The organism is Pyxidicoccus sp. M15, from assembly GCF_056858435.1.
This window is the reverse complement of the sequence record NZ_CM166495.1, coordinates 11503309-11732804: the sequence shown is the minus strand read 5'-3', so window position 1 is coordinate 11732804 and position 229496 is coordinate 11503309. Positions and strand designations below refer to the sequence as shown.

Here is a 229496-nt window from a genome sequence, read left to right as displayed (position 1 = left end):
GGCCGCCCGTGGTGCCCCACACCGGCAAGCGCGGCACGGGCATCAAGCTGCGCTCGGGCATGGTCCTCACCATCGAGCCCATGGTGAACCTGGGCCGCCCGGGCATCCGCCTGATGCCGGACGGGTGGACGGTGGTGACGGAGGACGGGCGCCTCTCCGCCCAGTTCGAGCACACGATTCTTGTCACCGGTGACGGCTGCGAGGTGCTCACCCGGCAGGAGCTGCCACTCCACATCCCCGTGCCCGGCACGGTACGCCCGGAGGGCAGGCAGGCAGCCGTGCCTGCCGTGGCTCAGTGAGGTGCCTACCCTTCAGCGTCGAAGTCAGGAGGGCGGGCGATGAAGAGAGAGATGTTGCTGCACGAGCTGCACCCCGCGGTGGTCCACATGCCGCTGGCATTGCTGCCCACCGCGGCGGTGGCGGACCTCATCGCGGTGACGACGGGTGACCGGGCCTGGGCGAAGGTGGCCCGGCGGGTGTGGGTGGCGGGGACGCTGAGCGGCGTGTTCGCGGGCGTCGCGGGACTGGCCGCCAGCCAGGAGGTGCGGATGGATTCGCCGCGCGCCCGGGACATGACCTTCCTGCATGGCATTGGCAACACCGTCATCCTGCTGGGAGCCATGGGCGTGACGGCCGTTCGGCTGAAGCGTGAGCCCACCGTCACCACCACGGTGCTGGGCCTGGCTGCCTGCGGGCTGGCGCTCTACACGGCGTCGCTCGGCGGGAAGATGGTCTACGAGCTGGGCGTGGGCATCAACCCGATGCCCGAGGACTCGCCTCAGGGCACGCTGAAGGGGCCACCGCTGCTGTCGGCCCGGGCCCCCGTGGCCCTCGTGAAGGACGCGCTGCAGGGCGTGAAGTGGCTGGCGTCCCGAGCGCGTGAGCTGCTCACCGGCACGCGGCCGCTGGCTCCTGGCGCCGAGGGCCTGCGCTCCACCGAGGATGCCAACCTGCCGCTTCCGCTCAACGCGGCTGCCATGTCGGGGCACACGATGCCGCAGGCGTAGGGCGCGAGCCGCGCGGCGCCGCATCGGCATCGCGCGCCGGGGCGTGAAGCGCCGTCCGGCGGGCCCCAGGACCCGGGGCGCATGCTCGGGAATGGGACAGCGTGTTCCCACTTCCGGGCATGCCTGCTGGCCGTCCGGGACGGCGCACCCGGGGATGCGGTGTCATCCTGAAGCAGCGGGCCATGGCACTCTTGTTGCTCACGTCCGGGGGACCCCTCCCAGGTCCCCGCGGCACTGCCTGCCCGCTCGCTTCCGAACCTCCCCCGAATGGCCTCACTCCTCCAGGAACTCCGGCTCGCGGTCCGTTCGATGTTTCGCGAGAAGGTGTTCACCGCGGTCGTCGTCACCACGCTGGCGCTCTCCATCGGAGCGACCACGTCCGTCTTCAGCGTCGTGTACCAGGTGCTGTGGCGGCCCCTGCCGTACCCGGAAGCGTCGCAGCTCTACCGGCTCTTCCAGACCACCACACCGGGCGCGGGCGCCGGGCCCCACCGCGACAGGACGCGCGTCACCCTTCCCGTGTGGAACGCCTGGCGCGAGGGCGCGCACAGCTTCTCCCGCATCGAGGGCTTCCGGGGCGGAAGGCAGGTTCTCAGTGGAACCGAGGCCGATGACCGGCTGATGGTGGGCCGCGCCTCCGCCGGGCTCCTGCCGATGCTCGGCGTGCAGCCCTCGCTGGGGCGGCTCTGGGGCGCGGAGCTGGAGGTGCCGGGGCGGGATGGCGAGGCCGTGCTCTCGCATTCCCTGTGGCAGCGGTTCTACGGGGCGGACCCCGGTGTCCTCGGGCGGAGCATCGTCCTGGATGACACGGTCCACACCATCGTCGGTGTGCTCCCCGCGAGCTTCCAGTTCGAGCCGGAGGTGGAGGTCTGGAAGCCGCTGGCGCTGGACCCGGCCACGGAGCAGGGCAGCGCGCTGCGCGTCTTCGGCCGGCTCCAGCAAGGCGCCACTCCCGAGCAGGGACGCTCCGAGCTCGTCCGGCTCGCCCTGGGCGCCGAGCGCGTTCCGGGCGTGACTGTCACGGGGATGAGCCTGGAGCCGCTGCACCAGCTGTGGGTGGAGCAGTCCCAGACGCAGCTGCAGGTGGTGAGCGCGGTGGCGGCCCTGCTGCTGTTGCTCGGGTGCGCCAACCTCGCCAATCTGCTGCTGGCGCGGGGAAGCTCGCGCTTGCACGAGATGTCGGTGCGCCTCGCGCTCGGCGCGAGCCGGATGCAGCTGGCGCGGATGGTGCTCGTGGAGAGCGGAGTCCGGGCGCTGCTCGGGGGCGTCCTCGGACTGCTCATCGCGCTCTGGGGGAGGGATTTGCTGGCCACGCTCGTGCCGCCGCAGCTCATGTCCGGGCCGGGCGTCGAGCCCTTCGTCCTGGTGACGGCCTCCTTGGTGTCCGTCGCGACGGCGGTGCTGGTGGGCCTGCTGCCCGCGCTCCACGTCTCTCGGGGGCCGGCGGCGCTTGCCCCGATGGCGCGGGGCACGCGCGTCACGTCGATGGGCTTCACCCGCTCCGTGCTCGTCGTCGTGCAGCTGTCGCTGGCGATGGTGCCGCTGGTGGGCGCGGGGCTCATGCTGCGCACGGTGTGGAAGCTCCAGAACGTCCCCCTCGGCTTCCAGGCGCACGGCGTGACGGTGGCGGAGGTGTTCCTGCCGCTGGAGAAGTACGCGGGAGAAGACGCCGCGGCCTCCGTCGCGCGAAACCTCATCGCCCACCTCGAGTCGATTCCCGGAGTGCAGGCCGTGGGCCTCACGGGCAACCTGCCCTTCTCTGGGAGCGTGTGGCGGCAGACCACGGGCGTCCACGTCGTCGGTGAAGGCGCTTCCACCGACGCGCCGGTCCAGGCCGGGTATGTGCCCGTCACCGGGGGCTACTTCCCGGCGCTCGGAATCCCGCTGAAGGAGGGGCGCTACCCGGACGCGAGGGACACAGCCTCCAGCCCGCGCGTGGTGGTCGTCACCGAGGCCTTCGCCCGCCGCTTCCTTCCGGGCCGGAGCGCCGTCGGCGCGCGCCTGGAGCTGGAGGTGGTGGATGACGGCTCGCGAAAGGTCCACGAGGTCGTGGGCGTCGTCGGGGACGTGCCGATGGAGCGACTGTCCACGGTGCCCTCGGGCGACGTCTACGTGCCCCTGGCCCAGGACCTGCGCCACAACCTGAGCGTGGCGGTGAAGTCCACGCTGCCCACGGGGCAGCTGATGCCCCTGCTGCAGCAGCGCCTGCGCGCGACGGACGCCAGCCTTCGCATGCTGAAGGTCCGCCCGCTGGAGACGGTGGTGGAGGAGAGCTACGCCCAGGTGCGCGTGGTGGGCGGGCTGCTCGGCGCCTTCGCGGTGCTGGCGGTGGTGCTGGCCGCGGTGGGCCTGTACGGCATCCTCGCCTTCTGGGTGGCGCAGCGCACCCGCGAGCTGGGGATTCGCAGCGCCCTGGGCGCGACGCCGCGCCGCCTGCTGCGCTTGGTCATCGGGCAGGGGCTGCGGCTCACGGGGCTGGGGCTCGCGGTGGGGCTCGTGGGCGCGGCGCTGATGGCGCGGGCGCTCGCGGCGATGCTCTACGGCGTGTCCACGTATGACCCGCTCATCTTCGTCGGCGCTCCGGTGGCGCTGCTATTCACCGCGCTCGCGGCGAGCTGGCTGCCGGCGGTCTCCGCCATGCGCGTGGCGCCGAACGAGGCGCTCAAGCGGGAGGGCTGACCGTCCTCACCGCAGCGGATACAGGGGCGCTGCGATGTGGAGCGAGTCCTCCCCGGTGACGTGGGCCCGCATGCGCGCTCGCATGCGGCATGGGGCCCACCGGGCGCGCCCGCGTGCTTCTCAGCGGGTCGTCGAACCGCCGCCGGAGCTCGTGTCGCTGCCCGAGGTGCCAGCGGCATTGCTGTCGGAGTTCATGGAGTCACCGCCCGAGCCACCCGTACCACCGGCGGTGTCGGGGCTCGTGCTGGTGTCGCCACCCATGGTGCCCGAGCCGCCGCTACCCGACGGCATGGCTCCGCTGCCGCCCGTGCCGCCACCGGTCGAATCCATGCTGCCGCTGCCAGCGCCGCCCGTGTCTCCACCCGCGCCGGTGTCGCTCCCCGAGGCGCCATTGACGCCCTGGCCGCTGGCCGGGACTCCACCGGTGTCGCTGCTGCCAACGTCCTGCATGCCGCCCGTCGTGCCGCCACTGCCGCCAATGCCTTCGGTGTCGCTGCTCCCACCCAGCTGGCTGCCCGAGCCGCCCGTGCCCTGCTGCTCCATGCTGGTGTCCTGTTGCTCCGCCGCGCTGTCCTGCTGCCCGTGGTCGCTGCATCCGCTACCCACGAGCGCCGCCGAAGCCAGCGCACCGACCAGCATCGCGCCCCTGAAGCCTTTGGCCTTCATGATGTCTCCTCTCGAATTGGTGGGGATACCCTCGAACCTTGAGGAGCGTGCGCACGGGCGCGTATTGAACCCAGGGCCAACGGGGCCCGGCCCGCACGGCTGGCCGCACCGCGGGCTTGCACGGGAGGGCCCCACGACGCTCTCTGTCCTTCAGTCGTGTCGCTTCACCGTGACGCCCATGGGAGGTCTGGCGGTCCAAGGACGTCAACCCGGAGAGCAGGCCAGGAAGCGCAACGCCCTTGCACTTCACACCGGGTTGCGAAGGCCCGGCCGTCGCTTGTGGAGCCGCTCACCGCCACGTGGAGCGTCCACCCCATCCGCGCCCAGGCGCGGGCCTCGTGGCCGCTTGCCCACGGGAAGGGTGGCGATGACTCGGCCGGTGGTGGTGTCGATGACGGAGATGTCATTGGACGCTTCGTTCCGTGGAGGGGGCGGTGCAAGGACCGGAAGGTCCGCGTGCCGTGCTGGTGCGCTCGCGCAAGTGTTCACCCCGGTGCGCTCGGCGCGGTGGGCCACGGGTGTAGGCCTCGCGGCCGTGCGAGTCACCCGACGGAACCCTCGTCTCGCGGGAGGTTTGAAGTCACGCGGAAATGGCGCTAGAGCTGCGTGGCAGCGACCGGGGGAAGCATGCGCGCACGGGTGGACATGGCAGGGGTGGGGGGCGCGGTGCTGGGCATCCTGCTGCTAGCGGCCGGAGTCCCGCTGCTGGTGCCCCGCTGGGTGCTGGAGGACGCGCCGGTGGCCTCGGCGACGGTGGCCGCGCCCCCGCCGGCGACGCCCGCAGTGGTCCAGCGTGACGCTGCGCCCGCGCCTGACGCCACGAAGGATGCGCCCCGTCCGCGGCTCCAGGTGGAGCTCGCCACGGGAAGTCAGGGAACGGTGGTGGAGGTGGCTCGCGCGCGGACCGCGTCGCCCGCGCTGGCCCGGTTCGCGGCGCTGGTGCCGCTGACTTCCGATGAAGAAGCGCTGCTGCGTGAGGAGTCGGTGGATGACATGGCGGCGCTCGTGGCCCGCACGGAGCGGGCCTTCATGGACGCAACGCCCGAGACTCGCGCGGAGAAGGAGCGGCGCTACCTGGCCGCGCTGAACCTGGCCGCGAAGCTGGCGGCGCCTCCCGAGCCCTCCGCCGTGGACGCCCGCGCGCGGGAGGTGGAGGCGCGCTACCAGCAGGCGCTGGCGGCGGAGCGGGTGAAGTGGAAGGACCTGGCTCCCGAGGAGCAGGCGCACCAGCAGGCAGTCTTCAAGGAGTGGTTCTTCGGCCGGGAGGAGTCGCGATGAAGGTGTGCCTGGGAGTGCTGTTGCTGCTCGCGCCCGTGGTGGCGATGGCAGGTCCCCACTACGTGGCCTCGCGCGACTGGGGCAGCTTCATCTGGCTGAGCACGTACCTGGACGCCGGCCAGACGTACACCTTCGAGACGCGCGACTTGACGGGCACGTCGCCGGACACGGTGCTGCACGTGCTGCGCGACAGGAGCGGCTGGAGCCAGGTGGCGGTGGGGGACGACTGCGCGGGGGGGACGCGCTCATGTGTGACTTTCGTCGCGCCGGACTCGGGCTACTACCGCGTCTGGGTGCGCGCCTACGCGGACGGGCGCGGCGGTACGGCGAGCCTGTACCGCAACGGCACGCTGCTGCTGGCCAACCAGCCCTTCGGCGGTGTGCCCGTGGCCTTCTCGTGGAAGGCGAAGGAGACCTTCCGCGTCAACTCCACGACGCCCAATGCCGGAGACCACCTCCTCTTCCTGCTGCGCTCCAACACGGAGTTCCTCCAGCTCGATGACGACAGCGGGCCCAAGGCGTACCCGCGCGTCGTGGCGACGAGCACGCAGAACACCGGCGCCCAGCGCGTGGTGGTGGGCCGCTACCCGGGCAGCACGGGCACGGCGAGCTTCGTCCACGACGAGGAGCTGTGGTCCACGGTGTTCGACGACAACGACGGGGACGAGGACGGCCTCTCGGACGCGCTGGAGCCGGTGGTGGGGACGAATCCGGAGGAGGTGGACTCGGACGGGGACATGGTGCCGGACGGGCTGGAGCTGTTCGGCAACGACGGCTTCTCCTTCTCCGAGTGGGGGAGCCCCACGGCGCGGGACGTCTACGTGGAGGTGGACTGGATGCAGCACCCGACGAACCCGTACCTGACGCGGCAGCCATACCCGGCGCTGGTGGCGGACGCGGCGGCGGTGTTCGCCCAGGACTCCGGCGTGAGGCTGCACGCGTTCATCGACGGGACGCTGCCCTGGTACGAGGTGGTCTGCTTCGGCGCGTGCAGCGGTGGGGTGGACTTCTACACGCTGAAGGGGAGCGCGTTCTCCACGGTGAATCCGGAGCGGCGGCCGTACTTCCACTACGTGATGTGGGCCTACAAGCACAGCAGCAGCACGTCGTGCTCGTCGGGCCGGGCGGAGATGCTGGGCAACGACGTCATCATCAGCATGGGGTGCTGGAGCAGCCCGAGCACCGGAGAGCAGCGCGGCACCTTCATCCACGAGCTGGGGCACAACCTGGCGCTGGACCACAACGGCAACGACGTGGCGAACCAGTACAGCGTGGTGCACGACAGCGTGATGAACTACCGCTACCAGCTCACGGGGGTGAGCAACTCGGGGTGGCACTCGTATTCGCGCGGGAGCAACGGGTGCGCGTCGTGCGGGACGTCGCCGAAGGCGGAGTGCGCCGAGTGCAGGGATGGCTTCCTGGGGTGCGGCTATCCCGGGTGCGCGGTGTGTGACTGCGATGTGAACGAGTGGGGCTCGCTGGCGCTGGACTTCTCGGACGACGGTGACGCGGATGACGGCACGGGCCCGGTGAAGGGGCGCACGCTGCTGGCGAGCTACGTGCCGGATGACAAGGGTGGGCCGGCGCGGTTCCAGCCCTTCGTGCCGCACGTGGAGCGGCCGGCTGAGGCACGGCGCGAGGCGGTGCGCCACAAGCGGGAGCGACTGCTGTCGCGAGGGCAGGTGGAGGGCAGGGACTTCCACGTGTCGGCGGACGGCACGGTGCTGTACGCCGAGTGCCCGTGAGGTTTGGGACCTTCCTGCTGGTGCTGTGCGTCGTCAGTTGCCGGGCACGCTCAGAGGGCACTGCTTTGGACGCGGGCGTGGCTGTGTTGCATGCGCCCACAGTCGAGCGGACACGGCTCGTTTCCACAGAGGCCCCGTTGGGCCCCTGTGACGAAGTCTGGCGCGCAGCGCAGGTGAACGTGGCCTTCAAGGAGGACCCGGAGGACGCGGCCGGACGGCGCACGGGCCCACGGCTGGAACGACGTTTCACGGTGGCGAGGCAGCTTCAGGGCGCGTACCGCCATCAAGACCAGTGGGCCTCGGTGCTGGAGTACGAAACGGGCACGGTGCGAGGTGGCGTGAGCTACAGCCTCACGGTGCCGGACGTGCTCGCGGACCTGAAGGGGCGCACGGTGGCGTGGGTGAGCCACCGCGAGCCGGCGGGCTGCCTCTCCAGTGACGGTGAGGAGCCGGTGCTGCTCGCGGGCGACACGCTGCGCGACGAGAAGGGAAGGCTGCTGCTGCTCACGGTGCCGAGCGCACCCACGACGCCGGGAGGTGAGGTGTTGTTACCAGCGGGTCTTGTCCCGGAGCTGAAGGTCCGCTGGGAGGATGCCGGCTGCGAGGTGGGGCAGGGGACCCGGGCCAAGGGTGTGCGGCTGCGCTTCGAAGTTGCAAAGGCCCGGAGCACATCGTCCGTGCCGGTGTCCGCGAGTGTTGGCGCTACGGTGCCCCTCATGCTGAATGGCCTTCGCTACGAGGTCCGCGTGGCCCGTGCGCGGGTGGATGTCGCGGGCCACTGTGGACAGGCCGTGTTCGCCCTGTTCCGCGAAGGGCTGCGCGAGCAGCGACCCGCGGAATGAGGATGCTAGGGTTTGCGGATGATGCGACCCCTCCGGGCTGTCTGGCTGTCGTGGTTCGCCGTGTCCTGGTTGGCCTGTTCAACCGTCGCGCCGCCCTACCAGCAGAAATGGGACGAGGCCGAGGTGGAGTGCGCCCACGCGGAAGAGGACGCGTGCGTCACGCTGCTCTGCAGTGACGCCGCTTGCGGCTTCTACCGCTGCGAAGACGTGCCTGGGGAGGTGCTGCTGGCGCGCTTTCCTCCCGCGCGTCCACCAGCGGCTGCGGCGGCACCCGGCAGTGGCCCCCGGCGCAACTGGGGAAGCGGGATGAAGCTCCCCGGCGGTGGAGAGCCGGTCTTCGTCATCCCCTGGCATCCAGAGCCCCGGCCCATTCCGCCGCAGCTCCAGCTCCCCGCTGGCCGCATTGAGAAGCACCACATCTTTCCTCAGGCTCAGGATCTGGCGAAGTGGTTCGCGGAGAGAGGCGTCAGGCTCCACGACTACACCCTGCCCATTCCGCGTGACGTCCACCTCCGTATTCACCGAGGTGGAGACCGTGGAGGCGCGTGGAACAACGCCTGGCGTGAGTTCAGGGAAGCGAACAGGCGGGCGACCCGGGAGGAAATCTTCAAGCACGCCGGTGAGCTCATCTATCGCTTCCAGCTCCTGGGTGGCCCCGTTCAGAAGTACAACGCTCATTCAGGCTGAGGGCTTGGGACTGATGACCCGGTTTTTCTGGCTCCGTGAGGACAAGGCGGCAACTGCCCGGTACAGCGGGGACTTCGATGCCGCGCACAAATGGGGGCTGCCCGGGGTGGAGTGCTCCACCTGTGGTGCCACATGGGGAGACGCAGGACACGACTATCCGGGCGTGGACCTGTCCCAGCTCCCGGAGCGGAGTGCGTTCGAGACGGCCAGGCCCGAACCATTTCCCGAGTTCTCGCGGCTCCGAGAATTGGTGCGCCCATTGGCGCCCCCAAATGCCGAGCTGCCACCCGGTACGCATTTCGGGCCGCTGGTGGGGACAGCCCGTGGAAGCTTTGGTCCGTTCACCTGGCTTGGGTCTTCGCAGTTGCTGATGCGTCGCGAAGCGCTGGAGCGCCTGCAAGCCGAAGGTGTGCGAGGGCTGCTCGGCTGCAGGACAGAGCTGAGGTTCCGAAAGCGGGACCCACCGGAACTGCTGGAGCCCCAGATGGAACCTCGCGGCCAGCTTCATCCGGACTGTCTCCCGAAAGACCTGCCTCCGCCATGTGTCACCTGTGGCTGGCTCGCCTTCAGCCGTCCAGATGACCCCATCCTCGACGCCGCCTCCCTGCCCACGGACGTGGACCTGTTCCGGGTGGGCAACTTCGCCACGATGATTGTCGGTACCGAGCGGTTCATGGAGGCCGTGCGCCGCCTCGAATTGGACGGCATCACCTTCCGCGAGCTGCCCACGCGCTGAGCCCCTCAGAGGGCAGGCGAGCACGGCCTTCCGTCACGGCGTCACATCCGCGCGGCTCCCACTCGAACGAGATGGGAGGTCTGCCCGATGTTCGTCGAACCCGCCAGCTCGCCGCGCCACGAAGAGGTCGTCCCGTTCCTCGCGGGTGATGGGCGAGCACTCAACCTCATCCACGTCCACGGCGAACAGGAGGCACCCAAGGGACCGGTGGTCCTCGTGCACGGCGCCGGAGTCCGCGCCAACATCTTCCGCGCCCCCGTCCGCCAGACGCTGGTCGACGCCCTCATCGACGACGGCTACGACGTGTGGCTGGAGAACTGGCGCGCCAGCATCGACGTGGAGCCCAGCGAGTGGACGCTCGACCAGGCGGCCGTCCATGACCACCCCGCCGCCATCCGCACCGTCGTGCGCGAGACGGGCCACGACACCGTCAAGGCCATCATCCACTGCCAGGGCTCCACCAGCTTCGCCATGTCCGCCGTCGCCGGCCTGCTGCCCCAGGTGGACGTCATCATCACCAACGCCGTGTCGCTGCACCCGGTGGTCTCCCACGCCGCGGAGCTGAAGCTGAAGTTCGCCGTCCCTCCCGTGGCCCGGCTCACCGACTACCTGGACCCCCAGTGGAGCTTCGGCGCCCCCACGCTCACGGCCAAGGCCCTCAACCTGCTCGTCCGAGCCATCCACCACGAGTGCGACAACCTCGTCTGCCGCTGGTCCAGCTTCACCTACGGCGTCGGCTTCCCCGTGCTCTGGCGCCACGAGAACCTCAACCCCGAGACACACGACTGGCTCCAGCACGAGTTCGCCAAGGTCCCTCTCACCTTCTTCCTGCAGATGGGCCAGTGCGTGCGCGCCGGGCACCTGCTGCCCGTGGAGGACTTCCCCTCGCTCCCCGAGGACCTCGCCGAGCGCGAGCCCCAGACGGATGCGCGCTGGGTCTTCCTCGCCGGTGAGCAGAACCACTGCTTCCTGCCGGAGAGCCAGCGCCGCAGCTTCGAGCACCTGGAGCGCTTCCGCCCCGGCTACCACTCGCTGCACGTCGTCCCCGACTACGGCCACCTGGACATGTTCATGGGCCAGGACGCCTCCCGCGATGTCTTCCCCCTCATCCTCGCCGAGCTCGACAAGCCGGTGTGATGGAGCCCCTCCATGTTCCGCCATCCCAAGCGCATCGACACGCAGACCGGCCGCTTCTCGCGCGTCGATGGCATTCCCTATGAGCTGCCCATCAACTCGAAGGATTCCCCGGCCCTGATGGCCGCCTTCCCCATCGACGCACAGAAGGCCGCCCGGCTGCTGCCCGGCGACGAGCTGCACCCGCTGCGCATCAGCCGCAACAAGGGCGTGCTGATGATTACCGTCATCGACTACCGCACCACCGACATCGGCGCGTACATCGAGTTCAGCATCGCCATCGCCTGTACCTTCGGGCCCCGCCGTGCGCCCCCGCTGCTGCCCGTCCTCTTCCAGAAGAAGTACGGACTGGGGCAGTACGTCGTCGACCTGCCGGTGAACACCGAGGTCTCCGTCAAGGGCGGCAAGGGCATCTGGGGCATGCCCAAGCACCTGGGCAACCTGGACTTCCGAATCGAGGACGGCACGGTGAGCAGCCGCTACGACGAGGGCGGCAAGCGCGCGGTGCGCATCGAAATCGAGCGCCCGAAACACGCGTGGCTGCCCCTGCGCATGGCAGCGGCCAACTACTGCGCGTTCCGCGGCATGTTGATGAAGAGCTACATCTACTTCCGGGGCAGGCTCGGCTTCCGGCTGGGCCGGCGCGCACGGGCGCGGCTCGAGCTGGGCGACCATCCGCGCGTGCAGCCGCTGAAGGACCTGGGCATCTCGTCCCGGCCCCTGTTCACCGGCTTCTTCCCCAAGACGAGCGGTGTGCTCGACGACCACTTCGAGGCGTGGTTCCTCAGTCAGCCCTCGCTGCCCGCCGACACATACCCCGAGGGACTGGAGAGCGTCTTCCACCTGGGCCAGGGCCAGACGCCCATGCCGCCTCCGGGCGAGGCTCCAGCGGCGCGCACCGCGCCCGAGGGGGAGCTGCTCACCATGGAGCAGGAGCTGGTGGAGGAGGTCACCCATCCGCACGCGTCCGAGCAGGAGGCGCACCCATGAGCCGGCAGGGGCTCCACCTGTTCAACGCCGCGCTGCTGTTCCTGGGCGCGTCGCTGTACCTGGGGACGGGCTGGTCGCTGGTGCTGTTCTCGTTCTCCGTCGCGCCCATGCTCACGGTGGACAACTACTGGATGCAGTTCGTCCCCCAGCTCGCCGTGGCCACGCGCGTGCTCACCGCCGTCACCTTCGTGATGCTGGCCTCGGCAGTGGTGCTGTTCTGGTACGAGCGCCGCACCGCGCTGCGCTGGTATCCGCTCATCGTCTTCGTGGGCGTGCTGGCCGCCGGGCTCGTCACCCGCAACCTCATCTTCCCCTACAACCGGGAGATGGCCGAGGGCATCACCGACCCGGACCGCCTGCGCGAGGTCCTCCGCGACTGGATGGCGCTGAGCCGCCTGCGCGTGGCCATCTGGACCGCGGAGTGGCTGGCGATGATGGGCTACTTCGCCCACAAGCTCCTGACGCTGGAGCGGCGGGTGACGGCAAGGCCGCGCGCCGTCACACCCGCACGTGAGGTCCGAGGCGGGCGCGGGCCCGTGGAGGCCCTGCCATGAGCGCGCGCTGGCTCCAGGCCCATGAGCGACAGTGGCGATGGGTCATCCAGGCCATCGCGTGGGTCACCATCGTCAGCGGCGCGGGGATGATTGTCATGCCCGGCATGCTGCTCGCGTTCCTCGACGCGGGGACGGACCCGACCAGCCGTCACACCTTCGGCATCGAAGGCATGTTCATGGTGCTGTTCGGCGGGCTGCTGCTCCATGGCATGAAGTCCCCGCGCGAGAATGGCGTGGCCGTGCTGTGGGGCGGTGTGCAGAAGCTGGCCGCCTTCGGCGCGGTGTCGCTGGGCGTGCTGCGGGGCGTCTTCTCTCCGCTCGCGCTCACCGTGGCCGTGTTCGATTTGCTGTCCGGCGTGGTGGTGCTGGGCTACCTCGCCTTCCTGCGCCGCGAGCAGCGGGCCTCCGTGGCCGGCCGCACCGGGGCGCTCACCGCGAGCGGGGCCGTGACCGAGCCGCTCGGGATGTGCGCTCCCGGAGTGGGCATGCCACCCTCCGGCCGGCCCCGGCCGGTGCCGGGGATGCCCGGCGCTTCGATGGCGGAGGTGCCTCCGTCCGGCCCGACACGGCCCGGGCCGACGATGGCGGACGCCCCTCCGGCGGTGATGACGGGCACGCACGCGTCCGGAGAAGCACGGCCGACATCGGTGATGGCGGGCGAGCCTCCTTCCGGAGAAGCGCGGGCGGCGACGGTGGTGGCGGGCGCGCCCATGATGGATGCGCGGCCGGTGCCCCCCTTCACCGCGAGCGGGCGGAAGCGCTCGCTCATCCTCGCGGGTGGCGGCATGCGCGTGGCCTGGCAGGCCGGCGTCCTGCGCGCGCTGTCGGATGCGGGGCTCACCTTCCAGCATGGCGACGGCACGTCGGGCGGCATCATCAACCTGGCGATGCTGCTGTCCGGCCTGTCTCCGGCGCAGATGTGTGAGCGGTGGCGGACGCTCCGGGTGAAGGACTTCGTGTCCTTCGTCTCGCCGGAGCAGTACCTGCGCGCCTGGAAGATGGAGGCCATGGGCGACGCGGACGGCATCGTCCAGCACGTCTTCCCGCACCTGGGCATCGACGTGGACGCCATCCGCGCGCACGAGGGAATGGAAGGCACCTTCAACGTCTGCGAGTTCACCCGGAAGACGAACGAGGTCATCCCCCACACGCACGTGGACCGAGACCTGCTCGTGGCGGGCATCTCCCTGCCCATCTTCATGCCGCCCGTGCGCAGGGCCGGCGCCATCTACACGGACTCGGTGTGGATTCAGGATGCCAACCTGCTGGAGGCCGTGCGCCGGGGCGCGGACGAGCTGTGGGTGCTGTGGTGCATCGGCAACACGCCCGCGTACGAGCGCGGCGTCTTCCGTCAGTACGTCCACATGATTGAGATGAGCGCCAACGGCGCCCTCTTCGCCCAGCTGGCGCAAATCGAGGACCTCAACGCGCGCATCCGCGCGGGCGAGGAGGTGATGGGGCACCGCGAGCCCATCGCCGTCCACCTCATCAAGCCCGAGCGCCCGCTGCCGCTGGACCCGGACTTCTACGCGGGGCACATCACCGCCGCCTCGCTCATCGACATGGGCTACTCGGACGCCTGGCGCTACCTCGCGGTGGCCGGCGACCGGGGCCTCCCCCTCACCCCGGAGATGACGCAGATGACCGAACCCGCTCCCGACCTGACCTTCCGCGAAACCATGTCCGGCCCCCTGGCCCTCGGCGTTACCGACCCCGTGGCCGGCGCCCACCAGGGCAGGGACACCGCCTTCACCATGCACTGCACCATCAGCGTGGATGACATGGACGCCTTCGTCAGCGACGTCACCCACGCCGCCCGCCTGGTGGCCCACGTCAGCTATCCGCCCTTCGGCGAGGACCTGCCCGTGCGCCAGGGCTCCTTCAACCTCTTCCGCTCCGGCGATGACCCGAACACGCGCCTGATGACGTACGGCCTGCGCTTCGACGCCAACGGGAAGGAGTACTACCTGGAGGGCACGAAGACCATCCACGACGACCGCGGCCCGGACCTGTGGAGGGACACCACCCGCCTGTACTCGCAGCTCCACGAGGGCCCGGACGCACGCGGCCCCGTGGTGGGCGCCGGCGTGCTGAAGCTCGGCGTGGGGCAGCTGCTCAAGCTCATCGCCAGCATGCGCTCGGCCCGCGAGGGCACCGAGGGGCTCGAGGCCGTGGGCCGCTTCGGAAAGCTCTTCCTGGGCACCCTCTGGGACCTCTACGCGCCGCGCGCGCGCAAGGAGGAGCCCGAGCGGGCCCCCGAGGACGCCGAGCGCGGGCAGGAGCCGACGGCGAGCGTGTGAGGAGGGGACACCATGGACGCTGGCAATACGCACTACGACGTCATCATCGTGGGCTCCGGCTTCGGCGGCTCGGTGATGGCCTGGCGGCTGGCGGAGGCCGGCCTGCGGGTCTGCGTGCTGGAGCGGGGCAAGGCGTATCCGCCCGGCTCCTTCCCGCGCAGCCCCTATGGGATGCGCCGCAACTTCTGGGACCCGAGCGAGGGCATGTACGGCATGTTCAACCTCTGGTCCTTCCGGGGGCTGGGCGGCGTGGTGTCGTCCGGGCTGGGCGGAGGCTCGCTCATCTACGCCAACGTGCTGTTGCGCAAGGACGAGAAGACCTTCGTCCACGAGGACCTGCGCGACGGCGGCTACGAGTCCTGGCCCGTCACCCGTGAGGATTTGGACCCGCACTACGACGTCGTGGAGCGGATGATGAACGTCCAGCGCTACCCGCTGGAGCATCCGCCCTACGCGTCCACCGCCAAGACGCTCGCCATGAAGCTCGCCGCCGAGCGGCTGGGCCGCGGCGCGGACTGGCAGCTGCCTCCGCTGGCCGTCACCTTCGGCAACCCCGGCGAGCCGCCCGTGCCGGGCGAGCCCATCCGCGAGGAGCACCCCAACCTCCATGGCCGCACGCGCACCACCTGCCGGCTGTGCGGGGAGTGTGACATCGGCTGCAACTACGGCAGCAAGAACACGCTCGACTACACGTACCTGTCCGCCGCGAAGCTCCAGGGCGCGGAGCTGCGCACGCTCACCGAGGTGAAGGAGTTCTGGCCCGGGGAGCACGGCGGCTATGTCGTGCAGTACGTGGACCACTCGGAGGCGCGCGAGGGCGAGCCGCTGGAGGTCTCCTCCGAGCTGCTGCCCCGCGTGACGCTCACCGCGGACCGGCTGGTGCTGTCCGCGGGCACCTTCGGCACCACCTACCTGTTGATGAAGAACCGGCGGCACTTCCCGGCCCTCAGCGCGCAGCTCGGCACGCGCTTCTGCGGCAACGGGGACCTGCTCGGCTTCCTGCTCCGGTGCAGGGACAGCAGCTCCGGCACGCCGCTGCCGCGCGTGCTGGACGGGGGACGGGGGCCCGTCATCACCAGCGCCCTCCACTTCCGGGGCGAGGAGGAGGGGGGCACCGGGCGCGGCTACTACGTGGAGGATGCCGGCTTCCCGGAGTTCCTCAACTGGCTGTACGAGGGCGCCCACCAGATTTCGTTCCTCAAGCGCGGCGCGCGCCTGGCGGGCCGCATCGCCAAGGGCTGGCTGGGGTTCACCCGCGACTCGGACGTCAGCGAGGAGATTGCGCAGGTGATGGGCGACTGCACCGGCTCGGCCACGTCCCTGCCGCTGCTGGCCATGGGCCGGGACATCCCCGACGGCAACATGCGCCTGACGGACGACGGGATGCTGGACATCGACTGGCGGATGAAGGCCTCCAGCGAGTACTTCCGCCGCGTGCGCGAGTCCATGCGCGAAATCGCCGACGCGCTGGAGGGGAAGCTGGTGCACAACCCGCTGGGCTACCTGAGCCGCGTCATCACCGTGCACCCGCTCGGCGGCTGCCCCATGGGCGGCGCCCCCGAGGAGGGCGTGGTGGATGCGAACGGCCAGGCCTTCGGCCACCCCGGCCTGTACGTGGCGGACGGCTCCGTCATGCCCGGGCCCACCGGGCCCAACCCCAGCCTCACCATCGCCGCGCTCGCGGACCGCTTCGCCGACCACCTCCTCGCCGGGCGCTCCCACCCCGTGTCCGTCCCCGCCCCCGCCCGAGAGGACGCCATCGCCTCCGCGCCCGGCGACGCCCCCCCCGCCTGAGCGGGCCCTCTCGGGGCACTCTACCGATAGCCAGGATTTCCGGTCCCGCTCGTATACGTCCGAGCGCCGGGACAGGGAACCGTCGCTCGTCGAGAGTTCCAACGAAGCTGTCATCGAGGGGTGGAGTGCGGCGCCGCTTGCCGGGGCGGTGCCGCGAGCCTCCAGGAGCGGTCGTGCGAGGAATCGTGTGTCGAAGTCTGGGATTGGCGCTGGCCATGGCCGTCCTCGGAGCTTGCGGAGTCGAGGAGGGGGCGGGGCGCGGGGATGGGCTGGGGGAGCAGCAGGCCGCGGTGGACGAGGCCAGCTGCCGGCCGGAGCGCTTCGCCGAGCCGGTGGCGGACAAGATGAACCAGGTCTGCCGGGGACCGTGGGTGTTCCGCAACAAGTGTCCCACCGTCGCGTCCGCCACGGCGTGCGGCCTCAGCCACTACGCCGATGTCTGCAAGCGCTGGTATTGCCGGCGCCAGGCGTTCGGTGTGGAGGCGTACTACACGCCAGCGGAGAAGACGGCTTCGGCGACGCTGCACGGCAGCGAGCTCTCGGTGCAGGAATGCCCTGGCTACAGGCGCTGCACCACCCAGACCTTCACCAACTATTCCCTGACGGCCGCGCAGGTCGCACAGCAGCGGCGGGACGCGGAAATCGGCGCCGGCTGGCAGCACCCGGACACGCCCATCACCTACACCGTGACGACCGGCACCATGTCGTTCGGCCCCAAGTCCTACCCGGACTGCTACGACGATGGAGAGGGCACCACCTGCTACACGACGCGCTCCTTCACCCAGCCCGCCACCACCACGCTCTACAACGTCGTGAAGCGCTACAACGAGCGCGAGGGCACGAGCGACCCGACCTGCCGGGAGCGCTCCGAGGACTACCTCTGCAACCCCGTCTACAAGGCCTGCCGCGCCACGGGAAACCCGCTGGAGGCGGACCCCGCCACCTGCGACGGCAACGTCAACCTCGACTACGTCGGTGAGGATCTCCGGCTGTCGGAGCGTGGGCTCCAGTATTCCCAGCCGGGCCTGACGCCGAACGGGCTCACCGCCGTGCATACCAAGGCGGACACCCGCACGTCCGCCATGGCCTCCTTCGAGTGCACCACCGGCGATGACATCTCCCCCAGCCAGCCCCAGGCCCGCTACGCGCGGGAGATGAAGTACCTCCAGATGCTGGAGCAGGACGCCCTGCCGCTCAGCGTGAACCGCGTCGCGCTCTACAACCAGCTCGTCACGGACCTGAAGTTGCTGGCGGAGCGGCACGGCGACCAGCTCACCTCCGCCCAGCTCCAGGAAATCCTCCGGCTCTACCAGCCGCGCACCGCGAGCCAGCGCCTGTCCTCCAACCGCTTCGTGCGGCTGGACACGCGCCCGGACTACTACTGGGCGCAGGGCGGGCCAGCGCAGGGCGTGGACGTGAATGGCTTCTCCCTGCGCTGGACGGGCTTCGTGCGCGTCCCCAACACGAGCGAGTGGGCCTTCGGGGTGAATACGGATGACGGCGCCCGCATGCAGGTGGCGCACCTGACGGCGGACCGCTGGGGCACCCTCTCCGAGGGCATCATCCAGACGCCCCTCGACTACTTCGTCGAGGGACAGTACCTGCCCGTCAGCATCGACTACATGGAGGACACCGGGACGGCGACGGCCACGTTCTTCATGTGGGACGAGACGAACTGGATGCAGCTGTTCCCCACGGACGTGTACCCGCCGAGGGCGGATGACCCCTCCCAGCCCGACCTGGCCCGGCGGGGCTTCAAGGGGGAGTACTTCACCAACACCTCGCTGAGCCTGTCCTTCGTCGACAACGCGCTGCTCGGCGTGGACGCCTGCACGAGCGAGCAGACCCCGCCGGTGCCGTACGGCACGAGCGCGGCGACAGATGCGCTGAACAACACGCTGGCGCTGTGCCGGGTGCTCGCCCGGGGCAACCACGTGTCCGTCGAGCGGGCCTCCGCCGCGCTGGACCTGTGCGGTGGCCTCGCCGAGCAGGCGCGGCTCGTCCCCGCGGCCGGCAGCCTCTACGAGGGCCCGGTGCGCGACATGCTCAAGCCGCTGCTGGAGCGCGCCTTCCAGGCGGCGCTGCCCGGCGTGGGCAGCGCGGCGGACACCGCCCTGCGCGCCCGGTTGCGGGGGCTGCAGCGCTGGTACGCCGCGGGCCGCGCGCTCGAGCCCGCCACCCTGCCTCCCGGCGAGGCCTTCTGGGGCGACACCCACCTGCTCGTCAAGGCGTTCTGGGAGGGCGTCTATTCCAACCGGCTGGTGCTCACCGGCGCCGGGCAGACGACGCTGCCCTCCGACTTCGAGGAGCGGCTCACCCGCTCCCACCTGGAGGCGGACCAGGAGGTCCTCCTGGCCGCGCTCCCCTCGGACGCCCAGCCGCTGACCTCAGCGCCGCTCGCGCTCGTGCTCAGCGACGCGCTCCAGACGGCCACGCTGAAGCTGCGCTTCTCGGGCGCGGCGCATGACCTGGCCTGCCGCCTGAAGGACTGCAACGCCCTGGGCACGACGAGCAGCGTGGCCCAGACATGGGCGGTGTTGAGCGCGCTGCCTGACGGCGCCGCGCTGGTGACGGCGGTGGACGGGGCCACCCAGGTGGACCCGCGCTGGCACACGGTGTTCGAGCAGCTGCGCATGAACTACCTCGTCCTCGCCCGCGCGGTGGCCGACGCCGCGGGCAGGCCCGCCCCCGCCGACGTCACCGCGGCCAGGGTGCTCCTGGAGGAGCAGCTCGTCACGCAGCCGGTGGACGCGCTCTCCGCCCCGCTGCGCAACCTGGCCTCCGTGGTGCGCATGGCGCGCGAGCGCACGCGCAACTACGCGGCCACGGGCCTCATCGAGGCGCAGGAGCGGCGCGAGCTCCACCAGGGCATGCACCTGGCCTACCAGCAGGCCGCCATCAACGCCCTGCCGGCGAAGGCCACCGCGCTCCAGGCGCAGGTGGACGGCTACGCCACCCAGCGCACGCAGCTCGTCGCCGACCTGCTGGCGGAGGCGCAGAACGCGTCGCTCACCGCCACCCTCAACGCCAGGCTGCAGGTGGAGCTGGAGCGCTTCTCCAAGGCCAGCGATGACCTGTCCGCGCTGCGCTACCTGGTGGGCACGGCGGATGCCCGCTGGGCGCGCTTCATGGCGTCGTACACGGCGGCGTCCTCGGCCGCCATCCTGGACGGGCACCTGCTCCCCAGGTCGGGGGGGACGTCCACGCTGGACATCAGCGCCGCCAGCGCCCGCTACGTCCTGGGACACACGCAGCCGACAGACGACGTCTACACCTTCGCGGCCCACGTCGCGCCCAACACGAATGTCTGGCGCGCGAGCGCGCGGGCCAGGGACATCATCACCGTCCAGGTGCCCGACTCCGACGTGTACTCGCCCACCTGCGCGCTGCGCTCGTACACGGGGCTGCGTCCCGTGGGGAGCGTGACGAACAGCAACATCTCCATCGGCGACGCGCTCATCGGTCCGGAGGGGTACGTGCTGCGCATCGAGTCGAACAGCTTCGTCGGCCGGCAGAACGCGTCCGTCTTCGACAACGCCCAGTACTCGTCGCACTCCCACTCCAACACCTCCTGCTACGGCTTCTCGGCGAACCTGTCCTACGGCACCATTCCCACGACGCCCCTGGGGGCCTCGCTCGGCTTCTCCGCCAGCACGCAGGAGTGCGAGAAGACGGAGAGCGGCACGAGCCAGTCCTGGCGGCAGTCCTCCAGCACCACGCAGGGCACGGACGCGCGCATCTCCGCCAGCTTCGCGGGCGGCCTGCGGCTGCCCAACACGCCGTTCCCCGAGTTCCCCGCGGGCAGCCTGCTGCTGCTGGAGTTGAAGAAGGACAGCACCTCGGACGGGGCGGCCACGCGCGAGGACATCCTCAACGTGCACGTGGTCCGCAAGCCGAGCACCACCGTCATCCCCCAGACGGACGTGGACCTGCTCATGGTCCTCAACGACCGCGCGGACTGCGCACCGCCCACGGACCCGACGCAGGTGGTGCAGTACGGGCGCACGCTGCACGTCACCCTGCGCCAGTTCGAGCCCGCGAGCGCCTTCATGTCCCAGCTGCTCACCGCCATCCAGGAGACGCGCGCGCAGCTGGCCGACCAGTCCGCGCCCCTGCTGCAGAAGGGGCGGCTGACGCCGCAGGACCTGGCCACGCTGCGCACGGAGGCCTACAGCCAGTTGCAGGACGCCTGCCAGTGCGACGTGTCCAGCTATCCGCCGTCGGTGATGAGCGCCTTCAGCGCGTGGCTGGAGCACTTCCTCACCACGCTGGAGCGGCGGGCGGAGATTGACGCCCTGCGCCGGGAGCAGGGGCTGGCGCGCATGGAGCTCCAGGCCCTGACGGACGAGGTGGCGCGCAACGCGGCCCAGTCCCACCTGCGCCAGCTCATGACGCGCTGGCGGCTGGCCACCGTGCAGGCCCACTACCTGGAGTTCCCGCTCCAGAACCTGATGGCGCTGCTCAACCAGGAAATCTTCCCCATCGTCTCCCTGCGCTACCCGGAGGTGGTGGGCAGCCTGATGGGCACCCACTCCGCGGACGTGGATGCGCTGCTGACCACGAGCTGGACGGCGTCCCCGCTGGACCAGTCCCGCACGCTGCTGCGGGTGGTGAACGCGCTGCACCCGCTGCTGGACGACGCGTGGCGGCAGTCCAACACCTCCACGGGCGCCTTCCCCGTGGCGGCCGTCTACTTCCCGCGGCCGGGGAAGGTGCAGCCCACCTACAGCGTGCCGCCGCCGGGCGTGGACCTGCCGGAGACGAGCGAGCGCGTCGTCACCGCGTGGCGGCAGCTGTTGGACCCGTCACTGGGACGGGTCCGCTTCACCGTGCTGCCGGAGGACCTGTACTCGAAGTCGGGTGGCAGCGCGAAGCTGCTGTGCAACCGGGGCACGCCGGTCATCCGCAACTTCAGCCTCTACTTCGTCCACCAGGCCCTGCCGAACGAGGAGACGTGGAACAACGGCGAAATCATCCTCCCGGCATGGGCGCAGAGCCAGATGACCTTCCCCACGCAGCGAGGGCCCGTCGTCTACCGGCACCAGAACCCCGCGTGGCTGGGCGACGGCGTGACGACGCTCTACGGCATGCGGGAGGACGCCATCACCCACTTCCGCAGCTGGACCAACCTCCGGCTGGGCAACGGGCTGTCGCCCTTCACGTCCTTCGACGTGGACGCCTCGGTGCTGGCGCCGTACCTGACGGACCCGTTCGCGCTGGAGGACGTCGTCGGGGTGATGCTGATGTTCGAGGTCGAGCCGAAGACGGTGGCCTCGAGCATGACGTGGATTGACAGCTGCCGGTAGTTCCCGCGGCCGGGCCGGCGCCGTGCCCTGTGCGCACGGCGTCGGCCCGCGTGTAGGCGTCGGGTGTGTCATCGCGCGCGTCTCCTCCCGTGAAGGGGTGCGGGGCGCGCGCTTCTTCTTCCCCTTCACAGGATGGACTTCAGCGATGAAACGACGGGACGTGGTGTCCTCGTGGTGTTGTGGATTGCTTTGCCTGCTGGCCTTCGGGGCGCGGGCGCAGACGACGGCGCTGGACGCGCGGGTGCAGGCGCCGCAGCTCAAGGCTCCGGAGCGCGGCTCGCTGGCGGGCCCGCTGGCGGGTACGGCCTTCGGGCCGGGGGACGTGAGCCGGGGTGGCTTCAGCCTCGGCTCCAACCTGGCGCTGCCCGGTGAGCGCGGCTCGGCCCTGGTGCAGCCCTTCCCGTCCTACTCGCCGGACAAGGGGCTTTCCGAGTGGGGCATGGGGTGGGGCAATGCGCTCGTCATCACCCGGTGGCGGGCGCTGGGCGCCATCGACTACGCCACCGACGAGCTGACGGGGCCGTGGGGCCGGCTGGTGCGCGGCGCGGACCAGCGCTGGTACGCCGCCGGGTTCGAGTCCCAGGTCCGCGTGGACGAGGTGGGCGACACGCTGGTGGCCACCCAGCCGGACGGCAGCCGCTGGACGTTCGGCGGGACGGCGCGGACGGTGACGTCGCGAGGCACCTATGCCTGGTACCTCACCCGCGTGGAGACGCCGCTGGGGCGCCAGGCGCAGCTCGCCTGGGAGGCCAACGCCTCCGGGCGCCAGTTCCTCAAGCGCCTGTCCTATGGGGGGCAGGGCACGGACTTCCAGAACGAGGTGGAGCTCGACTACACGACGCTCGCACGGCCCTTCCGCGACGTGCGCTCCGGCAGCGAGCTGCTGCTGGACCGGCGCGTGGCGACGGTCATCACCCGCGTGCGCCACGCGCAGTCCGGCCTGTGGGCGGAGCGCTGGCGCCACGCCCTCGCCTACGAAGAGGAGGGGCTGGGGCCCGCGTACTTCCTCACCGGGGTGACGCAGAGCTTCCCCTCCGGGCAGGCGCTGCCGCCCATGCGCTACACCTATCACCGGTCCGGGGACCACCTTTCGGCCGCGGTGCTCACCGCCGCGCCCCCGCTCGACGGCGTGCTCGTCGCGGAGGGCGCGTTGGCGACGCAGCCCGACCGGGCCTCGCTGCTGGACATCGACGAGGACGGCCGGATGGACCTGGAAGCGGCCGAGGACTACACGCTGTGGCGGCAGCAGGACGGCGCCTTCGTGGCGGAGGCGCCTCCGGCCCCCGCTCCGGGCGCGCCGGTGGACTGCTGGCGCGCGCCTTCGGCGTCCAACCCGCCCCGGCTGCTGGCGCAGCTGCGCAACGGGGACGGCGCCCACCAGGTGCTGGGCATGCGCACCCAGAGCTCCAACACGGAGACGCTGCTGACGGTGTGCACGCGCGCGGGCGAGGTGCTGCAGACGCGGGTCCTCCCGGGCGGCAACTGGATTCCCTCGGCCAACGTGAAGCTGGCGGACCTGAACAAGGACCTGCAGCCGGACTTCATCCGCGTGTCGGCGGGCGCGTACTCGGTGCTGCCCAACACCAGCGCCGCGGGGACGTTCAGCTTCGGCCCGCGCATCCAGGGCACGCTGCGGCCGTCCTTCACCCCCACGGCCTCGTGGGTGCATGACTTCAACGGGGACGGGCTGGCGGACCTCATCGCCCGGTATTCCTCCGGCGTGGTGGTGTGGCTGGGGCGCGGCGACGGGACGTTCCTCGACGCGGGGCTCGTCTACGGCGTGAAGAATGGCAACTCGAGCATCACCAACCTGGCGGACTACCACTTCACCTTCGTGGACGCGAACAAGGATGGGCTGGCGGACCTGCTGCTGACGCGGCTGACCGGCACCGGCAGCTTCTTCTTCGTCAACAACGGGAAGGACTTCGTCTACCTGAAGGTGGACGGGCTGCTGAACCTGTCGAGCAGCGCCTCCAAGCCCGTGGTGGGGGACTTCTCCGGCAGCGGCAATACGGAGGTCAGCTACGTCATCGGTGGCCACGCCTGGGCGCTGGAGCTGGACGCGCCCCAGACGGGGCTGCTGGCCTCGGCGGAGGACGGGCGGGGCACGGCGCTGCGCTTCGAGTACGCGCGCGCCCCGGCGCGCACCGGCATCCGCGGACGGCCCGCGGTGCTGTCCGCGCTCGTCTCCGAGTCGAGCGGCACGGGCGTCGTCCGCCACACCTACCAGTACGACGCGCCCATCCTGCACTCCCAGGCGCACTTCCTGGTGGGCTTCGGCGACGTCACCCACTCCGCCCCGGGGCTCGTCACCGAGGCCCACTTCCTGCACGCGGACGACTACGCGGGGCTGCTCGCCTCGGAGACGCGGCATGACCTCCAGGTGCCCGGTCTGCACATGTATACCTATCGCCAGTACGAGGACGCGCTGTACCAGGGCATTGCCTGGAAGCGGCTCAAGGAGGACGGGAGCGGGTGGGCGCAGGACGACGGCCAGACGCTCGGCGAGCGCACGGAGTACCTCGCCTGGGCGGACGGGCGCTGCCCGACGCACACCGTGCGGCACACGCGCAGCGGCACCCTGACGACCCAGACGTGGCTGGCCACCGTGCCCACGCTCGCGGACGCGCTGCACTGCACGACGCAGCGCACCCGGGTGACGGGCACGCACGCGGACCCCGCGCTCGACTTCCAGCACGAGGTGCGCCTCACGCGCGACGCGAAGGGGCTGGTGGAGGCGGTGGAGAGCCTCACCCCCGACGAGGCGCTGCTCGTCCAGGGCGTGACGTACCGGCCGGACAGCCTCGTGCAGAGCGTGACGGTGCCGGGGCAGGGCACGACGTCCTTCGAGTACGAGCCGGGCACGCTGCTGCTCAAGCGGGCCACCACGCCCGACGGCGTGGTGCTGGAGGCCACGCAGCGTGACGCCGTCACCGACGCCATCCTCGACTTGACGACGCTGCGCGGCACGCGGAGCTTCACGCAGTCCTTCCGCCACGACGGCCTGGAGCGGCTGGAGCGGCAGTGGGACTCGCTGGGCGGGGCCAGCGCGGCCAACCCCAACGTCCTCCTCACCTACCGGTACGCCACCGCCACCCAGCCGGGCAGCATCCTCACCCGGACGCTGGTGGACGCCGCCACGGGCTCGGCCAGCGCGAAGGTGGAGTGGCAGACGGCCGGCGGAGCGCCGGTGGCCAGCGCGGTGCGCATCCCGGAGGGCTGGGCCGTGGAGGACGTGACGATGCGGGACGGCGCGCTGCTGGAGTCCCGGACGTACGCGCGCGCCCCGCTGGATGCGACGGTGGACCTGACGGCCGTGGACTACGCCGACCTGCTGGCGGGGGCGGACGTGCTGGGCGTGCTGAAGAGCTCCGGGCTGGGGCACGAGTCCGAGGCGCTGAGTCACCTCCAGGTGGGCGTGACGCGGGACGTGCTCTCGGGGCTGTCGCTGGAGGGCGGTCTGCTGAAGCAGGAGTCGTGGGAGAACGGCACGCACGCCACGCGCCGCTTCATGGACACGGGCCGGCAGGTGGTGGCCCTGGAGAACGAGGCGTCCGCCCGCACGTCCTTCGAGTACGACGCGCTGGGGCGGCTGCGCCGCGTCTGGCTGCCGGACGGCACGTCCCACGCCGTCTCCTTCGACGGGCACGGGCGCATGTCGCGGGTGGAGCGGGAGGGCGTCGCCTCGCTCGGCTTCACCTACGCGCCGGTGACGGGCCTGCTGGCGAAGAAGACCTTCCTGTCACCCACCGGCGCGCCGGTGCGCGAGGAGGCGTACTCCCACGACGGGATTGGCAGGACGGTCCGCGTGCGGCACACGGACCTGGCCTCGGGCGGCACGCGGGACTTCGACTTCTACTTCGACGGAGCGACTCCCGAGGTGCCCACGGCCACGGACTGGCCGGGCCTGCTGACGGCGGTGGCGGGTGAGGGCTTCACGCGGCGGATGGAGTACCGCGTGGACGGCGCGCCGCTCAAGCGCACCCTGTCCCTCACGGGCTGGCGCACGGTGGAGACACAGCTCACCCCGCGCGAGGACGGCAGCGCGCGCGCGGAGGCCACGTGCGTGCGCGAGCAGGACGGCACGCCCGTCACCTGCGTCACCCTGGCCTACGAGACGGACGCCCACGGGCGCACGCGGGGCGTGGCCGTCAACGGCACGCCGCTCGTCATCGTCGACCATGACGCGCAGGGCCGGCTGGCGGCCGCCACCATCAACGGTGATACGAATGTCACCTTCAGCTACGACGCGCTCACGCGGGTGACGAACGGGTTCAGCCAGAGCCGGGCGGCCACCGGCTTCTTCTCCTCCACCTCGTGGAGCCACAACGCCCGGGGCCTCATCGACACGGAGAACCTCTCCGTCGCGGGCCTGTCGCTGGTGCGCAGCCACGCGTACTCCCCCGAGGGCTACCTCGTCGCCACCTCGGACGCGCTCGACAGCCATGGCTATGCCTACGGCAGCACGGGCCTGCCGGAGCTGGTGGGCACGTCCGGCCAGGTCCGCGCGCTCTCCCGCCAGGGCCACACGCTGCAGGCGGGGGGCACCACCTACCAGTTCGACGGGCTGGGGCGCACCGTCGCCCGGGACGGCCTGACGCTGGAGTACGGCCCGGACGGGCAGCTGGCGCGCGCGACGCGCGGGACGGACGCGTGGACCTTCATCCACGACGAGTCGGGCCACCGGCTCGCCAAGCTGAACGGGGGCGCGCACCTGGCGGCCTACCTGGACGACGGCGCCTTCCTCGACGGCAGCGGGCTGACGAAGCCGCTGCGCGTGGGGGGACGGCTGCTCGGGGTGCTCGTCAACGGCGCGTGGCGGCCGCTCGCCACGGACATGCGCGGCACGGTGGTGTCCGACGACACCGGCGCGCCGCTGCCCGCGTCCCCGTACGGAGACCGGGCCAGCCGCCCGCAGACGGCCGCCTACGACTTCGTCGAGCGGGCGTACGACGCCGACCTGGGCCTGGTGCGCCTGGGCGTGCGGGACTATGACCCGGCCATCAGCCGCTTCCTCACGCCGGACCCGCTCTTCCTCGAGGAGCCGCAGCGGTGCCTCTCCAGCACCGTGAGCTGCAACCTCTACTCCTACGCGGCCAACAACCCCGTCTCCTTCACGGACCGGGAGGGGCAGTTCGAGGAGCTGGTGCACGGCGCGCTGACCTACCGGCTGGCGCAGCTGGCCGGCTTCAACGACAGGGACGCGGCCGTCATCGCGGCCTACACCGCGGGCGTGGACCACTTCTCGTTCTCCACGCCCGTGGACGCGGCCAACGTCCTGACGGGCAGGACGACCACCTTCCATTTCAACCCGGGAGCGGACGAGATGCTCACCCGGTACGCCGACACGCCCGGAGGAAGCCTCGCGGCCTTCGGTATCCTGCTGCACGCCGTCCAGGACGGCGGCTACGGTCCCCTCTGGGTGGTGGACGCCGAGGCGGGCGGCTACACGTACTCGTACAACATCAGCGGTCCGCACTCGCGGGGGCTGCCGATGTACTCCCCGTCGCTGAGGAACGTCTCGCGAGTGGGACACGGCTTCGGCATCAACGAGGACGGCAGTGGGAGCGCCTTCTGGAACCACACTGCGGACCAGGCCTTCCGCAACCCGGAGGCGAACCGCGCGCTGCTGCTGAGGATATTCGGGGACATGCAGCGCTTCGTCTCCTCCTACTACGGCGCGGGCGTGTGCAGCGCGGGGAGCCAGGACGCCGCCCTGGGGGAAATCAACACCGTGGTGGGCATCACCACCGACGCGCAGGCGATGAAGTACGCCTGGGACGTGGGCTACATGGACGTCATCGGCAACATCCAGAGCTCGCGGAAGATGCCGGACGGCGCCGACCTGGCTCCCCTCACGGGCAGCAACTACGACTGGATTTTCGACTCCAGCCTGGCTCCCTGAGTGCGGCACCGGCTGCACCGGCATGACGTGGGCCGCCCCGCCCCTCCCCCGGGGCGGGGCGGCCCCAGTGAAGCCTGTTATTTTCAGTATTGTTGCTTTCTCGTGATTCGAGACAGAGTGGAGCCCCTACCTTGGAGGGGAGTCAGCTTTGTCCACACGTGCAGGTCTCGCTCGCGGGCTATGTCTCGCGCTGTTGCTATGGGGTGCGGGGGCGTCAGCCCAGGGCACCTCGGTCATCACCGGAACCATCTCCAACGCGGCGGACCAGAAGTCGCTCGCGGACGCCGTGGTGACGGCCACCTCTCCGAAGCTGCAGGGTGAGCGGACCGTCGTCTCGGACGGCAGCGGCCTGTACCGGCTCCCGCAGCTGCCGCCGGGCACGTACACCCTGCGCGTGGAGCGCGAGGGCTACGAGCCCTTCGTGCGCAGCGACGTCGTCCTGCGGCTGGACCGCACGGTGCGCGTCAACATCCAGCTGCTGCCCAGCTCGCTGGGCGAGGAGATTTCCATCACCGCCGCGCCGCCCACCATCGACGTGGGCAGCAACACGGCGGGCCTGAGCGTGGACGCGGACTTCATCCGCAACATCGCCGTCATCCGGCCGGGCACCAAGGGCTCCGCGTCGCGCTCCTTCGAGTCGCTGGCGGAGCTGGCGCCGGGCGCCACGGAGGACCGCTACGGCGTGAGCGTCAGCGGCAGCTCTTCACCGGAGAGCCAGTACGTGGTGGACGGCCTGTCGGTGAATGACCCGGGCGTGGGCACGCTGGGCACGCCGCTGTCGGTGGAGTTCGTCCAGGAGGTCAACGTCATCACCGGCGGCTACATGCCCGAGTACGGCCGCTCCACCGGCGGCGTGCTCAACGTCGTCACCAAGTCCGGCTCCAACGAGTTCCATGGCTCCGTGTTCGGCACCATGGCGCCGGGCGCCTTCCAGCGCGCGGGCACGGAAATCCGCCAGGAGGGCAGCGTCGTGTCCGCCAGGGGCACCCCGTGGAACCAGGGCGACTTCGGCTTCGACTTGGGCGGCCCCATCATCAAGGACAAGCTCTGGTTCTACGTGGGCGTGGCGCCGTCCTTCAACCGCGTCCGCGTGGACCGGCAGTTCAGCAAGCTGGAGTACTGCGACGAGGCGGACCCGGCGAACGGCTGTGCGTCCGTGGGCGCGCGCCGCAAGGACCCGACCACCGGCTTCGGCCAGGTGACGCCGATTGAAGGCAGCCGGGTCAGCCGCTTCGCGGACGAGCGCAGCGTGCAGTACATGAGCAAGCTGACGTACCTCTTCAACCCGGACCACAACCTGTCGGTGTCCGTCTTCGGCACGCCGCGCTCCTCCGGCGGCGACGGCAGGTACTCTTTCAGCCGCGACGGAGACCCCGAGGTGTGCGTGGGCCTGTCGTGCACCGCCTTCGTCCAGGGCACCTACGAGTCCATCGCCACGCGGCGCTCCAACGGCGTGATGGACATCGTCGCGAAGCAGCAGTCGTCGTTCTTCGACAAGAAGTTCCTCGTGGACGCCACGCTGGGCTGGCACCACCAGGCCGACTCCACCCTGCCGTCGGACGGCTCGTCGCTGGGCTCCAGCGAGGGACTGGCCGGACGCTCCAACCTGGCCTGGCGCCGCACGCGCACCCCGCACGCCATCACCGAGTTCGAGTCGCTGCCGGACCCGTCCGTCTGCGGCGCCACGCCGGCCGAGCAGTCGCGCAACTGCCCCGTCACCGCCTATTCCACCGGCGGCCCCAACACCATCAGCGAGGCGAAGCTGGACCGCGTGCAGGGCAAGGTGATGGGCACGTACCTGCTGCAGGCGCTGGGCCACCACATCTTCAAGGCGGGCTTCGACGCGGAGCGCTCGAGCTTCTACCTCAACCGCGCGCGCACGGGCCGCACGCCCTGGCAGGAGTGCACCAGCGGCAACTGCTGGTTCAGCCTCAACGAGTACGGCTACCTGTCCGGACCGGACACGCCGGTGTTCCTCGCCAGCAAGGAGGGCACGTCCACGTCGCTGACGGTGGGCGGCTTCGTGCAGGACAGCTGGTCGGTGCTGGACAAGGTGACGGTCAACGTGGGCCTGCGCTACGACGTGCAGACCATCTGGGGCCTGGATGACCAGGTGGGCCTGCACCTGCCCAACCAGTGGTCGCCGCGCATCGGCGCCATCTACGACTTCACCCAGCAGGGCCGCTCCAAGGTGTTCGTCAACTTCGCGCGCTTCTACGAGAACGTGCCCCTGGACATGGCGGACCTGTCCTTCCCGCAGCAGCAGCTGCTGTCGGCCACCTACACCGCGCCGGCGTGCAACCCGAGCGACCGCGACTCCCTGCTGACGGGCTGCACCGCGGCCAACCGCCAGCGCCTGGGCACCGCCAACGAGGGCCCCAACCAGACGTGGGATGCCCAGGGCGGAGACCGCGTGCCGGTGGACCCGAACATCCGCGCGCAGTCCGCGGACGAGCTCATGGCGGGCGCGGAGTACGACTTGACGGTGGGCCGCGTCGGCCTCGCGTACACCCGGCGCGTCCTCAATGACGTCATCGAGGACATGAGCCGCGACGACGGCAACACCTTCTTCCTGGGCAACCCGGGCAAGGGGTTCTCGACCGACTTCCCGGAGGCCCGCCGCCACTACGACGCGGTGAACCTGTACTACCAGAAGACCTTCTCCAACGGCTGGCTGGCCCAGGCCAGCTACACGTGGTCCAAGCTGCGCGGCAACTACTCCGGCCTGTTCCGCGCGGACACCGGGCAGCTGTCACCCAACCTGACGCGCGACTTCGACCTGCTGTCGCTCACCACGAACCGCGACGGCCCGCTGCCCGGCGACCGCACGCATTCCTTCAAGGCCTTCGGCGCGCGCGAGTTCGTGCTCACCAATACCACCAGCGTCAACGTGGGTGGCGGCTACCGGAGCCGCTCGGGCACGCCGCTCAACTACCTGGGCCTGCACCCGCGCCGCAGCGGCTCGGAGACGTTCATCCTGCCGCGCGGCAGCGCCGGCCGGCTGCCGTGGGTGCACACCGTCGACTCCCACGTGGGCATCAGCCAGAAGCTGTCGAAGGACTACACGCTGAGCGTGTCCATGGACGTGTTCAACCTCTTCAACTTCCAGCAGTACACCAACGTGGACCAGACGCTGGCGCTCAACCGCGTGTACGCCATCGAGCAGAACGGCAGCACGGCGGACGTGTCGGCGTGCCTCGATGCGCTCAACCCCGCCTGCCGCATCGTCCCTATCTCGGACACCGAGTACACCGTGCTCCCGGACGGGACGAAGCTGGCGCGCATCCGCCAGTCGGACATCAACCCCAACTTCAAGCGCCCCACGGCGTACCAGGCGCCGCGCTCCATCCGCTTCGGCGCGAAGCTGAGCTTCTAGCCCGCTCCCCAGACAGGACACCTTCCAATGAAACTTCGACTGATGGGACTGAGCGTGGGTGTGGCGGCGGCCTCGGTGGCCGTGTTCGCCTGCGGCGTGGACGAGCCGGAGCCCCAGTGCGTGGTGGCGCGCGCGAGCATCGACGGCTCCACCGGCTCCTTCGCCGCGACGTACACCCTGAAGCCCGGACAGAATCCGGACCAGCAGTGCGCCCGGCTCAAGCCGGAGCGCGTGGGCCTGCAGAAGTACTTCGGTGAGACGCCGAGCGAGCCGGACAGCGTCGCCGTGCGCAGCGCCCGGCTGGGCAAGCTGGGGCGGGACTTCGCGTCCACGCGGCCGGACCCGGACCCCTCGCACGTGACGTACTCGGTGGGCGCGTTCGCCAGCGAGGCGCCGGGGCCGGACAACTTCTGCAACGTGCCCACGCTGACGCCCTCGCGGCTGGACGTGCCCGCCACGGCGCCGGGCCTGCCCGACGGCGGGGTGCAGCCGGACGGCGGCCCGCCCGCCCAGGCCGCGCAGAGCTTCACGTACGAGTGGTCCAACCTGCGCATCTACAACTCGCCGGGGACTCCTGGAACGCAGTTCACCGCGGAGCTGCGCTACACGGAGAACGGCTGCACCGCGGAGTACACCACCAAGGGCATCTGGCCCGTGGTGGGCTGCGGCTTGAGCGACGGCGGCGTCAACGAGGCGGCGTGCGACCCGTACGCGGACTACGACGCGGGGCGGCTGCGCGGCTCGGGCATCAACCCCATCTTCCCCGTCAAGTGCGACCCGGACGCGCTCATCTGCGTGCTCACGGGAGAGGTGCCTTCGGAACAGCAGCCGTGACACGGATGCGGTGAGCGCGTCAACGGGCCCGGTGGAGACTTCGCGCTCCGCCGGGCCCGTGCGCGTTTCCTGACCCATCTCGACTTTTCAGACGCGGGACGCTACATGGTCGCCGCGCTTCAGCGAGCGCATCGGCGGCCACGGTCCTGCGCATGCTTTCGGTTCCCTTCTTCGGCACCGCCACGGAGCTCAGCCGCTTCACGCACCGCGCGGGCACGTCCGTCATCCTGGTGGGCACGGGCGGCACGGAGAGCGCCTTCCCGCAGGACCTGGCGGAGCGCATCTTCGCGTGGTCCCCGGACGTGAAGCTGGCGTCGGCCAGTCCCGAGGCGCTCGCGCGCGTCTCGACGGAGGCGCTTCAGCCCGGTGACGTGTTCATCTTCGCGGACGGCAAGCTGTGCTGGCGCAGCGAGCCGGCGCTGAACCTGGACTCGCAGGCGCTGGCTTCGCAGGCGGTGTCGCTGTTCATCAGCGCGCTGTCGCAGCAGGGGTACGTGCGGCTCAAGCAGCGTGAGCGCAACGACGCCATCTTCACGCGCGTGAAGCTCATCGCCATGGAGCGGCTCCTGAAGAACCGGGCGAAGCGGGCCTCGCGTGCGAAGGCCGCGCCGGAGCCGGCGCCGGTGGAGGACCCGTACGCGCTGCTGGGGCTGACGCCGGGGGCCTCCTTCGAGGAGGCGCGCGCGGCCCGCAACGCGCTGCTGCTGCAGTACCACCCGGACAAGGTGGCGGGGCTGGGGCCGAAGCTGCGCGAGGTGGCCGAGGCGGAGACGAAGCGCATCAACGCGGCGTTCGCGAGCCTGACGGCGCCGGTGCGCGCGGGGCGGGGGCCGCGGGAGTAGGCACTCTATCGCGTGGGCAGCTCGCGGAAGGTGAGGCCGTCCAGCTCCAGCCGCTGCACGGCGTTCATGAGCCGCTCGGTGCAGACAATCATCGTGGCGAAGTTGCCCACGCGGAAGAGGTCCAGGTCCGTGGGGAGGGAGGCGGCGTCGAGGAGGGGGTTGTCCGGCCATTTGAATGCGTGCCGGCCACAGGTGGCGCACGGAGGGGGCACGTCCGGTGGAATGCAGTCCGGGTGCAGCCGGCCGTGGGGCTCAATCTGGAGCTCCAGCAGCTCTGGCGGGTTCTTCTGACGGAACCGCAGTTCCGTTCGACAGCCCAGCAGCCCCCGGACGCCCGCTGCCTGGAGGCGCTCCAACACATCCCGGTGCACAAGGAGCTTCTGCCCCCACACCCACGCGATGGGGCCAAACCCGCCAGTGGCACGGCCCACCAGCGGACCGAAGCCCGTACCGGGTGGCAGTTCTGCATTCGGAGGCGCCAGGGGACGCACCAACTCGCGGAGGCGCGCGAACTCGAGGAAGGGCTCGGGCCTCGCCTTCTCGAACTGCTTGCGCTCTGGCAATTGCGACAGGTCGATGCAGGGGTATTCGTGGCCCGCATCGCTCCATGTGGCACCGCACGTGTGGCACGTCACGCCTGGCAGCCCCAGCTTGTGCCATGCGTTGACCTCCCCGCCATGCTTCGCTGCCGCCGCCCTGTCCTCGTCCAGCAAGAAGAACCTGCTCATCGGACCTCACGCCCTGGGGCGGGAATAGTAGGGCTGAATGGGGCCACCGATGAGCTCGAAGCGGTGGATGAGTTCCCCTGCATGCTTGTAGATGTCCTCGGGGGTCGCCCTGCGGTTCGTCTTCATGAAATCCCGCCAAGCCTGGTTCCATGGACCGCCTCGCCCGTCGCTGCTGTGAATCTCCCGGTGGAGGGCACGCGGAATCGGCATGGTGTAGTCGTGAATCTTGACGCCCCGTCCAGAGAACCACCTCGCCAGGTCTTCGGCTTGCGGGAAGATGTGGTGCTTCTCCCACTGCCCGGGCGTGAGCTGGCGTGACGGAGGGATGAGCCTGTCAGGGGCGCCGTTCCAGTGGGGGAAGACCATGACGGCCCCCGGGGGGAGATTCTGTGCGGCTCCCCAGTTCCTCCGGGGACCCATGCCCGGTGCCGCAGCCGCGGCGGGCGGGCGCGAAGGCGGGAAGCGCGCCAGCTCGACTTCTTCGGGCAGGTCCTCGCAGCGGTAGAAGCCGCAGGCGTCGCCGAGGCAGAGCAAGGTGACGCACTGGTCGTCGCCAGGCTCGTCGCACTCCACCTGCGCCGAATCCCAGGCCTGCTGCATGGACGGCCTGGCGACGGTGGAGCAGCCCAGCGAGGACACGGCGGATAACAAGACAGCGATGGCGAGCGTCAGGCGCATGGCCCACGAACGCTACCTGGACTCGTCCCCGCCAAGGTTTCCCACGCGAGAAGGGCACCTGTGTGAACTCGCACGTCCGGGACGCCCCGTCCTTGGACGGCTTCCGGCAGTCCTGTTACGGGTAGGGCTCCCGTGACAGGCGGGGCCCGTGGCCCGCGCTTCGGAGCGGGGCATGAGGATTTCCGCCTTGCGACGAGAGCCCACCCCGGAGCCACCGACGTACGCGACGGTGCGCGCCATCGCCGAGGCCACCCACCGCATCGTCTGGCTCCTCACCCCGGATGGCGCGCTGGCGGACGCCAGCCCGCGCTGGTGCTCTTTTACAGGCCAGTCCCCGGAAGAGGCGGAGGGACACGGCTGGCGTGACGCCATCCACTCCGAGGACCGTCCAGCCGCGGACCGCGCGTGGGACGAAGCCCAGGTCTCGGGCACCGCGTACGAAGTCGAGTGCCGCCTCCTGCGCCCGACGCGGCGCTACACGCGCGTCCTCGTGCGCACCGTGCCCGTGCCCGGCGCCGAGGGCCGCCCCGACGGCTGGGTGGCGACACTCGACGAGGTCTGGGTGGACGCGTCGGTGCGCCGCAACGAGGAGCGGCTGCGGCTGGCCACCCAGGCCGCGCAGGTCGCCGTCTGGGAGTATGACTTCGTCGCGGGGCAGATGACGCGGACGGAGAACCACGACGGCCTCTACGGCCTGCCGTGGCAGCCGGTCTGGACCTACGACTGCTTCACCAGCGCCACCCATCCGGACGACGTGCCGGCGGCCGACCGCGCCATCCAGGAGTCCTGCGCACCCGGCGGACCGGACGACTATGAGGTCGACTTCCGCGTGGTCCACGCGGACGGCTCCATCCACTGGCTGGCCTGCACGGGCCATGTCTTCGCGAGGGATGCGTCCGGGCGGGCCACGCTCGTCCGCGGAACCCTCAGCGACGTGACACGCCTGAAGAACGTGGAGGCGGAGTTGCGCGAGGCCGTCCGCGTCCGCGATGAGTTCCTTCAAATCGCCAGCCACGAGCTGAACACCCCGCTGACCCCGCTGTCCCTCAAGCTGTCCAGCCTGCAGCGACTGGCTGACGGCGGAGCGCTGGCACCGGACGCGGTGCGGGGACACGTGGAGGTGGCGCGAAGGCAGGTGCGGCGGCTGGCCGGGCTCATCAAGGACCTGCTGGACGTGACGCGACTGTCCCGGGGCCGCTTGCAGCTCGCGCTGTCGGAGGTCTCCCTGTCGGACCTGGTGGCGGCCGTGGCGGAGCGCTCCGCTTCGGACGTGCAGCGGAGCGGCTCCCGTCTGGTGCTGGCGCTTGCGCCGGGCGTCCTCGGCCGCTGGGACGCGGGCCGGCTGGAGCAGGTGGTGGAGAACCTGCTCGGCAACGCGCTCAAGTACGGCCAGGGCCGTCCCATCCACGTGGACGTCACGGGCGACGCCGGGGCCGCACGGTTGGTGGTGCGCGACGAGGGCATGGGAATCGAGGCGGAGGCGCTGCCGCGCATCTTCGACAAGTTCGAGCGCGCCGCCTCCGCGCGCCACCACGGCGGCCTGGGGCTGGGCCTCTTCATCGTGCGGCAGATTGTCGACGCCCACGGCGGGGCCATCCACGTCTCCAGCGAGCCCGGACGCGGCGCCACCTTCGAAGTGCGCCTGCCGCTGCAACCGGGTCCCCGGAAGCAGTAGGCATGGACTTCCTGTAGGGACTGCTACACGGCGGCCTGCCTGCTGGCCGGGCTGCCGTGAGTGAGCCTCCGGTGCCCGGGATGTCAGGCGACGGAGGCGAAGGTGGGGTCGTCCCGTCCTCCGCCGAGGCTGCGTATCACCTGCGCCAGGAAGCGCGACAGGTCACCGTCCTTGTGCAGGAAGACCTCACCGCGCGGAGCGAGCATGGCGTGCTCGCTGCTGTGCAGGATGAGCGGCGTGCTTCGCAGGCGCTCGTCGGCACGCAGCCGGTGACACAGCTCCAGCCCGGTCATCCGCGGCATGCACACGTCGGTGATGATGAGGTCGGGCCGCGCCTCCAGGGCCTGCTCCAGCCCCTCCTGGCCGTCATGGGCGGCGATGACCGCACAGCCCAGCTCCTCGAGGGCCCACGTGTAGATTTCGAGGAGGTCCACGTCGTCGTCGATGAGGAGGACCCTGGCCTGGAAGTTCATGCTGCGCCTCATTCTGGTGATGGGCGACCGTGCGCCCCGTCCTATATCGACAGGGCCTCCTGGGCGAGAATGTGAACGGCTGTTTTGGACGGGCGTCGAGCGAAAGCAGACGCTGGCGCCGCATTCCAGGAGGAGCAGGCAGGCGGCGAGAGGCGCCTTCCGTGCGCTGCTTCACCGGAACAGGTACGGCACGGGGAGCGCCGCGAGCGTGGCGGCAAGGTCCCCGCGCTGCTCGTGGAAGGCGCGCAGGAAGTCATGCGCCGCCCTGCGCGCCTCCGCCAGCATGGGCGGGACGTCCGCTGGCGCCGCGCCCCAGATGGGGCGGGTCAGCACGGCCAGGAAGGCCCCCACGTCGTGAGTGCCCAGCAGCAGACGGATGGGACCGCGTCCGTGCAGCACGTGGTGTCGCCTTCCGTCATGCCCGCGCTCGAGGGTCCGGGTCATGGCGCAGGCGCGCTTGAGGTGGTCGTTGAAGGCCCGCTGGCCTCCGGGCAGCAGCAGCAGCTGGCGCAGGAGCGTCGCGAGCAGCCCCCGGTCCAGCTCCGGGGCCTGCCACCGCCGCTGGAGCCGCAGGGCCCGCTGGCTCGCCTCGCGAAGCTCCCGCTCCACGGTGCTCTCGAAGTGCGTGTCCCAGCGCAGGTGGCTCAGCGCGTGCTCGCCGATGAGGCCCTCGGGGAGGACGCCTCGCACGTGCGACAGGCGCTCGTCACGCGGCAGGTGCTCGGTGAGGGCACGGGCCCAGCGTTGGAAGGGATTGACCTTGTCACGCGCACGGCGCCGCCACACGACATGGCGCAGCTCGAGCGTGGAGTCCTCGTCGAGGTCGGGACAGTCGTCCGCGAGCTCCGGGGCGCGGACGAGCCGATGCATGCGTCCGCGGACGGAGTGACGGGTGCTCCGGCTGATGGCCGCCTTCGCCTTGCGCGCCCCCTTGCGTCCGGTGGAGGGCAGCAGGCTCCGGGCCATCTCATGAATCTTGTCGTCGCCGTGGACCAAGGGGACCCCCGTTTCCCCGCCAGGGACGCCAGCCTCACTGCTTCCTGACGCGGGGGCCCGAGCCGTGTTTTCGTGCGACCCGAGGCCGGAGGGGCCGTTCCCCTTCCGAGCGCCCCTCGCCCATGACCTCCAAACTCCTGCTGGCCGTGTCCCTGTTCGTCCTCGTCGCTTGTGGCGGCGGCTCCAAGCCCGCGCCGGAGCCGACGCCGACGCCGGACCCGACGCCCTCCGGCTGCGACGCCACGGGCCTGTCCGTGACGCTCCTCGCCCCCACGGGGCCGGTGACGACGCGGGGCGTGGTGTCGGTGGCGCTCGCCGTCTCCGGGCAGGTGGACCGGGTGGACGTGGTGCGCAGGGGCATCGAGCTGGCGACACTGACTCCGCCCTACACCTTCGAATGGGACACGACGTCCGTGCCCGAGGGCACCTACGAAATCTACGGCCGCGCCACCTGCGGCACGACGCGCGTTGTCAGCGACAGCCAGCCGGTGGTGGTGGACCGGACGCCGCCCTCGCTCACCGGGCGCTCACCGGCGCCCGACGCGGAGGTGGCCGCGGGCAGCACCCTCCGGCTGGACTTCTCCGAGCCCCTCCTTCCCTCCAGCGTCACCCCGGGCTCCGTCCTGGTGTCCGTGGACGGACAGCGCGTGGAGGCGAGCGTCGCCCTGGCCCAGGAGGGCCGCGCGCTGACGGTGACGCCGACGCAGCCGCTGCAAGCCCCGGCGCGCGCCGAGGTGCGCCTGGCGGAGGGCCTGACGGACCTCGTGGGCAATGAGATGGTGCCTCCCACGCCGTGGACCTTCACGGTGCCCCGCTGGCTGGCCGCGCATGGCGTCGTCACGCCACAGCGGACGGAGGACCACTTCGCCCAGCCCCCCATCCTCCAGTTCGACGCCGCGGGCCGGCCCGCGGTGGCCTTCCTCGTCGCGAGCGACTCCACGAGCTCCTATTACGGGACCCGCACCTCGCGCTGGACGGGCAGCGCGTGGATGCCCCTGGTGGGCGAGGGCGCCGGCACGCTCGCTGTCGCCTTCGCCATGGGGAGGGACGACCGCATCATGTTCTCGGACGTGCGTGACCTGGGGAACCCGCGCCTCGACATGGAGTTCTACACGCCGGAGGACACGCTGGTGAGCGACTTCATCTTCCACTGCGAGTCGCCCGTCGCGGCGATGGGGCCTCGCGGCCTGGGCGTGGTCGCCGCCGCTCATGCCCTCGCCCAGCTTCCCCCGGCCTTCATCCTCGTCGAGGGCTTTGGCGACGAGGGCCAGGTCGACTTCCCCCGGATACCGGGCGCGCACGAAGACGAGGACCAGCGCCTGCCCGCGCTCGCCATGGATGCGGAGGACCGTCCCGTGGTGGCGTACCTGGATGAACGCGGTGCCCTCGCCGTGGTTCGCTGGACGGGGAAGGCCTGGCAGGCCCTGGGCGCCCGCCTTCCGACGCGCGGCTTCAGCGGCGAGGCCACCGTGCGCGTCGACGCGCTCGGGCGGGTCGTCGTGGCGTGGCGCGAGGTGGAGGGCAGCGAGAGCCGCGTGCGCCTCCAACGGTTCAGCACGGACGCCTGGTCGCCTTTGCCCTCTCCCCCCAACGTGACCCCGCCGCCCGCCAGTGCTCCCTCGCTGGCGATGACCCTGGATGGCGAGGGCCACCCGGTGCTGGCGTGGACGGAGGCCGGCACGTCCGCGAAGGTGCGGGTGGTGCGCCATGCCGGCGAAGCCGGGTGGACGGCCCTCGGCGAGGTGTCGCGCGCCGGCGCGGATGTCCTCATCGGACGGGGCGGCCTGGAGCTGGATGGCGAGGGGCAGCCGGTGCTGGCCACGGCCGTGCGCGCGGGAGACACCTCGGACGTGCAGGTCTGGCGCGTCAACCGCCTGGCGCCGTAGCCGCAGGGTGGCGGGCACTTCGCCCGCGCGGCGCTTGCCTCGGCGCTCCGCACCTCCGAGGCTGCGTCCATGCTTCCGAGGACGTTGCTTCGAAGGTGCTTCGCCTGGGCCCTGGTGGCCACCGCCCTCACGGGCTGCTCCGTGGCCCGGGTGAACCTGGCTCCGCCCACCGGGGAGGAGGTGACGGTGCTGGTGCCCGGCTACCGGGGCACCTTCCTCTTCACGGAGGGCCCGGAGCCCGAGCGCGCGTGGTTCTCTCCAGGGGATGTCGTCACCCGCGGGGAGCGCTCGCTGGCGCTGCCGTTTCCGGGACAGCGCCCCGCGCCCCGCTTCGGTCCCCTGGTGCCGGACGGGCCGATGACGAAGCTCACGCTCATCCCGTTTCTCGCGTCCATCGACGTGTATCGCCCGGTGATGGAGTTCGGCCGCGAGCGGCTCCCGGGCTTCACCGCGTTCGGCTACGACTGGCGGCGCGACGTGCGCGAGAGCGCGGGGAAGCTGTGCGCGCGCATCCAACAGCTCGTGGCCGAGGGCGGGGGACGGCGAAAGGTGAACCTCGTGGTGCACAGCATGGGCGGGCTCGTCGCGCTGCACTGCCTGCTGCACGGGGGCGCGGAGCCGGGCACGCAGCCGTGGGCGGGCGCCGCGCACGTGCAGCGCGTGGTGTTCGTGGGCACGCCCTTCCGGGGCTCTCCGGGCATCTTCGACGACCTGCTCGAGGGCACCACCACCGGACGGAACACGGCGCTGCTCCGCCCCGAGGCCCTCTTCACCTTCGCGTCCTCCTTCCAGCTGCTGCCGTGGCGGGGCGACTTCTTCGTGGACGCGGCGGGCGCGCCCGTGGCCCTGGATGCCTATTCGCCGGAGCAGTGGTGGACGCGGGGCTGGGGCGTCTTCGAGGAGGCCGCGCTGCGCGAGGACGCGGCCTACCGCGAGCAGCTCACCCGCATGCTGGATGCCCGCCGCGCGCTCGCCGATGCGCTGGCGCCGCGCGAGGGACTGCCGCCGCCTCCCTTCCAGACGCTCGTCGTCGTCGGCACGGGACGGCCCACCACGAGCGGCTACCGGTTGAAGGACGGCGCGGTGGACGTGGATGACGAGACGAAGGCCGACGGGGACGGCTCCGTGCTCGCCACGAGCGCCGTGCCCGTGCTGCCCCTGCCATTCGAGCGCCTGGACAGCCGCGCCGAGCACGTGGCGCTGATGGCCGATGACGAGGTGCTCCACGCCATCGCGCGGTTTCTCGGCCACCCCGTGCCGTGATGATGTGTGGGGGGCCGGAGCTCCGGTCCTCCCGCGTGGTGGCGCTTCCGGCGTCAGGCCGGGACGAGCTCCACCGGGAGCGTCCGGGGCCCGTGGATGGTGAGGCCGGGGAGCCACTGGATGTCCGGCGAGCGGAGCTTCACGGCACGGATGCGGGGGACGAGCGCCTCCAGCGCGAGCCGGGCCTCCATCCGCGCGAGCTGCGCGCCCAGGCAGAAGTGGATGCCATGCCCGAAGGTGAGGTGCTGGGTGCCCTTGTCCCGGCCGGGGAGGAACCGGTCCGGCTGCTCGAATACGCGCTCGTCGCGGTTGGCGCTTCCCACCAGGCCCATGACGAAGCTGCCCGCGGGCACCTTCGTGCCGGACAGCTCCACGTCCGTCACCGCGACGCGGAAGGCGAACTGGGTTGGAGCCTCGTAGCGGAGCACCTCCTCGACGAAGCGGGGGATGTGCGCCCTGTCCGTCCGTGCGTGCTCGAGCTGCTCGGGGAAGCGGGCGAGGAGGATGGCCGCGTTGCCGATGAGCTGCGCCGTCGTCTCCATGCCCGCGGGCAACAGCAGGAAGAGGAAGGAGAGGACCTCCGCGTTGGTGAGCTGGCGGCCCTCCACCTCCGCGCGGAGCAGGTCGCTCACCATGTCGTCACCGGGCTGTCGGCGGCGCGCGGCGATGACGTCGCCGAGATAGGACTCCATCTCCTTCACGGTGTCGCGGATGCCGGGGTGCTGCTCGGGCGTGGCGGAGGTGATGAGGCCCATGTTCACCGACCAGCGCTTGAACTCGGTGAAGGTGGACGGCTCCAGGCCCAGCATGCGGCCGATGATGTTTCGCGGCAGCACGAAGGAGAGGGCATCCACGAAGTCCACCTCCCGCTGGAGCACGGCGGCCTCGGCCAGCGTCTCGGCCTCGTGGCGCACCTGCGCCTCCAGTCGCGCCATGCCCGAGGCGTTGAAGGCCCGGCTCACCAGCGCGCGCAGCTGCGTGTGGCGCGGCGGGTCTCTCGTGACGAGCGACTGCGCCACCGGGTTGGGCCCGAGCCACGGGGGCTCGGCCGTCACCGCGAGCGCCTCGGACGAGAAGCGCTGCGCGTCCTTCTGAATGGCGCGCACGTCGTCGTAGCGGGCGGCGGCGTAGGCGCCGAAGGGCTCGATGCGGCAGAGGCCGGGCTCGGCGCGCATGCGTGCGTACAGGTCCATGCGCTCGGCGTCGGTGGCGGGGGCGAACAAGTCGTACGTCTGCAACGGTGTCTCCAAGGTGGCGGTCGCCGAGCAGGCGCCATGGGCAGCGGCGACCACCCGCGAGGGCAGGGACTCCGTTGTGGATACGGACGGTGCGGCGAGGGCTGGTCGTGCGAGCGTTGCAGCGGAGCGTCCGCGCGGGCACGCGGCCCGCCCGCGCGGGCGGAGGGCTACGCGGGGTCCGAGTCGATGACCTTCTTCGCGATGCCGAAGGAGAAGCCCGCCCGAGCGAGGGAGGCGAGGTCCTTCTTCCGGTTCTCCTCGCGCGTCTCCACGTTCTTCCGGAAGGGGCCCAGGCGCTTCTTCCTTGCCCAGATGCGCGCGGCCTCCTCGTCGGAGACCTCGGACGTGGCGTCCGCCACCTTCCTCGCGACGAGCTCCGCGGAGACGCCCTTCATCCGGAGCTTCTGGGTAATCATCCGGGTGCTGCGGCCGGAGGCTCGCAGGGACGTGGCCTTCATCCGCGCGTAGGCCTCGTCATTGAGGAGCCCGTTGCGGATGAGCTTCGCCATGAGCGCGTCCATCCACCCGAGCGCCTCCGCACGGTCTCCGCCGTGGAACTTGAGGGACTTGTCCACCCGGCGCAGCAGCACGCGCTGGAGCTGGCTCTGCGTGGCCGCGTACCGCTTCAGGTAGTGGAGCGCGGCGTTCTCCAGGTAGGTCGGCGACACCTTCCGGGGCCGCTTCGGCTGCCGCGGGTGCGCCGCCTTCCTGTCCTGTCCGTCCCGCGACTCGTCCATGACAGCGGGTCTACCACCCGGGTCTGACGGGCTGAAGCGCGCTCACGAACCGGGGAGGTGGGGACGGGCGAGGAGCCGGGCGCAGGTCCGGGCGGCTCCGCATGGAGCGCCGCTGACGCCAGGCCGTTAGGGAGGCGGCATGCGCTCGCCGTTGCTTGCTCTCGTGCTGGCCCTGTCCGTCCTCGCCTGCCGGCGGGAGGCGCCAGTCCCGCCTCCTCCAGCCCCCGCCGCTGCCGACGTCCCCGCACGCAACCGCGTGCCCGCCGAGCCCATGTCCTGGCTCGGCGCGGACTGGCTCACACGGGCGGAGCGCGAAGCGGAGGAGCAGCCCGAGGTGATGCTGGACGCCCTCGGGCTGAAGCCGGCCATGCGGGTGGCCGACGTGGGCGCGGGCGTGGGCTTCCACACGGTGCGGCTGGCCCGGCGCGTGGCGCCCGGTGGCCATGTCTGGGCCACGGACATCCAGGAGGAGATGGTGTCGCGCCTGCGCGCCAACGTGGAGGCCGCGGGGCTGTCCAACGTGACGCCCGTCCTCACGAAGCCGGAGGAGACGGGGCTGCCCGACGGGCAGCTCGACCTGGTGCTGATGGTGGATGTCTTCCATGAGCTGGCCGAGCCGGAGCGCATGCTCGCGAAGCTCCGGCGCGCGCTGGCCCCGGGCGGCCGCGTGGCCCTGGTGGAGTTCCGCGCCGAGGACCCGCGCGTGCCCATCAAGGAGGAGCACAAGATGTCGGTGGCCCAGGTGGATGCCGAGCTGGGCGCCGCGGGCTTCGTGCGCGTGCAGCGCTTCGACGGCCTGCCGTGGCAGCACCTGCTCGTCTACTCGCTCCCCGCGGGTGACGCGGGCCGCTGAGGCGCGCTGGAGGCCGGAGCCCGGACGCACGCTCCACTCACGAGGCGGCGTGCCTTCCCGATGCGCCGCGCCATCTCCACCCATGAGTGCACTCCCACCTTTCGCACCGTGAAGGACGCACCCATGGCCACGAAGAAGAAGACCGCTCCGGATTCCCGTTCCCTGGCCCTCGTCACCGGCGCCTCCAGTGGCATCGGCCTGGAGCTGGCGAAGCAGTTCGTCCAGAACGGCTTCGACCTGCTCATCTGCGCCGAGGATGCCGGCATCAAAGATGCCCGCGCCGACTTGTCGAAGGACGGCGCGCGCGTGGAGGCCGTGCAGGCGGACCTCGCCACGTACGACGGCGTCGAGCAGCTCTACAAGAAGGCGCAGGAGCTGGGGCGCCCGGTGGACGTGCTCGTCGTCAACGCGGGCGTGGGCGTGGGCGGCGACTTCGCGCGAGAGACGGACCTCGAGGCGGAGCTGAACCTCATCCAGCTCAACGTCACCTCGGCCGTCCACCTCACCAAGCGCGTGGTGAAGGACATGGTGGCGCGGGGCGAGGGGCGCATCCTCTTCACCTCGTCCATCGCCGCCGTGCTGCCCGCGCCGCTGGAGGCCGTGTACGGCGGGTCGAAGGCCTTCCTCCAGTCGTTCTCGGAGGCGCTGCGCAACGAGTTGAAGGACGTGGGCATCACCGTCACCGCGCTGATGCCGGGCCCCACGGAGACGAACTTCTTCCACCGCGCCGGCATGGACGACACCCGCGTGGGCCGGCAGGAGAAGGACGACCCGGCGCAGGTGGCCAAGGAGGGCTTCGAGGCCCTCATGGCGGGCAAGGACAAGGTCGTCGCCGGCGCGCTCACCAACAAGGTCATGGCCGCCTCCTCCCGCGTCCTCCCCGACGCCGCGAAGACGGCCATCCACCGCCACATGTCGGAGAAGGACCCGAAGGCCTCTCACGACTCGTGAGCGCGCGTCAGGCTTTCTTCGCCGCCTCGAACAACGCGGACACGGCGCCGGACGGGTCCTCGATGACGCAGAAGCGGCCCATGCCTCCGGCGGACCGCACCTGGCTGCGCAGCTTGCCGCCCATGGCGGTGACGCGCTCCAGGCTGCGGTCCAGGTTCTCCACGGTGATGTAGACCAGCCATCCGCCCGGCAGGTCCGCGTTGGAGCCCCGCGCGTGGCAGACGCCCGCCGCGGGCGCCTCGCTGCCGGGAGGAATCATCAGGAAGTCCTCGTACCCGCCCATGTCCAGGCCGGTCGCCGTCCAGCCCACCACGTCCCGGTAGAAGTCCTTCACCGCCACGGCGTCCTTCACCGTGAGGTCCATCCAGCCCACGCTGCCCACCACCGCCGGCTTGCCTGCGTCACTCATGTGCGTGCTCCTTCCGGCGGCGCACTCTACTGACCCGCGCATGGAAGCGTAGTCCCGCAGGTTCCGAGGGGCATGCTCATCACCGGCAGAGGGGTGTGTCTGCACCTTGTCCCGCGCCCTCGCTCTGGTGACGCGGAGCAGGTGAGGTAGAGAGGACGCCCATGTCGAAAAAGCGCTACTTCAGGCTCAAGGAGAACGTTCGGTCCGGGTACTGGTACCTGGGAGACCCCCTGGATGAGACGGGCCAGGAAGTGGAAGACCCGTATGTCTTCAGGGCAGGGCGGCCTGTTCAGGTCAAGGGCCGTCTGAGGATGCCCATCAACGAGCCGGGCAGTCCGCTGGAGTACTGCACGGCGGGCGTCGGCATGGCTTCCATCGTCCATGTCCGGGTGGCGTCCATCTTCGCGGAGCTGGCCCCCGACGACGTGCAGCTCATTCCGGTGGACGTCCAGGGGCAGCCGGACCAGTACCTCATCCTGGTGGCTACGAAGAGCATCCGCTGCATCGATGACGCGGCGTCCGAGGAGGTGCGTTACTGGCTGCCAGAGCACGGGCAACCCGAACGCGTCGGCGACTACAAGTCCGTCAGCGGGCTGCGCATCGACCCGTCGAAGGTGGGAGATGCCAAGGTGTTCCACACCTGGGGGTGGGACATCGCCCTCATCGTCTCCGAGGACATCAAGCAGGCGCTGGAGCGCGCCCGGGTGACGGGCGCGCAGTTCACCGAGGTATAGCCCCGCCCCGTCAGCACCGGGCGCTCAGATGGACTTGAGCGCCTCCGGTACTTCCCACTCGGGCTTCAGCCGGGAGATGACCTTGGCGAGGTTCTCCTTGTCCTGCGCCTTCTCCAGCGCGGCCTCCGGCGTAATCACGCCGTCCTTCACCAGCCGCTCCAGGTGCATGTCCAGCGTCTGCATGCCCTGGCCCTGGCCGGCCTGCATCTTGGACGCAATCTGGAACACCTTGCCCTCGCGAATCATGGAGGCGATGGCGCTGCCGCCCACCAGGATTTCGAGCGCCGCCACGCGGCCCTTGCCGTCCGCCGTCTTGATGAGCTGCTGCGCGACGATGCCCGCGAGGCTCTCCGCCAGCATGCCGCGCACCTGCCCCTGCTCCTCGGCGGGGAAGGCGTTGATGATGCGGTCGATGGTGGCCGGCGCGCTGTTGGTGTGCACCGTGGCGAACACCAGCACGCCGAAGCTCGCCAGCTGCAGCGCCAGCTTCATCGTCTCGTTGGTGCGAAGCTCGCCGATGAGGATGACGTTCGGGTCCTCGCGGCCCGCCGAGCGGATGGCCGTAGCGAAGCTGGACGCGTGCGGGCCCACCTCCCGGTGCGTCACCTGCGCCTTCTGGGACTCGTGGACGAACTCCACCGGGTCCTCAATCGTGAGGACGTGCGCCGGGCGCGTGTGGTTGATGTAGTTGATCATCCCCGCCAGCGTCGTGGACTTGCCGCTGCCCGTGGGGCCCGTCACCAGCACCAGCCCGCTGCGCCGGTCCGCCAGCTTGCGCACCACCTCCGGCGTCTTCAAGTCTTCCAGCGACAGCACCTTGCTGGGAATGGTGCGGAACACCGCGCCCAGGCCCGTCATCTTGTAGAAGTAGTTGGCGCGGAAGCGGGCCTTGGTGCCGTAGCCGTAGGCGAAGTCCAGGTCCAGGTCCTCGGTAATCTGCCGCTTCTGCTCCGGGTTGATGAGCTCGAAGAGCAGCGACTCCAGCTCCGGCACGGTGAGGGGCGCCTCGCGCAGCGGCACCAGCTCGCCGCGGATGCGGCCCAGGGGCGGGTAGCCCACGCTCATGTGCAAGTCACTGCCCTTCTGCTGCAGCAGCGAGTCGAACAGGGACGAGATTCGGGGGGTGGCGTTCATCTCAGGAGCCCTTCCTGCCCATCAGCGAGCCCATCTTGCTGAGCAGCCGCGCGCTGTCCTGCGACGTCTCCGGCGCCGAAACGGTGCCGGGGCGCTTGCCGGTGACGACGGCCTCCAGCTCGTCCGGGTTGTCCGCGAAGCCCTTCGCCACCTCCAGCTTGACCTTGCCGGAGCGCACCAGGTCCGCCAGCGAGTCCTCGAAGCGGACGATGCCCAGGCTCTTGCCGCGCTGCTGCAGCGACGGAATCTGGAACGTCTTGTTGTCGCGGATGAGGTTGCCCAGCGCGACGGAGCCCGGCAGCACCTCCGCCGCGGCCACCATGCCCTTGCCGTCCGCGCCCGCCATCAGCCGCTGGCTGACGATGAGGCGCAGGCCGCTGGACAGGGACAGGCGCACCTGCTGCTGGTCCGCGGGCGGGAAGAGGTCGATGAGCCGGTCGATGGTCTTCGCCGCGCTCGGCGTGTTCATGGTGCTGATGAGCAGGTGGCCCGTCTCGCTGGCCGCCAGCGCCATGCGCACCGTCTCCGTGTCGCGCAGCTCGCCCACCACGATGACGTCCGGGTCCTCGCGGAGGCTGCCCTTGAGCGCGCTGGCGAACGTCTTCGTGTGCGAGCCCACCTCGCGCTGACTGATGAGCGCCTTCTTGCGCGGGTGGACGAACTCCACCGGGTCCTCCACGGTGAGCACGTGGTGCGTCGTCTCGCGGTTGATGATGTCCACGAGCGCCGTCAGCGTGCTCGTCTTGCCGTGCCCGGACGGGCCGGTGATGACGATGAGGCCCTGGTGGTGGTGCACCGCCTTGGCGATGTCCGTCGGCAGGCCCAGCGACTCCAGCGTGGGGATGTCGCGGGCAATCACGCGGAAGGTGCCCTTGAGGCCCGTGCGCTGCCGGCCCACGTTGACGCGGAAGCGCCCCATCTCCGGCGACTCCAGCGAGAAGTCGCAGCTGCCCTCGCGCTCCAGCACCGCGCGCAGCCGCTCGGGCACCACCGGGAGCAGCAGGTCCTCCACACGCTCCGCGTCCAGCACGTCACCCTGCGGCAGCAGCTCGCCGGAGAGTCGGAACAGGGGAGGGCGGCCCGCCACCACGTGGACATCGCTGGCGCGCTGGCTCCGCGCCTCCTCGAGCAGCCCGGCCAGCTCGCGCCACGCACCGCTCGAAGCGCGGGGCATGGCTCGGGCCGGCGCCGGCGCCGGTGCCGGCGCCTGAGCCGCTGTCGGCACCGGAGCCGCTGCCGGCGCCTGAGCCGCTACGGGAGCGGGCCGGGCGACGGGGGCCGCGGGTGCCGGCGCTGGAGCGCGCGCGGCGGCGGGCGCCTGCGGGGCGGCGGGCTGCGGGGCGGCGGGCTGCGCGGCGGTGGCCGGCGCGGCGTCCGTCACCCGGGACAGCCGCAGGTGGAGGAGGTCTCCCCGCTTCATGGCGGCGATGGAGAGCGCGCCGAGCCCATTGGCATTGACGGACCACTGCACCGGCGTCTCCGCGACGCTGGAGGCGCGGGCCAGTCCCACCATGGCCTGCAGCGCGCGGGTGACGTCTTCCGTCGTCACCGCTGAGGGGTCCACCGGCTCGTAGCCGTTGCTTCCACGGATCATCGGCGGGCGGCCGGTCGCCAGGGTCAGCTCCGTGACTCCGGGACGCGACAGGTGCCGCAACAGCTCTGCGAGGGGTTTCATGCGGTGTCGGTTCAGACCGCGACGGGGCGCGGGGCGGCGGGGGCCGCAGGATAGTCGACAATCCGCCAAAAGCGGTTCACCCCCGGGTCGGTCCGCCTCCTCGCACCCGGCGCCGGGTCCCCGGACGCCCGCGCCCACACCCGCAGTCCTGGCGGGCGGGCGGCCCAGGGCACGCGCCGACGGCCGGGCCACACCGAGCCGGAGACCGCGTCTTCCGATGGAAGGGGGTGAAGCGTGCTCCGGGGCCGGCAAGGAGGCCCGCGCGGAGCGGGGGGCGGGAGGAGCGACCTCCCGCCCGGGGGCTACAGGGGCGACTACAGCTCGCGGGACATCAGGAGCCGGAGCTTGCCGGACTTCTTGGAGACCACCGTGGCCACGGTGGTGAAGCCTTCCTTCCGGTAGAAGCTCACCGCCGCCGAGTTGGACGGGTCCACCCGCAGGGCGATGGTCTTCCGGTACATGTCGCGGGCCGCCTTGAGCGCCTGCTCCAGCAGGACCTTGCCCAGGCCCTTGCGGCGCAGCTCGGGCTTCACCACGATGTTGCGCAGGTAAGCCGCGCCCGGCACCGGGCCGTCCCGCTCCACCGTCACGTAGCCGACCAGCTGGTTCTGCACCTTCGCCACATGGACGTAGGGCTTGAGCTGGGTGAGGGCCTTGAGGCTGTCCTCCTGCGTCTCACCCCGGCTCTTCCAGGGCTCGGAGCCAGCGCGCAGGTTCGCCACCGCCGTCATGTCCTCATCCGTGGGCAAGGAGAACTTCACCGCCGTCATCAGGTCGTTCGGCAGGCCCGCCACATCCAGCACCGGCGCTGGGGCCATCTCCACGCCCGGGTCCACCTGCTTCATCGTCATCGCCTTGCTCCTCCGTCGCGCTGCGATCCTAACCGCTCCCCCGGCACCCGTGCACGCAGTGATTCCGCGCACATTGTCCTCTTACGTGAGGAGACTGCCTTCCCCAAGTGTGAGGAGCCGGACCCCGCCAAACGTCCCATGCACCCGGCCCATTCCACGAATGAGGCCCGCTTCCACGCCCGGAACCCGACCGGCCTTCCGCACCGGGCCGCTTCCCACTATAAAAACGTGCGTCGTGTGCCAGAGGTCTACCTCCTCACACGAACAGGTCAGCCCGAGCCCCCCTTGCAACTCAACCACGCCCAGCGAGAGCTGACGCTCAAGATCGTCTACTACGGGCCCGGGCTGAGCGGGAAGACGACGAACCTGCGCCATCTGCATGCCCGGGCCTCGGCGGAGGTGCGTGGTCGCCTGCTCACCGTGGAGACCCACGACGACCGCACCCTCTTCTTCGACCTGCTGCCCGTCTTCTTCTCCACTTCCTCCGGCTTCAAGGTGAAGGTGAAGCTGTTCACGGTGCCCGGCCAGGTCATCCACAACGCGACGCGCCGCATCGTGCTCCAGGGCGCCGACGCGGTCGCCTTCATCGCCGACAGCCGGCGCAGCGCCACCGCGGACAACAATGCCTACTGGCGCAACCTGCAGGAGAACATGAAGGAGAACGGCCTGGACGTGGACCAGGTGCCGGTGGTCATCCAGTTCAACAAGAGGGACTTGCCGGACGCCCGGTCGGACGCGGAGATGGACGTGGCGCGCAAGCGCGGCAGCGAGGCGGTGGTGGGGGCGGTGGCGCTCAAGGGCGAGGGCGTGCTGGAGACCTTCCACGCGGTGGCCCAGGCGGCCTACCGGCGGCTGGACGCGCGCGCCCACCTGGCGCGCCACCTGGGGCTGACGGAGGAGGAATTCCTGGGGCAGATCTTCCGGAGGATGGACGTCACGGGCACGGAGCTGGAGGCCCGCTACGGGCAGCCGGCCGGCGGTGAGCGCAGCGGCAGCGGGGGCGGGCGATGAGCGCCACGAGCGGGCCTCCCGAGGGCTCCCAGCGCCGCGAGTCGGTGCTCCAGCGGCGGCTGACGCTGGCGGACATGCTGGACCTGCCCTCCTTCACGGAGGTGGTGAGGAGCTTCAGCGAGCTGTACCGCGTGGGCATCAAGGTGCTGGACACGCGGGGCACCAAGCTGGCGGACGTGAAGGTGGGGCACGGGGACTTCTGCTCCTACGTCTTCACCTTCCCGGACGGACGCGCGCGCTGCACGGCCACGGTGGCGCGGGTGAAGGACGGCCCGGTGGCGCCGGTGCACGGGGCCCGGCCCGCGGTGGGCGAGGGCGTGGAGGAGGCGGGAATCGTGGCGCTGCCGTGCTTCACCGGCCTGCGCTACCTGGTGATGCCGGTGCGCTGGGAGGGCGAAGCGCTGGGCCGGGTCATCCTGGGGCCCTTCTCGCCGGAGGAGCTGCGGGACTTCCCGCCCTCGCTGACGGACATCGCCGGGGTGGACCTGGCGCGGGCGCACGAGCTGGTGGGCAAGGTGCGCCGGGCGCCCGAGCGCACGGCCGCGCAGGTGCTGACGCACTTCGGGCAGGTGCTGGGCGCGCTGGTGGCCAGCGGGCAGCGGGCGTACCTGACGACGCAGCTGCACATCGAGGCGATGCTGGACACGCACCGCGAGCTGGAGGCGCACAACGCACGGCTGGCGCAGGCCAACACGCGGCTGAAGGAGCTGGACCGGCTGAAGTCCACCTTCCTGGGCACGGTGAGCCACGAGCTGCGCACGCCGCTGGCGTCCATCATCGGCTACTCGGAGATGCTGGCCGAGGGGCTGGCCGGGGCGCTCAACCCGGAGCAGCTCCTGTACGTGCGGACGATTGTCGAGAAGGGCGAGTCGCTGCTCAACCTCATCTCGTCCATCCTGGACCTGAGCCAAATCGAGGCGGGCAAGCTGCGGCTGGCGATTGCGCCGGTGGACCTGAGCGGCGTCATCCAGACGGCGGTGTCGAGCGTGGCGCCGCAGGCGCAGCGCAAGGGCGTGGAGCTGGAGGTGCGGCTGCCGCACGGCGTGCAGCCGCGGGTGGCGGCGGACGCGGACAAGCTGCGGCAGGTGGTGGTGAACCTGCTGGCCAACGCGGTGAAGTTCACCCAGTCCGGGGGCCGGGTGTCGGTGGTGATGTCCGAGGTGGGCGCGCAGGCGGAGCTGGGAGCGCAGGGCTACCGCATCTGCGTGGAGGACACGGGCGTGGGCATCCGCCCGGACCAGTTCGAGCACATCTTCCAGAGCTTCTACCAGGTGGACGGCAGCTCCACGCGCGAGCACGGCGGCGCGGGGCTGGGACTGGCGATTGTGAAGAGCCTGGTGGAGGGACACGGCGGGCGCGTGTCCGTGGAGAGCGAGTTCGGCCGGGGCTCGCGCTTCACGGTGGTGGTGCCCCTGCACCCGCCGATTCCCGAGCACGGCGTGCTGTCGGCGGTGGCGCCGCTTCCGGAAGCGCCGTCCGGGCAGGACCGGTTCTGATTCAGGCGGAGAGCACCGCGCCGCGCAGCAGGTCCACGAGCGTGCCGAGCGCCGGGGCGAGGGGGCCGTGACGCTTGTGCACCGCGCTCCACTGTCGCCAGTAGCCCTTGCGGCCGAGGCCGCGGGTGACGAGCCCCCCTTGCGCCAGGTGCGGCCCGACTGACCAGCGCGCGAGGAGGCACACCCCGTGCCCGGTCCGCACCAGCTCCACCATGGCCTCGGTGAGTGGCAGCGTGCGGACGCGCAGTGCCTCGGGCCTCCGTGGCAGGAGCTCCCGGCGGAAGCGCTCCTCGTCCTCCGCGGGCAGCGGGTAGAAGTAGACGACCTGCTCCGTCAGGTCCGGTCCGCTGACGAAGGGACGCGCGGCCAGCGGGTGGCCCGCGGGCAGCACGGCCACGAGTTCATCGCGGAAGAGGGGCGTGGAGACGAGCCCGGGAGCGCTCACGGGGTAGCAACAGAGGGCCACGTCCAGCCGGTCTTCGAGAAGGGCCTTCTCCGCCGAGCGCGTGGCTTCCACGTCCAGCCGCAGGTCCACCTCCGGGTGCGCGGTGGACAGCCCCGTCAGCATCTGCGGCAGCCACTGGTAGCAGGTGTAGCACTGGGCGGCGAGGCGCAAGGGACGGGGCGGCGTGGGCGTCAGCGGGGCGCGCAGCAGGGCCTGCTCCCGTGCGAGTTTCGGCAGCACCTCCGCGGCGAGCGCCGCCAGCCGCTGGCCCGCGGGCGTGATGACCATGCGCTTGCGCACGCGCTCGAAGAGGGTGACTCCGAGCCGCTCTTCGAGCGCTGAGAGCTGGTGGCTGATGGCTGACTGGCTCAGGTACAGCCGCCGCGCCGCGCGCGTCACGCTGCCCTGCTCGACGATGGCCTGGATGAGGCGGAGGTCTCGCGCCTCGAGGGTGCTCTCCTGGGACATGTCATGAAGCTACTGCATGAACTTGGATGCCATCAATGCGTTGGACGCAACAACACCTCCGAAGGCACATGTCTGGCTCAACCTGGAGGCCCGCCCGGGGTGGGCGCTCCTTCAACCGAGGAACAGTGATGATGCGTCTGTCCGTGTTGGCATTCGTGGTGGTCTCCGGCGTGCTGGCGGCTTGTGGTTCCGGTGCTGGCCCCGTGGAGGAGGGCAGCACGCTCGACTCGCAAAACCAGACACTGCCGGCCAACGAGGTCCAGAACTGGTACTACGCGAGCGCGGCGCTCGACCCCGCGCAGATGGTGGGCGAGCGGACCCAGTACTGCGACGGCTCGAACGATGGCTGGGGTGTCACGACCCCGTATTACAAGCGCGTCACGATTTCGTGTGACAACGGGGGCTTCGGCATCGAGTGCTACGATTGCACCAAGTTCCCGTGCAAGGCGATTACCTGTCCGTATCTCCCCTGATTTAGGATTGAGCTGAGCAGGGCGGGGCGGAAAGCCGCTGCCCGCAGGCGACGAAGGGCCCGGAGCCTTGCGACTCCGGGCCTTTCTCATTCCATTTCCGGAGCACGGCTGGGTCCACCGCCGTGTTGCTCGCACAGCGACGCCGGCTCGCTTGGCAGGCGGAACGATGGAGTGCACACTCCGGAGCGACACTCACGGAGTGCGCTCTCAGGCAGACCCACGTCGGCATCGACCATGACCAGGCCAGACAAGCTCACCGAGGTTTTCGAGAAACTGCACGAGCCCTCCGGGCTGGAGTCGCGGCTCCAAGAACGCGACGAGACGCCGCTGATCTGGGCGGTGAGCGAGGGGTATCACGACATCGCGCTGACCTTGATCGAGGCCGGTGCCGACCTGAACGCGCGGAACACCGACGGCAACACGGCGTTGCTCCGGGCCGCCTGCGAGAATCGCGCGGAGCTCGCCAGCGTCTTGATCAAGGTGGGCGCGAAGCTCGACGTCCAGAACAACGACGGGTACTCCGCGCTCATCCTCGCGCGGCGCCGGGGCAACAAGGAGATCGTCGACAGCTTGCAGGCGGCAGGAGCGGATTCGCGCCTGGTCACGCGACTCGGGACGACCTTCGACAACCCGGGCGACTCGCGGAAGACCTCGCTCAAGGGCCGCCGCGATGCGGTTCTGGAGAAGAAGATCATCGACGCCATCTCGAAGTGCCGCGACGGCAGGATGGCGGGCAGGGAACTCGAAAAGTACGTCAACCTGAATCCCGAGGACCGGTTCATACAGACCTCCGTCCTTCGCCGCGCCTACGTCCGCTACGACGGGTCCCACAATCCCTCGGCGCCCAATTACGTCCTCCTCGACGATGACATGGAGCTCGGCATCGTCTCGAGCGCCGTTCCCGAAGTCGCGCGCGCGGTCTCCTCGATGCTCAGCCGCTCACTCGAGGACGCGCGCAACGACCGCGAAGGCCAATTGCCCGCGGCGGTCGTCAGGCGCGTGCAGCTCGAGATCATCTCGCCATACGGCGTCGCGCATATCTGGGGCGTCACGGGCCATCGGTTCGTGCTGTCGCGGCGCGTGGGTCCCGAGCGAAGCGAGCTCCTCGCGACCATCCTCGTCGGACGGAGCAAGGACACGGTGTTCTTCTTCACCGGCCGTTACAACAATCTGAGGCACTCGACGATCCGCGAAACCGTCGACTTCGACCAGCCCGACGGTGACGACCCCGCGCACAGGTGGTTCGACAGGTTCGCCTTCCCCGAGGTCCGTCGCTTCAAACCGAAGGGCTACCACCACATCGCGAACTTCGTCGTCTGCAAGGAGGAGCGCGGGCGCAAGCTCGCCCAGTTCCTGCTCGACAAGATCGTGGAGAAGTACGCTCGCGACCACCTCGACAAGCACCAGCGCGCCGTCGAGCACTCGCAGCACCTGCTGTGCGGTAAGGGCTTCTGGCAGATCGGCGACCCGCCCTGGCTCCCGCGCATGGAGAAGCTCGGCTTCCGCCTGCGGTGGGGCGCCGAGAGCTTCTTCATCGAGCACGACTGGGCCCGCTTGCCCGCGATCTTCGACCGGAAGACCGGCGAGCCCATCTCCAACGTGGCCTACAACACGTCCTACGGGCTCCCGCGGCGATACCTGAGCTCGAAGCCGACGGGAGACACCTCCGAGTACCTTCTCGATCGGGTGCCCGAGGTCATCCGGCTGTCGCAGGACCCCAAGGCCAAACTGCAATACTTCCAAGCCATGTTCGACTTCGTATGAACCTCACACACCTTAGACAAGAACACACGCTCGACTCGCAGCAGGTTGCCCCGTTCACCGGCGAAGGCGCCTACCACGGGTCGACCCGCAAACGAGCGGCCCGAGCCGCGAGCGCACCGCAGCCGGTCGTCGTCGAGGAGATGCGACCCACCACGCTCGACGCGTACCCGCTCGACGGGTCGCGCCCGATCGCGGAGTTCGAAGCCACCTTCCCGAACCTCTACACCGTCGAGCGCGTCCTGCCGGTCCCGACGCAGGAAGAGGTCCGCGGCGATGGCGTCACGTTCTGCTGGAGTCCCCTCGAGGAGGCCCTCGAGGTGGCGGGACCGCTGACCCGGCGCGTGCTCGAAGCGATGAAGGAGTTGCTCGTCGGCGACAAGCGCTTCGTCTACGTCGACTCGAAGATTCAATATTTCGAGCCGGGTGACGTGCCTGTCGACAGCCAGCACTGGCACGTGGATGGGAGCATCGTGGCCCGAGGTCCCGCGGTCGAAGCGCTCGGCCACAACCTTCTGCACGACATGAAGGCGAGGCTCGCGAGCGGCGTGGTCCCGCCTCGGTATCTCGCCTATCAATCGTCCGAGCACTGCGCGACCCTCTTCGCGACCTCGCCCGTCACGATGACGCTGCCCGAGCTCATTCCCAACTTCGACGGCCTGGACGCTCACATCCGCGCGCTCTCGCCGCCCATCGTGGCGCAACCGGCGTCCTCGATTGTACGCACCGACGGGCTCTCCCTGCATCGCGCGCAGGCCGCCTCGGGCGCAGGCTGGAGACTCTGGGTCCGTTGCGTCGAGACGGACCGCGAGGTCCTGCTCGATTCGTCGATCATCGGGTGTTACGGCACGGTGTTCAGGCCGAGTGTCGTCACGAGATGACCCTTGTGAGCCGACCCGGTGCGCTCGCTCGGCAAGAGACCCAGACGCGTTCCATGACAGCGCTCTGCGCTGGGGACGGCCCCGCGAAGCTGCTGTGGCACCAGGCGCTGGACCCTGGCGCCGAGCTCTTCCTGCGCGCGCAACCGCGGTACGTGACGGGCGACCTCGACGGGGCGCTCGCCGACGTGCGCCGCGGCGTGAAGCTCTTTGCTGACCGCGGGCTCACGCGCGAGCGGCAGCTTCGCGAACTCCACCTCACGCCGCTCGCATCACGCTCCACGGTTCCGTCGAAATAACAGCTTCGTGCGGGGAGTCGCCCCAGAGCCGGAGCCGCGCGGCAAGGGACGCTCACCTCTTCTCAGCGGTGCTGTCCATCTTCCTTCGGGCGCTGGCTGCCCTGCAGCGCAGGCGGGCGAGGAGGCTTGGGGTGAGGGGAGCGCAGGCGGGCGCCGTCACCATCCTGCAGCGCTTCAGCAGCGCCCTTGCCCTCAACCCGCACCTCCACTCGGTGGTGCCCGACGGCGTCTGGGTGGAGGAGGGGGAGGGGGCGCGCTTCGTGCCGCGGCCTCCCCCAGGCAAGAGGAGGTGGAGCGACTGGTGGCGGTGGTGCGCCACCGGGTGCTGCGGCCGCTGGAGAGGCGGGGCGTGCTGCCGGCGGAGGGGCCCGAAAACGCCCTTGAGGCCCTGCAGGCCGCCAGCCTGCAGCAGCAGCCGTGGGCCAAGGTGGAGGTGAGAGCGCCGCCGAGGGGGAGCCCTCGCTGCGCGCAACACCCACCTGCATGCCAATGACAGGGAGGGGCTGGAGAGGCTGTGCCGCTAAGGGGCGAGAGGGGCCCTGGCGCTGGAGAGGCTGACGAGGCTGGAGGATGGGAGCCTCTCCTACCGCATGAAGCGGCCGCTGCCGGACGGCACCAGGCACCTGGTGCTGCCGGTGGACGCCTTCCTGCGGCGGCTGGCCGCGCGGGTACCTCCGCTCGGCAGCAACCTTGTCCGCTTCCATGGCCTCTTGGCCCCGGGAGCGGCGCTGCGGCCCCGGGTGGTGCCCAAGTCCGAGGCGCCAGCGCCAATTTCAGCTCAGGCCCCTGCTGGAGCTGCGCAGGTGCGGAGCAAGCAGCGCGCTGCGCGGTTGGACTGGGCGACGCTGCCGAAGCGCAGTTTCGACTTCGACGTCTTCACCTGTCGTGGCTGCGGCGGGCGCCGGAGGGGCTGGAGGTGCTCAAAGGCCCCGGCGTCAAGGAGGTGTTGAGGCACCTGGGGTGGCCCACCGTCCCCTTGCCCCTGGCCTGTGCACGAGGCTTTGCCTCAAGGGGAGTGGCTGCACGGAAGGGCAGAGGTCCCCGACACCTCGGTTTGAGTGGCACCGGCTGGGCCACACAGGCCGGCGGACAGGCGAGGAGTGCGCGCGCAGGCACGCGGCGGGGGGGGCCGCGCACCCCCTCGAGGGCCACGGCCCGCCAGCGTCCGAGGGGGGCGCACAGAGCGGCGACCGGATGCTGAGGTGAAAGTGGCCGCTAATTCCGCCTATACGTAAAAGAGCATGCTGTAGAGCATCGTCGCGTAACGTACGAGGTAGGGCAAACTCTTCACCACCTGCTGAATGGTCTCTACCAGCAAACATGCCCCCTCTGGGCCGTCACCCGTTAAGCGAAGACGGCCAAGAAGGAGTCGCTCTGGCCTTCGACTCAACCTCGGGGTCCGTGCCACTGCGGAGCAGCTTCGCGCCATAGAGCCAATCGCGGTCTGCACCAAAACGCCCTGCGCCTCTCGCAACGTGCGATGAGGCGCAGGTAGTCTGCTCTCGACAGAAGTTACGGCATGACAGGGTGGGCTACCGGCAGATGACGACCGTAGCCCCTCCGTACTGCATGCACACGTGCACCTCGTGCACGAGCCGTGCCCCGGCCGCTAAGAAGCCGAGGATCACCGCAGCGCGCCTAAGCAAACGCCACAGCTGCGGGGAGAAGGGCTTGCGGGGGGGCCTGGGGGACGGCGGCAGCTGAAGTTGGCGCGTCATTGATGCTCGCTCCTGACACAGCGGGTTCGAACGACGCCTTGTCTGTAGGAAGTAGGCTGAACGAGGTCAGGTCCCATGCCCTCATCTCATGCTCAGGTCCGGGCGTAGTTCGGGAGTCCGCTCACTGTATATCCCGCTATATAGAGGTGGAGGCGTACCCGTGTGGGGGCACCTCGCGTCCAGAGAACGATGTAATTTCAGCCCCTTGCACTATGAAGAGCGGCGTTTTGTCGGTGGCCTTAGTACCGAGCGTTGGCACCTGACTGGGGTCCTCCTCCACAACCTTCGCCATGATCTTCTCCACGTCGTTGCGCTTGAAGATGGCAAAGGTGGCCTGGAGCCCATTAACGGTGGGCCAACGCCTCGTGTCGCAGGTGAAGCTCTTGAGCCCAGCGAACAAGGGGAAGCTGAAGGGCAGAGGTCCCCGACACCGCGGTTTGAGCGGCACCGGCTGGGCCACACAGTCCGGCGGACAGGCCAGTAGTGCGCGCGCAGGCACGCGGAGGGGGGCCGCGCACCCCCTCGAGGGCCACGGCCCGCCAGCGTCCGAGGGGGGCGCACAGAGCGGCTACCGGACGCCGAGGTGAAAGTGGCCGCCCATTCCGCCTATACGTAGGCCAATCTCAGTCCAAGGCTATAAAATCCAACCTTAGTAGTAAATCATGTCATCCCTGAGGCCCTTCCATTTCGGCGTAAGGGCCGCAACCGCGAGGGGATGCCATGAAAAGAGCAGTGATTGGAACGGCCGCGACGTGCCTGCTGGCCACCCTGGGAGCTGGCTGTAGAGAGCAGGAGGCTCCTGCGCCAACCCGGCCCGCAGCCGTGGAGCGCACGGCCGGGGCGCGCGTCCAATGGCAGGAGCACTCCCGGTACGCGCCGGGCCTCGATTGGGTCCTCATCCAGATCAAGACCGGTCCCTACGACCCGCATGTGCCAGCATTCCCCGGTGTATTCCGGCTCAAGTATGCGGAACACGTGGTGTTCCCGTCGCCCATCGTGGAAGTCGCCATCAATGACTGGCACTCCATGACCCTGCGGGATGATGGCCTGGGCGACGACGATGTCGCGGGGGACAACATCTTCAGCGGCGAGGCGACGCTCGACTTCTACGAGCTCGCCGCCCATTTCGAGCGCGTCAACGGCCTCGGCCTGAGCGCGCCCACCTTCCAGGGGCGCGACTTCACCGGCTGGGCCGACCTGCCTTCCGGGAGGGACACCGACTGGTTGAGGGCCAGGCTCGAGGAGGGCGTGCCCATCGACCTGACCCACCTGTTCGTCGGGTTCCCCCAGCTCGTCTCCGCGCCCCACTCGCTGTTCATCACCGCCCCTGGCACGGTGGAGGACTCCACCCGGACCACCCCCGACGTGTGCCAGGCGGCGGCGGGTGAGGCGCAGAAGAAGTGGAGCTTCGGCCACCTGATGACCCAGATGGCCAACCCGCAGCGGACCGGCAGGTCCGCCTCGGCCTTCGCACGCCAATGGCTGGAGAGCTGGCGTGATGAGCAGTTCATCAATGGCTGGCAGGTGCCCCAGCGGGACACCGTCGGCGAGGTCATCTCGCAATGGGAGCTGGCCAGCGGCGGCACGGAGCTGGACCTGGACAAGGCGCCGTTCAAGCTGCTCGCCATCGTCAATCGCATCGACCTCGCCGAGAACCCCGCCTACGGAGGCGCCACGGGCGGCGAGGTCCGCTTCATCTTCGGATGGGTGGACATCCACAACTGCCGGGTGCAGCCCTTCACCGTCAGCTTCGACTATGGCGTCCCGGAGGCGAACGGCGGCTGCGCCGGCCTGAGGTCGTGGGCACAGCAGTGGAAGGACCTGGACGGATACGTGCTGGGCTCGCCTGAGTACAACCAGGCCCTGGAGAGCCTCACCGAGGTGGTCACCCCCTCGGACGCCGTGCTCGACAAGCCCAATGGCAGCGCGCTCAACCAGATTCGCACCCACGAGGACTCGCCGGACCAGACGGCGCAGTTCCGCGAGTTCACGCTGTCCCCGGACACCGGCCTGCTGACGCCCGTCCCCGTCGCCCTGACGCCGGACAGCAGTCTCAACGGCACGGAGCCCATCACCACCTACCTGGGCGAGTTCTCCACGCGCCTCCTGGCAGGGCAGGCCCAGGTGCCGCTCGTGTTCCACGACCAGTCCTTCGTGGGCGGCGTCGCGGACGTGCCCTCTCCCGCGTTCTACTGGCAGGCCGAGCCCGAGAGCCCGGTGGACCCCGAGGCCCGGCACCGGTTCTCGCTCAACACGTGCAGCGGGTGCCATGCGGGCGAGACGGGGACGTCCTTCTCGCACCTGAACCCCACCACCGGCGCGCTCTCCGGGTTCCTGACGGGCACGAGCATGACCGACCCGGCGGACCCCTTCATCACACGCGAGTACGCGGACCTGACCTTCCGGGCCGCGCGGCTGGACAGCCTCGTGAACCAGATGTGCCTGTTCCGCCTCAACGACCACCGCCCGCAGTCGCACTGACGCGCGGACGGGCCCGCCGTGGAAGTCCCATGCACGGCGGGCCTCCAGTTGGGGAAGGCCCGCCCCATCACCTAGAGTGAGCGCCCAGGCGGGGCGAGCCCGTGCCCGCCGGTTCCCCGGGGTAGCAGATGATTCGAAGCCTCCAGTCCCTCTTCCGGCTCATCGAACGGGGTGAGTGGGGCATCATCCTGGCGGTTCTCGTCATCGGCATCCTCGTGTGGGTGGCGCGTGACTGGTACGAGGCCCGGGAGGCCCGCCGCGAGCCCGAGCCCGAAGCCCCGAAACCCCTACCGCCTCCCATGCGAGGCCCGGCGAAGGTCTCTCCGAAGCTGCGGCTGACCGTCATGGCGGTGGCCGCCGTGATGCTGGGAGCCGTCGCGTTCCTCTACACACGGGAGTCCCATCTCGAGGGGACGATTCATGTCCTCGCCCTGAGCGAGCAGGGCGTGGAGTTGACGCTGGATGACCAGCCCGTGCTGCCCTTCCTGGTCGAGGGCCGGCACTTCCAGTTCCCCGTGGGCCGTGGCGTGCACCGGGTGAGCCTGAAGGACGCCACGCTGGAACAGCCGCACGAGCTCGTCATCAACGTGACGTCCGGCTACGCCCAGCTCGTGATTCCCGTCGTCGGCATGTGCCTGGTGCAATTCGATGTCGCGCGCCTTGCCCGGACGGACGTGGCAGCCCTGTCTCGCGAGCAGCGGCTCCAGTGGCTGAAGAGTCAGGCGGAGAAGGTCGAGCGCCACTTCGACCCGAACCGGCCGATGTACCTCGCCTCTGGCACGCGCTTCGAGCTGGAGACTCCGCCCGACCCGTCCGGACAGCTCCTGCTCGCGCAGGTTCCCTGCCAGGACGCGCTGCAGCCGGCGACCGCCCTCGTCACCGCGGGCCTCACCGTCCCGGGCCTGCGCGCGGAACTGGGCGGGCTGCTCGATGACCTCGAATCCCTCTCACAGGAGGGCAATGCCGGAGCGTCGACGTCCGTCCCCTAGTCTGCTGATTCAGGCAACCGGTGCAGCAGGAGCCGGGAGCACCGCGCGTTCGCGCAGCCCCAGCAGCAGCTCCAGGCCCCACCACGCTCCGAGGCTGGGACTGACGCCCATGCCCACCAGGGGGACGGGGAAGGCTCCGAGGCAGGGAGCCAGCGCGGTGAGCGCGAGGTAGACGGTGAGCCCGACAGCCTCCGCGCGGGAGGCCTGCCCCACGGTGGCAGCCAGCGGCGACAGGGCCGCACCGGCCAGCATCAGCACCGCCAGGATGGGAGATGTCTCCAGCGCCAGGCCGATGATGCCCTCGACCTCGACCTCGACCTCGGGCACGGGCTGGAGCGGGTCTGGACGGAGGACCGCGACCACCGCCGCCACCAGGGAATGGCTGCGGCCGCGAGCCTGAAGCCCCAGCTCGACGGAAGGAGCCACAGCACCGCGATGACGGCGCCGGCCAGCGCCACCGCCTGCGAGGCGTCCGGCTGGAGCGCCAGGACAACAGCAATGGCGGGCACGGAGGCCCACAGCGGGCTGCGCCGGGCCACCCCGCCCGTCCATGCAACCACGGTCATCGGCAGCAACAACCCGGCGGCGTTGAGCCAGAGAGGCCCGAGGACGACCCAACGATGCACGCCCGAGGGGCCGCTGCTGAAGAGCGTGGCCACCATCACCACCGGAACCAGCGATGCCGGGGGGATGAGGATGGCGATGCGCGGGGCCAGACGGAAGGTGACTCCAGCCCCGTGCTCGCCAGGGTGCAGCGGGAAGAGGCCTTGCCTTCATGCCCCCGCGCCCGCCTTCGAATTCGCGCGTCTCAGGCGGCGGCCAGGTCAGTTGTTGTAGAAGCCGGCCTCGTAGATGACGGGTGAGCCCAACCCATTGGTCCAGTAGATGCGCGCCTTGCTGGCGATGACGGTGGGGAAGCTGACCGTGCTCTGGGCGCCAATCGCTCCGCCGTTGTAGGCCGTCGCCCACGCTGAGCCGTTCCAGTATTCGATGCGGTAGCTGTAGGTCCGGTTGCCGTACTCAGACATCGTGACGGTATTGAAGGCGGTCCGCTTGCCGAAGTTGACCTCGAGCCAGGTTCCGGACGGGTTGGGCCCGGCGCCGCTGCCCTGCCAGTTGGTGTTGGGGTCGCCGTCGAAGGCCTTGTCGGCCGTCTGGTTCGCGTCCCAGGAGGTGGACGCGGCGTAGGACTCGTACCGCGCGAGGTTCGGGGCGGTCGACGGGGTGGCGTTGTAGCTCATCTCGTAGATGATCGGCGTGTCGATGCCGGCGTCGAACTTCAGCCGGGCCTTGCGGCCGGTGACCGCGGCGAAGCTGACCGTGCTGGACGCGCCGATTCCGCCGCCCGTGTAGGCCGTCTTCCAGACCTCTCCGTTCAGGTACTCGATGCGATACGACTGCGTGCGATTGCCGAACTCGCTCATCGTGACCTGGCTGAAGGTCATATCGCGGCCGAAGTCCACCTCCAGCCAGTGATTGCTGTAGGGCACGCCGCCCGAGGCTTGCCAGTTGGTGTTGGGATTGTTGTCGAACGCGCGGTTCGCCGTCTGGCTGGTGTTCCAGTTGGAGGAGCTGCGGTACTTCAGCACCTCCGAGACGGCTTCGATGCGGTCGGTGCCGTACCACAGCGTCGGGGTCAGCCAGCCGCCCTCGTCGAACTCGTTCCAGGCGTAGACCAGGACGCTGTTCGCGTCGGACGAACCCTGGTGCGTCTGGACCCAGTTCACCGCGTTCTGCAGGTTCGTCGCGACCTCCGCGGCGGTGGCCTGCTGAGCGTAGTCGTTCATCGTCGGAGGGGTCGTCATGAAGGTCGGCGGGTTCAGCGCCCGGGGACGGTTGTCCCAACCGACTGTCACGAAGGGAATCACCTTGCGGCCCGTGGCCGCGTGCGAGTTCCAGTGGTTCTGGTTCGCCGAGATGATGGTCGAGTAGGGCACCCCGCCCACCGCGCCGTCAGCGTAGGCGCTGATTGCATCGGCGCCCGCGGCGCTCGCCATGTTCGCCGCCGTCGTGGCGTTGGGATCCATCATCACCACGTACGGCGTCGGCATCCCCCTGGCGGCGGTGCGCGCGCGGAGTCCGGAAACCAGACCGGCGGCGGCGTCACCACTGAAGACGTAGAACAGCGGGCGGCCGTTCAGCACCTTCTGGTAATAGGGACGCGCGAAGTCATCGACGATGGAATCCATCTCGGCTTCGGTGTTGAAGCCGCTCATGTACGCGAAGTTGAGACCGTCGCGCTCGCTGCTGTTGAAGTAGAGGTTGCGTCCGATGTCCAGCGTGCCCACCGGATACCAGACGAACGCCCAGTAGTTGATGCCGGCGTGCTTCGCGTAACGGATGTCCGCGTCCATCGTGGCCTGGGTGACCTGCCGGACCTTGACGGAGTCCCACCCCGTCTCTTCGGCATAGAACGGGAGCCGGTCGTGGAACTGGTGCGGCCCGAGCGAGCGCTCCACCTGCAGGCCGGTATCGCTGGGCACGCGATTGAGCCCGGGAACCGGGTCGATGGCCACATGGTCCCCAATCCAGGCGTCCCACCGGATGGCCCCGACGGTCGCGCCGGCGGGGTTGGCGGCTCGGGCCTGGGACAGAGGGGGCAGCACGAGGAAGGCGCAGGCTGCGGCCAGCGTGCTGGCTTGCAGGCGGGTCCGGACACTTCGACTGTCAGTGAGCATCTCTCAACTCCTGTGGGCGGTGCGGCTGTTCACCCCTGGGAGTCACGCGTCGGCCGGAAAGGTCGCACGCCTATTTCGAAAAAGAGGGGGTCCGCCGTGAGTCACACGCGAGGACGCGGCTCGGGGAAGACATCGTGGAACAGCCGGGGCCCCAGGACACTCAGCCTGTGCAGGAACAGGCCGATGCCCGCGCCGCCCATTCCATAGTCGTGGCTGATGCGCAGGAGAAACCGGCCCGGAAACGCCACGCCCTCGGGCCTGTCGATTCGGAACAGCAGCGTCTGCTCCGCCTTCTTGCGCGCCTGCTCCAGATACCGCGGCTCACCCGTCACCCGGTACATGTCCAGCAGCGTCTCCCCCATGGAGGCGAGCCCCTCGAAAAGGTGGGGCGCCGCGGCGAAGAACACCGCGCAGCCCCTCGCCGCCTTCCGGGCCAGCTCCAGGTAGCGCTCCTCCCCCAGGGCCTCGAAGAAGCGGATGAGCGTGGAGGCGACGCCAGCGCCGCCGCGCAGCCAGTAGGGCCGGTGCGACTGGCTCTCCGTGTTGACGCCCCAGACGAACCCACCCTCCTTCGCCTGGCCGTGCGCCACCTCGAAGTCCATGGCCCGCCGCGCCACCTCGAGGTAGCGGGCCTCGCCGGTGACACGCCACAGGGACAACAGGAAGAAGGCCGCCCCACTGCCGCCGTACGCGAAGCCCAGGGGGGTGGTGCCATCCGACGGGTCGCACCAGAAGAGGCCCGCGTCCGAGTGCTCCGCGGTCTTCATCAGGTGCTCACCGGCCTGACAGGCCCGCTCCAGGAGCTTCGCGTCACCGGTCCGCAGGTGGAAGGCCAGGAAGGTCAGGCCCCAGCCCGCGGCGCCGGTGAACATGTCCGTGGACTCGAAGGCGAGGGGCGAGCGGGGCACCTGCTCCAAGAGCTCCAGCCCGCGTTCGAGCAGGCCCAGCTCCGCGAAGCTCCAGGCGACTCCCGCGATGCCGGAGTAGAGCCCCGGTGGATAGGCGGTGAGCGTCACGGGCTGGGCCAGCAGCCACTCGCGCGCGGCCCGTGGAAGCTCACCCAGCGCGGCTTGCAGGAACAGCGCCGTCCCACAGGCACCGTGCGCCAGGTTGAGCGCATTGGTCTGGTAGGCCATCGTGTCGGCCGGGAAGAGGCGGTCCGTCCGGCTCGGGTCCATGGACGCGAGCATGTGCCGCGCGAGGCCCCCAATCGCCTCGCGCAGCAGGTCGGCCCCTGGCACCCGCGCGGGGGCGTTCAGCTCGCGAGCGTCCATGACTCCACCTCCTGACGCGCGAGGTCCGCGCGCCCTTCCAGCAGGGCCTGGATGATGCGCCGCACCTGGACGGGCAGCCCCGCCTCCACGAAGTGGTCGAGGATGCGGAACGTGGGGTGCGACTTGTCCAGCTCGAAGAGGCTCTGGATGGGGCAGAGCAGGTTGTAGAGGAGCATGCCGCACGCGTAGAAGTCGTCGAAGGGCTCCAGCGTGGTCGCCTGACGGCGTGACTCGGCGCGGAACCCCGGGTTGAACCAGCGGACCGACAGGACCGAGCTCTCGCCGCGCACCAGGGCGGCCTCGAAGTCGATGAGGTTGAGCTTCCCCGTGCCCCGGTCGAACAGGACGTTGCCTGGCGAGATGTCCCCCACCACCAGCCCGCACGCGTGGATGGCCTCCACCGCGTCCAGCAGGCGGAGCGTCAGCTCCCGCAGGACCTTGCAGAAGCGCAGGACGCGCTCGGGGTCATCCATGTAGGGGAGGAGGATGAAGTCGTCGCGCACCCGGAGCCGGGTCAGGGGCTCGCCTTCCACGAAGGAGGTGGCGAGGTAGGTGTGCTCCCACTCCTGGAACAGCTCGATGAGCCGCGGCACGAACGGCAGGTCCTGCATGCGCTGGAGGTTGTCGTGCTCCCGCCGGAGCGCGGCGACGGCGTCCACCGTCTGCTCCCCGCCCAGCCACGTCTCCGTGTGGGGGCGTGCCTCCTTGATGCAGACAGTCTGTCCCGTCTGCGCGTCAATGGCCCGGTAGATGCCGCCCGTGTTGGTGAACGAGAGCGCCTCCTGCACCTGATAGCGGCCGTGCAGCAGCCCCGTGTCGTCCTCGGGCTCCGGGCTGTCGGGCAGCGGGTCCTTCACCCATTCCGGGAGCTCGAAGTACGGCGTCCGGACATCCGGGAGGAAGGTCCCATCCGGCTTCTGAATCATGAGCTGCTGGGAGCCGTCCGCGCGCAGGCGGGACATCCGCTGGAAGCCGCCGTACCGGTAGAAGACCGACTTGCTGTCCCGATACCGCTTGTCCGAGAGGATGTAGGGGCCCTCCAAATCCCGGGTCGCCTGGTGCAGGGCTTCGAGGAGAGCCAGGAACGCAGGCTCGTCCGGAGGGTAGATGGCCATGAACTTGCCGGACGCGCCTCGCGCATGCCGCTTCGAGTTCATGAAGCGCAGCAGGGTGGGGTCGCCGGCGAGTTTGAACGTCACCCCGGCCCGGACGCACTCGGGGACGGCCCTGCGCAGGACGGTCTGCGCGCCCGCCACCGTCGAGGAGACGTGAATCTTGAAGCCTTGCGGAACCAGGACCGCGTTCGGCGGGCTCGCCCGAAGCCAGACATCGAACCGGGACGTCTTCCAGTCCGCCGGAATCAGGGTCCGCAGGAGGTCCGAATAGACAGGCGTGACGGGAAAGCGGCCGAGCGGCTCGAAGTAGTTCCGGTCGCTGAAGGTGAAGGAAGAAAGCTCTTCCATGCGAGGCTCCTGGTCGGGACGCGCTGAAGACCTTCGCCGCCCTCACCGGCGGAGTCACCGCCCGGGCGGGGGCTCCGTTCCCCACGGGCCACGAGGGCGGAAAGCCTCGTGGTCCGTGAGACGGAGCGAGAACGCTTACACCACTAGCCGCACAGGTCGCTGCCGGTGGTGCAGTGCGCGCTGCTCGCGCTGTTGATGATGCAGTCTTCCTTCGGCGCCGCGAGCTTCTGAAGAGAGAGGATTTTCTTCATGTCTGGCCTCCTGTGTGAGGTGTTGCTTTGCCCCTCAGGGCAGGCAAATGCTAACGCCCGAAAATTCGGACGCGCAATGAGGGCAAAGGCTTGCATAGCCCCACCTCGCCGTCCGGGTGGGAGGTGCGGCCGTGATTGGGAGCGAGGGATGGAAAAGTGAAAGACAGCCGGAGCCCTTCCGCCCCTGCTTCTTCTGGGGTGGCACTTCTTTCCGCGCACTGCCACGGCTTCGTCGGGTGGATGCACCGCGGCAACGGCCGTTGAGGCCCGGAGCCGCTCGCGTGGGCCCGGGTCGGGCGGGGCGGCAATAGGAATTGGGGAGGGCCACGGCCCGCCAGCGTCCGAGGGGGGCGCACAGAGCGGCGACCGGACGCCGAGGTGAAAGTGGCTGCCCATTCCGCCCATGCGTAACCAGTGTTCTGCCCCAGACATCCCGAGTCCGGCCTCGTCAGCTGACGACTGGAAGATCAGTCGTATGCTTTCCAGACATCGCCGACATGGGGGACCGACCGGGCATCCCAGCCCGGCGCATGGTGTTGGCGAGACAGGGAATATGCTGAACTGGCGCTTGATATTGCTTTCGCTGTTGTTCTGCACTTCGTGGCTGGGCTGCACGGAGGATGCGGACCCGACTCCAGACAGTGGGACCGTGGACGGAGGTAACGTCAGGGACGCGGGCACGGATGCGGGCGTGGAGCCTGTCGACTCGGGCACCGACGCGGGCCTTCCCTCGGCGGACGCGGGCACGGATGCGGGCAGCGACGCCGGGACGGACCCCGCCGATTCGGGGACGGAGCCGACGGACGCGGGCCCCACGGACAACGCGGTGCACATCCGCCGCTTTCATCGCTACCGGACGGCCAGCGGCGTCACCGAGTGGCCAGAAGACTTCGAGCGGACTCCCGTCGAGCTGTTCATCGTCGACGGAAGCACCTTCGTCTCCCATCCCGGCGAGGCCGCCGGGCCTGGCGAGTACATCTTCCCGGAGGTACCCCGCACCACGTACTACCTGAAGATTGGCACGAGCTACATCGTCACCGACGCACGCGACCTCGACCTGAGCATCAACTTCCTGGGCCACGCCGATGCCGGTGTCGTCGAAGCCTCCGAGGGCGCCCTGGCGAACCTGGACCTGGAAGGGCTCGAGCCCTGGCGAACGCCCCCGACGCAGCCCTCCACCAGTCTCCAGTTCGTCTCCGGCGAGGTGGACTTCGCAGGAGGGGTGTATCTCGACACGCCACAAGAGGGCGACGTCTCGGTGCACGAGGAAGGCGCGGCCTTCTACAACTTCGCGGGGGAGACACTGCCCGTCTTCGCCCAGGCGCGGGGGGACCGTCTCTGGGTGCTGCAGATGTCTCCTCGGGACCTGGGCCCGTTGTCGGACGGAGGCGTCCAGCGCTACATCACGGCGGTCCGCGCCACCCACCTGGCTCCGTTCTCCTATGACGGCACCGCGCCCCTGCCCATCCGGGGAACGCTCGAGGCGCTCCCCCTGAATGAGTTCCCGCTCGACTGGAGGGTCTCCGCCTTCACGGAGCTCGCCGACGAGGTGCATCCGGACGCCACGACCGGCTTCTCCGGCTTCTCGCTCAACCCAGCGGCCCATGCCCCTCCCGAGGGCTGGGTCGGATGGTCGGGCGAGCTGCTCTCACTCACCCGTCGCCGGGGCGAGGATTCCGACGTCCAGGCCTCTCTCGTCTACGGGAACCCGTTCCCCACCCGCTGGGGACTGGTGGGGACGGCGAGCACGCTCTTCGCGGTGGATGCCCACATGCCCGATGGGCTGAACGTCTCCCTCACCACCGCCATCAGCGTGGTCGACCGGGACTCCGCGCTGGCGGCCGGGCCCATCACTCCTCGCATCCTGCCCCCTCGAGGACTCACCCTGGACGGCACGGCGGCGTATGGCCCACGGGACTTGTCCGTCGGCACCCACCTCGTTTCCTGGCAGCCGCCCTCCACGGGGACCGCGGACCTGTACCTGGTGAGGCTGCGGCGCTTCGAATACATCAACGAGACCTTCGTGTTCCCTGCCACCCGGGCCTCGTTCTACGTGGACGGAAGCGCGACCTCCCTCCTGCTGCCCTCCGACGTGTTCGAGCCGGGCACGAGCTACTTCCTCATCGTGGAGGCAGTCAGTACTGACGGGCACCGCGTGTCGGACAGGCCGCTGATGCTCTACGACCGGGCCCCCCGTTACCAGGCGCCGACGTTCACCGGGCTGCTCAGCACTCCTGCGCAGGCGCGCTGAGCCGTCCAGGGCCGGCGGGCAGCAACGCTCGCCGGCCCTCTGGCCCGCTGGCTCCGTCCGCCTTCGCGAAGTCCTGGACCTTCTCCCGCGTGAAGGAGGGAACGGCCGGAAGCGTCCAGGCGTCCACTTCCGCATGCACTTCGCCCTGCTGATGGTGGCCCTCACCGCAGTGCCCGTGGAGGACGGTCCTGCCTCGCGGGAGCGGCCCTACCCGGACGTCCTGGCGGAGCTCGCGGCCCGGCGCGAGTCGCTCGCCTCGCGGTGGCTCCAGCCCGGTGTGGACCGTGACGCCCTCCGGGACGAGGCACGCGCCGTGGTGCTGCAGGCCGTCACCCGTCAGCTCCTGCCCGCGTGGCAGGGCACCCCATGGGAGTTCTACGGCGCCACCCGGACGCCGCGCTCGGGGAGCATCGCCTGTGGCTACCTCGTCTCCACCGTGCTCGAGGACGCGGGCTTCCGCGTGGAGCGCGTCCGCATGGCGCAGCAGCCCGCCGAGTACATCGTGAAGACGCTCGTGCCGCCCCGGCGCACGTGGCGCTTCCGCAACCGGCCCGTGAGTGAGGTGGTGAGCCGGGTGCAACGCGAGGGCGAGGGGCTGTACCTCGTGGGGCTCGACTACCACGTGGGCTTCCTCTGGAACGACGGCGCCCGCGTGTGGATGTGCCACTCCTCCTACCTGGGCACGGCGGAGGTCCTCTGCGAGAACGCGCTCACCTCGCCGGCCATGCTCTCTGGCTACCACGTCGTCGGCCGGCTGCTGGAGGACGGGATGCTCGACGCCTGGCTGGAGGGCCGCGCGCTGCCCACCGTCACCCGGTGAGGCGCGGGGCCGGGCGTTTCCGGCGTGCGCCTCAGCCCTCCAGGTCTTCCGGCGTCAGCCCCGCGTCCTCGAGGTCGAGCTGCTCCAGCGGGATGCGCTGGATGTGCGTCCGGGGTTCGTCGACCTTGTCCTTGTACTTGTCCGAGCCGCTCTCGTACGTCACCCAGACCTCACCATCGATGATGTTCAGGCCCTGCGCGTAGGGGTCGATCAAGTCGTTGCTGATGTCGTGCCGGTCGTTGATGTCCGCCGTGAAGGTCTTCTCGTCGAACGGCTGGTACACCAGCTCGTGCTTGCCGGTGGTGAACAGCAACGCGCCATCGACGACCGCAATCCCCTGCGCCCGGTCGGGCGCGCGGATGGGCCCCTCGGGGTTGGGCAACAGCCCGCCCGTGGTCTCGTCGAGCTTGTAGCGCCACACCGCGCCAGCCTTGCCGTCGCCGTCCTTGCTGTACCCGCCGACGTACGCGTAGCCGTCCTTCACCGTCATGTAGCTGCCGTTCGAAATCAGTCCGGTCTCCGGGTCCGCGGGGTCGACCGTGTCACCGGGCACGGGCATCACCTGCGACGGCTCGGCGCGAGTCCCCTCCCTGGCGGCCCGCTCGAGCTCCTCGCGGGAATAGACATACACCGCGTCCGTGTCGGAGACGTACACCTGGTCTCCGTCCGTCGAGACGCCTCCGCCATGTGAAGGCGGCGGGAACTCGCCGTTCCCCCCCAGCTTCACCTGGGTCGTCTCCTCACCGGTGTCCTTGTTCTGGATGGAGAGCAGCACCTCGGACTTGCCGTCGCACTGCTCGTCGTTCTCCTTGTAGTACGTCGTGAGCACCTCGCCGCGCCCGGCGTCGTAGCCCTGGCCCTGCGGAGTCCATCCGTCGCCGAGGTGCACCAGCTCGGGGCCGCTGGGAGGAATCAGGCGCTCGAGGAACGGTGGAAGGATGGAGGACGCCTTCCCGCTGCCGTCGAGGTTCACCGGGGCCGCCTGGGCCGTGTCGAAGCCGTCCTGGAAGCGCGGGGCCGGCGCGGGCGGGGCCGGCGGCGGCGCGGCAGGCGTCGCCGGCTGGGAGGACGTCGTCGAGACAGTGGGGATGAGCCGGCGAAGGAGTGAGCTGATCATGGGAGCCTCTACGAACTCAGGGGCACATCTCCGCAGCGCACTCCAGGGTACGCAGGCGGTGGTGTCCCTTTCGGATTATCGGAAATCTGTCCGGAAGGTTTCCTCCCGTGGAAGAACGACCACTCAGCCTGGGGCGGACGTGACTCGCAAGGCCCGCCCGGCCCGGTGCGGCCCGCGCGCGCCCTCGCGCAGCGCGATGGCCCCATTGACGAGCACCGCGAGCACGCCCGTGGCATAGGCAAAGGGCTGCGTGTACGTGGCCTGGTCCGTCACCGTCGCCGGGTCGAACACCACGACGTCCGCCGCCATCCCGGCCTTCAGCTGCCCACGGTCCTTCAGCCGCATGCGCGAGGCCGGGTACCCGGACAGCTTGTGGACGGCCTGCTCGAGCGTCAGCACCTTCTTCTCGCGCACGTACAGGCCGAGCACGCGGGGGAACGTCCCGAGTGAGCGCGGGTGGGGGTGCCCCCGGCGCGCGGGGCCTTCCAGCGCCACGGCGGAGCCGTCGCTCGCCGCCATCCAGAGGGGGTGCGCGACGAGGCGGGTGAGGTTGTCCTCGTTCATGGCGAAGCCCACCATGCCCACGTCACCGCGGCTGCGCTTCAGCAGGCCCACCGCCGTCTCGTACGGGGAGGCGCCGAGCGCCGCCGCGTAGCTGCCGAGCCGCTGACCCTCCGCGGCCCGGTCCTCCGCGTGCGACACCGCCGACACCATCACGTGGTCCCAACCGCCAATGCTCTCCACCTTCGCGAGCGCCTCCGCGCGCAGACGCTCTCCGGCCACCGGGTCCGCCAGGCGGGCGAGGAACGCGTCCGTGCCGCCGTCGCGGCTCCAGGCCGGGAAGAGGTTGGCGAGCGTCGTCTGGTAGGCGATGTACGGGTAGCGGTCGAAGGAGACGTCCACCCGCTCCTCGGTGCGCGCCCGCTGGAGCCGGGCGAACACCTGGTCGAGCTTGCCCCAGTTCTTCGGACCCTGCGTCTTCAGGTGGGAGAGGTGCAGCGGGCAGCCCGCCCCACGCGCCACGGCAATCGCCTCGTCGATGGACTCGAGCAGCGTGTCGTCCTCGTTGCGCATGTGCGTCGCGTACGTCAGCCCGCGCGCACCGAGCGGGCGGCAGAGCGCGATGAGCTCGTCGAGGGGGGCGAACGCGCCCGGCACGTACTCCAGCCCGGACGAGGCGCCGCACGCGCCCTCGGCGAGCGCGGTCTCCACCAGGGCCACCATCCGCGCGAGCTCCTCGGGCGTGGCGTGGCGGTTCTCCAGGCCGATGACCGTCTCCCGCACGGTGCCGAGCCCGACGGTGCTCGCCACGTTGACGGCGGGCGAGAGTGCGTCCACCGCGTCGAAGAACGCGCGCATGCCCTCGAAGTTCCGCAGGGCGCCCGCATGCACGCGCGGCGCACGCGAGGAACCGTCCTGGCCCACGACGACGGTCGTCACGCCCTGGCGGAGGACGGACTCGGCGTTCGGGTCGTCGAACAGCGTGCCATCCGCGTGCGAGTGCAGGTCGATGAAGCCCGGAGCGACGGCGAGCCCGCGCGCGTCGATTCGCTCCCGCGCCGCCGCGCCCGCGAGCGCCCCCACCGCGGCGATGCGTCCGTCCACGATGCCGACGTCCGCCAGCACTCCCGGCGCACCGGTGCCGTCGTACACGGTGCCGCCCTGGATGAGCATGTCCAGGCGCTCGCCCCCCGCGGGCCTCGTCTCGCGCCCCGCGCACCCGAGCGCGCCCGCCGCGAGACCGGCGGTGAGGAGGGTGCGACGGGACAGCGGCGCAGGTGCGGCGGAGGAGGGGAGGGGCTGCTTGCGCGAGGGGACCATGCCGCTCTCTATAGCGTGGCTTGCCAGACCGGTGCGCACCGGACTCGGTCGGCCACGCCGCTGCCCTCCATCAAGCTGGAGGACTGTGTCAGTCATTGGCCCGGCCACCCGGACCACCTGCTCACCAACGACGGGACGTGCGCGTCCGGGGGTTACACGCGACTGCGCACCGCCGGGTGGCTGTACCGGGACTCGCAGCCTGGCACGCTGCCGGTGTACCGCTGCTACAGCGCGACGGACCAGGCCCACTTCGCGTCCAACCAGGCCGACTGTGAGGGGCTGTGCCACGCCGAATGGCTGCTGGGGTACGCACTGGCGCAGTGAGCGCGGGCACCGTGGGGGGCGGCCAGGCCGGGCTGCCGCGCATACGTGATACCCACGGGCAGACCCCTCTGCCGCGCGCCGCAGTGTCGATTCTCGTCGTCCTCGTTCGTCGTCTCCGTGCGTTCCCCTGAACGCAGTTTCCCCCCTTTGAAAAGGAACACCGCCATGTCGAAGGTTGTCGCAATCATGTCCATGTCGCTCGACGGCTACGTCGCCGACCCCAAGGATGGGGTGGCCGAGGTGTTCGACTGGTACTTCAACTCGGGGGACGTCGAATTCCCCACCGGAGGGGCGGACCCCATGACGTTCAAGGTGTCCGGGCCGAGCGCCGAGCACCTTCGCGGTCTCTGGTCCGAGCTGGGGGCCGTGCTCACCGGTCGACGCACCTTCGAGGTCGCCCAGGGCTGGGGCGGAAATCACGCCTGGGGACCCGCCTTCGTACTGACCCACCACATCCCCGCCGGATGGCCGCGACCCGGCTCGACCGTCCAGTTCGTGACCGACGGCATCGAGAGCGCCGTGAAACAGGCCAAGGCCGCCGCCGGCAGGAAGTCCGTCGGGGTCCACGGCGCTGACACCATCCAGCAGTGCCTGAATGCGGGACTGCTCGACGAAATCCACGTCGACATCGCGGCGGTGCTTCTGGGCTCCGGAGTCCGGCTCTTCGACCACCTCGCCGGCACGCCAGCCGTCCTTGGCAACCCGAGGGTGATTCCGGGCGTCGGCGTGACACACCTGCGCTACCCGGTACGCAAGGCGTAGTCCTGCCCCACACGTTCCTCGCCCGGCAGTGAGCTTTGTGTCGATGAGACGTTCACGCCCGAGGGCGGATAGGGGAGTGTGACTTCGGCATCGTCCTGGCGAATGGGTCCGGATTCAATCCCGGCACCCTCGTCATCCTGTCGCGCCACATCCAGGCGTCCACCTGGAGCCGCTCTCCGGCCGGCAACACTCCGGCTCGCAGCTGGGCAAACGGGAGCGGCGTTCCAGGCCGGGAGCCCGTGGTGCTCGGGCGGCAAGGCCGGATGGCGGCGGGGAGGCGTGGCGCAGGCACTCCCGGCAAGCAGGATGGCTCCGACGCCCAGTCACCTCGAGCGTCCAGCCTCCACAGCTCAGCGGCCCCGGCCCTCCACGAAGTACCACCTGCCGCCAATGCTCACCCGGACCCTCTTCGTGTCCTCGTCGGCATACGCCTCGTTCTCCGGCTCCTCGTGGACAGGCAAGGAGTGCGCGCGCAGGCACGCGGCGGTGGGCCGCGCACCCCCTCGAGGGCCACGGCCCGCCAGCATCCGAGGGGGCGCACAGAGCGGCCACCGGACGCCGAGCTCGCTGCAGTCCATCGACGTCGCGGTGGGCACGTTCACCACGCGGTAGTGGGTAGCCCCTGAAGCACGGACGGCGGCTTCCTTCAGGGGGCCGCCGTTCTCATTTCCGGTGCCGCGTCAGAGGCCCTTCTTCGCCCGCAGCGCCTGCTCCACCTCGGGGAGGAACGGGCTGCCGCCGCTCCGGGCATGCTCCAGCGCCTTGCCGCTGTCGAGCACGCGCCCCTCGAGCACCTCGGGCACGAAGGTCTGTTCGTGCCGCTCGATATCGTCGGCTTCGATGTCGGGCGTGAACTCCCGCCAGCCCCGGCCACCGACGATGAGGGTGCGGAAGGCCTCGGGGACGGAGCGGGGCCCGCCCGCGTTCGCCCAGATGGGGGTGTGGGAGTCCAGCAGCACCGCTCGGGCCGTCAGCGTTCCACCGACGCCCAGCATCGCGCCGTCCGTCCCGTAGGTGCCGACGATGACTCCGGACACCGTGAGGTCCCGGTCCACCGCCACACGCGTGCTCCCCCCGTACTCGAGGTTCCGGGCGCGGAGGTGGCCCGTCACGATGAGGGTGCTGACGGCGTAGTCGCCCGTTCGGAACTCGATGTCCCCCGTCGTCACGAGGTCGCCTTCGAGGATGAGCGCCCAGGGGCCATCGCCAGTGTCCAGGTCCTCGGTGGTGTTGATGCTTCCCTCGATGAGGCGCGGGCGCACCTCCGAGGAGACGAGGACGCGATTCTCCAGGAACCAGTCCCACAGGTCGTGGCCACGGTAGCGCTCCGCCAGTTTCTCGAAGGTCACCTCACGCCCGAGCTCGTCGAGTCTCATGCCCTCGTCTTAACCGAAGCAGGGCACCGCAACCATCTCCACGGCCTCCGGGCCCACGGTGACAGTTCGCGCCGAGCCGGGTGCTTGGGTGCAAACCCCCACCGGGAGCCGTCAGCTTGATGCTGAAGAAACTCTTTTGCGCCGCCGCGCTCTACCTGGGCGCCGCTGGAATCACCGCGTGCGCTGAAGACTCCCCGCCGTCTCCGGAAGTGCCTCCCTTCTCCTGTGAGGAGGTGCCGTCCTCGCTGCCCCCGGAGCTGACGGGGCGCATCGACCCACTCGTCACCGGGCGGATGCAGACAGGCCGCGTGCCCGGACTGTCGCTGGTGGTGCTGAAGGACGGCCGGCCCGCGTACGTGCGCGGCTACGGGATGACGAACCTGGAGTCGGGCCAGGACATGACGGCGTGCTCGCGTGTGTCGGTGGGGTCCACGACCAAGTCGATGACGGCGCTGGCGATGATGCAGTTGGCGGAGCAGGGGAAGGTGGACCTGGACGCGCCGGTGACACGCTACCTGCCCTGGTTCCAGACGGCGGATGGCCGGGGCGGCGACATCCGGGTGCGGCACCTCCTGTCGCATACGGCCGGGTTGCCCACGAGCTCGCTGCTGGTGGGGGACCTGGATGACGGCGCGCTGGAGCGCCGGGTGCGAGACCTGGCCGGGGTGCGGCTGGAGCGCGAGCCGGGCTCGGGCTGGAACTATGCCAACCAGGGCTTCGCCGCCGCCGGGCTCATCATCCAGACGGTGTCCGGCCTGTTGTACGAGCGGTACATGGAAGAGCACGTCTTCGGGCCCACCGGCATGGCCCACACCACCTTCGGCCCCGTGCCGGACCCCGAGGCGCCGCGCGCGTCGGGCTACGTGTGGACGCGAGGGGAGGTGTGGCCCGCCCCCATGCTGCTGGCGCGCGCGCAGCATGCGTCCGGAGCGGCGACGTATGCCTCGGCGCATGACGTGGGGGCATACCTGGCGATGCTGCTGGCCCGGGGGCGGAGCGGGGAGACGCAGGTGCTGCGCCCGGAGTCGCTGGCGCGGCTGTGGCAGCCCGTCGCGCAGACGGGGTCGGGCGAGTCCTATGCCTTCGGCTGGTACGTGGGGACGCTGTACGGCCGGAGGGCCGTCTTCCATGACGGCTCGGTGGTGGGCAGCGGCTCCATGTTCCTGCTCTTCCCCGACGACAACGTGGCGGTGGCCGCCCTGGGCAACCTCAATGGCGCCACGATGACGTCGGTGGCCCGGGGCGTGGCCGCGCTGCTGTTGGGGGCAGAGCCACCCCCGGCCACGCCTCCGTTCTACCGGGCTCCCAGCACCTTCGTGCCGGACCGCTCCGTGTGGCAGCAGTACCTGGGCGACTACCAGGCCTACAGCCTGGGACGGCTGCGGCTGCGCGAGGAGGACGGCAGGCTGCTGGCGGACGTCTTCTATGCGCAGCCCACGCTGGTGCTGGAGCTGGAAGCCTACGGCGACAATGACTTCGTCACCCGCAGTCCGCTCGGCCTCATCGAGGGCGTGAGCATCGCCTTTCAGCGCACCGGAGATGGCAAGACGCTCTTGCTGGTGGCCTTCAGCTGCAAGGGGAGAGTGGCTGCACTGCAGGGCAGAGGTCTCCGACACCTCGGTTTCAGCCGCACCGGCTGGGCCACCCAGGCCGCCGGACAGGCAAGGAGTGCGCGCAGGCCCGCGGCGGTGGGCCGCGCACCCCCTCGAGGGCCACGGCCCGCCAGCGGCCAGGTTGAGCGCCGCGTGCTCCGCGAAGCTGAAACCCTTGTAGAGGTAGAGGAGGGCGGCCACCCCAAGCAGGCCGCCGACGAACCAGGCACGGGATGGGGGATTCGTTCCGTCCGGCGCCCAGTAATACGCGCTGATCGAATCCTGCAGTTCGATGCCATGCAGCCATCCCACTCCATACACCACGAGCGGAAACCGCACTGCAAGGGCAACCATCAAATACTGGGAGTTACCGCACGAAAGGCTCCCGCTCGGCATCGAACATCTGCTTGAGGAGCTTCGCATCTACCTTCACCCGCGTCTTCCCGGGCAACATCATCCGCTTGTCATTGCCCTGTCCGAGGGCCTCACGGGTGAGCGGCGCCTTCGTCGCCCCGGCTCTCGCCGTCTCCTTGCAGGGGTTCGGGTTCTTGCGGAAGAGCGCCGACTCCAAGCCGTCCGCCAATTGGAGCGAGTAGTCGAGGGAGTGGAGGGGTGGAGTGCCCTTGGGAGGCACGGCAGGAGAACAACCATTCATGACCCCGAAGGGTACTCCGCTGGCGATGTTGCGGAACCAATGCATGTCCTGCGCATCGGAGCACGGCGAGGGCGGGACCAACGGCGCTCCCCGGAATGCTGCCAGTGGAGCGGCGCCCGCCACGGCCTGCGCCGTCGAGTGGCAGCTGATGCAGGATGAGCGCGGGTTGTCCACGGGCCCGTTCAGGCGACCATGCCGGCCGGTTTGTCCCTGGAAGACCGCGGGGAGGGCTGGGTTGATCCAGGTTTCATCCAGGGTGCCGACGCCACTGGCGGTCACATCAGGATCGTTGCCCCACTGCAGTCCCACGGGCGTGAGCTTCCGCCAGGCGTTGGGCTCAGCCGAGGTCTTGTCGTAGACGAACGTGGCGAAGACCCACCCCGTCTGGGTCGACCGAGGGTCCTTGAGCGCCACATCCACCTGCAGGAGTCGCACCTTCTTGAGAGGCTGATCCGGCGCCTCCACATCCTGCACCTGCCATTCTGGCGCGTTCACGAGCGGATCGAGCGCGGACACAATCTTCGTCGGGTCATACTCGGCGAAGATGAGCTTGAATACGAAGGCTCCGTCGATGAAACGGGCTTTCGATGGATCCGACAGCGCCGGGTCGGGGTCCTTGAACACCTGCCCCAGGGTGTAGCTGCCAAGTTGATTGTAATAGCCGATGGCAAAGGAATCGAGGTCGTTCGTGTCCACCGGGGCTCCCGCTGGCGCGTCGATGATCCACGCGTGGTCGCTCGCTCGAAGCGCGCGCTCCTTGGTGACCCCGTGATAGGGCTCTCGCCGGCTCGACGGGCTCGTGGTCATCATCGGGACGTGGTACCAGTTGCGGGTCGTGTTCTTCTGGGCCACGAAGCCGGCTTCGGGCATCCCTGCGAGCGCGTATTCCTTGAGCGCATTCAGATAGTTCTGGCGCTCCGCGGGATTGTGGAAGTCATGGGCGAGCCACGGTGCATTCGGTCCATTCGTGCTCGGCTGTGGAGGATCCCAGGCCGTGACGACGGTTTGTCCGTTCACCGTTCCCAGGACGGGAATCCCCAGGAAGTACCCTTGCGCCAACTGGAATGACGCGGTGCCGTCCGGAGGTGGAAAAGCGGAGATCCAATCCGGGAACCAGCCGGAACACTGGGCGGTATAGCCTGAGCCCGGGCCGCCATACTGTTCCGTGGGCTTCGGTGTGACTTCCGATGGGTCTGAACGGCAGGCGCTCCCCGTGAGCGCGACGGCTGTCCCCACCCCCAAAACAAGGGTGCGATGAATTGCCATGTGGATCCCCCCGCCAACGTCATTGGATGATGGCTCCAATCGGCCGCAGGCTTCGCAAAGTCTCTCAGAACTCGGAATGAAGGAGAGTGAACATTCCGGCGGAAGTGGAGAGCGTCAGCGGAGACCGCCTTCTTCTCGACACTGAACGGCCCCCCAGGGCCATGAAATGCAAAAGGATTCCCGCAGGCGCGGCTCCTGGAGGACCGGCGGACCGTATTCCCGCCGTCCCATCCCGCCAGGAGTCTCCATGTTCCGGATTCTGTCCCTCAGCCTCTGCCTGTTCGCCTCGCTTGCCATCGCCGACGACTCCTCTCCGACACCAGCACGACTCACCGTGGCGCAGAAGAACGGCTGGGCGACCTGCGGGAAGGACCTGAAGGCGAAGGAGGACGCGGTCAACAAGGCCTGCGGGACGGCCTTGAAGAGCAGCTACGACAGGGCGAGCTCCCCCGCCTTCGACCGCTGAAGGACCGGACCCAGCGCGCATGCCAGGCCACCGTGGGCACCCTGGTCGAGGTCTGCCGCACCGCCGAGGGCAAGGCGGCGGTGAAGGAGACGCTCACCAAGGCGGTGTGCCGCCTGTCGACGGAGGGAACCTTGCGCTGGTCGGCCTGCTCCACCAGCCGGTGGACATGCCGTAGCGCGCGTCTGGTCCGCGGGAATCCCGGTCTTGTCCATCCACCCGCCGTTGGCGTAGCGGTAGAAGCTGTCGCCAGGCTTGGTGGACCGGTCCATGCCGTCGCTGTCGAAGCCGAAGGTGCCGTAGGTGGGCTTCGACGGTCTGGCGCATGGAAGGTGGGCCCAACACGGGAGCCGGGGATTTCATCCCGGCCCCCGTGACGAATGGCGAACGAACGGCGTCAGGGCCCGCTTTGTATCGGGAGCACCCCGGTTACCGGGCGGTCCAGTTGAGGTACCAGCCCCACTGGTTGGCGACGGCGGGGGTGATGCCGGGCATGTGGATGAAGACGCGGAAGCCGGTGGCGGTGGGCGAGTAGATTGCCGTGGCGCCACTGGCCAGCCAGTTGCCGGTGTGCCCACCCAGGGACGTGAAGTACAGCGGTGCCGACGTGAAGCCACAGCCCGACGTGTCCACGTCCAGGTACATGGCGTCGGTACCATAGACCTGCCAGTTCGACGCCCCGGCCGGCGTCTGTCCGGTGCACAGCGAGGGCTGCCTCACATTGTTCGGCGTGGCCTGCCAGTTGAGGTACCAGCCCCACTGGTTGGCGACGGCGGGGGTGATGCCGGGCATGTGGATGAAGACGCGGAAGCCGGTGGCGGTGGGCGAGTAGACTGCCGTGGCGCCACTGGCCAGCCAGTTGCCGGTGTGCCCACCCAGGGACGTGAAGTACAGCGGCGCCGACGTGAAGCCACAGCCCGACGTGTCCACGTCCAGGTACATGGCGTCAGTACCATAGACCTGCCAGTTCGACGCCCCCTGCGGTGTCTGCCCGGTGCACAGCGAGGGTTGCCTCACATTGTTCGGCGTGGCCTGCCAGTTGAGGTACCAGCCCCACTGGTTGGCGACGGCGGGGGTGATGCCAGGCATGTGGATGAAGACGCGGAAGCCGGTGGCGGTGGGCGAGTAGATTGCCGTGGCGCCACTGGCCAGCCAGTTGCCGGTGTGCCCACCCAGAGACGTGAAGTACAGCGGCGTCGAGGTGAAGCCACAGCCTGACGTGTCCACGTCCAGGTACACGGAGTCGGTACCATAGACCTGCCAGTTCGACGCCCCGGCCGGCGTCTGTCCCTTGCAGACGGTGCCGCCGCTGCTCAGTTGGTTGATGGCCCGACGCAGGTCGGGCAGGGGCCCGATGTTCTGGCTGGACGCGGCCTGCGGCGTACCGGTCGCCGCGAGAATCTGCCGCACCTGTCGTGGAGCCAGGGCGCCCAGGCCACGCGCACGCGCGACACCCTGGAGGCTGGCGGCCGCGCCCGTCACGATGGGCGACGCGCTCGACGTGCCGCTGAAGCTGGCGGTGTAGTACTGGTCCTCGCCGCTGGCGAACAGGTCGCCATAGCCCATCGACGTCACCTGCTCGCCCCAGCCGTGGACGTCCACGCGGCTGCCGAAGTTCGTCCAGCACATGGGCACCCGCGTGTTGGCGGTGCTGGCGCCGACGATGATGGCTCCCGAGTCACGCACGTTCCGGTTGAACGCAGTGCCGTACGCGGCCGCATCCAGGTTGGCGCTGCCGTTGCCCGCCGCCTCCACCACCGTGACACCGTTGGCGGTGGCCGTGGCGATGGCGTCGTAGTTGGCCTGCCAGTACTCCATCGCGATGTAGTTGCACTGGCTGGTGTTGCAGGTGCAGGCCGTGCCGTCCGAGGGGCCCTGCGCATGCAGCTCGATGAGCACCACGCCGCCCGGGCCCGCCGCGCTCGCCGCCTGGGAGATGGCGCTCGCCGTGCCCACGGTGTAGCTCTGCACGCCGGCCTGCGCCTGGTGGACGATGCCCGTCACGCCATAGCCATTGGCCACGCCGACCATCTCACCGAGCACAGCCGTGCCGTGGTTGCGCCAGCTGATGTCACTGGCCTGGGTGCCTCCCTGGAAGAACAGGCTCGGCATGTCCTCGTGCGTGGTGCGCCAGCCTCCCTCCACGTCCACGATGCGAATGCCCGCGCCCGCGCCACCCGCCACCGTCCAGGCGTACCGCGCGTCGATGCCCGTGGGCGCCGCGTTCAGGTAGCCCTGGCGGCTCTCGTACAGGGGCGTGGTCGGGGGCAGGTCGACGGCCGCCAGCAGGCTCCGCACGGCCGCATCCATGCCGAAGTCCACCATCGCGGGCTCGGCGTGCGGCTCGGCGTAGGCCACCTCCACGCTCTCCAGCGCGTTGAGGTCCGCCACCAGCTTCGCCACGTCGTCCGCCGACGTGCCGGGGAGCAGCGGCACTTCGAAGTACAGGTTGAGGTCCGCGAGCTGGCGGCCACCGCGCTCCTCACCGGTGCGCTTGTGCTCGGACAGCACGGACTCCGCCTCCTGGAACAGCCGGCCCGGAGCGCCAAGGCGGGGCGCGCGCTCCAGCACCGAGAGCACAGAGGCCATGTCCGCCTCCAGCCGCGCGTCCGTCAGGCCCCGGCGCGCCAGTCCCGCGCGCTCGGACGGCTCGCGCTCCTGTGAAAGCGCCACCATCCGGCCACCACGCAGCCGCACCCGCGTGCCCTCGTGGAACTTCACCACCAGCCGCTCCACGGCCACGTCTGCCGCGAGGGCAGGCTGCGACTTGCTCGCGGGAACCCGCTCCTGCAAGGCGCTCGGAGTCGCGTCCGCGAAAGGTGCCGCCAGCAGTCCCAGCCCGAGGGCGAGACCGCCCAGGCTCGAGGCGTGAACAGACCTGCGTTGCTTCATCGGCGTTCCTCCTTGGAGAAGCGCCACGCAAGCACGCAGGTCTGACTTGACTGTCGTGGCCGCGGCGGGCGCCGGAGGGGAGTGGCGGTGCTCAAAGGCCCCGGCATCAAGGAGGTGTTGAGGCAGCTGGGGTTGCCCACCGTCCCCCTGCCCCTGGGCTCTGCACGAGGCTTTGCCCCAAGGGCAGTGGCTGCACTGAAGGGCAGAGGTCCCCGACACCTCGGTTTGAGCGGCACCGGCTGGGCCACCCAGGCCGCCGGACAGGCAAGGAGTGCGCGCGCAGGCACGCGGCGGGGGCCGCGCACCCCTGGAGGGCCTCGGCCCGCCAGCGTCCGAGGGGGGCGCACAGAGCGGCTACCGGACGCCGAGGTGAAAGTGGCCGCCAATCCCGCCTATACGTGGTGAGGCCGCTCAACGCGTAGGCAGCTCGCGGAAGGTGATGCCGTCCAGGTCCAGGCGGCGCACCGCTTCCATGAAGCGCTCGGTGCCGATGAGCATGGTCGCGAAGTTGCCCACGCGGAACAGGTCCCGGTCCGTGGGCAGTGAGGCCGCGTCGAGGATGGGTTCGTCCGGGCGGCCGAAACCGTGTCGGCCGCAGGTGGCACATGGTGGAGGCGCGTCCGGCGGGATGCAGTCCGGGTGCAGTTGGCCCAGGGGATGAAGCTGGAGGTCGAGCAGCTCCGGCGGGTTGTTCTTCTGCCGGAAGCGCAGCGCCGTCCGGCAGGGCTCCAGGCCCCGTAGGTCTTCGGCCTGCAGGCGCTCCAGCGCGTCCCGGCGTACCATGAGCACCCCCACCAGCCACGAGAAGGCAGGGAAGCTTCCGAAGGCGGGGCCCTCCAATGGGCCGAAGCCCGTGCCGGGTGGCAGTACGGCCCCCGAAGGCGCCAGGGGGCGCACCAGTTCGCGCAGGCGCGTGAACTCGGAGAAGGACTCGCGCCTGGCCTTCTCGAACTCACGGCGCTCGGGCAACTGGGACAGGTCCACGCACGGATAGTAGTGGCCTGCGGCGGCCCAGGTGACGCAGGCGGGGCACGTGGTCCCTGGAAGCGACCACTTGGACGCGGCGTTGACCTCCCCTCCGTACTTCTCCGCGACCGACCTGTCCTCGCGCATCCAGAAAAACCGGGTCATCTGACAGAAGCCCTCACGTGCCGGCATGATAGGGCTGGAGTGGCCCTCCTCCCAGGAGCTGGAACCGGTAGATGAGCTCGCCAGCGTGCTTGAATATCTGCTCGGGAGTGGCGCTGGGGTACGCATCCTTGAAATCCCGCCAGGCCTGGTTCCACGGCCCCCCACGTCCTCCGGGGTTGTGAATCCGCCGGTGCAGGTCCAGCGGAATGGGCAGGGTGTAGCTGTGGATCTTGACGCCTTGCTGCTCGAACCAGAGAGCCAGCTGCCGCTCCTGGGGAAAGATGTGGTGTTTCTCCCAGTGACCAGGCGGGAGCCGGTGTGACGGGGGGATGATTCGTTCAGGAGCGCCGTTCCAGTGGGGGAACACCATGACGGCACCACCGGGCAGCTTCCCCGCGCCGCCCCAGTTCCTCCGCGGGCCACTGCCCGGCGCCGCCGGAGGAGGGCGCGCCCCCGGGAAGCGCGTCAGCTCGACGTCGCTGGGCATGTCCTCGCAGCGGTAGAAGCCGCAGGCGTCACCCAGGCACAGGAGGGTGACGCACTGGTCCTCCTCGGGGTCGTCGCACTCCTCCGCAGCCTCGGCCCACGCCTGCTGCAAAGGAGCGCGAGGAGTCGTGGAGCAGCCCAGCAACGACACGGCCAGCGAAAGCCACAAAACGTGAAGAGTCCGCATGGCTGGCGAACCCTAGCACCTCGGCCTGCAACGTCGCGCTGAGCGCCGCCAGTGCGGTTACTTCTGCTGCACCGGCTCTCGCAGACTGGTGCTGGTGGACCTCTACGTCACCCACGGCGGGCCGGGCACGCCCACGCGCCTGCGGGTGACGTACGACGCGGGCGACGGCCTGCACATGACGCAGGCAGGGCAGGACCGGTGGGCCTGCGACACCGCGCAGGCCATCATCCCCAGGGCGGTGTGCTCGTGGCGGCGGCGACCCTGGAAGAGAGCCTCAGAGCCTCGAATGAAGCCACCGAAGGATTCTCTTCCCCAAGCCGTAGGTCGTCCAATCGCTTGTATCCACAATCAACACAATGAGTTTGTCGTTGGCATCAATGTGCTGAGCGAGGTGGTCGGCAACTTGCTCAGTGGTCTTGGTGGTTTGAATGAGCCACACAGACTCGACAGGGCGGGCTCGAGTTCTATAGGTCCTCAGTGCTGCGTACAGGTCGGCGTAGTCGCGGCCCGGCGTCACCAAGTCGTAGCTGACCATCAATATCGCCATGATGTCCTCTGCTACTTCGCGCTGAGCGCCGCCAGTACTCGGTCCAGCTTCTCGTTCGTCTCCTGGAGCCGGGCCTCGACGCTCTCCAGCCGCTTCTCGAGCTGCCGCACGTCGTCCGCGTTAGGAAGCGGGGGCACCATGGCTGCACCGCCACCCATCCCCAGTTTCCCAACCACCACAGTCGACTGCCCCTTCGCGGTGGCGGCCAGGAGGGCCACCGCGGTGCGCACATCCTCCAATGTGATTTCGGTTCCCTCGAGGATTCTCTGCAGCTCACTCGTCGGCCCGGACATGCCGGGAATCTCCACGGTTGTTCCCGACTTGATTTTCGACTCGTCCATGTAGGCAATCTCCTGTCGTGCTGCAGGGGAGGCTGCCCTAAGCGCCCGCCCCGACACGTCTGCATCAATGACCGGTTCGTTTCAGCGCGCGGGACGTCCGGCGGTCATGGGGCCAATGCCTCCACCGACTGGTTCGCCTGTGCCTTCGCTTCGCCCCAGGATACGGTCGACCGCCTGCGTCAGCGCCTCGGGCCCTCGGGGGGCTTTCAACTCGCGGGCGTCTATCGCCCCAATGGCGGCGGCAACCAGATGCTCAATTGGGTCGCCGACCAAATCGAGGTTGAGTCGCGCAACGCTCCGGAGATAGATTCGATAGGCCTTGTCGTTTTCCATGGGCGCGACGCTCGCACAACGTCGCACGCCCGGCCCTACCGCTCCAGGGGTAGTGACAGACGCCCGGCCCTACCGCAGGGGCACGAGTTCCACGTCGTCAACCCCGAGTCCCCGGCCGGCCACGTCCCCCCTCAATGACCGGGCGCGCGCACGCGGACCCGGCCGGTACGTCCAGCGTTCCCTCCGCGCGCACCCACGTTGAGGCCCCTGCTGGCGCTGCGGAGGTGAGGAGGGCGCAGTGCGCAGCGCGGTTGGACGGGGCGACGCTGCTCAAGCGCAGTTTCGACTTCGACGTCTTCACCTGTCCTGGCTGCGGCGGGCGCCGGAGGGGAGTGGAGGTGCTCAAAGGCCCCGGCATCAAGGAGGTGTTGAGGCAGTTGGGGTTGCGCACCGTCCCCTTGTCCTGGCCTCTGCACGAGGCTTTGCCCCAAGGGGAGTGGCTGCACTGAAGGGCAGAGGTCCCCGACACCTCGGTTTGAGCGGCACCGGCTGGGCCACCCAGGCCGCCGGACAGGCAAGGAGTGCGCGCAGGCACGCGGCGGGGCCGCGCACCCCCTCGAGGGCCACGGCCCGCCAGCGTCCGAGGGGGCGCACAGCGCGGCTACCGGACGCCGAGGTGAAAGTGGCCGCCCATTCCGCCTATACGTTGAGCGCTCCTATCGCGGTGACGGCGGGAGTCCGGCCCAACTATCCTCCTGGAATGAAGACCCTTCTGTCTGTCTCTCTCTTCGCCGTGTCCCTTGCCTACGCCCAACCCGCCGACAGCGAGCCGCCGCCGGAGAGCCCCCCGACGTCGCCCGCCCACGTGTTTTGCGTGATGCCCCCAGCCTCCGCGGCCAAAGGGAGCCCCTCATACCCCCTGGGCGGATTGTCCGCCCCCACCGTGGCGTGCCACGACGACAAGAAAAAGATCAAGGACGAGGGGAACGTCAAAAACGTTCGCTTCAAGCTCTTCATCGACCCCAGCCGCGGAGCCAGGATTGACTACGTTTGGAACAAGCCCAACGAAATTCAAGCGGCTTGCAAGAACGCATGCATCGCGCAGGGGAAGGAATGCCATGCAAAGTATTCAAGGGGCGACAAGGTGAAATCGTCCCACTGCGCGGCCCAGGAGAAGGCATGCCTCTACGCCCAAAAGCCATCGACCGTTGCGTTTCAGAAAACGAGATGCGGCGCGCCCTAGCAGGCTGTTGAGACAGTCCCTGGGCGGGGGAGCGACACCCCGCCCCTACTCATGAGAGGAGACGCGCATCGGAGGACGCGATGCGTGGGACGCCCAAGCAGCAAGCGACGATGTTCAGCCTGAGGACGCCGGGAGAGCGCGTTCCAAAGGACCATCCGCTTCGCCGAGTGAAGGACATGGCCGATGCGGCGCTTGCGGCGCTGTCACCCACCTTCGACCGCATGTACAGCCGGGGCGACCGAGGCACTACGCCTCGGGGTCGACCAGCTTCCCCTGGAACAGCACCGCGCCACTCGACGTGTCCCGGATGAAGAACAGGAACGGGTGGTCCGCGTGGAAGCGCGTCAGCTCCAGGGGCACCGACCTGGTCATCATGGCCACCGCCGTGGCTGCCGCCGCCTCGCTCCCCTGCTCGTTCACGGTGAGCTCCGCCTGGTGCAGCACCGCCGAGAGGTTCAGCGGCTCCTTCGTCGTCATGCCCGAGAAGTCCGCGAGGAGCGGGTCGAATGCCAGCGGCATCCCCAGGTCGGACAGCACGTCGTTGAGCTGGAGCGTCGTCGACAGCTTGAACCTCGGCAGCCTCACCTCCACCTTTCCGCCGTCCAGTTGGGAGACCCGCTTGTCCAGCACCTGCGCGTCCAGTGACGCCTCGAGCCGGACCAGGTCGTCCATGCGCTTCGGCAGGACGATGAGCATGACCACCTCTCCGCCCTCGTAGGGCAGCTCCAGCCACTGCGCGAGCTCGTCCTCGCCGTGATAGAACCACTCCATTCTCTCCATCATGGAGACCTTCGCCGTCCTGCGGGACGAGACGTGGAAGGGTACGTCATCCAGGGTGTAGTCGGGGTTGAACGGGTCCTGCCATGTGCCCCGGAAGTAGATGGCGTTGGTCAGCACCAGGCGCGTGAGGTCATCCAGCACCTCCTTCCCGATGAGCTCGCGAATCTTCTCCCGCGTCTCCTTCGCGACCCATCGGTTGATGTGCTGGCGGGCGGCCTCGGTGTCCCGCTGGAAGTCCACCTCCTCCAGCGATGCGCCGTAGTGGCTGCGCGTCGCGTCCAGGAAGGACGGGAGGAACCCGAACCCGCGCTGTCCCCAGAGGCGGTTGGCGGTTCGCAGCTCCACGTTCCCACTCTTGTTGGCGGCGGCGAGGTGGCCACCCAGCGCCGCGTAGGCCTTCTGGAAGGTCGTCTCCCGCACCGCATCGAGCCCGAGCACCCGCTCCAGTTGCGCCTGGGTGTCACCCCGTGCCCCGAGCGCCGTCATCGCCAGCGCGAGGGAGAGGCTGACCGGGGAGTAGAACGTGTTCTCGGGTTTCGCGCCCAACCGGGCCTGGAGGGCGAAGGCGAAGTGGTTGCTGGCCGCGGCGCCTGCTTGCATCGCCGCGATGGTGTGCTCGGACATGACCGGCTCCTCTGAGGAGCGCTCATCCTAGCGGGTCAGCAGACGGCGTCGCGTGTCCAGTCCTCGCGGCCGTAGCGCTCCGCGACGAGCGCCTCCGCGCGGGCTCGCCCGTGTGGCGCAATCGAGATGGAGGTCCATTGCGCGCCGAGGCTCTCGGTGAAGCCGAAAGGCCACGACGCGCTTCCGCGCCCGCCTCCGTATGGGGAAGTGCGTCCGCGAAGCAATGACGCCGGGGGGCCGTGTCGGCGCAGGAGCAGGACAGCCTGAAGTGTTGGTCGCGGAAGGAGTCCCCGGCCCGCCTGCTGCGCTTCCAGGGCACGCCGTACCTCATCGAGAACGGCACCGTGCGCAACCCGTTCGAGCTGCCCCTGGTGGAGGACGACGTACCCCGGAGCCGAAGTCGCCGTCCCGGAGCGCGCGGCGCGGCGAGAGGCGGCCTCCGGAGTGGCGGGGCCCGTACGTTCCAGGCTCCGGCACTTGCTCTCGGCCCCTTCGCGAGGCGAACGTGTCAGGCCAAACGGGGGAACACCATGCAGACCGCACTCTGTCTCTCCGCGCTCGCGCTGTCGCTCGGCGCCGCGCCCGTCGCGAACCCGCAGGTCGACCTGGGCGCGGTGGGCGCCGTCTCCGTGCACCAGCGCTGCGCACCCGCCGCGCGCCCGGAGCTGGAGCGCGGCGTCGCGCTCCTCCACAGCTTCTTCTACGAGGAGGCCCGCATCTCCTTCCAGAAGGCGGCGGAGCGTGACTCCCGCTGCGCGACGGCGCGGTGGGGAGAGGCGATGACCTACTACCACCCCCTCTGGGCGCCTCCGTCCCCCGAGGAGGTCGCCGCTGGCACCGCGGCGGCCGACCTCGCCCTGAAGCTCGGAGGCAAGAGCCCGATGGAAGTCGGGCTCATCTCCGCCATCCACGCCTACTGGCATGACCGGCTGCCGCCCAGAGTGAAGGGTGGCAGCGCGAAGAGCGCCGAGGGCATTCCGTCATGTCACGGCGGGGCGCCCACGCCGGGTGGCCGGGCGGAGGCCTTCCGGGCCACGCTCGAGGAGCTCCACCGGCGCTTTCCGGCGGACGTGGAGGTGACGGCCTTCTACTCGCTCGCGCTGCTCGGCACCGCGCCGAAGGAGGACCGCTCGCTCGCGCAGCAGAAGCGCGCGGTCGGGCTGCTCGAGCGCGCCTGGGCGAACCACCCGAAGCACCCCGGGCTGGTCCACTACCTCATCCACGCCTATGACTATCCGGAAATCGCACAGCAGGGCCTGAAGGCCGCCAGGGCCTATGAGGCCATCGCCCCCCAGGTGCCGCACGCGCTGCACATGCCCTCGCACATCTACGTGCGGCTGGGGCAGTGGGAGGAGAACATCCGCTCGAATCGCCGCTCCATCGAGGCCGCCACGCGATGGATGGCGGTGCGTCACCCCGGCGGCGTCATGGCGGACACGTTCCACGCGCTCGACTACCTCGGCTATGGCTACCTCCAGCAGGGGCGCGAGGCCGACGCGCGCGCGGTGGTGCAGGAGGTCGCGACCGGGCGCGAAGTCTACCCGCCCCTCGAGTTCCCCGCGGCCTTCGCGCGCGCGATGACTCCCGCGCGCTATGTGCTGGAGCGGGAGACGTGGGCGGAGGCCGCGAAGCTAGAGGTGGCGCCGATTGCCGCGTCGGAGCGCTACCCGTTCGTGAACGGCCTCGTCGCCTACGCGCGTGGCCTCGGCGCCGCGCGGATGGGGGATGTGCAGGGCGCGCGCACCGCCGCCGCGCAGCTCGCGGAGCATGCGAAGACGGTGGAGACAGGCCCGTACGCGTACTTCGGCAAGCTGCTCGAGTCCTATCGCCTCTCGGTGCTCGGGTGGACGGCGCACGTGGAGAAGCAGGAGGCGGAGGCGAAGAAGCTGCTCGCCGAGGCCGCGACGCTGGAGGAGGCCATCGGTCCGCACCAGGTCTCCCCCGGACCGCTCCTGCCCGCGCGCGAGCTGCTCGGAGACCTGCTCCTGGAGCTCGGCGAGCCAGGGCCCGCGCGCGCCGCGTACGAGCAGAGCCTCGTGCACGCTCCGGGCAGGCTGCGAAGCCTCGGGGGCGCCATGCGCGCCGCGGCCCGCGCGGGCGACGCCCCCCTGCGCAAGAGCTACGCGAAGAAGGTGCTCGCGCTCGCGGGGGAGGGGCACGGTGCCATCGTCTCCGAGGCCCGGGCGACGGAGCCGCCGGCTCCCTAGCGGTGGGCCGGCGTGTTCGGGCCGTGGCCCCGCGTCGGTTTTGCCTCCAAAGCGCCATCCCCCCGCACCGGCCCGCACGCTCCTGCTTTCCAACCCTGTCCCTGCCCTGCAGACTCCAGGCATGAAGGATTCTCCAGGCATTGCTTCCCGGGGTTCATGGCGGTCCGTGTGGAGCCGCTGTCAATGGGGGCTGCTCCTCGTCGCGTGTGCCTCGGCGTGCGCGGCGCGGACACCGGTGGGCCGGCTGGGAGGTACCGCGGCGAAGGGAATGCTGCTGAGCGGCATGGTGTCCCAGGCACAGGGGGGATACGACCGAGGGGAGGACGTGGTCGAGCTCCCCTCCGGCGATGTGGTGCTCACGGGCGAGGTGGAAGCAGGCCGGGAGGCCACAGGTCCATTCGTCGTTGCACGTGAGGAGACCTCCCAGTTCGTCACGCGTCTGTCGCGTGAGGGAGCGGTGCGGTGGGTGCTGCTTGCGCGGACCTGCGGCGAGGGCCTTCGTGTTGCCGCGCTGGATGACGACACCCTCTATGTCTCCGCGTTGGGCCTGTTCGAGCTGGGCCCCCAGGCGAAGGAGGCCCAGCCAGACCCGACAGAGCGATACACGCGCTGCAACCTGGAGGAGAGCTACTCGCGCAAACCCACGGTGCTCCGGTTGAACGGGCAGGGACGTGTCGTGTGGCGCTTCGAGCCGCCGGGCGTCTCCTCCGCGGGCAACGACCAGCCACTGCAGCTGACGCCGACGCCGGAGCGCATCCTCGCGGTGACCACTTCGCGCATCAACCAGATGGTCGTGCTCAGCCTGACACCGGACGGGGCGTTGGAATGGAAGCGGACGGAGCCGGGGGAGCCCAAATCGAGCGCACTGCTGCCGGGCGGAGGGCTGGTGGTGGCAGGCAACACCTTCGAGTACGGCTTCTCCCACCAGAAACTGGTCGAGCAGCCAGACGCGAAGGGGGACCGGTGCTTCCTTCGCGCACACGACGCCAGGACGGGGGAGCCCCTCTGGGAGCGGATGCTCGACACGGAAGGCACCCGGTGTCGTGCGGACCGGGTCGCCGCCTCGAGCACGAACCTGGTGTATGGCATCACCGACATCCTTGACCGCGTCCACAGCTCTTCTTCGAGGGGGGGCGTGAGCATGACTTCCGAGCCCCGCTCCCTCGTCGCGGGCATCCATCCGGACACGGGCGAGCTGCGATGGCTCCTGCCCATGGCTGGACAGGAGGATGCGCTGCCCCGGGAGATAGGCATCTCACCCGGGCCCCAGGAGGTCGTCCTCACTGGGGTCCGGAGCACGGCGCCCGGCAGAGTGCACCCCGTGTTCATCGGGGTCGACGCGCTCACGGGCGCGATGCGGCCCCTGGCGGAGTTGAGGCCTGGGACCCAGGCCTCCTGGTTGGAGTTCAGGGCCTTCGTGGTAGGGAAGCAGGCCTTCTGGGCAACGGGCATGTTCTCCGGGCGCCTGCGAGTCTCGGACCGCATGCTGGATACCCCGTACAGCACGGCGGCGCACGGGGGAGGGCGGGCCCTGTTCCTGGTCCGAATCCCCGTACTCCGGTGAGACGGGGGCGGCTGGAGCGGGCACGGCGAGCTGGCCGGCACCGCGAACCAGGGGCTGCTCAGGTGCGACTGGGACGAGCGCTGAGCAGCCCGGCCGGCCGCATCAGGCCTGCGGCGCCACCCAGACCAGGTTCCACAGGTGGCCGTCGAGGTCCTCGAAGCCCTGGTCATACATGAAGCCGTGGTCCTCGGGCGGATGCGGAGTGCGGCCGCCGGCGGCGACGGCCTTGGCAATCAGACTGTCCACTTCATCCCGGCTCTCGCAGCTCAGGCAGATGATGACCTCGTTGGCCTCCTTCGACTGCACGACGGGCTTGTTGGTGAAGGACTTGAAGAACGCTTCGGTCATCAGCATGGCCTGGATGCTGCCTTCCACGATGACCATGAACGCCGAGCTCTCGTTGCTGAATTGGGGATTGAAGCTGAAGCCGAGCGCGGAGAAGAAGGCCTTGGACTTGTCCAGGTCCTTGACCGGCAGGTTGAAGATGATCTGCTTGTTCATGACGTCCCGTGTCAAAAGGTGAGGTGGATAACGGGTTCTGCAGCCGGGCGACGAATGAGGGCGGATGAAATCGACAAGGGCGCGAAAGAGTCCATCCCGCCTGTGCGCCTGGCACTCACGCGGCCCCTCCCGCTCGGAGGTTCGCTCCCGGAGAACCGCTGGCCGCGCAGAAGTGTGATGACAGTGTGACACGCCTTCGGTGCTTCACCCCGGAGCCGTCAGGTCTGGCACCTGCGCACCGTCGCATTGCCCGAAGCGTGGAGGTCACCATGGAAGCAGTCATCGTCGAAGTGAGGGCGGGAGAGGGCGGGCAGGATGCCCGGCTCCTCGTCCGCGAGCAGTTCTCCGTCTACTGCGCGCTGGGGGCTCGGAGGGGGCTTTGAGTTGGAGGTGCTGGACGAGCGCCCCGGCCTCCTCGTGTTCCGCGCCGAGGGCCTGCGCGCCGCGCACCTCTTCCGCAATGAGCCCGGCGGACACCGCTGGCAGCGCATTCCCCCCAACGAGAAGCGCGACCGCATCCAGACCAGCACCGTGACGGTGGCCGTGCTGCGCGAACCCTCCGAGACGGAGCGGGTGCTGCGCCCGGCGGAGCTGGAATGGCGCACGACCAAGGGAAGCGGCCCCGGAGGCCAGCACCGCAACAAGACCGAGAGCGCCGTCGTCCTCACCCACCTGCCCTCCGGCCTCACCGTTCGCTGCGAGGCGGAGCGAAGCCAGCACCGCAACCGCGAGCTGGCGCTGCGGCTGCTCCGCGCGCGGCTGCTGGACGAGGCCGAGCGGGGCGCCGCCGCCCAAGCCAACGCCGCGCGCCGGCAGCAGCTGGGCAGCGGCATGCGAGGCGACAAGGTGCGCACCGTGCGTGAGCGCGACGGCCAGGTGACGGACCACCGCACCGGCCACCGGCTCCGCATGGAGGACTACCGGCGCGGGGAGTGGGGACCGCTGGTCGACTGATTCATCGGGACCTGGACACGTCGAACAACTCCAGGAGCTGGCACCCGCAGGGCCCGCATTGCAAGGTGAACATGGACTGGGTCAACTCAGTCCATGCCCACCCTCCGCTCCTCCATGAAGGCCGCCGTTCCGGCGCTGCTGTCCGTCCTGCTGCTGGCCCTGCCCGCTCAGGCGCGCGGGCCAGCGGTGGTGGAGGAGAAGGGCAGAATCGTGCTCGTGGAGGCCAACGGGAAGAGGCGCTCGCTGACCTCCTCGGCGCAGGACTCGCAGCCGAGCCTCTCTCCGGATGGCAAGGCCGTCGTCTTTGTCCGCAAGGGCTCCGGCAAGAAGCTGGAGTCCACCACGGGCGAGGTCGAGGCCAATGCGCTCTGGTGGGTGGACACCGCGGGCGGAAAGCCCAGGCGGCTCGTCGCCTCCGCTGGGAGCGATGAGCCGAAGAAGTTCCTCGGAGCGCTCGAGGCGCCCCAGTTCTCTCCGGATGGGAAGACGGTCTTCTTCCTGAGCGCGGCCTGGGTGACCTCGGGCGCCGTGCACAAGGTGGACGTGGCCACGGGCAAGGAGCAGTTCGTCTCTCCGGGCAACACCCTGGAGGTCATCCCCCGCGGCGAGCACCAGGGCAGGTTGATCGTCCAGCTGCACAAGTACTTCCTGGGCGGCGGCAGCTACGACTGGTTCTGGTTGCTGGAGCCCGATGGGAAGGAAGTCGGCCCCATTGGCGAGGACGTGAGCAACTTCCGAGAGCTGTACCTCCAGGAGCCGGCCTCGCCCTGACGTACTGGACCTGAAGGTGCCTCAGCCATGGCCGCCGAGGTCCCTCCGAACACGTCCTGCAGGGGAAGGTGTGCCTGGCAGATGAAACACACTGTGTGCTAACCAGACGAGTCGCTGGGCTGTCCATCTCTCTCGCTGTGAGGTGACACAATGCGAAACAAGATCGTCTGGGGCGCTTGGGGGCTGATGGTGATGCTGGGCTCCGTGGGCTGCGGGGGTGTCGAGGAAGCGCCGCCGGAGAACGATGAGTTTCAAGGCTCGGTGGAGCAGCCTCTCTACCCCGCGCGCTGCCAGACGGACGCTCTCGGGTATCAGACGGGGCGCTGCCTCGACCTGAACTACCTCTCCAGCTGTCAACTCGTCAATTACACGCCTCGCGACACGGGGTGCCGCACCGGATACAGATTTCCGGGCGGCCTGACGTACCTCTGCGGCAAGACGTACATCAACAGCAACTACTGCCAGGACCCCATCATCATCGATTGAACGGGCGGCCGGAGGCGGATGCTGACGCTGATGCCTGGCGGCCAATCGAGGTCGTACAGGTCGGCGTCCGCCCCGGGGAGGTGCGGAAGAGGTGGGCGTGGCGCGACGGGCTCTCCGCGAAGCACCGCCCGCGCTGACCGGGTTCATGATGGTTTCATGCGCGAATCATGAGAGAGCCTGGAGGTGAGCCGTCCCGCGCGAATGCCAGGCTCGCCGCATGCCCTCTTCGCGAGCTGCGCTGAAGCTCCTCGTGCTGTCGTGGGTCCTCGTGCTGTCGTGGGCCGCCTGCGCCCATGCGCTTCCTGCCGCGTCGACCCCGGAACCGCAGGGCTCCGAGCCCGTGCCGGAGCCGCGTGAGGCGTACGCCTGCACCTCCGAAGTGGCTTCGGCCGAGGTGCTCCTGCGCGTGGTGGACGTGCGGGGACAGCCCATCCCGGGGGCTCGGGCCGCACCGGGTTCCCCCAGGGCCTGGGAGGCGCCACGCTTCCTGGAAGACGGGCCGGTGACGGACGCGAGGGGTGAGGCGCGCCTCGCGCTGCAGCCGGGCCCAGAGCTGTCAGTCTTCATCGACGTCCTGGCGGAGGGCTACCTGCCCATGCGTGCTTCGTTGAAGCTGGCTCCGGGCACGCAGCGGCGGATGGACGTGAAGCTGCGCAAGCCCGTCGCGATTTCAGGCCGGGTCCTGGATGCCCGCGGACAGCCACTGCCGGGCGCGAGGGTGAGGAGCTCGAAGGACCACAGCGAGAACGCCTCCGCAGAGAGCGATGCCGAAGGACGTTTCACCGTGACGGGGATTCCCGAGGGATGGGTCACGTTGAGTGTCATTCTCGGCGGACAGGCTCTTTCACAGACGCGGGTCGCCGCTCCCCAGCGGGACGTCGAGCTGCGAGGGGCCTCCTCGGCGCTGGGCGTGCAGGTCCTCGACCCGCGGGGGCAGCCGCTGCCTGGCGTCCTCGTGAGCCTCCAGGATGCCTCCACGGGGGTCGTGCTCTCGTCCCCGCTGAAGACCGACGTAGAGGGACGGGTCGAGCAGGCCGTGCTTCCCGCGACGCGCATTCGCGCCACCGTCTTCTGGAATCGCGAGTGCTTCGGGTGGCAGACCTCCGGTGAAGTCTCCCTCGTCGCCGGGAAGCGCCACTCGCTGGTGCTCTCGTTCAAGGGGAGCAGTCTCCGTCCGCCCCTGACCGGCAGGGTCGTGGATACGGCAGGACGCCCCATCGCCGGAGCCAGCGTGATGGCCACGCCACTCGCGCATACCGACCCGGGCAGCGTGAGAGGTCTGCTCTGGTCGCAGGCGCAGCTCGAGGGGAGCCAGACGCGCAGCGACGCCCAGGGGCGCTTCACGCTGGAGGGCCTGCGAGCGGGCGCGGTGCGCGTCAGGGCCTGGCATCGGTACGAGCTGTTCCAGGAGCTGTCACCCGTGAAGGTGGCTCCCGGACAGGACGAGGTCACCGTGGTCCTGGAGCGCTGGCGCTCGGTCGAGGGGCGGGTGGTGGACCCGGAGGGAAGGCCTGTTCCCGCCTTCTCCGTGAACAACCGCTACTTCAGCGACCCCTCGGGGCAATTCCACGATGTGCCCGTTCCCGAAGGCCGGTCGACCCTGACGTTCTGGGCGGAAGGGTTCGCGGCGGAGCTCCTCGTCGTCGAGGTCCCGGCGGGGAAGCGGGGCCGGATTCGCGAGCCCATCGTCCTGCAGCGCGGGCGCATGGTGAGCGGACGCGTCGTGAAGGAGGACGGCTGCACGCCCATCGCCGGTGCCATCGTCTCGCTCGACCACGCGGATGCGCCAAGGAGCGGCTTGAGAGACTTCGTGTCGACGTCGACGGATGCGGACGGGCGCTTCCAGCTCGGTCCGCTGAAGAAGGAGCCGCTGTTCCTCCGGGTCGCCAAGCGGGAGGACTCGTTCTACTCGCGTGCCCCCATTCCCCTCCTGCGTGTGCCCGTGGGCGCCGCCGAGGATGCGGTGACGGTGCGCTTCACTCCCGAGGTGAAACTCGCCGGCGTGGTGAAGGACCACCAGGGGCGCCCCCTGGGCGAGGCGTGGCTGGACGTGGGCTGCGCGCCGTTTCCCATTCACGTCGACGCCGCGGGGCGCTTCGCGGTGCATGGGTTGGAGGGCGGCCAGCCGTGCTCCGTCCAGGTCGTCCCGAAAGACGAGGCCGGGGCTCCGCTGCACTTCTTCTCTCCCCGTCAGGTCGTGCTTCCCGCGCGCGGCACCTTGCTCATGGAGCTGTCGGCGCGCAGTGGTCCCGCCGCCCTGTCGGTCCAGGTGCCCAGGAAGGACGTGTGGCTCGGGCTACTGGAGGGAGAGGTCCCCATGCCGGCGACGTGGAAGCAGTCCCTGGAGCTACGAGGCGTCCTTCGCGCCGACCCCTGCGAGGACTGCGGGGCGCTCCAAACGCGCGACAGCTCCGGTGCATATACGTTCAGCCAGCTTCCGCTCGGCCGATACACGCTGCTGGTAGGAGAGACGCGGCCCGGGCTCGACGGGATGGCGTTCGTTCGCGTACCCGTGAGTCTCACCGCGCCCGGGCAGACGCGGGTGGAGGTCTCCGCCACCGAGCCACGACACGTCCTCGAAGCGCCCCGTGGCCCGCCGCTTCCGCCCGCGCCGCCTTCGGACAATGGCTGCGGTACTTGAGGGCTTGGGGCCGCGAGCGGGATGAAACGAAGCGCGCGGACGTCACTGTCACGTCACGGTGCTGTGCACGGTCCGCAGCCTGTAGCGGCGAGCGCTACAGCGGGTCCGAATTCGTAACAAAACAGGTTACAACCGTGCGGTCGACAGTTCCTCTCTGCGCAGCGCGTAGTGCCTGCTGCAGGGCGCCGCGTCATTGGCGCGTCCGGTGCAGGGCGCGCGACCGTCTTCCAATGGTGGAAGGCATCTGTCACCGATGACAGGAGGTGCCGAATGCATCACAACTGGACACGGCGTTTCTTCGCGACCGCATTCATGACCCTCGCGGGTTGCCAGGGCGAGGTGCCCGCTGACGGCAGCGGGTCTTCCCTGGATGCCCAGCCGTCGCAGGTGGAGGCGGGGTGCACCGAGTATTTCAAGGGCATCCAGACCTGCGCCCTGGGCTCGGCGACGGTCGACCGTGGCGCCACGGGCCTCGAGGTCGGCGGGCTCAAGGACTCGAAGTCGGACGGCATCTCCAGCACGTTCGAGGACGCCTCGGCCTGGTCTCACGAGGCCGTGGTGGATGAGCTCGACTCCCTCACGCTGACGGCGCTCGACGGCGACAAGGTCCTCAGCACCCTCGAGCTCACCACGAGCTCGGTGTCGGCTGCCGCCCGCGGCGCCGGCGGGATGGGGGCTCAGATGGGCCTCGTCGTGAACTACGACAGCCCGTGGGCGCAGTATCAGATCGACTCGTACACCGCGGCCGGTCTCGACTTCTCGGTGCAGAGCTCGGGCTACGTGCCCCTCTACATCCGGTGGAACTGGCCGGGCAACGGGCTGTACTGGCGCCCCACCTACCGCCCGGTCTACTACGGGGCTCGCAAGACGAGCTCGGCGGACGCCATCGACGGCGCGGTGTGGGGCATTTCCGCCGGCAAGGGTGAGGCCTTCGTGCTGGTGGTGGATGGCAAGGAAGTGGAGTCCACCTACGTCGAAATCACCGTCAAGGGCGCCGCGTCGCCGTACAGCCGGTTCACCGGCATGGCCGTGAAGGGCAGCGCCAAGAGCATCACGGTCGCCTCCGAGTTCGTCGGTCGGAAGTAGCCGCTGAGCTGAGCCCCGGGCCGGCTCCGCTGAAGCCCTGAAGCGGAGCCGCGCCTGACATGGGCGTCTCGAACGAGCCCGCCACGGAGGACGTGTTGACGGATTCACGTCCCCGCGAGCACCTTCAAGGCCTTTGAGCCGGGCTTCGCGTCAGGGGCGCTCGCGGAAGACGGGCAGGCCCTTGCGAATCCGGTCGAAGACCTCGCTGTTGTCGAGCTGGCCTGGCTCTTCCTCGTCGCCCTGCTCGAAGACGTCATCGACGAACACCGTGCGCATGGATGGCGGCGGCCCGCGGCAGGGACGAGCGCGGTGCCCCAGCCCGAGGAATGCCTGGGCCTCGCTCAGGCAACCTCGGGATTAGCGCCCGTGGCTACGGTGTCGTCGTACAGGCGTACGGCGTCCAGGCGGAGGCGCCTGCCGCGTTCTGGGAGCGGATGGCGAAGCACATGTACGTGCGAGACGCGAGGCCGCCCCAGGTATACGTGGTGGTGTTGGCGCCGAGGTTCAGCGTGGTGACACCGTTGGTGAGCTGGAACCCGGTCTCGTTGCCAGAGGTGTCCGTCCAGGTCACCCGGATGCTGGAGCTGCTGATGGCGATGGCCGTCTGATTCGTCGGCATGGCGGGCACCGTGGGCGTGGTGGTGCATGCGTACGGCGTCCAGGGGGAGGTGCCCGTGGCGCTGTAGGCGCGGATGGCGAAGCACATATAGGTGTTGGGCGACAGGCCCGCCCACGTGTACGTGGTGGTGTTGGCGCCCAAGCTCACGGTCGTGACACCGTTGGTGAGCTGGAACCCGGTTTCATTGCTGGACCTGTCGGTCCAGTTGACCCGGATGCTGGTGCCATTGAGCGCAGTCGCGGTCTGACCGGTCGGCGCCGCCGGAACGGTGAAGAAGGCACTCTTGTTCGCGGCGAGGAAGCTCCGGTCGTAGTTGTTCAGACCGATGGTCGGATAGTCCCACCAGTAGCCCATCACGGAGGTCTCCATCCCCCAGCCCACCCCATCCGGGTGGGGCAGGCCAAAGCCGTGGCCGAGCTCGTGAGCGACCGCGCCGGTCTGCTTGCGCTGGCCGGACCACCAGTAGGCGCCCTCCGCCACATTGCCCTGGATGCTGTCGATGGCCCAGTCGCCGACGATGGCCTGGCCGCCGTTGCCGCTGGTATACCCACGGCCTCCAGCGAAGCCGCCGGCGCCCTTGAAGAAAATCATCGTGACGTAGCCGCTCTCATTCTGCGCCGGCGGGGTGGGGAACCCGCGCGAGTGCAGCTCCGCCATGACGGCCGCCTCCATGTTGCCTGTGATGGTGATGACCCCGTCGTCGTAGATGTTCCCCGGCCCCCACGAGATGCCGTACGCCTCCTTGGTGCCGTTGGCCTGAACCACCTGCACCGGGTTCAGCACGAAGGTCGCCCCGTTGTTGTGGGCCGCATAGAAGCGCTGGATGTCGGCCATCGCGTTGTTGATGGCGGTGGCCTCTGCCTGCACCTCGGCGCTGCTCACGCTCCAGTCGGTGGGCACGAACAACACCGGCACCACCGAGTAGTCCGGCCAGGGATACGGAAACGTCGGGCTGGCCATCGCGACTCCTGGCACCAGCGCGCTGGACAGGAGGAGGGCCGCGCAGAGGAGGCTGAGACATCTGTTCATGAAATGCTCCTGAAGCAGGATTGCCCCGGCCAGGGATTCGAGCCGAGGAGGGGTGTGGCGCGGGAGTGTAGGCCGCGCATGTATTGCCCGATAGAACGCCCGGAAGGCGGGGCGGACCTGCTGCTGATGTCGATTTACAATCGCAACGCGATTGTTCGGTGAACCCATACTGCTCGGGGCTCCGGGCTCAGAAGTTCTTGCCCTTCGAGCCTTGCGCGGCTGGCGACTCGGGCGGAGTACGGGACTTGAACCCGTGGGCCAAGGCGACAGCAAACCCCAGGCAGGACGCGCTGTTCCCGTGGGCGTCTACAAGGCCCAGGCCGTCCCCGGGCTCCTGTTCCTCGAGGGACGCCGGTGGCGGCTGCTCATCCGTCCCGCGGACTCCGCGCTCAGTTGCTGAACGGCGGCGAGCCGCCCCTACTCCTGGGGGCTCCTCGCCGGCTCGGCAACGGCCGTGGCCTTCGCCATGACGTGACTCACGGCCGCCACGTGCATCGCCAGCTCATCGAACTTCTGGCCCAGCACCTTGTCGGACTGGAGCAGTCGTCCCAGCTCCTCCCGGCGCAGCCCGGCGCTCTCCACGAGGCCGTCGAACAGCGCCTCCGCGTCCTCGCGCTGGGGCCTCACGCCGTCACGGTCGATGATGGCCCGCAACCCCAGGGCCAGCCGCAGCCGGAACTCGGCCTCGGAGCGCGTCGCGGCATCCTTCCGCCACCCCTCGAAGGACTCCGGGAGCTGCTCCGCCGGAATCCCCAGGCGGACCAGCAGTGGATACTCATTCTCAGACCACCGCGTGCGGAGCGACTCGTCGACGAGGCTCGCGGGCACGTCCACCTGCGTGCGGCGAGCCACCTCCGCCAGCACGCGCTCGCGGAAGTCCTGCTCGCGCCGCTCGGCCTGCTCGCGGGCCAGCTCCCCCGCGAGCTGCTCCATCACCTCGTCCATGTTGGAGCCCCGGCCGAGTGCGGCGAAGAGCTCCGCGGACTCCTCGTCCAACGGCGTTACCTCGCGCGCGGCCTTCACCTCCACGCCGAACCGCGCGCGCACGCCCCGGAGCGACTCCACCGCGTAGTCGGCGGGCAGGATGACCTCCACCGCGACGCCCTCGCCCACGGGAATGCCCACCAGCGACTCGAAGAAGCCGGGCAGCAGCGGGTCCGGCGTGGCCTCCGTCCACCAGTCCACGCGGGCCGAGAAGGGAATGAGCCTTCCGTCCGCGGAGCCGACGACGTCCAGGAGCACGTCGTCTCCCGGCGCCACGGCCTCGCCCACCGCACGCTCCCGTCGCGGCGCCACCGAGCGGCACAGCGCATCGAAGCGCTCGACGAGGGCCTCCGCGGCCACGCCCACCGGAGCGGGCATGGCCACCTCGAGCCCCTCGAGCGAGGGCGCTTCCCGCACCGCGGGCAGCGGCAGGGAGGTGGGCCCCCGGAAGGCAAGGGCCGCCGGGGACCGGTTCAACAGCGCCATGCCCTGCAATTCCGCCGTGGAGCTCGGCGCTGCCTTCCTGCCACTGTCGCCGGAAGCAGGCATGACGCGGCTCCCTAGAAGAAGCCGCCGACGAAGTCCGACACGGCGGAGACGGCCGCGCCGGCCTGGCTGACCACGGGGATGTTGGTGGCGGCGGCGATGGAGCCCAGCGCGGTGATGCCGGCCGTCACCTTCTTGCCGGTGCTGGCCTCCGGGTCCCTCAGCGTGGAGACGGCCTTGGCCGTGTCCGCGGCGGCGATGGCGATGTTGGCTCCCGGCGCGAAGCGTCCCGCCGTCTTGGCGAGCGTGCCCGCCGCGGACTTCGCTCCCGCCTTGATGCCCTGCTTGAGGGCGTCATCCGCGGCCTTCAGGCCATCGTCGGCGCCGCCGCGCAGGAGGTCCCTCGCACCGTTGTTGCTGATGCCATGCGCCCCGGCCGTCCGGTCGATGGCCCCGGCCTGGTTGGCATTGCGCAGGCCGCTGAACCGCTCGCCAGCCGCCGGGCCGTTCACATCTCCCGGGTTCACGTTGTTGAAGACATTCTTGGCGATGTCGCGGGCAATGCCACGCCGCGCCTGGTTGTTCAGGCCCTGCGCGCCCTCCTGGAGCGACCTGCTGGCCGCCCGGTACGCGCTGCCGTACTTCTGCACGTCGCGCGCCGTCTCCAGGCCCGCCTTGGCGGTCTCCGCCAGCGTCTTCACGCCGTCACCCAGGTCGCCCAGGGCCTTGTTGCGCTGCTCGGGCGTGCCGTTGACGAGCCCTCCAGTGAGGGCATCCACCGCCTTGCGGCCCTTGTCGCCGAAGAGGTCCTTCGCGCCCAGCCCCCCCTTGAGGAGGTTGTTGAGCTTCCCGGCCTGGCCGGCGCGGGTGTTCAGGTCCTTCGGATTCTGCCCCCCCTCGACGGTGTCCCGCAGGGTGTTGCGGGTGGACGTCGCCAGGCTGCGGAGGCGGCCGTTTCCGTCGGCCCGGGCGTCCGTGTAGTGCTGCCGCGAGCCCGGGAGGGCCGAGGCGTTCTGCTGCACCGTCAGCCCGGTATCCAGGGCCTTGGCGTACGTCTCGGGATTCTTCACGGCCTCCCGCGCCGGCGACTCCTTCACCGGAGCCGACGCGGTCGGGGGCCCCTGCCGGAGCACTGGCCCCGCGGGCTGCGTCCGAGGCCCGACGAAGGTGTCCGGGGGCCGCTGCTGCCGCGTCGGCGGCCTGACCGGCTCCGGCGGCTTGGGCGGCGGAGGAGGGGGCGGAGGGGGCAGCCGGGGAAACGCGGGGGAGTTGCGACGAACAGGAGGGGCCATGGGGGGGAGGTCCTCTGGTGTCGTTGTGAGCTGGATTCTCACAACACAGGGATTCTCGAACCGACTTTTCTGGAGTTGCGCCCCGCAACCACATTTGCCGACTTGTCTTACATCGTGGATTCCTTCAGTGGGGGCGGACAGGCAGTGTCCGCCAGTGCGCGGCGAGTGCGCAGGGCCCATGTTGGACCCGGCCCGGCACGTCTGGCTGGCCGAGCACCACGACATGACGGGCCTCGCGAGCGCGGCCACGTCGGTGGTCATCTGCCACGTGGCCGGGGGGCCTCCACCCTCCGCACGCCCGGGACGGTGCGGACGATGAGCGCGTCGAGCCGCCTCCCTGGGGCGGGCCCCGCAGGGCCGACAAGCGTCCATTGCCGGGCGCTCGCCGGGACGGGGGGCATCACCCGCCTGAATCCCCTGGCGTCGGGCCGGTGATGAGGGGTGGGCTCATCCCCGCCCATGAACCCAGCTCCCCTTCGAGCGCGTCCTGGCCGCCGCCCGGCCTGCTGTCGAGCTTTCGTGGTCTCCGCCGCGCTCGCGCTCCTCGGCGCCTGCGCGACGAAGGGAGCAACCGGCTCCGGCACAGCGCGTGCGCGTGTCTTCGTCGGAAGAATCCTCACCATGGATGAGCGGGGGACGCAGGCCGAGGCCGTCTCCGTGGACGAGCACGGCCGCATCCTGAAGGTGGGGACCGAGCAGGAGGTGCTGGAGGGGCTCGACCCCCGAGCGCTGACGTTCGTGCGCCTGGAGCCCCAGCAGGTGCTGATGCCGGGCTTCATCGAGCCGCACATGCACCTGCTGCCGACGCTGCTCCAGGCCCTGCCGACGATGCCCGACCTGGCGCCCTGCCTGCCACCTCCGTACTCCGGAGCGAACACCCCTCGATGCGAGACGGAGCTGCTGAAGGCGCTCATGACGTTGCGGCCGGACGCCTCCGGCGGGAGCGAGTCGAAGGAGCCCCTCATCGGCATGAACCTGGACCCGTCCCGGCAGCCGCTCATCCCGGGCCCGTGCGGCGGGAGCGGGGAGGTGCCCTTCCTGGCGCTGCCGAGGCGCTATCTCGAGGACTGTGTGAGCCAGGACCGCCCGGTCCTCATCGTGGACCAGTCCGGCCACCTGGCCTACGCGAACCAGAAGGCGTTCGAGGTCACCTGTCTCGAGCTGACGGGCAAGCAGGAGTGCGCCCCTCCTGCCTCGGTCGCGAACAACGGCGGTGAGTGGGTGAAGGCGGGCGGCGAGTACACCGGGCTGCTCCGCGAGTCCGCGGCCTTCCAGCCCATCTTCCAGGCGCTGCTGAAGCGGTTCGTGTCGCGGGCTCCCCAGATGGACCCGGTGGAGCTCGTCAAGCATCCGGGAGAGGAGGTGCGGCGGACCCTCCAGCAGCTGCGTGACGCGGGGCTGACGACCCTCGCGGACGGCGGCCTGATGAGCCGGGCGGAGCTCGAGGCGGTGCAGCTCCTGGCGGAGCGGGACGAGGTCCCGCTGCGCGTCACGGCCCTCGTCAAATACGACGTCGCCTACGATGCCCGGACGCAGCGGGCCCTGCTCCAGCCCACCCGGCCCGCGTGTGACCCCAGGACCGCGCCGCGCTGCAAGCTGCCGAAGTGGCTGGGGGCGGGTGGCATCAAGCTCTGGGTGGATGGCTCGACGCAGGGCTGCACCGCGCAGCTCGCGCCTCCCTTGCGGTACCTGGACACGGGGCACTGCGCGGGGGAGGACGAGGGCCGGTCCAACTACCAGAGCCCGAGGCAGGTCGCCGACAGCCTGAGGGGGCTGTGGCGGACGAAGGGCTGGCGTTTCCAGCTGCACGCCAACGGCAACGAGGCGCAGCAGTGGGCCATCGAGGTCTTCGCGGAGCTCCAGCGGGAGTCGGTCAACCCGCATCCGGTGCTGTTCATCCACCAGACGGTGGGGACCGAGGACGTGGCCCGGAAGCTCGCCAGCCTGCGTGAGGGCACCTACGTCACGCGCGACGGCGCCGCCGTCCCCCGGCTGGACGCACGGGTGACGCATCTCATTGGCCATGTGGCCTACTGGGGCGCTGCCTTCGAGCAGATGCTGGGAGCGCAGGCGCGCAACCTCGACCCGGTGGGGTTCGAGCGGCGGCATGGGATTCCCTTCTCCCTGCACAGCGACTCGACGGTGACGCCTGCTCGCCCGCTGTGGTTCGTGGAGCAGGCGGTGACGCGGCGCACCTGGGCCTATCCGGACTTCACGAAGAGCGACGTGCTCGGCCCCGAGCATGCGGCGACGGTGGAGGAGGCGCTGCGGGCCATCACCCTGGAGCCCGCCCGTCAGCACGAACTGGATGCGTGGCTGGGCAGCATCGAGCCGGGCAAGGTGGCTGACTTCGTCGTGCTCGGCGCCAACCCGCTCGACTACGAGCCGGCACGGGGGGGAGACCCGACGCAGCTCAGCAGGATTCCGGTCATCCAGACGTATTTGAATGGCCAGCCCACGGCGGGCGGCAGGTGAGGCGGCTTCCTTCCTCCCGAAACTGGCTCCTGGCGGCGCAGCTCCCCAGGCGCGCACGAGCGCGCCTGCACACCGCCACCGAGCCGGAGTGGCGCACGGAGTGTTGGGTGGCGCGCAAGACGGGGCCGCGGCATGCGGATGCACATTCCGGAGGGAGGGTGGCGCCGGAGAAGGGGCCGCCGTGGACATCCGGACGCGGCTTTCGTTCCCTGGGCGTCACTGAGTCTCCCCGGACACCGAAGTGCCGCATATCCTGCCGGCCATGCTCACCGGACGTCCCCCTGCCGCTTCCTACGTACTCATCGACGCCGAGAACATCGACTGGGCCGTGTCCAACGTGGTGGGACGCAAGCCCGAGTCCCAGGACCGCGTGCAGTTCGACCGGCTGGTGGCCTTCTGTGAAACCAACTTCCCGGCCCCGGTGCGCTGCGTGGTGGTGCTCAACGCGCGCGGTGAGCAATTGCCCGACGTGATGATTGGCTTCGTGCGGGCGCTGAAGTCCGCCGGGTGCGAGGTGGCGCTCCTGTACGGGCGGCCGGACCAGAAGGTGGTGGACCTGGGCATCCTGAAGCTGCTGGAGAACATCCGCACCCAGCGTCCGGGCGCGGCGGTGGTGCTCGCCAGCCATGACGGGGCGGACTTCGCGGAGGCCCTCAAGCCGATGCTCGCGGAGAAGCGACAGGTGGCGGTGCTGGGCCTGCGCGAGTACGTCAGCCAGAAGTTCCGGGAGCTCGTCCCCTCCGGGTTGAAAATCCTGGACCTGGAGCTGAACGCCCGCGTGTTCCAGCGGCCCCTGCCGCGCATGCTCCCCGTCAACGTGGACGAGTTCGACGCGACGATGTTCCTGTAGGCCGGAGTCCGGTTCATCGGACGGGAGCGGCGAGCTGCAGGGGCCCCTCCCGTCCCACCGAGATGAACGGTGCCCAGTAGTAGGGGTGGGGGTGCGTCTTGCGCACCTCGCGCATGGCGAGGTGCAGCGCCCCGGTGCGCCCCTCGCCAGCCCGCAGGTGGCGGTAGTAGGCCTCCATGAGCAGCCGGGTGCTGTCGTCGTTCACCGTCCAGAGGCTCATCACGACGGTCTCCGCGCCCGCGATGAGGAAGGCGCGGCGCAGGCCGAGGACGCCCTCGCCGAGCGTCACGTCGCCGCGGCCGCTCTCACAGGCGGACATGACGACGAGCTGCGTGCCCCACAGGTCGAGGCCCGCCAGCTCGAGGGCCGTGACGCGGGAGCTGTCGCCCTGGTCGCCGCGCACGCCCGAGAGGATGAGGCTGGAGCGGAGCATCGGGTCGTCGGGAGGCGGCCTCGGCGCACCGCCATGGAGGCCACCGAAGTGGCCCAGGGCCCGCGTGCCGCGCTCCGCGCCTTCGTCCCCCCTGAAGGAGCCATGGGTGGCGAGGTGGAGGATGCCGGGCGTGAGGAGCTGGAGGAGGTGTTGCTTCGTGGCTTCAGGGCCGAGGTAGAGCCGGGCCCAGGGGAACTGGCGCTGGATGGACAGGGCCTCCTGGAGGGTGCCGGGCAGGGACGCCAGGGCCTCCTCGGTGGCGCCCGGTGGAGCGTCGAAGTCGGGAGCGGCGAAGACGGCCACGGAGCTCGCCGGGGCAACGCTCCGCGCGCGGGGCAACAAGTCCCTGCCGGAGATGACGTAGGAGAGCTCGAAGCGGTCGATGAGGTAGCGCTGGCCGTCGTGAAGCGCCTCGAAGGACACCTGGCCGAGCTGGCCGTCCGGTGAGAGGACGAGGCGCCGGACCCGCCCCAGCAGCGGCAGCAGCGGCTGGAAGGCCAGCGAGTGGAGCGCGCGCGTGGGACGCAGGTACTCGCTGTCGCGCCAGGCCATGGCCTCGTGCAGGTCCGTGACGGCACTGTCGATGCGGTCCCCGGGGCCGAGGTCCACGGCGCGGATGCTCGCGTCCGGGAAGAGCACCAGGGCCAGGTAGCGGAGCTGCCCCGGCGACTGGGACGGCGGGCCGCCCGTCACGCGCGGCGGGTCCAGGTACGCCACCCATTCCAGGAGCGCGCCATCCGAGGGGAGCGTGGCGGCGACCTCGTCCACGAGGTCCGCGGGGGCCAGCCACGCGGACAGGGCACCCAGGGGCGCGGAGCGCTTCGCGAGCTCCGCTTCGAGCGCGTCTCCCTGGTCCGCGAGGTCCTTCAGCCGCTGCCGATACTCGGCGGACGACAGCTTGCGGGGACCTTCGAACGAAAGCTCGGCCAGCTCGCTTCGGAGCTCACGCAGCCGCTGGAAGGCTTCACGGTCCTCGGGACCGAGGCTGTCGTGGATGGCGCGATAGCGGGCCGCGAGCTCCTCGGCGGAGCGGCCTTTTCGCAGCAGCACGGAGGTGAAGACCAGGCGCTGCACGCTGGCATCCGAGGGGTGCTTGCGCCGCAGGGCATGGAGGCGCTCCTCATTCTCACCGAGGCGCTGGAGGAAGGAGGTGAGGCGTGACTCGGAGAGGAACGGTGCCTCGCGGCGCAGGAACTCCTCGGAGATTTCCAGCGAGCGCATGAGCAGCGGCACGGCCTCGGTGTGCCGGCCTTGCCCATCGAGGACCCAGGCGAGGTTGTCGAGCGCCTGGGCCACGTCGGGATGATTCGCTCCCAGCGCGGTCTGCTGGATGTCGAGCGCACGCCTGAAGAACGGCTCCGCCCTGTCGCTATGCCCCTGCTGCGCATGGAAGAGGCCGAGACTGTTGAGCGTGCAGGTGAGGTCGGGATGCTCCCGCCCCAGGGTGGCCTCCTCGATGAGGAGCGCCTGCCAGAGCAGCGGACCGGCGAGGTCGTACCGGCCCTGGCGCGAGTAGAGGCTGCCGAGGTTGTGGAGGGACCAGGCGATGTCCGTGTGGTGCTCCCCGAATGCGCTCAGCCGGATGCCGAGCGCACGCCGATGCAGTGGCTCGGCGCGCGCATCCTGGCCCTGGCGGGAGTAGAGCCGCGCGAGGTTGCTGAGCGTGTCCGCCACTTCGTGATGATTCGCGCCGAGCGCCGCCTGCTGGATGGTGAGCGCGCGCGCATGGAGCGGCTCGGCCTTCGCGTTCAAGCCCAGGGCCTTGTAGTGAGAGCCCAGCCTGTTGAGCGCCCGTGCCACCTCGGGATGGTTCCTTCCGAGGGCCGTCTCCAGAATGACGAGGGCCCGCTCATACAGCGGCTCGGCTCGCGCATGGAGTCCCTGGGCGGAGTAGACGCGCGCGAGGTTGCCGAGCGTACGGGCCACATCCGGATGGTCCGGGCCGAGCGCCGCTTCGAGGATGGCGCGTGCGCGCAGGTGCTCCTGCTCGGCCTGGGAATGGCGGCGCTGGTCGGCGTGGAAGACCGCGAGGTTGTCGAGGGCCTTGGCGACCTGGATGGGACTGGCTCCCCGGGTCGCTTCGAGTGCGCGCTCGAACAGGGGCCCGGCCTGGGCCGCGCGCCCCTGGGTGTCGTGGAAGATGGCGAGGTGGGTGAGCGTCTGGGCGAGCTCGGGGTGGTTCTTCTCCAGCGCCGCTTCCTGGATGTCGAGGGCACGCTGGAGCAGGGGACCGGGGCGCGCGGAGTCTCCGCTCCGCATGAGCAGGTGGCCCAGCTGGGCCAGGCTCGCGGCCACCTCCGGGTGTGTGTCGTCGAGCACCGCCTCTCGCAGGGCGAGCGCGTGCTCACTGCCTGGAATGGCCTCCGCGTACCTGCCAGCCCGTTCGAGCCTCGCTGCCTCGTCGAACACCGCGCGGGCTTCGAGCAACCTCGCATCCGGCCGTGCCACGACAGCCGCCAGTCCCGCCAGACCGCACAGGATGACGGCCACCGCCCCTCCGAGCACTCGCCTCATGTGTCACCACTCCGTGAGCCCATGGCGGCATGCCACGCCGCGAGCCACCGCGGGGCTGTGTGGCGGTGGCCTCGAGGCTGTCTTAAGCGGTGCCGTGCAGTGGCGCTGTTACGGAGTTCACACCCCTGTGACAGAGGGGCTCAGAATTGCTCGTACGACTGGTTGCGCAGCATCACCGTGTCCGCGCTCACGCCGTCGCGCGATGCGATGCAATGGTCCCCGTCACCCAGGTCCACCGCACCGTCCATGCGGAAGCGTCCGGGGCACTCGGCGAGGATGGTCTCCACCGCGCGCCCATTCCGGGTGCGTGAAAAGCAGGACGCCCCGTCCGGAGCCCAGGCGGCTTCGAACGAGGCGCGAGAGAGGTCCCAGACGGAAGAGGACTCCGTCGTTCGGGTGAGCACTCCGAGCGCGTCATACATGTCGATGGTGGTGTACTCCTCCGTGTGACTCCGTCCGTCTCCGCAGTAGTCCGCGCGCGCCATGCGCGTGCAGGCCTGGTGGAGGTCCGCCAGTGAATTGCCGTTACGTTGCTCCCAGGGCTTGTATCCCCAGGCGACGCACTTGCTGATGGCGCCCGTCTCACATGCCAGCGTCAGCTTGCCCGGCGCATTCCGTCGCTCTCCGTTGGCGTCCCACACCCCCTGCACCGCCATGGCCCGAGGGTCGGGGATGCGGCCGTCGGGGACGCAGGGGTTCTCCCACTTCCGCGCCACGGGGTTCCAGGCCTCGATGCGGTACCACATCACCTCGGGGTCCTCGTGGGCGGGCTCGGCGCCGCAGATGGCGACTTCCACGGGCTTGCCGTTACTGGCTGTACCCTGGAGCACCGTGCCCACGAGACCGCGAGTCGAGTCCGGCGAGGCCACGAGGCGACCTCGGAGCAGACGCACGGCCTTCACGAGGGCGTTGGCCAGGCGGAGGGGCTCGAGGTTGATGGAGACGAGGACACTGCGCCGCTCATCCGTCTTCTGCCCGCTGTCCCACGAGCGCCGGGTTCCCCACAGGAGCGTGCCGGCGGGGACGACACCGCGCTCGGAATCCTGGCCCCGACATCTGCGCTCGTACCGCTCGGACTCCGACTGCGAGCCCCCGGACCGTGAAGCGGCGAAGGCGGAGGGGGTGAGGAGCAGGCACAGCAGGGTGGGCAGGGACAGCTTCAGCGCATTCATTGAGAAACCTCTCTGGGGTGGGGCGGCCGACACCTGGGCCGGCGCCTTCTCGTGTGAAGAGCGGCTGAGACTGTGAGTTATGCAGGAATTCGTACCGGCCCCGCTGCGCGGTGGGAATGTCTGGAGTGCCCCACTGCGGGGCCCTACGGGGCGGGTGTGAGGGATTGCAGGGGCGCGTCCCGGCCCAGGGCGATGAAGGGGGCCCAGTAATAGGGATGCGGGTGCGTCTCGCGCAGGGTGCGCATCGCGTCACGCAGGGCTTCCGCGCGGCCTCTGCCGGCCAGCAGGTGACGGTAGTAGTCCTCCATGAGGACTCGGGTGCTGTCGTCGTTCACCTTCCAGAGGCTCGTCACCACTGTCTCGGCGCCCGCGATGAGGAAGGCACGGCGGAGGCCGTAGACGCCCTGGCCGAGTTTTACGTCCCCACGGCCTGTGTCACAGGCGGACAGGACGACGAGCTGGGTTCCCCATAGGTCGAGGCCCGCGAATTCGAGGGCGGTGACCAGGGATTCTTCTGGTGATGTACGGGATGAGGTTGAGTCCCCAGGTATGGGCGCCTGGGCTCCCGCGAGGACGAGGCCCGAGCGGAGCAGCGGGTCCTCCGGCGCTTGAGTGGGGGAAACGCCTCCCTGTCCTCCGAAATGGACGACAGCACGGGTGCTCTTCGTGGCCGAGGCGTCATCCAGGAAGAAGCCGTGGGTGGCGATGTGGAGGATGCCTGGCGTGACGAGCTTGAGGAGCCGCTGCTTCGTGGCTTCGATGCCGAGGAGGAGCTGGGCCTTGGGGAACAGACGCTGGATGGCTTCGGCTTCCTGGCGGGTGCCGGGCAGCGACGGCCATGACTTCTCAGCCCAGCGCTCATGCAGTGTGGAGAAGAAGCGCTCGACGGCAGGTGAGCGCAGGAGGTCGGAGGAGAGGCTCTCTTCCTCGGCGGGTCGAGTGTCGAAGGCGGGGTCGGCGACGACGACCACGGATTTCGCCGAGGGAATCTCCTCGGCGCGAGGCAGCAGGTCCTTGCCGGAGGTGAGGTACGAGAACTCGAAGTCGTCGACGAGGAAGCGCTGGCCGTCATGGAGCACATCGAAGGGGATGAGCCCGAGCTGGCCATCGGTGGCCAGGAAGATGCGGCGGTGATGACCGAGGTGTGGCAGGAGTGGCTTGAAGGCGAGCTCATGGAGCGCTTGCGCAGGGCGTTGGTAGGCAGCGTCTCGTTCGGTAATGGCATCACGGAGGTTCGAGGCGGCGCGGTCGATGCGATCCGCGGGGCCGAGGTCGACCGTGCGGATGCTGGCATCCGGGAAGAGGATCAACGCCAGGTAGCGAAGCTGAGGTGTTGGCTTTGCGTGGCGGCTGCTTCGAGAGGGAAAGAGGGGACGATCCCGGTAGGCGATGTACTCGATGAGGGCACCGCTTGATGGGAGGGTGGCGGCGACGCGATCCACGATTTCTTCGGGCGGGGGCAGCGCCGTCAGTTCCCGCAGGGGCGCGGAGCGCTTGGCGAGGTCGGCCTGGAGCGCATCGCCCTCCTCGACGAGAGCTTTCAGGCGTTCTTGATGGTCAGTCGGCAATGCCGAGCCTGGACCCTTCAGAGAGAGTTGGGCGAACTGGGTGCGCAGGCCGCGCAGTCGTTCGAAGGTGTCTCGGTCTTCAGGTCCGAGGCTGCGAATGACAGTGCGGGATGTGTCGGTAATCTGCTCGATGGACCGGCCCTTGCGCAGCAGCACGGCAGCAAGAGCCAGTCGCTGCACACTCTCATGGCGAGGGTATTGGCGTGCAAGGCCGTAGAGATATTCCTCATCTCTGCGGAGTTCTTGAAGGAATCCATCCAAGCGTGACTCAGAGAAGCTCAGTGACTCTCTCCTCAGGCGTCTTTCGGAAACTGTGAAATCGCGTGTCAGGTATGGAACGGCCTCTTCAGGTTTATGCTGGGCAAGAAGGCTTTGCGCAAGCCCGCTGTAGAGTGCGTGGCTGAAGCTGTGGTGATACACACCAATTCCCAGTTCCAGGCTGAGGGCGGCACGTTTGTATGATTTTTCAGCCTGTGCGTAAAGTCCTTCTCTGTAGTAGAGGATGGCGAGATTGATGGCTATGGAGGGGTCGCTGCGCTTGTCAGGGGTGGACTCGCTGATTGCGATCGCCCGCTGCTGCATGGCCTTGGCGCGAGAGGGGAACCCTTGGATGGAGTAGAGCCAGAACAGGGTGACGAACGAGTTTGCAACATCGGGATGATGTTTTCCGAGGATGGCTTCCCGAATGACGAGCGCGCGCTCCTGCAATGATGTGGCGCGAGCATATTGTTTCTGCTGTTGATAGGTCCAGGCAAGACTGGTGAGTGAGTCTGCGATGTTGAGATGATCTTGGCCGAGGGCGGCTTCCTGAATGGTAATCGCGCGCTCATATATTTTCTCGGACTGGGCATATTTTTTTTGTGAGTAATAGCAACTTGCGAGACTGGTAAGGGTGCTGACGAGGGATAGGTGATTCTTTCCGAAGGTTGCCTCACGGATGGCGAGCGCACGCTCATACAGTGGAACGGCGCGAGTAGGCATTCCCTTGGCGTCGTAGTGTGATGCGAGGTCGATTAGCGATTGGGAAACGAGGAGATGGTTATGGCCAAATGCCGCTTCCCGAATCGCGAGCGCGCGTTCTAGCAATGGCTCGGCGTGAGCATTGAGTCCCTGTGCGGAGTAGAGGTAGGAAAGACTGAGGAGCGAATTGGCGACGTCAGGATGGTGCTGGCCGAGGACTGCTTCCCGGATGGTGAGTGCGCCGTTTAGGAGCGGCTCCGCTCGTGACGGGTTTGCCTGCTGTAAATAGAGTTTACCCAGTTGGTCCAGAGAGGTGGCGACTGCTGGATGCGAGGTGCCAAGCAGAGCCTGTCGCAACTCAAGCGCGCTCGTGCTTTTCAGAATGGCTTCATCGTAGTTGATGGAATTTCGGGGGACGAAAGGCGTCTGGTGTGAGATTTCCGCGGCAAGTTTGGCTGCTTCGTCGAAAGCCTCCTGCGCCTTCACCAGTCGCGCATCCGTTTCCGCTTCGGCCGCTCCACCGCACAGGACGACCAGCAACATCCATCCGATTACGTTCTTCATGGGCGCCCTCGTGAAGCACAGGAAATGAACGTGGACCCGCGGGTTGCCCAGCGGGTCCACTCACGACGTCCTCAGTGGGCGCAGCTCAGTTGCTCACGTAGGACCGGTTGCGCATCAGTGCCGTCAGGGGGCTCGTCCCCTCGCGCTGCACCGAGCAGCGGTCCTCGTCACCCAGGTCCACCGGTGCGCTCGTGCGGAAGCGGTCGGGGCACTCGTTCATGATGCTCTCCAGCGACTGTCCGTACCGGGTGCGCGCCAGGCAGGTCGCGCCATCCGGCCCCCAGGCGGCCTCGAACGACGCGAGCGCCGGGTCCCAGCTTTCCGAGGCCTGCTTCGTCTGCTTGAGCATCCCCAGGCTGTCGTACATGTCGATGGACGTGCCGTCCCACGTGTGGCTCTTGCCGTTGCCGCAGTAGTCCGCGCGCGCCATGCGCGTGCAGGTCTGGTGCAGCTCGGCCAGCGACTTCCCGTCACGCTCGGCCCACGGCTTGTATCCCCAGGTGACGCACTTGCTGATGGCCCCGGCCTCGCACGCCAGCGTCAGCTTCCCCGGTGCATCCTGGTGCGCTCCGGTGGCGTCCCAGACGCCGCTCACCGCCAGCGCCCTCGGCGAAGGCGTGCGGATGTTGGCCTCGCAGGGATTCTCCCACTCCTGCGCCACCGGGTTCCAGGCCTCGATGCGGTACCACTCCACCGATGGGTCATCCGCGGAGGGCTCGGCGCCGCAGATGGCAACCTCCACCAGCTTGCCGTCGCTGTTGGTGCCCTGGAGCACCGTGCCAATGAGGCTGCTGGTCGCATCCGGCCAGGCCACCAGGTGCCCCTCCTGCAGCCGCACCGCCGTCACTCCGTCGGGGGCCTTGCGCACCACTTCCCCATCGACAGAGGTGAGCACGCTGCGCCGCTCGTCCAGCTTCGGCTCGGTGCCCCAGGTCTGTTTCGCGCCCCACAAGGACGCGCCCTGGATTCGGACGTCTCGCTCTGGTGCCTGGCCTTTGCACCGGAGCGCGTACCGGTCGACGACCACCGTCGGGCTGACGGTCCGGGTCTTGGCCGCACGGGTCGGCGCCGGGGCGGCAGCAAACACCGGCGACGTGAGCAGCAGGCATACGGAGGTGAGCAGGATCTTCTTCAGCGCGTTCATCGGATATCTCTCCGTCAGATGAGGCGACCGGCACGTCACCGGCGCCTTCAATGTGAAGGAACCCCCTGGACGGAGAGTTATGCAGGGATTCGGATGGGACCTATCGCGGCGGAAGCGAGGAGCACACGCGCACTCCCACGAAGGGGTCCCGCTGGGTGTCGTCCCCTGAGCTGCGGTTGGCCACACGCGCGGAGTCGGCGTCGTAGTACCAGGAGCCGCTCTTCAGGACGATGCGGCCCAAATCCATCGTCACAGGCCGGGTGAGCTCGAAGGCGTTGCCCGCCATGTCCATGAGCCCGAAGGGACTTGCCGACGTCGGATGCGAGCCGACCATGTCTGGACCAAAGGCCGAGGGTACACGGCCATAGGTCACGTCGATGTTGGCGTCGTCCGGCCTCATCAGGTCCCCGTGGGGATAGGTGCGGCCATCGGCGCCGCGAGCGGCGTACTCCCACTCCTGGTCGCTGCACAGGCGCGCTTCCGGAACCTGTCCCGACACGGAGAGCCAGTAGAAGAAGCCTTTGAGGTCCTTGGCGGAGACACCGGACAAGGGGAGCTGTCGCCAGTCGGCGGTCTTCTGCTGGGTGCGGTCCGGATAGGTGATGAACTCTCCCTCCTGTGCTGACAGTCGGGTCTCACCCGAGACATGGAATGAGAACGTCCAGCCCTTGCCTGGCTTGTGCCGCAGCGTGATGGCCTTCGCACTATTGAAGCGGGGCTCCTTGAGGATGTGCCTCGCCTCGGCTTCCGGAGGAAGGGTGTTCAGGTACTTCACCCAGTCACCGAACGTCACCTCCTTCTTCGCGATGAAGAATCCCTCGTCGAGGCATTGCCGATGGAGCGGCGAGGCGCGCTGGAACGTCCGCATCGGCTCGACGTCAGCGCTGCCCATCAGGAAGCATCCGGGCGGCACATACGCATATCCGTCAGGCACGGAGGTCAGCAGCGGGAGCTGGACCTTCACGTGTTCGTCACGCTTGAGGAACACCGGCATGTCGACCGGGGCGTAGCCCTGCCGCGTGATGCGAAGGAGATACGAGCCCGCGGGCAGGCGCGCTTCGGAGATGGGCGTCGTGCCAAGCACCGGCGCGGGAACGAGCTGGCGCGTGCCGTCGTCGTTCTTCAGGAAGTGTTGGACTTCGACGCGCGCCCCCGGAGGCTCGGTCTCCACATCCAGCTTCGCCTGAGCGTTGATTCTGTACAGCCAGCTATCCTGGTCCATCTCATCCTGCTCATTCACCAGCCGCACCAGTCGATCCCGCAGCTCGCCGGCCTGCTCTTCCAGGTGGAAATCCTCGGCGAGCAGCATTCGCTCATGGACGACATCCGCGAGGAGCTGGCGCGCCTCCGCATGGCTCCGCTGGCGCTCGAGTGCTTTCTCCAACTCGGTGCTGGCGCTGGTGAAGGTCCGGTCGGCTTCCTTGCGCTGCTGACGCGCCTCCGCCCAGAGCTTGTCCGGATGACGCCAGAGCTCATGCTCCTCCGTGCCAGGCGGTTGAGCGCGCCGGCCATCGTAGAAATCGAGCGCCTCCTGGCGGCCATCCCGGGCATTCTTCGCAAGCTCACTTGCAACCGTGAGGTGCTTCCGGGCCGCCGCGAGCCGGTCTTCGACGAACTGCGCATCCTCCAGGGCTTCGTGCAGCCGCATACCGCCATACACAGCCACGAGCGCGAGCGCCACCCCGAGCGCGACGAAGGACCGCCACCACCGCTGCAGCCTCAGTGCCCGCTGCGACGCGGCGAGGAACGCCCGCTCGCGAGACCCCAGCGTGGTCGGGTCCAGCGGGCGCGCCTCGTCGATGTGCCGCTGTCCCCACAGTGCCTCCCGGGCACGTGACAGCCGCTCCCACTCCGCGCTGGCCGCCTCCACGCGCTCGCGCACCGCGCGCTGGCCGATGTCCCGGTCCCTCCAGTTGCGCAGCGTGCCCCAGCTTCCAATCAGCGAGTCGTGCGCAATCACGTACCGCGCGGCCCCACCCACCGTCTGCGCGTGCAGCAGCCGCCCTTCCGTGAGCGCTCGCAGCGCCGTGCGTGGCGCCGCATCCTGCGTCGTCAGCAGCTCCTCCTCGCCCAGCTCGATGCGCGTCCCTTCCTCCGTCACCAGGTGCAGCATCAGCCGCCGCGCCGCCTGCTTCTCCGCGGGGCTCAACCATGCCAGCACCCCGTCCGCGTGACGCGACAGCGCTCCGGCCACGCCGCCCATCTCCTCCAGGGCCGCCCGCGTAATCCGGCTGTGCGCCGGGTTGCGCCGCTCCCACAGCTCCGCGAGCGCGAACTGGAGGAGCGGCAGGCTGCCCGCTCCGTTCGCCATCGACTTCACCAGCGTCTGAATCAGCTCCTCGGACTCGAAGGCCACGCCCCGGCTTCTCGCCGGGCCGACGATGGCCTCTCGCACCCCCGCGGGCGTCATCGGGCGGAGGATGTAGAGCGCGCGCTCCGCCTCGTCCCCCAGGCCCGGCAGCGAGCTGATGCCCGTCAGGAAGTCGCCGCGCACCGACAGCAGCACCCGCACCCCGGGACAGGGCAGCGTCAGCTCTCCCAGCAGCTGCGCGAAGCGCGCGGCCTGCAGGGGCTCGGACTGGGTGAGCAGCTCCTCCAATTGGTCGATGAAGAGGACGAGCCCGCGCCGCCCCTGGTACGACTTGCGCAAGGCAGGCCCCAGCCAGCCGTCCACCCCCGTGAGCGCGAGGACGAGGTCCGCCTCCTTCATCTCCAGCCCTGGCGCGAGCGCCGCCGCCAGCGCCTGGATGGGTCGGCCCCCGGGCCACAGCGTCACCGTGGCCATGTCCCGCTCCGCGTCCAGCTCCCCCGCCGCCACCCGTGGCAGCACTCCCGCCCGGCACAGCGAGGACTTGCCCACCCCCGAGTCCCCGGCGACCAGGACCATGGGCCGCTGACGCAGCCGCTCGATGACGGCGCGGATGTCCGCGTCACGCCCGAAGAACAGCGCCCGGTGCTCCGCCTCGAAGGGCGCCAGGCCCCGGTACGGATTGCCCGCCGCAAGCGGCGCCGCCGAGTGCAGCTGCTCCAGCCGCTCCAGCGCCTCGCGGACCAGCTCGGCCGACGCGGGCCGCTCGGCGGGGTCCGCCGCGAGGCAGTGCCGGATGACCGTGGCCAGCTCCGTGTCCACCTCCGGCGGCAGCGGCGGCGGCCCGCTCCCCGGGGCCGGGGGCACCGTGCCCTCGGGGCCGCTCGACAGCACCCGGGCCGGAGCCGCCAGCGGCACGCTGCCCGTGCACAGCTCGTACAGCGTGACGCCCAGCGAGTAGAGGTCGCTCTGCGGAGACGCGGGCTCGCCCCGGAACAGCTCGGGCGCCATGTAGCGCGGCGTGCCCGCATGCGCCTTCGAGGGAGAGGACGGCGCGAGGGTGGTCAGGTCGAAGTACTCGGCCAGCCCGAAGTCCAGCAGCTTCACCACGCCGTCCTCCGTGACGAGCGCGTTGGACGGCTTCAAGTCCCGGTGCAGCACCCCCTGCCGGTGCGCCGCCGCGAGCCCTCGCGCCAGCCCGAGCCCCAGCGTCAGCACGCGCCGCCACGGCAGCGGCAGCGGCAGGTGCGCCAGGCTCCTCCCGAGGACGTACTCGGAGACGATGTACGGGTGCTCCCCCGCCGTGCCGACGCGGAACACCGTGACGACGTTGGGATGCTGAAGACGGGCGATGGCCCGCGCCTCCGTCTCGAAGTGCGCGCGGACCCGCTGCCGGGGCTGCGAAGAGGCGATGAACTTCACCGCGACGCGCCGGTCCAACGACGTGTCCCGCGCCAGGTACACGACGCCCATGCCGCCACGCCCCAGCATCGGCCCGAGCTGGAACTCGTCGAACTCCGCGGGCGGCGTCCAGGGGCCCGGAGGGGCCTCCGGCGCTTCGGGCTCGGGCCGCGGCGCGGGCGCGACGCCGGGCAGTGTCTGGGTATGGTCCTCCGGGCGGACCTGCGACGGCTCGGGGGACGCGGCCACTGGGGCCATTCCACCCCGGGCGAGGGCCGCCAGGAGCGTCCGGCACGGGTCGCACCCGGCCGCGTGCTGATGGACCCGGGTCAGCATGTCCACGGACATGCGGCCCTCCATCAGTTCCACCAGGAGCTCGTCGGACAGACATGGGAGGACGGCCACCCCCGCTTCACGGGCCGCGTTTGACGAAGTCATGGTGATTGGTGAGAGAGTCTCTCAAACAGGCTGACGGATTTTCAACACCCCCCTCGTCCCTGTCTGGAGTGCAAGAGGTTGGCCCCTATGGCAGACGCGCCGGAACTGGTTGCAACGCTTTTCACCCATGCCCGGGTGCGTTTGACACCCCCCGGGGACGCCGCCGCGCTCGAAAGCCTTCTCAACCGCGCGTGGGAGGACGCGCGCGCGCAGTGGAAGCCCGTGGAGCTGCCCGCCGGCCTCTTCGTGCGCCACCTCGCCGAGCGCCTGCTCGAGGCGGGCCCCGGGGCTTCCATCGAGGCGCTCCTCGAGCCGCTGTCCCTGTCCGAGCTCTACCTCGCCTGCGCCTGCGCTCGGGGCCTCCCCGCCGCCGCGGAGGTCTTCGAGCAGCATTACCTGGCGAAGCTGCCCGCGCTGCTCTCCTACCTGAAGCAGCCCGCGGCGGTGGTGGATGATGTCTGTCAATTGACGCGGATGCGGCTGCTGCTCCGCACGCCGGAGAGCGAGCCGCGAATCAATGACTACACGGGCCGGGGCGCGCTGCTGAGCTGGGTGCGCGTCACCGCCGTGCGCATCACCCTCAAGCTCCAGGCCGCCGACAAGCCCGCGCCCGACGAGGACGTGGCCGACGTGCTCGACGCGCTCCCCGCGCCGGGCGTCGACGCGGAGCTGGACCTCATCAAGCAGCGCCACCAGACGGAGCTGCGCCAGGCCCTCCGCGACGCCTTCGCCACGCTGTCCCCCGACGAGCGGCACCTGCTCCGGCTCTACTTCGTCGACCGGCTGTCCACCACCGAGCTGGGCGCGCTGCTGCGCGTCAACCAGTCCACCATCTCCCGCTGGGTGAAGAGCGCGCGGCAGAGCATCTACGAGGAGACGCGCCGCCGCCTCCAGGCCCGGCTGAACCTCTCCGCGGGCGGCTTCCAGAGCTTCCTGTCCGTGCTCGACAGCCAGCTCGACGTGAGCCTCAGCCAGCTCTTCGGAGAGGAGGACCGGCCGCCCGGGGACTCCGTGATGAAACGATGATGGAGCGCTGAGCCCGCCGTGCGGTGGGGCCGGGCACATCCGTGGAACAAGGACTCATTCCGATGACGGAGGTCCTGCCGGATGATGCCCTCGCTTCGAAACGCCCTGCTGTGTGTCCTCTTCCTGCTCGCTCCGCCCGCCCTGGCGGATGACGGCTTCGGCACCATCATGGGCACGGTGCTCAGCAGCGATGACTACGGGACGCTCTCGGACGTCGTCGTCACCGCCACCTCGCCCAGCCTCATGGGCGAGCAGACCGTCGTCACCGACGCGAACGGCTTCTACTGGATTCCGCAGCTCCCGCCGGGCTTCTACACGCTCCGCTTCGAGGTCGAGTCGCTCAGGCCCCTTGTGCGGCACGTCGTGGTGCGGCTCAACCAGACGTACCGGATGAACGTGTTGATGCAGCCGGAGAGCCTGGGGGAGTGCGTCGAGATGGTCGGCGGCTCCGAGAGCGTTCCCTGGGGGGCCAGCCCCAGCCGCTCCAGCCGCGCGGCCCAGGGGAGCGGCTCCAGCGCTTCCTACAACTACACGCCGCCCCCGCCGCCGAGCCCGTACCAGCTGTCGCGGATGAATGGCGACTACGGGAGCGGCCAGACGGTGGCGCCGCCGCCGTCGTCCTCCACCGACAAGGCCTTCCTGGAGATGTACTTCCAGGGCTACGGCGTGAATCCCACCGTGGACACGGAGACGGAGCGCTTCTCCACCTTCGCCATGGAGGTGGACACCGCTTCCTACTCGCTGGCGCGTGGCTACCTGGAGCGCGGCGCACTGCCCGATGAGCAGTCGGTGCGCGTGGAGGAGTTCGTCAACACCTTCGACTACGGCTACGAGAACGACACGGATGCGCCCTTCAGCATCCACGTGGAGGGCTTCCCGTCCCCCCACCGCCCCGGCTACCACATGCTCCACGTGGGGCTGAAGGCGCACGAGGTGTCCGCCGCCCAGCGCAAGCCGTCACACCTGGTCTTCACCATCGACACCTCCGGCTCGATGGGTGACGCCAACAAGCTCTCGCTGGTGAAGCAGGCGCTGCGGCTGCTGGTGGACGCGCTCGACGAGCGGGACCGGGTGTCCATCGTCGTCTACGGCAGCACGGCCCGCCTGGTGCTGCCGCCCACGAGCGTGCTGCAGCGGGACGTGCTGCTGGGCGCCATCGACGGGCTGCACACGGATGGCGCCACCAACGTCCAGGCGGGGCTGGACCTGGCGTACTCGCTCGCCGCGGCGAACATGATGGAGGGGGGCGTCAACCGCGTCATCCTCTGCTCGGACGGCGTGGCCAACAACGGCGTCACCAACGCGGACGGCATCTGGGCGCGGGTGAAGGGCTTCGCCGAGCGCGGCATCACCCTGTCGACCATTGGTTTCGGCATGGGACACTACAACGACGTCCTCATGGAGCGGCTGTCCCACGTGGGCGAGGGCAACTACGCGTACGTGGACCGGCTGGCCGAGGCGCGCCGCATCTTCGTGCAGAACCTCAACGGCACGCTCCAGGTGGTGGCCAAGGACGCGAAGGTGCAGCTCGAGTTCGACCCGCGCGACGTCGTCCGCTACCGGCTGGTGGGCTACGAGAATCGCATCCTCGCGAAGGAGCAGTTCGCGGATGACCGGGTGGACGCGGGCGAGGTGGGCTCGGGCCACACCGTCACGGCGCTCTACGAGGTGAAGCTGAGCGGCGAGCCGATGGACGCCTTCGCCACCCTGCGCCTGCGCTACAAGGCGCCGGAGGGCGGCAGCTCGCGCGAGGTGGTGAAGTCGCTGCCCGCCCGCGTCCTGCGCCCGTCGTACGACAGCGCGTCGTCACCCTCGCGCCTGTCGTACGTGGCCGCCGCCTTCGCGGAGAAGCTGCGGGCGTCCTACTGGATGCGCCCGCTGACGTGGGAGCAGCTCATCTCCCTCCACGAGCAGGTGGGCCCGCCGCTGGCCCAGCGGCCCGAGGTGGTGGAGCTGGGCAGCCTCATCCGCAAGGCCGCCTCGCTGGACCGCCGCACGGACCGCTTCGAGGCGGTGGCCCCCTTGCGGCTCATGGACTCCGACCGGGTGCCGCGAATCGAGTAGCGTCCGGCTGCGATGCCCGGTGAGTTCGACTTCATCCGCAGCTTCCTGCGTCATTTCCCCCGGGCCCGCGTCCCGGTGGGGCCCGGTGACGACTGCGCCGTGCTCGCGCCACAGCGCGGCGCGTTGTGCGTCACCACCGATGCCGTGGTGGAGGACGTCCACTTCACCCGCGCCGGGTTCTCGCCAGCGGATATCGGCCACAAGGCCCTGGCGGTGAACCTGTCGGACCTCGCGTCCATGGGTGCCACGCCGCGCTGGTTCGTCTGCGCGCTCGCGCTGCCCCGGGGGTTTCCACCCCGCGAGCTGGACGGCCTCGCGCGCGGCATGGCGGCGCTGGCGCGCGAGCACCGAATCCAGCTCGTCGGCGGCAACTTCACCTCCGCCCGCGAGCTGTCCGTCACCGTCACCGCCGCGGGCGAGCTGTCGCGCCCACCCCTGACCCGCGCCGGTGCCCGGCCCGGAGACCTCCTCTATGTGTCCGGCACGCTCGGCGACGCGCGCCTGGGCCTGGAGCAGCTGCTCGCGGGCGTGAAGCGCGGGGCCGCCGTGCGCCGCCAGCGCCGTCCGGTGCCTCGCGTGGCGCTGGGGCGGCTCGCCGCGCGCTTCGCCTCCGCGGCGCTCGACGTGTCCGACGGGCTGGCGCAGGACCTGGGGCACCTGTGCGCCGCGTCGCGCGTGCGGGCCACGCTGGAGCTGGAGCGGCTGCCGATGACGGCCGCGGTGCGAAACGCGCTCGGCGCCGAGGGCGCGCTGGCCGGCGGCGAGGACTACGAGCTGCTCATGTCCGTTCCCCCGTCACGCAGCCGGGCATTCGAGCGCGCGTGTGCCAGGGCGGGCCATTCCGTGACGCGAATTGGCGGCCTCTCAGAGGGGCGCGGGTGGGTTTGCCGGGACATGACAGGCCGCGTTCTCCCACCGCCGAGGGGGTTCGACCACTTCCGGTAGCCCTTCGCCGGATTGACCCTGCGGAACAGCAAGGCTAAACCCGTGACGCTTCTTATCCCCTGAAAGCAACCCGTGCGCCGTCCCCTTCGCGACGACACATCCCCCGGACTCACTCCCCGCCGCGAGCCCGTGCAGCGACTGCTCCGGGCCGTGGACAGCCCCCGTGCCACGCGTGAGGTCTCCCTCCACCGGAAGATCCTCAACGGCTACGTGGTGCTCGGTCTGCTCCTCACGGTGTGGATGTTCTCCTCGGACATCATCTTCCGGGAGCTGAGCCCCGAGCCCGCCATCTGGAAGGACCTGGTGCGCGGCGGCGTCGCCATCTTCATCACCGGCGCGGCCGCGGCGCTGCTGCCGTCGCTGCTCGCTCGCGTCACCCGCGTGAAGGTGCTCAGCCGCTCCGCGTACGAAATCTCCCAGGGAGATTTGTCCAAGCCGGTGGCCGCCGAGGGCGGCAGCACGCGCGACGAAATCGACGAGCTGACGGGCGCCATCACCCGCATGCAGGAGAACCTGCGCGAGCTGGTGGGCAAGATCCAGGAGACGGCCAAGAGCGTGGCCGACACCGCCATCGACCTGCAGCGCTCGGCGGAGAACGTCAACGGCTCCACCGAGGAGGTGGGCTCGTCGATGAACAAGATTGCCTCCGGCGCCGAGTCGCAGTCACAGCTCGTGTCCAAGGCGTCCAAGGTCATCACCGAGATGGCCGGCAGCATCCAGCGCACCACCGCCAGCGCGGAGGACGCCGCGAAGACGGCGGCCGAGACGAGCGGCGCGGCCGAGGACGGCTCCAAGGCGGCGCGGCTGGCCGGCGACAAGGTGAAGAAGGTCTTCAACCGCATCGAGTCCGCCAGCCAGCAGGTGTTCGCCTTCGGCGAGAAGACGCAGGAAATCTCCAAGATCGTCGACGCGATTACCCAGGTGGCGCAGCAGACCAACCTGCTCGCGCTCAACGCCACCATCGAGGCGGCGCGCGCGGGCGAGTACGGCCGCGGCTTCGCGGTGGTGGCCGACGAGGTCCGCAAGCTGGCGGAGAGCGCCGGCCGGTCCGCGGAGCAGATTTCCAAGCTGGCGCGCGACATCTCCGGCCAGTCCACCTCCGTGGTGAGCGCCATGAAGGAGGGCATCGCGGAGCTGGCGGAAGGCCGCGAGGACCTGGGCAACATCGTCCGCTCCATGGGCGCCATCACCGACACCATCCGCAAGGGCGCGGAGAAGGTGCACCTCATCTCCGAGAGCACCCGCGAGCAGCTCAAGGGCAGCGAGGAGATGGTGAAGGCCATCGAGGAAATCAAGCTGGTGGCGCGCAACAACGCGTCCTCCACCGAGGCCATCCAGGAGGTCATCCAGGAGCAGACGGCCGCCGTGTCGCGGATGACGTCGCTGGCCAGCGAGCTGACCAACCTCTCCGTCGAGCTGCAGAGCGTCGTGCGCAGCTTCCGCCTGAGCCCATGACCACCCTTCCCGCGACGAACGCGGACCCGAAGCTGAAGGCCGCCGAGGACCACCTGCGCGAGGTGATGCTCGCGCTGCCCGAGGCCACCGAGGACTTTCCCTGGGGCCACCGCAGCGGCAAGGTGAAGGGGAAGATGTTCGCCATCCTCGTGCTCGAGGACAGCGGGCTCACCGTCACCACCAAGCTGCCGGACTCCAACGAGGCGGCGCTGATGCTCCCCTTCACCGCGCCCACCGGCTACGGGATGGGCAAGAGCGGCTGGGTGACGTCCACCTTCAAGCCCGGTGACTCCGTTCCCGTGGAGCTGCTCGGCCAGTGGATTCACGAGAGCTTCCGCGCCGTGGCGCCCCAGAAGGTGCTCAAGGCGATGGGCGCGGGCGGTGCGGGGGGTCCGGCTCCGGGGAAGGCTGCTGCGAAGAACGCGGCGGTGGCGCCTGGTGCTCCGGCTCCGAGGAAGGCCGCTGCGAAGAAGGCCGTCGCGAAGGCCGGCGCCGTGAAGACGGTGGCGAAGGCTGGCGCGGTGAAGAAGGCGGCCGCGAAGGCCGGCACCGTGAAGAAGGCGGCGGTGGCGAAGGTTGGCGCCGCGAAGGCCGCGGTGAAGAAGGCTGTGGCGAAGGCTGGCGCCGCGAAGGCCGCGGTGAAGCAGGCCGGCGTCGGGAAGAAGGCGGCGGCGAAGAAGACGGCTTCCGGGAAGTCCCCCACGGCGCGGCGCGGCGCGGTACCCTCGGCCGCATCGAAGCGTTAGCGCGAAGCACCGGCCGCTCCGGCCATTTCAAAGCTGATAGAACGTTACCTCTGTGCGGCACGTCATCTTCCGGGTGGAGAAGGAGCGCTACGGACTGCCCCTGTCGGCGGTTCGAGAGGTCGTCGTGCCTCCGGAGCGCTTCACCCGGGTCCCCCGCGCGCCCCCGGCGATTACCGGGGTGATGAACCTTCGCGGCCGGGTGGTGACGGTGGTGGAGTTGCGGCAGCTTCTGAGCCTGCCAGAGGGGCCCACGCCCTCGGCACGGGTCGTGCTGCTGGACCGCGGGCGGCGTGATTTGGGCCTGCTGGTGACGGATGTAGACGGTATCGAGGCGGTGGAGAGGGTCAGCGCGGCGCCCGGAAAGCTGACGCCGGCCGTCCGGGGAGTCGCCCGGCTGGGTGGTCTGGGGGTAACCGTCCTGGACCCCGAGGGGCTGGATGCCGCGGTGGTTGCCTTGTTCACCCATTCCAAGTGAGTAGCCCCCTGGAAAGCGCGGATGCTAGTGTCCGCGCTCCTCTAGGTGATTCGGAGGCGGAGTTCTTCACATGGCTAAGCGGGTCCTGGTCGTCGACGACGCCATCTTCATGCGCAACATGATCAAGGACATCTTTGCGTCTGGAGGTTTCGAGGTCGTCGGCGAGGCCGCCAACGGGCTGGAAGCTGTCGAGAAGTACAAGGAGCTCAAGCCCGACCTCACCACGATGGACATCGTGATGCCGTTCAAGAGCGGCATCGAGGCGACGCGGGAAATCATCAAGGCCGACAGCAGCGCCGTGGTCATCATGTGCTCGGCGCTCGGGCAGGAGAGCCTGGTGATGGAGGCCATCGAGGCGGGTGCGTCCGACTTCATCGTCAAGCCGTTCCGCGCCGAGGACGTGCTCGCGGTGGTGAAGAAGGTCCTGGGAGAGACGTGAGCGGACTCGCCATACGGCGGCCGTTCCCTTCGTCCTGACGAGGCCGGGCCATGACCATGGACATGTCCCGCTACCTCGGCCTCTTCATCTCCGAGGCCACCGACCACCTGGAAGCGCTGGGACGCGACCTCGTGCAGCTGGAGCGCGAGAGCAGCGCCGGCGTGGTGGACTCCATGTTCCGTCACGCGCACTCGGTGAAGGGCATGGCGTCGTCCATGGGCTTCGAGTCCATCGCCATCCTCGCGCACCGCGTGGAGGACCTGGTGGACGCCGTCCGGCAGGACCGCGGCCGCCTGGACCGGGACGTGGTGGACCTGCTCCTCACCGCCGCGGACACCATGCTCGCGCAGGTGCGGGCGGTGGCGGAGAACACGCCGCCGGAGGATGCCTCGGCACTGCTGGCGCAGCTCGGCACCCGCGTCACCGCCATGACGGGCCAGGCCCTGGCCGCCACCCGCGTCGCCAGGGTCACCGCGCTGAAGCCGGCCGGGGGCTCCTCCGAGGAGGGGGACGGCAGCGTCGTCTCGGTGCCGGCGCGGACCGGTGGCGCGGCCTCCACGGCCGAGCCCCCGGGGGCTCCGGCCACTTCCGGCGGTGGGGCCCCGGCGTCCCCGACGGTGACGGACGCCTCTGGCGGTGCTGGAACCCCGGCGGCCCAGGCCGGCGGCGGGACGACGTCCGGTGAGGGCTCCCCGGAGGCCTCTTCGTCCGCCTCCCGCCCGCAGGCCGTGGTGGGAATGGCGGGCGCCACCGTGGCGGTGGCGGGCCTGGACCTGCCTCCGGACCTGCTCGCGCCGGTGGCTTCCTCCCCGGACGTGGCGGGCTCCACGGGGGGCGCCCCCTCGGTGGGGGCTGCTCCGGGCGCGGTGTCCGTCGTCGCGGCGGCGATGGGGCTGGTGGCTCCGGCCACGACGGACCTCGGTGACGGGCTGAAGGCGTCCGCGAGCGCGCTGTCCGTGACGACTTCGCCGGCCACCCAGGCGCCCGCCGTGCCTGACGCGCGCGTCGCGTCCCAGCGCTGGGCGGTGCGGCTGCGAATCGCCCCCACCTGCCAGGTGCCCGGCGTGCGCGCGTTCCTGGTGCACAGGCGGCTGTCCAACCTGGGCTCGCTGATGGACCTGCGGCCCGCGCTGGAGGAGCTGAAGGCCGGCCGCATCCCCGACGGCTACATCCAGGTGGAGCTGGAGACGGCCTCGGGCGAAGCCGGCATCCACGCGTCGCTGAAGAACGTGGCCGAGGTGGAGGTCATCTCGGTGAAGCCGGCGGTGGCCGCGCCCGCCCCGGTGGCCGCCCCGCCGCCGATGGCCGAGGGCAACCGCCCCGCCAATGACTCTTCGTCGCGCACGGTGCGCGTGCGCACGGAGTTGCTCGACTACTTCCTCGACACGGTGGGTGAGCTGATGCTCGCCACGGCCCGCCTGCGCGAGGTGGGCAAGGTGCTGCCGGAGAACACCCGCCCCGCGCTGGAGGAGGGCGTCTACCGGCTGCACACGCTGGTGAAGGACCTGCACGACAAGGTGATGACGGCGCGCATGACGCCGCTGTCGCTCATCACCGACCGGCTGCCCCGCGCCGCGCGCGACATCGCCCGCCGCAAGGAGCGCGAGGTCGACCTGGTCATCACCGGCGCGGAAATCGAGCTGGACCGGGCCATCCTCGACGAGCTCGCCGACCCGCTGATGCACCTGCTGCGCAACTGCATCGACCACGGGCTGGAGTCCCCCGAGGAGCGCATCGCCGCGAAGAAGGGGCCGCGCGGGCGCGTGCTGGTGGCGGTGAAGCGCGCCAGGGACCGCGTCATCATCGAGCTGGAGGACGACGGCCGCGGCATGGACCCGGCGAAGCTGAAGACCTCGGCGGTGGCCAAGGGGCTCCTCTCCGTGGAGAACGCGGCGCGCCTGACGGACCGCGAGGCCTTCCTGCTGGCGTGCCTGCCGGGCGTCTCCACCGCCAAGGACATCACCGACATCTCCGGCCGCGGCGTGGGCATGGACGCGGTGAAGCGCGTGGTGGAGAACGTCGGCGGCACGCTGGAAATCGACAGCGAGAAGGGCCGGGGCACGCGCTTCACGCTGCGCCTGCCGCTGACGGTGGCGGTGGTCCACCTGCTGCTGGTGGAGGTGGGCGAGGAAGTGTTCGGCCTGCCCATCGCCAAGGTGGTAGGGGCGACGGAGGCGGACGGAGACACGCTCAGCCGCAGCCGCGAGACGGCGCTCCTGCCCCACGGCAACTCGCTGCTGCCCGTGCATTCGCTGGACACGCTGGTGGGCGTCCCCGCCCCGGCGCGGCAGGGGGCCAGACCCTTCGTGGTGATGGACGCGGACTCCGGGCGCGTGGCGCTGGCGGTGGACCGGCTGCTGGGCCAGGAAGAGGTGGTGCTCAAGCCGCTGTCCCGGCCGCTCGACTTGCTGCCCGGGCTGTCTGGCGTCACCATCCTCGGAAGTGGCCGGCCGGTGTTCATCCTGGACGTGCCGAGGTTACTGTCCGCGTGAGCCTCCCCCTTCCCAACGACCCGCGGGTGGACACCCTGCGCGAGGTGGCCAACATCGGCTGCGGCCACGCGGCCAATGCGCTCTCCCGGCTGTTGGGCGGGCGGAAGGTGGACCTCTCCATTCCCCGCGTGCTGATGACGGGGGCGATGGCCGCCGCGTCGCTGCTGGACGCCAATGCCCCGGTGGTGTCGGCGTCGCTCGGCATCCAGGGGGAGAAGCTGAGCGGGGAGTTGCTGCTCGTGCTGCCTCGCGCGGACGCGGGCGCGCTGGAGACGCTGCTCCTGGGCGGGCAGCCCGCGGAGCAGGCCGAGCGCGACAGCGTGATGGCCGAGGTGGCCAACATCGCGGCGAGCGCCTGCCTGTCCGCCCTGGGACGGCTGACGGGCTGGAAGCTGATGCCCACGGTGCCGTCCCTGCGCCGCTGCGGCGCGCGCGAGGCCCTGGAGGCGCTGGTGGCCCACAAGGTCGACGCCGGCGGCATGGTGGTGCTGGAGGCCCGCTTCCAGGCGGCCTCGGTGGCGCCGGTGGGTGGACAGTTGCTGCTGCTGCTGGAGCGCGAGAGCGCCGAGGCCCTGCTGGCGCGACTGGGCGTGTAGCCCGTTTCGCGGTAGACGGGCGCCCATGGACGAGAAGGCGCTGAAGCAGCTCCTCGGGAGCGTCAAGTCGGGCCGCGTGTCGGTGGATGACGCCGTCGGCAAGCTGAAGGACCTCCCTTTCGCCGAGCTGGGCTACGCGACGCTCGACACCCACCGCAACCTGCGCTTCGGATTTCCGGAGGTGGTGCTGGGCGAGCCGAAGACGGTGGAGCAGTTGCTGGGCATCGTCGGCGCGCTGGTGGAGCGCAAGCAGACGGTGCTGGTGACGCGGCTGCAGCCGGACAAGGCGGAGGCGCTGGTGGCCCGCTTCCCCAAGGGCGTGTACCACTCCGTGGCGCGCATCTTCCACCTCAAGCAGGGCAAGGTGCGCGCGGGGAAGGTGGCGGTGGTGACGGCCGGCACCAGCGACATCCCCGTGGCGGAGGAGGCAGCCATCACCGCCGAGGCCATGGGCGCGGAGGTGCGGCGCGTCTACGACGTGGGCGTGGCGGGCATCCACCGGCTGCTGCGGCGGCGGGAGGAAATCCAGGAGTGCCACGCCGCCGTCGTCGTGGCGGGCATGGAGGGCGCACTGGGGAGCGCGCTGGGCGGGCTGGTGGGCATCCCCGTGGTGGCGGTGCCCACGTCCGTGGGCTACGGCGCCAACTTCGGGGGCGTGTCCGCGCTGCTGGCCATGGTGAACTCGTGCGCCTCCAACGTGGCCACGGTGAACATCGACAACGGCTTCGGCGGCGGCTTCTACGCGGCGCTGATTTCCCGCACCAAGGGACGGCGGTGACATGCGGCGCATCCTCTACCTGGAGCCGGTGGGCGGCATCGCCGGGGACATGTTCCTCGCGGCCGGCGTGGACCTGGGGCTCGCGCCCGCGGAGCTCGAGCGCGCGCTGAGCGGGCTGAGCGTGCCGGGGTGGAAGCTGGCGGTGCAGCGCGCGGTGCGCCACGCCATCAGCGGCACGCACCTGGACGTGGTGCTGGACGCGCGCGAGGCGCACCCGCACCGGGCCTACTCGGACATCCGCAAGCTGATTGAGGCCGCGCCCACGCTGCCGGCCCGCGCGAAGGAGCGGGCGCTGGCGGTGTTCCGCGCCATCGGCGAGGCCGAGGCGAAGGTGCACGGCGTGTCCATCGACGACATCCACTTCCACGAGGTGGGGGCGGTGGACTCCATCGTCGACATCTGCGGCGCGGCGGTGGTGCTGGAGCTGCTGGGCAACCCGGAGGTGTACGCGGCGCCGCCCCCGCTGGGCAGCGGCACCATCCGCGTGGCCCACGGCAACATGCCCATTCCCGTGCCCGCCACGCTGGAGTTGCTGCGCGACGTGCCCGTGCGCTTCGAGGGCGTGGGCGAGCTGACGACGCCCACCGGCGCGGCGCTGCTCAAGGTGCTCGCGCACATCGGCCACCCTCCGGACTTCATCGTGGAGAAGGTGGGCTACGGCGTGGGGACGAAGGACTTCAAGGACAGGCCCAACGTGCTGCGCGCGTCGCTGGGGCGCATGGAGGAGGGGCGCACCGAAGGGCTGTGGGTGGTGGAGGCCAACCTGGACGACGCCACGCCGCAGCTGCTGGGGTACCTGGTGGAGAGGCTGCTCGCGGTGGGCGCGCTGGACGCATGGGTGGCGCCGGTGGTGATGAAGAAGAGCCGGCCCGGGCACCTGCTGAGCGCGGTGGTGGAGGGCGGCAAGCGCGAGGCCGTCATGGACACGGTGCTGCGCGAGTCCACCACGCTGGGCGTGCGCTACCACCGGGTGGAGCGGCAGGCGCTGGAGCGCGACTGGGTGGAGGTGGAGACGCCGTGGGGGAAGGTCCGCGTGAAGCGCGGGCTGCGCGGCGGCGCCGTGCTGAATGCCCACCCGGAGTTCGAGGACTGCCGCCAGGTGGCCGAGGCCGCGGGCGTGCCCGTGAAGCAGGTGATGGCCGCGGCGGTGGCGGCGCTCGGCCGCGTGGGCTGAAGGCTCAGTACCGTTTCAGGGCCTTGGGGGGCACGAACATGAGGAGCAGCAGGAAGAACAGGCCGCCCCCCACCCACTGCGTCCGTCCCTGCCCGTAGCGCCACAGTCCCACCGACAGGCCCACGGCTCCGGCGAAGGTCAGCCACCGCAGGAGCGGGTGGGGGATGAGCGACAGCAGCGCGGTGCCCAGCGTCGAGTGCTGGGAGAAGGCACGCACCCAGGCGGGGGACCCTTCCTGTGCGCGCAGCTGCGCCAGCTGATGGGCGAGCCGCTCCGCGTCGTCCTGCCGCCGCTGGGCCTCGAACTGGCGCAGCGCCTCGGCTTCGTCCTCGCGCGTGCGCGTCAGCTCCTTGCGCCGCTCCTGCCAGAGCCGCTCGTTGTATTCGAGCTGCTGCGGCGTCCCCAGGTCCTCGCCGCACATGCAGCACGTCTTCGCGAAGCGGCCATTCTCGGACTCGCACAGCATGCAGCGGGGGAAGCGCCGCACGTCCTCCTCGGGCGCCTCCGCGAGGCCGATGGGCGCCTGGGCCCGGAAGCGCTCCAGGTGCGCGTCGGGGACGCCGGCCTCCTGGGCCTCTCTTCGCTCCTGGGGCGCCTCGAAGCGGCCGCCGCTCTGGAGCTGGGAGGACGTCTCGGACTCGGGGCGCTCGACGCGCGCGCGCTCCAGGTGGAGGAAGCGGGAGAGCTTGGACGTCATTTCGGGCTCCCGGGCGGCGCGTTGCTCGTCGAGGCCGGGCGGGTGCGGCCCCGGGCCCACTCACGCAGCCGGCCAATCTCGTCACCCATCGTCACGGAGAGCGGAAAGGTGTCCTGGATGACGCGCACCAGGTGCGCCTGGGCGAGCTCCTTCCCCTCGGCGAAGGCCTCGTACAGGCCCGCGATGACGACCTGCTCGATTTCCGCGCCGCTGAAGCCGTCGGTGAGCGCGGCCAGCTCCTCCAGGCCGAACGTGGCGGGCTCGCGCTTCCTGCGGCCCAGGTGGATGCGGAAGATGTCCTGGCGCTCGGCGGCCTCCGGCAAATCAATGAAGAAGATTTCGTCGAAGCGGCCCTTGCGGAGCACCTCCGGGGGCAGGCCGTCGATGCGATTGGCGGTGGCCACCACGAAGACGGGCGCCGTCTTCTCCTGGAGCCAGGTGAGCAGCGTGCCGAACACGCGCGCCGACACGCCGCTGTCCCCCGTGCTGGAGGAGGCCACGCCCGACAGGCCCTTCTCGATTTCGTCCACCCACAGCACCACCGGCGCCACGCTCTCCGCCACGCGGATGGCCTTGCGCAGGTTCTCCTCGGACGAGCCAATCAGCCCGCTGAAGATGCGCCCCATGTCCAGCCGCAACAGCGGCAGGTTCCAGTGCGCGGAGACGGCCTTCGCGGTGAGGCTCTTGCCGCAGCCCTGCACGCCCAGCAGCAGCAGGCCCCGGGGCTCGGGCAGGCCGAACTGGCGGGCGCGCTCTCCGAAGGCGGCGGTGCGCTGGCTCAGCCAGGACTTGAGGTTCGTCAGCCCGCCCACGTTCCCCAGGCTCTCCTCGGGCGGGTAGTACTCCAGCAGGCCACTCTTGCGAATCACCTGCCGCTTCTCGTCCTGGACGCGCTTGATGTCCTCCGGGCCCAGCTTCCCGTCCGCGGCGATGGCCTTGGCGAAGGCGTTCTCCGCCTCCGACAGCGTCAGCCCGAGCGCCGCCTTGATGAGCTGGTCGGCATGCTCGCGCGACAGCTCGATGGTGGCCTTGTTGCTCCTGCGCACCAGCGCGACGATTTCCTTCAGGAGCCGCAAGAGGTCGTTGTACCCGGGCAGGGGCACGTCGACGACGGAGACCTCCTTCTCCAGCTCGATGGGGATGTTGAGGGAGGGGGACAGGAGGATGACGGTGGTGAAGGTGCTCTTGAGGAAGTGGGCCAATTCCCGCAGCGCCCGCACCACGCCCTTCTCCTCCAGGTAGGGGTGGAAGTCCTTGAGCACCACCAGCGCGGGCTCGCCCAGCTTCTCGATGGCGGCCAACGCGTCCACGGGGTTGCGCGTGTCCTCGGGCAGGGGCGCGGTGCGCGAGGTGCCCACGCTGCGCAGCCCCTTGGTGATGGACCAGTGGAAGAGCGCCTTGCCGTGCGCGCGAGCCAGCTCCGTGAGGATGGCGTCCACGCGGTGCTCTTCCCAGGACACCAGGTAGAGCAGCGGGTAGCGGGCCCGCACGAGGATGTCGAGCTCCTCGAGCCAGGGCTCGGCGAGGCGGGGGGCGCGGGCGGGGTCGGCGGGGGTGAACGACATGTCGGCTCGCGGTTCGCTACAGCAGGGAGGCCATCACGCAACGAATGGGGGCGCGACGCAAGGTGGGGCGCCTGCCGGGATAAGCGGGACGCCGCGAGGCCGAAAGCGCCCGGGTGCCGTGCAGGCGGGGGAGCCCGACCCGGCAAGGCCGCCCCGCCGGCTGCTCGAGGCTGGCGGGGCCTCCCGCGCCCTAGGTGGGCTGGGCCAGCTTGATGATGGAGAACGCCGTGCCGGCCGGGTCGGTGACGGTCGCCATGCGGCCGTAGGGCGTGTCCATGGCGGGGACGTGCACCTTGCCGCCCATCTCGAGGACCTTCTTCACCGCCGCGTCCGTGTCCGCCACGGCGAAGTAGTTCATCCAGTGCGGGGGCACGCCCGAGGGCCACGTCTCATCCATCTGGCACACGCCGGCCACCGGCTCCGGGCCCTTGTGCATCACCCAGAAGGTCATGTCCTCCAGCTTCTGCGGCTCCAGCCCGAAGACGGCGGCGTAGAAGTCACGGGCGCGGGCGCCGTCGCGCGTGTTCACCTCGTGCCACGCCATGCTGCCGGGCTCGGAGACCAGCTTCGCGCCCTGGTGCTTCTTCGACTGCCACAGCCCGAAGTGCGCGCCCGTGGGGTCCGAGCAGAACGCGAGCCGCCCCTCCTCCATGACGTCCATGGGGCCCATGCCCACGTGGCCGCCGTGCTTGCGCACGCGCGCGGCATACGCGTCGATGTCGTCCACCTCGAAGTAGACGCTCCATGCGGGAGGGAAGGGCCCGTCCGCCGGGCGCTGACCCATGCCGGCGACGTTGCGGCCGTCGAGCTGGCACATCGTGTAGTAGCCCGTCTCCTTCGGGCCGACGAGGAACTTCCAACCGAAGAGCGCTCCGTAGAAGGCGCGGGCCTGCTCCAGGTCCGTCGTCATCAGGTCCATCCAGGTGGGGGTTCCCACCGGGTGCTTGTCCACCACGGGCATCACGCGCTCCTCGGGAAAGGGGGAGGTGCCCGGGATTCCGGGCGCGCGGAAGCTACCAACACGCTTCTCCACGTGGAGCGCAATGCGTCTGTGTCGCGAGTGCCGGAGGGGTGGCGGCGTTGGACGGCGGTCATGCCCCCGGGCGCGATTCCAGGTGGACCCGTCGACCTGTCTCCTGGGACACCATGGCCGCCGCGAGCACCTCCTGCACGGTGGCGCCGTCCTCCAGCGTGGCCAGCCCGTCCCGGGGCTCGCCGCGCAGCAGGCCGAGGAACCTTCGCGCGCCCTCCACGTGCGCCTGGGCCCACGGCTCCCGCTCGCCGGGACGCGGCTCCAGGCCCGGCGCGACGTCCCTCCACGTGCCGTGCTCGAAGCCGCGCACCGGGGACACGCACCAGCCCTCGCGCGAGGGCACGTAGCCGCCGGAGAAGCCGGCCTCCCAGTCGCGCCCGAGCAGCGTCCAGCCGCCGTGGATGCCCGGCTCCGGACACGCGGCGTGGGTGAGCACCAGCACCGCACCGGAGGACAGTCCCACGTGCAGCGCGGCGGTGTGAACGGGCCGGCCGGACAGCGACGCCTGCACCCAGACGGGAGCGGCGCCCGCGAGCCACAGCGCCGCGTCGATGACATGGGACATGCCGCCCCAGTCACCGGAGGCGCCGAGCAGGGGCCCGGCGGTGTCGCCCTCGTCCACCGCGAAGCCGTTGCGCAGCGTGAGCGCGAGGTGGCGCACCGGCCGCTCCGTGAGCCACGCCTTCAGCGAGCGCAGGGAGGGCAGCATGCGGTAGGGGAAGTTCACCGCGACGGGACTGGTGGCGGAGCGTGAGTGCGCCTCCTCGGCGAGGCGGGTCCGCGGCTGCTCGCTGGCGGAGCGCGCATGGGCGAGCAGGGCGCGTGCCTCCTCGGCGGTGCGGGTCAGCGGCTTTTCGCACAGGACGGGGCGGCCCGCGTTCAGCGCCGCCTCCACGTGGGCCTGGTGGCGCGCGTCGGGAGAGGCCACCACCACCGCGTCCACGGCGGCGCACAACTCGCGCACGTCCGTGGTGGCCAGGGGGATGCCCTCGCGCGCCGCCACCGCGCGCGTGTTGTCCGGATTCTGCCCGCAGAGGGCCGCGACTTCCGCGCCCGCCGCGCGGAAGGCGCCCACGTGCATGAGGCCCCACTTCGTTCCAATGACGCCGATGCGCACCATGGACGGAGAGCCTGCCAGAGCGGGCGCCCGCGTCACATCCAGCGCAGCGAGAAGCGCCGTGTGCCGCCGCGCGTCGTCACCTTCGCTTCCGTGACAATCTTCCCGAAGCCCATGAGCAGGCCCCGGAAGGTGCCCACCAGGAGCGAGGTGGGCAGGCGCGACTGTGTCTCCAACTCCGCCGCCAGGGGCGTGAAGGACACGGTGTGCGTGGAGTCCGCCTGCGGCAACTCCCGCACCATGCCGCGCAAGAGCGCGTCGAAGTTGCCGAACACCTTCTCCACCGAGTCGAAGCCCATGGCCCGCGCCAGCGGCAGCGTGCGCATCGCCGAGCGCTGCGCAATCGCCTCCACCGCCCGGTCTCCCAGCGCCGCCTGAAGCTCGCCGGCCATGCGGACGTAGTCCTCCCACGCGTACCAGGTGTCGTCGCGCATGCTGTTGATGCGCTGCTGGTGCTGCGGGAAGCGCGAGGAGGCCGCGGTCATCGAGCCGAGGATGGCCTTGAACCAGGCGCCCTGAATCTCACCGGACATGCGAGCCTCCTTCCGCGCTGACGCGGACGCCGCGACGCCACCAGTGTACACGCGGGCCGGCGCGAGCACGGGGACACGGGCAGTCCACGCCTCCAGCGCCCGGCGGGCCATCCGCCCACGGGCCGTGCGTGAAGCGGGTGACGCTCCCACTCCGCTGGCACGCCCCATTCGTCTGCGGTTGGATGTCGCGCCCGTGCGCCGCCGGACATCCGGACACCTGTCCCGGGTTCCCCTCTACACGGGGAGGCGCACCTGGACGCGGGTTCCGCCGGGCTCGGACAGGACGCGGAGGTCTCCGCCGTGCCGCTCGACGACGCGGCGGCAGACGTCCAGCCCCAGGCCCGCCGCGTGCGGCTTCGTGCTGAAGAAGGGCTCGAAGATGCGCGGCATCAAGTCCTTGGGAATGCCCGGCCCGTCGTCCGACACCTCCACCACCGCGCGGCCCTGCTCCGCCCACGTGCGCAGCCGCAGGCGGCCGCCGCGCTCGCCCAGCGCCTGCAGCGCGTTGAGCACCAATTGCGTCCACACCTCCTCGAGCGCGCCGTCCTCCGCCTTCAGCCGCGGCAGGCTCCGCTCGTACTGGCGCTCCACGGTGATGCGGCCGTCGGACAGGCGGTGGCCCAGCACCGACAGCGCGCGCTCCAGGCCCTCGTGCAGGTCCACGTCCTGCGCCGGCATCGGGTCCAGGAAGCTGTAGGCCTTCATCGCCTCCACCAGCGTGGACACGCGCGCCGTGCCGCGCTCCACCTCGGCCAGCAGCACGTCGCACGTCACCGCGGCCACCAGCCACGCGAGCACGTCCCCCAGCAGCCCCTCGCCCACGCGCGTCGACACCGACTCCAGCCACGCCACGTCCAGTCCGGAGGCCACCAGCACGGGCGCCGCCTCCCACGCCTCTGCCACGCCGCGCGCCTCCAGCCAGCTGCCCAGGGCCTCCTCGCGCTCGGCGCGCGCCACCGGCTCCAGCAGCGGGGACATCCTGCCGCGCTCGGCCGCCTCGCGCGGCAGGGCGAGCAGGGCCCCGCGCTGCGCCGGGGACAGCCCGTGCTCGCCGAGCGCCATGGCCCGCGCCGACACGGCCTTCAGCGTCTCGCGCAGCCGCGCAGCGCTCCGTCGTGACGACGCGGCGGGGTTGTCCAGCTCTCCCGCCACCCCCGCCGCCAGCTGCCCGGCGGACAGCAGCTCCGGCTGCTGCCGGGAGCCCGTCTCGTGGGGCTGCGAGCGCTGCGAGGCCAGCTCCATCAGCCCGCGCATCAGCACCGGCGCCACCCGCAGCAATTCCCAGAAGGTGGCGGGCTCCAGGCGGAACAGGCGCACGTCCGTCACCGCGCGGCCGGTGGTGGGGTGGGGCGAGTTCAGGAAGAGGATGAGCTCGCCGAAGAGGTCGCCCGCCTCCAGCGTGGCGGCGTGCACCTCCTGCGCGCCCACGCGGCGCGTCCACTCCGTGCGGCCCTCCAGGATGACGGACAGCCCGTCCGCCGGGTCTCCCTGCGCTGCGATGCGCATGCCCGCCGCGAAGTGGAGCTGCCGGCCGTGGCCGGCCATCCACCGGAGCTGCTCGTCGGTGAGCCGGGAGAACAGCGACACCCGGCGCAGCGCTGTGACGATGTCCTCGCTTCCCATACGTCTCCGATGCTGCCTTTCCCTGAGAGGGTGTCCATCTCCTGACCACCGGCCGTGTCCGGACGGCGGGAGGAGCGCCCGTCCGCCCGGTGACTACCGCAACGGCTGGCGCTCCAGCGCCCGTGCGAAGGCATCCGTCCGCTGCCCCGCCACGCACACCGGCAGCCCCTCCAGCACGCCGCAGCGGGCGCCCTGCCGGAGGAAGTCCCCGAGCGCCGCGGGCGCCACCACGTAGGCCGTGTCCGCGTCCACGCCGCCGGGGCGCAGCGGCGCCTGGCACTCCCGGGCCAGCTCCGGCGGCGTGCGTGACGCGTAGCCGCTGTTGAAGGTGAGTCCCAGTCGATAGGCCGTATAGCCGAGTGCGTTCACCACCGGCTCGTCATAGCGGCAGACCCACTGGACGTGCGGAGGAAAGAGGGCGAGGTGCTGGTAGGCGCCGCGCAATTGCGCCCACTCGGGGGCCTGGAGGCGGCGGAAGTTGCCGGGCCGGTGCAGCGGGCTGCGCTCCGCGCGCCAGTCATACGCCTGCACCGCGACGGCCAGCACCAGCGCCGCCGTGCCCACCCAGGGCCGCGTCCGCCACAGCCGCAGCCACAGCAGCACCGCGCAGGCCACCAGCAGGTAGCTCAGCGGCCACACGAAGCGCCCCGACGAGCGGAACGCCGACGTCAGCCGCGACAGCGGCGCGTACAGCGCCCCCAGGTCCACCACCTGCCGCCCCATCCACGTCACGCGCCAGGACAGCGCGTAGACGGCCATCAGCAGCACCGTCACCGCCACCGGCGCGCCGCGGCGCCACGGCACGCCGCGCAGCGTGGGGAAGCGGAACACGGTGGCGAGCAGGGCCAGGGCGAGCAGCAGCAGCGCGCCGGCCCCGACGTAGCCGAAGCCCTCGCCCTGCCGCGGCGCCGCGTTCAGCGAGGGCAGCAGCCGCGACCAGCCCATGGGGTTGAACAGCGTGGCCAGGTCCGCGGAGAAGTCACCGAAGCCCTCCGCGCCCAGCCCGCTGCCGCCGAAGTAGCCGAAGAGGGCGAAGACGCCCACGTCCAGCACGAGGAAGCCCACCGCGGCCGCCACCGCCGCGCCCCACCCCAGCACCCGGCCGAGCGCGAGCCGCACCGCCAGCGCCACCGCGAGCGGCGCGAGCATGGCCACGAGGTACGGGTGCGTGCCCGCGCCCACCGCGTTGAAGAGGGCGGCCAGGGCCAGGGCCTGCCTCGCGGCGCGGGCATCCGGCGTGTCGCGCAGGTGCAGCCAGAGCATGGCCACCAGCAGCCAGTGCGCGCACAGCGTGGGGTGGCCGAAGCGCGCCGCCATGGGCGGGGCCAGGGCCAGCAGCAGGCCGCCCAGCACCTGGTGCAGGGGGCGCGTGGACACCAGCGCCACCAACTTCGCGCCGAAGTACCCCATCAGCACGAAGCACAGCCCCAGCCACGCGCCGGTGTACTGGAAGTCCGCGGGCAGCAGCGCGCTGAAGGGCTTGAGCAGCACCGCCACCAGCGGGTTGCCGTCCGTGAGCGCCACGGAGGTGCCGTAGGGGTAGAGCTGGTTGGGCGAGGACGACAGCGGCAGGCCCCATGGGGCGTTGCGGTAGAAGAGCCAGCCGAAGATGTGGCCTGCCCAGTCCTCGCGCATCATCCAGTCGATGCGCGTGGGCGGCAGCACGTTGCCCCCGCCCAGCCACAGGAACCAGCCCAGCCCGCCGAGGGCGGCCACCCAGGGCGCCCATCGGCTCGCGGGAGTGGGGAGTGGGGAAGGCGGCGCGAGCGCGGGCGGGGAGGGCTCCATCAACGCCGGCGGACTCGGGTTCGACATGGCGGCCTTGGCACGGGCGGCACTGTAGGGCCGTGCTTCCGGCACGGGCAAGCGCCGTGCGGGCCTACGGGCCGCAAGCCGTGTCGGCGTTGCGCGCGATTTCGAACTCGCTCTCCGGGCCGGTGTAGACCTCCGTCGCGAGCGACGTGGCGAGGCACCCGGGGAGCTTCGGGTTGTCCGTGATGCGGAAGCCCTCGGTCACCTGTGCCAGCCAATCCAGATCCAGCCGGACGAGCTGGGGGTGGTCCTGCACGTGCAGCGTGCCCACCTCGCGCAGGCCGCCCAGGCCCGCCAGGCTCGTCAGGGCGCTGTTGTTCATCATCCAGAGATTCGGCAGGTGCCGCAGCTTGCTGAAGCCGGAGAGGTCCGACAGCAGCGCGTTCGAATTGAGGCTGAGCCCCCCGCCCAGGTGGATGAGGCGGGGCATGCCCGACACGCCCAGCAACTTGTCGTTCTTGTTGAGGGTGAAGATGCTGTCCACCGACTCCAGGGATGGCATGGGCCCCACCGTCTCGAGCTGGTAGTTCCAGTGGATGCCGATGTTGCCGGCGTGCACGAGCGCGGGCAGCTCCAGCGTGTGCATGCTGTTGTTCTCGCTCGCTTCGAACCTGCCGCCGACGCGCTCCAGGCTGGACAGCGCCGAGATGCCCAGCAGGGCGTCGTTGTCCATGATGAGGAGATCCGAGGCAACGGTCTTCAGGTGCTCCAGCCCCGCGAGCGAGCTGAGCGCGGCGTTGTTGAAGACGTTGACACGGCCCCCCACCCGCTCGAGGTTGCTGAAGGCGCTCAGCACTTCCATGCGAGGGTTCGCCTGGATTTCCAGGTCGCCTGACAGCTCCACGAGGTAGCGCAGCTCGCCCCCGCCCCCGAGTAGCGCGTTGCGCGCCACCGTGACGGTCCGATGCGGGAGTACGGCGGCCAGGCCGAACAGCGTCGTCAGCCGGGCATTGGTGTCCAGCGTCAGGTCGGTGCCAATCCGCAGCACGTGCTCCGGAATGGGGCCGGGCGGGCCGAGGACGAGCACCTCGAGGTTGTCGTTGTAGGCGACGACGACGGCCTCACTCACGGAGCGCAGGCCGAACAGCTTCAGCAGGGAGAGTGACGGGTTGCGGGTGATGTTCAGCGAGCCCTCCACCGACACGAGCCCGGGCAGCTCCACCTGCGTGAGGTCCGAGTCGGTGATGTCGAGCCCGCCCTTGATGTGGGAGATGCCCTGGAGCGCCGCGAGGTCCGCCGCGTCCCGCACCTGGTACGTCCCCTCGTAGGTGGCCGTGGGCTGGCACACGTACGCGGTGACGAGCACCTCGTTGGGCGACAGCTTCGCGTCCTCGTTCACGTCCAGGCCGGCCCCCACCGAGGTGCCTCCCATGGGACACCGCAAGCCCGCGGGCTCGGGCCGCTGGAGCAGGAGCACCGCTTCGGGCGCCATGCACATGCGCAGGGAGGTCCGCGCCTCCGCGTCGTCGAACACCCCATCTTCATCCAGGTCCACGCCCGCCTCGAGGAGCGCGCCGGGCTGCCTGCACCCGGGAGGGGGCACGGCCAGGGGAAGCACCCGCGCGAGCACCGGCGCCGGCTCCATGCAGCCGTACACCTCGCGGGAAATCTCCAGGTCGTCCAGCAACCCGTTCCCATCCAGGTCGCGCCCGGCGTGGGAGACCTGGCCGCCATGGGGGCACTTCTCCCCGGGCGGCACCTGCCGCGTGCGCACCAGCACGTCCGGGACGGCCGTGGCGCAGACATACTCGGTGGCCGTCACCTCGCCGTCGTCGAGCTGCCCGTCCGCGTCCGTGTCCGGGCCGGTGCGCACCGCCCTCCCGCCGTGCTCGCAGTGGGTGCCCGCCGGCTCCGGCTGGCTGTACACGAGCACCGTGGTGCAGGCGTACTCGGTGTTCGTCACCTCGCCGTCGTCGAGCACGCCGTCGTCGTCGAGGTCCAGGCCGGAGAGCACCGCCTGACCGCCATGGGGGCAGTGCGCGCCCGGAGGCTCCGGGGTGACGCGCGTGCGCGCCGCGTGCGGGGGGATGATTTTCCCCAGGTCGATGCCGTCACAGCCCGCCACCAGCGCGAGCACCACCAGCCATGTCGAGCGCATCGTCCAGGTCCTTCCCGGGCCGCCGTGGCCCATCCCACCGTCAATTGCCGCAGGTGGCCGTGTCGTCATTGTCGGTGATGCGCCGCTGGGCCGGATTGCCCGTGTACACCGCCGTCGCGAGTGCGTTGACCAGGCAGGTGGGCAGCTTCGGGTTGTGGGTGACGAAGAACTGCTGCGACACCTTCTGCAGCGCGCCCAGGTCGAATCGGGTCAGGTTCGGGTTCTCCATCAGGTTCAGCTCCAGCACCTCGCGCAGGTCCGCCAGGGCCCCCAGGCTCGTCAGCGCGGGGCTGCGCTGCACCTTCAGGCTCTCCAGGCGCGTCATCCGCGCGAGCGGCGACAGCTCGGTCAGCAGCGGGTTGTCGAGGAGGGTCAGCTGAGAGATGTACAGCAGTCTGTCCAGGTTGCGCAGGCCACGCAGCTTCGGGTTCGTGTTGAACTCGAACTGGTAGTCGACGGAGCGCAGGGCGGGCATGTCGCCCATCCACTCCAGCTGGGGGTTTTCGAGGAAGACGAACCCGCCCACCTGGGCGAGCCCCGACAGGCCCTCCGTGGTGCGCAGCGAGTCGTTGCGGCCGACACTGACACTTCCGCTGATGGTCTGCAGCGAGGGCATCCCCGACAGGTCCTGGAGCAGGTCATTGTCAATCACCCACAGGTCCATGCCGATGAACATCAGGCGCGTGCCCGACAGGTCCCGCAGGGCCTTGTTGCCGTAGATCTGCACGCTGCCGCCCACGTGCTTCAGGTTGGGGAAGGGGAGCGCCTGCATCAAGGGATTGTTCGCGACGATGAGGTAGCCCGTGAGCCACTCGATGTTGTCGAAGCCGTCCCGGCCCTGCTCGACGGCCAGCGCGTCGTTCTCCTGCAGGGCCAGGCCCACTCGCGGGATGACAGTGCGCAGCCCGGCCAGGCTCGTGAGTCGCGTGTTGGCGCGGATGTTCAGGAATCCCTCCACTCGCAGCTTCGCGCCCCAGGCGCCGCCGAGCACCAGGGTCTCCAGCAGCGGGTGTGAGGACACGTGCACGTCGTACTCGACGAAGCGCAGGCCCGGCAGCTCCAGGCGCGTCAGGAGGTTGTTGCCATCGACGGACACCTGGCCGTCGACCACCGACAGGCCCGGGAGCACCACCTCGGTCAGCTGCGTGCCCTGGATGATGAGGTGGCCCTTGAGATGGGAGATGCCCTGGAGCGCCGCGAGGTCCGCCGCGGTCTTCACCTCGTAGTTCCCGGAGTACGTGCCCAGCGGCTGGCACACGAAGGTCTCCGAGGTGACCTCCAGGTCGACCAGCTCGCCGTCGTGATTCACGTCCTCACCGGCCTGCACCCGCGTGCCGCCCGCGGGGCACGGCGTGCCCGGGGGCTCCTCGCGCAGCTTCACCGCCACCCGGGCGACGTCCAGGCAGAGCGTCATCCAGGTCTGGCTCTCTCCATCGTCCAGCTCGCCATCCTGGTCCGAGTCCAGCCCTGCCTCCACAGACGAAATCGCCCCTTCGCAGAGGAAGGGCGGCGGCTCGAATTCGCGGACGCGGGCAAGCACCATCTCCGGCCGCGTGCAGCCATACACCTCGCGGGTGACCTCGTCGTCCTCCAGCTCGCCGTTGCCGTTGGCGTCGTACCCGGCGCGCGACACCTGGCCGCCATTCGGGCACTGCGCTCCGGGCCGCACCGCCTGCATGCGCATCAGCACGTCCGGGCTGGATGTGGCGCAGAGGTACTCGGTGGCCGTGACTTCGGCGGCGTCGAGCGCGCCGTCGCCGTCCACGTCCACGCCCGTCTCCACCACCTGCCCACCCAGCGCGCAGTTCGTCCCGGCCGGCTCCGGCGCCTTGCGCGTCAGCGCCGTGGCGCAGGCGTACACGGTGTGCCGCTCCTCGCCCTCGTCGAGCACGCCATTGTCGTTCAGGTCCGGGCCGGACAGCACCGCGCTGCCGCCGTGCGGGCAGTGGTCGCCGGCAGGTTCCGCGGCCACGCGGACGAGCGTCTCGTGCTGCTTCACCAGCTCACCCAGCTGGATGCCGTCGCAGCCGGCCACCAACGCGAGCACTGCTGTCCAGGTCCATCGCATCGGTGCTTCTCCATCGCGCTCCGGGCCGGCGCCGCCGCCGTGTCCGGAGAAGCGCTCAGTCGCAGGTGGCCGTGGAATCGTTGCCGGTGATTTGCGGCGCGCCCCCGCCGCCCTTGTACGCAAGCGTCGCGAGCGAGGTGGCCAGGCACGTGGGCAGCTTCGGGTTGTCCAGGATGGTGAAGAACATGTCCACGCGCTGCAGGCCGCTCAAATCCAGCCGGGTGAGGTTGAGGTTCTCGACGATGCTCAGCTGCCCCAGCGCGCGCAGGTGTCCCAGGTCGGCCAGGGTCGTCAGGCCGTTGCTGAACTCCACGCTCAGCGCGCGCACCGACTCCAGCTGCTCCAGGCCCTTCAGGTGCGTCAGCAGCGGGTTGTGGCCGACGAACAGGCTGTCCAGGCTGCGCAGCTGGAAGGTGCCCAGGGAGGTGAGCTTCGCGTTCTCACTGACGCTGAGGTAGCCCGCGAAGCGCAGCTCGGGGAACGCGGACACGGTCTCCAGCAGGGGATTGCGGGCCACGTGGAGTCCCCCCACCCGGTTCAGCAGCTCCATTCCCGCCGTGGACAGCAGGCCGTCGTTCTCCACCACCTTCAGGGGGCCCGTGACGGCCTCGAGGGTCGGCATGCCGCTCAGGTCGGTCAGCGCGGCGTTCCGGGAGATGTCGAGCTCGTCGCCGATGGCCATCAGCGACGGGCACGTCAGGTTCGGCAGCACCTTGTTGGTGTCGATGACGAAGCTGCCACCCACCCGCCTCAGGTTGGGGAAGGGCAGGCTCATCAGTGAGTCGTTTTCACCGATGAAGATGGAGCCCTTGAGCTCATAGAGCTCATCGAAGGTTCCCGACGTCCAGAGCGCATCGTTGTCGTAGATGCTGATGTTGCGACCGGGGACCAGGCTCCTCAGCCCGAACAGAGTGGGAAGGCGGGCATTGCTCTCCACGTACAGGTCGCCCGCGACCCAGAGCGGATTGCCCGAGCCCATCTGGTTTCCGAGCTTGAGCGTTTCCAGCACCGGGTTGTCGCTGATGAGCACGTCCTGCGCCACGAAGCGCAGGCCGGTCAGCTCCAGGCGGGTCATCAACCCGTTGTTCTGGACGAAGAGCTGGCCCTCCACCGACTGGAGGCCGGGGAGTACCACCTCGGTGGCGTTGGAGATGTCGATGCGGAGGGAGCCCCGGACGCGGCCGATGCCCTGGAGCGCCGCGACGTCCGCCGCGCTCTTCACCTCGTAGGTGCCGTCATACGTGCGCGCCGGATGGCACACGAAGGTGTTGGAGGTGACCTCCGCGTCTTCGAGCGTCCCGTCGCCGTCCTCATCCTGGCCCACCTCCACGCGCGTCCCTCCGGCGGCGCATACCTCGCCGAGGGGCTCCGGGCGCTGCCGGACGCGGACCTGGGCAGGCTCCAGGCAGGAAACGACCGAGGCCCGGCGCTCGTCGTCGTCGAGCAGGCCGTCGCGGTCCAGGTCCACGCCCGCCTCCACCAGCGTGCCCTCGGGGAAGCAGGGCGACAGATGCGTGGGGGCCAGGCTCATGCGGGTGACGACGGTGTCCGGCTGCGTGCAGCCATACACCTCGCTGGTGACCTCGTCGGCCTCCAGCTCGCCGTTGTCGTTGGCGTCGTAGCCGGCGCGAGACACCTGGCCGCCCAGGACGCACCGCTCCCCAGGAGGGACGGCCTGGGCGCGCATCAGCACGCGCGGGATGGTGGTGGCGCAGAGGTACTCGGTGGCCGTGACTTCCGCGTCCTCGAGCGTGCCGCTGCCGTCCACGTCCAGGCCCGTCTCCACCGCCTGGCCGCCCTTCAGGCAGTGCGTGCCCGCCGGCTCCTCGCGCCTGCGCGTCAGCGCGCTCGGGGGCGCGTCATCACAGTCATACGTGGTGCTCTTCACCTCGTCGTCGGCCAGCACGCCGTTGTCGTCCAGGTCCAGGCCCGTCAGCACCGCGCTGCCGCCGTGCTCGCAGTGGACGCCCGCCGGCTCCTCGAGGATGAGGGTGAGCGGGTCGTGCTGCTTCACGAGCCGCTCCAGGTCGATGGCGTCACAGCCCGCCACCAGTGGGAGCACCGCCATCCAGGTCCATCTCATGGCTACGTCCTTCAGGGGCCGGCCCATGGTGCCTTCAGCGCCGCAGCGCCAGCTCCACCCCGTAGGAGGGGTCCCAGTAGTCAGCCCCGTCCAGCGTGACGCGGTCCGCGGACAGCGTGGCCGCCAGCCGCAGCCGCAGCCCCGCCACCTTCGCCATCACCCCCGCGGCCGCGTGCGTGGTGAGCATCGCCGGGTCACCCATGCGCAGCGCGCCCTTCGTCACGCCCAGCATGCCCCAGCCGGCCCCCGCCTCCAGGAACAGCGGCGTGCGGTACAGCCCCTCGGTGCCCACCAGCCCCTGCACCGTGGCGCGGTGCAGGCGCATGCCGTCGCGCGCCACCGGCGTCAGCGTGTAGCTGCCGCGCACGCCGTAATAGAGGAAGGGCGCGAACTCGTTGCGCCACCCCACGCTGGGGCCCATGGCGAAGGTGCTCAACCCCAGCGGGGCCCGCAATGCAGTCAGGCCCAGGTCCCACCCGGTGGCCTTCGGAGAGCGCAGCAGCAGGTGCGGCAGCGAGCCTCCTTCCGCGGGCGGGAAGGCGCGGCCCAGGTCCACCGGCACCAGGCCGGCGGCGGCCACGTATTGCTCGTAGAAGCCCTTGTCCAGCGGCACCGCGAACAGGCCGCGCCGCAGCGCCTCCTCGGCGGGGCCGCGCTCCTGCAGCTCGCGCGAGGACATGTTCACCACCCCGGTGGACAGCTCCGCCAGGGTGACGCGCGCCTCCGCGGTGGGGGTGCGCACCCAGTACACGTCGCGCTCGGGCAGCCGCAGCAGCACGTACTGGTCTTCGGCGCGCCGCACGTCCGCCAGGCGCCGCCCGTCCGCGTCCTCCACGGAGATGCGCGAGTGCTCGAAGCCGGAGGGCAGGGTGAGGCTCGGGCCCCGCGGGGCCGGGCCCACCAGCGGGCGCCGGGGCTCGGCGCTGGGCGCGAAGGTGTGGATGGTGAGCCGCGCCGGCAGGCCCTTCACCGCCTGCAGCGACGCGGAGACGAAGGCGCCCAGCTCGCTGTACTCCACCCGCCCGTCGCCGTTGATGTCCGCCGCGCCGATGAGGCCGGAGCGCGCCACGTGGCTGAAGACGCCGGCGCGGATGCGGGACCACTCGTGCGTCTCGCCGTCGTCGCTCTCCGCGAAGAGGGCGCCCACGGTGGGCCGGGTGACCAGTTGCTCGCGCGCGAGCATGCCGCGCAACTCCGCCAGCACGGCCGCGTCGGTGCCGCCGCCGCGGCTGCCCACCACGCCCGAGGCGCGGCACGCGTCCACGATGAGGTGCACGTAGTCCGAGCCGAGCGGGTCCACCACGTCGGAGTAGAGGCTCGCCTTGTCCAGCCGTCCGCCCGCGAGGGTGAAGTAGGCGCGGCCCGCCTCGTCCGTGTTGCCGTGGCCCACGTAGACGACGAGGACATCCGTCTGCCGCCCCAGCTCGTCGTCGGCCAGGCTGGCCGCGCGCAGCCGGGCCACCTCGCGCTTCACCTCGTCCGGTGTGGGCGGACGGGCCCCGGCCAGCACGGGCCGGTTGCCCGCGCGTGTCGCGGCGTCCGCGTCCACCAGCAGCGTCGTCTCCACGCCCAGCCGCTGGAGCGTCTCCGCCCACAGCACGCCGTCGTCATCCGCGAAGCGCAAATCCGGCAGCGACGGGTCATCGCTCCCGTTGTGGGCGATGACCAGCGCGCGGCGCACCACCCCTTCCGCCGAGGCGCCACGGGCGAGCAGCAGCGCGACGGCCCCGAGGAGCAGTCCCAACTTTTTCATGGACCGTCCTCTACCCTGACCTCCTGCTTGAGCACCACGGACCCTTCGTGCTCCTCCCCACGAAGGGCCGCCAGGGCCGCGGCCGGGCGGTCCGCGAAGGCCGCCGTGACTTCCACCGCGCCCGCCTGCTGGGGCATGGGTACGGTCAGCTCCAGGGGACCTTCCTTGCCGGGAGCGCCGGACAGCGCGAAGGGGCCCGCCACGACTTCCGCCTTCTTCGGGCCGCGCACCTGCACGGCCACGTGGGTGTAGGGCGCGTTGCCACCGGCGGCGAAGGCCAGCATGGCGCCTGCCCGGCAGCTGTCACCCGCGTGCAGCTCGCGCATGGGCTGGCCGGCCGTCGCGCAGAAGATGCGCAGCGCCACGCCCGGGGGCGGCGTGCCCTCGCCGCGCGAGGTGAACTCGTGGGGCGCCGTGGCGGGCGGGGTCAGCACCACCGCCAGGAAGACGGCGGCCAGCGCGCCGCCGAGCACCGCCAGCGAGGGCCACCGCGACGGTGCCTCCTGGGGGGCCGCCGCGGCCAGGGCCGCCGCGAGTCCGGCGTCACCCAGTGCCTGCCGCTCCATGGAGGAGGGCAGGTCCACATCGCCCTCGAGCGCGCGGTGGGCCCGGGCCCACTGCTCATACCGGGGACCGCAGCGTGCGCAGGCATGAGCATGGCGCAGCAGGCGGGCGGACTCGTGGGCGGACAGCGCACCCAGCGACCAGCGCGTCAGACTGGCGTCGATGTGTCTTTCGTACCACCTCATGAGGGCATGCTCCCTATCGCGCACAGGGCGAGCGAGGCCAGGAGGACTCCCAGCTCCATCCGCCCGGGCTCGGCCGCTGCTTCCAGCCAGCCCGAGGCCTTCAGATGCACCGTGAACTGCGTCCGCAGCCGCTTCTCGCGCACCCGGACTTCTCCCCGGGTGAGCTTCAGTTGCTCGGCGGCGGATTCCTGCGACAGCCCTTCCACGAAGCGCAGCTGCGCCAGCGAGCGCTCCTCTTCCGACAGTGCGTCCAGGAAGCGGCGCACCAGCGCGCGGACCTCGGTGCCCAGCGCCTCCTCCTCCGGGCTGCGGCTCTCGGTGGGCAGGTGGCTGAGCTCCGGCGCGTCGTCCATGGGGATGGCCTCGCGCGCCACGCGCCCCGACGCCCGCATCAGGTCGATGGCCGTCGAGCGCGCCACCGTCAGCAGGAAGCCGAGGTAGGGGCGCACCCCGTCGTAGGCCTGCCGCATGTTGGGGCGGAAGGCGCGCACGAAGGTCTCCTGGTGTGCCGCGTCCAGGTCCAGCGCGGACAGGGCCACCGTCCGCGTCCCCGCCTCACCACCCACCGCGAACTTGCGCGAGAGGTAGCGCAGGACCTCTGGCGAGTACGTCCGATAGACCTGGGTGAGCACGGCTGCGTCCCCCCGGCGGAACGCATCCAAGACGGACCTGTCGTTTCCTGGCAGCACGGAATCTCCGTCCCAACCGAGCCGGTGCGGGCTCCGTGCCCGTACCACCCGTCACCCTCACGAAAAGGGATACGGAGTGTGCTCGAAATCTGGGTCGTGCCTGGAACGACGAACGGCCGCTTTCTTGACGAAAGAGACTGAATTCGTTGCGCGGAGAAGGTTGTACGGTCTCAAACGACCCGCCCGGTGGGGTCCCTACTTCTGCACGTGCAGAAGTAGGGGGTGCTGCCGGTGGGTCCCTGCTTCTGCACGTGCAGAAGTAGGGGGTGCTGCCGGTGGGTCCCTGCTTCTGCACGTGCAGAAGCAGGGGGTGCTGCCCGGTGGGTCCCTACTTCTGCACGTGCAGAAGTAGGGGGTGCTGCCGGTGGGTCCTTGCTTCTGCACGTGCAGAAGCAGGGGGTGCTGCCGGTGGGTTCCGCTCAGGCGGGAATCAGCGGCCACCCCGGAAAGGTCGCCGCCCACGCCGCGCGCACCCGGGCGAGCAGGGCGCCCCGGGCGCCGTCCTCCATCCCCTGCAACTGCGCGGGGGTGGCCTCCCACCAGCAGGCGTTGAAGAGGACCGTGGCCGGACAGGCGTGGAGCAGCTCCTGGAGCCGGGCGTCCGACGCACCCGCTTGCTCGTGCAGGGCCCGGAGCTGCGATGCCAGCGGTCCCAACCGGGAGTCCACTCCCCGGTAGGCCGGGCCATACCAGGCCTCGGTGAAGCGCACCGGCCCCACGAGGTGGGCATTGAAGTCCGCCAGCTCCTCCGCCGGCACCCACAGCTCCTGGTGCCCTCGGCTGCCCACCGTGCGCACGGGGAAGCGGGCGGCGTACGCCGCGTCCACGTCGAAGGCCGTGACGAAGCCCACATGCCCCGAGCCCGCATCCGGCGCGTTCCAGTCTCGGGCAATCTGCCGCGCGTAGGCCGCGTTCATGACGGGGTAGAAGATGGGCTGGTCCGGCAGCCGAGGCGGGAAGCCCGCGCACTCGCTGGCCAGGACGAGCTCCGCCTCCTTCAGCCCCACCGGGCGATACAGCGTGAGCGTCTCCACCATGGCGTCCCCCTCCTTTATATGCGGGGTGGGCCCGGCCACTCTGGAAGGTGTCGCTGTCGCCGGGCTGGCCCGGGCGGACGGGGGCGGAGCGCGCCCCCTGACCGCGGCGCCGGCCTAGAACGCCGAGCCGTTGGCGCGCAGGCCGGGCGAGGCGGTGCGGTTGGCATTCAGGGCGTTGTGCAGCACCCAGCTGCCGCTGATGCTCGCGTCCGGGCTCCGGTTGTAGGAGACGCCCTGGTAGGTGTCGCGGTAGCTGGTGGTGTCCTGCACGGTGCCGTTCGGCAGGACGAGGTACACCACGTCCCCGCTGCCATCCACGTTGACGCCCCGGTTGAAGCGCAGTCCGGTGAGCACGCCCATGCTGTTCCTGCCATTGGCGTAGTCGGCATTCGTCATCCCCGAGGGGACGGCGGAAGGGCCTCCATAGACGACGTACGTCTTGCCCGGCTGAATCACCGTGCCGGAGGGGAAGATGTGCCGGGTGGCCTCCGTGCCGCTGTACGACTTGTCGTCGTGGAGCTTCCAGCCGCTCAGGTCCACCGCCGTGGCTCCGGTGTTGAGCAGCTCCACGAACATCTGGTCCCAATCCGGCTCGGACGACCCGACCGCGTTGTTCGGCTGGGGCAGGTACTCGTTGATGAAGACCTGCTGCGCGGCGTGGTTCAGCACGAAGGTGCTGTCGCTGGCGTCGAACACGGTCGCATCGCGCGTGTCACTCACCCGCACGCGGCTACCGCCGGACGCATCCGCGGGCACCGTCCACGTGTAGCTCCCGGAGGCGGCGGACACGGACGCGGCCAGGTCGCGCCAGGTGTTCCCATTGTCCACCGAGTACTGAATCTTCACCGTGTCCACGCCGCTCGCCGTCCAGGTGATGGCGTACTGGGTGCCGGCCAGGAGCGTCTCCCCGCCGTTGGGCGCGGTGACCTTCAGCAGGCGCCCGCCCTGCCCGAAGTCGTAGCGGCTGATGATGGGGTAGTGGTCGGACGTGGACGTGCCGTAGTTGGAGATGCCCGGCTGCAGCACCCGGGTGGAGTTGGCGACGTAGTTGGCGGCCAGCTCGTTGGTGACGAGCTGATGGTCGAGGAACGTGGTGCGGCCCACCGTGCTGCCCACGTTGGCCAGCGACAGGGCCTGGGTGACGAAGGTGTAGCGCTGCGGGTCGTTGACGAAGTTGCGGAAGGGGGTGTCGTACTTCTGCTGGGTGGCCGGGTTCGTCGTCGTGGACTTGTCCACGTCGTCATTCCAGTCGCCCACCACCAGGGCCCGCTGCGTGGGCAGCATGGTGTCCAGGTAGCCCTTGAGCCAGCCGGACGAGGCCTGGCGCCGCTCGTACTCCTCCGTGCCCGCGAGCGCCTTCAGGTGCACGACGAGGGCGGTGACGTCCACGGTGGAGCCGCCCCGGGTGACGCGCAGGTCCACCCGCAGCGGGGGCCGCCCGGCGAAGTCGAAGTCCTTGTCCGTCAGGACGACCTCCGCCCGCAGCACCTTCACCACGTCCGACTTGAAGAGCACGCCGAGCTTCTGCTCGCTGGCCGTGTAGGAGCCCGAGCCGGCGGACACGCGCGTGCTGTCGTCCGCGAGGAAGCCGTCGTACCCGGGCAGCCCCTTCTTCAGCTCATTGAACTGCGCCGTGCTGACGATTTCGCCCAGGCCCCAGAAGTCCACGCCCGCGTCGGCGAGCACGGCCTGGGCATTGGCCAGCTGCAGCGGGTCGTCCTCCGGGCCGTAGGTGGTGTCGCCGAACCACTCGATGTTCCAGTTGCCCACCGACAGCGGGAAGGTCGCCGGCAGCGGGCCGCCGTCGGTCTGCTCTCCCGGCGCGAGCACCTGCAGCCCGCGCCACGCCTCGGACGCCGCCCCGCTGGCGTCCTGCACGCGCAGGGTGAAGGCGTAGGCGCCGCTGCCCCGGGGCGTGCCGCTGATCACGCCTTCCGGGCTGAGCGACAGGCCCGACGGCAGCTGCCCGTCCACCACGGACCAGCGCAGCGGCGGCCGGCCGCCCGCGCAGACGAAGGTGTGCTCGTAGCTGCTGCCCACGGTGGCGGTCGGCGCGCTGTCCTCGCTCAGGTAGGGCGCCGGCCACACCTTCAGCGACCACGTGCGGGTGTCCTCGTTGCCAATCGCGTCCCGGACGCTCAGGGTGATGGCGAACTCGCCGGACTCACTGGCAGGGCCCGTCAGCTTCGCGTCGGTCGCGGAGAAGGAGAAGCCCGGCGGCGGCTGGCCCCCCACGTACGTATAGGTCAGCGGCGCCGCGCCCCCGGTGGCCGGGAACAGGAGCTCGTAGGGGACGCCCACCGTGGTGGGCGACGGCTCGATGGCGGGAAACCGTGGACCGTCCGTCGGGTCTCCACGACCCTCGGAACAGGCGCACAGCAGGACGAGGACGGCGAGCGTCCCGGCCAATCGGGCAGACGGCATGTCAGCGGGCTCCGGCGTGGGCTCCGGGCAGGGGACCCGAAACGCGCGAAACACTCTAGCGCCACCTTGCTCCCGCTTGCACGGGGCGCGTGACACCTGCCCGCGCCCCACGGCCCGCACGGAGGCAATCGGCGGGGCGCTCGTGCGTGATTCCAGAAAGCCCGGGAAGGTTTTGCGCCCCCAACGGGCGTGGAGTGCCATGATTCACAGGGGGGCCCCGCTGCCCCACGGAGGACACAGCAATGGCCGAGAAGTGGGACAAGCAGCTGATGGACTTCCTCAAGCGCACCGGTGACGAGCTCAAGCGCACCACCGATGACCTGCGCGGCGAGGCCCAGCGCCTCCTCAAGGAAGTGAAGGATCCGCAGAACCAGACCAAGGTGAAGGAGGGGCTGGAGCAGCTGCGCACCTGGGCCACCACCACCAGCAAGGTGGCGTCGGAGAAGATTGAGGGCGCCGTGCGCCAGGTCGAGGGCGCCGTGGAGCGCGCCTTCAAGCCCGAGGAGGGTGTGCCGCAGGCGCCGGCCCCGAAGGCCCGTCCTGCCTCCAGTGCCACGCCCGCCGCCGCCGCGCCCGTGGAAGCCCCGAAGCGCGAGGGCCGCGCCGCGAAGAAGGCCGCTCCCAAGTCCATCGGCCGCAAGAAGGCCGCCGCCAAGGGCGCGGGCAAGGGCACCACGGCCAGGAAGGGTGTCTCGACTTCCAAGAAGACGATTGGCCGGTCGAAGAAGCCCACCACAGGGGCGTGAAGTTCCGCTGCGCGTGAAGCCAGCCCGCTCGGACCCCGGGGCTGGGTTCTGCCAGTCGTTTCCCTGAGTTGGAACGGCCCCGGGCGCGTGACATAGTGCGCGCCGTGGCCGGCTCGAACGAGAAGGGCAGCATCCAGACGGACATCGGGCAGGACGTCATCGACGCGGCGGTCCGCAGTGTCGAGCGTCACATGGACGATGATGAAGAGGTGACGGTCATCGAGGTGGAGGCCCCCGGGGCACCCTCTGAGGACGTCGCCGACGCCTCCCCTGCCGAGGAGGGCGCCCCCGCCGCGGCGGCGACGCCCGAGGAGGTGGCCGCGCTGCGCCAGGAGGTGGAGTCGCTCAAGGCGCAGCTCGAGCTCAGCCAGGCCAAGGGCCGCGAGACGATGGAGCGCCTGCGCGAGACGCACGAGCGCACCAAGGAGGCGCAGGAGCGCACCCTGCGCGCCGCCGCGGACCTGGAGAACTACCGCAAGCGCGCGCAGAAGGAGAAGGAGGAGGTCCAGCGCTTCGGCTCGGAGAAGCTGCTCAAGGACCTGCTCCCCGTCCTGGACAACCTGGACCGCGCGCTCGACGCGGCGGCGAAGTCCCCGGACATCGACAGCTTCCAGAAGGGCGTGGCCATGACGCGCAAGTCCTTCGAGGACGCGCTCGGCCGCCACGGCGTGAAGGCCTTCAGCGCGAAGGGTCAGCCGTTCGACCCGCGCATGCACGAGGCGATTCAGCAGGTGGAGACGGCGGACGTGCCCGCGGGCCACGTGGCCCACGAGGTGGTGCGCGGCTTCTTCCTCAACGAGCGACTGGTGCGTCCGGCCATGGTCGTCGTCGCTCGCGCGCCCGTCGCCGTCGAGCCCGCCGCCGCGCCCGCCGCAGTCGAGTCCACGGAGGCCTCGCCGGCCTCCGCGTCCGCAGCCGAGGGGACCACCGTGCCCCCGCAGCCCGAAGATTCTTCCGGGGGGAGTCAGTAACCGTCATGGGCAAGGTGATTGGAATCGACCTCGGGACGACCAACTCGTGCGTCTCCGTCATGGAGGGCGGCGAGCCGGTGGTCATCCCCAACAGTGAGGGCAGCCGCACCACGCCTTCCATGGTGGGCTTCACCGACTCCGGCGAGCGCCTCGTGGGGCAGATTGCCAAGCGGCAGGCCATCACCAACCCGGAGAACACCGTCTTCGCGGTGAAGCGCCTCATCGGCCGCAAGTTCGACTCGCCCGAGGCGAAGAAGGCCATCGGCGTCAGCTCCTTCCGGGTGGCCCCCAGCCCCAACGGCGACGCGTGGGTGGAGATTCGCCAGAAGGGCTACAGCCCGCCGGAAATCTCCGCCATCGTCCTGATGAAGATGAAGCAGACGGCGGAGGACTACCTCGGCGAGCCCGTCACCGAGGCCGTCATCACCGTTCCGGCCTACTTCAACGACAGCCAGCGCCAGGCCACCAAGGACGCGGGCCGCATCGCCGGCCTCACCGTCCTGCGCATCATCAACGAGCCCACGGCGGCGGCCCTGGCCTACGGCCTGGACAAGGTGAAGGACGGCGGCACCGAGCGCATCGCCGTCTACGACCTCGGCGGCGGCACGTTCGATATCTCCATCCTGGAGCTCAACGCCGGCGTGTTCGAGGTGAAGAGCACCAACGGCGACACGTTCCTCGGCGGCGAGGACTTCGACCAGCGCCTCATCGACTACCTGGCCAAGCGCTTCGCGGAACAGAACAACGGCCTGGACCTGCGTAGGGACCGCATGGCCCTGCAGCGCCTCAAGGAGGCCGCCGAGCGCGCCAAGCACGAGCTGTCCAGCGCGCCGGAGACGGAGGTCAACCTCCCCTTCATCACCGCCGACGCCAGCGGCCCCAAGCACCTCACCGAGACGGTGGACCGCACCACCTTCGAGGCGCTGGTGGCGGACCTCATCGACCGCACGATTGAGCCGTGCCGCATCGCCCTGAAGGACGCGGGCGTGCCGGCGCAGCAAATCAACCAGGTGCTGCTGGTGGGCGGCATGACGCGCATGCCGCGCGTGCAGCAGAAGGTGAAGGAGTTCTTCGGCAAGGAGCCGCACAAGGGCATCAACCCGGATGAAGTCGTCGCCGTGGGCGCGGCCATCCAGGGCGGCGTGCTCAAGGGCGAGGTGAAGGACGTCCTCCTGCTGGACGTGACGCCCCTGTCGCTGGGCGTCGAGACGGCGGGCGGCGTCTTCACCAAGATCATCGACAAGAACACCACCATCCCCTGCAAGAAGAGCCAGGTGTTCTCCACCGCGGTGGACAACCAGCCGCTGGTGAGCGTGCACGTGCTCCAGGGTGAGCGCGAGATGGCGGCGGACAACAAGACGCTGGCCCGCTTCGAGCTCGTCGGCATCCCCCCGGCGCCGCGCGGCGTGCCGCAGATTGAAGTGTCCTTCGACATCGACGCGAACGGCATCGTCCACGTCAGCGCCAAGGACTTGGGCACCGGCAAGGTCCAGCAGGTGCGCGTGGTGAGCAACTCCGGCCTGTCTGAGGCGGAAATCCAGGGGATGATTACCGACGCCCAGTCGCACGCGGCGGACGACAAGAAGAAGAAGGAGCTGGCGGAGCTGCGCAACAACGCGGACGGGCTCATCTACACGACGGAGAAGAGCCTGGAGGAGTACGCCAGCCTCCTGTCGGAGAAGGACCGCGACGAAATCAAGGCGGACCTGGAGCGGCTCAAGGGCCTGCTCAACACCACCGACGCGGGCGCGCTGAAGGACGCCTTCCAGCGGCTGGAGGGCAGCGCCTACCGCATCGCCGACGCCATCTACACGGGTCAGGCGAGCTGATTCGAGAGCTTCCACCGGGCGCGTGCAATCGCTCGCGCGCCCGGGCGTAGACTGTGGCAACCCCGCGGTCCGCCCGAGGCACCCCATGGAAGATATCGCTGAAGCCGTTACCACCGTCCTCATCGTGACCATGGTGGTGGGCGTCCCCATGATGGGGCTCACCCTCCGCTTCTCGCTCAAGCCGCTGGTGGATGCCTTCATCCGCCTGCGCGAGGCGCAGCTGGGCGTCACCGACACCACGCTGCTGCGCGAGCGCGTGGCCTACCTGGAGCGCGTGCTGGAGGCGCACGGCCTCATGGACGAGCGCAACCTGCTGCCGCCGCGCCAGGGCTCGCCCGAGCGCCTGCCCTCCGTCGCCTCCATGAAGGACCGCGAGCGGGTGTAAGTGTAGTCCGGGGTTACCCGTCTTCCACGCATGGCGCCCGCAGGTGTTGAATGGCGCCCGTGGAATTTCCCTCACTGCAGACGGAAGTCGCCTTCCTGCGCGGCCTGGTGGCCGTGCACCGGATGGCGGACGACATCCTCGAGGACTGCCTGGAGCGCGGGCTGGACCTGGATGCCGGGCTGGACGTGTTCCTCACGCAGTGCGCGCGGATGGTGCATGCGCCCGCGGGCTTCGTGTCCCTGCGGGGCACGCGGGGCCCGGTGCTCACGCGCGTGCTGGGCGACTTGGGCGTGGACGTCTTCGAGGCGGCGCACTGGACGGGGCCGCGCCGGCTGAAGGACGGGCGGATGCTCTTCTGCACCCGGCTGAAGCTGGGGAAGCTGGAGCTGGGGGGCCTGGGGCTGGCGGTGGAGGGCGGCTTCGAGGACGGCGGCGGGCTGGTGATGAAGCTGGTGGAGGCCATCGGCGAGCAGCTCGACACCGCGGTGCTGGGCTTCCTGGCGCTCACCGACGGGCGCAACGCGCTGGAGCGGCTGGACGAGCTGGCCCTGGACGACACGCCCGCGCCGCGCGGCCGCATTGGCAAGTATGAGGTGGTGACGCCGCTGGGCACCGGCGGCATGGCGCAGGTGCTGGTGGCGCGGGCGCGCGGGCCGGAGGGGCTGGGCCGGCTGGTGGCGCTCAAGCGCATCCTGCCGCACCTCACCGCGGACCCCTCCATCATCCAGCAGTTCCTGGACGAGGCGCGCATCGGCCTGCGGCTGTCGCACCCCAACCTCGTCCACGTCTATGACTTCGGCGAGGCGCAGGGCGCCTACTACATCGCCATGGAGCTGGTGCGGGGCGTGGACCTGGACCGGCTCATCCGCGCGCTCAAGGGTCCGCTGGAGCCGGCGCACGCGGTGGCGGTGGTGGTGCAGGCGCTGCAAGGGCTGCAGGCGGCGCACGGCTTGAGGGGCGAGGACGGCGCGCCGCTGCAGCTCGTGCACCGGGACTTGTCCCCGCACAACCTGATGGTGGGGTTCGACGGGCGGGTGAAGGTGCTGGACTTCGGCGTGGCGAAGGCGCGCGCCCAGCGCACGGTGACGCTGCCGGGAATCGTGAAGGGCAAGCCGCTCTACATGTCGCCGGAGCAGGCACGGGGCCAGCGGCTGGATGCGCGCAGCGACTTGTTCGCCATGGGCCTCATCCTCTACGAGGCGCTCACCGGGCGCCGCGCGTTCGACCGCGGGGACGAGCTGGCCTCCATGCAGGCCATCTGCGACGAGCGGCTGCCCCGGCCGGACTCGCTCCCGCGCCCCCTGTGGGACGTGCTGGAGCTGGCGCTGGCCAAGCGGCCCGAGGCGCGCTTCGGCAGCGCCCAGGAGATGGCGGACCGGCTGTCGGACGTGTGCCGCCCGGCGAAGGACGTGGAGCTGTCGCGGCTCACCTCGAAGCACTTCCCGGACCGGCTGCGCGAGTTCAACCGCATGGACCGGACGGAGGCGGCCGGAAGGCCCGGCGTGCCGGTGGCCGACGGGAACGAGGAGACGCACGTGCGCCCTGCGCCCCGCAGGCCCGAGCGCTGACGCGCGGGCACCTTTCCGGATGTGGAAACGCCCCCGCCTCCTTCCTTCCGGGAGGCGTGGGGGCCGATTCAGGACTCGACGCCGGAGCCCGTGGCGCCGCTCGGGGGGCGGGGTCCCCCGGGGGCCAGGGCCTGGCGCCGGCTCAATAGCCGCGCTTCAGCGGGTCATCGCTGGGCGACTCCAGGGAGCGCGCGCCCTCCACGTCCCCGTCGGTGCGGATGCTGACGTCCTCGCGGCGCACGCTCTCCGCGACGCGGCGCTCCTCCTCGATGGAGTCCTTGTGGATGACGACCTCCTCGTCCACCACGGCGCGCTTCTGGACCTCGACCTCCTCGGCGCGCAGCGGGACCACGACGGTCTCCTCCTGGAAGGAGGCATTCATCGCTGGGCGGTCCGGACTCACGTCGCGGCGCTCCACGCGCACGCGCTCGCGGCGCACCGGCACGTCCACCACCTTCTCCTCCTCGATGACGTCCTTCTTCACGCGCACCTCGCCAGCCTGCGTCTCGCGCTTGAGGACGTCCAGTTCCTCCTTGTGCACGGGGATGGCGATGTCCTCCGTGCGGCCCGTCACGGTGCGCTCGTTGCCCAGGCCCACGCGCGTGTCGCTGCCCAGCCCGCTGCCCGCCATCGAGACGTCCCGCTCTCCCAGGCCGCGCGTGTCCGCGCCCATGCCCAGGCCCGTCGTGGTGCTGCTGTAGCCTGTCGCCGAGCGCTCGGCCGGCATGCCCACTGCGCCGGGGCCCACACCCGCGCCGCCGCCCAGGCCCGCCGTCGTGGCGTAGCGGTTGTCGTCGCGCGACAGGGTGCTCAGCGCTTCCTTGCCGTGGTTGAGGATGATTTCACCGGCCCGGATGTCGCTGATTTCGGAATACCGGACGAGATAGTCCTTCGGGAAGAAGAGTCCCTTCTCGATATGGAACTCACCGTCTCCCACGGCGAACACCTTGCCGAGCTTCTCGCCGTCGACGCTGCGGACGACCATTCCTTCTCTCACATCGGTACGCTGGAACATGGCTGGCTCCTTGTAACCAGGGTGGGGTGTGCCGGGGCGGGACGCCCCCTTGGGCCCTGGTGATTGCCTGCCTCGTGCGCCTGCACGAGGCCTCGGGTGTCTTGCGCCCCGGACTTCATCGGGAAGGTGGGAGCGAGTGCGCCAAACGACAGTGGACGGGCAGTGTGGCTAGAGGGCTTGGCCACGTGCCTGCCCGCCCGAACGCGGGCATGGTCCCTCGCTCCCCCTGAGGGCGAGGAGCACGACGGCAGGCAGGCTTCGTCCCGGAGGGGTTTCCTCCGGGTGACGGACCACCCCACCTTCGTACGCGCGCCCTGAAGGCGCCGAGTGCCCACGCGGGAGACCTTGATGAGCACCAGGCAGGAGAGCACGCGGCGGGGACACTGGAGCGGGCTGTTGCTGAGCGGCACGGCGGCGGGCCTGGGGGCCCCCCTCATGCTGCGCGGCCTGCGCCACTTCCTCCATCTGGGCCGGGGCGACGCCCCCTCCAGCATGGGCTGGACCGCGGGGCTGCTGGGCGCGCTGGTGGCAGGCGGGCTTGCGCGCCGCCGGCTCCACTCCCGCGCTGGAGCGGCGCGGCACGAGGCTTCAGACGCGGTGCGCACCGGCGCGGCGCTGGAAGAGGAGGACGCGGACGGGCTGATGGCGGACCGGCGCCGGGAGGCCCGCAGGCGGCGCCTGGCGGCGCTGGAGCTTCACGCGTCGGCCCCCGCGGAGGCGTCCGGGCACGACGTGCGCCGGGCAGTGGAGCGAGGCCCCCGTCGCGGACCCAGCGGCAGGGAACAATCCTGGCATGAGTCCCTGGCGCCCACCTCCGGGTGAGCGCCAGGCGTTGCCGGACTTCGAGAGGAGCGGCGGATGCGCACGGACGTAAAGGAAGGCATGCGGGTCTTCACGGCGGACGGCGTGAAGCTGGGCAGTGTGGTGGGCTGCGGCGAGGACACCTTCGTCTTCGAGGGCGGGCTGCTCCGCGCGCGGGACTACATGGCGCGCTACGGGGACGTGGTGACGGTGCGCGACGGGGAGGTGTACCTGGGCCTCACGCGGGACGAGGTGTCGCCCGGGCCCATCAGCCGCGCCGAGCTGGAGGCCCACCGTCCGGAGTCGCGAGTCGCCGAGAAGCTCGGGGCGACGCAGGACCTCGTCATCCCGCTGGCCCACGAGGAGGCCGTCCCCCGCGTCGTGGCGCACGAGGTGGGACACCTGCGCGTCCACAAGGTGGTGCGCACGGAGGTGAAGCACTTCTCCATCCCCGTGCGGCGCGAGGAACTGGTGGTGGAGCGCATCCAGGCCGACGACGTGGAGGGCGGGGCGGGGCCCCGGGCGGCGGAGCGGGGGACGGTGCCGGGCGGGCTGGCGCCCTTCGAGGAAGCCACCTTCGTCATCCCCCTCCACGAGGAGCAGGTGGAGTTCACCAAGACGGCCCGCGTCTGGCAGGAGGTCACCATCGCCAGGACGACCCAGGAGGAGCTGCGCCAAGTGCACACCACCGTTCGCCGGGAGACAGCCCGGGTGGAGGCGCAGGGGGAGGTGCTCCACGACGGCCCGTTGGACGGGCTGCACTCCTGACTGACGCACCGCACGCAGCGTGTGGGAGCGGGGCGGCTTGGCTGCGAGCTTGACCCATGGAGAGGGCTCCCCTAGAAAACCGGGGCTTTGCCGTCATCCCCCCTTGGAGGGAAGCCCCGCATGCGACGCCTTGCCCCGATGCTGCTCGCCGCGCTCGCCGTCCTGGCGGCCGCCTGCGAGAAGAAGACGCAGCCCGCCCCGTCCGGAGAGGGAGGCGCGCAGACCGCGCAGCAGGGACAGCCCGCCGCCCCCGGTGGCGAGACGCCCACGCCCGCGGGCTCGGATGTCATCCTCCTGGGCCAGGTGGGCGCGCTCACCGGCGGCCAGGCCACCTTCGGCATCTCCACGCGCAACGGCATCGAGATGGCCATCAAGGAGGCCAACGCCGCGGGCGGCGTGAATGGCAAGAAGCTGGCCATCCGCGTCTACGACAACCAGAGCAAGCCCGAGGAGGCCGCGCAGGCCGCCACCCGCCTGATTACGCAGGACAAGGTGGTGCTCATCCTCGGCGACGTGGCCTCGTCCAACTCGCTGGCCATGGCGGAGAAGGCGCAGGCGGCGGGCGTGCCCATGATTACGCCTTCCTCCACCAACACCACCGTCACGCAGAAGGGTGACTACATCTTCCGCGTCTGCTTCATCGACCCGTTCCAGGGCTATGTGATGGCGAAGTTCGCCCGGGAGAATCTGAAGCTGGGCAAGGTGGCGGTGCTCCAGGACAACAAGAGCGCCTACTCCATCGACCTGTCGGACGTCTTCACGCGCAAGTTCACGGAGATGGGCGGCAAGGTCGCCACCACGGAGAGCTACAGCCAGGGCGACACGGACTACCGCGCGCAGCTCACCGCCATCCGCAAGACGCAGCCGGACGGCATCTACGTGCCGGGCTACTACAGCGAGGTGGGCATCGTCGCCCGCCAGGCGCGCGAGGTGGGCCTCAAGGTTCCGCTGATGGGCGGCGACGGCTGGGACTCCGAGAAGCTCTTCGAGCTGGGCGGCAGCGCCATCCAGGGCAGCTACTTCTCCAACCACTACTCGCCGGACAACCCGGACCCGCGCGTGCAGAAGTTCATCTCCGACTACAAGGCCGCCTACGGCGCCGTGCCGGACGCGCTGGCGGCGCTGGGCTACGACGCGGCCCGCGTGGCGATTGAGGCCCTCAAGCGCGCGAAGGACACGAGCGGCCCGGCCGTGCGCGACGCCATCGCCCAGACGAAGAACTTCCCGGGCGTGGCGGGCACCATCACCCTGGACGACAAGCGCAACGCCGTGAAGTCCGCCGTCGTCCTCAAGGTCGGGGACGGCAAGACCGAGTACGTCACCACCGTCAATCCCTAATGGCGCAGCTCCTCCAGCATCTCATCAACGGTCTGGCCGCCGGCACCATCTACGCGCTCGTCGCGCTCGGCTACACGATGGTGTACGGCGTCCTCAAGCTCATCAACTTCGCCCATGGCGACGTCATGATGGTCGGCGTCTACATGGGCTATGCCACCGCGTTCGCCCTCGGGCGCGAGGTGCGCGGCTCCCTGCTGGGCGTGGCGCTCATCTTCGCCGTGGCCATGCTGGGCTGCGCGCTGCTCGGCTTCATCATCGAGCGGTTCGCGTACCGGCCGCTGCGCGAGAAGCCCCGGCTGACGGCGCTCATCACCGCCATCGGCATCTCCTTCGCGCTCTCGTACGGCTTCCAGCTCGACATCGGCTTTTTGCCCGGCGCGTCCCCGCGCGCCTTCCCGGAGGTCATCGAGCCGAAGGAGTGGATTGTCATCGGCGACCGCGACGTCGTCGTCTGGAACTGGCAGGTCATCAGCTTCCTCATCGCCGTGGCGCTGATGGTGGGCCTGCAGTACCTCGTGTTCCGCACGCGCTTCGGCCGGGCGATGCGCGCGGTGTCCTGGGACCACCGCGTGGCGGCGCTGATGGGCATCCCCACCGACCGCGTGATTGCGCTGACGTTCATGCTCAGCAGCGCGCTGGCGGCGGGCGCGGGCCTGCTCTACGCCATCAAGGACACGTCGGTGAGCCCGCTGATGGGGCTGTACGTGGGCCTCAAGGCCTTCGTGGCGGCGGTGATTGGCGGCATCGGCCACGTGCCGGGCGCGGTGGTGGGCGCCCTGGTGCTGGGGCTGGTGGAGGAGTTCGTCGTGGGCTACGCGGCCAGCACCTGGCGTGACGCGGTGGCCTTCGGCTTCCTCATCCTGGTGCTGCTCGTGAAGCCGGGCGGCCTGTTCGGCCGCGTCGCGGCGGAGAAGGTCTGATGGAGACCCCCGCGCTTCCGGTGCCCGAGGCCCGCTCGGCCGTTCCGCCCTCGCTGCGCGGCCTGTTCCCCGTGCTGGTGGCGCTGCCGGTGCTGGCGCTGTTCCAGTGGGTGACCAACGAGTCCCCCTTCGCCGTCTATCTGCTGTCGGTGATGGGGGTGAACATCATCCTCGCGGTGAGCCTCAACATCGTGAACGGCATGACGGGCCAGTTCTCCATCGGCCATGCGGGCTTCATGGCGGTGGGGGCGTACATCTCCGGCGTGCTGTCGCTGAGCCTCAAGGAGGTGGCGCTGTCCTTCCTCCCGGTGGCGGCCAGCGACCAGGTGCTCTTCACGGTGGCGCTCCTGGCGGGCGGACTGGCCGCGGCGGCCTGCGGCTTCCTGGTGGGCCTGCCCTCGCTGCGCCTGCGCGGCGACTACCTGGCGATTGTGACGCTGGGCTTCGGTGAAATCATCCGCGTGGTGGTGCAGAACACGGACGCGTTCGGCCGCGCGCTGGGCCTGTCCGGCATCCCCCAGTACTCCAGCCCGTACATGGTCTACTTCTGGGTCTTCCTCACGGTGCTGGTGGCGCGGCGCATCGCCGGCAGCAGCCACGGCCGCAGCCTGTGGGCCATCCGCGAGGATGAAGTCGCCGCCGAGGCCATGGGCGTGGACACCACCGGCTACAAGGTCCGCTCGTTCGTCATCTCGTCGTTCTTCGCGGGCATCGCCGGCGGGCTGTTCGCGCACTTCGTGCCCATCATCAACCCCGGCTCCTTCACCTTCGTGAAGTCGATGGAAATCGTCGTCATGGTGGTGCTGGGGGGCCTGGGCTCCACCACGGGCGCCATCGTCGCGGCCATCTTCCTCACGCTGCTGCCAGAGGGCCTGCGCTCGGCGTTCAACCTGCTGGGCACGGAGAGCACGCTGGCGCAGAAGGTGGACCAGATTCGCATGCCCATCTACGGCCTGCTGCTGGTGGTGCTGATGCTGTCGCGGCCGCAGGGCCTGTTCGGCACCCGGGAACTCTGGGACGTGCTGCCGCGGTGGATTCCGCGCCGGCGCAGGGGGCTGTCGTGAGCGCGGCGGTGCAGGCGAATCAGGACTCCCGGGCCCCGCTGCTCCAGGCGGACGGGGTGAGCATCCAGTTCGGCGGCCTCAAGGCGCTGACGGACTTCTCCCTCACCGTGCGCCAGGGGGACTTGCTGGGCCTCATCGGTCCCAACGGCGCGGGCAAGTCCACCGCGTTCAACGTGCTCACCGGCGTGTACCAGCCCACCCGCGGCGAGGTGCGCGTGGCGGGGCAGCGGGTGAACGGGCGCAAGCCGCATCAAATCAACCACCTGGGCCTGGCGCGCACCTTCCAGAACATCCGCCTGTTCCGCGCCCTCACCGCGCTGGACAACGTGAAGGTGGCGTGTCGGGCGCAGGGCGCGCTGCACCCGCATGAGCTGGGCGCGGGCGCGAAGGTCCGCAACGCGCTCGTCAACTACCGCGACTGGTGGCGGGCGCTGCTGCTCACCCCGCACTTCCAGGCGGAGGAGCGGGAGCTGACGCGGCAGGCGGAGCACCTCCTGGACGTCATGGGTCTGTCGCACCGCCGCGACGAGGAGGCGCGCAACCTGCCCTACGGCGAGCAGCGCCGGCTGGAGATTGCGCGCGCGCTGGGCACCAAGCCCCGGGTGCTGCTCCTGGACGAGCCCGCCGCGGGCATGAACACCCGCGAGAAGGCGGACCTGATGGTGCTCATCCGCAAGCTGCGCGACGACTTCCAGCTCGGCGTGCTGGTCATCGAGCACGACATGAAGCTGGTCATGGGCATCTGCGAGCAGATTACGGTGCTGGACCACGGCGAGACGATTTCCCGGGGCGCTCCGGCGGAGGTGCGCGGCGACCGGAAGGTCATCGAGGCGTACCTGGGCGACAGCTACCTGGAGAGCCACGGAGGGGCGGCGTGAGCGAGGCTCCGGTGAAGACGCTGGGCGAGCGCCGGGCCTTCCCGCCGCTCCTGGCGGTGGAAGGCATCAAGGTGCACTACGGCGCCATCCAGGCGCTCAAGGGCGTGTCGCTGACGGTGGGCAAGGGCGAGGTGGTGGCCCTCATCGGCGCCAACGGCGCGGGCAAGACGAGCACCCTGCGCGCGGTGAGCGGCATGCTCAAGCCCAGCGCGGGGCGGATTACGCTCGAGGGCAAGGACACCACGTCCCTCAAGGCGCACCAGCTGGTGCCGCGCGGCATGGCGCACGCGCCGGAAGGGCGGGGCGTGTTCCCCAACCTCACCGTGCTGGAGAACCTGGAGCTGGGCGCGTACCTGCGCAAGGACGCGGACGGCATCCAGCAGGACCTGGAGAAGGGCTTCACGCTCTTCCCGGTGCTCAAGGAGCGCCGCAAGCAGCTGGCGGGCACGCTGTCCGGCGGCGAGCAGCAGATGCTCGCCATCGCCCGCGCGCTCCTGAGCCGGCCCCAGCTGCTGCTCCTGGACGAGCCCTCGCTGGGCCTGGCGCCGCAGGTGACGGAGACCATCTTCCGCACCCTGCGCGAGGTGAACGCCACCGGCGTGAGCGTGCTGCTGGTGGAGCAGAACGCGCACCTCGCGCTCAACTGTGCCCACTACGGCTACGTGCTGGAGACGGGCGAGGTGGCGATGTCCGGCCCCGGCAAGTCGCTGTTGGAGAGCCCCGAGGTCCGCCGCGCCTATCTGGGCGAGTAGCGGAAAGGGCGCGCGCAGGGGGGACTCCTTACGTCCTCCCGCTGACGCTCCCCGGCTTTTGAAGTCGAATTGAAACTGGCAAGCCCCCGAATCTCGGGTAGTCAGCAGGCAAGCAGTTCGTCTAGCGTCCGAAGACGCACCGCGTTCAACCACAATTAGGAAGCGTGCCCATGCCTTCGTTGTCCCGCCTCCTCGCCGCCGTTGCCACAATCGCGCTGATTGCCGCCGCGTGCGCCGGTCAGCAGAAGACCGACAACCAGCAAGCCTCCTCGACGATTGAGGAGATTCCCAACGAGGGCGGCGACAACTCTGCCCCTCCGGTCGACGCCGCGCCGCCGCTGGTCACCGTGAATGCGGAGGAGGGCTTCTCCGTGAAGATGCCCGGCCAGCCGCAGGTGCAGCGGCAGAAGGTCACCATTCCGGCGGGCGAGGTGGCCACGGCCGCGTACTCGCTCCAGACTCCGGAAGGCGTCATCTTCTCCGTCAGCATCGCGGACTACCCGGAGAAGGTCGTCGCCGCGCGTCCCCCGGAGGCCTTCCTCAACGAGGGCCGTGACGGCCTCAACAACCAGCTCAAGGGCACCGTCAGCAACGAGCAGGAAGTCACTGTCGACGGCTACCCCGGCAAGTCCTACACGGTGTCCTCGCCCAACGGCGAGGTGAAGGCGCGCAACTACCTGGTGGGCCCGCGCCTCTACACCATGCTCGTCCTCTACAACCCGAGCATCGGCGCGCCGGGCTCGGATGACTTCCTCGGCTCGCTGGCGCTCGTCAACCCGCCGCCCCCGGTGCAGCGCGCCGGTGCGGCTGGCGCGGACGGCGGCACGGCCGACGGCGGCATGATGTCCGACGGCGGCATGGGCATGGAGACGGCGGCCGACGCGGGCACCACCGCTCCGGACGCGGGCACCACCCGCCGCCGCCGCACGAAGTAGGCTCGAGCCTCCTGGCACGCTCCCTCACGGGGGAGCGTGCGCCAGGTGCGCTCCCACGAGGAATCGTGGTCCGGGCGGCAGGCAGCCTGGCAGGCTCCGACTGGGGGGCCATGTGGTTGTATGGGGCTGGTTTCCTTCCCTGTATCCCAGCCCTAGCTTCCCCTCCGAGACGTACGGGGAGGGGGACAAGAATGACGGGGCTGGCAGGTGCCCTGCTTGCCGCGGTGCTCGCGGCAGGTGGGACGTCGCTGGTTCCGGTGAGCGGGGGCAATGCCCTCACGCTCCCGGCACAGCGCCATATTGTTCGAATCGAGACAGGCTCAGGGCGTCCTCCCACGTGGCTGGTGGCCATCCAGCACGGGGGCCGGGACGGTAGGGGGCTGGTGCTGTACCGCTCCGAGGACGGGCTTCGCTCGCTCCGGCGTGTGGCGGACATCCAGTCGGACCCGACGCACAGGGACAGGGCGGAGCTGCTCGCGGTGGGGCGGGACGTGGCCCTCGTGTACTCGTTCGAGGACCCCACGCTGGCACCCTCGCGGCGGCATGACGTGTACTTCCAGTGGTGGCGCTACCAGTCCGGCTCGGACACGTGGACGCCGCAGCCGGCGGTGCGCGTGCTGGACACGCCGGACGACAACACGGGCTTCTCGCGGGCGCTGCTGGCGAGGGACTCGCGCGGGCGGCTCTGGGTGCAGGCCTTCCGGCTGGAGCGGGACGGCACCTCCACCGCGGTGGTGTCGGTGTCCACGGACGGCGGTGCCACCTTCACGCGGCAGCCGGACCTGGGGAGGGTGAAGCGCCGGGGCGGCGGGCGGCTGTTGAGCGTGGGGTCGAAGCTCGTCTTCTTCTACGCCATGCACGACGGCTTCGAGCCCACGCGCATGCGCATCCGCAACGACTCGGACCCGCTGGACACGTGGGGCTCGGTGCGCGACGCGTTCTCCGACGGCATCTACCACGGTGCGGCGTTGAGCGCGGTGGAGGACGGGAAGGGCGGCATCGACCTCGTCTACAAGGACGAGACGGAGAGGCTCTACTACCGGCACTTCGACGGCACGTCCTTCGGGCCGCGCACCCTGGTGGAGGGCACGTCGGACTGGGCCATGCAGGCGGCCACCACGCGCATCGGTGACACGCTGTATGTCTTCTACAACCGCATGCGCGTGCTGAACGAGCACTACGAGCTGCGCGTGCGCGTGCTGAAGGACGGCAGCTTCGGCAGCGCGGTGACGCTCGACGGGGACGAGACGTTCAAGGGCTACCTCAACGCGGTGGACGTGCTGCCCGCGGACAGCACGGAGGTGCCGTGTCTCTACGGCGAGGCGTCCGATGCCAGCAGTTGGGGCACGGTGTCCCGCGTGGCGCTCTCCGTCACGCCGCAGCCGGTGCCGGATGGCGGGACGGATGGTGGCACTCCGCCGCCGGATGGTGGCACCGGGACGGATGGTGGGACGCCGGGCACGGACGGAGGCACTCCAGGCACCGACGGAGGCACGAGCACCGACGGAGGCACGAGCACCGACGGAGGCACGCCGGGCACGGACGGCGGTACGAGCACCGACGGAGGCACGCCGGGCACTGACGGAGGCACGAGCACCGACGGAGGCACGTCAGGCCCCATCACCCTGGAGCCCGTGTACACGAACACCACGCACGAGGTGCTCGCGGTGGACGGTGCGGGCACGGTGTACGCGCTGGCGCTCGACGGGAGCCGCTCGAACCTGGTGGCGAGCACGGACGGCGGGCGCACCTTCACGGCGCGCGGGCAGAACGGGGGCAACCTCTGGGTGATGGCCGCGATGAAGAACGGCACGCTGCTCGCCGTGGCGAGCCGCAGCGGCGCCTACCAGCTCCAGCGCTCGACGGACGGCGGGCGCACGTGGGGCAACGCGGTGAGCCTGGGCAACTACCGCGCCTACGGCCCGCACAGCTTCGCGGAGCTGGGAAGCACCTGGTTCTTCCTCGAGTACCAGACTGTCACCTCGTCCAACACGCCGATAAGGCTGTGGGCCAGCAGCGACGGTGGGGCCACCTGGGCGGTGCGCTCCACGCTCACCGCGCACCGGCATGGCTACTCGCTCTTCGTGGACACGACGACGGGCGCGCTGTGGGCCACGATGGGGAGCAGCAACGCGCAGACGGCGGTGCTCCGCTCCACGGATGGCGGGCGGAACTGGACGGTGATTTACAGCGGGTACGCGGCGAATGGCGTGGCGGGCGCGGTGCAGGCGGACGGCTCGCTGCTGCTGGGCCAGTCCACGCTGTACGAGCCCGAGCACCCGAAGCTGCTGCGCCTCTTCCCGAGTGGCCGCGTGGACGCGCTGCTGGAGCTGCCCGGTCCCGCCTACTCACTCATGGCCGTGCCAGGGGGGGGCTGGGCCATGGGCACGGGCTGGGCGAGCGCGGGAGACGTCCAGGCACCGGGTGACGTGTACGCCCGCCTCTTCACGAGCGGGGACGGGGTGACGTGGCGCGAGGTGCTGCGCTACGAGCGGCTGAGCAGCACGGCCTTCGCGCAGGCGGACGTGTGGGGCGTGCTGCCCTCGGGTGAGCTGGTGGTACGGATGGACAACGTGCGCGGCTTCGGCACGTCCGGCCGCGGCTTCCAGGTGCTGGGAGTGAAGCGCTGAGCAGGCAGTTGGGTTACACCTCCTGGCGCGCGGTGGCCGCCGCACCGCCAGGAGGTGGTCGCCATGTGGGACCCGACGCAGTACTCGCACTTCCGTGACGAGCGGAAGCGCCCCTTCTTCGAACTGCTGATGCGCGTGGACGTGGATGCGCCCGAGCAGGTGGCGGACCTGGGCTGTGGCACTGGCGATTTGACGCGTGTGCTCGCCGGGCGGTGGAAGGACGCGCGGGTGTACGGCGTGGACTCGTCGGATGCGATGGTGGAGGAGGCGCGCCGCCGTCCGCCGCCGGAGTCCCTGCGCTTCGAGGTGGCGGACCTCGCGGGCTGGGAGCCTCCCGCGCCGCTGGACGTGCTGGTCTCCAACGCGGCGCTGCACTGGGTGCCGGACCACGGCGCGCTCTTGAAGCAATTGGTGGCGAAGCTGGCGCCGAACGGAGTGCTGGCCTTCCAGGTGCCGGCCAACTTCGAGGCGCCCTCACACCGGCACATCGACGAGGTGCGGGCCCTGCCGCGCTTCGCGCCGAAGCTGGAGGTGGTGCGCCGCGGGCACGCGGAGTCGCTCGCCACCTATGAGGGGTGGCTGTCCGACCTGGGCATGACGGTGGACGCGTGGGAGACGGCGTACCTGCACGTGCTGCCGGGCGAGGACGCGGTGCTCCAGTGGTTGCTGGGCACCACGTTGAGGCCGGTGCTGGCGGCGCTGGGGCCGGAGGAGGGGAGGGACTTCCTCGACACGCTGAAGCCCCTGCTGCGCCAGTCCTACCCGAAGCATGCGCGAGGCACGCCGTACCTCTTCACCCGCCGCTTCGTGGTGGCGCGGCGGATGCGCTGAGCTGCGTCACTGAGGCCAGTGGAGGATCTTCCCGGTATTGCCCACCACCCACAGGTCCGCGGGGCTGGTCCCGGCGATGTCCAGGAACTGGACGTTCGAGACCTCGTGGATCTTCGTCCAGTCGGTGCCGTTGTACCGGTAGATGCGGCCCTTGGTACCGCTAAGGGCGGTGGCGTAGGCCGAGTTCGCGCCGAAGGCGACGACGGAGGTCAGGTCGTCGCTGTTGGGAAAGGTCAGCTTGCTCCAAGCCGTGCCGTTCCACTTCAGGGCGGTCCCGTCATCACCCACGGCGAAAGCGACCTTGTTGGTCACCACCCAGATGCCGTTGATGCGGGCCAACCCCGTGGCGCTCGGCAAGGTCTGCGTTTGCCACGTGCCATCGCCGGGGTTGAAGCGGTAGATGCGAGGGCCACCGCCGATGGAAGAATAGCCGCCAGCCGCGAATAGCGTGTCCCGGGATGGTCCGTGGACGTCGAACACATAGCCAATGGTGTTGCTGGAGGCGTTGAAGGTCACCGTGGTGCTGACACCGTCCCAGCGGAAGGCCGCACCTTCGCTTGCGCTGCTGCTTTCGCTGACTCCATAGAGTTCGAGGACGGAGTTGTTCCGGACGCCCGTGATGCCGTAGGTGGCCAGATCGGTCACCATGACCTGGGTGCAACTCGTGCTGGTCGCGTCCTGATGGGCCAGTCGGCCACTGGCGGAAGTGAAATAGGCGCGGCCATTGTTGCTCGGGTCGGCCCACACGGCATACCAGGCGGTCGTCGTCGCATCACCACACCCGGTTGCCGTTGATGCGGTCACACTGAAGTTGGTGTCTCCGGGCCTCAGCACTGCGCGGCGGTTGTTATCGCCCACAGCCCACACGCCACCGGTCGCCCACGTGGAGACCGAGTGCCATATCTGCGTCGTCGAACCTTCGGTTCGAACACCCCACGCGGAGCCACTGGCCGGGCAGGTCGCGGTGGTGGCTTCGGGTTGGTTGTCACAGTCGTTATCGAGGCTGTCGCACAGCTCGAAGGCATTGGGATGGGTGAAGGGGTTGCCGTCGTCGCAGTCATTGCCCTGGCTCACCGAAGCTGCGGGTGGCATGCATGTCTGCTGCGCGCCGTTGTTCCGGCCATACCCGTCGCCGTCATCATCCGGGTACCAGGTGGAGGCCTGCTGGGTAATCACGCACGCCGTGGCAGTGCCGGTTCCAGTGCATTGCTGCGTACCGCTGCACTGCGTGCTCGGGTCGCTGCACGCCTGGTTGAGCAGCGGGTAGTCCTCGTCAGTCGCACTGTCGCAGTCGTTGTTCTTGCCGTCGCAGAGCTCCATGGCGCCCGGGAACACGGTGGCGCCGGTGGCGCTGTCGTCGCAGTCGTCATTCGGGCCGGTGACGAAGCCCGTCGGCACGCCATTGCAGAAGGCCGTGGCGGTCGCGTTCTTGTCACCGTGTCCATCCCGGTCCACGTCCGGGTACGCCATGGTGGCGGTCGGCACGTTGCAGACGACCTTGCCGTTGTCACCACAGGCGAACGTGCCCTCGCAGCTGGCGCCCGACGTGCACGCCTGTCCCAGCCGAAGCTCCGCCGTGTCCGACTGTCCATTGCAATTGTCGTCCACGTCGTTGCACAGCTCTTCCGTCACGCCCGGGTTGACGCCAGGCCTGTCGTCGTTGCAGTCCGTGCCGCCCGAGAGCCGGGCCACATAGCCGTCCGCGTCCTTGTCCGTCGCTTGCAGAGGCAGCGTCGTGGGCGTCGTCTGGGCCCGCGTCACCGTTACCTGCTGCGAGGTGCTCACCACGGGTTCGCCGGTGCAGGCACGCTCGAAGGCCTGCGCCTCCACCTCTACCGCACTGCCCCAGCTGTCGGGAGGGAGCACGCCCACGACGATGCTGCCGCCATTGGCCGTGCCCTTGACCTGCTCGCCCTCCACGTCCGTTGAAAGCGGCTTCTCATCTCCGTCAGCTTCGCGCGCCGTCACCCGCACGCAGCCGGGCTTGAATCCTTCGTAGCTCACGGTGACCTTCACGCCACCTTGAGGAGTCTCTTCCTTGCAACCAGCAAGCGCGAGGAGGGGGAGGATCAGCAGGACGCGTCGCATGTCGCGCATCCTAGCTGTGACCTCCCGCAATTCCACAGCCCCCGGACCCTCCCGCCTGCCCACCCGGAGGTTCAGGTGTCCGGGTGGGAACAGGCGTGCCTATCGCACCGCCGGGAAGTCCGAGTGCACCACGTCCAGCTTCTCATCGACGGCCAGGCTGGCAGGCGTCACCAGCTCCAGGTCCAACGGAACCTTCACTCCGTAGCGCTCGCGCATGGCCTTCTCCAGGCCCTGCACCTTGAGCGAGCCCAGGCGCTCCATCTTCCCGTACTCCACGCCCGCGCCCTGGGCGTACGCCTTGCGGACCAGTTCCGAGCAGTACATCGCCTCGTCACCCCAGCCGAACTGCCAGTCGTACGGCTTGCCCAGGTGCTTCTTCGCCGCGTCCACCGCCTGCTGCCGCTGCGCGTCGCTCAGCTCCTTCGGACGCAGCACGAGAATCTGCCCCTTCACCCCGCGCGCCTTCCACTTCGCGAAGGGCACGCGCTGCACGGGCTGGACGGCCTCCACCACCCAAGCCCCCTGGGGCGTCACCTCCACCATGCCGACATGGGACAGCGGGCTCTCCGTCGCGGCCCGGATGGCCTCCGACTGACGGGAGCGCGAGGTGTGCAGGACGATGTCTCCCGTTCGCAGCGACGCCTCCAGCCGAGGTGCCGCGACCGCACCGTGCGCTCCGAGCCACACCGCCACGAGGACACTCCACCGCATCGTTCAGTCCTTTCCAGCGCTTGCTCGCGCCTGCCCCGGAACAGTGCAGACCCGGTGCCAACCGACCAGGGCGGCGCTCGCACCTCACCCCGCACGTGGGCGGCGCGAGGAACCTCCCGGGGGCGCACCTCTACGCCGCGCGCGTGAGCGGTACCTCCAGCCGCGGGTGGTAGTGTCCGCCCCGGCTCTCGAAGAGGATGAGCCGGTCCACGCGTCCCTCACCGAAGTCCGACTCCGCCAGCGCCTGCGAGCACCGCGCGAGGGCCGGGTCTCCGCGCGGGTCCTTCGAGCGCGCCAGGGTGAGGTGCGCGGTGTACTCGCGGTGCTCGGGCTCGAAGCCCAGCGGTTGCAGCGCCGCCGCCGTGTCCGCCTGCAGCGCCTTCAGCGCGTCCGTGGCCCCGCGCACGTCCGCCCAGAGCACGCGCGGGCGGGACGGCGGGCCGAAGCTTCCCCCACCACCCACGGACAGGACGAAGGGCGCATGTCTCGGGCCCACCGGCTCCAGCGCCTCGCGCAGGGACGGCAGCCGCGCCTCCTCCACGTCGCCCAGGAACACCAGCGTGAGGTGGACGCCCTCGCCCTTCACCCAGCGGGCATGCGGAGCCAGTGCGCGCAGCCGCTCCATTTCGGCGAGGGTGCGCGACTCAATCGTGCTTCCCAGCGTGACGGCGGTGAACAGGCGCATGGCTCAGGACTCCTGGCGGCGCCCACGCGGCCAGAGCGCGTAGGCCCAGAAGGGGATGAAGGCGAGCAACTCCACGCCGACGACATACAGGCCGCGGGCGGACAGCATCCTCGCACCGATGGGAGACACCGGCAGCGGCTGCACCGGCGCGAAGTAGCGCCCCTCCGAGAAGGGCCACAGCAGCGCCGCGCCCAGGCCGCCGTCGGTGAGCGCGTCCAGCAGCCCATGGCTCGCCACCGCGAGGAACGTGAGCGCCCCCCACCGCGCGGCCGGAGCGCCCAGCGCCCGCGCGAGCACCCACGCAACCAGCGCCACCCCCGCGGCGAACACCAGCGAGTGCGACGCGCCCCGGTGCCCCCACGGCGCCGCGTAGGCGATGCCGAACTTGAAGCCCACCACGTCCGCGTCGGGCAGCAGCGCGAGCAGGGAGAGCAGCGCCATGGCGCCCGCCTGCCTGCGCACGGACGCGCCGCCCGCCTCGTACCGCCCCAGGGCCATGCCCACCGCCACGTGACCGATGCTCGCCATACGCCGGAAAGATAGCCCACCCAGGGGCGGTGGCCCGCGACTGGAGGGGGCGCGGCGCGTGGGCTAGCGTCCGGAGCCCATGCGGAATCGCTCCCATGTCGAGGACACACTCCAGCGGCGCCTGAGGGGCTGGCGCTCCCAGGTGGGCGAGTGGCTCAACCGGTTCCGGCTCGTGGGTGGGGCGCTCTGGCTGCTCGTGGCCTGGCGGTACGAGTGGCAGGTGCCTCTGAAGTGGCTGGCCCTCTACCCGGCATTGGCCTTCCTGCTGTGGCTTGCCGCGCGGCGCTTTCCCGCGCTCCTGCGCCGGTCGGCCCTGCTGCTCGCCTTCGTGGACATGCCCGCCGTCTTCCTCATCCAGCGAATGGCCATCGAACGGCTGGCCCTCCAGCGCTTGGAGGGTCTCCCCGCGACGGACCCGGGCTTCGTCGCGCTGATGTCGCTGGGCGTCTACATCACCCTGGTGGTCATCGTGGCGCTGGTGACGCTGTCGCGCGCGAGCGTGGTGGCGGCCACGGCGGTGGCCATCGCCCTGCAGATGTCGCTGGTGGCCGCCGCCGGCCTGCCGTGGGAGTCCTTCCGCTCCGGCGTGGTGCTGGTGCTGTCGCTCGCAGCGGGGGCGGCCGTCTTCATCGGACGGCAGGTATTGGGCCTGGTGACACAGGTCGCGCAGGAGGAGGTCCAGCGCGAGCGGCTGGGCCGCTACTTCTCCCCGGAGGTGGCCCGCCACCTCGCCGAGCGCGGCGCCGAGGCGGGCGGCGGTGAGCACCGCGAGGTGACGCTCCTGTTCTCCGACATCCGCGGCTTCACCTCCATGTCCGAGCGCATGGACAGCCCGCAGGTGGTGGCGCTGCTCAACGAGTACCTCTCGCGCATGGTGGACGTGGTGTTCCGCCACGGAGGCACGCTCGACAAGTTCATCGGCGACGGCATCCTCGCCTACTTCGGCGCGCCCCTCGAGTTGCCGGGGCACCCGAAGGCCGCCGTCGCCTGTGGCCTCGCCATGCTGGAGGCGCTGGAGGGGCTCAACGCCGAGCGCGCCGCGCGGGGCGAGGAGCCGCTGCGCATCGGCATCGGCATCCACACCGGGCGCGTCGTCGTCGGGGACGTGGGCAGCGAGCAGCGGCGCGAGTACACGGTGATTGGCGACGCGGTGAACCTGGCCAGCCGGATTGAGGGGCTCACCAAGAAGGTGGGCGTCCCCATGCTCGTGTCCGGAGCGACGATGCGGCAGTGCCCGCAGGGCTTCGACTTCGAGCCGGCCGCGCCCCTGCCCGTGGCCGGCAAGGCCGAGCCCGTGGCCACCTTCGCCCCCCGGAAGCCGGGCCTGCTCGCCGCGAACTGAAGCGCCCGCACCCCGAGCGGCCAGCCCGCCTGCCGCCTCCGGCGCGTCACACCGTCAAGGGCCGCGCTCCACCCGGACAACACGGAGGAGTGTGACTCATGGCGCAGGGATATTCGTTGAACATCGGCTTGAACTCGGTGGACCCGGCCCACTACGCGGGGTGGGACGGGGCGCTCATGGCCTGCGAGGCCGACGCGGAGGACATGGAGCTCATCGCGCGCGCGCAGAACTACGGCACCGTCCGCAAGGTGCTGACGAAGGACGCGACGCGCGCTCGCATCATCAAGGAATTCGACGAGGCGGCCCGGGTGCTGCAGCCCGGCGACCTCTTCCTGCTGTCGTACTCGGGGCACGGCGGCCAGCTGCCCGACAGGAACAACGACGAGGTGGACGCCCAGGACGAGACGTGGGTGCTCTATGACGGAGAGCTCATCGACGACGAAATCTACGGGCAGCTCTCCAAGCTGAAGCAGGGCGTGCGCGTGCTGATGTTCTCCGACAGCTGTCACAGCGGCACGGTGAGCAAGATGGCCTACGCGGCGCTGCGCAGCAGCGGCAGCCTGGAGATGCTGGCGGACACCGTGCAGGACTCGGTGGCCGAGGAGCGGCGCTTCAAGGACATGCCGGTGGGCATCGCCCTGCGCACCTACCGCAACAACAAGGCCATGTATGACGACATCATGGCCGCGCTGCCCAAGGACGACCCGAAGGCGACGATGAAGGCCACCGTGCTGCTCATCTCCGGGTGCCAGGACAACCAGCTGTCCAGCGACGGCGCCTTCAACGGCCTGTTCACCGCCAACATGCTGCGCGTCTACAACGGCGGGAAGTTCAAGGGCAGCCACCGCACCTTCCACCGCCGCATCGTCCGGCGCATGCCGCCCCTGCAGTCGCCGGCCTACTCCGTCGTCGGCGTTCCCAGCCGCGAGTTCGAGCGCCAGACGCCCTTCATTCCCTGACGCGCGCGCACGGGCCTGAAACGACAAGGGCCGCGGAGGGTGACTCCCCGCGGCCCTGCGTCGTCCACGAGGGACTTCGGCTCAGTACGACTTGGAGAACACGATGCGGCCCGGCGAGGGCTCACCGGTGACGACGCACTTGCCCGGCTCCTGCTTGAGGCTGAAGGGGCGGCAGCGCGTGGTGAGCCCCGTCTCCTCCTTGATGCGGGCCTCCACCTTCGCGTCCCCGTTCCAGTGGGCCAGCAGGAAGCCGTCGTCCGCCTTCGCCTTCAGCTCCTCGTAGGAGTTGACCTCGAAGGTGTGCGAGTCGCGGAAGGACTTCGCCTTGTTGAACAAGTCTTTCTGCATGGCGTCCAGCATGGCCTGCGCCTTGGAGACGGCCTCGCCCAGCGAGACGAACTCCTTCTGCTTCAAGTCGCGGCGCACCATGACGCACGAGTCCTTGGCCAGGTCCTTGGGGCCAATCTCGATGCGCACGCACGTGCCGGTGAGCTCGTGCTCGTTGTACTTGAAGCCCGGGCTCTTCGAGTCGTCGTCGTCCACCACCACGCCCAGCCCCGCCTTGCGCAGGTCCGCGCCCAGCGCGTGGCTCTTCTCCAGCACCTGCGCCTTCTCCGCGTCCGTCGCCTTGCCGAAGATGGGGATGATGACCACGTGCGTGGACGCCAGCTTCGGCGGGACGATGAGGCCCGAGTCATCCGAGTGCGTCATGATGAGGCCGCCGATGAGGCGCGTGGACGAGCCCCAGGACGTCTGCCACACGTAGTGCTGCTTGCCGTCGCGGCCCTGGAACTGGGTGTCGAAGGCCTTGGCGAAGTTCTGTCCCAGGTTGTGGCTGGTGCCCGCCTGCAGCGCCTTCTTGTCCTGCATCATCGCCTCGATGCTGTACGTGCGCAGCGCGCCGGCGAACCGCTCCGACTCCGACTTGCGCCCCGGCAGCACCGGCATCGCCATGTAGTCCTCGGCGAACGTCCGGTAGACCTCCAGCATCTGGAGCGTCTCCTTCTCGGCGTCCTCCTCCGTCTCGTGGCAGGTGTGGCCCTCCTGCCAGAGGAACTCCGTCGTGCGCAGGAACAGGCGCGTGCGCATCTCCCAGCGCATCACGTTCGCCCACTGGTTCAGCAGCAGGGGCAAGTCGCGGTAGCTCTGAATCCACTTGGAGAAGGAGCGGTTGATGATGGTCTCACTGGTGGGCCGGATGACGAGCGGCTCCTCCAGCTTGGCGCCGCCCGCGTGGGTGACGACGGCCAGCTGCGGGTTGAAGCCCTCGACGTGCTCGGCCTCCTTCTTCAGGTAGCTCTCGGGGATGAGCAGCGGGAAGTAGGCGTTCTTGTGGCCCAGGTCCTTGAACATCTTGTCCAGGACGCGCTGCATGTTCTCCCAGATGGCGTAGCCGTTGGGCCGGATGACCATGCAGCCCTTCACGTCCGAGTAGTCGGCGAGCTTCGCCTTCTGGACCAGGTCGACGTACCACTCGGAAAAGCCCTTCTCGCGGGTCGTGAGCTTCTCGGCCATGTGCTGAGCACCCTTCTCAAAGTCGTGGAAAGAGGACGGTTGCCTACGACGGGCCCCCCCGGAAATCAACGGCCCCGTCGCCCCGGGCGTTCCCTGCCCCATGGAAAGGGTTGCGGTTTTTTCGACCGACGGTCAAAATACAGAACAAGGGTTGAAACCGCTGTGCCCCTGGAGGCGCCATGCTTCGTTCTGTCGCAGACGACGTCCACGTTCTGACGGTCCCCTTCCGGATGGGCCTCCTGGAGGTGGGGGGCCGCATGACTGTCGTCCGCCTGCCGGACGGTGGGCTGTGGGTCCACTCGCCTGTCCGCTTCACCCCCGAGGTGCGCGCCCAGGTGGACGCGCTCGGCCCGGTGCGCTTCCTGGTGGCGCCCAACCTGATGCACCACCTGGCCGTGCAGGACTGGGCGGCGGCATACCCGGACGCGAAGGTGGCGGCGCCGCCGGCCCTCAAGCGCAAGCGGCCCGAATTGCGTATCGACGTGGAGCTGGGCGACGCGGCGGACGCGGGCTGGGCGGGCGTCATCGACCAGGCCTTCGTGCGAGGCATGCCGAAGCTGGACGAGGTCCTCTTCTTCCACCGCCCCAGCCGCACGGTGCTCGTCACGGACCTGGCCTTCAACGTCCACCGCACGGACTCGTGGCTCTTGCGCGCCTACCTGAAGCTCAGCGGCGCGTGGCAGCGCCTGGCGTCCACGCTCACCGCGCGGGTCCTCATCCAGGACAAGGCCGCGGTGCGCGCGGCGCTGGAGAAGGTGCGGACGTGGGACGCGGAGCGGGTGGTGGTGTGCCACGGCGACGTGGTGGAGACGGGCGGAAGGAAGGCGCTGGTGGATGGCTTCGCCCGGCTCTAGCGGGGGCGGGCGCAAGTCCCCGGCCGTGCGCCGCCGCGCTGCTGCGTCGAAGACCGGGGCGCCCGCCGCCGAGGAGCGCGAGGCCCGCAAGGCGCGGCGCCAGGAGGGACGGCGCAGGGCCATCCTCACCGCCGCGCGCACGGTGCTGGTGCGCGAGGGCGTCTTGGGGCTGACGCTGGACGCGGTGGCCGCGGAGGCGGACCTGAGCAAGCCGTCGCTCTTCTATTACTTCCGCTCCAAGGAGGAGCTCGTCGGGGAGCTGGCGGTGGAGGGGCTCGCCCGCGAGGTGGAGGTGCTGGAGGCGGCGGTGGCCGCCGCGGACAGCGGGGTGGAGGCGCTCGCCGCGCTGGTGCGGGCCCGGGTGGACCTGTACGCGGAGGACCTGGACGCCTTCCGCGTCGTGTACCTCTGGCCCCAGCTGCTGGGCCGCCAGTCCGACGCCCAGCGCGAGCGCGTGTACGGCTTGAGCGCGCGGCTCAACGACGCGCTCGAGGCCCGGCTCCAGGCGGACGCGCGCGCGGGCCGGCTCGCCCCGGGCTTCCAGCCGCGCCGGCTGGCCAACGTCGCGTGGACGGTGGCGCACGGGCTGCTGTCGCTGGTGGCGGGACTGGAAAATGCGGGCGGGAGTACGCGGCACACCTTGTCGCAACTGCGTGACGAGGCCTGTGCACTGCTGCTGCGGACCGCCGTGCGCTGAGTGTTGCTGTGAACGCTTGCCGCGTCGCGCTATGAAGGGCCCTCATCCCAGTCGTTCGCCTTCAGGAGGCTTCATGCGGTCGTTTCGTTCGTCTCTCTGGGTCGCCGGCACCATGGCGGCGTGCCTCGTCTCCGGCTCCGCCTTTGCCTACGCCACCGGTCAGACCGGCTACAGCGGCAAGCAGACCGGCAACACGTGCATGAACTCGACTTGCCACACCGGCGGCACGCCGCCCTCGGTGACGCTGGAGGGGCCGGACACGCTGGCGGCGGGCGCCACCGGCAACTACACGCTCGTCATCAAGGGCGGCGCGGGCGTGCGCGGCGGCTTCAACGCGGCGGTGGACACCGGCACGCTGGAGGCGGGTAGCGACTCGCGCAAGTCCAGCGGCGAGGTGACGCACAAGGCGCCCAAGGCCTTCACCAACGGCGAGCTCCGCTTCGACTTCACCCTGGTGGCGCCGTCCAGCGGCAACTCCGTGAAGCTCTTCGCCGCGGGCAACTCCACCAACTTCAACAACGAGCCCACGGGCGACGCCTCCATGCAGACCTCGAAGACCATCACCGTGACGGGTGGCACCGAGGGCGATGACGGGGGCGGCTGCTCGGCCGCCGCGGGCGCGCCGCTGCTGGGCGCGGTGCTGATGCTGCTCGGCGCCCGCTCGCGCCGCCGCCGCTAGCCACGGGGCCGCTGCCGCGGTGCGTAGCCGGCCGCCTGCTCCGAGAGCGGGCCCGGCGGGGTGGGGCGACAGCCTTCGGGGGCGCGGCCTAACATCCGCGCCCTTGCGCATGCACCTCCGCCGACTCCTTCCCGTCCTGTTCCTGATGGGGCCGCTCGCGTGTGCGACCGGCTCCGGCCTCCGTCCACCGGAGGCCCATGTCTCCACCGTGCAACGCAAGGCGGGGGAGCTGCGGGTGATGACCTTCAACATCCAGTCCGGCCTGCGCGGGCTGGAGGGCGTGGCGGGCGTCATCCGCGCCTCGGTGCCGGACGTCGTCGCGCTGCAGGAGGTGGACGTCGGCTCCACGCGCGCGGGCGGGATGGACCAGGTGGCGGAGCTGTCCCGCCTCACCGGCCTGCCGTACCGCGCCCACTTCCGCACCACGGATTTGTATGGCGGCGCCTATGGCATTGCCCTGCTGTCGCGCTTCCCGCTGGAGGCGCTGGCGCAGTACCCGCTGCCGGTGCCTCGCGGCGCGGAGCCCCGCACGCTGGCCCACGCGGTGGTGCTGATGGACGGGCGCGAGGTGAGCGTCTACCTCACGCACCTCATCCGCCGTCCCTTCAACGGGGACGCGCGCGTGCGCCAGAGCGCCCTGGTGGCCCGGCTGATGGCGGCGGACCCGCGGCCCAAGCTGCTGATGGGGGACCTCAACGACGACCCGGACTCGCGCCCCATCCGCCTGCTGCGGCGGAACATGCGCGACGTCGTCGCGGCCACCGGCGGGGCGCGCGGCACGTACCCGATGCCGTTCATCCTCCCCACGCTGCGCATCGACTACGTGCTGGCGTGTGACGCCTTCACCCCGGTGTCCAGCCGCGTGCTGGACGTGGCCGTGTCGGACCACTACCCGGTGGTGGCGGACCTGCGGCTGGAGCCGGAGTCGACTCCGGCGGTGGCCGAGCGCCCCGCCGAAGCGGGCGCCGTCGGCTCCGCGCCCTGACGCGAGGGGGGCCGCCCGGCGCGCGCGGGGCGGCCGGGTGCGTCAGCTCACGTTGAAGCGGTACAGCACTTCCTTGTCGCCCTTGCTGTAGCTCTTGAGCACCTGGTGCTGGAGGTTCTTGGCGCCCAGGTGCGTCAGGCCGCCGAAGGCGAAGCCCATCACCGACAGCTCGAAGTACACGTGGGGCTTGGGCACGTGGGTGATGCTCAGGTCCGTGTGGCCCTGGCCGGGATGGACGTTCAGGTCGCCCTCGGTGAAGTAGCCCTTCCAGATGCCGGGGGTGAACAGGAGGAAGCGGCGCAAGTCACCCGGGCTGAACATCGTCTTGAGCTGGCCCTGGCTCAGCGCGTACTCGGCGGACTTGATGCCGAACTGCCACCAGGCGCTCTTGTTGCCGCCGTAGAAGCGGGCCAGCAACTCTTCATTGAGGTGGAGGAAGGCGTCCACCGGCATGCGCGTCACGGGCATCACCGGGTTGGCGAAGAACGGCTCCTTCTTCGTGAACTCCGCGAGGAAGGTCTTCCAGGTCGCCTCGCCGAAGGTCTGCACCATCATCTGCTGCCGCGCCAGGAACGCGACGCCTTTGACTTCCATTCGTGTCCTCCACCCAGGGCCCCGAGCGCGCTCGTGTCCGTACTCCCAGGGTGCTCAGGGCACGGCCATTGTGCGCCGGACCCCGGAGGCGAGGAAAGGAGTAGTAGTGTAAAATTGCAGTACGCCTGCTCGCTATTCGAGCTGGAGACCGCAGTCGGCGCAGGCCCCGGCGACCAGGGGGGCGGCGGTGCCGCAGGCGGGGCAGGGCGGCTCGCCGTCCGCGTCCTGGGCGGGCGGGGGCTGCAGGACGGGGCTCCCCAGGCCCTCGGCCTGGATGCTGTCCAGCCAGCGCTGCTGGAGGAGGGCGGCGACGCGGGGGCCGTCCTCGGGGCGCACCAGCACCTGGAACTTCGGGGTGCAGCCGACCTTGGCGCACGCCTCACGGTGGACGAGCGCCGGGACGTCCGCGCCCAGACAGGCGTCCACCAGCCGCCGCGCATCCATCAACGCCATCTCCGCGCAGGGCACCAGCTCCGCGTCGGACAGCACCTTCGCCGCGTCTTGCTCGGTCATCATGCGGCGGATTGGAGCGCAGCCGGGCCGGGCGCGTCCACTGTGCTCGCACGTTCGCCTGCCCTCCCGGCATGGGAGCCCCCGCGTGTGACAGTAGACTGTCAGACCCCCCTCTGGAGAGGTGGCGCTGGGACGGCTGAATCCCCACCGTGCGTGCGATGTGACGCCCGCTGCCCGTGGGCCCGGGCGCCGCGGTGGGGGAGAAGCAACATGCGTCGTGGATGGGGATGGAGTGCCTGCGTGGCACTGGTATTGGCGGCGTGCGGTGGGCCGGTGGAGCAGGGTGAGGAAGCTGACTGGGAGGGCCCCGCGGAGGCGGCGCCGCAGAAGCCCGCGGAGCCGGGGGGGCAGGGGGAAGAAGGTGACTGGAAGGGCCCCTCGGAAACGGCGCCGCTGACGGCCGCGGAGCCGGTGAGCGCCCGGGCGCAGGCGGCCCCGGGGGCCGGTGGCTCCCGCTGGCTCCAGTCGATGAAGGGCGTGGGCAAGGAGTTCATCGCCGGCGTGGGGCATGACTCGGAGGGCAACGCGGTGGTGGCGCTGAACGTGGCGGAGGGCGCCCCCAGCGACAGCCTCACGGACGGCGAGGGCGCGCTGGCCTCGTACCTGCCGGACACCTTCGTGGTGTCGAAGTACGGGGCGGGCGGCGAGCGGCTGTGGTCGCTCCACCTGCCGGGCTTCGCGGAGGCGCTCACGGTGGACTCGCAGAGCCGCGTGCTCATCGCGGGCCGCAACCCGGCGGGCGTGGACTACGGCTCGGGGCCGCTGCCGGCGGGGCGCTTCCTGCTCAAGCTGGACCGGGACGGTGTTTTCGTGTGGGCGTACGGCCTGGAGGCGCTGGGGGTGTCCTCCAGCTTCGCCATGCAGCGGATGGACGCGGACCGCTGGGGCAACGTGGCGGTGGCGGGCACGCTGCCGGACCCGGTGCTGCGCGACGTGCCCGCGCTGCTGAAGGTGGGGCCGGACGGGGACGTGCTGTGGATGCACGTGGACAACCGGGAAGGCCGCGCGCGGAGCGTGGCGGCGGACAGCGAGGGCAACTTCTACCTGACGGGCTTCCACTTCGTGAAGGTGCGCTCGGACACGAACTTCCTGCCGTACCTCCGCCGGCTGGACGCTGCGGGCAACATGGTGTGGGAGCGGACGCTCGCCACGGACTACGGCAATGCGAGTGGCGTCGCCGTGCACGGCAACCGGGTGCTGATGACGGGGGACTTCCTCAAGCCGCTCACCTTCAAGGGGCAGCGGTACACGGCGAAGGGGAGCTGGAGCGATGCGTACGTGGCGGCGTTCGACCGCGACGGCAACGAGCGCTGGGTGCGGGTGCTCGGCTTCTCCGGGCTGGACGTGTCCATGGACTATGACGACGGCGCCGTCATCGTCGGCCGGTACGAGGATGGGGATGACCTGGGCACGGGCCCCATGGGAGGGGCGCCGGGCGTGCAGTCCAACCTCTTCGTCGCGAAGCTGGACCGCGTGGACGGCGCGCTGAGGTGGGTGCGCGGCTTCGCCATGAGCCACCCGGCTGGTACCGACGTGTCCGGGGACCGGTACTTCGTCTCGTCGCATACCACCACCGGCATGTGCGTCGTGGCGGGCTCGCGAATCGCGGCGGCGGACCTCGGCATGGGCATGATGCCGGCGCCGATGGGCGGCCGCCGCGACGCGTTCCTCGAGGGCTTCGACCCCTGAGGCGTGAGCGGACCGCGCATGCCGACGGGGCATGTGAGGCCCGCGGGCCGGCGGCCGGTCCATGTGGAAGGAACGTTCCTTCCGGGCACACGCGGGGGGCTGCCCGGCCGGAATGAACGTTCCTTCCGGGCACGCACGCGGGCCGCCCGGCTGGAATGAAGGTTCCTTCCGGGCATCCGCGTGGGCCGCCCGGCCGGAATGAGCGTTCCTTCCGGGCACGCACGCGGGCCGCCCGGCCGGAATGAACGTTCCTTCCAGGCAAGCGCGTTCCGGTGGGCCCCCGGCCGGAATGAGCGTTCCTTCCGGGCACACGCGGGGAGCAGCCCGGCCGGAATGAGCGTTCCTTCCGGGCACACGCGCGGGAGGGGCGCCCGGCCGGAATGAACGTTCCTTCCAGCCACGCGGCGCTCGCGACCCGGCCGGAGCGGGGCTACCGTGCCGCCGGTGCCGCCTTCCTCGCTGTCTCCCAGACCGGGCCGCCTGCGCCGTTTCCTCATCGTCGCGGCGGGTGCGCTGACGTGCGGCGTGTTCGGCCTGGCGTGGGTGGTGGACCGCTTCGGCCAGCGCGAGCGGGCGGAGTCCGCGGACGCGGTGGTGGTGCTGGGCGCTCGGGTGCTGCCCGGCGGCGTGCCCTCCGGCGCGCTGCGGGCGCGCACGGAGAAGGCCGTGGAGCTGTACCAGCGGGGAATCGCGCCCCGGCTCGTCTTCTCCGGAGGCGTGGGCGTGAATCCCCCATCGGAAGCACGGGTGATGCTGGCGCTCGCGACGAGGCTGGGCGTGCCGGCGGAGGCGTGCGTCCTGGAGGAGGAGAGCCATTCCACGGAGGAGAACGCGCGCCTCGCCGCGAAGGTGCTCCAGGCCCTGGGCGCCCGGCGCGTGGTGGTGGTCTCGGACCCGTACCACCTGCTGCGGGCGCGGCAGTACTTCCGCCTCAACGGGCTGGACGTGGCCACCAGCCCCGCGCTGGAGACCGAGCGCAACCTCAACGCGGTGGACCGCTTCTACTGGACGGTGCGCGAGGCCATCGCCCTGCTCCTGCACCCGCGCGTGCTCCTGGCCCGCGCGCCCGGAGACGCGGCTACTCCGCCGGCACCGTGAGCGCGCGCAACTCGCGCACGCCCCCCGGCAGCACCACGCGCAGCAGCACGGACTGGCCGGGCTTCGCCTCCCGCAGCAGCCGCATCAGTTCCACGGCGCGGCGCACCGGCTTGCCACCCGCCTCCACCACCACCATGCCCGGCTCCAGCCCCGAGGCACCGGCCGCCGAGCTCTCGTCCACGTCCGTCACCAGCGCCCCCGTCGCTGGCAGCCCCTGGGCCCGCGCGAGTCGTGCGTCCATGTCCGCCAGTCCCAGTCCCAGGCGCAGGTGTGCCGGCTGCTCCCGTGCCTCGGGGCGGCTCCGTGTGGCCACGCCCTCCAGGTCGGGCCGCGTGCCCAGCGTCGCCTTCACCTCCGCCTTCTTCCCGTCCCGGTAGATGGAGAAGGTGAGCGCGGTGCCGGGAGGCGTCAGCGCCACCAGGCGCGTGAGCGCCCTGCCCGAGTCGATGGGCTTGCCGTCCGCGGCGATGATGACGTCATCCGACTGGAGCCCGGCCTCGGCGGCGGGCGTGTCCGCGGAGACGTCGGTGATGAGGGCGCCCGAGCGCGCCGGCAGGCCGAGCGCCTCGCCCAGGTCCGCCGTCACATCCTGGACGGACACCCCCAGCCAGCCGCGCGTGACGGCGCCGTCCTTCTCCAGTTGCGGCACCAGCGCGCGGACGAGGTTGCTGGGCACCGCGAAGCCGATGCCGGCGCCCTCGCCGATGACGGCGGTGTTGATGCCCACCACCTCGCCGCGGAGGTTGAAGAGCGGGCCGCCGGAGTTGCCGGGGTTGATGGCGGCGTCCGTCTGGAGGAAGTCGTCGAACGGGCCCGCTTCGATGTCGCGGGCCTTGGCGGAGACGATGCCCAGGCTGACGCTGGAGCGCAGCCCGAAGGGGTTGCCGATGGCCACCACCCAGTCGCCCACGCGCAGCGCCTCCGAGTCACCCAGGCGCACCACCGGCAGCGGCTTCGAGTCGGCGGGCAGCTGGAGCCGCAGCAGGGCCACGTCCGTGAGCGGGTCCGTGCCCAGCACCTTCGCGCGCAGCTCGCGCCCGTCGGGCAGCTGCACGTGAATCTGCGTCGCGTCCTGCACGACGTGGTTGTTGGTGAGCACCAGCCCCTGGCCGTCGATGATGAAGCCCGAGCCGAGCCCCTGGCGCGGCGTCTCCTGGGAAGGAGGGGCCCGGCGGCCGAAGGGAGTGAAGGGCCCCCAGGGAGTGCCGCCGAAGGGAGAGTCGCCCTCTTCGCCCCAGGGCGAGTCCTCCGGCCCGCGGCGCGACGGCGTGGCCTCGCGGACCTCGACGTTGACGACCGCGGCCCTCACGGACTCCACCAGCGGGGCGACGGACGCGAGCGCGGCGCGCATGTCCGGAGGCATCGGCTGGCCGGCGGGGGCACGGCCTCCGTTGTGGGCCGAAGGGCTCGCGGAGCTCTCCGGGGGCGGCGGAGCGGAGGAGGGCTCCTCGCTGCTCCGGCGGCAGCCCGCCAGGAGGAGGACCAGTCCCAGCCCCGCCGTGAGCGTGCGTGTGCTGCGCTTCATGGCTTCCTCCCTCTCTTCAACGCCCGGCCCCGCGCGAGGCCGTCCTGCCTGCTCCTCCAGCGAAGCCCCGCCCGGGGACTCGTCCCGGTGACTGCACTCCGGCGCCGCTGCGTTCCGCCGGGGGCGTGCCTACGCGCTGAACCCTGATTCACCCTGCATACGGAGGTGGGCAGGCGTGCGGGAGGCCGGCGGCCTCAGGCCGAGCGCTCGCGGGCACTGGAGGTCGCCGTCTGCGAGTCCATGCGGCGCAGGAGCTTCTCGAGGATGCGGAAGAGGGCCTTGCGGTCGCTGGTGTCGAGGATGCTGAGCAGCTGCCCCATGCCCTGGAGCGTGAAGCGCTCGAGCTTCTGCCAGGTCGCCTGCCCATCAGGCGTGAGGCGGCAGCGGACGACGCGGCGGTCGGAGGCGCTGCGCTCGCGCATGAGGTGGCCCTCGCGCTCCAGGCGGTCCACGACGCCGGTAACGGTCTTCTCCGTGACGCCCAGCCGCCGGGCCAGCTCGCCCATGGTGAGTGCGCCGTCCTGGCCCAGCCACAGCAGGGCATGCACCTGCGGCGGGGTGAACTGGAGCTGTTCGCACGTGGCGGCGATGGGGTCACGGAGCGAGCGACGCCGGCCCAGCGCGAGCAGCAACTGCTGCAGCTTGTGCACGTCGCTCGAAACGTCTTCTTCCTCTTTATGGATATTCCGTGACACGGAGTATGCCTTAGCGGCCTGGGGGTTGCGGGTCAACCTGTTGTCGCGGCGGGGGCGGTCATGTGGACAATGAGCCCTCGCCTGCCCTGGAAAGTGAGATGCACCCCATCATGCGTCCCTTCTCCCTGCTCTGCTCTCTTCTTCTCGCGCTGACCGCGGTGCCCGCGCTCGCGGAGAAGGCGCTGGTGTTCGCCGCGGCGAGCACGACCCACGCGCTCCAGGAGCTGGCGCCGGCCTTCACGAAGGCCACCGGCCACGAGGTGGAGTTCGCCTTCGGGGCGTCCAGCGACCTAGCGCGGCAGGCAGTCGCGGGGGCTCCGGCGGATGCCTTCCTCTCGGCGGATGCGGTCCGGATGGACACCGTGGAGAAGGCGGGGTTGGTGCAGTCCGGCACGCGGGTGGACCTGCTGTCCAACCGGTTGGTGGTGGTGGTGCCGTCCGACGTGAAGGGTCGGCTGGTGGGGCTGGAGGGCTTGAAGGAGGTGAAGCGGCTGGCGCTGGCGGACCCGGCGGCGGTGCCCGCGGGGGTGTACGCGAAGGGCTGGCTGGAGAAGGCGGGGCTGTGGCGGGCGCTGGAGGCGAAGGTGGTGCCGGCGCTGGACGTGCGCGCGGCGCTGTCGGCGGTGGAGTCGGGGCGGGTGGACGCGGGCGTGGTGTACGCGACGGACGCGGCGCAGTCGAAGAAGGTGAAGGTGGCCTTCGCGGTGCCGGACGCGGACGCGCCGCGAATCCTCTACCCGGTGGCGGCGCTGGCGAAGGGGAAGGCGCCCGAGGCCGGTCGGGCCTTCGTCCGCTTCCTGCAGACGGAGGAGGCGCGGAAGGTCTTCGCTCGGCAGGGCTTCATCGTGCTCGGTGGGAAGGGGGCGGGCGCTCCGTGATGGAAGGCACGGCGGGGCTCGTCTTCTTCACGGTGGCGGTGGCGGCGGTGGCCACGCTGCTCATCCTCCCGCTCGGGGTGGTGGTGGCGTACGTGTTGGCGCGGTGGGACGGGCCGGGCAAGGGGCTGGTGGAGACGGTGCTGGCGCTGCCCATGGTGTTGCCGCCCACGGCGGTGGGCCTGGTGCTGCTGGAGCTGCTGGCGCGCAACGGGCCGGTGGGGAGGGTGCTGGACGCGTGGGGCGTGGAGGTGGTCTTCACGCCGAAGGCGGTGGTGCTGGCGAGCGCGGTGATGGCCTTCCCGCTGCTGGTGCGCTCGGCGCGCTCGGGGTTCGAGGAGGTGGACCCGAGGTTGGTGGCGGTGGCGCGCACGCTGGGGGACTCGCGGGTGCGGGCGTTCTTCCGGGTGACGCTGCCGCTGGCGTGGCGCGGAGTGCTGGTGGGGGCGCTGCTGGCGTTCTCCCGCGCGCTGGGCGAGTTCGGCGCGACGGTGCTGGTGGCGGGCAACATCCCCGGGCGCACGCAGACGCTGTCGCTGGCCATCTTCCACCGCACGCAATTGGGCGAGGACGCGGAGGCGCTGCGGCTCGCGGGCGTGGCGGCGCTGCTGGCGTTCGTGGCGGTGTACGCGACGGAGGTGGTGACACGGCGGCGGGGACGGAGGTCGCGGGCGTGAGCCTGGTCCTGTCCCTCCGGCTGCCGCTGGCGCGCTTCACGCTGGAGGTGGAGACGCGCCTTGAGGGCGCCTCCGTGGCGGTGCTGGGGCGCTCGGGCTCGGGGAAGACGTCGCTGCTGGAGGTGCTCGCGGGGCTGCGGCGCGGGGCGCGGGGGCGCGTGGAGCTCGGGGGACGGGTGTTGCTGGACAGCGAGGCCGGCGTGGACGTGCCTCCGGAGGCACGGCGCATGGGCTACGTGCCGCAGGACGCGCTGCTCTTCCCGCACCTCACGGCGGGACAGAATGTGCGCTTCGGTGAGCGCAAGGGCCGGCCCTCCCGAGCGGAGGAGGCCATCGCCCTCCTGGAGCTGGCGCCGTTGCTGCACCGCTATCCCGCGACGCTCTCCGGTGGCGAGAAGCAGCGCGTGGCCCTGGCGAGGGCCCTGGCCACGGACCCCGCGTTGCTGCTGCTGGACGAGCCGCTGGCCGCGCTGGACGTGGCGCTGAAGGAGCGGGTGTTGCCGTACCTGCTGCGAGTGCGCGACGAGGCGAAGGTGCCGATGCTGTACGTGACGCACCAGCTCGGCGAGGCGCGCGTCCTCGCGCATGAAGCCCTGCTGCTCGATGAAGGCCGGGTCCGCGCGGTGGGCCTCGCGTCGGAGGTGCTGGGCACGACGGCCCGGGGGCTGCTCGCGTCGGAGGGGGAGGGCGAGGAGAACATCCTGGAAGGCACGCTGGAGCGCCCGGAGGGCGGCGGCCTGCGGCTGCGAGTCACGGAGGGGCTGGCGCTCTGGGTGCCGGACGCGCCGGAGCTGTCAGCGGGCACGCGCGCGGCGTATGCCGTGCCGTCCGAGGACGTGCTGCTGTCCATGGGCCCGCTGTCCGGCGTCTCCGCGCGCAATGTGCTCATGGGGACGGTGGCGAAGGTGGAGCCCGCGGCATCGGGAGAGGACGCGGCCACGGTGGACGTGGCCGGGGTGGGCTGGGTGGTGCGGCTCACCGCCGCCTCCGTGCGCGAGCTGGGCGTGGTGCCGGGGGCGCGCGTGTACCTCGCGGTGAAGACCGCCGCGTGTCGCCGGCTGCGCTGAGCGGTGCTCGGAATCTACGCCACCCGGTAACAGAAACGCCGTCCTCCGGTGTTCGGGTGCTCGCACCACGTCACCCCCCTGGAGGACATGAGATGGGCAGGTATCGTTCCGGTCGGCTCGCGCTCTGCGCATCACTGTGGCTCTCGCTCGCGGGGTGCGGCAACGACGAGCCCGAGCCCCAGGGCACTCGCTGCGAGCAGCTCGCGCCCCGGCTGCAAGATGCGCTCGAAGAGGCGACCGTGGCGGAGGACCTCCCCGGCATCACCGTCTCGCTCCGTCTCCCGGAGTGCACGTGGCGGGGCGCGACGGGCCAGTCCCGGGTGGAGTCCGCCACCGCGATGAAGCCCGAGGACCGGCTCCGCGCGGGAAGCATCACCAAGACCTTCGTCGCCGTGGTGGCGCTGCAACTCCAGTCGGAGGGCAAGCTGTCCCTGGACGCGCCGCTCGCGACATGGCTCCCGGACTTCCCCCGCGCGGACCGCATCACCGTGCGCCAGCTCCTGAACCACACGGCCGGCACGGCCAACTACACCCAGAACCCGGACTTCCTCACCGAGGCGATGGCCAGCCCCGGCAAGCTGTGGGAGCCCGAGGAGCTCATCGCGTATGGCGCGGCCCGCTCACCCTCCTTCGAGCCGGGAGCGCGCTGGGAGTACTCGAACACCAACTACATCCTCGTCGGCCACATCCTCGAAGCCGTGTCGGGCACCTCGGTGGCACAGCAGTTCCGCACGCGCATCATCGAGCCCCTGGGCCTGACGAGCACCGGGCTGGACGGAGGCGAGCCGCTGCCGTCCCTCACCGTGGGCGGGTACACGCGAGACCCGGAGGATGGCACGTGGACGAACCTGGAGGGGCTGCTCCATCCGTCTGCCGCGGGCGCGGCCGGCGCGCTGGTGTCGAGCGCGGACGACCTCAGTCGCTTCTTCGAGGTTCTCCTCACGGGGGAGTTGCTCACGGTGGAGCAGCGCGCGGAGATGTCCCAGTGGGCCACGACGCAGGACGCCGGGGAGTCCGGCTATGGACTGGGGCTCGCGCAGTGGGAGGACTCCGTGGCGCCGATGCAGGGCCACAACGGCGGCATTCCCGGCTTCTCGTCCATCGCCGTCTGGCTGCCCCGGCAGAAGGCCTCGCTGGCGGTGATGACCAATCGCGAGGGCGCCGAGCAGCCAGGGGTGACGACGCAGAAGCTGCTGAAGGTGCTCACCACGCAGTGAGTTCGCGTCAGCCCTCCAGCGTGGCCCCCAGCTCACGCGCTCGCTCCTCTTCGTCAACGTCCCGCATCTTCCCTCGGAAGAAGGCCCGCCCGCTCGGAATCTCAGTGCCGCACCGGGCGCCGCGAAGCCCGCCTCTCAGTGCCGCACCGGGAGCCGCCGTGCCCGCCTCTCAGTGCCGGACCGGGCGCCGCCGCGCCCGCGTGGCGCCGCGAAGCCCGGCCCCTTCCGCGCGGCACTCGCGAGGCGTCATGCCGAACGCAGCCTTGAAGGCGCGGCCGAAGTGCGAGAGGTCCTGGAACCCCCACCGGAAGGCGATGTCCGCGATGGTGCGCTCCCGCAGCGCCGGGGCGAGCAGCGCCTGCCGGCACCGGGCGAGTCGCCGTGCGAGCACCCAGCGCATGAAGGACTCGCCCCCTTCCGCGAACAGCCCGTGCAGGTAGCGCGTGGAGCAGCGGAAGTGGGCGGAGACCGTCATCGGGCTCAGCGCGGGGTCCCCGAGGTTGCGCTCGGCATGGTCCCGGATGGCGTGCCGCCGGGCCTCGCGCACGCTCTCCGTGTCCGGCCGGGGCCCATCCTCCTTCGCGTTGAAGCCCACCGCGAGCAGCGACACCAGGATGTCCGACAGCGAGCCGGAGACAGGCTCATCCACTTCGTTGCGAGCGAACGCGTTGAGGTATGCGGACACGAGCGCGCCCGTGCCCTCATTGGCCCGCAGCACGCTTCCAATCGACCTGTCCGCGTCGACGAGCCTCGGCCGCAGCGCCGCGTACGGGACGAGGATGACCACGCGGCGATACGCGGTGTCGAAGGAGATTTCGCCGGGCCGCACCCCGTCGAGCAGCTCCACGTCGCCCGGCTGCGTCTGATACTCCGGCCGGCGCGTCTGCCGCACCGTGCAGACGCCCTCCAGCTGCATGCAGATGAAGAAGCACTCGCGCGGGGCCCGGGCGATTTCCTTCTCCCCCCGGTACACCCGCTGCGAGGCCGAGTGCAGGTGCGTCACCGACAGCGCCCCTGCCTCCCGGTGGTCCAGTCTGCCGAAGAAGGGCTCACTCCTGCGCTTCTGCTCTGTGCGCAGGCCGAGGAAGACCCGGCTCGCCGTCTCCTGCCAGTACTCCAGCCGCTCCTTCGCGGAGACCATGTCGGTAGAGAAGACAGCAGGCACTGCGCACCCCCGGGCCGAGGAGGCGGAAGAGACCGCTGGCACACCATCGCCAGCAGCCCCATTCGCCTCCAGCATCCCTCAGGTACGCAGGCGCGCGGTGGGCATTGCCTCCGACGTGGGGGCTACGGGCCCGTCAGGCGGCTGAGCGTGAAGGGCGAGCGGTACCAGGTGCCGCCCGGAAAGCTCACCTGCGTGGACGCCGTCGCCGTCGAGGGCACGCCCGCCGAGCCGCTGACGCTGAGCGTGCCCGCGGGCTGCACCGCCGTCGAGGGCGTCCCCGTGCACCCCGGGCACAGGTTGGTACCCGTCACGTAGCTCAGGTTGAACGTGAGCGAAGTCGCGGAACTGTCCACCACGCCCTGCACCCACGTCGGACGGGTGCCCTTGTAGACGAGGACGTTGGCGACGTGCACCGTCCCCCGCGAGTCGAAGAGGATGCCCCAGCCGGACTCCCAGGCGTTGTACCAGTGTCCGCTCAGGTTCATCGTCGTGACGCCGCTGCCGAAGGCCAGCCGCTGGATGGGCTCGTTGCCCGACGCGGCGCCCTTCGTCCACACGTACCGCCACTGTCCGCTGCTCAGGGTGAGCTTCGCCGTCCCCACCTGGGTGGCGGACGCGCTCGTGCCATTCCAGGACGTCTCGTAGAGGGTGCCCGCCCACGCGCCCGTCTCGGCGGTGAGGGTGCTGGTGTACCAGATGGGCTCGCCGGCGGAGGTATAGGTGAGCCACGTGAGCGCGAGAGAATCGGTGGCGGCGTACTGGATGTCCAGGCCGTTGCCGCTGCGCGCCGGGTTGTACCAGTTGCCCTTGGCGGGCTTCGTCGGCAGGGGAGGGTAGATGGCGGCGGCGGCATTGATGAGGCCCGTGCCGCACGTCTTGCAGTACAGCGGCGTGGCGGTGCCCTTGATGCGCGCGGTGACCTGCGCGGGCGTCATCGAGGGCCGCTGGGACAGGATGAGCGCCGCGAGGCCCGCGACGTGGGGTGACGCCATGGACGTCCCGCTGAGGTAGCGGTGGCAGTAGTCCCCGGGCAGCAGCGTGGTGCCTGCCTTGTACGCGGCCCAGGTGGACACGGCGCCGTCCGTCCCGCTGTACGTCGTCCCGTCCACGGGGCAGCCGATGCCGTCGCCGTAGAAGGCGGGGCCTCCGCCCGGCGCGGTGACGTCGACCCGCTCCCCGCGGTTGCTGTAGGGCGCGAGCTGTCCGTCCCGTCCGCTCGCGGCCACGGCGAGCACGCCGGTGCACGAGGCAGGCGTCACGTTGGCGGTGTCCGCCGTGTTGTTGCCCGCGGCGGCGACCACCACGACATTCTTCTGCACGGCGTACGTCACGGCGCTCTGCATGTACGCGTAGCCCGAGCACGGGGCCGTCCCGCTGGTCGTCCCGAAGCTCATGTTGATGACGCGCGCGCCGTTGTCAGCGGCCCACCGGATGGCGTTGCCCACGTTGCTCATCACCGGGGCGTTGTTGTTGGAGACCTTGACGGGCATGAGCTGGCAGCCCCAGCAGACGCCCGCGCCGCCGAGGCCGTTGTTCGCATTCGCGGCGAGGATGCCGGCCACGTGCAGGCCGTGGTGGTACGTGTCGTCGTCCGTCGGGTCCGCGTCGTTGTCACCGAAGTCGTAACCCGCGGCCCACTTCCCGTTGAGGTCCGGGTGCGCGAGCCGGCCGGTGTCCAGCACGGCAACCTTCACCGAGCCGGTGACGCTGTTCCACGCCGTGGGAAGATTGATGGCGGGGTAGTGCCACTGCAGCGGGTACAGCGGGTCGCTCGGCACCGCGAAGTACTCCATGTAGAGGTCCTCGTGCGCGTACTCGACGCGAGCGTCCGCGCGCAGCGCCTCGATGGCGCCGAGCAGGTCCGCCTCTTCCTCGGCGATGGACGCGCCCGGGCGCCGCTGCTCCGGCGCCAGGGACCAGAGCCGCGCGCCCCCGGCGAGCGCCTTGACGTCCTGCGCCTGGAAGCCCCGAAGCGTGGGCGGCGAGGCGCGCAGGCTCGCCTCGTCCGACTCCCGGAACTTCACGATGACGTGGCCCGGCACGAAGCGGCGCGCGGGCTCTCGCAGCGGGGCCTGGGCGTGGGACGGCGGGGAGGGCGGTGGGGTGGGGGGCTCGCCGCACGCGACGAGGGACAGGGACACCGCCAGGGCAGCGAGCCAGGGCGTGCGAGACAGGGACTTCATGACGACCTCCAGTGACGGACGCGGAGCGTCAGCGCCCCGGACCGTGGAGGCAGAGATAGGGCGACGCCCGCGCTCGGAATCGGCCGGGAGTGCACGCGGATTCGACTGGGAGCGCTCGGGGGCCTCCCCGGAGTCCCGGGTCTCTGACGCACACGGCCACGCCGGACGCCCGCCCCTGAAACCAGACAAACCCGGGTTGCCCCCTATACTGCGCGGCGGGAGGGACACTTCACCGCATGGCCACGCGCATTCTCGGGATGGTCCTCGCAGGCGGGCAGGGAACGCGATTGGCGCCGCTGACGCAGCGGCGCTCGAAGCCGGCGGTGCCCTTCGGGTCGAAGTTCCGCATCATCGACTTCGCCCTCAACAACTTCATCAACTCGGGCATCTACTCCATCTACGTGCTGACGCAGTTCAAGGCGCAGTCGCTGACGGAGCACATCCAGCGCGGGTGGCGCTTCGGCTCGGTGTTGCTGTCGGACTACTTCATCACGCTCGTGCCGGCGCAGATGTACCTGTACGAGGAGCTGGGGCCCGTGTGGTACCGGGGCACGGCGGACGCCATCTACCAGAACATGCACCTGGTGGAGAACCACCGGCCCGAGCACCTGGCCATCTTCTCCGGCGACCACATCTACAAGATGAACGTGGCGCACATGCTGGAGATGCACGAGGACCTGCGCGCCGACATCACCATCGCCGCGTACCCCACGCCGCTCGCGGACGCGCACCGCTTCGGCGTCATGCAGGTGGACGAGCGCGGCCGGGTGACGGAGTTCCAGGAGAAGCCCAGGGAGCCCAAGGCCATTCCGGGTCGGCCGGATACGGCACTGGCCAGCATGGGCAACTACATCTTCCGCAGCAAGGTGCTGGCGGAGCTGCTGGAGGTGGACGCGAAGACGGAGGGCTCGCAGCACGACTTCGGCAAGGACGTGCTGCCGCGCGCGCTGCGTGACGGCTACCACATCCAGACGTACGACTTCGCGAAGAACCCCATCCCCGGGCAGACGCGGCCCAACACGTACTGGCGGGACGTGGGGACGCTGGACGCGTACCACGAGGCGTCCATGGACCTGGTGTCCGTCAACCCGGAGTTCGACATCTTCAACGCCGAGTGGCCGCTGCGCACCGCCAGCGAGTACAGCCCGCCGGCCAAGTTCGTCCACGAGTCGGGCGAGCGGGTGGGCCGGGCGCTCAACTCCATGGTGGCCGGAGGCTGCATCGTCTCTGGCGGCGTGGTGCGTGAGAGCATCCTCTTCCGCCGCGTGCGGGTGAACAGCTACGCGAAGGTGGAGCGCTCCGTCGTCTTCGACGAGGTGGACATCGGCCGTCACGCGCAGGTGAAGAACGCCATCATCGACAAGGGCGTGCGGGTGCCGCCCAACGCGAAGATTGGCTTCGACCGGGAGGCGGACAAGGCGCGCGGCTTCACGCTGACGGACTCCGGCATCACCGTGGTGCCCAAGGGCTACCGCTTCGAGTAGGCCGTTCAACGCCTGTCCAGGCTTTGGGGTGCATTCCTTCAACTGGACTGTGCGTGCTGTCTGCCGTGTGACAGCGCTCTCCCGGTGACTTCTCCGAGGGTGGCTGCGAGTCTACCGTACGACAGTGACGCGGGGGGCGCGTCCGGCGGCGTTCATCCAGGCGCGACGTGCCTCGCGTCGGGCCCGGCCTCCGGCTAATCGTCATCCTGAGCGCGTCGCGAGGGACTCGAGAACTTCATGCACAGCAGCGCACCCGTCCAGGACAGCTCGCCCTTCATTCGCGCGGTAGGTCGTGCCCTCCCCCCGCACTACGCCACGCAGGAGCAGCTCATCGCGGCCTTCCGCGAGCTGTGGGCGAAGAAGCACTTCAACCTCGAGCGGCTCGAGGACTTGCACCGCGCCGTGCAGGTGGGCGGCCGTCACCTCGCGCTGCCAATCGAGGCGTACCCGCCGCTCACCACCTTCCAGCAGCGCAACGATGCCTGGATTCGCGAGGCCACGGCGCTGAGCGAGGTGGTGGTGCGCCAGGCGCTGGACAAGGCGGAGCTGACGCCGGCGGACGTGGACCACGTCTTCTTCGTCACGGTGACGGGCATCGCCACGCCCAGCATCGAGGCGCGGGTGGCCAACCGCGTGCGCTTCCGCGAGGACTTCAAGCGCACGCCCCTCTTCGGCCTCGGGTGCGTGGCGGGCGCGTCGGGAATCGCGCGGGCGGCGGACTACCTGCGGGCCTTCCCCACGCACACCGCGCTCGTCATCGCCACGGAGCTGTGCTCGCTGACGCTGCAGCGTGAAGACCTGTCCATCCCCAACATCATCGCCTCCGGCCTCTTCGGGGACGGCGCGGCGTGCGCGGTGCTGCGCGGCGCGGCGGCGCCGGGCGCGAAGGGCCCCAGGGTGGTGGCCTCGCGCTCGGTCTTCTACCCGGACACCGAGCGTGTCATGGGCTGGGACGTGGTGGACTCGGGCTTCAAGGTGGTGCTGTCGGCCAAGGTGCCGGTGCTGGTGAAGGACCACATCCGCGGCAACGTGGACGGCTTCCTCGCGGAGCATGGCCTCGCGCGCAAGGACGTGCGGCACTGGGTGGCGCACACGGGTGGGCCCAAGGTGCTGAAGGCCTTCGAGGAGGCGCTGGAACTGGAGGCGTCCACGCTGGAGCGCTCGTGGGCGTCGCTGCGCGAGGTGGGCAACCTCTCGTCCGCGTCGGTGCTCTTCGTGCTGGGCGAGACGCTGGAGGACGCGGGGCCGCGTCCGGGTGACTGGGGCGTGATGATGGCGATGGGGCCGGGCTTCTGCGCGGAGATGGTGCTCTTGCGATGGTGACCTCCACCCAAGCCGTCTTCCTGGGCTTCATGGCGCTGCTCGTGGTGGAGCGGCTGGTGGAGCTGGTGCTGTCCAAGCGCAACGCGGACCGGGCCTTCGCGCGGGGCGGCGTGGAGACGGGGCAGGGGCACTACCGGTTCATGGTGGTGTTCCACACGCTGTTCCTCGGGGCGTGCGTGGCGGAGGTGTGGGTCCTGGAGTCGTCGTTCCCGGGCGTGTGGGGCTGGGCGGCGCTGGGCGGGGCGGTGGCGGCGCAGGCGCTGCGGTACTGGGCCATCGCGACGCTGGGGGAGCGGTGGAACTCGCGCATCATCGTGGTGCCGGGGCTGGCGCCGGTGACGGGTGGGCCCTACCGCTTCCTGCGTCACCCCAACTACGTGGCGGTGGTGCTGGAGCTGGCGTGTGTGCCGCTCATTCACGGCGCGTGGCGGACGGCGCTGTTCTTCTCGGTGGGAAACGCGGCGTTGCTCTTCGTGCGGATTCGCGCGGAGGAGGCGGCGCTCGGCGACGCGTACGCGCGGGAGTTCGCCCACCGTCCCCGCTTCATCCCGGAGGTGCCCCGTGACTGAGTCCGAACTGGAAGTGCTGGCGGAGATCCGCCGCATCGCCGCCGACGAGCTGGAGTGGAAGGGCGCGGTGGAGCCGGGACAGGACCTGCTGAAGGACCTGCAGCTGGACAGCCTGGGGCTGACGGTGCTGGCGGTGGGGCTGGAGAATCGCTTCCGCATCCGCCTGTCGGAAGAGGACGCGCAGGATGTGCGCACGGTGGGGGACCTGGCGAAGCTGGTGGCGCGGCGGGCCGCAGCGGCGGTGGCCCCGGCCGGCCCTGCCACGGAGGTGCGCCAGTGAAGGGCGCGGGCGCTGGCGTGGAGCCCGTGAAGAGTGCCGGCCCCGAAGGTGCAATCGGGAAGGGCGCGGGCGCTGGAGTTGCGCTCGATACAGTCGCGGGCTCTGGATTGGCGCCCGGGAAGGGCGTGGGCTCTGGAATTGCGCCCGTGAAGGGCGCGGCCCTGCCCGGGCTGAGGCACGCGACGGTGACTGCGGCGCTCTCGGCCACGGCGCGCACCACGCCGCATGGGCTGACCTTCGTGGACGCGGGCGAGCGGGAGGTATCGGTGCCGTGGGCGGAGGTGTACCACCGAGCCCGGCGCACGGCGGCGGGGCTGGCGCGGCTGGGCGTGCGCGAGGGCGAGCGGGTGGCGCTGCTCTTGCCCACCTCGCCGGGCTTCATGGACGCGTTCTTCGGCACGCTGCTGGCGGGCGCGGTGCCGGTGCCGCTCTATCCGCCGGTGCGGCTGGGGCGGCTGGAGGAGTACCACCGGGCCACGGCGCGCATGCTCCAGGTGACGGGAGCGGCGGCGGTGCTGACGGACTCGCGGGTGCGGCTGCTGCTGGGGCCGAGCGTGGAGCGCGCCCGTCCGCGCCTGGGCTGTCACACGGTGGACGAGGTATCGCGCGGGGACGAGGAGCTGGAGGTGCCGGTGCGTCCGGAGGGGCTGGGGCTCATCCAGTTCTCGTCGGGCTCCACGGTGGACCCGAAGCCGGTGGCGCTGACGCACGGGGCGCTGATGTCGCAGGTGGCGGCGCTGGAGGTGGCCATGCCGTTGCGGCCGGGGACTCCGCCGGTGGGCGTGAGCTGGCTGCCGCTGTACCACGACATGGGGCTCATCGGCTGCGTGCTGTCGGCGCTGTACTACCCGGGCAACCTGGTGCTGATTCCGCCGGAGGCCTTCCTGGCGAGGCCCGCGCTGTGGCTGCGCGCGCTGTCGAGGCACAAGGGGTTCATCTCGCCCGCGCCCAACTTCGCGTATGGCCTGTGCTTGAAGCGGGTGAAGGACGAGGACATGCAGGGCATGGACCTGTCCTCCTGGAAGCACGCGCTCAACGGAGCGGAGCCGGTGTCCTCGGACACGCTGCGCCGGTTCGCGCAGCGCTTCGAGCGGTGGGGCTTCTCCGCGCGGGCGCTGCGGCCGGTGTACGGCCTGTCGGAGGCGTCGCTGGCGGTGACGTTCCCGCCGGAGGGCCGGGGTCCGCGCTCGCTGGGCGTGGACGCGGGAGTGCTGGCGCGAGAGGCGCGGGTGGAGGCGGGGACGCGCGAGCTGGTGAGCGTAGGAGCGCCGGTGGCGGGCTTCGAGGTGGAGGTGCGCGACGCGGCGGGCGCGGTGCTGCCGGAGAAGCGGGTGGGGCGGGTCTTCGCGCGGGGGCCGTCGTTGATGGCGGGCTACTACGGCGACACGGAGGCGACGGGCCGGGCGTTGTCGGCGGAAGGCTGGCTGGACACGGGCGACCTGGGCTTCCTGGCGGAGGGAGAGCTGTACCTCACGGGCCGGGCGAAGGACGTGGTCATCATCCGGGGGGCCAACCACGCGCCGCAGGCGTTCGAGGAGCCGCTCCAGGCGGTGGACGGAGTGCGCACGGGCTGCGCGGTGGCGCTGGGCTTCACGCCCGAGGGTGGCGAGGACGAGGCGTTGCTCATCCTCGCGGAGCGAGCGGGGCCGGGTGTGGGTGAAGAGGTGGAGGAGCGCATCCGCGCGGCGGTGGTGGAGGCCACGGGCGTGCGGCCACACACGGTGCGGCTGTTGGAGCCGGGGACGCTGCCACGCACGTCGAGCGGCAAGCTGCGCCGGGCGGAAGCGCTGCGGCGCTACCTGGCTGGAGAGCTGGCGCCGCCGAAGAAGGTGGGCATGGTCGGCATGGCGGTGGAGATGGCGAAGAGCGCCATCGCGATGGCGAAGGCGGAGCGCGATACGTGAGTCGGAGCACGGCGGATTCCGGGCGCGGTAGACCCCTGCAGTCCGCTCCACCCCTGCGGGAAGCAGGCCCGCGGAATGAACGTTCCTTCCGCCACTGTCGGCTGCCGGAGGCCCCCAGCGTCCTGGAGGCGGGCTCGCGGAATGAACGTTCCTTCCACCGCTACCTGCCGCCGGGGTGCACCTCACGCTGGGCGGGCCACCCCCGTGTCCTGGATGCATCGGCGAGCCGCGCTCGAGGCCTCGGTGACGGCGCGGGCACACTCCGCGGCATGAAGCAGCGCAAGCTGCGCATTCCCGTGGGCCCTGTACCAGGCACGTCGGTCGTCGCGGGATGGGAGCGCACCACGTGAAGCGGTACGACGTCGCGGTGGTGGGGGGAGGTCCGGCCGGGCTGGCCGTGGCCATCACCACCACCGCGCGCGGGCTGAACACGGTGGTGCTGGAGCGAGCCACAGTGCCCGCCGACAAGGCCTGCGGCGAGGGCCTGATGCCTCCGGCGCTCGCCGTCCTGGACCGGCTCGGCGCGCTGGCGCTGCTGGACCGCCGGGAGAGCTCGCCCTTCGTGGGCATCCGCTACGTGCAGGAGGACGGCTCCACGGTGGAAGGGCTGCTACCCGGAGCCGGAGGGCTCGGCGTGCGTCGCGTGGCCCTGGCCTCCGCCCTGGTGGCAAGAGCCCGAGACGTCGGCGTGGAGCTCCGCGAGCGCACCCAGGTGCTGTCCCACCGTCGCACCAGCGAAGGCATGACACTGGAGACCGCCGAAGGCCCGGTGGAAGCACGGATGCTGGTAGCGGCGGACGGGCTCGGCTCGCCGCTGCGGCGGGCGGAGGGCCTGGACGTGGAGTCCACGGGCCCGAGGCGCTTCGGCCTGCGCCGACACTTCCAACTGGAGCCCTGGACACCCTACGTGGAGGTGCACTTCGCGGACGGGGTGGAGGCGTACGTGACGCCCGCGGGAGCCCGGCGCGTGGGCCTGGCCTTCCTCTGGGAGGACGGCGTCGTCGAAGGACGCGTGGCCTTCGAGACACTCCTCGCGCGCTTCCCCCGCCTCTCCGAGCAGCTCGGGGGAGTACCCCCGGACTCGCAGGTGCGGGGCGCGGGCCCGCTGGCGCGAGTGGCCCGCGCGCGAGTCGCGGACCGCTTCGCCCTGGTGGGAGACGCGGCGGGCTACGTGGATGCGCTGACGGGAGAAGGACTCTCCCTCGCCTTCGCCTGCGCGGAGTCCCTGGGCACGCTGCTCCCCGACGCACTGACGAAGGGTGCAACCACGGACGCGCTGCGCCCCTACGAGGCCAGCTTCCAGCGCGTGTTCCGCAAGTACGCCTGGACGACGCGAGCCCTGCTGATGCTGGCCCGCCGTCCCCGGCTGCGCCGTCCGGTGGTGCGCCTGCTCTCGAAGACCCCCTGGCTCTTCGAGCGCATCCTCCACGCCGTCGTGGCCTGATTCACAACCCCACCTGACGCCGTACCCGCCGCGCGTGGACCCCCGGTCCACAGCGCTCCGGTGACGTTGCCTGTGAAGCAACACGCTGGCGCACGCGCGGCAGCCCCCTCCCTCTGGGAGTGCCGTGGGCCCGCTCCTTGCTCAAGGGCCGGCCCGTCGCATTCCCGTACCCGAATCCCGAATCCCGCTCCCGGTGACCATGGAAGCCACGTCTTCACGTCTTCGTTCTCGACCTCCCGCGCGCCGGTGGCTCATCGCCGCCAGCCTGCTCCCCATCGCCCTGGGTGGCTTCGCGGCCCTCTCGGCTTCGAGCCAGCTGGACCAGCCCGAGGAGCAGGAAGTCGCCCTCGTCAACGACAAGCCCGTCTCGCTGGAGCGGTTCAACCGCCTCCTCGCCTTCACCGTCGAGCGTGCCACCTCCACCGACGGCCGCATCCCGGACGCCGACGCGCTCCTGCTCAAGAACGCCATCACCCAGAAGCTCATCGATGAAGCCGTCACCGACGCGGCCGCGAAGGAGCAGGGCCTCGAGGTGACGGAGAAGGAAATCGACGCGGCCTTCGCGGCCTTCGAGCAGACCTTCCCCTCCATCGAGTCTTTCAATCAGTACGTGGAGAGCACCCCGGACGGCGTCACGGCCATCCGCGGGGACATCCGCCAGCGCCTGCTGCGCGAGCGGCTGGCGAAGAAGGACGAGGGCTGGTCGGTCTCCTACGACGAGGTGAAGCGCCACTACGAGGCCAACGCCGCGACGTACCACCAGCCCATGCGGGTGCACGCGAGCGAGGTGCTCGTGCTCCCCGGCAAGGACTCGCTGGCCCGGGCCAAGGAACTCCTGGAGACGGTGCGCAAGGGCAACGCGGCCTTCGCCGACGTCGCCCGCAAGTCCTCGGAAGGCTCCACCCGCGCCCTCGGCGGCGCCCGGATGGACCTGACCGAGGACACGCTCGAGTCCCACGTCTGGAAGGCGCTCGTGGCGCTGAAGCCCGGGGAGCTCACCGACGTCCTCGAGACGAAGGAGGGCTACTGCTTCCTGCTCGTCCACGAGGTCCTGCCCGAGCTGGACCGGAAGTTCGAGGACGCCCAGCCCGAAATCCAGGCACAGCTGGAGCGGCTGTACGCGGATGCCCGGCTCAAGGGCCTGCTCGCGGAACTGCGCTCCAAGGCTTCCATCAAGAACCTCTTCGCCGAGCGCTACGCGAGCCTGCTCCAGGACCTGCTGAAGCCTGGCGCGTCCGCCGCGCAGCTCTCGTTCAGCCTCGGGTCCACCTCGACGCCGCCAGAGCCCACCCCGGCCGGCCCCGCCGCCACTTCCTCCTCTCAGCAGAGCCGCCCGCGCCCATGAGCCCCGCCCCCATCTGGAGAATCATCATGAAGCGCATCCCCTGGGTTGCCTGCCTCCTCCTGGTCCTGGCGGCCTTCGCCACCCAGGCCGGCGACTACACCGGAAACCAGCAGGTGAAGACCACGATGCGGTACGGCGAGCAGTCGGAGGACGGCTACCTCTGGCCCTTCCAGGTCACCTGCAGCCAGACGGGCTTCTCGCCCGCGCCGGCGGTGCAGATTGCCCCGGGCTCCGGAGACCCTGGCGCGCCGACGTCGAACCCGCTGTCCTCCCCTGCGGCCTGCCCCATCTTCGATTCGAACGGGGACGGCCTGCCGGAGTTCAACTTCGATGTGACCTTCAACTCCCTGCGGGATTTGGGCCGGAAGACCATCGTCTGCAATGGCACGCACGTCGACCCCGCCTACTGCGTGAGCGGGTACTCCCCGCCGTGCAACGTCATCTGCAACCTGGCGGCGGTGACCAACTTCGCCAGGCCCCTCTCGTTCTTCATCACCGTCGTCAACTCGCCGCCCACGGCCAGCCCGAGCCACTCGCCCACGCCGGCCTGGAACGCCACCGTCACCCTCCGCGCCAACTCGGGGGACGCGGACGGCGGGGGGCTGAACCACGCCTGGCGCATCGTCAGCAAGCCCACCACGTCCACCGCCACGCTGGCGTCCGCCAACACCGCCAACCCCACCATCACCTTCACGAGCGACCGCGACATCGGCAACTACCAGTTCGCGCTGGACGTCTCCGACAACGAGGGCGAGCTGAAGACCTTCAATCACTCGTTCTCCGTCCCCAACGTGCCGCCGAACATCAGCGTCGCCGGGGCCACGACGATTGACGCCAACACGCCCATCGCCCTCACGGCCTCGCCCACCACGGACGTGGACGGCGGCAACCTCACCTTCGTGTGGGAGCTGCTGGAGGCGCCCACCCGCTCGGGCCTGATGCCGACGAGCAACTACGCCACCACCGCGGGCATCAACCTCCCCACCACCGGCCTCCACGTGGGCACCTGGCGCTTCCGTGTCACCGCGAAGGACAACGAGAACACCACCGACACCGAGACGGTCACCGTCACGGTGCGCAACCTGAAGCCGCGCATCTCCTTCACCGGCCCCACGGAAATCGACGTCGGCCAGGCGCTGCAGGCGGCCACCAGCGTCACCACGGATGACGACGGCGGCAACCTCACCTTCGAGTGGGAGCTCATCCAGGCGCCCCAGTCCGCGGGCGTCTCGCCGCTCACCGTGCTGTCCACCGGCGCCTCCGTCACCCGCGCCACCTCGGCGAGCTCCGCCGGCACGTGGATTGTGCGCCTCACCGCCACCGACGACGAGAATGAATCCGTGAGCCAGGACCGCGCCATCGTCGTGGACGGCCTGCCCACCGCGGACATCGCCGGGCTGGACGTGGCCCACCTGCTGGAGTTCCCCCTGCTCTTGGACGGGCGCGGCTCCGAGGACCCCGACTCCCCGTGCACCAGCCAGTCCAACCGCTGCCACGTGACGGACGGCAGCCCCGTCACCGGCATCTCCGCGGGCCTCGTCCGCTACACCTGGTACGTGGTGGACATCCCGCCGGAAGCGTGGGGCACCTACACCACCGGCCGCGTGGACGAGGTGTTCAACCTCCCCGCCAACGGCTCCACGCTGACGCTGGACTGGACGGACCTGGAGCCGGGCCAGTGGCAGTTCGAGCTGGAGGTGCAGGACGGTGAGGGCAACGTCGCGAGCACCCGCCACACCGTCGTCGTCGTGCCGCCGCAGACGCCGCCCGCCGCCGTCGTCAGCGGGTCCGCGTGGTACCTCGTCAACCTCGCGGGCGTGCTGCCCGGCCCCATCGTCGTGAATGGCGCGGCCAGCTTCGACCTGGACAACGCGGTGTCGGGCCCTCCCGGCTCGGGCCTGGGGATTACGAACTACGCCTGGTCCGCGGTGCCGCCCGTGGGGTGCGCCGTGCCGTCGCTGCCGAGCGGCCCCTCGGCCACGGTCCTCACGCTGTACCCCGCGGGCGCCGCCGTCCCGCCGGCCTGCCAGGGCTTCTGGCGCATCCGCCTCACCGTCACGGATGACGACTCGCCCCCCCTGACGAACTACGCGGAGACGGGCGTCACCATCGGCAACTGCGCGGCCGGCGTCTGCGTGGACGCGCCCACCACCGGCACGCCCGCCATCGTCCAGTCCTTCGACGCCGCGGACATCGACATCTACTACCACATCGACTCCACGCTCTACGAAGACCCCACCTTCATGCTGGGCATGTACACGCTGCTGGAGGTCTTCCCCACGGGCAGCACCACGCCCGTCTACTCCGCGGTGGACCTGAACGTCTGGCCGTCGAGCAAGGGCCTGCCCCTGGTCTTCAACTGGAACGGCTACACCAACGCCGGCACGCGGCCGCCCACCGGCCGCTACGACCTGCGCGTGACGCTGCTCGACTTCACGCTCGCGCCCACCATTTTCTCCGCCGTCCAGACGCAGGCCATCCAGACGGAGAGCGTCACCCTCCAGCTGGCCAGCACCGCGCCCTACGTCGACCGCGAGGCCGTGGTGGCGGGCACGGGCAACGTGCCGTTCGACTACCGCGTGGATGGCGCCCTCTCCATCTCCAGCCTGGAGTGGCGCGTGCTCAACCAGGCGGGCAGCGTGGTGACGCGTGGCAACACGCCGAGCGTCGCCGCCCTGGGCACCTTCTCCTGGAACGGCCGCGTGGGCTCGACGCCCCAGGCCGCGGGCCGCTACCAGATGGAGGTCGAGGCGTTCCGCAGCGGCCGCTCCCTGGGCGTCTCCCCGCGCGTCCCCTTCACCCTCTACGACATGGCGCTGGAGGTCCCCGGCCACGCCATTCCCGCCAGCGGCCTGAATGTCTCCGTCAACTCGGACGATGACGACGCCAACGGCACCGTCGACTCCAGCCAGGCGCCCGCGCCCGCCGCGGAGGACGACCTGGTGGCCGTCACCCTGCGCTTCCAGCCCCGCGTGGACGGCACGCTCACGCTGAGCTCGGACGCGCCGGCCCAGCTCAAGGTCTGGACCACCGCGAACAAGACCGGCCCGCTGGTGCTGCCGAAGACGTTCAACCTCCCCGCGGACGCCGTTCCCGCCCAGGTCTTCGTCGAGGCCCTCACGCCCGGCTCGCCGAAGCTGCGGGTGCAGTACACGCCGCCTGGCACCGCCCCGACTCCCAACAAGGAGCTGAAGCTCAACCTCTGGAAGCTGGAGACGATGAACGACACCAACGGCGACTTCCGCATCACCGCCGCGGACACGTCCACGCTCTTCGTCCGGCCGGGCCTGTGGGACTTCGCCTTCCGCGTGGCGGCGGATGCCTTCGGCGCCATCAACACCCTCTACAACGAGTCGGACCAGGTGCGCCTGGGCGTCTCCGCCAATCCGGACAACTTCATCGGCCGCGACTCGCGTCGCTTCTACTACCGGCTCACCGACGCGGCGCGGAACACCAACGCCGCCACGGTGGAGGAGTACGCCCTGGAGTGGTTCACCACGGAGGCGGACGGCGTCACCCACCAGGACGCCCCGGCCACGGACAAGACCGTCACCCTCACCGAGACGGGCGCCAACACGGGCATCTTCGTGTCGCAGGCGGTGATGGTGGTGGCGGACCAGGTGGACCGCGACGTGCCCACCAACACGGGCCTCACCGCCCACCCGGGCAACGCGGCCTACAACGCGGCGAACCACCGCGTCCGCCAGGCGAAGAATCCGGACGGCCGCGTGGTGGCTCGCTACCAGACCACCGACCCGGTGACGACGAACATCCTGCTCAAGACGCCGCTCTTCCAGCGCGCGCCCGAGGAGCGCCGGGTGATGACCGTCCGCGTCTTCAACTTCCAGGACCCCAACAACCTGGGCATCACGGCCATCCCCGCGGCGTTGGTGGGCACCCTCACGGACATCCTCAAGGAGCGCTACGTCCCCATGGGGGTCCGCGTGGAGGTCGTCTACAACGCGATGACGGACAACATCACCCTGCCCATGGGCAGCCCGGTGAACCTGAACAACGTCGGCAGCTTCACGGGCGGCCACGGCACCCTGGCGCCCTCGGCGGACCAGCAGGCGCTCATCACCCTGGCGCGCGGGGTGGACCCCGCCGGGCCCGCCAACACCAACACCGTCTACCTCATGTTCGTGGGCAACTTCTCGTCGGGCGACCGCGGGCAGGCCTTCCCGGACGGGTGGATTCCCGCGGGCTCCACCGCGAGAAACTTCGTCTTCGTCGCGGGCCGCAACACCCCCAACGACTACACGGGCGCTCACGAGGTGGGCCACATGATTACCAACGCCACCCTGTCGGCGGCCGAGGCCGGCGGCACGGTGGCGGGCTGGTCGGGGGGCGGGCATTACGGCGGCGTCCACGACGCGTTCAACCTGATGCGCGGCGGAACCACCGGCACCACGCCGCGCACCCACCGCGACACCAAGCGGCTGTGGGACGACACCGCCGTCCACACCGTTCAGCAGATTACCCGCGCGCGCGCCACGCGCTTCATGAGGAACCCATGATTCGCCGCCTGCTTGCTGTCCTGGCACTCACCGTCTCCACCCTGGCGTCCGCCCAGTCCAGCGCCGTGCAGCTCGGCCGCGACTTCGCCACGGACGACGGCCTCGCGCGCATCTCCGCCTTCACCCGCTTCGAGAAGGAGGTGGCGCCCGCGGCCCGCGCCGCCGCCCTCTCCGACATCTGGGAGTCGGTGGAAGGCAAGCCCGAGGCGGAGGCCGTGCGCTCCACGGTGCTCGCCTACCTGATGTCGCAGCCCGCGCAGAAGATGCCGTGGGACGCGCGCCTGGGCGGCCACGTGGCCGAGGCGGGCAAGGCGAAGAGCCCCGCCCTCCGGCGGCTGGCGCTGAACACCTTCAGCCGCCGCGGTCCCGAGCTCGCCAAGCAGGAGACGCTCGTCTTCCTGGACGACACGGACGACACCGTCCGCGAGCTGGCCCTCATGGAGGTGTCGCGCTGGTCGGACGGGAAGTCCGTCCTCACCGACTACGTGACGAAGCATTCCAGGTCCACGAAGCACAAGGGCTCCGTGGCTCGCGCCCGGTTCCTCCTCGACAAGTAATTCCCAACCAAGGACTCCCATCGTGAGCCCCAATCCTTCCACGCACCGCCCGCGGGCGGTGCGGCGTACCCTTGCTGTGTTCGCGGGCCTGGCCCTCCTCTGGAGCCAGTCCTCCCTGGGCGGCGGCGCGGCCGATGCCGGCGCGCCCACCCCCGTCACCGGCGGCTTCCTCGTCCCCTTCGGCGTGGGAGTCGACGAGCTGAACGGCCGCGTGCTGGTGGCGGACACCGCCAACCGGCGCATCAAGTACACGGCCATCTCCGGCCTCTCGGCCGCCTCCACCTGGTCGGAGGTCGGCTTCGTGGCGGACCCCACCCAGGAGCAGGCCCTCAACCAGCCCCAGGGCGTGGCCGCCGACGCGCAGGGCAACCTCTACGCGCTGGACAGCATTGGCGGCGAGGTGGAGCTGTACCGGTGGGACGCCGCCACCTCCAGCTACACGTACGACGCGGCCTTCGCGTCCACCACGCGCAACACCGTGGCGGGCGTGAATATCACCCAGCCGAAGGACCTCGCCGTGGGGCCCCTGGGCCGGGTGTACCTGCTCGACTCGGGCAACAGCCGCATCCTCGTGGCGGACGGGCCGGACGACACGAGCTGGTCCGTCGCCCACACAGACACCACGTGGTTCGGCGCCAGCGGCTTCGACGTGGGCGCGGACGGCACCTTCTACGTGGCGGACACGGGCCACCACCAGATTGTGAAGATTCCGCCGGTGGGCGCGCCGCTGCGCTTCGGCTCCAACGGCACCGGCACCTCGCAGTTCCGCAGCCCGCGCGACGTGGCCGTGGCGCCGGACGGGATGATGTGGGTGGCCGACACGCAGAACCACCGCGTCACCGTCTTCCGCCCGGACGGCAGCTTCGACTCCACGCTGGGCATTGCCCCGCTCTTCACCTCGCCGCAGAAGCTGGAGATTGACGGGCTGGGGCGCGTGTTCGTCATCGACTCGGACGCCGCGCGGCTCGTGGCCTTCCTGGGCTCGGGCGCGCCCATGCCCTTTGATTTGTACGTGCGCGACTACCTGGGCGACACCGGCACGCAGCCGTCGTCGACCGGCTTCACGCTGTCCTCTCCGGACATCCTCGTGCGCCACCGGCCGGACGTGAACCTGGCCACCGCGGCCGAGTTCGGCCTGGGCTACTACGCCTTCCAGCAGCCGCGCTACGACACCACCAACTACGTCTATGTGATGGTGCGCAACCGCAACAGCGCGCCGGCCACCAACTCCGCCGTGCGGCTGTACTGGGGCGACCCGGCGTCGGCGCTCGAGTTCCCCAACCACTGGAGCCTGGACGGCTTCTTCGAGGGCTACTCCAGCGCCACCGTCAACGCGCCCGGCAACGCGCTCGTCGTGCCCACCGTGCCCGGCGCCACGATGACGGCCCATGGCGTCACCGTGGTGGGCCCCATCCTCTTCCGTCCGCCGGCTCCCGAGTCCGCGGCCGCGGCGGATGGCCGCTTCCTGCTGTCGGCGCGGGTGTCCAACCTCCATGACCGGCTGACGCCGGCCACGGGGCTGGACGAGGTGCGCAAGAACAACAACATCTCGCTGCGTCCCGTGCAGGTGACTCGCGGGCCGTTCCCCGACGGCGTCCAGGACACGCTCGTGCTCCGGGTGGACTTCTCGAACATCACCGGCAGCGCGGACGAGGCCACCGTCACCCAGCGCATCGACGCGCTGACGCAGTGGATTTCCGAGGTCAGCTACAACCAGGCCACGCTGGTGCCCGTGTACAAGGCGCCCCTCGCCCTGGGCCGCCCCAGCAGCGACTATTACTCGGGCAACGTGACGCCGCTGGTGGAGCTGGCCACCGACTCGCTCGACGGGCTCCTGGCGCTGGAGCCGGGGGCGCTGGACGGCGCCACGACGGACCCCTCGGACGACATCGACCGCGTCATCCTGGTGGTGAACGACCCGGCCTTCACGAGCGACTGGGCCACCACGGGCCACTGGCCGTACACCGTCGGCGGCACCACCCGCTACCTCTCCGTCTCCATCCAGGGGCCCACGAACTCGCTGGCGCAGTACGCCCACGGCTACTCGCACCAGTTCGGCCTCGTGGACCTGTTCCCCCACGAGAATGTGGAGTTCCCCGTCGCCGAGCCCGCCAACAAGTGGGACAACATGGCGCTGCCCTTCGAGGGGGCCCACCCGCTGGTGTGGTCCAAGCAGTACGCCGAGTGGGTGACGAGCAGCGGCGGCCAGATTCTCTTCATCCCCCGTCCGCCGGGGACGTCGCCGCGCACGGGCCAGCCGTCCATTCCGGTCAGCTTCCAGAGCTCGCTGGTGGCGGGGCAGTACGGCGCCATCGCCATCGGCCTGACGCCGGGCGTGACGTCCTTCGAGGACGAGACGCACTTCTACTGGGTGGAGGCGCGCACGCCGACGCTGGCGAACCGGGACCAGGTGGTGCCGGGCAAGGGCGTGCTCGTGTACTACGCGAACAAGGCGATTCCGCAGGGCCAGGTGCCCGTCGTCATCCGGGACCGCACGCCGGCCACCACGGTGGGGGACGCGGCGCTGGGCGTGGGCGACACGGACGCGCCTCCCGGCACGGGCATCAGCGTGCGCGTGGCGGCCGAGCGCCCCTCCAACGGCGGCTACGACGTCACCGTCGATTACACGCCCCCCGTCGACTACAACGTCCGCATCCGCGTGGGCGACCCGGCGTGGACCAGCCCGGACATCTGGGTGGACAACCAGGAGGACGGGGGCGGCTACAACACCACGCAGGTGGACGAGCGGCCCATCGCTGACCAGGACAACCGCATCTACGCCCGCGTCTACAACGACGGCCCGGCGGCGGCGTACGACACGGAGGTCCGCTTCCTGCTCTCCGCGCCGTACCACACGGTGGATGGCGTGGGCTCGTTCGACCTCTACAAGAGCGTCATCATCCCGGTGATTCCGTCGGGCGAGTACCGGGACATCTACGTGGTGTGGAAGCCCATGGGCGTGGATGACCCGCACAACTGCGTGAAGGTGCAGCTGCGCCGGATGACGTCCGACACCAACCCCAGCGACAACGACGCGCAGCAGAACCTCTGGGTGAAGCAGTCCGCGCACGCCAGTCCCTACGACGTGGTGGACTTCGGCTTCCAGTTCAAGAACGCGGGCGAGAAGGAGCAGCTCGTGTACTTCCGCTACGAGGGCCTGCCCTCGCACTGGGGTCGGTCTTTCGGGCCGGACAAGGCGGTGGTGAAGCCGGGCGAGCTGCTGGAAGGCCACCTGAAGTTCCAGCCCGACGAGAAGGACCAGGACTGCGTCGCTCACGACGCCCACGTCACGGCGTGGACGCCGCGCGGAGACACGCTGGTGCGGATGGGAGGCGCCACCGTGCGCGTGCCGCTGCGCCGCCGCACCACCGTGGAAATCGAGACGGTGGAGGTGCAGAAGGTGAGCTGCAAGGAGTTCCCCGCGTATCACCTGGAGCCGGACCAGAAGCGCAGGGTCTACTTCTACGACCCGAAGAGGCCGCCCGAGTCGTGTGGCCTCATCCGCGTGAAGGGCTACACGAAGCCCGAGCGGCCCGGCCAGAAGTTCCTCCTGCGCTACACGGACGAAGCGGGCAACCCCGTCTACCAGACGGTGACGACGAGCACCGGCGGCACGTTCGAGGACTACCGGCTCACCGTGGCGGGAGGCAAGTGGTCCGCCACGGCCATCTACCCGGGCGACGGGAAGTGCAGCGGCTCCACGCGGACGAAGGTGGAGCTCGAAGTTCCCCTCGACAGCAAGGGCGACCAGGACCAGGACGGGCTGCTGGACAAGGACGAGGTCCAGGGCGACGCGGACGGGGACGGCCTGCCCAACGTGCTCGACGTGGACAGCGACAACGACGGCCTGCCGGACGGCAAGGAGCCGCCGGGTGACGACGACAAGGACGGCGTGGACAACGTCGTCGACAGGGACAACAAGGGCTAGGGCCGGAGCAGGGCGCCCCGGGTTCGAGGTGAACCCGGGGCCGTCCACTGACGAATCACCGCCATGTGACCTCCAGGATTCCCTGACGTCGTGAGGATGTCAGGGGTATGGTGCAAGCTGGACACATGAGCGACAAGACGCGAACGGAGGTCGCATACGAAGCGCTGGAACGCCTCCCGCCGAACGTGGTTGGGGAAATCCTCGACGGTGAGCTGTACGTGAGGCCTCACCCCGGTACGCTCCATGCTCGGGCTACAGCCCGGGTGGCGAGGGCATTGTGGCCATTCGACGAGGAACCGGAGCAGGAGGGACCCGGTGGATGGGTCCTGTTGTTCAAGCCCGAATGGCATCTCGGTGGTGATGTGTTGGTGCCCGACGTCGTGGGGTGGCGGCGCGAGCGCATGCCGGAGCTACCAGATGTCGTCGGTGTGGAGCTCGCTCCCGACTGGCTCTGCGAGGTGCTGGAGCCAGCCACCGAGGCGCTCGACCGGAACGCTCTGGGAGCGCTGACTCACACCACGGCTGGGTGCAGGAAGCCATGAATCGCCTGCACCACCACGGAGCCCTCGCCCACGCTCGACGCCACGCGCTTCACCGAGCCCGAGCGCACGTCCCCCACCGCGTAGATGCCCGGCCGCGACGTCGCATACGGTGACGCGAGCGCCCGGCCCTCCGCGTCCTGCCCCGTGCGGATGAAGCCCTTGCCATCCAGCTCCAGGCAGCCGTTGAGCCACTCGGTGTTCGGCTCGGCGCCAATCATCACGAAGATATTGCCGATGCGGCGCGTGGTGGCTTCCTCCGTGGGCCGGTGCACCCACGTCACCTCCTCCAGGAACCGCCTCCCCGCCAGCCGCGTGATTTCCGTGCGCGTGTGCAGCTCGATGCGCGGCGAGGACTGGATGCGCTGGACGAGGTAGTCGGACATCGTCGCCGCGAGCCCGCCACTGCGCACGAGCAGATGCACCTTCGACACCGTGCGCGACAGGAAGACGGCGGCCTGTCCGGCGGAGTTGCCTCCGCCCACGACGATGATTTCCTCGCCGTTGCACAGGCTCGACTCCATGGCCGTCGCCGCGTAGTGGACGCCCTGTCCCTCGAAGCGCGCGAGGTCGGGCACGTCCAGCTTCCGGTAGCGCGCCCCGGTGGCGATGACCACCGAGCGCGCGGACACCACGCGGCCATCCTCCAGGCACAGCCGGTAGGGCGTGCTCTCGCAGTCGATGTCGGCGACGGAGCGGGAGACGATGAGCCGCGCGCCGAACTTCCGGGCCTGGACCTGCGCCCGGCCCGCGAGCGCCTGGCCGGAGATGCCGGTGGGAAAGCCGAGGTAGTTCTCTATCTTCGAGCTGGTCCCCGCCTGCCCGCCGGGCGCCAGGGCCTCGACGACGACGGTCTCCAGTCCTTCCGACGCCGCGTAGACCGCCGTCGCGAGCCCCGCGGGGCCGGCGCCGACCACGGCGACGTCATGGACATGCTCGGGGTCGACGGCCTCGCTGAAGCCCAGGTCATCCGCCAGCGCGGCGTTCGACGGATTCCGGTAGACCGTCCTCCCCGGCGCGATGACGACGGGGAGCTGGGCGGGGGTCAGCTCGAAGCACTGGAGGAAGCCGCTCGCGCCCGGGTCGACGTCGATGTCGAGCAGCTTGTGGGGATAGCCGTTGCGGGTGAGGAAGCTCTGCAGCCGGAGCGTGTCGGCGCCATGGCCGGAGCCGATGAGCACCACCCCGGCCTGGGCATGACGGATGAGGCCCACGCGGCGCAGGATGAACGCGCGCATGATGATTTCGCCGATGTCGGCCTCGGTGCTGACCAGCCGGCGGAAGTCCTGCGGCCTGATGCGGACCACCCGGCAATCACCGCGGGTGCGGCCGCTCACCAGAATCTGGTGGTCGGTGAAGAGGTCCAGCTCGCCGGTGAACTGCTGCTCGCCCTGGACGGCGAGGACGTGGGGTGCGCCCTCGTGGTCGAAGTCGAAGATTTCGACGGCGCCTTCGACCACGAAGAAGAAGTCGACGTTCCGGTCTCCCCGGCTGAACAGGAGCGTGCCACCGGTCAGTCGCTCCTCGGTGCCGTAGGCGGCAATGCGCTCCGCCATCTCCGGGCTGAGCCGCGGAAAGGTCTGCGCTTCGCGGGCATAGGGGTCGGAGGGGTCCAACCCGGGCTCGGTGGTGACGGGCAGTGCGTCCATGCCTCGAACGTGGGAAGGGCGCCTCGAGGCGGCAATGAACGCCCCTGGCCGCGCAGGGGAACACCGGTGCCCGGCCCGGGGGCGGGCGGACAGCGGAGCGCCGGGTGGCCTCCATGCCGGACCCGTGGGCGCCTACCGTCGTCCCGGCTGTGTGACAGGGCTCGGCCCCTGTCTGTCACGCCTCCAGCCGCGGGAGCCGGGGAGGCCGCCGGTCCTCCTGGAGGAGACGCTGCGTGACACGGTGGCGTGGGTCCGCGAGCATGGCGCGTGGGTGGGCGGCGTCGCGAGCGGGGCCCCGGCCGCCACCGCCACGTGAGGCGGGCAGGCCCCTGGACTTCCCTGGAGCACCTTCACCATGCCGCACCCTGCTGCCACTCCCTCCCCGACGAAGCGCCTCGCGCTCGTCCTCCTCGTGTGCGCGCCGTGGCTCGGAGGCTGCCTCTTCGCGGGCACGCGCCACGAGGGCCCGGTGACGGACCACTTCGACGGCGAGCAGTTCGAGAACCTGGAGCCCGTGCGTCGGCTCGGCCCGGGCGACGTGCTGGAGGCGCTGCGCAAGGAGCCCCGGGGCGAGTGGCGCGACTACGAGGACCTTGCTCCCGGCAAGCCGCCGCCCGAGCGCGTGGGGGCGGGGGAATTGCGCGTCACGTTCATCAACCACGCCACGGTGCTGCTCCAGGCGGACGGGCTGAACGTGCTGACGGACCCCATCTACTCGGACCGGCCGAGCCCGCTGTCCTGCGTGGGCCCGCACCGGGTGCGCCCGCCGGGCATCCGCTTCGAGGACCTGCCGCCCATCGACGTGGTGGTGGTGAGCCACAACCACTACGACCACATGGACCTGCCCACGCTGCGGCGCCTGGAAGAGGCGCACAAGCCGCGCTTCATCGTGGGCCTGGGCAACAAGGCGCTGCTCGACGGCGAGGGCTTCGAGCGGGTGGAGGAGCTGGACTGGTGGCAGTCCACGGAGGTGGCGCCGGGGCGGACGGTGACGGCGGTGCCGGCGCAGCACCGCTCCAACCGGGGGCTGACGGACACGTCCGCGACGCTGTGGGCGGGCTACGTCCTCTCCACGTCGGGCGGGCCGGTGCTCTTCGCGGGAGACACCGGCTACGGCCCGCAGTTCGCGATGATGGCCGAGCGCTTCGGGCCCATGCGGCTGTCGGTGCTGCCCATTGGCGCCTACCGGCCCACCGCCTTCCGGCCGGTGCACATGGGCCCGAGGGAGGCGTTCCAGGCGCACAAGGTGCTGCGCTCGGCCACGTCGGTGGCCATGCACTACGGCACCTTCGCGCTGGCGCTGGATGGCCAGGACGAGGCGAAGTACCTCCTCTTGCGACTGGTGGCGCGCGAGCCGGTGCGCCCGCGCTTCTGGGCCCTGGGCTTCGGCGAGGGCCGCGACGTGCCCCCGCTGGAGCCGGCGCCCGCCGCGCGCCAGGACTGAAGGGAGACGGCGGCTCAGCGGTTGAAGGGGTACTCCTGAATCCAGTTGAAGCCGCGGTTGACGAGCAGGTGCTTGGACTCGTCCACCTTCTTGAGGCGGACCTCGAAGGGGCCGCCCTTCAAGGTCCCCTGGAGGACGAAGTGCTCCGCGTCCGGCTGCGTGTACGTGAGCACCATCTTCTTCTGTGCGTCCGGGGGGCCCTCGCCGAGGGTGACGGTCGACTTCGCCGCGTCATGCTCCAGGGTGAAGTACTGCGGCTGGTCATCCATCCGCCGGACAATCACCCGGCCGAAGCGGTTGACGGAGAAGTAGCGCCACCGCATCGGGTCTCCGAGCAGCGGGGGCCGCACTTGGCCGTCGAGGGTGAAGGACTCGACGTCATAGAGGCCGTAGAGCGCGGGCTTGGGGGCGGAGTCGTTGTACTTCGCGAAGTAGTTCGCTCGCGAGTCGTAGAACGCCCAGCTCACGGCGGCGATGAACAGCACCTTCAAGGCGAGCACGCCCCGGGCCTCACGGCGGGAGAGCTGGAACGGCGGGCCCAGGGCCCGGGCTTCCGTGGGGCGGTTGAGGAGGAGGACCCCGAGCAGCCGCTGGACGTCGGGCAGCGCGAGGAAGACCGCCATCAGCAGCAGGTGGGAGGAGTAGAGCTTGACGGGGACGTCATAGAAGAAGTTGAGCGCCACGACGTTGGTCATGACGCCGATGACGACCAGCGCGCCCAGGGTGGTGGTGCGGCGGAAGAGCAGGAGGAGGCCGCCCAGCATCTCCGCGCCACCGGTGAAGACGTTGTAGCCCCTCGAGTACCCCATGAAGGTCCACAGGAGGCCCATGGGGGAGAACTCGCCCAGGGGCTCCACCAGCCGGTCCGGGGAGGGGAAGGGGAACTGCGACTTGAAGACCTTGGCCAAGCCGTAGGACAGCATGCTGATGGCCAGCACGTAGCGGACGTAGACGCGCAGCGCGTCGTGGGCCTTCACGTACTGGAGGCGGCGCCGGTCGACGACGGACCAGACGGCGGCCACCAGCACGCTGACGCCGAGGAGCACGGGCAACTGCACGTAGTTGTACGTGGTGTCGCCGCTGCCGTTGGGGAAGATGGTGATGTCCGTGCCCAGGCGCAGCACGTGTTTGCCCACCCAGGGGACGACGGCGCGCCAGACGAAGTCGAAGGCCTCGCTGAGGAACTCCAGGCCCGGGATGGAGTCCAGCGGGGATGGGAGCGAGTAGAAGAGCAGGTACGCGAAGGCGACGCGGAAGGCGATGCGCCGTGCCAGACCCCAGGCCTTCGGCGCGGAGGACGCCGGCTCCGGGGTGGACGGAGCGGCAGCGAGCGGCTCGGGGACGGGAGTGAGAGGAGCGGCGGTGGTCATGGCGGGCGGCCCGCAAGCCTACCCAAGGAGAGGTGGGCGCCCAAAACCACCCTCCATTCCGCAATCATGTCAGGGGTATGCCGGCTGCTGCTGAAACCCGGTGGCGTCTTGGCTCACCGGAGCGCTGCGTCACTCCTGCCGGGACGTGTCGATGACGGGCCACAGCTCGCCCAGCTTGAGCTCGAGGGCGTCGAAGGGGGCGGCGCGGATGACGTCGTCCTCGCCGTACACGCCCAACTCCAGCCAGTGGCCTTCCCTCAGCTCACTGATGGAGAGTGTCTGGGCCTCCAGGTCGATGAACCACAGGTGGCGGATGCCGATGCGCGCGTAGAACGGCCGCTTGATGCGCTGGTCATAGGCGCGAGTCGAGGGTGAGAGCACCTCACAGGCCCAGTCGGGAACCAGCGTCCACGAGGCGTCGGGAATCCCGCGGGGCAGACGCTCCCTTCGCCAGCCTGCGAGGTCTGGGACGAACTCCGGGGCGTCCGGCAGCCGGATGCCGGGCTCGACGTGGATGATCCACCCTCCCGGTCCGCCCCGGCCATGATGAAAGGGCCCTCGGAGCTCCGAGGCCAGTTCGGTCAGGATGTCCGAATGCCCGGGCCGGGGCCAAGGATGCACGTACAGCGTCCCATCGATGATTTCCCCCACCACGCCCTCCGGCAGGGCCTCGATGTCGGCGAGGGTTGCTGGGCCCTCCTGCTTTCGCGCGCCGTAGGCCATGCTCGAAGTGTGGGGATATCAACCGCGTCCGACAAGCAGCGCCCCACCTGTCAGGTGAGAGGGCCCTGTCGCCGGGTCATCGTCAGCCTCAGCGCCTGCCCCCGACGGACTGCCAGAGCCAGCCCAGCCGCAACTCCACATCCTCGAACGGCGCCACGCGAACGAGCGCGTCGTCCTCGCCGTAGACGCCCGTCTCCATCCAGAAGCCGTTCACCTGTGTGTTGACGGAGAGCGTCCGCTCCTCCAGGTCGACGAACCACAGATGCTGCACGCCGATGCGCGCGTAGAACGGCCGCTTGATGCGCCGGTCATAGGCGCGCGTCGAGGGTGAGAGCACCTCACAGACCCACTCCGGTGCAGTGGTCCACCGTCCCTGGGGCAGGGTGGCAACCCGCTCGCGCCGCCACCCGGCGAGGTCCGGGATGAACTCCGGCGAGCCCTCCACCTGCACGCCGGGCTCGACCATGAGCCACCAACCTCCCGGCCCGTTGGCTCCCAGTTGGAAGGGGCCATCCAGCTCTCCGAAGAGCCGCAGTCCGAAATAGACATGCCCACCTCCAGGCCGGGCATGCGTGTACAGCGTCCCATCGATGATTTCCCCCACCACGCCCTCCGGCAGGGCCTCGATGTCGGCGAGAGTCGCCGGACGCTCCTGTTTTCGCGCGCCGTAGGCCATGCTCGAAGTGTGGGGATATCAGGGGCGTCTGACAAGCGCCCCACCCGGCAGGTAGCCCTACAGCTTCATCCGCTTGAACACCGTCTCCGGAATCGTCCGGATGATGAGCATGATGAGCGCCCAGATGCCGGGCACGTAGACCTCGTTCTTGCGCGCATCCGCGGCGCTGAGCAGCCCCCGCGCCACCTTGTCCGGCGAGGCGAACAGCTTGTTCTTCGGCAGGTGCGCCGTCATCGGTGTGTCCACGAAGCCGGGCTTCACCGTGACGACGGCCACCCCCGACTTCGCCAGCCGGTTGCGCAGGCCCTGGAGGAACACGTTGAGCGCGCCCTTCGACGCGCCGTACACGTAGTTGCTCTGCCGGCCGCGGTCTCCCGCCACCGACGAAATCACCACCAGCGTCCCGGCCTTCTGCGCCTCGAAGCGGTTGGCCAGCACCGTCAGCAGCGACACCGCGCTCAGGAAGTTGGTGCGCAGCACCGCCTCCGTCGCCGCCCACGACTTCTGCGCCTCCGCCTGGTCTCCCAGCACGCCGTGCGCCAGCACCACCCCGTCCAGCCCGCCCAGCGCCGAGTACGCCGCGTCCACCAGCGGCTCGTGCGCGGCGAAGTCATTCAGGTCCACCGCGCGCGACTCCACCTTCGCCGCGCCGCGCGTGGCGGCATCCTGCGCCACCGCCTCCAGGTTCGCCGCGTTGCGACCCACGAGGTACAGCGAGGCGCCGCGCGCGGACAAGAGCCGCACCGTCGCCTGGGCAATGGCGCTGGTGGCGCCGAGGACGAGCACTTTCTTCATGGGGTCGGCAATCTCGGAGAAGACGTCAGCGAATCGCAAGCAGGGACTGGGGCCGCGAGGCCGTGGGGCCGCGCTCGGACTCCAGGGAGAAGGGCAGGGCCACGGGGTTCACCCGCCGCCAGAACGACGACGAGAAGGCCGGGTCCAGGTAGCGGGAGAACTCGTCGCGCCGGGGGAAGTACGCCGCGAAGCTCTCCGGGCTCATCCGCGCGTCCTTCGCCGGGTACACCGCGCCGCCCGCCTCGCGCGTCAGCCGGTCCAGTTCCTCCACCAGCCGCCACGTCTTCTCCCCGCGGTTGGCGAAGTCCATGGCCAGCGTGACGCCCTGGCGCGGGAAGGACATCCACCCCGGCGAGGGAAGGTCCCCGAAGGTCTTCAGCACGGAGAGGAAGCTGGGCAGCCCGCCGCGCGAGCTGCGCTCCAGGATTTCCTTCAGCGCGTCGCGCGCGGTGGCGTACGGCACCACGCACTGGAACTGGAGGAAGCCCCGCTTCCCGTAGATGCGGTTCCATCCGTAGATGGCGTCCAGCGGGTAGAAGAACGGGTCATAGTGCGTCAGCCGCTGCTTCGGCTTGCCGTTCTGCCGGTGGTAGTAGAGCCAGTTGAACGCGGACACCGACAGCCGGTTGAGGCAGAAGGCCGGCATGTCCATGGGCACCGCCAGCCCCACGCCGTGGGACAGGTGGCTCTTCTTCAGGGGCAGCCCGTCGAACTGCGGCGGCGCGAAGTTGCCCCGGTACAAGAGGCCCCGCCCCACCTTCTTCCCCCGGGCCAGGCAGTCCACCCAGGCCATGGTGAACTCGTAGTCCGCCTCGGACGCGCGGGCCACCTCGATGAACCCGTCCAGGTTCTCGAAGGGCACGGTCTCCTGGAGCACGTACGGGTTGCTGATGGGCTTGAGCTGTACCTCCGCCCAGGTGACGAGCCCGGTGAGCCCCAGGCCGCCAATCGTCGCGCCGTACCAGTCCGGATTCTCGTCCGGCGCGCACACGCGGCGGCTGCCGTCCGAGCGCACCAACTCGAAGCGCCGCACGTACCGGCCGAAGGTGCCGCCCCGGTGGTGGTTCTTCCCGTGCACGTCATTGGCGATGGCGCCGCCCACCGTCACGAACTTGGTGCCCGGAGTCACCGGGAGGAACCAGCCGCGCGGCGCCGCCAGCCGCAGCAGCGTGTCCAGCGTGACGCCCGCCTCGCAGCGCACCACGCCCGTGCCGGCGTCGAAGGCGATGAGCTTGTCCAGCCCGGCGGTGAGCAGCAGCGTGCCGCCCTCGTTGAGGCAGGAGTCGCCGTAGCTGCGGCCCAGGCCGTGGGGCAGCAGCGGGCCCTGGGCCCGGGGCAGCGCGTCCGTGCGCCACACCAGCGGCTGCGTCCGCTGTTCCACCCGGGGGTAGCGCCCCCAGGACTCCAGAGCCTTCATCGCGTCGGTCCTCTCACCGGGCGACCCATAGCACCAGCGCCGCGGCGAGCCCCACCCCGTAGCTCACCCGGTCCCTCAGCGCGAAGACGAGCGGGTCCTCGTTCACCAGCCCGCGGTGCGCCAAGAGCCACACCCGCCCCACCCAGTACAGCATGATGGGACACAGCAGCCAGAGCCGCTCGGGGTGCGAGTACAGCGCCGTCACCTCCTTGGAGGTGATGTAGAGCGCCAGCACCAGCACGGACACCTGGCCCGCGGCCGCGCCCAGGCTGGCGAGCTGCTCATAGTCCTGCGCCAGGTAGCCGCGCCCGGGCGCCGCCGCCTCCTGCGTCTGTCGCAGCCGCCGCACCTCGCTCAGCCGCTTCACCAGCGCCAGCGAGAGGAAGAGGAACATGCTGAACATCATCAGCCAGCTCGACGTGGGCACGCCCACCGCCAGCGCGCCGCCGAAGATGCGCACCGTGTACAGGCCCGCCAGCACCAGCACGTCCAGCATCACCACCTGCTTGAGCCGCAGCGAGTACGCCAGCGTCAGCGCGTAGTACGTGGCGAGCAGCGCGGAGAAGGCGGGCGGCAGGAGCGCGCATACCGCCGCGCCGGCCAGGAGCAGCGCGGGCGCCAGCACCACGCCGGTGCTCACCGGCAGCGCGCACGCCGCGAAGGGGCGCTTGCACTTCGTCGGGTGCCGCCGGTCCGACTCCAGGTCCAGCATGTCGTTGAGCACGTACACGCTGGACGCGCACAGGCTGAAGGCGACGAAGCCGAGCACCGCCTTCACCAGCAGCCCGGGCTCCAGCGCCTTGTGGGCGGCCAGCACCGGCACGAAGACGAGCGCGTTCTTCGCCCACTGGTGCACGCGCAGCGCCTTCACCCAGACGCGCGGGCCCACGCGGGGGCGCTCGAAGACGCGGTGCACCTCGCGGCCCAGCCCGTGCGCCTGCTTCAGCACCCCGGCCGGCGCGTGCACCACCACCACCCGGCGCGACTCGCGCCACAGGGGCACGTCCACCCCGTCGTTGCCCGCGTAGTCGAAGGTGCCCAGCGCCTCCTTCAGCCGCGCCAGCTTGCGCGCGCCGGACAGGTTCACCGTCCCGTCGCTCGCGTACACGTCGGAGAACAGGCCCAGGTGCGCCGCCACGCCGTCGGCGATGCGCCGGTCCGCCGCGGTGGCCAGCACCAGCCGCCGGCCGCGCGCCTTCTCCTCGTGCAGGAAGGCCAGCAGCTCCTCGTTGTACGGCAGCCGCGACGCGTCCAGCGCCGCCCGCCGTGCCACCTCCGCCTTGAAGAAGGCCTTGCCCTTGAGCACCCACAGCGGCGCCAGCAGGAGCAACCAGGGCGCCAGCTTGAAGAGGGCGAGCAGGTTCTCGTGCAGCGTGTCCGTGCGCACCAGCGTCCCGTCGAGGTCGACGGCGAGCGGCACGTCCGGAGGGTCGGCGGGAAGTGGTTTCTCGGGGAGCATCGGAAGGAGGGACACGCTAGCGCAGCGGAGCGATGGGCCTCCAGGCGCCCCCGGGGGCCGGGCGCCCGCTCAGCCCGGCCGGGCCAGCAGCAGCGTCTGGAGGGGGAGGTGGCGGATGGGGCGGCTCTGGTCGATGCGGAAACCCGCGTCGTCGAGGAAGCCCTCCACCTCCGCGGGCGTATAGGCCGCCGCGCCGGACGTCAGGAAGTAGTGCAGGCCAATCAGCGGCGCGGAGCTCGCCGGGTCGTCGATGTCCTCGCGCAGGTACTCCAGCACGGCCAGCGTGCCCCTGGAGCCCAGCGCGCCGCGCACCCGGCGCAGCAGGGCCACGTTCTGCGCGGGCGACAGGTGGTGCATCACCTGGAAGAGCAGCACCGCGTCGTACGGGCCGCCCAGGTCCGCGGAGAGGATGTCCCCCTCGCGGTGGGTGACGAGGTGGCTCAGCCCCGCCGAGGTGATGATGTCCCGGCCCACGCGCGCGCTGCCCTCCAGGTCCAGCACCGTGGCCTTCAGCCCCCGGTGGCGCAGGCACAACTCCGCCGCGTACCAGCCATGCGCGCCGCCCAAATCCAGCAGGCTCTTCGCCCCGCGGGGCAGGGAGATGGCCGCCGCGACTTCCGGGGCCGCCAGCCGCGCCAGCTGGTGCATGGCGTGGATGTAGTCGCGCCAGCGCGGGTCGTCCGGCGCGAACTGGTGGATGTCCACCGCCTGCCCGGAGCGCACCACGCCCTCCAGCCCCGTCCACCAGTCCCACTGGGCGTAGTTGAACTCCAGGAAGGCGCCCACGTACTTCGGCGAGCGCGGATCCAACCAGCGCTTCGCCCGGGGGGCCAGCCGGTAGCGGCCGCCGCGCTGGCGCTCCACCGCCTCGCACGCCACCAGCGCCTCCAGAAGGGTGCGCGTGCCCTCCGGCGACAGCTTCAGCCGCTCCGCCAGCGCCTCCGCCGACGCGGGCCCCTCCGCCAGCGCCGGGTACACGCCCAGGCGCACGCCCGCCATCAGCGTGCGGGACGCCATCATCCCGAAGAAGGCATGCGCCACCGGCTTGGGGGCCAGGTTGAACCAGTCCGCCACGCGCTCCAGCAGGTTGTCCGCCTTGAGCCCCAGCCGCATGTGCGCCCTATCGCCTCTTCCGCCGGGGCGCGGCCACCGCGGCCAGCCCCACCACCAGCAGGGCCGCCTCCGGGCCCAGCAGGCAGCCCTGCCTGTCCGCCTCCCGCACGCCTGTGTAGCGGCAGGTGCCCTGCTGACAGGTGAAGCGGGGCGCGCAGTCCCCGCTCCGGCTGCACGTGACGGGCAGGTGGCCGTCCTCGCCCTCGGGGTTGTCGCGGTCCGGGCCGCCCTCGCCCACGGAGGCGTCGGGCAGGGGGATGTTGATGCCACCGTCCTCGGTCCCCGCATCGTCGGAGGACTGAGCCAGGGCCACGACGGGCAGCATGAGGGGGAGGCAGGCCAGCAGGCCCACCATCCGGGAGCGCGGGGGATGACGGGTGGGAGACATCACGGGGCAGCCACCCTAACGCCCCGGCGAGACGGATGCATCCTCCACGGAAAACGGGGCCGGACAGGAGGCGGATTGTCTGACCCTTCCCCCCGCATCTGGTACGGTACGCCCCGCGATGGCACCCCGAATCCTCGTCGTCGACGACAACCAGGAACTCCTGTCCCTCCTCACCCAGCTCTTCGAGGATGCGGGCTACGAGGTCGTCGGCGCCAACCGCGGAAAGCAGGCCATCGAGGTGGCCCGGGCCAACCCTCCGGCGGCCGCCGTGCTCGACATCCTGCTGCCGGACATGATGGGGTACCACCTCGCGGACGCGCTGCGGAAGGACAACCCCCAGCTCCCGCTCCTCTTCATCACCGGCGTCTTCAAGGGCGGCAAGCACGCCGTGGAGTCGCGCACGAAGTACCAGGCCGCCGGCTACTTCGAGAAGCCCTTCGAGGCCCAGAAGCTCCTGGAGGCCATGACGAAGGTCCTCCCCCCGGAGAAGAAGGCCCCGGCCGCCTCGCTCCAGGACGCCTTCGAGGTGGAGCTGGACATCGACGTGGAGGACGAAGGTCCTCAGGACGTCATGGAGCTGACCGGCCGCATCAAGGTGACGGGCGGCGGCAACATCACCGCCGAAATCCGCGGCGCCAACCTCACCGCCAGCCCCATGCAGAAGGTGCCGGCCACCCAGGTGCGCCCGCCCACCCCGGGCCGGCCTCCGGACCCGGTGCCCGCGGGCGGCGGCGCTCCCGGCAGCCGCCGCGGCGAGCTGAAGGACAACCTGCCCTCGCTGCTCACCGCCTTCTACCTGTCGCGCGAGACGGGCGAATTGGGCATCCAGAAGGGCAAGGTGAAGAAGGTCGTCTACTTCGAGAAGGGCACCCCGGTGTTCGCCCTCTCCAACCTCCTGGCGGACCGCTTCGGCCAGTTCCTCGTGCGCGTGGGCAAAATCAAGCCCGAGCAGCTCCAGGACGCGTCCGCGGTGGCCGCACAGACCAACCGCCGCACCGGTGACGTGCTGGTGGAGCGCGGCCTGCTCAAGGACACCGAGCGGCTGTACTACGTGGGCCAGCAGGTGAAGGCCGTCATCTACTCGCTGTTCGCGTGGGATGAAGGCACGTACGTGATGAGCTTCAAGGAGAAGGCCTCCTCGGAGTCCATCAAGCTGGACGTGCACCCGGCCAACCTCATCGTCCGGGGCATCAAGAAGCTCTACAAGCCGGAGCGCCTGCGCCGCCTGCTGCAGCCGGAGGACCGGCTCATCCCCGCCGTGGCCCCGGCCTACCAGCTCAACGAGGTGGAGCTGGAGCGGTGGGAGGCGGAGCTGCTCCCGAAGATTGACGGCAACCGCACCGTGGCGGAGCTGCTGGCCTTCGCCAACCGCCCCGAGCACGTCGTCTACGGCTTCCTGGTGGCGATGATGTCGCTGGGCATCCTGGACAAGCGCTCGTAGCGCGCAAGCTCCCAGACCTCTTCCGCGCACACGCGCCGACGGCGGCTGTTCACCGTCCGCGCTGACGCCGGGGCGTCAGCGCGGCGGGTGGAGGACGGGGGCTAGTGGCAGAGCCCGTTCCAGCGGACGTAGCCGTAGCCGCCGTAGCAGGTGTAGGGCGGGTAGCAGTACAGCTGGCCCCGGACCCAGTAGTCACCATTCGCCGAGAACACCGAGCTGTCCGTATTGAAGTGGTTGCCGTACTGGAGCACGAACACCTTCAGGCTGGAGGTGGACGGGCTCTCGTAGATGCCGAGCTCGCCCCAGCAGACCGAGTAGACGGCCTGCTGGTGGACCTCGCCGGGCTGCTCCTCGGACATGGGCGGCTGCTCGGCCGCGGGCGGCTGCTCCGCCTCCGCCGGAGTCTCCTGGGGCGCGCCGCCGCACCCCATTCCGAACAGGGCACCGCCAGCAAGGCACACGAGCATTCGCAGGCTCTTCTTCATCTGAGTTCTTCTCCGTGGGTGTGGGGACGCCGTCACGCGGCGTTCACGCGGAACGGCGAGACCGGCGTCGGAGGAGCACGCAGCGGCTCCCCGGACCGATATTGAGCCGGGCCCGGGACACTGGATCTTCAACGCGGGTCGCTCATGGGCCCGGCTGGCGCTGCTCAGCCCGCCAGCCGCGAGCCAATCCAGAACAGCCCGAGCGCGCCGGAGCCCAGCGCCACCGCGCGCTGCACCCACGCCACCAGCCCGTCGCCCAGGCGCGACAGCCCTTCCGCGAAGAGCAGGCCCACCGCGCCCATCCCCAGGAGGATGCCGAGCGCGAAGCCGGGCAGGTACGTCCACGCGGCCAGGCTCATGCTGCCGCCCATCAGCAGCGGGGGCAGCGCCAAGAGCAGCGAGCGCACCCCGCTGATGGCCATGAAGGCGCCCGCCGCGGTGCTCACCGTGTGCACGTGCTCGTGCGGCTCGCGCGAGTGGCCGGGCAGGTGCGGGTGGCCGTGGTTGAGGCTGTTGGGGAACAGCAGCGCCGTCACCGCCAGGGCGACGAGGATGCCGCCGCCGAACACCTCGGCCCAGCGCTCGAACGTCTCCGACAGGCCCACGCCGGCCAGCAGGCACACGGCGGCGATGCCGCCCAGCATGGCCGCATGGCCCAGGGCGAAGCGCAGGGCCGTGGCGAGCGCGAGCCGCTTGCGGCCGCCGCCCAGCGTGCCGAGCGTGGCCATGGCGGCGCAGTGGTCCGGCCCCACCGCGTGGAGCAGGCCCTGGGAGAGACCAACCAGGAAGGCGAGGAGGATGGACGACACGACGCGGCACCCTACCCGTGCTTCAATCGGGAGGCCAGCAGGACAGGAGATTCACCCGACATGAGGATGGTCATCCGACGACTCGCCGCGTTGCCGCTCGTACTCTGCCTGCACCTGTCCACCGGGTGCGACAAGGGCCCGGAGCAGCTCCAGGCCGCGGAGGCGGATTACAAGGCACTCGTCGACCGCGGCGTGCCCCCCCGGAACAAGGAGTGGGACGCCGTCATCGCCGCCTTCGAGGCGGTGCCCCGCGACTCGAAGGCGCGGCCCGAGGCCGAGGCGCGGCTCTCCGCCATCCGCACCCTGCGTGGCACGCTGCCCCCGCGCCCCCTGGCGACGCCGGGCGCGACGGGGCCGGGCACCGACGCGGCGGACGTGAAGCGCGCCGCGTGCGAGGCGCTGGCGAAGAAGCTGGGCGAGACGCGCGAGGAGTCGGCCCGCGAGCCCCTGAAGCAGGCGCTGCAGCGGTGCCGCGCGGAGCTCATCAAGTACGAAGCGCACTCCCACCCCGAGGGCGAGGAGGGCTCGGACCACGCCGGTGAGCACGCCGCCCCCGCCGACGCGGGCAACCCGCGGTAGCGGACGCCGGAGGCACGACGCTGGACGTTGAGGGCGGCGCCGTTTGCCGTTAAGTGAGGCGCCATGTCCATGCCCCAAGCAGGTGACCAGGCCCCCGGCTTCCAGCTTCAAGACCAGGACGGCAACTCCGTGACGCTCTCCCAGCACGCAGGGAAGAACGTCGTCCTCTACTTCTATCCGAAGGACGACACTCCCGGCTGCACCACGGAGGCGTGCGACTTCCGCGACGAGCACTCGGCGCTGGGCGCCGCGGGCGCGGTGGTGCTCGGCGTGTCCGCGGACAGCGTCGACCGCCACCGCAAGTTCGCGTCGAAGTACAGCCTGCCCTTCCCGCTGCTCGCGGACCCCGAGCACAAGGCCCTCGAGGCGTACGGCGTCTGGGGCGAGAAGTCGCTCTACGGCCGCAAGTTCCAGGGCATCACCCGCACCACCTTCCTCATCGGTCCGGACGGCCGCGTGAAGCAGGTGTGGCCCAAGGTGAAGGTGGGCGGCCACGTGGCGGAGGTGCTCGCCGCGCTCGGCGCGAAGGGCGGCTCCGGCACGGCCGCGCCCGCGCCCGTGAAGAAGGCCGCGCCGGCGAAGAAGGCCGCGCCCGCGAAGGCCGCGCCCGCGAAGAAGGCTCCGGCGAGCAAGGCTGTGAAGAAGGAGACACCCGCGAAGAAGTCCGCCGCGCGCAAGACTTCTGCCCGCGCGGGTCGCTGAGGCTATACCTGGGGGCGGGCGGCCAGGCGTGCCGCCGTGTCGCCGCCTCGTGGTTCGGACACCCGGCGTGCCCAACTCCTCGGGGTGACGGAAAACCGATTGCACGGACTCGGAGGAGTGGACATGCGCGAGCGGAGTTTTCGGCGGTGGACCCGGGCGGCGGCACTGGTCGTGGGCGTCGTCCTGGGCGCGGGCTGCCGCGGGCTGCCCGAATCAGGCGGCAAGCAGCCCGATGAGAACCGGGGCAACGTCTTCGCCCAGCGGGGCCATCAGCCCGAGGCCATGCGGAACATGGAGGGCGGCCAGACTTCGAAGGAGCAGCTCGCGCCGTGGACGATGCCGGCGAGCCGTGGCTACAACGCCACCATCCGGCAGCTGGGCTCCAGCATCGACCCGCGCACGCCCAGGACGGACGGCAAGCAGAACAACTCCATCCAGGATGACCCCGGGAAGATGATGCAGGACCGGTACTCCGGGCTGGGCGGCGCCAGCTACGCGCCCGCAGCGCAGGGCCTGGGCGGCGAGGACGGCGCCGAGCAGGGCAACATGACGTATCAACAGACGGGCGCGGGCTTCGCGCCGCTGGGCTGGCAGGACCGCAACGACCGGAACCTTCGCTGAGTCGAGTGGGCCGGGGGGCGCCTGTCCGCCCCCTCGCCAACTCCCGGCGCACCGGGCGGGTGCCCATCCCTCTGGAGGAGCACAGCGTTCCACCAGAGGAGAGGCATATGCACCCAGGAGGTTTCCGCCGCTGGCTGTTGCTGCCGGGCGCGCTGGCCGCGGCCGCGCTGCTGGGCACGGCCTGTGAGCGCGACAAGCCGCTGCCGAAGACAGGGGGCGAGTACGAGGGCGTCGCCAACGAGCAGCAGCCCACCGACAGCTTCGGCCCCGGCACCCCGCAACCCGCGTCCCAGCTGGGCGGCCAGCCGACCCCGGGCGCCGCCCCGGCGCCCGCCACGGGCGGCTCGGGCCTCGGCAACGAGCAGCAGGGCGCCAACCCCGCGCCGGATGAGTTCAACCGCCCGCAGCAGGTGCCCGTGCAGGGCGCGCAGGACGCGCCGGGACCGCAGGACCGCTCCGGCGCGCAGGGCAGCCCCGGCGGCATCGGCGCGCCCGGCTTCACCGGCGCCCAGGAGCAGCCCTCCACGGACCAGGGCGGCACGCGCCAGTTCGAGGAGCAGGGCGGCCAGGGCAACTCCACGGCGGAGCCGGGCACCGAGCAGGGCCCGCGCAGCCCTCCGAAAATCGACCCGGAGGAGCCGGCGCCGAAGCAGTAGGACGACGCGCCCGCGCCTTCAGCGGGACGCCAGCATGACCTCGGTGGGGTCCTTGCCAGCGAAGGAGCTGGCGAGGCCCTCGGCGAGCGCGCGGTGCTCGCTGTCGCCCAGCGTGGCGAGCCGGTCCTCCGCCGGGTGCGCGAAGCGGGCCGCGAGCGCGTCGAGCCGCCGGTGCGCCTCCGTGATTCGCGCGCGGGGGACGCGGCCGGACTCCACCGCCTTCACCAGCGCTTCAATCGCGCGGCGCTGCACGTCCGCGCGGTGGCACACGAGGAACAGGTCCACGCCCGCCAGCGTGCCCTGCACCGTGGCCTCCTCCACGGAGTAGTGGTCCGCGATGGCCTTCATCTCCAAATCGTCGCTGACGAGCACGCCGTCGAAGCCCAGTTCCTCGCGCAGCACGCCCTGCAGCACGCGCCGGCTCATGGTGGCGGGCACGCCCGGGTCCAGCGCGTCGAAGAGGACGTGCGCCGTCATCAGCGAGGCCAGCTTTGCCTGGGCGAAGGCGCGGAAGGGCACCAGCTCCACCTTGCGCAGCCGCTCCAAATCGTGCGGCAGCCGGGGCAGCGTCAGGTGGCTGTCCGACATGGTGTCGCCATGGCCGGGGAAGTGCTTGCCGCAGGACGCCACGCCTCCGGCCTCCAGCCCTCGCGACAGCGCCACGCCCAGCCGGCCGACCTCGTCCGCGTCCCGGCTGAAGCTGCGGTCGCCGATGACGGGGTTGGCGGGGTTGGTGTCCACGTCCAGCACCGGCGCGAAGTCCCAGTCGAAGCCCACCGCTCGCAGCTCGTGCGCCAGCAGCCGGCCCACGCGCTCCACCTGGGCCGCGTCCCCGCGCTGGCCCAGTTCGCGCATGGGCGGCAGCGTCGTGAAGGGGGCGCCGCGCAGCCGGGCCACGCGGCCTCCCTCCTGGTCCACCGACAGGATGAAGGGCCGGCCGGCGCGCACCTTCAGCTCGCGGCACAGCGCGGCCGTCTCCTGCGCGGTGCCCACGTTGCGCTTGAAGAGGATGGCTCCGTAGATGCCGTCGTCCATCAGCGCGGCGAGGTCGCCGTCGATGCGGGTGCCGGGGAAACCCACCATGAAGAGGCGGGCACAGTCGCGGTAGAGGGCGGAGGCGGTCACGCCCCGCAGTCTGGCAGAACGCGGGCCCGGGCTGGGCGCTGGTGTACAGGCCCCGCGGCAGGTGTCGGCTGCCTGTCAGGGCGCGGAGCGGTGGAGCGCGGGCCGGGCTAGGACTCGGACGGGGGCCCGGCGAGCCAGAGGACGGTCTTCATGAGCTGGTCCAGGGTGAAGGGCTTGGGCAGGAAGGCGGTGCAGCGCAGGTGCCGCCAGTGGTCCGGAGTGCTCGCGCTCATCATCACCACGGGCACGTCCCGCAGGGCGTCATCGCCCTGCATCGCCGCCAGCAGCGTGGGGCCGTTCATCACCGGCATCATGTAGTCGAGCAGCACCAGGGTCGGACGCTCCTCGGCCATGCGCTCGAGGGCCTCGCGGCCGTTGAGCGCGATGGCCGTCCGGTAGCCCTCGTCGGCGAGCAGGTCCCGGATGGCCTCGACGATGCCGAACTCATCGTCGACGATGAGGATGAGCCCCATGGCTACTTTCCCCGGCGCCCACGGCGGCGTGGGGACGGCGGGGACGGCGTGCTGACGCGGGGCAGGCCCGTCACGAGCTGCTGGGCATCCGCGATGCTCTCTCCGACCTCCAGCCCCTTCGCGGTGATGAGCAGCTCCCGGAGGGTGGGGTCATAACCGCTGTTGCGCACCTTCAGCGCGCAGATGAAGCGGCGCAGCTCGGAGCGCACCTCCGCCTGGCGCAGCAGGAGGAGGTTCTCCGCCACCATGGAGATGCCCCGCATGGGGAACTCCACCTGCGGGCCGAAGGCGGTCGTCGTCTCCACCGAGTAGACCAGCGTCACGCCCCGCAGCCGGCACTCGTTGACCAGCGCCGTCAGGAAGCGGGCCGCGCGGATGCTCCGGACCGTGGCCTTCTGG

Annotated in this window: 183 protein-coding genes (2 of these 183 only partly in view); 105 read left to right on the top strand and 78 right to left on the bottom strand. The window is 70.3% G+C overall.

The annotated features are described in order from the left end of the window. From map to ACX9TP_RS43450, 3 genes are all read left to right on the top strand, one after another. Positions 1 to 299: the final stretch of a type I methionyl aminopeptidase gene (map, locus tag ACX9TP_RS43460; protein WP_482976583.1), read on the top strand. Its footprint begins 532 nt before the window's first position; only the last 299 of its 831 coding nucleotides appear in the window; the start codon falls outside the window, past its left edge; it ends in the stop codon at positions 297 to 299. 39 nt (positions 300 to 338) lie between these two features. After that, positions 339 to 1007, top strand: coding sequence for a DUF2231 domain-containing protein (locus ACX9TP_RS43455; protein ID WP_482976582.1), 669 nt, complete (start codon positions 339 to 341; stop codon positions 1005 to 1007). A gap of 309 nt (positions 1008 to 1316) precedes the next feature. Further along, positions 1317 to 3686, top strand: a complete 2370-nt coding sequence (locus ACX9TP_RS43450) for an ABC transporter permease (protein ID WP_482976581.1) — start codon at positions 1317 to 1319, stop codon at positions 3684 to 3686. Between the two features lie 120 nt (positions 3687 to 3806). Here ACX9TP_RS43450 and ACX9TP_RS43445 read toward each other — a convergent pair whose 3' ends face one another. After that, positions 3807 to 4352 (bottom strand): hypothetical protein, encoded by a 546-nt coding sequence (locus ACX9TP_RS43445; protein WP_482976580.1) that lies wholly within the window; start codon positions 4350 to 4352, stop codon positions 3807 to 3809. A 246-nt stretch (positions 4353 to 4598) separates the two neighbouring features. Continuing rightward, on the bottom strand, positions 4599 to 4841 hold the full coding sequence (locus ACX9TP_RS43440) for a hypothetical protein (protein WP_482982319.1): 243 nt from the start codon (positions 4839 to 4841) through the stop codon (positions 4599 to 4601). 138 nt (positions 4842 to 4979) lie between these two features. Here ACX9TP_RS43440 and ACX9TP_RS43435 point away from each other — a divergent pair, with 138 nt between their 5' ends. The 15 genes from ACX9TP_RS43435 to ACX9TP_RS43365 all read left to right on the top strand — a co-directional run bounded on the left by ACX9TP_RS43435 (position 4980) and on the right by ACX9TP_RS43365 (position 32675). After that, complete coding sequence (locus ACX9TP_RS43435) at positions 4980 to 5630, top strand: hypothetical protein (RefSeq protein WP_482976579.1); 651 nt, start codon at positions 4980 to 4982, stop codon at positions 5628 to 5630. Next, the gene (locus ACX9TP_RS43430) at positions 5627 to 7375 is read left to right on the top strand and encodes a hypothetical protein (protein WP_482976578.1); all 1749 of its coding nucleotides are present in this window, start codon (positions 5627 to 5629) and stop codon (positions 7373 to 7375) included. Before ACX9TP_RS43435 ends, ACX9TP_RS43430 begins: the two co-directional genes overlap by 4 nt. Before the next feature lie 179 nt (positions 7376 to 7554). Continuing rightward, positions 7555 to 8217: a hypothetical protein gene (locus ACX9TP_RS43425; RefSeq protein ID WP_482976577.1), complete on the top strand. Its 663-nt coding sequence runs from the start codon at positions 7555 to 7557 to the stop codon at positions 8215 to 8217. A gap of 21 nt (positions 8218 to 8238) precedes the next feature. Then, the gene (gene sitA6 / locus ACX9TP_RS43420) at positions 8239 to 8904 is read left to right on the top strand and encodes a SitA6 family polymorphic toxin lipoprotein (RefSeq protein ID WP_482982318.1); all 666 of its coding nucleotides are present in this window, start codon (positions 8239 to 8241) and stop codon (positions 8902 to 8904) included. A gap of 13 nt (positions 8905 to 8917) precedes the next feature. After that, on the top strand, positions 8918 to 9640 hold the full coding sequence (gene sitI6, locus ACX9TP_RS43415) for a SitI6 family double-CXXCG motif immunity protein (RefSeq protein ID WP_482982317.1): 723 nt from the start codon (positions 8918 to 8920) through the stop codon (positions 9638 to 9640). An 87-nt stretch (positions 9641 to 9727) separates the two neighbouring features. Further along, complete coding sequence (locus tag ACX9TP_RS43410; RefSeq protein WP_482976576.1) at positions 9728 to 10777, top strand: alpha/beta hydrolase family protein; 1050 nt, start codon at positions 9728 to 9730, stop codon at positions 10775 to 10777. 12 nt (positions 10778 to 10789) lie between these two features. Then, the gene (locus ACX9TP_RS43405; RefSeq protein ID WP_482976575.1) at positions 10790 to 11764 is read left to right on the top strand and encodes an acetoacetate decarboxylase family protein; all 975 of its coding nucleotides are present in this window, start codon (positions 10790 to 10792) and stop codon (positions 11762 to 11764) included. Then, the gene (locus tag ACX9TP_RS43400) at positions 11761 to 12318 is read left to right on the top strand and encodes a hypothetical protein (RefSeq protein ID WP_482976574.1); all 558 of its coding nucleotides are present in this window, start codon (positions 11761 to 11763) and stop codon (positions 12316 to 12318) included. Before ACX9TP_RS43405 ends, ACX9TP_RS43400 begins: the two co-directional genes overlap by 4 nt. After that, positions 12315 to 14618, top strand: coding sequence for a patatin-like phospholipase family protein (locus ACX9TP_RS43395; RefSeq protein ID WP_482976573.1), 2304 nt, complete (start codon positions 12315 to 12317; stop codon positions 14616 to 14618). Before ACX9TP_RS43400 ends, ACX9TP_RS43395 begins: the two co-directional genes overlap by 4 nt. A gap of 12 nt (positions 14619 to 14630) precedes the next feature. Then, on the top strand, positions 14631 to 16412 hold the full coding sequence (locus tag ACX9TP_RS43390; protein WP_482976572.1) for a GMC oxidoreductase: 1782 nt from the start codon (positions 14631 to 14633) through the stop codon (positions 16410 to 16412). A gap of 215 nt (positions 16413 to 16627) precedes the next feature. Next, positions 16628 to 21718 (top strand): PA14 domain-containing protein, encoded by a 5091-nt coding sequence (locus ACX9TP_RS43385; RefSeq protein WP_482976571.1) that lies wholly within the window; start codon positions 16628 to 16630, stop codon positions 21716 to 21718. A gap of 145 nt (positions 21719 to 21863) precedes the next feature. Further along, positions 21864 to 27623, top strand: coding sequence for an RHS repeat-associated core domain-containing protein (locus ACX9TP_RS43380; RefSeq protein WP_482976570.1), 5760 nt, complete (start codon positions 21864 to 21866; stop codon positions 27621 to 27623). Positions 27624 to 27771: 148 nt separating this feature from the next. Further along, positions 27772 to 30999 (top strand): TonB-dependent receptor, encoded by a 3228-nt coding sequence (locus ACX9TP_RS43375; protein WP_482976569.1) that lies wholly within the window; start codon positions 27772 to 27774, stop codon positions 30997 to 30999. A gap of 27 nt (positions 31000 to 31026) precedes the next feature. Next, positions 31027 to 31833, top strand: coding sequence for a hypothetical protein (locus ACX9TP_RS43370; protein ID WP_482976568.1), 807 nt, complete (start codon positions 31027 to 31029; stop codon positions 31831 to 31833). Positions 31834 to 31985: 152 nt separating this feature from the next. After that, the gene (locus ACX9TP_RS43365) at positions 31986 to 32675 is read left to right on the top strand and encodes a J domain-containing protein (protein WP_482976567.1); all 690 of its coding nucleotides are present in this window, start codon (positions 31986 to 31988) and stop codon (positions 32673 to 32675) included. Positions 32676 to 32680: 5 nt separating this feature from the next. On the opposite strand, the gene sitI6 (ACX9TP_RS43360) is transcribed toward ACX9TP_RS43365, so the two are convergent. Next, positions 32681 to 33403: a SitI6 family double-CXXCG motif immunity protein gene (sitI6, locus tag ACX9TP_RS43360; RefSeq protein ID WP_482976566.1), complete on the bottom strand. Its 723-nt coding sequence runs from the start codon at positions 33401 to 33403 to the stop codon at positions 32681 to 32683. Positions 33404 to 33409: 6 nt separating this feature from the next. After that, positions 33410 to 34081 carry a SitA6 family polymorphic toxin lipoprotein gene (gene sitA6 / locus ACX9TP_RS43355; RefSeq protein ID WP_482976565.1) on the bottom strand — a complete coding sequence of 224 codons (672 nt, stop codon included), beginning with the start codon at positions 34079 to 34081 and terminating at the stop codon, positions 33410 to 33412. 172 nt (positions 34082 to 34253) lie between these two features. Between sitA6 (ACX9TP_RS43355) and ACX9TP_RS43350 the strand changes: the two genes are divergently transcribed. Further along, on the top strand, positions 34254 to 35756 hold the full coding sequence (locus ACX9TP_RS43350; protein ID WP_482976564.1) for a sensor histidine kinase: 1503 nt from the start codon (positions 34254 to 34256) through the stop codon (positions 35754 to 35756). Positions 35757 to 35839: 83 nt separating this feature from the next. Here the strand turns inward: ACX9TP_RS43350 and ACX9TP_RS43345 are convergent, their stop codons facing one another. Both ACX9TP_RS43345 and ACX9TP_RS43340 read right to left on the bottom strand, forming a co-directional pair. Then, positions 35840 to 36229, bottom strand: a complete 390-nt coding sequence (locus ACX9TP_RS43345; protein WP_482976563.1) for a response regulator — start codon at positions 36227 to 36229, stop codon at positions 35840 to 35842. Between the two features lie 171 nt (positions 36230 to 36400). Beyond that, positions 36401 to 37195, bottom strand: a complete 795-nt coding sequence (locus tag ACX9TP_RS43340; protein ID WP_482976562.1) for a hypothetical protein — start codon at positions 37193 to 37195, stop codon at positions 36401 to 36403. 152 nt (positions 37196 to 37347) lie between these two features. Between ACX9TP_RS43340 and ACX9TP_RS43335 the strand changes: the two genes are divergently transcribed. Continuing rightward, a complete protein-coding gene (locus ACX9TP_RS43335) occupies positions 37348 to 39111 on the top strand; it encodes an Ig-like domain-containing protein (RefSeq protein ID WP_482976561.1) in 1764 nt (587 codons plus the stop codon). A 69-nt stretch (positions 39112 to 39180) separates the two neighbouring features. Further along, positions 39181 to 40374: an alpha/beta hydrolase gene (locus ACX9TP_RS43330; RefSeq protein WP_482976560.1), complete on the top strand. Its 1194-nt coding sequence runs from the start codon at positions 39181 to 39183 to the stop codon at positions 40372 to 40374. Positions 40375 to 40427: 53 nt separating this feature from the next. Here ACX9TP_RS43330 and ACX9TP_RS43325 read toward each other — a convergent pair whose 3' ends face one another. Further along, positions 40428 to 41612: a cytochrome P450 gene (locus ACX9TP_RS43325; protein ID WP_482976559.1), complete on the bottom strand. Its 1185-nt coding sequence runs from the start codon at positions 41610 to 41612 to the stop codon at positions 40428 to 40430. Positions 41613 to 41779: 167 nt separating this feature from the next. Further along, a complete protein-coding gene (locus tag ACX9TP_RS43320) occupies positions 41780 to 42349 on the bottom strand; it encodes a regulatory protein RecX (protein ID WP_482976558.1) in 570 nt (189 codons plus the stop codon). Between the two features lie 139 nt (positions 42350 to 42488). Here ACX9TP_RS43320 and ACX9TP_RS43315 point away from each other — a divergent pair, with 139 nt between their 5' ends. Together ACX9TP_RS43315 and ACX9TP_RS43310 are read left to right on the top strand one after the other, a co-directional pair. Continuing rightward, positions 42489 to 43202 carry a class I SAM-dependent methyltransferase gene (locus ACX9TP_RS43315; RefSeq protein WP_482976557.1) on the top strand — a complete coding sequence of 238 codons (714 nt, stop codon included), beginning with the start codon at positions 42489 to 42491 and terminating at the stop codon, positions 43200 to 43202. A gap of 123 nt (positions 43203 to 43325) precedes the next feature. Next, positions 43326 to 44153 carry an SDR family NAD(P)-dependent oxidoreductase gene (locus ACX9TP_RS43310; protein ID WP_482976556.1) on the top strand — a complete coding sequence of 276 codons (828 nt, stop codon included), beginning with the start codon at positions 43326 to 43328 and terminating at the stop codon, positions 44151 to 44153. Positions 44154 to 44160: 7 nt separating this feature from the next. On the opposite strand, the gene ACX9TP_RS43305 is transcribed toward ACX9TP_RS43310, so the two are convergent. After that, positions 44161 to 44562 (bottom strand): VOC family protein, encoded by a 402-nt coding sequence (locus ACX9TP_RS43305; protein WP_482976555.1) that lies wholly within the window; start codon positions 44560 to 44562, stop codon positions 44161 to 44163. Between the two features lie 161 nt (positions 44563 to 44723). Between ACX9TP_RS43305 and ACX9TP_RS43300 the strand changes: the two genes are divergently transcribed. Continuing rightward, positions 44724 to 45296 carry an imm11 family protein gene (locus ACX9TP_RS43300; RefSeq protein WP_482976554.1) on the top strand — a complete coding sequence of 191 codons (573 nt, stop codon included), beginning with the start codon at positions 44724 to 44726 and terminating at the stop codon, positions 45294 to 45296. Between the two features lie 24 nt (positions 45297 to 45320). Here ACX9TP_RS43300 and ACX9TP_RS43295 read toward each other — a convergent pair whose 3' ends face one another. From ACX9TP_RS43295 to ACX9TP_RS43285, 3 genes are all read right to left on the bottom strand, one after another. After that, positions 45321 to 46430 carry a type IV pilus twitching motility protein PilT gene (locus ACX9TP_RS43295; protein ID WP_482976553.1) on the bottom strand — a complete coding sequence of 370 codons (1110 nt, stop codon included), beginning with the start codon at positions 46428 to 46430 and terminating at the stop codon, positions 45321 to 45323. A 1-nt stretch (position 46431) separates the two neighbouring features. Next, complete coding sequence (locus tag ACX9TP_RS43290) at positions 46432 to 48105, bottom strand: type IV pilus twitching motility protein PilT (RefSeq protein ID WP_482976552.1); 1674 nt, start codon at positions 48103 to 48105, stop codon at positions 46432 to 46434. A 314-nt stretch (positions 48106 to 48419) separates the two neighbouring features. Continuing rightward, on the bottom strand, positions 48420 to 48956 hold the full coding sequence (locus tag ACX9TP_RS43285) for a GNAT family N-acetyltransferase (protein WP_482976551.1): 537 nt from the start codon (positions 48954 to 48956) through the stop codon (positions 48420 to 48422). Between the two features lie 285 nt (positions 48957 to 49241). Between ACX9TP_RS43285 and ACX9TP_RS43280 the strand changes: the two genes are divergently transcribed. Beyond that, a complete protein-coding gene (locus ACX9TP_RS43280) occupies positions 49242 to 49967 on the top strand; it encodes a GTP-binding protein (protein ID WP_482976550.1) in 726 nt (241 codons plus the stop codon). After that, on the top strand, positions 49964 to 51463 hold the full coding sequence (locus ACX9TP_RS43275) for a sensor histidine kinase (protein ID WP_482976549.1): 1500 nt from the start codon (positions 49964 to 49966) through the stop codon (positions 51461 to 51463). Before ACX9TP_RS43280 ends, ACX9TP_RS43275 begins: the two co-directional genes overlap by 4 nt. 1 nt (position 51464) lies before the next feature. Here the strand turns inward: ACX9TP_RS43275 and ACX9TP_RS43270 are convergent, their stop codons facing one another. Continuing rightward, the gene (locus ACX9TP_RS43270) at positions 51465 to 52376 is read right to left on the bottom strand and encodes a LysR family transcriptional regulator (RefSeq protein ID WP_482976548.1); all 912 of its coding nucleotides are present in this window, start codon (positions 52374 to 52376) and stop codon (positions 51465 to 51467) included. 143 nt (positions 52377 to 52519) lie between these two features. Here ACX9TP_RS43270 and ACX9TP_RS43265 point away from each other — a divergent pair, with 143 nt between their 5' ends. The 8 genes from ACX9TP_RS43265 (at position 52520) to ACX9TP_RS43230 (ending at position 60975) form a co-directional block, all read left to right on the top strand. Continuing rightward, the gene (locus ACX9TP_RS43265; protein WP_482976547.1) at positions 52520 to 52849 is read left to right on the top strand and encodes a DUF6289 family protein; all 330 of its coding nucleotides are present in this window, start codon (positions 52520 to 52522) and stop codon (positions 52847 to 52849) included. A 234-nt stretch (positions 52850 to 53083) separates the two neighbouring features. Continuing rightward, positions 53084 to 54613 carry an ankyrin repeat domain-containing protein gene (locus tag ACX9TP_RS43260; protein ID WP_482976546.1) on the top strand — a complete coding sequence of 510 codons (1530 nt, stop codon included), beginning with the start codon at positions 53084 to 53086 and terminating at the stop codon, positions 54611 to 54613. Continuing rightward, positions 54610 to 55491, top strand: a complete 882-nt coding sequence (locus tag ACX9TP_RS43255) for a hypothetical protein (RefSeq protein ID WP_482976545.1) — start codon at positions 54610 to 54612, stop codon at positions 55489 to 55491. Before ACX9TP_RS43260 ends, ACX9TP_RS43255 begins: the two co-directional genes overlap by 4 nt. A gap of 53 nt (positions 55492 to 55544) precedes the next feature. Next, entirely contained in the window at positions 55545 to 55787 is a 243-nt protein-coding gene (locus ACX9TP_RS43250; protein ID WP_482976544.1) for a hypothetical protein, read from the top strand. Positions 55788 to 55855: 68 nt separating this feature from the next. Then, a complete protein-coding gene (locus tag ACX9TP_RS43245) occupies positions 55856 to 56224 on the top strand; it encodes a transposase (RefSeq protein WP_482976543.1) in 369 nt (122 codons plus the stop codon). A 153-nt stretch (positions 56225 to 56377) separates the two neighbouring features. Then, a complete protein-coding gene (locus tag ACX9TP_RS43240; RefSeq protein ID WP_482976542.1) occupies positions 56378 to 56737 on the top strand; it encodes a transposase in 360 nt (119 codons plus the stop codon). Positions 56738 to 58480: 1743 nt separating this feature from the next. Beyond that, a complete protein-coding gene (locus ACX9TP_RS43235) occupies positions 58481 to 59986 on the top strand; it encodes a hypothetical protein (protein WP_482976541.1) in 1506 nt (501 codons plus the stop codon). 128 nt (positions 59987 to 60114) lie between these two features. After that, positions 60115 to 60975, top strand: a complete 861-nt coding sequence (locus ACX9TP_RS43230; protein WP_482976540.1) for a hypothetical protein — start codon at positions 60115 to 60117, stop codon at positions 60973 to 60975. A gap of 9 nt (positions 60976 to 60984) precedes the next feature. On the opposite strand, the gene ACX9TP_RS43225 is transcribed toward ACX9TP_RS43230, so the two are convergent. The 4 genes from ACX9TP_RS43225 to ACX9TP_RS43210 form a co-directional block, all read right to left on the bottom strand. Then, positions 60985 to 61401, bottom strand: a complete 417-nt coding sequence (locus ACX9TP_RS43225; protein ID WP_482976539.1) for a hypothetical protein — start codon at positions 61399 to 61401, stop codon at positions 60985 to 60987. Between the two features lie 398 nt (positions 61402 to 61799). Continuing rightward, on the bottom strand, positions 61800 to 63653 hold the full coding sequence (locus ACX9TP_RS43220) for a discoidin domain-containing protein (protein ID WP_482976538.1): 1854 nt from the start codon (positions 63651 to 63653) through the stop codon (positions 61800 to 61802). Positions 63654 to 63754: 101 nt separating this feature from the next. Further along, the gene (locus tag ACX9TP_RS43215) at positions 63755 to 64927 is read right to left on the bottom strand and encodes a lanthionine synthetase C family protein (RefSeq protein WP_482976537.1); all 1173 of its coding nucleotides are present in this window, start codon (positions 64925 to 64927) and stop codon (positions 63755 to 63757) included. After that, on the bottom strand, positions 64909 to 66390 hold the full coding sequence (locus ACX9TP_RS43210; protein WP_482976536.1) for a class III lanthionine synthetase LanKC N-terminal domain-containing protein: 1482 nt from the start codon (positions 66388 to 66390) through the stop codon (positions 64909 to 64911). The genes ACX9TP_RS43215 and ACX9TP_RS43210 overlap by 19 nt, the downstream gene beginning before the upstream one ends. 804 nt (positions 66391 to 67194) lie before the next feature. Between ACX9TP_RS43210 and ACX9TP_RS43205 the strand changes: the two genes are divergently transcribed. Then, positions 67195 to 68892, top strand: a complete 1698-nt coding sequence (locus ACX9TP_RS43205; RefSeq protein ID WP_482976535.1) for a fibronectin type III domain-containing protein — start codon at positions 67195 to 67197, stop codon at positions 68890 to 68892. A gap of 133 nt (positions 68893 to 69025) precedes the next feature. Then, a complete protein-coding gene (locus ACX9TP_RS43200) occupies positions 69026 to 69712 on the top strand; it encodes a hypothetical protein (RefSeq protein WP_482976534.1) in 687 nt (228 codons plus the stop codon). 31 nt (positions 69713 to 69743) lie between these two features. Here ACX9TP_RS43200 and ACX9TP_RS43195 read toward each other — a convergent pair whose 3' ends face one another. After that, positions 69744 to 70829, bottom strand: a complete 1086-nt coding sequence (locus ACX9TP_RS43195) for a hypothetical protein (protein WP_482976533.1) — start codon at positions 70827 to 70829, stop codon at positions 69744 to 69746. Between the two features lie 123 nt (positions 70830 to 70952). Continuing rightward, a complete protein-coding gene (locus ACX9TP_RS43190) occupies positions 70953 to 72650 on the bottom strand; it encodes an N-acyl-D-amino-acid deacylase family protein (RefSeq protein WP_482976532.1) in 1698 nt (565 codons plus the stop codon). A gap of 15 nt (positions 72651 to 72665) precedes the next feature. On the opposite strand from ACX9TP_RS43190, the gene ACX9TP_RS43185 reads away from it, so the two are divergent. Further along, a complete protein-coding gene (locus ACX9TP_RS43185; protein ID WP_482976531.1) occupies positions 72666 to 72974 on the top strand; it encodes a hypothetical protein in 309 nt (102 codons plus the stop codon). 165 nt (positions 72975 to 73139) lie between these two features. Further along, entirely contained in the window at positions 73140 to 73736 is a 597-nt protein-coding gene (locus ACX9TP_RS43180; RefSeq protein WP_482976530.1) for a dihydrofolate reductase family protein, read from the top strand. Between the two features lie 680 nt (positions 73737 to 74416). On the opposite strand, the gene ACX9TP_RS43175 is transcribed toward ACX9TP_RS43180, so the two are convergent. After that, positions 74417 to 75112, bottom strand: a complete 696-nt coding sequence (locus ACX9TP_RS43175; protein WP_482976529.1) for a hypothetical protein — start codon at positions 75110 to 75112, stop codon at positions 74417 to 74419. Between the two features lie 119 nt (positions 75113 to 75231). Between ACX9TP_RS43175 and ACX9TP_RS43170 the strand changes: the two genes are divergently transcribed. Then, positions 75232 to 77115, top strand: coding sequence for a serine hydrolase domain-containing protein (locus tag ACX9TP_RS43170; RefSeq protein WP_482976528.1), 1884 nt, complete (start codon positions 75232 to 75234; stop codon positions 77113 to 77115). Here the strand turns inward: ACX9TP_RS43170 and ACX9TP_RS43165 are convergent. Further along, entirely contained in the window at positions 77072 to 78625 is a 1554-nt protein-coding gene (locus tag ACX9TP_RS43165; RefSeq protein WP_482976527.1) for a hypothetical protein, read from the bottom strand. The two genes, ACX9TP_RS43170 and ACX9TP_RS43165, sit on opposite strands and share 44 nt — an antisense overlap. A 247-nt stretch (positions 78626 to 78872) precedes the next feature. Here ACX9TP_RS43165 and ACX9TP_RS43160 point away from each other — a divergent pair, with 247 nt between their 5' ends. Next, entirely contained in the window at positions 78873 to 79091 is a 219-nt protein-coding gene (locus tag ACX9TP_RS43160) for a hypothetical protein (protein ID WP_482976526.1), read from the top strand. Between the two features lie 426 nt (positions 79092 to 79517). Here the strand turns inward: ACX9TP_RS43160 and ACX9TP_RS43155 are convergent, their stop codons facing one another. The 5 genes from ACX9TP_RS43155 to ACX9TP_RS43135 all read right to left on the bottom strand — a co-directional run bounded on the left by ACX9TP_RS43155 (position 79518) and on the right by ACX9TP_RS43135 (position 85005). Then, the gene (locus ACX9TP_RS43155; protein ID WP_482976525.1) at positions 79518 to 81980 is read right to left on the bottom strand and encodes a S8 family peptidase; all 2463 of its coding nucleotides are present in this window, start codon (positions 81978 to 81980) and stop codon (positions 79518 to 79520) included. A 411-nt stretch (positions 81981 to 82391) separates the two neighbouring features. Next, positions 82392 to 83111 (bottom strand): SitI6 family double-CXXCG motif immunity protein, encoded by a 720-nt coding sequence (gene sitI6, locus ACX9TP_RS43150; protein ID WP_482976524.1) that lies wholly within the window; start codon positions 83109 to 83111, stop codon positions 82392 to 82394. A gap of 13 nt (positions 83112 to 83124) precedes the next feature. Further along, positions 83125 to 83784: a SitA6 family polymorphic toxin lipoprotein gene (gene sitA6 / locus ACX9TP_RS43145; RefSeq protein ID WP_482976523.1), complete on the bottom strand. Its 660-nt coding sequence runs from the start codon at positions 83782 to 83784 to the stop codon at positions 83125 to 83127. Positions 83785 to 84342: 558 nt separating this feature from the next. Next, positions 84343 to 84672 (bottom strand): hypothetical protein, encoded by a 330-nt coding sequence (locus tag ACX9TP_RS43140; protein WP_482976522.1) that lies wholly within the window; start codon positions 84670 to 84672, stop codon positions 84343 to 84345. Positions 84673 to 84753: 81 nt separating this feature from the next. Beyond that, positions 84754 to 85005: a hypothetical protein gene (locus ACX9TP_RS43135; protein WP_482976521.1), complete on the bottom strand. Its 252-nt coding sequence runs from the start codon at positions 85003 to 85005 to the stop codon at positions 84754 to 84756. A gap of 700 nt (positions 85006 to 85705) precedes the next feature. Here ACX9TP_RS43135 and ACX9TP_RS43130 point away from each other — a divergent pair. Next, positions 85706 to 86188 carry a hypothetical protein gene (locus ACX9TP_RS43130; protein ID WP_482976520.1) on the top strand — a complete coding sequence of 161 codons (483 nt, stop codon included), beginning with the start codon at positions 85706 to 85708 and terminating at the stop codon, positions 86186 to 86188. 246 nt (positions 86189 to 86434) lie between these two features. Here the strand turns inward: ACX9TP_RS43130 and ACX9TP_RS43125 are convergent, their stop codons facing one another. Then, complete coding sequence (locus tag ACX9TP_RS43125; protein ID WP_482976519.1) at positions 86435 to 87592, bottom strand: serpin family protein; 1158 nt, start codon at positions 87590 to 87592, stop codon at positions 86435 to 86437. A gap of 530 nt (positions 87593 to 88122) precedes the next feature. On the opposite strand from ACX9TP_RS43125, the gene ACX9TP_RS43120 reads away from it, so the two are divergent. Both ACX9TP_RS43120 and ACX9TP_RS43115 read left to right on the top strand, forming a co-directional pair. After that, the gene (locus tag ACX9TP_RS43120) at positions 88123 to 89799 is read left to right on the top strand and encodes a hypothetical protein (protein WP_482976518.1); all 1677 of its coding nucleotides are present in this window, start codon (positions 88123 to 88125) and stop codon (positions 89797 to 89799) included. A 325-nt stretch (positions 89800 to 90124) separates the two neighbouring features. Then, positions 90125 to 91363, top strand: coding sequence for an outer membrane protein assembly factor BamB family protein (locus ACX9TP_RS43115; RefSeq protein WP_482976517.1), 1239 nt, complete (start codon positions 90125 to 90127; stop codon positions 91361 to 91363). A 102-nt stretch (positions 91364 to 91465) separates the two neighbouring features. Here ACX9TP_RS43115 and ACX9TP_RS43110 read toward each other — a convergent pair whose 3' ends face one another. After that, positions 91466 to 91864 carry a VOC family protein gene (locus ACX9TP_RS43110; protein ID WP_482976516.1) on the bottom strand — a complete coding sequence of 133 codons (399 nt, stop codon included), beginning with the start codon at positions 91862 to 91864 and terminating at the stop codon, positions 91466 to 91468. Positions 91865 to 92254: 390 nt separating this feature from the next. Here ACX9TP_RS43110 and ACX9TP_RS43105 point away from each other — a divergent pair, with 390 nt between their 5' ends. The 5 genes from ACX9TP_RS43105 (at position 92255) to ACX9TP_RS43085 (ending at position 97802) form a co-directional block, all read left to right on the top strand. Continuing rightward, a complete protein-coding gene (locus ACX9TP_RS43105; RefSeq protein WP_482976515.1) occupies positions 92255 to 92818 on the top strand; it encodes a peptide chain release factor-like protein in 564 nt (187 codons plus the stop codon). 93 nt (positions 92819 to 92911) lie between these two features. Then, the gene (locus ACX9TP_RS43100) at positions 92912 to 93589 is read left to right on the top strand and encodes a TolB family protein (protein ID WP_482976514.1); all 678 of its coding nucleotides are present in this window, start codon (positions 92912 to 92914) and stop codon (positions 93587 to 93589) included. A 150-nt stretch (positions 93590 to 93739) separates the two neighbouring features. Further along, positions 93740 to 94075 (top strand): hypothetical protein, encoded by a 336-nt coding sequence (locus tag ACX9TP_RS43095; RefSeq protein WP_482976513.1) that lies wholly within the window; start codon positions 93740 to 93742, stop codon positions 94073 to 94075. Between the two features lie 217 nt (positions 94076 to 94292). After that, positions 94293 to 96716 (top strand): carboxypeptidase regulatory-like domain-containing protein, encoded by a 2424-nt coding sequence (locus tag ACX9TP_RS43090; RefSeq protein ID WP_482976512.1) that lies wholly within the window; start codon positions 94293 to 94295, stop codon positions 96714 to 96716. A gap of 312 nt (positions 96717 to 97028) precedes the next feature. After that, on the top strand, positions 97029 to 97802 hold the full coding sequence (locus ACX9TP_RS43085) for a hypothetical protein (RefSeq protein WP_482976511.1): 774 nt from the start codon (positions 97029 to 97031) through the stop codon (positions 97800 to 97802). 150 nt (positions 97803 to 97952) lie between these two features. On the opposite strand, the gene ACX9TP_RS43080 is transcribed toward ACX9TP_RS43085, so the two are convergent. The 4 genes from ACX9TP_RS43080 to ACX9TP_RS43065 form a co-directional block, all read right to left on the bottom strand. Then, positions 97953 to 98078, bottom strand: a complete 126-nt coding sequence (locus ACX9TP_RS43080) for a hypothetical protein (RefSeq protein ID WP_482976510.1) — start codon at positions 98076 to 98078, stop codon at positions 97953 to 97955. Between the two features lie 94 nt (positions 98079 to 98172). After that, positions 98173 to 99450, bottom strand: a complete 1278-nt coding sequence (locus ACX9TP_RS43075; protein ID WP_482976509.1) for a fibronectin type III domain-containing protein — start codon at positions 99448 to 99450, stop codon at positions 98173 to 98175. A 417-nt stretch (positions 99451 to 99867) separates the two neighbouring features. Further along, the gene (locus ACX9TP_RS43070) at positions 99868 to 100920 is read right to left on the bottom strand and encodes a trigger factor (RefSeq protein ID WP_482976508.1); all 1053 of its coding nucleotides are present in this window, start codon (positions 100918 to 100920) and stop codon (positions 99868 to 99870) included. A gap of 74 nt (positions 100921 to 100994) precedes the next feature. Continuing rightward, positions 100995 to 101990, bottom strand: coding sequence for a hypothetical protein (locus tag ACX9TP_RS43065; RefSeq protein WP_482976507.1), 996 nt, complete (start codon positions 101988 to 101990; stop codon positions 100995 to 100997). Between the two features lie 843 nt (positions 101991 to 102833). Here ACX9TP_RS43065 and ACX9TP_RS43060 point away from each other — a divergent pair. After that, on the top strand, positions 102834 to 104687 hold the full coding sequence (locus ACX9TP_RS43060) for an amidohydrolase (RefSeq protein ID WP_482976506.1): 1854 nt from the start codon (positions 102834 to 102836) through the stop codon (positions 104685 to 104687). Between the two features lie 262 nt (positions 104688 to 104949). Further along, positions 104950 to 105537: an NYN domain-containing protein gene (locus ACX9TP_RS43055; RefSeq protein ID WP_482982316.1), complete on the top strand. Its 588-nt coding sequence runs from the start codon at positions 104950 to 104952 to the stop codon at positions 105535 to 105537. A 13-nt stretch (positions 105538 to 105550) separates the two neighbouring features. Here ACX9TP_RS43055 and ACX9TP_RS43050 read toward each other — a convergent pair whose 3' ends face one another. From ACX9TP_RS43050 to ACX9TP_RS43030, 5 genes are all read right to left on the bottom strand, one after another. Next, a complete protein-coding gene (locus tag ACX9TP_RS43050) occupies positions 105551 to 108484 on the bottom strand; it encodes a CHAT domain-containing protein (RefSeq protein ID WP_482976505.1) in 2934 nt (977 codons plus the stop codon). A gap of 140 nt (positions 108485 to 108624) precedes the next feature. After that, positions 108625 to 109656 (bottom strand): ADYC domain-containing protein, encoded by a 1032-nt coding sequence (locus ACX9TP_RS43045; RefSeq protein WP_482976504.1) that lies wholly within the window; start codon positions 109654 to 109656, stop codon positions 108625 to 108627. Between the two features lie 143 nt (positions 109657 to 109799). Continuing rightward, positions 109800 to 112748: a CHAT domain-containing tetratricopeptide repeat protein gene (locus tag ACX9TP_RS43040; protein WP_482976503.1), complete on the bottom strand. Its 2949-nt coding sequence runs from the start codon at positions 112746 to 112748 to the stop codon at positions 109800 to 109802. An 85-nt stretch (positions 112749 to 112833) separates the two neighbouring features. Next, entirely contained in the window at positions 112834 to 113892 is a 1059-nt protein-coding gene (locus ACX9TP_RS43035) for an ADYC domain-containing protein (protein ID WP_482976502.1), read from the bottom strand. Positions 113893 to 113992: 100 nt separating this feature from the next. Beyond that, positions 113993 to 118006: an nSTAND1 domain-containing NTPase gene (locus ACX9TP_RS43030; RefSeq protein ID WP_482976501.1), complete on the bottom strand. Its 4014-nt coding sequence runs from the start codon at positions 118004 to 118006 to the stop codon at positions 113993 to 113995. 168 nt (positions 118007 to 118174) lie between these two features. Here ACX9TP_RS43030 and ACX9TP_RS43025 point away from each other — a divergent pair, with 168 nt between their 5' ends. The 11 genes from ACX9TP_RS43025 (at position 118175) to larC (ending at position 130229) form a co-directional block, all read left to right on the top strand. Continuing rightward, on the top strand, positions 118175 to 119065 hold the full coding sequence (locus ACX9TP_RS43025; protein ID WP_482976500.1) for a sigma-70 family RNA polymerase sigma factor: 891 nt from the start codon (positions 118175 to 118177) through the stop codon (positions 119063 to 119065). Positions 119066 to 119146: 81 nt separating this feature from the next. Continuing rightward, complete coding sequence (locus tag ACX9TP_RS43020) at positions 119147 to 121129, top strand: YfbK domain-containing protein (protein WP_482976499.1); 1983 nt, start codon at positions 119147 to 119149, stop codon at positions 121127 to 121129. 12 nt (positions 121130 to 121141) lie between these two features. Next, positions 121142 to 122074, top strand: a complete 933-nt coding sequence (gene thiL / locus ACX9TP_RS43015) for a thiamine-phosphate kinase (protein WP_482976498.1) — start codon at positions 121142 to 121144, stop codon at positions 122072 to 122074. Between the two features lie 72 nt (positions 122075 to 122146). Beyond that, positions 122147 to 123529, top strand: coding sequence for a methyl-accepting chemotaxis protein (locus tag ACX9TP_RS43010; RefSeq protein ID WP_482976497.1), 1383 nt, complete (start codon positions 122147 to 122149; stop codon positions 123527 to 123529). After that, complete coding sequence (locus ACX9TP_RS43005) at positions 123526 to 124275, top strand: MmcQ/YjbR family DNA-binding protein (protein WP_482976496.1); 750 nt, start codon at positions 123526 to 123528, stop codon at positions 124273 to 124275. Before ACX9TP_RS43010 ends, ACX9TP_RS43005 begins: the two co-directional genes overlap by 4 nt. A 52-nt stretch (positions 124276 to 124327) precedes the next feature. Continuing rightward, positions 124328 to 124750 carry a chemotaxis protein CheW gene (locus tag ACX9TP_RS43000; protein ID WP_163994636.1) on the top strand — a complete coding sequence of 141 codons (423 nt, stop codon included), beginning with the start codon at positions 124328 to 124330 and terminating at the stop codon, positions 124748 to 124750. 70 nt (positions 124751 to 124820) lie between these two features. Continuing rightward, entirely contained in the window at positions 124821 to 125189 is a 369-nt protein-coding gene (locus ACX9TP_RS42995) for a response regulator (protein WP_011556618.1), read from the top strand. A 50-nt stretch (positions 125190 to 125239) separates the two neighbouring features. Beyond that, positions 125240 to 127681: a chemotaxis protein CheW gene (locus ACX9TP_RS42990; RefSeq protein WP_482976495.1), complete on the top strand. Its 2442-nt coding sequence runs from the start codon at positions 125240 to 125242 to the stop codon at positions 127679 to 127681. Continuing rightward, positions 127678 to 128277 (top strand): chemotaxis protein CheC, encoded by a 600-nt coding sequence (locus ACX9TP_RS42985; RefSeq protein ID WP_482976494.1) that lies wholly within the window; start codon positions 127678 to 127680, stop codon positions 128275 to 128277. Before ACX9TP_RS42990 ends, ACX9TP_RS42985 begins: the two co-directional genes overlap by 4 nt. A gap of 25 nt (positions 128278 to 128302) precedes the next feature. Beyond that, a complete protein-coding gene (gene larB / locus ACX9TP_RS42980) occupies positions 128303 to 129055 on the top strand; it encodes a nickel pincer cofactor biosynthesis protein LarB (RefSeq protein ID WP_482976493.1) in 753 nt (250 codons plus the stop codon). 1 nt (position 129056) lies between these two features. Then, entirely contained in the window at positions 129057 to 130229 is a 1173-nt protein-coding gene (gene larC / locus ACX9TP_RS42975) for a nickel pincer cofactor biosynthesis protein LarC (protein ID WP_482976492.1), read from the top strand. A gap of 4 nt (positions 130230 to 130233) precedes the next feature. Here the strand turns inward: larC and ACX9TP_RS42970 are convergent, their stop codons facing one another. The 15 genes from ACX9TP_RS42970 to ACX9TP_RS42900 all read right to left on the bottom strand — a co-directional run bounded on the left by ACX9TP_RS42970 (position 130234) and on the right by ACX9TP_RS42900 (position 151510). Continuing rightward, entirely contained in the window at positions 130234 to 130926 is a 693-nt protein-coding gene (locus ACX9TP_RS42970) for a hypothetical protein (RefSeq protein ID WP_482976491.1), read from the bottom strand. After that, positions 130923 to 132491, bottom strand: coding sequence for an AAA family ATPase (locus tag ACX9TP_RS42965; RefSeq protein ID WP_482976490.1), 1569 nt, complete (start codon positions 132489 to 132491; stop codon positions 130923 to 130925). The genes ACX9TP_RS42970 and ACX9TP_RS42965 overlap by 4 nt, the downstream gene beginning before the upstream one ends. Positions 132492 to 132681: 190 nt before the next feature. After that, positions 132682 to 133452, bottom strand: coding sequence for a VOC family protein (locus ACX9TP_RS42960; RefSeq protein WP_482976489.1), 771 nt, complete (start codon positions 133450 to 133452; stop codon positions 132682 to 132684). Between the two features lie 130 nt (positions 133453 to 133582). Then, positions 133583 to 134644 carry a Gfo/Idh/MocA family protein gene (locus ACX9TP_RS42955; RefSeq protein WP_482976488.1) on the bottom strand — a complete coding sequence of 354 codons (1062 nt, stop codon included), beginning with the start codon at positions 134642 to 134644 and terminating at the stop codon, positions 133583 to 133585. A 32-nt stretch (positions 134645 to 134676) separates the two neighbouring features. Beyond that, positions 134677 to 135174: a hypothetical protein gene (locus tag ACX9TP_RS42950; RefSeq protein ID WP_482976487.1), complete on the bottom strand. Its 498-nt coding sequence runs from the start codon at positions 135172 to 135174 to the stop codon at positions 134677 to 134679. 234 nt (positions 135175 to 135408) lie between these two features. Beyond that, positions 135409 to 136797, bottom strand: coding sequence for an ATP-binding protein (locus tag ACX9TP_RS42945; protein ID WP_482976486.1), 1389 nt, complete (start codon positions 136795 to 136797; stop codon positions 135409 to 135411). Between the two features lie 93 nt (positions 136798 to 136890). Next, a complete protein-coding gene (locus ACX9TP_RS42940) occupies positions 136891 to 138513 on the bottom strand; it encodes a DUF6311 domain-containing protein (RefSeq protein ID WP_482976485.1) in 1623 nt (540 codons plus the stop codon). Positions 138514 to 138676: 163 nt separating this feature from the next. Next, complete coding sequence (locus ACX9TP_RS42935; protein ID WP_482976484.1) at positions 138677 to 140707, bottom strand: DUF7151 family protein; 2031 nt, start codon at positions 140705 to 140707, stop codon at positions 138677 to 138679. A 40-nt stretch (positions 140708 to 140747) separates the two neighbouring features. Next, positions 140748 to 142775, bottom strand: coding sequence for a DUF7151 family protein (locus ACX9TP_RS42930; protein WP_482976483.1), 2028 nt, complete (start codon positions 142773 to 142775; stop codon positions 140748 to 140750). A gap of 55 nt (positions 142776 to 142830) precedes the next feature. Then, a complete protein-coding gene (locus ACX9TP_RS42925; protein ID WP_482976482.1) occupies positions 142831 to 144858 on the bottom strand; it encodes a DUF7151 family protein in 2028 nt (675 codons plus the stop codon). Positions 144859 to 144892: 34 nt separating this feature from the next. Then, entirely contained in the window at positions 144893 to 146611 is a 1719-nt protein-coding gene (locus tag ACX9TP_RS42920) for a caspase family protein (protein ID WP_482976481.1), read from the bottom strand. Then, positions 146608 to 147360 (bottom strand): hypothetical protein, encoded by a 753-nt coding sequence (locus ACX9TP_RS42915; RefSeq protein ID WP_482976480.1) that lies wholly within the window; start codon positions 147358 to 147360, stop codon positions 146608 to 146610. Before ACX9TP_RS42915 ends, ACX9TP_RS42920 begins: the two co-directional genes overlap by 4 nt. Next, on the bottom strand, positions 147357 to 148049 hold the full coding sequence (locus ACX9TP_RS42910; RefSeq protein WP_482976479.1) for an RNA polymerase sigma factor: 693 nt from the start codon (positions 148047 to 148049) through the stop codon (positions 147357 to 147359). Before ACX9TP_RS42910 ends, ACX9TP_RS42915 begins: the two co-directional genes overlap by 4 nt. A gap of 419 nt (positions 148050 to 148468) precedes the next feature. Then, complete coding sequence (locus ACX9TP_RS42905; protein WP_482976478.1) at positions 148469 to 149086, bottom strand: hypothetical protein; 618 nt, start codon at positions 149084 to 149086, stop codon at positions 148469 to 148471. A 114-nt stretch (positions 149087 to 149200) separates the two neighbouring features. Next, positions 149201 to 151510, bottom strand: coding sequence for a lamin tail domain-containing protein (locus ACX9TP_RS42900; protein WP_482976477.1), 2310 nt, complete (start codon positions 151508 to 151510; stop codon positions 149201 to 149203). A gap of 242 nt (positions 151511 to 151752) precedes the next feature. Here ACX9TP_RS42900 and ACX9TP_RS42895 point away from each other — a divergent pair, with 242 nt between their 5' ends. The 5 genes from ACX9TP_RS42895 (at position 151753) to ACX9TP_RS42875 (ending at position 157009) form a co-directional block, all read left to right on the top strand. Continuing rightward, on the top strand, positions 151753 to 152256 hold the full coding sequence (locus ACX9TP_RS42895; RefSeq protein ID WP_482976476.1) for a transcriptional regulator: 504 nt from the start codon (positions 151753 to 151755) through the stop codon (positions 152254 to 152256). Between the two features lie 95 nt (positions 152257 to 152351). Next, positions 152352 to 153227, top strand: a complete 876-nt coding sequence (gene grpE / locus ACX9TP_RS42890; protein WP_482976475.1) for a nucleotide exchange factor GrpE — start codon at positions 152352 to 152354, stop codon at positions 153225 to 153227. A gap of 5 nt (positions 153228 to 153232) precedes the next feature. Next, the gene (gene dnaK / locus ACX9TP_RS42885; RefSeq protein ID WP_482976474.1) at positions 153233 to 155056 is read left to right on the top strand and encodes a molecular chaperone DnaK; all 1824 of its coding nucleotides are present in this window, start codon (positions 153233 to 153235) and stop codon (positions 155054 to 155056) included. A gap of 85 nt (positions 155057 to 155141) precedes the next feature. Continuing rightward, entirely contained in the window at positions 155142 to 155441 is a 300-nt protein-coding gene (locus ACX9TP_RS42880; RefSeq protein ID WP_482976473.1) for a hypothetical protein, read from the top strand. A 50-nt stretch (positions 155442 to 155491) separates the two neighbouring features. Continuing rightward, positions 155492 to 157009, top strand: coding sequence for a serine/threonine-protein kinase (locus ACX9TP_RS42875; protein ID WP_482976472.1), 1518 nt, complete (start codon positions 155492 to 155494; stop codon positions 157007 to 157009). A 142-nt stretch (positions 157010 to 157151) separates the two neighbouring features. Here the strand turns inward: ACX9TP_RS42875 and ACX9TP_RS42870 are convergent, their stop codons facing one another. Beyond that, positions 157152 to 158024 (bottom strand): YsnF/AvaK domain-containing protein, encoded by an 873-nt coding sequence (locus ACX9TP_RS42870; RefSeq protein WP_482976471.1) that lies wholly within the window; start codon positions 158022 to 158024, stop codon positions 157152 to 157154. Between the two features lie 348 nt (positions 158025 to 158372). On the opposite strand from ACX9TP_RS42870, the gene ACX9TP_RS42865 reads away from it, so the two are divergent. From ACX9TP_RS42865 to ACX9TP_RS42820, 10 genes are all read left to right on the top strand, one after another. Next, positions 158373 to 158846, top strand: coding sequence for a hypothetical protein (locus tag ACX9TP_RS42865; protein ID WP_482976470.1), 474 nt, complete (start codon positions 158373 to 158375; stop codon positions 158844 to 158846). A 36-nt stretch (positions 158847 to 158882) separates the two neighbouring features. Next, the gene (locus tag ACX9TP_RS42860; protein ID WP_482976469.1) at positions 158883 to 159593 is read left to right on the top strand and encodes a YsnF/AvaK domain-containing protein; all 711 of its coding nucleotides are present in this window, start codon (positions 158883 to 158885) and stop codon (positions 159591 to 159593) included. 120 nt (positions 159594 to 159713) lie between these two features. Continuing rightward, positions 159714 to 160931 carry an ABC transporter substrate-binding protein gene (locus ACX9TP_RS42855; protein ID WP_482976468.1) on the top strand — a complete coding sequence of 406 codons (1218 nt, stop codon included), beginning with the start codon at positions 159714 to 159716 and terminating at the stop codon, positions 160929 to 160931. Continuing rightward, positions 160931 to 161851, top strand: a complete 921-nt coding sequence (locus ACX9TP_RS42850) for a branched-chain amino acid ABC transporter permease (protein WP_482976467.1) — start codon at positions 160931 to 160933, stop codon at positions 161849 to 161851. Before ACX9TP_RS42855 ends, ACX9TP_RS42850 begins: the two co-directional genes overlap by 1 nt. Beyond that, positions 161851 to 162915 (top strand): branched-chain amino acid ABC transporter permease, encoded by a 1065-nt coding sequence (locus ACX9TP_RS42845; RefSeq protein ID WP_482976466.1) that lies wholly within the window; start codon positions 161851 to 161853, stop codon positions 162913 to 162915. Before ACX9TP_RS42850 ends, ACX9TP_RS42845 begins: the two co-directional genes overlap by 1 nt. Continuing rightward, positions 162912 to 163793, top strand: a complete 882-nt coding sequence (locus ACX9TP_RS42840; protein ID WP_482976465.1) for an ABC transporter ATP-binding protein — start codon at positions 162912 to 162914, stop codon at positions 163791 to 163793. Before ACX9TP_RS42845 ends, ACX9TP_RS42840 begins: the two co-directional genes overlap by 4 nt. Continuing rightward, a complete protein-coding gene (locus tag ACX9TP_RS42835; RefSeq protein ID WP_482976464.1) occupies positions 163790 to 164545 on the top strand; it encodes an ABC transporter ATP-binding protein in 756 nt (251 codons plus the stop codon). Before ACX9TP_RS42840 ends, ACX9TP_RS42835 begins: the two co-directional genes overlap by 4 nt. 170 nt (positions 164546 to 164715) lie before the next feature. Further along, a complete protein-coding gene (locus ACX9TP_RS42830) occupies positions 164716 to 165480 on the top strand; it encodes a hypothetical protein (protein ID WP_482976463.1) in 765 nt (254 codons plus the stop codon). Positions 165481 to 165671: 191 nt separating this feature from the next. Then, positions 165672 to 168110, top strand: coding sequence for a sialidase family protein (locus tag ACX9TP_RS42825; RefSeq protein ID WP_482976462.1), 2439 nt, complete (start codon positions 165672 to 165674; stop codon positions 168108 to 168110). 63 nt (positions 168111 to 168173) lie between these two features. Next, a complete protein-coding gene (locus tag ACX9TP_RS42820) occupies positions 168174 to 168941 on the top strand; it encodes a methyltransferase domain-containing protein (protein ID WP_482976461.1) in 768 nt (255 codons plus the stop codon). Positions 168942 to 168947: 6 nt separating this feature from the next. Here the strand turns inward: ACX9TP_RS42820 and ACX9TP_RS42815 are convergent, their stop codons facing one another. The 4 genes from ACX9TP_RS42815 to ACX9TP_RS42800 all read right to left on the bottom strand — a co-directional run bounded on the left by ACX9TP_RS42815 (position 168948) and on the right by ACX9TP_RS42800 (position 172953). Next, positions 168948 to 171029 carry a MopE-related protein gene (locus ACX9TP_RS42815; protein WP_482976460.1) on the bottom strand — a complete coding sequence of 694 codons (2082 nt, stop codon included), beginning with the start codon at positions 171027 to 171029 and terminating at the stop codon, positions 168948 to 168950. A gap of 99 nt (positions 171030 to 171128) precedes the next feature. After that, the gene (locus ACX9TP_RS42810; protein WP_482976459.1) at positions 171129 to 171740 is read right to left on the bottom strand and encodes a YiiX family permuted papain-like enzyme; all 612 of its coding nucleotides are present in this window, start codon (positions 171738 to 171740) and stop codon (positions 171129 to 171131) included. Positions 171741 to 171870: 130 nt separating this feature from the next. After that, positions 171871 to 172425, bottom strand: coding sequence for an RNA 2',3'-cyclic phosphodiesterase (gene thpR / locus ACX9TP_RS42805; protein ID WP_482976458.1), 555 nt, complete (start codon positions 172423 to 172425; stop codon positions 171871 to 171873). Between the two features lie 3 nt (positions 172426 to 172428). Then, positions 172429 to 172953, bottom strand: a complete 525-nt coding sequence (locus ACX9TP_RS42800; protein WP_482976457.1) for a metal-dependent hydrolase — start codon at positions 172951 to 172953, stop codon at positions 172429 to 172431. Positions 172954 to 173032: 79 nt separating this feature from the next. On the opposite strand from ACX9TP_RS42800, the gene ACX9TP_RS42795 reads away from it, so the two are divergent. Both ACX9TP_RS42795 and ACX9TP_RS42790 read left to right on the top strand, forming a co-directional pair. Continuing rightward, on the top strand, positions 173033 to 174295 hold the full coding sequence (locus ACX9TP_RS42795) for an adenylate/guanylate cyclase domain-containing protein (protein ID WP_482976456.1): 1263 nt from the start codon (positions 173033 to 173035) through the stop codon (positions 174293 to 174295). A gap of 98 nt (positions 174296 to 174393) precedes the next feature. Then, positions 174394 to 175254 (top strand): caspase family protein, encoded by an 861-nt coding sequence (locus tag ACX9TP_RS42790; RefSeq protein ID WP_482976455.1) that lies wholly within the window; start codon positions 174394 to 174396, stop codon positions 175252 to 175254. Positions 175255 to 175335: 81 nt separating this feature from the next. Here ACX9TP_RS42790 and proS read toward each other — a convergent pair whose 3' ends face one another. Further along, positions 175336 to 176769, bottom strand: a complete 1434-nt coding sequence (gene proS, locus ACX9TP_RS42785) for a proline--tRNA ligase (RefSeq protein ID WP_482976454.1) — start codon at positions 176767 to 176769, stop codon at positions 175336 to 175338. Between the two features lie 257 nt (positions 176770 to 177026). Here proS and ACX9TP_RS42780 point away from each other — a divergent pair, with 257 nt between their 5' ends. The 4 genes from ACX9TP_RS42780 (at position 177027) to ACX9TP_RS42765 (ending at position 179984) form a co-directional block, all read left to right on the top strand. Next, a complete protein-coding gene (locus ACX9TP_RS42780; protein ID WP_482976453.1) occupies positions 177027 to 177623 on the top strand; it encodes a DUF4336 domain-containing protein in 597 nt (198 codons plus the stop codon). Then, the gene (locus tag ACX9TP_RS42775) at positions 177604 to 178320 is read left to right on the top strand and encodes a TetR/AcrR family transcriptional regulator (RefSeq protein WP_482976452.1); all 717 of its coding nucleotides are present in this window, start codon (positions 177604 to 177606) and stop codon (positions 178318 to 178320) included. The genes ACX9TP_RS42780 and ACX9TP_RS42775 overlap by 20 nt, the downstream gene beginning before the upstream one ends. A 73-nt stretch (positions 178321 to 178393) precedes the next feature. Then, positions 178394 to 178999, top strand: a complete 606-nt coding sequence (locus tag ACX9TP_RS42770; RefSeq protein WP_482976451.1) for an MXAN_6652 family MXYO-CTERM-anchored protein — start codon at positions 178394 to 178396, stop codon at positions 178997 to 178999. 208 nt (positions 179000 to 179207) lie between these two features. Further along, positions 179208 to 179984, top strand: a complete 777-nt coding sequence (locus ACX9TP_RS42765) for an endonuclease/exonuclease/phosphatase family protein (protein ID WP_482976450.1) — start codon at positions 179208 to 179210, stop codon at positions 179982 to 179984. Between the two features lie 42 nt (positions 179985 to 180026). Here the strand turns inward: ACX9TP_RS42765 and ACX9TP_RS42760 are convergent, their stop codons facing one another. Together ACX9TP_RS42760 and ACX9TP_RS42755 are read right to left on the bottom strand one after the other, a co-directional pair. Beyond that, on the bottom strand, positions 180027 to 180578 hold the full coding sequence (locus ACX9TP_RS42760; RefSeq protein ID WP_482976449.1) for a hypothetical protein: 552 nt from the start codon (positions 180576 to 180578) through the stop codon (positions 180027 to 180029). Between the two features lie 132 nt (positions 180579 to 180710). Continuing rightward, entirely contained in the window at positions 180711 to 181094 is a 384-nt protein-coding gene (locus tag ACX9TP_RS42755; protein ID WP_482976448.1) for a hypothetical protein, read from the bottom strand. Positions 181095 to 181331: 237 nt separating this feature from the next. Between ACX9TP_RS42755 and ACX9TP_RS42750 the strand changes: the two genes are divergently transcribed. Both ACX9TP_RS42750 and ACX9TP_RS42745 read left to right on the top strand, forming a co-directional pair. After that, positions 181332 to 182780 (top strand): hypothetical protein, encoded by a 1449-nt coding sequence (locus ACX9TP_RS42750; RefSeq protein WP_482976447.1) that lies wholly within the window; start codon positions 181332 to 181334, stop codon positions 182778 to 182780. Positions 182781 to 183224: 444 nt separating this feature from the next. Then, entirely contained in the window at positions 183225 to 183878 is a 654-nt protein-coding gene (locus tag ACX9TP_RS42745) for a YdcF family protein (protein WP_482982315.1), read from the top strand. On the opposite strand, the gene ACX9TP_RS42740 is transcribed toward ACX9TP_RS42745, so the two are convergent. After that, complete coding sequence (locus tag ACX9TP_RS42740) at positions 183859 to 185403, bottom strand: trypsin-like peptidase domain-containing protein (protein ID WP_482976446.1); 1545 nt, start codon at positions 185401 to 185403, stop codon at positions 183859 to 183861. The two genes, ACX9TP_RS42745 and ACX9TP_RS42740, sit on opposite strands and share 20 nt — an antisense overlap. Before the next feature lie 194 nt (positions 185404 to 185597). Continuing rightward, positions 185598 to 186098, bottom strand: a complete 501-nt coding sequence (locus tag ACX9TP_RS42735; RefSeq protein ID WP_482976445.1) for a MarR family winged helix-turn-helix transcriptional regulator — start codon at positions 186096 to 186098, stop codon at positions 185598 to 185600. A 98-nt stretch (positions 186099 to 186196) separates the two neighbouring features. On the opposite strand from ACX9TP_RS42735, the gene modA reads away from it, so the two are divergent. The 4 genes from modA (at position 186197) to ACX9TP_RS42715 (ending at position 189934) form a co-directional block, all read left to right on the top strand. After that, the gene (gene modA, locus ACX9TP_RS42730; RefSeq protein WP_482976444.1) at positions 186197 to 186976 is read left to right on the top strand and encodes a molybdate ABC transporter substrate-binding protein; all 780 of its coding nucleotides are present in this window, start codon (positions 186197 to 186199) and stop codon (positions 186974 to 186976) included. Continuing rightward, positions 186976 to 187650, top strand: coding sequence for a molybdate ABC transporter permease subunit (modB, locus tag ACX9TP_RS42725; RefSeq protein WP_482982314.1), 675 nt, complete (start codon positions 186976 to 186978; stop codon positions 187648 to 187650). The genes modA and modB overlap by 1 nt, the downstream gene beginning before the upstream one ends. After that, positions 187647 to 188717, top strand: a complete 1071-nt coding sequence (gene modC / locus ACX9TP_RS42720) for a molybdenum ABC transporter ATP-binding protein (protein ID WP_482976443.1) — start codon at positions 187647 to 187649, stop codon at positions 188715 to 188717. The genes modB and modC overlap by 4 nt, the downstream gene beginning before the upstream one ends. 92 nt (positions 188718 to 188809) lie before the next feature. Next, on the top strand, positions 188810 to 189934 hold the full coding sequence (locus ACX9TP_RS42715; RefSeq protein WP_482976442.1) for a serine hydrolase domain-containing protein: 1125 nt from the start codon (positions 188810 to 188812) through the stop codon (positions 189932 to 189934). A gap of 169 nt (positions 189935 to 190103) precedes the next feature. Here the strand turns inward: ACX9TP_RS42715 and ACX9TP_RS42710 are convergent, their stop codons facing one another. Together ACX9TP_RS42710 and ACX9TP_RS42705 are read right to left on the bottom strand one after the other, a co-directional pair. Further along, entirely contained in the window at positions 190104 to 191099 is a 996-nt protein-coding gene (locus tag ACX9TP_RS42710; RefSeq protein ID WP_482976441.1) for a helix-turn-helix domain-containing protein, read from the bottom strand. A gap of 122 nt (positions 191100 to 191221) precedes the next feature. After that, complete coding sequence (locus ACX9TP_RS42705; protein ID WP_482976440.1) at positions 191222 to 193282, bottom strand: S8 family serine peptidase; 2061 nt, start codon at positions 193280 to 193282, stop codon at positions 191222 to 191224. A 236-nt stretch (positions 193283 to 193518) separates the two neighbouring features. Between ACX9TP_RS42705 and glgC the strand changes: the two genes are divergently transcribed. The 11 genes from glgC (at position 193519) to ACX9TP_RS42650 (ending at position 211175) form a co-directional block, all read left to right on the top strand. Continuing rightward, complete coding sequence (glgC, locus tag ACX9TP_RS42700; protein ID WP_482976439.1) at positions 193519 to 194766, top strand: glucose-1-phosphate adenylyltransferase; 1248 nt, start codon at positions 193519 to 193521, stop codon at positions 194764 to 194766. Positions 194767 to 195003: 237 nt separating this feature from the next. After that, entirely contained in the window at positions 195004 to 196089 is a 1086-nt protein-coding gene (locus ACX9TP_RS42695; protein ID WP_482976438.1) for a type III polyketide synthase, read from the top strand. Continuing rightward, positions 196083 to 196658 (top strand): isoprenylcysteine carboxyl methyltransferase family protein, encoded by a 576-nt coding sequence (locus ACX9TP_RS42690; protein WP_482976437.1) that lies wholly within the window; start codon positions 196083 to 196085, stop codon positions 196656 to 196658. Before ACX9TP_RS42695 ends, ACX9TP_RS42690 begins: the two co-directional genes overlap by 7 nt. Beyond that, complete coding sequence (locus tag ACX9TP_RS42685) at positions 196651 to 196938, top strand: acyl carrier protein (RefSeq protein ID WP_482976436.1); 288 nt, start codon at positions 196651 to 196653, stop codon at positions 196936 to 196938. The genes ACX9TP_RS42690 and ACX9TP_RS42685 overlap by 8 nt, the downstream gene beginning before the upstream one ends. 146 nt (positions 196939 to 197084) lie before the next feature. Further along, positions 197085 to 198842, top strand: coding sequence for a fatty acyl-AMP ligase (locus ACX9TP_RS42680; RefSeq protein WP_482976435.1), 1758 nt, complete (start codon positions 197085 to 197087; stop codon positions 198840 to 198842). 346 nt (positions 198843 to 199188) lie between these two features. Then, positions 199189 to 200286, top strand: coding sequence for an NAD(P)/FAD-dependent oxidoreductase (locus ACX9TP_RS42675; protein ID WP_482976434.1), 1098 nt, complete (start codon positions 199189 to 199191; stop codon positions 200284 to 200286). A gap of 199 nt (positions 200287 to 200485) precedes the next feature. Further along, positions 200486 to 201631 (top strand): peptidylprolyl isomerase, encoded by a 1146-nt coding sequence (locus ACX9TP_RS42670; protein ID WP_482976433.1) that lies wholly within the window; start codon positions 200486 to 200488, stop codon positions 201629 to 201631. A 26-nt stretch (positions 201632 to 201657) separates the two neighbouring features. Continuing rightward, complete coding sequence (locus ACX9TP_RS42665) at positions 201658 to 206148, top strand: PKD domain-containing protein (protein ID WP_482976432.1); 4491 nt, start codon at positions 201658 to 201660, stop codon at positions 206146 to 206148. Beyond that, entirely contained in the window at positions 206145 to 206705 is a 561-nt protein-coding gene (locus ACX9TP_RS42660) for a hypothetical protein (protein ID WP_482976431.1), read from the top strand. Before ACX9TP_RS42665 ends, ACX9TP_RS42660 begins: the two co-directional genes overlap by 4 nt. Positions 206706 to 206727: 22 nt before the next feature. Then, positions 206728 to 210633: a hypothetical protein gene (locus ACX9TP_RS42655; protein ID WP_482976430.1), complete on the top strand. Its 3906-nt coding sequence runs from the start codon at positions 206728 to 206730 to the stop codon at positions 210631 to 210633. A gap of 125 nt (positions 210634 to 210758) precedes the next feature. Beyond that, complete coding sequence (locus ACX9TP_RS42650; protein ID WP_482976429.1) at positions 210759 to 211175, top strand: Uma2 family endonuclease; 417 nt, start codon at positions 210759 to 210761, stop codon at positions 211173 to 211175. Here the strand turns inward: ACX9TP_RS42650 and ACX9TP_RS42645 are convergent. After that, positions 211145 to 212821: an FAD-dependent oxidoreductase gene (locus tag ACX9TP_RS42645; RefSeq protein ID WP_482976428.1), complete on the bottom strand. Its 1677-nt coding sequence runs from the start codon at positions 212819 to 212821 to the stop codon at positions 211145 to 211147. The genes ACX9TP_RS42650 and ACX9TP_RS42645 overlap by 31 nt on opposite strands. A 355-nt stretch (positions 212822 to 213176) precedes the next feature. On the opposite strand from ACX9TP_RS42645, the gene ACX9TP_RS42640 reads away from it, so the two are divergent. After that, on the top strand, positions 213177 to 214265 hold the full coding sequence (locus tag ACX9TP_RS42640) for an MBL fold metallo-hydrolase (protein ID WP_482976427.1): 1089 nt from the start codon (positions 213177 to 213179) through the stop codon (positions 214263 to 214265). A gap of 14 nt (positions 214266 to 214279) precedes the next feature. On the opposite strand, the gene ACX9TP_RS42635 is transcribed toward ACX9TP_RS42640, so the two are convergent. The 8 genes from ACX9TP_RS42635 to ACX9TP_RS42600 all read right to left on the bottom strand — a co-directional run bounded on the left by ACX9TP_RS42635 (position 214280) and on the right by ACX9TP_RS42600 (position 222206). Further along, positions 214280 to 215635 carry a hypothetical protein gene (locus ACX9TP_RS42635; protein ID WP_482976426.1) on the bottom strand — a complete coding sequence of 452 codons (1356 nt, stop codon included), beginning with the start codon at positions 215633 to 215635 and terminating at the stop codon, positions 214280 to 214282. Positions 215636 to 215764: 129 nt separating this feature from the next. Continuing rightward, a complete protein-coding gene (locus tag ACX9TP_RS42630; protein WP_482976425.1) occupies positions 215765 to 216358 on the bottom strand; it encodes a Uma2 family endonuclease in 594 nt (197 codons plus the stop codon). A gap of 88 nt (positions 216359 to 216446) precedes the next feature. Beyond that, positions 216447 to 216962, bottom strand: a complete 516-nt coding sequence (locus ACX9TP_RS42625) for a Uma2 family endonuclease (protein WP_482976424.1) — start codon at positions 216960 to 216962, stop codon at positions 216447 to 216449. 129 nt (positions 216963 to 217091) lie between these two features. After that, positions 217092 to 217829, bottom strand: a complete 738-nt coding sequence (locus tag ACX9TP_RS42620) for an SDR family oxidoreductase (protein ID WP_482976423.1) — start codon at positions 217827 to 217829, stop codon at positions 217092 to 217094. A gap of 25 nt (positions 217830 to 217854) precedes the next feature. Beyond that, on the bottom strand, positions 217855 to 219246 hold the full coding sequence (locus ACX9TP_RS42615; RefSeq protein WP_482976422.1) for an FAD-binding oxidoreductase: 1392 nt from the start codon (positions 219244 to 219246) through the stop codon (positions 217855 to 217857). A 13-nt stretch (positions 219247 to 219259) separates the two neighbouring features. Beyond that, positions 219260 to 220705 (bottom strand): UbiA family prenyltransferase, encoded by a 1446-nt coding sequence (locus ACX9TP_RS42610; RefSeq protein ID WP_482976421.1) that lies wholly within the window; start codon positions 220703 to 220705, stop codon positions 219260 to 219262. 69 nt (positions 220706 to 220774) lie between these two features. Continuing rightward, a complete protein-coding gene (locus tag ACX9TP_RS42605) occupies positions 220775 to 221818 on the bottom strand; it encodes a class I SAM-dependent methyltransferase (protein WP_482976420.1) in 1044 nt (347 codons plus the stop codon). 7 nt (positions 221819 to 221825) lie between these two features. Continuing rightward, positions 221826 to 222206: an MXAN_6627.5 family MYXO-CTERM protein gene (locus ACX9TP_RS42600; protein ID WP_482982313.1), complete on the bottom strand. Its 381-nt coding sequence runs from the start codon at positions 222204 to 222206 to the stop codon at positions 221826 to 221828. Between the two features lie 118 nt (positions 222207 to 222324). Here ACX9TP_RS42600 and ACX9TP_RS42595 point away from each other — a divergent pair, with 118 nt between their 5' ends. Then, positions 222325 to 223647, top strand: coding sequence for a response regulator (locus ACX9TP_RS42595; protein WP_482976419.1), 1323 nt, complete (start codon positions 222325 to 222327; stop codon positions 223645 to 223647). Between the two features lie 101 nt (positions 223648 to 223748). Here ACX9TP_RS42595 and ACX9TP_RS42590 read toward each other — a convergent pair whose 3' ends face one another. After that, the gene (locus ACX9TP_RS42590) at positions 223749 to 224132 is read right to left on the bottom strand and encodes a hypothetical protein (protein WP_482976418.1); all 384 of its coding nucleotides are present in this window, start codon (positions 224130 to 224132) and stop codon (positions 223749 to 223751) included. 164 nt (positions 224133 to 224296) lie between these two features. Continuing rightward, positions 224297 to 224941, bottom strand: coding sequence for a hypothetical protein (locus ACX9TP_RS42585; RefSeq protein WP_482976417.1), 645 nt, complete (start codon positions 224939 to 224941; stop codon positions 224297 to 224299). Between the two features lie 60 nt (positions 224942 to 225001). Between ACX9TP_RS42585 and ACX9TP_RS42580 the strand changes: the two genes are divergently transcribed. From ACX9TP_RS42580 to ACX9TP_RS42565, 4 genes are all read left to right on the top strand, one after another. Next, complete coding sequence (locus tag ACX9TP_RS42580; RefSeq protein ID WP_482976416.1) at positions 225002 to 225520, top strand: hypothetical protein; 519 nt, start codon at positions 225002 to 225004, stop codon at positions 225518 to 225520. A 69-nt stretch (positions 225521 to 225589) separates the two neighbouring features. Continuing rightward, positions 225590 to 226222, top strand: a complete 633-nt coding sequence (bcp, locus tag ACX9TP_RS42575; RefSeq protein WP_482976415.1) for a thioredoxin-dependent thiol peroxidase — start codon at positions 225590 to 225592, stop codon at positions 226220 to 226222. Between the two features lie 123 nt (positions 226223 to 226345). Then, positions 226346 to 226843, top strand: a complete 498-nt coding sequence (locus ACX9TP_RS42570) for a hypothetical protein (RefSeq protein WP_482976414.1) — start codon at positions 226346 to 226348, stop codon at positions 226841 to 226843. 107 nt (positions 226844 to 226950) lie between these two features. Further along, positions 226951 to 227499 carry a hypothetical protein gene (locus ACX9TP_RS42565; RefSeq protein ID WP_482976413.1) on the top strand — a complete coding sequence of 183 codons (549 nt, stop codon included), beginning with the start codon at positions 226951 to 226953 and terminating at the stop codon, positions 227497 to 227499. Positions 227500 to 227517: 18 nt separating this feature from the next. On the opposite strand, the gene nagZ is transcribed toward ACX9TP_RS42565, so the two are convergent. The 3 genes from nagZ to ACX9TP_RS42550 all read right to left on the bottom strand — a co-directional run. Next, positions 227518 to 228582 (bottom strand): beta-N-acetylhexosaminidase, encoded by a 1065-nt coding sequence (gene nagZ / locus ACX9TP_RS42560; protein WP_482982312.1) that lies wholly within the window; start codon positions 228580 to 228582, stop codon positions 227518 to 227520. A 149-nt stretch (positions 228583 to 228731) separates the two neighbouring features. After that, positions 228732 to 229097, bottom strand: coding sequence for a response regulator (locus ACX9TP_RS42555; protein WP_482976412.1), 366 nt, complete (start codon positions 229095 to 229097; stop codon positions 228732 to 228734). Positions 229098 to 229099: 2 nt separating this feature from the next. Continuing rightward, positions 229100 to 229496, bottom strand: partial view of an ATPase domain-containing protein gene (locus ACX9TP_RS42550; RefSeq protein WP_482976411.1) — the final stretch only. 1100 nt of this gene lie beyond the right edge of the window; 397 of the gene's 1497 nt are visible here — the last part of the coding sequence; its start codon lies off the right edge, out of view — the gene reads right to left on this strand; its stop codon occupies positions 229100 to 229102.

What these genes read in the sequence shown, in the direction of transcription:
- ACX9TP_RS42590 (WP_482976418.1), bottom strand. Translation starts at nt 224,132, where the DNA reads ATGAAGAAGAGCCTGCGAATGCTCGTGTGCCTTGCTGGCGGTGCCCTG.
- ACX9TP_RS42645 (WP_482976428.1), bottom strand. Translation starts at nt 212,821, where the DNA reads ATGGACGCACTGCCCGTCACCACCGAGCCCGGGTTGGACCCCTCCGAC.
- sitI6 (WP_482976566.1), bottom strand. Translation starts at nt 33,403, where the DNA reads ATGAGCAGGTTCTTCTTGCTGGACGAGGACAGGGCGGCGGCAGCGAAG.
- thiL (WP_482976498.1), top strand. Translation starts at nt 121,142, where the DNA reads ATGCCCGGTGAGTTCGACTTCATCCGCAGCTTCCTGCGTCATTTCCCC.
- ACX9TP_RS43060 (WP_482976506.1), top strand. Translation starts at nt 102,834, where the DNA reads ATGGATGAGCGGGGGACGCAGGCCGAGGCCGTCTCCGTGGACGAGCAC.
- ACX9TP_RS43135 (WP_482976521.1), bottom strand. Translation starts at nt 85,005, where the DNA reads ATGGAAAACGACAAGGCCTATCGAATCTATCTCCGGAGCGTTGCGCGA.
- nagZ (WP_482982312.1), bottom strand. Translation starts at nt 228,582, where the DNA reads ATGGTGGGTTTCCCCGGCACCCGCATCGACGGCGACCTCGCCGCGCTG.
- ACX9TP_RS43250 (WP_482976544.1), top strand. Translation starts at nt 55,545, where the DNA reads ATGACAGCGCTCTGCGCTGGGGACGGCCCCGCGAAGCTGCTGTGGCAC.
- ACX9TP_RS43175 (WP_482976529.1), bottom strand. Translation starts at nt 75,112, where the DNA reads ATGAGACTCGACGAGCTCGGGCGTGAGGTGACCTTCGAGAAACTGGCG.
- ACX9TP_RS43075 (WP_482976509.1), bottom strand. Translation starts at nt 99,450, where the DNA reads ATGAACAGATGTCTCAGCCTCCTCTGCGCGGCCCTCCTCCTGTCCAGC.
- ACX9TP_RS42570 (WP_482976414.1), top strand. Translation starts at nt 226,346, where the DNA reads ATGCGCGAGCGGAGTTTTCGGCGGTGGACCCGGGCGGCGGCACTGGTC.
- ACX9TP_RS42850 (WP_482976467.1), top strand. Translation starts at nt 160,931, where the DNA reads ATGGCGCAGCTCCTCCAGCATCTCATCAACGGTCTGGCCGCCGGCACC.
- ACX9TP_RS43450 (WP_482976581.1), top strand. Translation starts at nt 1,317, where the DNA reads ATGTTTCGCGAGAAGGTGTTCACCGCGGTCGTCGTCACCACGCTGGCG.
- ACX9TP_RS43070 (WP_482976508.1), bottom strand. Translation starts at nt 100,920, where the DNA reads ATGGCGCTGTTGAACCGGTCCCCGGCGGCCCTTGCCTTCCGGGGGCCC.
- ACX9TP_RS42630 (WP_482976425.1), bottom strand. Translation starts at nt 216,358, where the DNA reads ATGGCCTACGGCGCGCGAAAGCAGGAGGGCCCAGCAACCCTCGCCGAC.
- ACX9TP_RS43040 (WP_482976503.1), bottom strand. Translation starts at nt 112,748, where the DNA reads ATGAAGAACGTAATCGGATGGATGTTGCTGGTCGTCCTGTGCGGTGGA.
- ACX9TP_RS42950 (WP_482976487.1), bottom strand. Translation starts at nt 135,174, where the DNA reads ATGTCCGGTGAGATTCAGGGCGCCTGGTTCAAGGCCATCCTCGGCTCG.
- ACX9TP_RS42760 (WP_482976449.1), bottom strand. Translation starts at nt 180,578, where the DNA reads ATGGAAGTCAAAGGCGTCGCGTTCCTGGCGCGGCAGCAGATGATGGTG.
- ACX9TP_RS42755 (WP_482976448.1), bottom strand. Translation starts at nt 181,094, where the DNA reads ATGATGACCGAGCAAGACGCGGCGAAGGTGCTGTCCGACGCGGAGCTG.
- ACX9TP_RS42870 (WP_482976471.1), bottom strand. Translation starts at nt 158,024, where the DNA reads ATGTTCCAGCGTACCGATGTGAGAGAAGGAATGGTCGTCCGCAGCGTC.
- ACX9TP_RS43395 (WP_482976573.1), top strand. Translation starts at nt 12,315, where the DNA reads ATGAGCGCGCGCTGGCTCCAGGCCCATGAGCGACAGTGGCGATGGGTC.
- ACX9TP_RS42775 (WP_482976452.1), top strand. Translation starts at nt 177,604, where the DNA reads ATGGCTTCGCCCGGCTCTAGCGGGGGCGGGCGCAAGTCCCCGGCCGTG.
- ACX9TP_RS42615 (WP_482976422.1), bottom strand. Translation starts at nt 219,246, where the DNA reads ATGAAGGCTCTGGAGTCCTGGGGGCGCTACCCCCGGGTGGAACAGCGG.
- ACX9TP_RS42905 (WP_482976478.1), bottom strand. Translation starts at nt 149,086, where the DNA reads ATGGTGGAGACGCTCACGCTGTATCGCCCGGTGGGGCTGAAGGAGGCG.
- ACX9TP_RS42925 (WP_482976482.1), bottom strand. Translation starts at nt 144,858, where the DNA reads ATGAGATGGACCTGGATGGCGGTGCTCCCACTGGTGGCGGGCTGTGAC.
- modA (WP_482976444.1), top strand. Translation starts at nt 186,197, where the DNA reads ATGCACCCCATCATGCGTCCCTTCTCCCTGCTCTGCTCTCTTCTTCTC.
- ACX9TP_RS42660 (WP_482976431.1), top strand. Translation starts at nt 206,145, where the DNA reads ATGATTCGCCGCCTGCTTGCTGTCCTGGCACTCACCGTCTCCACCCTG.
- ACX9TP_RS42705 (WP_482976440.1), bottom strand. Translation starts at nt 193,282, where the DNA reads ATGAAGTCCCTGTCTCGCACGCCCTGGCTCGCTGCCCTGGCGGTGTCC.
- ACX9TP_RS43045 (WP_482976504.1), bottom strand. Translation starts at nt 109,656, where the DNA reads ATGAATGCGCTGAAGCTGTCCCTGCCCACCCTGCTGTGCCTGCTCCTC.
- ACX9TP_RS42855 (WP_482976468.1), top strand. Translation starts at nt 159,714, where the DNA reads ATGCGACGCCTTGCCCCGATGCTGCTCGCCGCGCTCGCCGTCCTGGCG.
- ACX9TP_RS42945 (WP_482976486.1), bottom strand. Translation starts at nt 136,797, where the DNA reads ATGGGAAGCGAGGACATCGTCACAGCGCTGCGCCGGGTGTCGCTGTTC.
- ACX9TP_RS42865 (WP_482976470.1), top strand. Translation starts at nt 158,373, where the DNA reads ATGAGCACCAGGCAGGAGAGCACGCGGCGGGGACACTGGAGCGGGCTG.
- ACX9TP_RS43020 (WP_482976499.1), top strand. Translation starts at nt 119,147, where the DNA reads ATGATGCCCTCGCTTCGAAACGCCCTGCTGTGTGTCCTCTTCCTGCTC.
- ACX9TP_RS42995 (WP_011556618.1), top strand. Translation starts at nt 124,821, where the DNA reads ATGGCTAAGCGGGTCCTGGTCGTCGACGACGCCATCTTCATGCGCAAC.
- sitA6 (WP_482976523.1), bottom strand. Translation starts at nt 83,784, where the DNA reads ATGCGGACTCTTCACGTTTTGTGGCTTTCGCTGGCCGTGTCGTTGCTG.
- ACX9TP_RS42670 (WP_482976433.1), top strand. Translation starts at nt 200,486, where the DNA reads ATGGAAGCCACGTCTTCACGTCTTCGTTCTCGACCTCCCGCGCGCCGG.
- ACX9TP_RS43170 (WP_482976528.1), top strand. Translation starts at nt 75,232, where the DNA reads ATGCTGAAGAAACTCTTTTGCGCCGCCGCGCTCTACCTGGGCGCCGCT.
- ACX9TP_RS42895 (WP_482976476.1), top strand. Translation starts at nt 151,753, where the DNA reads ATGGCCGAGAAGTGGGACAAGCAGCTGATGGACTTCCTCAAGCGCACC.
- ACX9TP_RS43055 (WP_482982316.1), top strand. Translation starts at nt 104,950, where the DNA reads ATGCTCACCGGACGTCCCCCTGCCGCTTCCTACGTACTCATCGACGCC.
- ACX9TP_RS43005 (WP_482976496.1), top strand. Translation starts at nt 123,526, where the DNA reads ATGACCACCCTTCCCGCGACGAACGCGGACCCGAAGCTGAAGGCCGCC.
- ACX9TP_RS43285 (WP_482976551.1), bottom strand. Translation starts at nt 48,956, where the DNA reads ATGACGATGAAGCAGGTGGACCCGGGCGTGGAGATGGCCCCAGCGCCG.
- ACX9TP_RS43290 (WP_482976552.1), bottom strand. Translation starts at nt 48,105, where the DNA reads ATGAAACCCCTCGCAGAGCTGTTGCGGCACCTGTCGCGTCCCGGAGTC.
- ACX9TP_RS42820 (WP_482976461.1), top strand. Translation starts at nt 168,174, where the DNA reads ATGTGGGACCCGACGCAGTACTCGCACTTCCGTGACGAGCGGAAGCGC.
- ACX9TP_RS43100 (WP_482976514.1), top strand. Translation starts at nt 92,912, where the DNA reads ATGCCCACCCTCCGCTCCTCCATGAAGGCCGCCGTTCCGGCGCTGCTG.
- ACX9TP_RS43085 (WP_482976511.1), top strand. Translation starts at nt 97,029, where the DNA reads ATGACCCTCGCGGGTTGCCAGGGCGAGGTGCCCGCTGACGGCAGCGGG.
- ACX9TP_RS43140 (WP_482976522.1), bottom strand. Translation starts at nt 84,672, where the DNA reads ATGGACGAGTCGAAAATCAAGTCGGGAACAACCGTGGAGATTCCCGGC.
- ACX9TP_RS43125 (WP_482976519.1), bottom strand. Translation starts at nt 87,592, where the DNA reads ATGTCCGAGCACACCATCGCGGCGATGCAAGCAGGCGCCGCGGCCAGC.
- ACX9TP_RS43300 (WP_482976554.1), top strand. Translation starts at nt 44,724, where the DNA reads ATGTCGAAAAAGCGCTACTTCAGGCTCAAGGAGAACGTTCGGTCCGGG.
- sitI6 (WP_482982317.1), top strand. Translation starts at nt 8,918, where the DNA reads ATGACCCGGTTTTTCTGGCTCCGTGAGGACAAGGCGGCAACTGCCCGG.
- ACX9TP_RS42815 (WP_482976460.1), bottom strand. Translation starts at nt 171,029, where the DNA reads ATGCGACGCGTCCTGCTGATCCTCCCCCTCCTCGCGCTTGCTGGTTGC.
- ACX9TP_RS42555 (WP_482976412.1), bottom strand. Translation starts at nt 229,097, where the DNA reads ATGGGGCTCATCCTCATCGTCGACGATGAGTTCGGCATCGTCGAGGCC.
- ACX9TP_RS43190 (WP_482976532.1), bottom strand. Translation starts at nt 72,650, where the DNA reads ATGGTCCCCTCGCGCAAGCAGCCCCTCCCCTCCTCCGCCGCACCTGCG.
- ACX9TP_RS42990 (WP_482976495.1), top strand. Translation starts at nt 125,240, where the DNA reads ATGACCATGGACATGTCCCGCTACCTCGGCCTCTTCATCTCCGAGGCC.
- ACX9TP_RS43400 (WP_482976574.1), top strand. Translation starts at nt 11,761, where the DNA reads ATGAGCCGGCAGGGGCTCCACCTGTTCAACGCCGCGCTGCTGTTCCTG.
- ACX9TP_RS43370 (WP_482976568.1), top strand. Translation starts at nt 31,027, where the DNA reads ATGAAACTTCGACTGATGGGACTGAGCGTGGGTGTGGCGGCGGCCTCG.
- ACX9TP_RS42595 (WP_482976419.1), top strand. Translation starts at nt 222,325, where the DNA reads ATGGCACCCCGAATCCTCGTCGTCGACGACAACCAGGAACTCCTGTCC.
- ACX9TP_RS42605 (WP_482976420.1), bottom strand. Translation starts at nt 221,818, where the DNA reads ATGCGGCTGGGGCTCAAGGCGGACAACCTGCTGGAGCGCGTGGCGGAC.
- ACX9TP_RS42695 (WP_482976438.1), top strand. Translation starts at nt 195,004, where the DNA reads ATGCACAGCAGCGCACCCGTCCAGGACAGCTCGCCCTTCATTCGCGCG.
- ACX9TP_RS43270 (WP_482976548.1), bottom strand. Translation starts at nt 52,376, where the DNA reads ATGTCCCAGGAGAGCACCCTCGAGGCGCGAGACCTCCGCCTCATCCAG.
- thpR (WP_482976458.1), bottom strand. Translation starts at nt 172,425, where the DNA reads ATGCGCCTGTTCACCGCCGTCACGCTGGGAAGCACGATTGAGTCGCGC.
- ACX9TP_RS42610 (WP_482976421.1), bottom strand. Translation starts at nt 220,705, where the DNA reads ATGCTCCCCGAGAAACCACTTCCCGCCGACCCTCCGGACGTGCCGCTC.
- bcp (WP_482976415.1), top strand. Translation starts at nt 225,590, where the DNA reads ATGCCCCAAGCAGGTGACCAGGCCCCCGGCTTCCAGCTTCAAGACCAG.
- ACX9TP_RS42955 (WP_482976488.1), bottom strand. Translation starts at nt 134,644, where the DNA reads ATGGTGCGCATCGGCGTCATTGGAACGAAGTGGGGCCTCATGCACGTG.
- ACX9TP_RS43155 (WP_482976525.1), bottom strand. Translation starts at nt 81,980, where the DNA reads ATGAAGCAACGCAGGTCTGTTCACGCCTCGAGCCTGGGCGGTCTCGCC.
- ACX9TP_RS42790 (WP_482976455.1), top strand. Translation starts at nt 174,394, where the DNA reads ATGGCGCAGGGATATTCGTTGAACATCGGCTTGAACTCGGTGGACCCG.
- ACX9TP_RS42845 (WP_482976466.1), top strand. Translation starts at nt 161,851, where the DNA reads ATGGAGACCCCCGCGCTTCCGGTGCCCGAGGCCCGCTCGGCCGTTCCG.
- ACX9TP_RS42860 (WP_482976469.1), top strand. Translation starts at nt 158,883, where the DNA reads ATGCGCACGGACGTAAAGGAAGGCATGCGGGTCTTCACGGCGGACGGC.
- ACX9TP_RS43255 (WP_482976545.1), top strand. Translation starts at nt 54,610, where the DNA reads ATGAACCTCACACACCTTAGACAAGAACACACGCTCGACTCGCAGCAG.
- ACX9TP_RS42965 (WP_482976490.1), bottom strand. Translation starts at nt 132,491, where the DNA reads ATGTCGTTCACCCCCGCCGACCCCGCCCGCGCCCCCCGCCTCGCCGAG.
- ACX9TP_RS43215 (WP_482976537.1), bottom strand. Translation starts at nt 64,927, where the DNA reads ATGGACGCTCGCGAGCTGAACGCCCCCGCGCGGGTGCCAGGGGCCGAC.
- ACX9TP_RS43110 (WP_482976516.1), bottom strand. Translation starts at nt 91,864, where the DNA reads ATGAACAAGCAGATCATCTTCAACCTGCCGGTCAAGGACCTGGACAAG.
- ACX9TP_RS43410 (WP_482976576.1), top strand. Translation starts at nt 9,728, where the DNA reads ATGTTCGTCGAACCCGCCAGCTCGCCGCGCCACGAAGAGGTCGTCCCG.
- ACX9TP_RS43095 (WP_482976513.1), top strand. Translation starts at nt 93,740, where the DNA reads ATGCGAAACAAGATCGTCTGGGGCGCTTGGGGGCTGATGGTGATGCTG.
- ACX9TP_RS43165 (WP_482976527.1), bottom strand. Translation starts at nt 78,625, where the DNA reads ATGGCAATTCATCGCACCCTTGTTTTGGGGGTGGGGACAGCCGTCGCG.
- ACX9TP_RS43230 (WP_482976540.1), top strand. Translation starts at nt 60,115, where the DNA reads ATGATTCGAAGCCTCCAGTCCCTCTTCCGGCTCATCGAACGGGGTGAG.
- ACX9TP_RS42565 (WP_482976413.1), top strand. Translation starts at nt 226,951, where the DNA reads ATGCACCCAGGAGGTTTCCGCCGCTGGCTGTTGCTGCCGGGCGCGCTG.
- ACX9TP_RS42620 (WP_482976423.1), bottom strand. Translation starts at nt 217,829, where the DNA reads ATGAAGAAAGTGCTCGTCCTCGGCGCCACCAGCGCCATTGCCCAGGCG.
- ACX9TP_RS43180 (WP_482976530.1), top strand. Translation starts at nt 73,140, where the DNA reads ATGTCGAAGGTTGTCGCAATCATGTCCATGTCGCTCGACGGCTACGTC.
- ACX9TP_RS43340 (WP_482976562.1), bottom strand. Translation starts at nt 37,195, where the DNA reads ATGGCCCGGAGCCTGCTGCCCTCCACCGGACGCAAGGGGGCGCGCAAG.
- ACX9TP_RS42830 (WP_482976463.1), top strand. Translation starts at nt 164,716, where the DNA reads ATGCCTTCGTTGTCCCGCCTCCTCGCCGCCGTTGCCACAATCGCGCTG.
- ACX9TP_RS43050 (WP_482976505.1), bottom strand. Translation starts at nt 108,484, where the DNA reads ATGAGGCGAGTGCTCGGAGGGGCGGTGGCCGTCATCCTGTGCGGTCTG.
- ACX9TP_RS43435 (WP_482976579.1), top strand. Translation starts at nt 4,980, where the DNA reads ATGCGCGCACGGGTGGACATGGCAGGGGTGGGGGGCGCGGTGCTGGGC.
- ACX9TP_RS42960 (WP_482976489.1), bottom strand. Translation starts at nt 133,452, where the DNA reads ATGCCCGTGGTGGACAAGCACCCGGTGGGAACCCCCACCTGGATGGAC.
- ACX9TP_RS43035 (WP_482976502.1), bottom strand. Translation starts at nt 113,892, where the DNA reads ATGAACGCGCTGAAGAAGATCCTGCTCACCTCCGTATGCCTGCTGCTC.
- ACX9TP_RS42600 (WP_482982313.1), bottom strand. Translation starts at nt 222,206, where the DNA reads ATGTCTCCCACCCGTCATCCCCCGCGCTCCCGGATGGTGGGCCTGCTG.
- ACX9TP_RS42935 (WP_482976484.1), bottom strand. Translation starts at nt 140,707, where the DNA reads ATGCGCTCGACATGGCTGGTGGTGCTCGCGCTGGTGGCGGGCTGTGAC.
- ACX9TP_RS43310 (WP_482976556.1), top strand. Translation starts at nt 43,326, where the DNA reads ATGGCCACGAAGAAGAAGACCGCTCCGGATTCCCGTTCCCTGGCCCTC.
- ACX9TP_RS43315 (WP_482976557.1), top strand. Translation starts at nt 42,489, where the DNA reads ATGCGCTCGCCGTTGCTTGCTCTCGTGCTGGCCCTGTCCGTCCTCGCC.
- ACX9TP_RS42825 (WP_482976462.1), top strand. Translation starts at nt 165,672, where the DNA reads ATGACGGGGCTGGCAGGTGCCCTGCTTGCCGCGGTGCTCGCGGCAGGT.
- ACX9TP_RS43390 (WP_482976572.1), top strand. Translation starts at nt 14,631, where the DNA reads ATGGACGCTGGCAATACGCACTACGACGTCATCATCGTGGGCTCCGGC.
- ACX9TP_RS43350 (WP_482976564.1), top strand. Translation starts at nt 34,254, where the DNA reads ATGAGGATTTCCGCCTTGCGACGAGAGCCCACCCCGGAGCCACCGACG.
- ACX9TP_RS43275 (WP_482976549.1), top strand. Translation starts at nt 49,964, where the DNA reads ATGAGCGCCACGAGCGGGCCTCCCGAGGGCTCCCAGCGCCGCGAGTCG.
- ACX9TP_RS42900 (WP_482976477.1), bottom strand. Translation starts at nt 151,510, where the DNA reads ATGCCGTCTGCCCGATTGGCCGGGACGCTCGCCGTCCTCGTCCTGCTG.
- ACX9TP_RS42690 (WP_482976437.1), top strand. Translation starts at nt 196,083, where the DNA reads ATGGTGACCTCCACCCAAGCCGTCTTCCTGGGCTTCATGGCGCTGCTC.
- dnaK (WP_482976474.1), top strand. Translation starts at nt 153,233, where the DNA reads ATGGGCAAGGTGATTGGAATCGACCTCGGGACGACCAACTCGTGCGTC.
- ACX9TP_RS42800 (WP_482976457.1), bottom strand. Translation starts at nt 172,953, where the DNA reads ATGGCGAGCATCGGTCACGTGGCGGTGGGCATGGCCCTGGGGCGGTAC.
- ACX9TP_RS42915 (WP_482976480.1), bottom strand. Translation starts at nt 147,360, where the DNA reads ATGAGGTGGTACGAAAGACACATCGACGCCAGTCTGACGCGCTGGTCG.
- ACX9TP_RS43320 (WP_482976558.1), bottom strand. Translation starts at nt 42,349, where the DNA reads ATGGACGAGTCGCGGGACGGACAGGACAGGAAGGCGGCGCACCCGCGG.
- ACX9TP_RS42665 (WP_482976432.1), top strand. Translation starts at nt 201,658, where the DNA reads ATGAAGCGCATCCCCTGGGTTGCCTGCCTCCTCCTGGTCCTGGCGGCC.
- sitA6 (WP_482982318.1), top strand. Translation starts at nt 8,239, where the DNA reads ATGCGACCCCTCCGGGCTGTCTGGCTGTCGTGGTTCGCCGTGTCCTGG.
- ACX9TP_RS43220 (WP_482976538.1), bottom strand. Translation starts at nt 63,653, where the DNA reads ATGCTCACTGACAGTCGAAGTGTCCGGACCCGCCTGCAAGCCAGCACG.
- ACX9TP_RS43260 (WP_482976546.1), top strand. Translation starts at nt 53,084, where the DNA reads ATGACCAGGCCAGACAAGCTCACCGAGGTTTTCGAGAAACTGCACGAG.
- ACX9TP_RS43080 (WP_482976510.1), bottom strand. Translation starts at nt 98,078, where the DNA reads ATGCGCACGGTGTTCGTCGATGACGTCTTCGAGCAGGGCGACGAGGAA.
- ACX9TP_RS43405 (WP_482976575.1), top strand. Translation starts at nt 10,790, where the DNA reads ATGTTCCGCCATCCCAAGCGCATCGACACGCAGACCGGCCGCTTCTCG.
- ACX9TP_RS42875 (WP_482976472.1), top strand. Translation starts at nt 155,492, where the DNA reads ATGGCGCCCGTGGAATTTCCCTCACTGCAGACGGAAGTCGCCTTCCTG.
- ACX9TP_RS42640 (WP_482976427.1), top strand. Translation starts at nt 213,177, where the DNA reads ATGCCGCACCCTGCTGCCACTCCCTCCCCGACGAAGCGCCTCGCGCTC.
- ACX9TP_RS43160 (WP_482976526.1), top strand. Translation starts at nt 78,873, where the DNA reads ATGTTCCGGATTCTGTCCCTCAGCCTCTGCCTGTTCGCCTCGCTTGCC.
- ACX9TP_RS42650 (WP_482976429.1), top strand. Translation starts at nt 210,759, where the DNA reads ATGAGCGACAAGACGCGAACGGAGGTCGCATACGAAGCGCTGGAACGC.
- modB (WP_482982314.1), top strand. Translation starts at nt 186,976, where the DNA reads ATGGAAGGCACGGCGGGGCTCGTCTTCTTCACGGTGGCGGTGGCGGCG.
- ACX9TP_RS43305 (WP_482976555.1), bottom strand. Translation starts at nt 44,562, where the DNA reads ATGAGTGACGCAGGCAAGCCGGCGGTGGTGGGCAGCGTGGGCTGGATG.
- ACX9TP_RS43295 (WP_482976553.1), bottom strand. Translation starts at nt 46,430, where the DNA reads ATGAACGCCACCCCCCGAATCTCGTCCCTGTTCGACTCGCTGCTGCAG.
- ACX9TP_RS42780 (WP_482976453.1), top strand. Translation starts at nt 177,027, where the DNA reads ATGACTGTCGTCCGCCTGCCGGACGGTGGGCTGTGGGTCCACTCGCCT.
- ACX9TP_RS42880 (WP_482976473.1), top strand. Translation starts at nt 155,142, where the DNA reads ATGGAAGATATCGCTGAAGCCGTTACCACCGTCCTCATCGTGACCATG.
- ACX9TP_RS43120 (WP_482976518.1), top strand. Translation starts at nt 88,123, where the DNA reads ATGCAGACCGCACTCTGTCTCTCCGCGCTCGCGCTGTCGCTCGGCGCC.
- ACX9TP_RS42810 (WP_482976459.1), bottom strand. Translation starts at nt 171,740, where the DNA reads ATGCGGTGGAGTGTCCTCGTGGCGGTGTGGCTCGGAGCGCACGGTGCG.
- ACX9TP_RS43240 (WP_482976542.1), top strand. Translation starts at nt 56,378, where the DNA reads ATGAAGCGGCCGCTGCCGGACGGCACCAGGCACCTGGTGCTGCCGGTG.
- ACX9TP_RS43205 (WP_482976535.1), top strand. Translation starts at nt 67,195, where the DNA reads ATGCTGAACTGGCGCTTGATATTGCTTTCGCTGTTGTTCTGCACTTCG.
- ACX9TP_RS42920 (WP_482976481.1), bottom strand. Translation starts at nt 146,611, where the DNA reads ATGAAAAAGTTGGGACTGCTCCTCGGGGCCGTCGCGCTGCTGCTCGCC.
- glgC (WP_482976439.1), top strand. Translation starts at nt 193,519, where the DNA reads ATGGCCACGCGCATTCTCGGGATGGTCCTCGCAGGCGGGCAGGGAACG.
- larB (WP_482976493.1), top strand. Translation starts at nt 128,303, where the DNA reads ATGGACGAGAAGGCGCTGAAGCAGCTCCTCGGGAGCGTCAAGTCGGGC.
- ACX9TP_RS42740 (WP_482976446.1), bottom strand. Translation starts at nt 185,403, where the DNA reads ATGAAGCGCAGCACACGCACGCTCACGGCGGGGCTGGGACTGGTCCTC.
- ACX9TP_RS43365 (WP_482976567.1), top strand. Translation starts at nt 31,986, where the DNA reads ATGCTTTCGGTTCCCTTCTTCGGCACCGCCACGGAGCTCAGCCGCTTC.
- proS (WP_482976454.1), bottom strand. Translation starts at nt 176,769, where the DNA reads ATGGCCGAGAAGCTCACGACCCGCGAGAAGGGCTTTTCCGAGTGGTAC.
- ACX9TP_RS43455 (WP_482976582.1), top strand. Translation starts at nt 339, where the DNA reads ATGAAGAGAGAGATGTTGCTGCACGAGCTGCACCCCGCGGTGGTCCAC.
- ACX9TP_RS42580 (WP_482976416.1), top strand. Translation starts at nt 225,002, where the DNA reads ATGAGGATGGTCATCCGACGACTCGCCGCGTTGCCGCTCGTACTCTGC.
- sitA6 (WP_482976565.1), bottom strand. Translation starts at nt 34,081, where the DNA reads ATGCGCCTGACGCTCGCCATCGCTGTCTTGTTATCCGCCGTGTCCTCG.
- ACX9TP_RS43130 (WP_482976520.1), top strand. Translation starts at nt 85,706, where the DNA reads ATGAAGACCCTTCTGTCTGTCTCTCTCTTCGCCGTGTCCCTTGCCTAC.
- ACX9TP_RS42635 (WP_482976426.1), bottom strand. Translation starts at nt 215,635, where the DNA reads ATGACCACCGCCGCTCCTCTCACTCCCGTCCCCGAGCCGCTCGCTGCC.
- sitI6 (WP_482976524.1), bottom strand. Translation starts at nt 83,111, where the DNA reads ATGACCCGGTTTTTCTGGATGCGCGAGGACAGGTCGGTCGCGGAGAAG.
- ACX9TP_RS43335 (WP_482976561.1), top strand. Translation starts at nt 37,348, where the DNA reads ATGACCTCCAAACTCCTGCTGGCCGTGTCCCTGTTCGTCCTCGTCGCT.
- ACX9TP_RS43200 (WP_482976534.1), top strand. Translation starts at nt 69,026, where the DNA reads ATGCACTTCGCCCTGCTGATGGTGGCCCTCACCGCAGTGCCCGTGGAG.
- ACX9TP_RS43385 (WP_482976571.1), top strand. Translation starts at nt 16,628, where the DNA reads ATGGCCGTCCTCGGAGCTTGCGGAGTCGAGGAGGGGGCGGGGCGCGGG.
- ACX9TP_RS42930 (WP_482976483.1), bottom strand. Translation starts at nt 142,775, where the DNA reads ATGCGATGGACCTGGACAGCAGTGCTCGCGTTGGTGGCCGGCTGCGAC.
- ACX9TP_RS43445 (WP_482976580.1), bottom strand. Translation starts at nt 4,352, where the DNA reads ATGAAGGCCAAAGGCTTCAGGGGCGCGATGCTGGTCGGTGCGCTGGCT.
- ACX9TP_RS42770 (WP_482976451.1), top strand. Translation starts at nt 178,394, where the DNA reads ATGCGGTCGTTTCGTTCGTCTCTCTGGGTCGCCGGCACCATGGCGGCG.
- ACX9TP_RS43195 (WP_482976533.1), bottom strand. Translation starts at nt 70,829, where the DNA reads ATGATCAGCTCACTCCTTCGCCGGCTCATCCCCACTGTCTCGACGACG.
- ACX9TP_RS43090 (WP_482976512.1), top strand. Translation starts at nt 94,293, where the DNA reads ATGCCCTCTTCGCGAGCTGCGCTGAAGCTCCTCGTGCTGTCGTGGGTC.
- ACX9TP_RS42795 (WP_482976456.1), top strand. Translation starts at nt 173,033, where the DNA reads ATGCGGAATCGCTCCCATGTCGAGGACACACTCCAGCGGCGCCTGAGG.
- larC (WP_482976492.1), top strand. Translation starts at nt 129,057, where the DNA reads ATGCGGCGCATCCTCTACCTGGAGCCGGTGGGCGGCATCGCCGGGGAC.
- ACX9TP_RS43345 (WP_482976563.1), bottom strand. Translation starts at nt 36,229, where the DNA reads ATGAACTTCCAGGCCAGGGTCCTCCTCATCGACGACGACGTGGACCTC.
- ACX9TP_RS42970 (WP_482976491.1), bottom strand. Translation starts at nt 130,926, where the DNA reads ATGACGTCCAAGCTCTCCCGCTTCCTCCACCTGGAGCGCGCGCGCGTC.
- ACX9TP_RS43210 (WP_482976536.1), bottom strand. Translation starts at nt 66,390, where the DNA reads ATGGAAGAGCTTTCTTCCTTCACCTTCAGCGACCGGAACTACTTCGAG.
- ACX9TP_RS43380 (WP_482976570.1), top strand. Translation starts at nt 21,864, where the DNA reads ATGAAACGACGGGACGTGGTGTCCTCGTGGTGTTGTGGATTGCTTTGC.
- ACX9TP_RS43430 (WP_482976578.1), top strand. Translation starts at nt 5,627, where the DNA reads ATGAAGGTGTGCCTGGGAGTGCTGTTGCTGCTCGCGCCCGTGGTGGCG.
- ACX9TP_RS42715 (WP_482976442.1), top strand. Translation starts at nt 188,810, where the DNA reads ATGGGCAGGTATCGTTCCGGTCGGCTCGCGCTCTGCGCATCACTGTGG.
- ACX9TP_RS43330 (WP_482976560.1), top strand. Translation starts at nt 39,181, where the DNA reads ATGCTTCCGAGGACGTTGCTTCGAAGGTGCTTCGCCTGGGCCCTGGTG.